Consider the following 230,686-nt stretch of genomic DNA (forward strand, 5'->3'; position numbering starts at 1 on the left):
CTGCCGCGGTGACGCCCGCCGCCGAACCCGCCGCCGTCGAGCCTGCCGCAGACGCGGCAACCGCTCCCGCTGCCACGCCTGCTCCGGCGCCGGCGCCGGCCCAACCCAGCGCGCTGGCCATGACCATCCCGACACCACAGCCGACGCCATCGAGCGGCGGCGGCCTGCTGCAAACCTCGCTGGCGTTGCTGTTCGTGATTGGCCTGATGCTGGGCCTGGCCTGGCTGACCAAACGCTTCGGCCCGAAAAACTTCGGCGGCGGCAACAGCAACGTCAAGCTGGTCGGCTCGCTGAGCGTGGGCGCGCGCGAGCGCATCCTGGTGGTCGAAGTGGGCGAACAATGGATCGTGGTCGGCGCCTCGCCCGGCCGCATGAACGCGCTGGCCACCATGCCGCGCCAGGCAAGCAGCGAGCCAGCGGTGCAGACCACCGTCCACGGCGCCAACTTCGCTGACTGGATCAAACAAACCATCGACAAGCGCAATGGCAAATAAGCGCACCATCGCGCTGGCCGCGAAATGCCTGCTGCCGTTGGCGGCGCTGGCCTTGCCGTTGCTGGCCAACGCCGATTCCAGCATCGGCATCCCGGCCCTGACCTCGACCCCGGCGGCGGGCGGCGGCACCAACTACACGTTGCCGATCCAGACCATGCTGCTGATGACGGCGCTGGGCTTCATCCCGGCAGCGCTGTTGCTGATGACCAGCTTCACCCGCATCATCATCGTGCTGTCACTGCTGCGCCAGGCGCTGGGCACGCAGTCGGCGCCGCCGAACCAGGTGATGGTCGGACTGGCATTGTTCCTGACCCTGTTCGTGATGGGACCGACCTTCGACAAAATCTACACCGAAGCCTATCTGCCGCTGCAGGAAAACCGGCTCAACATGAGCCAGGCACTGGACAAGGGCGCCGCGCCGTTAAAAACCTTCATGCTGAAACAGACCCGCCAGGCCGACCTGGCGCTGTTCGTCAAGCTGTCGCGCGGGCCGGCGCTGCAGGGGCCGGAAGACGTGCCGCTGCGCATCCTGGTGCCGGCGTTTGTCACCAGCGAGCTGAAAACCGCGTTCCAGATCGGCTTTGCCATCTTCATTCCATTTCTGATTATCGACATGGTGGTCGCCTCTGTACTTATGTCGATGGGCATGATGATGATGTCGCCGGCGGTGATTTCGCTGCCGTTCAAGCTGATGCTGTTCGTGCTGGTGGATGGCTGGCAACTGCTGCTGGGCTCACTCGCCCAGAGCTTTTACTAGGAGGCCGCAATGACACCGGAAAGCGTGATGACCATGGGCCAGCATGCGATGGAGATCACCCTGATGATCGCCGCGCCGATGCTGCTGGTGGCGCTGATCATCGGCCTGGTGGTCAGCATCTTCCAGGCCGCCACCCAGATCAACGAGCAAACGCTGTCCTTCATCCCCAAGCTGGTCGGCATTTTCGTCGCGCTGGTGGTGGCCGGACCGTGGATGCTGGCCACCATGCTGGATTATATGCGCGAGATTTTCAACGGCATCCCGATGCTGGTGGGATAGCAATTTAACAATATGTAACATTTTCCAATTAGCAAAATGTTTCGTCTAGAATACGAAAAAGATGCCAAACGGAAATGTAACAAGCCCTTATGCTGACCGTTTCCGCTGCCGATATTAATCTCTGGATCGCGAGCCTGATGTGGCCGCTTTCGCGCATCCTGGCGCTGATTTCCGCCTCGCCGCTGTTTGGCAACAGCGCGGTGCCAGCCACCGTCAAGGTCAGCCTGGGGGTGGCGCTGGCGGTGATCGTGGCGCCGGCGGTGCCGGCCTGGCCGGCGGTGGACCCGATGTCGTATGCGGGCTTGCTGATTGTGTTGCAGGAAATGTTGATCGGGCTGGCCATGGGCTTCAGCATCCGCCTGATCTTCGCGGCGGTGGAAATGGCGGGCGAGATTTCCAGTATGACCATGGGCCTGGGCTTTGCGACCTTTTTCGATCCCAACACCCAGGGCCGCACCTCGGCCATCAGCCAGTTCCTGTCGCTGGTGGCCACCATGTTGTTTTTGTCGGTGAACGCCCATCTGGTGCTGCTGTCGGCGCTGGTGGAAAGTTTCTCGACCTTGCCGGTGTCCAGCATCCCGGTCTACGGCGGCGGCTTCAAGCAGCTGGCCGACTGGGGCGGACGGATTTTCAGCACCGGCGTGCAGTTGTCGCTGCCCATCGTGGCCGCCTTATTGATTACCAACGTGGCGCTGGGCATTTTGACGCGCGCCGCGCCGCAATTGAATTTGTTTGGTATCGGTTTTCCGATCACGCTGGGCGTCGGCCTGCTGGTGATCGCCATGACGCTGCCCTACCTCGGGACGCCGATACAAAACCTGTTTTTGGATGGGATAGAACGCGCACGGCTGATGCCGCGCACTTGGTCGCAGCGACCGGAAGTAGCGCAACCGGCAAAATTGTCGGTTCGACCTCCCGCGCTGCAACCTATGGCGGAATAACCTCATCTAGTTGATTTCTGGTTTCCATGAGGCAATTTGCCACGTATCATTGGAAGCTGCTTTGGAGACCCTGTAATGACGACGCAAATTCCTTCCTACGGTTCCGACGATATCGCTCTGCTGAACACGCTGCAAATCTCGGTGCTGACCACGGAAGACATCCAGGCACTGAGCTCCGATCAACTGGGCTGGTTCACCACCAATCAAATCCATGCGCTGACCACGCGCAGCATGGCTTATCTGACCGCCTACGGCGCCCTCGGCATCACCACCGACGGCATCCAGGCGCTGAGCACCAACCAGCTGATCGCCCTCAGCAGCGCTGGCCTGACCGGCCTGACGACCGACCAGATCGTCGCGCTGACCTCGGTGGAAACCGCCGCCCTGACCACCGGTCAGCTCAACACCTTGCTGCCCACCCAGCTGGCCGCGCTGGAAACGGTCGATGTGCGCGCGCTCAAGACCCAGCAGATCAACAGCATCAGCTCCAACCAGATTTACAACCTGACCACCGACCAGATCGCCGCGCTCAGCACCGCCCAGCTGCAGGCGATCAGCACCAGCGCCGTCACCACGCTGGCCTCGGACCAGGTGGCAGCGCTGAACTCGACCAGCCTGCAAGCGCTGAGCTCGCAACAACTGAACACCCTCAACGCCGGCCAGATCAGCACCGTCACCACCGACCAGATCGCCTGGCTCAGCACCCTGCAGGTGGCCGTGCTGTCAACCGCCTGGCTGCAAGCGCTGTCCAGCGACCAGTTCGGCGCGATTGAAACCCGCGACCTCGTCGGCCTCAGCAGCAAGCAGGTGCGCGCGCTGACCGCCGCCCAGTTGCAGGGCATGAGCACCGATCAGGCGCACGCGCTGCGCAGCAATGAAATCGCCGCGCTCAGCGCCGACCAGATCACCGTGCTGAGCACCGACCAGGTGGTGGCCCTGAGCAGCCTGACGACGCTGACCTCGGCCCAGATCACCGGCCTCACCACCGACCAGATCACCTCGCTGCGCACCCAGACCATCGCCGCCCTCAGCAGCGCCCAGCTGGCCGCGCTGAACGGCGACCAGATCGTGGCCCTGAACACCGACCAGGTGGTGGCCTTCAGCAGCGCCCAGGTGGCGGCGCTGACCACGCGCATGGTCAGCGCCCTGACCACCGACCAGGTGCACGCGATTGAAACCCGCGACATTCCCGCCCTGACCACCGCTCAGTTGCGCACCCTCAGCAGCGACCAGTTGCTGGCGCTCGGCCTCAGCCAGGTGGCCGCGCTCAGCACCGCCGTGCTGTCGGCGCTGCGCCCGGACCAGCTGGCGGTGCTGACGACCGACCAGATCTCGGCGCTGAAATCGCTGCTGCCGCTGACCACCGCCCAAATCCAGGGCCTGACCACCGACCAGATCATCTCGCTCGACACCAAGGATCTGGTGCTGCTGACCAGCGCCCAGCTGGCCGCGCTGACCTACGACCAGGTGGTGGCGCTGACCACCGACCAGCTGACGCTGCTGACCACGGCCCAAGTCGCCAGCCTGACGACCACCATGCTGAGCGAGCTGACCACCGACCAGGTGCGCGGCATCGAAACGCGTGACATTCCGGCGCTCAGCAGCACCCAGCTGCGCACGCTGAGCACCGATCAGCTGGCGGCCCTCAACACCGCCCAGATCGCCGCACTGGCCAGCAATATGCTGCCGGCGCTGCGCGTCGACCAGATCGCCGCGCTCACCACCGACCAGGTCGCCGCACTGAAAAACCTGCTGCTGCTGAGCACGGCCCAGGTGCAGGCGCTGACCACCGACCAGATCATCTCGCTGGAAACCAAAGACCTGGTGGCGCTGACCAGCGCCCAGCTGGCCGCGCTGACCTACGATCAGGTGGTGGCGCTGACCACCGACCAGGTGGCGCAGCTGACCACCGCCCAGATCGCCGGCCTGAGCACCACCATGCTGGGCGAACTGACCACCGACCAGGTGCGCGGGATTGAAACGCGCGACATCCCGGCCCTCAGCAGCAGCCAGTTGCGCACGCTGAGCACCGATCAGATCGCGGCGCTGGGCACCGACCAGATCGCCGCGCTGGCCAGCAATATGCTGCCGGCGCTGCGCGTCGACCAGATCGCCGCGCTCAGCACCGACCAGGTGGTCGCGCTGAAAAACCTGCTGCTGCTGACCACCGCCCAGGTGCAGGCGCTGACCACCGACCAGATCATCTCGCTGGAAACCAAGGATCTGGTGGCGCTGACCAGCGCCCAGCTGGCGGCGCTGACGCCGGACCAGGTCGCCGCGCTGACCACCGACGAGGTGGTCGGGCTGACCACCTACCAGGTCAGCGCGCTGACCACCAGCGTGCTGTCCCAGCTCAGCACCGACCAGATCAAGGCGATTGAAACGCGCGACATCCGCGCCCTCAGCACCGCCCAGATCCAGGCGCTGACCACCGACCAGGTGGTGGGCCTGAGCACCGACCAGATCTACGCGCTGACCACCGCCGACGCCCAGGCGCTGAGCCCGGACCAGTTGATGGCGATGAGCACCGACCAGATCGTCGCCATCAAGACCCTGCTGGCGCTGACCACCGAGCAGATCTTCTGGCTCACCACCGACCAGATCGCCGCGCTGGAAACCTCCACCATCGCCATCCTCAGCAACAGCCAGCTGGCCTCGCTGAACGTCGACCAGGTGCACGCGCTGACCACCGACCAGCTGGTGGCGCTGAGCACCGCCCAGGTGGCCAGCCTGACCACCACCATGGTGAGCGAGCTGACCACCGACCAGATCAAGGCGATCGAAACCCGCGACATCGCGGTGCTGACCACCGCCCAGGGCCGCGCGCTGAGCACCGACCAGCTGGTGGCGCTGAACACCGACCAGATCGCGGTGCTGAGCACCACGGTCGAACAGGCGCTGGCGCCGGACCAGTTGGCGGCGCTGACCACCGACCAGATCGTTGCGCTGAAAACGCTGCTGCCGCTGACCACCGCGCAAATCGCCGCGCTGACCACCGACCAGCTGACCCACATCGAAACCAAGGATGTGGTGGCGTTGACCAGCACCCAGCTGGCGGCCCTGACCAGCGACCAGATCCAGTCGCTGACCAGCGACCAGATCGTCGAGCTGAGCGCAACCCAGTATGCCGACCTGACCACGGCCATGCTGAACACGCTGACCACCGACCAGGTGCGCGCGATTGAAACCCGCGACATCGCCGCCCTGCGCACCCAGCAGGTGGCGCGCCTTGGCACCGACCAGCTGATGTCGCTGCAAACCGACCAGTTCACCGCGCTCAGCAGCGCGGCCGTGGGCGCGCTCAGCACCGACCAGATCCAGGTGCTGACCAGCGACCAACTGAACGCCATGAGCACGCTGGCCGGCGTCTCCAGCCGCCAGCTGACCGCCTTCACCACCGCCCAGATCAGCAACCTGTCCACCCGCAACCTGGCCACGCTGGCCAGCAGCCAGCTTGGCATTCTGACCTCGGACCAGGTGCTGGCGCTGACCACCGACCAGATCGTCGCGCTGAGCGGCGGCCAGTTCCAGGGCTTGAGCTCGGCCGGCATCGCCGCCCTCAGCACCGACCAGGTACAAGCCATCGAGACCCGCGACATCGCGGTCCTCAACACCCAGCAAGTCAACAAGCTGAGCACCGACCAGGTGGTGGCGCTGAAGACCGACCAGGTGTATGCGCTGACCACCGCCGACGCGGTGGCGCTGACCACCGACCAGATCGCCGTGCTGAACAGCGCGCAGCTGGACGCGCTGCGCAGCCTCGCCGTGCTCAGCACGCAGCAAGTGCGCGCCCTCACCAGCGACCAGCTCGCCACCATCACCACCGCCGACCTGGTCTCGCTGACCACGCGCCAGTTGAACGCCTTCAGCAGCGACCAGTTGCTGACGCTGAACACCGACCAGATCATCGCCCTCAGCAGCGACCAGGTGGCCGCGCTCAGCACCAGCGCCATCGTCACCCTCAGCACCGACGCCATCGCCGCGATTGAAACCCGCGACGTGCGCGCCATGCGCACCGCACAGATCGCCGCGCTGACCACCGACCAGATCGTGGCGATGAGCACCGCCCAGCTGGCGGTGTTCACCACCGCCGAGATCCGCGCGCTGACCGTCGACCAGATCGCCGTGCTGAACAGCGCGCAACTGGCGGCGCTGCAGCTGACGCCGCTGGCCACCAAACAGATCACCGCCCTCACCAGCGACCAGATCGCGCAGATGAGCAGCAGCGACTTCGGCCTGCTGTCCACCGCCCAGATCGCCACGCTGAGCTCCGACCAGGCCCAGGCCATCACCAGCGACCAGATGGTGGCGCTCGGCACCAGCCAGTTGCGCGCGCTCAGCACCAGCGCCTTGAGCGCGCTGGGCACCGACCGCATCGCCGCCCTCAGCAACAGCGACCTGGCCTCGCTCAACACCCGCCAGATTGCGGTGCTGAGCAGCGACCAGTTGCTGGCCCTGAGCAGCGCGCAATTGCGCGCCCTGACCACGGCGGAAATCGCCGCGCTGACGCAATCGCAGTTGAGCACGCTGGACGACGCCCAGCTCGACGCCCTGCTGACCTTGAGCGCGCTGACCACGCGCCAACTGCAGGCGCTCAACACCGACCAGGTCTCGCACCTGAACCTGGCCGACCTGCGTTCGCTGACCAGCAAGCAAGTGGCCGCGCTCAGCACCGACCAGGTGGCGGCGCTGACCACCGACCAACTGGTCGGCATGTACACCTCGCAGGTGCGCGCGCTCAGCACCAGCACCATCAAGGCGCTGACCACCGACCAGATCGCCAGCCTGACCAATAACGAAATCACCAACCTGGCCACGCGCCAGGTGGCGGCGCTGACCACCGACCAGGTGGTGGCGCTGGGCACGCGCCAGATCGCGGCCATGACCACGCAGGAAGTGGCGGCGCTGACGGCGACCCAGAAATCGGTGCTGAGCAGCGACCAGATCGCCGCGCTGCCGTCGCTGGCCAGCTTCTCGACCGCCGCGATTGCCGCGCTGACCACCGAGCAGATCGCCTCGCTGTCGCTGACGCTGTTCGCCGGCCTCACCACCGCCCAGATCGCCGCGCTGACCTCCGACCAGGCCAGCGTGCTGACCACGGCGGAAATCGTCGCGCTCAGCACCGCCCAGGCGCGCGCGCTGACCATCAATCAGTTGGGCGCGCTCAGCACCGACCAGTTGCAGGCGATGGAACTGGTCGATCTGCAAGCGCTCAGCACCAAGCAAATCGTCGGCCTCACCACCGACCAGATCAGCAATCTGCAACTGAGCCAGGTCGCCGGCCTGAGCACGCAAATCATCGCCGCGCTGACCACCGCCCAGGTGCACGCGCTGACCACCGCCGAGCTCGCCGCGCTGAGCACGCTGGCGCCGCTGACCAGCAAGCAGATCGGTGCACTGACCACCGACCAGATCGCCAGCCTGGGCAGCGTCGCCACGCTGAAGACCAACCAGATCGCCGGCCTCACCAGCCTCCAGATCGGCTCGCTGACCACCAACCAGATCGTGGCGTTGACCACGGCCCAGGTGCGCAGCCTGAGCTCGGCCACCCTGGGCGCGCTCAGCACCGATCAGGTGGCCGCGATCGAGGATGTCGACATTGCCGCGCTGGCCAGCAACCAGATCGTCGCCCTGAATAGCGACCAGCTGGGCGCGCTGACCGCCAGCCAGTTCGCCGCCATCGGCAGCAAGATCCTGGCCGCGCTGACCACCAAGCAGGTGGCGGCGCTGACCACCGACCAGGTCGACAGCCTGGCCACGCTGGCCGCCTTCACCACCAGCCAGATCAAGGCGCTGACCACCGACCAGCTGAACCATCTGCTGCTGGCCCAGATCGGCACGCTGAAGACCAACCAGCTGAGCGTGCTGACCAGCACCCAGTTGCAGGCGCTGAGCTCGGATCAACTGATCGCGCTCAGCACCGCCCAGGTGCGCGGCCTCGGCACCGCCGCGCTGACCATGCTGACCACCGACCAGATCGCCGCGATCGAAGTGGTCGACATTGCCGCCCTGTCCACCGCCCAGGTGGCGGCGCTGCGCACCGAGCAGATCGCGGCGCTGACGGTGGCCCAGTTGTCCGCCTTCACCACGGCCGAAATCAGCGCCCTGACCACCAAGCAATTCGGCGTGCTGACCACCGACCAGTTTGCCGCGCTGGGCAGCCTGGCCAGCCTCGGCACCAAGCAAATCGCCGGCCTGTCGTCCGACCAGATCATCGCGTTGACGGTGAGCCAGGTGGCGGCGCTGAAGACCAACCAGTTGGCCGCGCTGAACAGCAAGCAGATCACCTACCTGACCAGCGACCAGATCATCGCGCTGACCACCGCCCAAGTGCGCTCGCTGTCGACCGCCGCCATTACCGCCCTCAGCAGCGACCAACTGGCGGTGCTGGAAGACGTCGACCTGCGCTCGCTCAGCAGCACCCAGATCGGCGCGCTGACCAGCGACCAGCTGGCGGCGCTGACCTTGAGCCAGTACGGCGTGCTGACCACGGCCGAAATCGCCGCGCTGACCACGCGTCAGATCGGCTACCTGAGCAATACCGAACTGGCCGCGCTGAACAGCATCACCGCGCTCACCACCAGGCAGGTGGCGGCGCTGACCACCGACCAGCTGCAAGGCATGTCGGACAGCATCTTCACCTCGCTGACCACCAGGCAGCTGGCGGCGCTGACCGCGGCCCAGGCCGCGGGCATTTCCAACAGCGAGCTGATCGCGCTGTCGACCGGCCAGGTGCGCTCACTGGCCACCACGCTGATCTCGCACCTCAGCACCGATCAGATCATCGCCATGGAGGTGGTGGACTTTGCCGCCCTCAACACCGCCCAGTTGCGCGCGCTGACCACCGACCAGATGGTCGCGCTGCTGACCGAGCAGTTGCACGCGCTGAGCAGCGCCAGCATCAACGCCTTCAGCCAGACCCAGATCGGCGCGCTCAGCGATGCCCAGCTGATGGCGCTGGGCGATCTGTCGAGCTACACCACGCAACAGATCGCCGCGCTGTCGACCGATCGCATCGTCTCGCTGACCGCCAGCGACATCGATTCGCTCAGCACCAAGCAGGTCGCCGCGCTGACGTCGATTCAAACCGCGGTGCTGGACGCCACCCAGCTGGCCGAACTGAGCGCCGCGCAGGTGGGCGCGCTCAACACCAAGGCGCTGGCCGGCCTCAGCGTGTCGCAAATCCCGAGCATTGACGCCGGCGACTTCGCGGCGCTGAAATCGGCCCAGGTGGCATCGCTCAGCAGCGACCAGTTGCAGGCCATCACCTCCGACCAGTTCGCCTACCTGACGACCCAGGCCGTCGCCGGCCTCAAGGCCAGCCAGATCACGGTGCTAAGCGGCGACCAGTTGAACGCCTTGACCACCATCAGCGCGCTGAGCACGGCGCAAATCCGCGCCCTGACCTCGGACCAGTTGCCGACGCTGTCGCAGGCCCAGATCGCCGCGCTGAAAACCAGCCAGATCGCCGCCCTCAGCAACACCCAGACGCCGTTCCTGACCACCGACCAGATCATCGCGCTGGAAACCGGCGACTTGCTGGCCATGAACACCAAGGCGCTGCAGGCGCTGGACGCCAACCAGATCGGCGCCATCGAGGCGGAAGACCTGGCGGCGCTGAAATCGGCGCAGATCGCCGCGCTGACCACCGACCAGTTCACCTGGCTGACCAGCGACCAGATCGGCTACCTGAGCACCGCCGCCGTGGCCGGCCTGACGGTCAGCCAGGTGCACATCCTTAGCCCCGACCAGGTGACCGCGATGACCGGCGCCCAGTTGCGCGCGCTCAGCACCAAGGCCATCGCCGCGCTCGACCTGACCCAGTTTGCCGCGATAGACGCGGCCGACATGGCGTCGCTGACCACCGCGCAAATCATCGCGCTGGGCACGGCCGACATGACCGTCATCAGCGACGACCAGTTGCTGTCGCTGAGCACCGCCCAGGTCAAGGCCCTGACCACCGCCCAGACCGCCGCGCTGAGCTCGGACCAACTGGCGCTGATTTCGATCGGCGCCCTGAGCACCAAACAGTTCTCCGGCCTCGGCACCGCCACCATCGCCGCGCTGAATGACACCCAGCTGAACTCGCTGACCACGGCCCAGTTGGCAGCGCTGACCACCAAACAAATGGCGGCGCTGAACACCCACCAGATCCAGGTGCTGAGCGTGGCGCAATGGCGCGCCATCAGCACCGCCGACATCCGGGTGCTGAGCAGCGACCAACTGGCGGCGCTGGAAGACGAAGACCTGGCCGGCCTGAAAACCAATCAGTTCGCCGCGCTGAGCACGACGCAGATCCAGCTGCTGAGCGTGGACCAGATGGGCCAGCTCACCACGGCCGAAATCGCCGCGATGTCGGCGGCCCAAATCAAGGTGCTCAGCACCGCCCAACTGGGCGGCCTGTCCTCGCTGATGCCGCTGACCTCGACGCAGTTCGCCGCGCTGACCAGCGACCAGTTGCAATCGCTGGACGCCGCCCACATCGCCTCGCTGTCGACGGGACAAACCGCATCGCTGACCAAGGTTCAAGTCGCTAGCCTGAGCACCGACCAGGTGCAGGCGCTGACCACGGCCCAGGTACGTTCGCTGACCGCGGCCGGTCTGAGCGGCCTCAGCACCGACCAGATGGCGAATATGGAACAGCAGGACGTGCAGGCGCTGTCCAGCGCCCAGGTGGCCGTGCTCAGTACGGCGCAGGTGACGGCCTTGTCGGCCGACACCCTGTCCGGCCTGAAAACCGCGCAGCTGCTGGGCCTGACCGCCGGCGACATCAAGGCGCTCAGCACCGACCAGCTGAACGCGCTGTCGACGCTGGGCTCGCTGACCGACACCCAGGTGGCGGCGCTGACCACCGACCAACTGGCCGCGCTGGACGACGACAGCTTCCGCTCGCTGGGCTCGGCGCAGATGGCCGACCTGAAAAACACCCAGGTGGCGGCGCTGTCGACCGACCAGTTGGCCAACCTCAGCACCAAGCAGATCAGCGGCCTGACGGTCAGCTATCTGACCACCGACCAGATCTCGCAGCTGAGCCTGACCTCGGTGGCTGGCATCACGGCGACCCAGATCGCCACGCTGAAGACCGCGCAGCTGATTTCGCTGACGGCGTCGCAGCTCGGCGCGCTGTCCAGCAAAACCCTGGCCTCGCTGACCGCGACCCAGATCAAGGCGCTGACCACCGACCAGCTGTCCGGCATGAGCACGCTGAAGTCGTTCAGCACCGCGCAAATCCCGTACCTGACCTCGGACCAGGTGAGCTCGCTGGGCGACACCCTGTTCGACACGCTGACCACCAAACAGCTGAGCCAGCTTGGCACGCTGCAAATCCTCGGCCTGACCACGGCCGAGATCGACACCCTCAGCAGCGCCGACATCGGCGCGTTGTCGGCCACCGCCATCAACGCCCTGAACTCCGACCAGGTCGCCGAGCTGGACTCGGCCGACATTGTCGCGCTGAAGACCGCGCAAGTGAGCGCGCTGAAAGCCACGCTGGTGCAATTGCTGAGCAGCACCCAGGTGGCCTCGTTCACCACCGCGCAAATCAAATCGATGACCGCGACCCAGCTGAAGGCCCTGAGCACCGACCAGCTGTCCGCGCTGAGCATGACGCAGACCACCGCGCTGCTGGCCAACACCGCCAAATCGTCGATGTCCACCGACCAGCTGGCCGTGCTGACCGCCAGCCCGCTGATCCTCGACCTCGACGGCAACGGCATCTCGACGCTGAACATCAGCGCCGGGGTCCAGTTCGACATTCGCGGCGATGGCACCACCGTGCAGACCGGCTGGGTCGGCTCGGGCGATGGCTTGCTGGTCCTGGACCGCAATGGTGACGGCCTCATCAACGACGGCACCGAACTGTTCGGCACCGGCACCAACAGCAGCGACGGCAGCAAGGCCGCCAACGGCTTCGCCGCCCTGTCCGAGCTGGACACCAACGGCGACGGCATCATCGACAGCAACGACGCCCAGTTTGGCGATCTGCGGGTGTGGGTGGACGCCAACGCTGACGGCGTCAGCCAGGCCGACGAGCTGAAGACCCTGGCCTCGCTGAACATCGCCAGCCTGTCGCTGACATCGCAGAGCTCGACCGAGTTCGACAACGGCAACTGGGTCGGCCTGACCTCCAGCTACACCAGCACCGACGGCAGCACGCACGCGCTGGCCGACGTCTGGTTCCAGGCCAACCACAGCGCCACCACGTCGACCAGCACGCTATCGCAGGCGATCAGCAGCTACACCACCTCGACCAGCAGCGACAGTAGTGGCAGCGGCCAGTTGAGCGACACCACGTCCACCCCGACGAGCAGCCTCAACAACAACGTCGCCGCGCTGGCCGAGCAGCTACAGCAGTACAAAGCCAGCGCCGCGCTGAGTGGCACGTCGACATCGCAGCATGACGACTGGCTACGCAAGCAAGCCAGCACCAGCCACGGCATCCTGGCCGCGACCAAGTAGCCGAACCCCAAACAGCCAGCGTCAAGCTGGCTGTTTTACTTTGGTGGCGTGATAAAGCGAGGATTTTGCAAGTGAACAAAATGCTATGCTTGCCCGATTCGACTTTTATAAAAGGGAGAGCCTGGTGCCCGTAGTGAACCTGATCATGCTCTGGGTCTTCGCCTTCAGTGCCTGGCCGCGCGAGCGCACATAACTAGCCTACCCAATGCACATACAACCACAGCCCGCTCGATTTCATGCAGAAACCACCATCGAGGGTCTCAGAGTCGTCATCCCCGCCAGTCGAAATTGGTTCATCATGCTGTTTTTGGTAGCGTGGCTGGGCGGCTGGACCATCGGCGAGACCAATGTAGCCGGTCAGTTACTCAACCCAGGGGACAAGACCCCATCCGGCTTTCTTCTCTTCTGGCTAGCCGGCTGGACCCTCGGCGGTCTTTTCGCCGTTGGCACCGTGCTCTGGCAGTTGGCGGGCCGCGAAATACTCATCGCCAATTCCTTAGCGCTCACACACCGGTTTGAAGTCTTCGGCGTCGGTGTCAGCCGCTCCTATGGCGCATCCGATATCAAACACCTGCGCACCACCGAATACTCGCCGCCGCCAACGATGAACCAGCGCGCAATGCTGCCGCCGTTCTTCGGCTCCGGCCACGGCCCCATCGCATTTGATTACGGGGCCAGGACCATCCGCATTGGTTCATCGTTAGAAGAGGCCGAGGCCAAATCGCTGCTCAACAGCCTGGTAGCACATCTGCCGCGTCAACTGTGAATCGTGTCCCCAGGAGTGGTCATGACTGCCGAAGAAATCCTCGAAAAACTGAAGCTACTTGGGCAGGATGGTTACAAAAGAACACTGCTGAATCACGGCGTTGTGGAGCCTGTGTTCGGTGTCAAAATCGAAGAGCTGAAAAAAATCCAGAAGGTGGTTAAGCGGAATTATCAGCTTGCGCTGGATTTGTACGAGACCGGAGTCTACGACGCCATGTATCTGGCAGGCCTGGTGGCGGACGACAAGGCTATGACGAAGCCCGACCTGCAGCACTGGGTAAGCCATGCGAAGTCAGAGCCCATTAGTTTGTACACCGTGCCGTGGGTCGCGGCGCAGGGATTGCACGGTTGGGAATTGGGACTGGAGTGGATCGAATCACCGCAACCGAGCGTGGCGGTATCGGGCTGGGCGACCCTGAGCGGCCTGGTGGCGCTGACCGACGACGAAAACCTGGACATCGATGCCTTACGTAGCTTGTTGCTGCGCATACCAGCGCTCCTCCCGCAGCAGCCCAGGCAAGTGAGTTCTGCGATGAATAGCTTCGTCATTGCGATCGGTAGCTATGTATCCGCTTTAACCCAGCCAGCGCTGGACATGAACGAGCAGACCGAGCTACTGACGAAGGCTTCTGATGCCATACGCAAGATAGAACAGCGCGGCGGGATAGGTAAGAAACGCAAAACAATCAAGTGCTGAACTGAGCGGACGTCAGTGCGCCACCACCAGCTTGGCGACGACTTCGTTGCTGAAGGTGTAGCCATTGCTGACGAGTAGCGCGTAACTGGCTGGCCCGGTGCGCATCAGGCTATACGGCCACAAGCCCGGCACTTTCAGCGCCCCCGGTAGCGTATGAACGTCGGCAACGACGCTGTCTACCCCCGCTGGCGTGGTGCGGATGATGGTGCCGCTTGCGCCGTCGACGCGGTAAGTGTTGCCATTCAGATCGGCGTTGATAGAGGTTGGCAGCGCACTGACGGTGCTGACGTCCGCCGCTGCAGTGATTTTGCGCACCACGGTGTCGTTCTTGTCGTAGACGTACAGGCTTTCGTCGCTGTCGAAGCCGATGACCTTGGGCGACAGGAAGCGGGCGCTGGCGCCGTTGCCGTCTTTCAGGTCGGCCGTGTGATTACCCTCCGCGCCAGCCAGCAACGTCATCGTGCCCTGCGGCGAGATCTTGTACACAGCAATCGTATCTGAGCTGCTGACGCCGGCCGTGGCAGGGGCAAAGTAGGTGGCCGTGTACAGGTTGCCGCCGCGGTCGGCGGCCAGGCCAGACGGCAGGTAGATTTTCTTCAGGTTGCCGACGGTGTCGGCGGCGCCGAACCAAGTACTGTCGGTGCAGGAGGCCAATGTGCTGACGATGCCTGCGGCGCTGATTTTGCGCAGCGTCACGCCAATCAGGATCGGGGAGCTTATGCGGCAGCTACCAGCCACGTACAGATTACCGGCCGGATCGGCGGTCAATGACAATGACTCGCGGAAGCGCGCCGATGCGACTGGACCATCGGTTGCCTGTTCGAGCGTTTCGGTGTCGAGCCGGCCGCTGACGAGGGTGAGGCCGGGCGCGCCGGGATCGGGGAACACGGTCAGCACCAGCGATTTGCTGACGCCGCCCGCGCTGACGTTGACGGTGACATCGGTATTGGCGGTGACCGTGGCCGGTGGCGTGTAATTGACACTCGCGCCGCTGCTGGCCGACAGGGTGCCGACGTTGCCTGCGCCCAGCGTCCAGGTGATGGCGCTGTTGTCGCTGGCGCCGGCGCTCAGCGGCAAAGCTTTGCCGCCCGCCAGCGTTTGATTGGCGGCGGCTGTGAGTGTCACGCTTGGCGGGAGAGGAGCGGAGGCGCTGCCGCCACCGCTGCTGTTACCTCCCGCGCTACTTCCGCTACCACCACAGGCGCTCAGCAGCCCAGCCACCACCAGCGCGGTGGCGCGCAGTTGGCATTGCATCGAATATGGTTTCATCTTGCCACCATGATTATTAAATTAGCAAGCCATATTAAATCACAAAAAAACAATATCGTGATGAAAATACAATAAGGGTGGGTAAAACCTGCTATTAGCGCTGAGTTGACGTTGTTTGACATCCCCCGCCGATGTGTATACGGTTTTGCGTACTGTTAACGATTGCCGGCATCCATGGCCACCGCTCCTTACGCTCAGAAGCCCCTCACCCCGTACCGCCGCGCGCTGGCGCGCTTCTCGCTCTCTGAAATGGCCAAGTATGCCAAGCTCACGCTAGGCATGTGGCTGGCTTTCGGAATTCCGTATTCGCTCGGCTACCCCGATGCCGCAGTCGCGCTGGCGGGCTCGACCATGCTGACGCTGGCGCTTGGCAGTTCCATCTCCGCCGCACGCGGCTATTTCCATAAACGGGTGATGTCGAATCTGGTGGCAATGCCAGTCGGTACCCTGCTGATCTGGCTGACCGCGCCGCATCTGTGGCTGGGCGTGATCCTGCTGCCGCTGGTGATCTTTGCGATCGTGCGCATCAAGCCCTCGGTATTCCAGATGACCAGCATCACCGTGCCGATGACGCTGGTGCTGTACACCGGCGAGCATATTTCATTGTTGGAGCAGCGGCTGGTCGCGGTGGTGCTGGGCATGCGGTTCGGCTTCATTTTGCAGCAGCTTGTGTTCCCGCCGGATCATGGCTTTTGGGCCAACACGCTGCTCAACGACGGCAACGATCAAGCCTCGGCGACGCTGGCCGACGTCGCCTCTGGCGCGACCGATCCCGCCAGTCTGAAAAAGGCGGCGGCGACGCTGCGCCAGACCAGCGGCAACCTGAAACAAGCGCATGATCTGCTGAAATCGGATCTGGAACAGTCGTGGGTATCGGCGCATCTGGAGCGCAATCGGGATCGCCTGCCGCTGTTTCTGTGCTATCACGAGCTGTTTGATTCCATCGTCGGTTTTCTGGAAACGCTGGATGGCTTCAACGCCCAATTTACGGCGCTGGAGGCGCAATGGAAGCACACCTATCAGCACAGCCTGGCGCGGCTGGTCGAAGTGCATCGGCAACTCGCCGCACAAGCCGATCTGCGGACGGACAGCCCTCGCCTGCCCACGACGCCGCTGGCGCTCGCCGAGTTGCACGCGCTGGTGGACGCCCTGCCCGCGCAAGGTGTCTACATGAGCGTCTATCTCGGCCATCTGAGCGGTTACGGCATCTTGCTGAACCGCCTCAGCGATATGCACACCGAACATCTGCGGGCGCTAAGCAATTAGCTGATGTCCTTAAACAAAAAGACCTCGCCGGAGCGAGGTCTGTTGTGTACGGCCCAGAAGAAATCAGGCTTGTTTCCGACGACGAGCGAGGAAGCCCAGCAGCCCCAGGCCAACCATCATCATGCCGTAGGTCTCCGGCTCCGGGACCGGCGCGGTTAAGGTGGCCTGGAACGCCAGGTCGCTATTGGTGACATACCACTGCGTGCTGTCCCACACCTGGGTGGTCAATGCGCCCACATTATCGCCATTGTTAAAGAACACCAGGTTGCCGCCACTAATCGTGTCGCCAGTGTAGCCCCAGCTAGTGGTGCCGCCGAAGCCAGACTGCAAGCCAGAGGTACTGAAGAACACCACATACTTGGTATTCGCATTCAGTTGAAGATTGCCCGTGTTGGTGTCGACTTGCTGAAAGCCGCTGCCACCAACATTGGCACTCTCGACGCCGCTAGTCCACACGATGTTGGATGCCTTGCTGCCATCCCATTCGGCGACGTATGCCTTGTACTCGACATTGACGCTGCCCAGGTAGAAACTGAATGAGTTCAGCACGGTATCAACGGCCCCCGTGGTGAAGGTCTGTCCATAGGTTGCCGTGTTCGCCACACCCCACGGTGATATGGAGTAGCTGCCATCCCAAGCTGGCGTATTCGTTAGCGTCGTATCCGCATAAGCGGCACCGGTCAATGCCAATCCAGCCAGCAGCGCGATCAAATTCTTTTTCATTTTCATGCTCAAATTCCTTTTCATTCTATTAATTGTGGTGAGGAACGGGCTTGGTATAACCTGTGTGTACCCTGGCACACAGGCACAACCTCGAGCGATTCTTGATCACGATGTTGTCAATATAAGAATATACATGAAAATGAGACAATAATTATTCGTTTTATCACATAAACAACAAATATAATAAACTAGCTTCATGGCTTGCGGCCTGGCATAAAAACGGAAGATTGCAAAACAAACAAAAACGGCAGCTCGAAAGCTGCCGTTTTTGTTTCTGAGCAAGAGCGGTTTAGCTGATGTAGTTGAACAGCGACAGGCTGGACATGGTGGTGAAGGTCTTCTGCGCCGCCGTCAGCGTGGTCTGCTGCTGGGTGAACAGCGAAATCGCGGAGGTATAGTCGACGTCCTGCAGATTCGACAGCGTGGTCGAGTATTGCAAGCCCAGGTCGTCGCCGGCGCTGTCCAGATAATCCAGCTCCTTCATGCGCGAGCCGACTTCGGCCTGCACCGACAGCACGTTTTCCGAGGCGTTGTCGATGTTGACCTGCAGCTGGTTCAGCAAGTTGTTCAGGCGCGCCTGGCCGGAGTCGCCGCTGCCGGTCTGATTCAGCGCGTCGATGAAGCCCTGCACCGTGGTGAAGATCGATTGCTTGGTCGATGGCTGCACGTTGAAGCTGTCGCCATCCGCCGGCGCGCCCTGGATGTCAAACTGGACGCCGTCAAAGGTGATGTTCTGGCCGCTGACATAGGGCTGCGGGTCGGTGGTGACCGGCTGACCGGTGGTGTTATCGGTCACGGTGTAGGTGGTCTGGGCCGGGGTGCCGGAACTGGCGGGCACCACCTGGAACGCGATCGAGTAGTTGTGGCCGGTCAGCTGGGTCGCGTCCTTGACCGAACCGACACTGATGATGCCGCTGCCGCCACGGTCGAAATTGCCGGCATCGGCGGTGGTGACAAAAGTGCCGTTGCCGGTGGCGTTGTTCTCAAACACCGAGGAACCGGAATCGGTGATCGGCACGGTGCGGGTCGAGCCGACCTGCAGCGAGCGCTGACCCTGGTCGCCCTGGTAGTCGGCACCGGAGGCGGTTTTGGTGAACGGCAAGGTGGTCGATTTGTAGCCGGAGAATACATAGCCGCCGACGCCGTCAGCGGTGTTGGCGATGCCCATCAAATCGGCCAGGCGCCCTGACAGCTCGGTCGCCACCGATTGGCGATCGGCGTCGGTATAGGAACCGTTGCCGGCCTTGACCGCCAGATCCTTGATGTCCTGCAGCAGCGCGGTGGTGCTGGCCAGCGCCGTGGTTTCGATCGACAGCACGCCGTTGGCATTGGAACGGTTGGTGGCCAGCTGGGTGTTCAGCGATTGCGACTGCGTCACTTCCACCGCGCGCGCGGTGGCGATCGGATCGTCGGCCGCCGACAGGTTCTTTTTGCCGGTCGACAGCTGCTGCTGCGTCTTCGACATCGCCGCCTGCATCGAGCCGATCTGCGTGGTGCCAAGGTCGAAAATCGTTTTGGTGCTGATACGCATAACCATAGTGCTACCCTATTCCTTTAGCTGCTGAGACTGAGCAGCGTATCAAATAACGTGCCGGCCACCTGGATCACCTTGCCAGCGGCCTGGTAGGCTTGCTGGTAGCGCAGCAGGTTGGCCGCTTCTTCGTCCAGGTTGACGCCAGACACGCTCTGTTGGTTGTTGGTGGCCTGGGTCACGGCGGCGTCGGCGGCGGTGCTGCTGATCTGCGCCGCGCGCGCCTTGGTGCCGACCACGTTGACGATTTGTGCGTAGCTGGTCTGGAAAGTCGAGCTGCCGTTGTTCAGCACGTTCTTGGTTTGCAGACCGGCCAGCAAGGCGCCGTTGCGGCTGTCGCCGACGCCGCTGGTATTGGGGCCGACGGTGAAGGTGTCCTGGTCGGCCGGGGTGCCGCTGATGGCAAAGCTGACGCCACCAAAGCTGATGGTGGCGCCATCGGTGTACGGCACCGCCGTACCGGCCGGATATACGGTCGACGTGCCATCGGTACCGGTTACCGTCACATCCTGATTGGCCGGGAAGCCGGACAAAGTAGCGCTGGCCTTGTCGTAGCTGAGCGTGGTGGTCGAGGTGATCTGGTTGCCGGCGGTCAGGTAATTGGCATCGACGGTGCCGGCGCTGATGCTGGCGTTACCCACATTGGTGGTTGGCGCGGCGGTGGCGATCGGCGCCGCCAGCGCGATCTTGGAGGGATCGCTGATCGCCAGCGACAGCTGCTGCGCCGCGTAATACGTCGGCTTGACCAGGAAGCTGTCGTTGGTGGCCGCGTCACCACTGATGCTGTAGGACACGCCATCGATCACCTGCGCCTCGGTCTGCGGATACGGATCGATCTTGGTGACCTTGCCGTCGCTGAGGCGGGTGACGTTGAAATTGGTGCCGTCGTAATCGACGCTGTAATCGCTCGAGGTCAGCGCGCTGGCGTCGGTCACGGTGGCGCTGACGGTGGCGGTGCTGTTCAGCGAATTCTTGGTGCTGGGGCCGACGTAGGCGCTGATCGGGTTGAAGAAATTGGTCCCCGCATCGCCGTTCTGGTCCTGGCCCAGCACATGCTGGGCGTTGAACGCGGTGGCCAGGCCGGCGGCGATCTGGCCCAACGAGTTCTGCGCCGTGGTCAGCGCGTTGTCGCGGAAATCCACCAGGCCGCCCAGCTGGCCGCCGGTGAACACCGAGTCCGGCAGTTCGCTGAAGGCGCCGCTGGCGGTCTGATAGCCCAGCGTGACGTGGCCGGCGTCGGTGTCCGAGGTCGAGGTGGCCAGCTGATAGGAGGTGTTGCCCTGCACCAGCGGCTGGCCGGTGCCGAACGACACGTTCAGCATATTGTTGTCGCCCTGGGTGACATTGATCTTGACCAGCTTGTTCAGCTCGGTCAGCATCTGGTCGCGCTTGTCCAGCAGGTCGTTGGGCGCGGCGGTCTCGGTGGTCATGCCGGCGATGGTGTTGTTGATCGCGGCGATCTGCTGGGCGTAGGAATTGATTTCGCTGACGCTGGACTTGATCTGGCTGTTGACGCCGTCGCCGATTTCGGTCAGACGCGCGCTCATCGACTGGAAGCGCGACACCAGCGATTCCGCGTTCGACAGCATCGACTGGCGCGCGGCGGTCGAGGCCGGGCTGGCGGTGGCGTCCTGCACGCCATTGAAGAAATCCTGCAGCGCCGGCGACAGGCCGGCGCTGGTGTCGGACAGCAGGTTGTCGACCTGGCTGATCTGGGTGTTGTAAGTGTTCAGCGACGCCTGGTTCGACTCGGCATTGCGCAGCGAGGTGGCCAGGAAGTTATCGTAATAGCGGCGCACGGCGGAGATTTCCGTCCCCGTTCCCACATAGCCGAAGCCCTGGTACTGGGTGATGGAATCGCTCTGGATGGCTACCTGGCGGTTGTAGCCGGCCGTGTTGGCGTTGGTAATATTGTTGCTGGTGGTGGCCAAGCCAACCTGGGCTGACAGCAAACCGCTTTTACCGATACTAAGAAGACTCATAATAAATTCACTTTAAGTAGTGAGGTTTACGGCAGCAATCGCCGAAACTTGATCATCCCGCCAGCGAGCGCTTGATGATGCTGGCCAACTTGGTGGCGTAGTTGGGGTCGGTCGCATAGCCAGCCTTTTGCAAGCCCTGTGCAAAGCTGGTGGCGTCGCTGGCGTTGGCCAGGACTTTTTCATAACGAGGGTTGCTTGCCAGCAATTTCGCGTAATCCTTGAAGCTGTCGGCATAGCTGTCATAGGCGCGGAAGCGCTCGACCTTGGTCTGGGCCTTGCCGTTGACGTACTCGGTGGTGGTGGCCTCGACCACCTTGCCCTTCCAGTCGCTGCCGGCCTTGATGCCGAACAGGTTGTAGCTATTGGTGCCGTCGCGGCCCTTGATCTCGCGCTTGCCCCAGCCCGATTCCAGCGCGGCCTGGCCCAGCATGAACTTGGCCGGAATCCCGGTGACCTTGCTGGCCTCCTCGGCGTGCGCCGACAGTTTGTCCTGGAAGTTGCGCACGTGCGGCGCCTGCGAGCCCTTGCTGACGGTGCTGCCGTCGGCGGCGATGCCGGCGCTGCTGCTGGCGCCGCCGGCGGCGCTAATCGCGCGCTGCAGCTTGGCATCCATCAGGCTGGCGATGCCGTTGAAGCTGCCGCCGCTGCTGTCGCTGGCGGCACCGCCCTCGCCGCCCAGCGCCAGCGCTTGCGCGTCGGTCTTGGCGGCCAGCTGGCGCACCAGCATGTCGGCCAGGCCCATGCCCTTCTTGGCGAGGTTCTGGCTGGTCTGCTGGTCCAGCATGGTGGTGAACATCTTGGTCTGCTGGCTGTCCATCATGCCATCCTGCGGCGTGGCGTCGCGCATGGTTTTCAGCATCATGTTGACGAACATGGCTTCGAACTGGGTCGCCGCCGTTTTCAGCGCCTCCGGACTGCCGGCGCGGGCCGACTGCTTGAGGCTGCCCATATCACGCAAGTCCAGCGAGAACTTGCCGCTGAGGTCGTTGGTGGTGGTGGTCTGGCTGTTGGACATGATAGCCCCCGCTTAAATGATTTCCAGCTCGGCGCGCAGGGCGCCGGCCGCTTTCATTGCCTGCAGAATCGACAGCAAGTCCTGCGGCGTGGCGCCGATCGCGTTGAGCGCCTTGACCACCTCCGCCAGCGACGCGCCGCCCTTGACCAGCATCACCTTGCCGCTGTCCTGCTTGATGCCGACCTGCGGATTTTGCGTGACCACGGTGCGGCCGCCCGACAGCGCGTTCGGCTGGCTGACCTGGGTGTCGGCGTTGACCGATACTGACAGATTCCCATGAGAAATGGCGCACGTATCAAGCGTGACCGCGCGGTTCATCACCACCGAGCCGGTGCGCGCGTTCATGATGACCTTGGCCGACTGTTCGGCCGGATTGACTTGCATGTCCTGCAGCGTACCGATGAAGTTGACGCGCTGGTCGCTGCTGCTGGGCGCCTGCACCCGGATCACCCGGCTGTCCAGCGCGTAGGCGATGCCGGCGCCGTAGCGATCGTTGATGGCTTCCACCACCCGGCTGGCGGTGGCGAAGTCGGCACTGTTGAGTTCCAGCTTGATCATATTGCCTTCGCCCAACGTGGTCGGTACCGCGCGCTCGACAGTGGCGCCGCCGGCGATCTTGCCCACGCTGAGGTGGTTGACGGTCAGCGAGCTGCCGCCGCCACCGCCGCCACCGGCCTGAACGCCGACACCACCCACCAGCACATTGCCCTGGGCCATGCCGTACACCTGGCCATCGGCGCCTTTCAGCGGCGTCATCAACAGCGTGCCGCCGCGCAAGCTCTTGGCGTTACCCATCGACGACACCGTGATGTCCAACTGCTGGCCCGGCTGCGAAAATGGCGGCAGGGTCGCGGTCACCATCACGGCGGCGACGTTTTTCAGTTGCAGGCTGCTGGAGCTGGTCGGCAGGTTGACGCCCAGCTGTTGCAGCATCGAAATCACACTTTGCACGGTGAACGGGGTTTGCGTGGTCTGGTCGCCCGAACCGTCGAGGCCGACCACCAGGCCATAGCCCAGCAATTGGTTGTTACGCACGCCGCCGATGCTGGCCAGATCCTTGATGCGCTCGGCCTTGGCCGGCGTCGCCAGCACGGCGGCAACGGCAACGATGGCCGCCAGCAACAGCAGCTTGCAGACGCGCGCGGTGCGGTGGGCGCCGTCCAACATTGATTGAGTGGTATCCATGGCCGGCCTCAGAACGGTAACAGGCTTTGGAAGAAGCGCGACGCCATCGACGACAGCTCGGCGCGGTCGATCGAATTGGCGGTCCGGTATTCAACCCGGGCGTCGGCCACGGCGGTCGATTGCACCGTGTTGCCGGTGGCGATGCTGTCCGGATTGATCATGCCGGAAAAGCGGATGTACTCGGTGCCCTTGTTCATGCCGATCTGCTTCTCGCCGGCCACGATCAGGTTGCCATTGTTGAGCACCTCGACCACGGTGATGCCCATGGTGCCGGTGAAGGCGTTGCTGGCGGCCTGGGTGTCGCCATCGGAATAGGTGTTGGTGGTGCTGGCGGTCAGCGGATTGCCGAAGGTGCTGCTGAGCTTGCCAGGCAACTGGGCGCTGACGCTGCCGGCCTTGTTGCCGGTGGCGGTGCCGCTTTTGTTGGCCGAGGTTTTCTCGGTGATCACCAGGGTCAGGATATCGCCGACATGGCGTGCGCGGCGGTCTTCAAACACCGGCCGGAACGCGGCCGGCTGGTAGATGGCGCCGTTGTTGGCCGGCTGTTGCATTTGTTCGCTGGTCAGCGGCCGCGCGCTCATCGGGCCGCTGACGATGGAGCTGGGCACGGCGCCGCAGGCGCTCAACAGGAGCGCGGCGGCGGCGAGGGAGATGGCGTGTTTCATGATCATCCCCTTACATCTGCGACAGCTTTTGCAGCATCTGGTCGGAGGTGGTGATGGCCTTGGAATTGATTTCGTAGGCGCGCTGGGTCTGGATCATATTGACCATTTCCTCGACCACGTTGACGTTCGAGGTTTCCACATAGCCCTGCAAAATCACGCCGGTGCCGTTGGTGCCGGGCGTGTTGGTCTGCGGCGCGCCGGAGGCGGTGGTTTCCACGTACAGGTTTTCGCCCTTGGATTCCAGCCCGGTCGGGTTGATGAAGGTGGCCAGTTGCAGGCTGCCCAGCTGCTGGGTGGTGGTGGCGCCGTTGGTGCCGGCGATGTTGACTGAAACGGTACCATCGCGCGCCACCGTAATCGAATTGGCGGTGATAGGGATGGTGATCGCCGGCTGCAGCACATAGCCTTCCGAGGTCACCATCTGGCCGTTGCTGTCGCGCTGGAACGAGCCGTCGCGGGTGTAGGCGGTGGTGCCGTCCGGCAGCAGCACGGTGAAGAAGCCGGAACCGTTGACCATCAGGTCTTTGTCGTTGCCGGTCGACTGCGGGTTGCCCTGGGTGTGGATGCGCTCGACGGCGACCGGGCGTACGCCGGTGCCCAGTTGCAGGCCCGATGGCAGATTGGTCTGCTGCGACGATTGCGCGCCAGGCTGGCGGATGTTCTGGTACAGCAGGTCTTCAAACACCGCGCGTGACTTTTTGAAACCGTTGGTGCTGACGTTGGCCAGATTATTGGACGTGACGTCCATCTGCGTCTGCTGCGCTTCCATGCCGGTCTTGGCGATCCATAACGAACGTATCATGATGCTTCTCCCATTGCCTGGATGAGCATGTCATCCCATGAAGGCATTATGCGGGAGAGCGCGTCAACTCAAAGCGAGGATCTGGGTGGCTTTTGCGGCGTTATTCTCGGCGTTCTTCAGCAGGCTCATTTGCATCTCGAAGCTGCGCGCCAGGCTGATCATATCGACCATGGAATCGACCGGATTGACGTTGCTGCCCTCCAGCGCGCCATCGACCACGCGCACCGTGGCGTCGTTTTGGGCCGGCGTGCCGTCGGCCTGGCGGAACAGGCCATCATCGCCGCGCAACAGGGTCTTGGTGTCCGGATTGACCAGTTTCAGGCGGCCCAGCACGTTGGACGGGCCGGGCTGGTAAGTGTCGTTGATGACGCTGACCGTGCCATCGCTGGCGATGGTGATATTGGTGTCCGGCGGCACCGCGATCGGGCCGCCGTCGCCCACCACGGTCTGGCCGCTGGTGGTTTGCAGGATGCCGTTCTCGTTGATTTTCAGGCTGCCGTTGCGGGTATACGCCTCGGAACCGTCGGCCGACTGCACCGCCAGCATGCCCTGGTCGCGGATCGCGATGTCGAGCGCGCGGCCGGTGGTCTCGATCGGGCCGGAGCGGAAGTCCGAGCCGACCGTGGAATCGACCACGAAGGCGCGCGTCGGCAAGCCGTCCGACACCACCGGCACCGCGCGGAACGCGTCCAGCTGGGCGCGGAAGCCGGTGGTGGTGGCGTTGGCCAGGTTGTTCGACACGGTGGCCTGCTGCTCCATCGTGTGGCGCGCCCCGGTCATCGCGGTGTAGATCAGACGGTCCATGGCTTATCCCTTCATCCCCATAGCGACGCGATTAACGCAGGTTGACCAGGGTTTGCAGGATCGAGTCCTCGGTCTTGATGGTCTGCGCATTGGCCTGATAGACGCGCTGCGCGGTGATCATGTTGACCAGCTCGGCCGTCAGGTCGGTGTTCGAGGTTTCCACCGCGCTCGATTGCAGCGAACCCATCGAACCCGCGTTCGGCACGCCGATGGTTGGCGGGCCGGAGGCCGAGCTTTCCGCCCAGGCGTTGTTGCCGAGTGGGGTCAGGCCGTCGACGCTGGCGAAGTTGGCCATGGCGATCTGGCCCATGGCGCGCGATTTGCCGTTCGAGTACTGGCCCAGGATCACGCCGTTGGAGTCGATGGTGTAACGCTGCCACGAACCGGCCGAGTAACCATCCTGGGTCGAGCCGAGGTCGTTGGTGGTGCTGCCGTACTGGGTGGTGTTGTCGAAGGTGACCGCCACCGTCAGCGGCTCTTGCGAACCGGTGCTTGGGAAGATCGGCAGGCTGACGTTGAATGGCAGGGTTTGCGCCGGGTCCATCAGTGCCATCGCCTCGGTGTCCAGCGTGCCGGTGTTGGAGAACAGCAGCGTGCCGACTTTGACCGCCGGCACGTTGACCGCATCCGCCAGCTTGGTGTTGATTTCGTCCGGCGACAGGCCGGTGATCGAGCCGCTGCCGGTCGGGTCCATCGCGGTGTAAGCGGCGGTGATCGCATCCAGCTCGTCCTGGCTGGCGCCGGCGTTGGTGGCGGCGGCCAGCATGGCGTCGCGGGCGGCGGCGGCATAAGTGCCGGCTGCGGTGGCAACTGCGGCGGCATCCGCCGGCACCGCCTGCACGGCGGCATTGTAGGCGGTGCGCGCATCGATGGTCGGCTGATCGCTGCTGACCGAGGCGGCCACGGCGGCGGTGACCACTTCCTTGCCGTCGGCGCCGGCGTACACGTCCCAGGTATTGGCGTCGGTCTTGACGTAGTAGCTGGTCATGGTGTGCGCGGTGCCCAGCGAGTCGTACACGGTCAACACGGTCTGCTTGTTGTAGCTGGTCGGGTCGTTGGCGTCGAATGGCACCGTGGTCGGCACGGATTCAGCCGAACTCAGGTTCATTTGGAAGTTGGCTTCGCTGGTGGCGACCGGCTTCAGGTCGGACTTGTCCAGCGTCAGCGGCACTGGCGCGCCCATCTGGATCACGCCGGCGCTGTTGGCCAGGTAGCCGGTCAGCTGCGCGCCCTGGGCGTTGACCAGGGTGTGGCTGGCGTTTTCGGTGAACTGGCCGTTGCGCGAGTACTCGACCGCGCCGTTGACCACCAGACGGAAGAAGCCGCCGCCGTTGATCGCCACGTCCAGCGGGTTGCTGGTGGTTTCGATATTGCCCTGAGTGAATTGCTGCGCAAGCTTGGACACCGTCACACCAATCCCGGCGTTGTTGCCCGATACGCCATTCAGCGAGTTGGCGTACAGATCGGCAAACTCAGCTTTCGACGCCTTGAAACCCACCGTGCTGGCATTGGAAATGTTATTGCCAATGACATCCAGCGATTTGGACGCGGCATTCAGGCCGCTCAATCCTTGTTGGAACATGGTATTCCCCTATTGGTGTGATGACTACTGCTTACAGAACTTCTTTGACGTCGCTCATCGCGAACTGGCCGAGCGAGGTATTCAATTTGACGCCGCTGGTGCCGGTCGACACGCTGGCCACCGCCGCCAGCTGCAGTGGCGTGGCGTCGGTCAGCGTGCTGCCGCCGCTGGTGGCGGTGACGCTGAAGGTATAGCTGCCGGCGGCGGCGGTGGTATTCGAATCGGTGGTGCCGTCCCACGAGATCGGATAGGTGCCGGCATCCACATTGCTCATCGACATGGTGCGCACCGTCTTGCCGGTGCTGTCGGCAATCGTGATGGTCACGTTTTCCGCCGCCGACGCCAGATCGATGCCGAACACGCTGGAGTTGGTGGTGGTACCGTCGGTGGCGGTCGAGCTGCTCAATTCGATGCCCTTGCCGTCCACCAGAATGCCCTTGCCAATCATGCTGATCGCGGTGGTGGTTTGGGTGTTGGTGCTGAGGTCGGTCTGCAGCGAAGTCAGCGTGGTATTCAGCTTGTTGATGCCGGTCACGGTGGACAACTGCGCCAGCTGGCTGGTCATTTCCGCGTTGTCCATCGGGTTTAACGGATCCTGGTTCTGCAGCTGAGTCACCAGCAATTTCATGAATTTGTCCTGGTCCGCCGTCGTGCTGTCGGTGGAGGTGGTGCTGGTGGACGTGGTGCTGGTGGTGCTGTTGAGCGTTGCCGTGTCAACAATGCCGCTAATGGTGGTCATGCTAGCCTCTTCTTATTTACGTTTGACCGATGGTCAGGGTTTTCAACAACAGCGTTTTCGCTGAGTTCATGGTTTCTACATTATTCTGGTAGGAGCGCGAGGCCGACAGCATATTGACCATCTCGTCCACCACGTTGACGTTGGGCATGGTCACATAGCCACTGTCGTCGGCCGCCGGGTTCTTCGGGTCATACATCAGCTTCATCGGCGACTGGTCTTCCACCACCTGCTTGACCCGTACCCCGGTGGCGGTGCCGCCGTCGGTCGGGGTGGTGGCTTCGAACACCACCTGGCGCGCGCGGTAGGCTTCGCCGCTGGCGCTGGTGCTGGAATCGGCATTGGCCAGATTCGAGGCCACCACGTTCAGCCGCTGCGACTGCGCGCTCATGGCCGAACCGGAAACATTAAAAATATTAAACAGCGACATGATCAGCTCCCTGACTGAATGGCTGCCAGCATCGACTTGATCTGGGCGTTGATCGAGGTGATCCCGGCCTCGTAGCGAATGGCGTTATCGGCAAACTGGCTTTGCTCGACATTCATGTCCACCGTATTGCCGTCCACCGCGCCCTGCAGCACCCCGCGATACAACAGCGGCGTGCCGTCGGCCAGCGTACCGGCGTCTTGCTGAGGGTTGGGGTAATGCTTGCTGGCGGTGGTGTTCAGCGTCTGCTGGGCGTTCGGGCTGGCATTGGCGATCGCCGTTTGCAACGCGCTACTGAAGTCGATGTCGCGCGCCTTGTAATTCGGGGTATCCGCGTTGGCAATATTGGAGGCGAGCACGGTCTGGCGCGCCGAACGCAGACTTAACGCGGTTTCGTTGAACCGCAAGTAATCGTCTAACTTGCTGCCGAGCATGATTCGCTCCCCTTACACATGGATGACAGGATCGATGATACGGAGTTGCCCGTCCTGACAATCGGACGATAAGCACCCCATTTCCGGTCTTATTCCGCGCTTCAAGTTCAGCCCGCCAGACTATGATGGCAGTATTGAACCGGAATCTATCACCATGAAACCACGACTGCTATGGACTGCGCTGTTCACTGGCGCACTAAGCGCCGCGCTGAGCACCGGCGCCGCCGCCCAGGGGCGCCAGGATCTGGGCGTGCTGAAAAGCACGGTAGAACAATTCCTCAAGGTGCAGGCCGCCGGCCTGCCGGGCGAGGTGACGGTGAACGTGGGCGCCATCGACAACCGCATGGCGCTGGCGCCCTGCCCTGATCCGCAAGCATTCATGATGCCCGGCGCGCGCGCCTGGGGCAAAACCACGGTCGGCGTGCGCTGCGCGGCGCCATCGGCCTGGACCATCTATATACAAGCCAACGTGACCGTGGTGGGCGACTACCTGGCCGCCGCCGCGCCGCTGGTACAGGGCCAGCCGATCGACGCCAACCAGCTGACCACCCTCAAGGGCGATCTGACAATGTTGCCACCAGGCATAGCCACCGACGCCAGCCAGGTGATCGGCCGCAGCCCGACCGTGTCGCTGCCGCCGGGCACGCCGCTGCGGCTGGACACGCTGAAAACCAAGCCGGTGGTACAGTCCGGACAACTGGTGCGCATCATTTCCAGCGGCAATGGTTTCAGCGTATCGGGCGAAGGCCGCGCCATGAGCACGGCCGGCGATGGCCAGGTGGTGCAGGTCAAGGCAGGCAATGGACAACAAATAACCGGCATCGCCAAGAGTGGCGGTCTGGTGGAGGTGGCATTTTGAGCAACATCCGCTTACATCCCCGGCTAAAGTTTACGGCCGGGGCGCCGTTACCGACTCAGATCCCGGAGTTTAGGACTCCAACCTGAGAAGGAAATGCTGTGAAAATCAACGACACAACCAAGAGCACGACGGGCTTGCCGTCGACGCCCGCTGCGACGTCCGGCGCCAGCCGTGGCACCGACAAGACTGCGCAGACGGGTTCGGCCAATGTGGCCTCCAGCACTGTTGCCTCGACCACGGCTACCGCCACCGACAGCGTGACGCTGTCGTCGCAGGGCCAGGCCATGGCCGCCAGTTCCGCCAGCAGCGCCAACGCGGTGTTCGACACCAAGAAAGTCGAACGCATCAAATTGGCGATTGCCGATGGCCAGTTCCAGGTCAATTCGGACAAGGTAGCGGATGGTTTGCTGGACACGGTCAAGGATCTGCTGCACTCACGCCAACGATAGGATAAATCATGACCACCGTTACCCCGCTGAATAGCCTGCGCGAAGAAGAGCACATCATGTCCACGCTGCTGGACCTGTTGCGTCAGGAACAGCGGCTGCTGGTGACGGCGGAAATCGAATCGCTGCCGGCGCTGACCTCGCGCAAGACGGCGCTGGTGACGCAGATGACCTTGTTGTCGGCGCAACGCCACCGTTCGCTCGGCAAATGCGGTTTTCCGGCCGAGGAAGCCGGCATGGATGCCTGGATCGCGGCCAGCGGCGACGCGCGCGACGAATCGGCCAGTCTGTGGCAGGCGCTGCTGCAACACACGCGTGAGGCCAAGGAGCTGAACCGCGTCAACGGCATGCTGATCAACAAACAAATGGCGCATACCCAGGATGCGCTGCAGGCCATGCGCCCACAGGGTGCGGCCAGCACCAACTTCTACGGCCCCAGCGGCATCTCCACTTCCCTGCCGCGCAGCCGCGGCTTTATCGCCGGTTAATTTTCCCGCTGGTCGTTATGGCCCGGCCGGTGCCACCGGCTGGTTAGGCAGTTCCGTGCTTGGATCGGGGATGGCCGACAGAATCGTGACCGCGACCCGGCGATTGCGGGCGCGGCCCTCGGCGGTGTTGTTGGCGGCCACCGGCACGTTGTCGCTGAGGCCGACCGCGGTCAACCGTCCCGGCGTGACGCCGGCGTCAATAAACAGCCGCACCACCGCGCTGGCGCGCACCGACGACAATTCCCAGTTGGACGGGAAGCGATTGTTGGCGATCGGCTGATTATCGGTATGGCCTTCGACTTGCACGCTGTGGCTGTCTTCCTTCAGCAGCGTGCCGACCGCGCGCAGCGCATCGGCCGAGGCCGGCGTCAGCGTGGCCTCGCCCGGATCGAACAGCACCGAGGCATTGATTTCGACACTGACGCCACGGCTGTTCTGCGTCACCCGCACCTTGCCTTCCTTGACCAGCGGCGCCAGCGTGGACAGCAGATCCTGGGCCAGCTTGGTCATCTGCGTCTTTTCATGGCGCAGCATCTCGTTGCGGCGCTTCAGCGCCGGATTCGGTATCGGCAGATTGGGCACTTCGGTGTTGACCGGCGGCGCCGCGCCCTTGCCGCCGAAGGCATCGCCCAGCGCGTCGGAAAAGACACGGTACTTGCCGAGGTTGACCGCCGAAATCGCATACATCACGACAAAGAAGGCGAACAGCAGCGTGATGAAGTCCGAATACGAAATCAGCCAGCGTTCGTGGTTTTCCGGTTCGTCGTCGAACTTCCTGCGCGCGCGCCGGTTCTGCATGTCAGTGCTCCCGCATCAGGGTGGCGATGCGCTCGTCGATGACGCGGGTGTGGTCGCCGGTGGCGATGTCGTAAAACACCGCCGCCGCGATCTCTTGCTGGTGCACGGCCTGGGTGACGATGGCCTTCAGCTTGTTGGCGATCGGATAGAAGAACAGATTGGCCAGGCCAACCCCGTAAATGGTCGACACGAAGGCCACCGCGATGCCGGAACCGAGCTTGCTCGGATCGGTCAGGTTTTCCATCACGTGGATCAGGCCCAGCACCGCGCCCAGGATGCCGATGGTGGGCGAATAGCCGGCCGCCGATTCCCAGATCCGCACCGCCTGCCGCTCTTCGGTCTCGTAAGCGGTGATTTCGGTGTCCAGCAGCTGGCGCAGCTTGTCCGGCGCGATGCCGTCGACGATCAGGCGCAAGCCCTTGGTGTTGAACTTGTCCTTGGAAGCCAGCATGTAGCGTTCCAGCGACAGCAGGCCGTCGCGCCGCGCCGCCAGATTCCAGGCGTTGATGTCGCGCGCCAGCGCGGCGCGGGTGTCGGGCGGCGGCGCGAACACCAGCCGCAGCATGCGCAGGCCGCGCCACAGCGTCTTCGGCCGGGTCTGCAGCAGCACGGCGCCAAAGGTGCCGACCACCACGATCGCGAACGCCGCTGGTTGCAGCAAGGAAGCGAGCTTGCCGCCCTCCAGGCTCTGACCGATGACAATGCCGGCCAGCGCCACCAGCACGCCGACTACGCTGGCCCAGTCCAAGACCGCTCCCGGAGTGAGGCACGCAGCCGCGCCACCGCTTGCGTGTGCAGCTGCGACACGCGCGATTCGGATACGCCCATCACGGCGCCGATTTCTTTCAAGTTGAGCTCCTCTTCATAATACAGGCCCATCAGCATTTTCTCCCGCTCCGGCAGCGCATCGATGGCATCGATCACGGCCTGGCGGAAGTCGCCGTCCAGCAGCGAGCGCAGCGGATCGGCGTCATCGTCCGAGGCATAGCGGTCGAGGAAGCTGTCGTTGCCGTCATCGTCGTGAAAGTCCTCGTAATAGACCAGTTGGTGGCCGCCACTGTCGCCCAGCATTTCCTGGTAGTCGGTCAGCGACAGCTTGAGCGACTTGGCCACTTCCGATTCACTCGGCGGCCGGCCCAGCCGCTGCTGCAGCGTCGACATGGCCGCCTCGACCTTGCGCATATTTTGCCGTAGCGAGCGCGGCAGCCAGTCGCTGTTGCGCAACTCGTCCAGCATGGCGCCACGGATGCGCAGCACCGCGTAGGTTTCAAATTGGGCGCCGTGGGTTTCTTCGTACCGGTTGATGGCGTCCAACAAGCCGATCATTCCGGCTTGCACCAAGTCGTCAACTTCAACGCTGGGTGGCAGTTTTGCCTTCATGTGGTGGGCCAAGCGCTTCACCAACGGCATGTGCTCCGTCAGCAAGGTGTCTTTGTCCGCTTTCCCTTTTACCGTATACATTCGAATAATTTTTATTTAATTAGGCGCTGAGTCGGCCACTCCCCCCCAGCGCAAAGCGGCCCGCCAGCTGACGGAACGCGACCGAGGCACCGGCCAACGGAAAAGCATCCACCACCGCGCGCCCCAAGCGCGCGGCACGTTGCAGGTATTCATCCGCCGGCACCGATCCCATGGAAACCAGGTTGACGGCAAGATATCTGCTTGCCGCCTGTGCCATATTATCGTAAACCACCTTGGCTTCGTCTTCTGACGCCCCGGTGACCAGAATTCCGAACGGGCGCCGGCCCAGTTCCTGGTTCAGGCGCTTAATCATACTGTAGGCCGCCTTGATCGAGGTAGCGCTGTTGGACACTTGCACCACGATTTCGGAACTGGCCATGATCGGCACTGGAAACGCTTCCCCATCAAATTCACCGTCGACCAGCACCATGCCGGTCTGCTTGGCCAGCACATCGAAGGCTTTGGCCAGGCGCCGCGTTTCGTCCGGGCCGGTGCGGGTCATGCCGCGTGTCATCGACGCCACCGCAAAACCCTGTGGCACCGGCCGCACCACCTGGTTCAGGCCGCACTCCTGGCGCGCCACATTGAGCAGGCTGTGGCCGATATCCACGCCAAGCCGCGACGCCACGCCGTGGCTGCTGTCGCAGGCGTCGACGATCAGCACGTCGTTGCCGGCGCGCGCCAGCGAGGCGCCCAGGTTGACCAGCATGGCGCCCTTGTCGTCCTGCGGCGTCGCCGACAGGAAAGTAACGATGCGGGGCTGCGCCCCGGCCAGCATGCGGCGCAGTCCCTCCGCCTGATCGAAATCGAAGTTAGCCAAGGTGCACCTCGCGCAGGCTGTCGGTATTGCCGCCGGCGCCGCTCATCAACAGCGGCAATTCGGCGTCCTGGTACTGGGTGGCGACGACGTCGCGTTTCAGCTTGAAGGCACGGTCGATCAGGTAAGCGGGATCGGCCAGGTGCAGGTCTTCCGGCACCCGCTGGCCGTTGGACACGTAGAACAGATTGAGCTTGTGGCGGATCACCACGTCCAGCACATTGCCGATCGCGGCCGCCTCGTCCAGCTTGGTCATGATGCAGCCAGCCAGGCCGCTGCCCTGGTAGGCGCGCACCACTTCGCTCAGGGTTTCCTGGGTCGCGGTGGCGTTCAGGCACAGCAGGCGTTTGACGTTGGCATCGGTGCCTTGCAACATGGAGACCTGCTCGGCCACCATCTGGTCGCGCTGGCTGACGCCAACCGTGTCGATCAGCACCGTGTGCTTGTTTTTCAATTCCTTGAGGGCGATGCGCAGATCGGCCTCGTCCTTGACCGAATGCACCATCACACCCAGGATCTTGCCGTAGATGCGCAGTTGTTCGTGGGCGCCGATGCGGTAGGCGTCGGTGGTGATCAGGGCCAGCTTGTCCGGGCCGTGACGCATCACGCAGCGCGCGGCCAGCTTGGCGGTGCTGGTGGTCTTGCCGACGCCGGTTGGGCCGACCAGCGCGAACACACCGCCCTGGGCGATCAGCGCGTCTTCATTGGCCATGGTTTGCAGGTTGCGCGTCAGCACGGTCTTGATCCAGCGCAGGCTGTCGGCGGCGTCGCGGTTGGCCGGCAGTTTTTCAATCAGGTAGCGCGACAGGCTGGCCGAGAAGCCGGCCGCCAGCATTTCACGCAGCACGGCGGTCTTGTGTGGCGCGCGTGCCTGGGTGGCGCCCCACGACAGTTCGGCCAGTTGGGTTTCCATCATGCCGCGCATGGCGCGCAGTTCGTGCATCACGCCGCTCATTTCGGCGGCGGCCGATTCCTGGGCGCTGGCGACGGCGGCGCCGACCAGGGCGGCGATCTGGCTGGCGTCGATGGCCGGTGCGGCTTTCGCTGCCGGCGCGGCCGGGGCGACGACGGTTGCTGCTGCGGCGGCGGTCTTGGTGGCGAACGAGGCGTGCGAGGCGACCACGCGGCGCTGCGGCTGCTCCGGCAGGCTGGCCGGCTTGACGGTCACCGGCGGCGACATATGCGGCAATTCATCCTCGAAGCGCGGCTCGACGCGGCCGGCCGGAACGGCGGTGGTGCCGAGGTCCAGCGACGGTGCCGGTTCGGCCATCGGCGAATGTGGCGCCGGCATCGCCAGCGAGGCGGCATCATCGTTGGCGAGGGCGAGGATTTCAACCACGCCGTCGGACTGGCGATTGGACAGGATCACGGCGTCGGGGCCGAGCGATTCGCGGACTTTGCGCAGCGCTTCGCGGGAAGTCGGTGCGGTAAATTTTTTAACGTTCATGACCGTCTCGTTCAGAAAAGCATAGGAGAGCACTCCAGATGGTTTTCATTATTGACGATGCACTTCGGAAACGATCTGATGAACAGGGAGGGAAATCAGCCGCAATTCAGTCGCGGAACACCTCATCCAGCGTAGTCGCATGCGCCGCACGCCGCGCCCATGCCGACAGCTGCTCGGCCGGCGCGGTGGTCATGCGTATCCGCAGCGCATCCGCAACACCGCCGAAGCGTGCCGCAAGAAACTCAGCCAGCATTTCCGCGCGCCCCTCCAGTCGTCCTTCTTGCCGTCCCTCCAGCAAGCCTTCCTGCCGCCCTTTCCGCATGCCGGCGCGTTCAAACGAGGTGATGTAAGTCATGGCGATCTTCTCCTCCAGCAGATAAGCAGCCAAGCGCAAGCGGACATCCCGCGCTTCCGGCAAACGCATCATCCAGTCAATGACCCGCAACGCATCGATGATACGCTGTTCGTCCCAGGCCCGCGTGTACACAAGTTTGATCAAACGCCACTTGGCTTGGCGCCTTTTGTGCGCGTTGCGCTTGCTGCGCTGGCTCAGCAAGTGCGTCGCAGTCACCAACGCAAACAGGTTCTGGTGCGCCAGCAACTCCTCGATGCGGCTGGCGTAATCATGCAACTTGACGATAGGGAAAAACAACGCCATCTGGCTCCCCATCAGATCGTACGAAAACGACGATGGCCGCCAGTTGGTGCCATCGTCGGCCAGCACCGCCAGGCTGGCCACCGGCCGCCGGTAGCGATCGTAGACGCGGTAGTGATAGGTGAACACGCGTTCGGCAAATCCTGTGTCACGCTGACTCTGTATTTCCAGGTGAATCATCACCCATTGTTCGGCACGGCTGCCGCGCAGGCGCACCTGCACCAGCTTGTCGAGGCGGCGCTTGCCCATGCGTGCGCCGGGCGACAGCGCGGCCAATTCCTGGTCGAGAAAATCGAACCGACGCGTCCAGTCGATCGCCGCATGTGCGTCGCGAAAAAAGAAGGCCATGAAATCGCTGAAGTAGTAGCTGACCACTTCCTTCCACGGCGTGTCGTAGTCGTCGTCCATGCAGGCAGTCTAGGCTGCCCGCATGCACGTGACTCAAGCCAGATCAAACTCAGCCCGGTTGCTGGCCCACCAGCGCGGTGACGCGGATGGTTTTGCTTTCCGGGATCTCGGCATGCGACAGCACTTTCAGCTGCGGCAAGGCGCGGCGCAGGAAGCGCGACAGCAAGGCCCGCAGCGGCCCCGGCACCAGCAGCACCGGCGTCAACCCCAGCGCCTCCTGCTGCGCCGCCGCCTGCTGCGCCTGCTGGGCGATGGTGTCGGCCAGGCCGGGCTCGATGCCGGCGCCGTCCGGGCCGCTGGCCGCCAGCGCCTGCATCAACAGCCGCTCCAGACGGTTATCCAGCGTCATCACCGACAGCTCGCCGGAGCCAGGGAATAGCTGCTGCACAATGGCGCGCCCCAGCGCGATCCGCACCAGCGCGGTCAGATCGTTCGGCTCGGTGGTGTGCGCCGCATGCTCGGCCATGGTTTCGATGATGGTGCGCATATCGCGGATGTGCACACCCTCCGACAGCAGGTTCTGCAACACCTTCTGCAAGGTCGCCAGCGAGATCGTCTTCGGCACCAGATCCTCCAACAGCTTCGGCGCTTCCTTGCCCAGATGATCGAGCAACTGCTGCACCTCGCCGCGCCCCAGCAACTCCGCCGCGTGGCTGGTGATCAGGTGATTCAGATGGGTCGCCACCACCGTGCCGGCATCGACCACCGTATAGCCCATGCCTTGCGCCTGATCGCGCAGGCTGGCGTCGATCCACACCGCCGGCAGACCAAACGCCGGATCGGTGGTGACCATGCCCTGCAGCGTGCCGGTCGCCATGCCCGGATTGATGGCCAGGAACTGGCCGTTGTAGGCCTCGCCGGCACCCACTTCCACGCCCTTCAGCGTGATGCGATACGCCGACGGCTTCAGCTCCAGGTTGTCGCGGATGTGCACCGGCGGCGCCAGGAAACCGACCTCCTGCGCGAACTTCTTGCGGATCCCCTTGATGCGCTTCAGCAGCTCGCCGCCCTGCGCCTTGTCCACCAGCGGAATCAAACGGTAGCCCACTTCCAGCCCCAGCGTATCGACCGGCATCACATCCTTCCAGGTCGCCTCTTCCTGCTCGGCGGCAGCGGCGGCGGCCGGCGCGGCGGCCTCGGCGGCGGCCACCTCGGCGGTGCGCTTCTCTTCCTTGCGCTTGCCCATCATGTAGGCCGAACCGGCCAGCGTCGCGCCCAGCATCAGGAATACCAGATTCGGCATGCCCGGAATCAGGCCCATGCCGCCGATGATGCCGGCCGTGATGTACAGCACCTGCGGCTTGGAGAACAACTGCGCCACCACCTGGGTGCCGATGTCCTGGTCGCTGGCCACGCGCGACACCACGATACCGGCGGCGATCGAAATAATCAGCGAAGGAATCTGCGCCACCAGGCCGTCACCGATGGCCAGCAGCGTGTAATTTTTGGTGGCGTCGGCAAACGGCATGTCGTGCTGGATCACGCCGACCAGCAGGCCGCCCACCACGTTAATCACCGTCACCAGAATACCGGCGACGGCGTCACCGCGCACGTACTTGGAGGCACCGTCCATGGCGCCGTAGAATTCGGCTTCCATCGACACTTCGCTACGGCGTTTCTTGGCTTCCGCCTCGCCGATCAGGCCGGCGTTGAGGTCGGCGTCAATCGCCATCTGCTTACCCGGCATCGCATCCAGGGCGAAACGCGCGCCCACCTCGGCGATACGGCCCGCACCCTTGGTCACCACCACAAAGTTGATGATGGTCAGGATGATGAACACCACGATACCAACCGTGTAGTTACCGCCGATCAGGAAGTGACCGAACGCTTCAATCACCTTGCCGGCCGCGTCGGCGCCGGTATGGCCCTCGGTCAGCACCACCCGGGTCGAAGCCACGTTCAGCGACAAGCGCAGCATGGTCGACACCAGCAGAATGGTCGGGAACGACATGAAGTCCAGTGGCTTCACCGTGTACAGCGAAGTCAGCAGCACGATCACCGACAGCGCGATATTAAAGCTGAAGAACATGTCCAGCACAAACGCCGGCAGCGGCAAGATCATCATCGCCAACAGCATGATGATCAGAATCGGCGCCGCCAGGCTGGCCTTGTTTTGCGCCGTGGCCAGGCCTTGCAGCCATGGCGGCAGTTTCACGTTGCTGAGGGCGTTCATGCGGATGCTCCGTTATTCAAATCTTTAGGCTTGCCATGTTTGGGCACAAAGGCCGGATCTTGCGGGTCCATCTCCGGCGGCACGTCGAGTTTCTTCGGTTTGTCCGGATGCTTGCCACGTCCCTTGTTGAACATGCGCAGCTGGAACACATACGCCAGCACCTCGGCCACCGCCGCGTACAGGCGTTCCGGAATTTCGTCGCCGATCTCGGCATGGTTGTGCAGCGCCCGCGCCAGTGCCGGCGCTTCCAGAATCGGCACTTTGTGTTCCTTGGCCAGTTCGCGGATCTTGGCCGCCACTTCGTCGACACCCTTGGCCACCACCTTCGGCGCGCCGCGCTGGCCGTCGGCGTACTTCAGCGCCACCGCATAGTGGGTCGGGTTGGTCACCACCACGTCGGCGGTCGGCACGTCGGCCATCATGCGGCGCTTGGCCATTTCGCGCTGCAACTGGCGGATCTTGCCCTTGATCTGAGGATTACCGTCGGATTCCTTCGATTCCTGGATCAGTTCCTGGCGCGTCATCTTCAGCTTGTTCGCGTAATGCCACATCTGATACGGCCCGTCGATGGCGGCGATCAGACCGAGCGCGCCAACGATGAACATGAAGGAGCTGGCCAGCATATTGAGGGTGTGGCCGATGCCCAGCTTGAGCGGTTCCAGCGACAGGCCGATCACCGCGTCCTTGTACTTGAGCACCACCAGCCAGGCCACAAAGCCGACCACGATGGTTTTCATGATGGCCTTGACCAGTTCGACCAAGGCATTGGTCGAGATCATATTGCTGATACCGCTGATGGGATTGAGCTTGCCGAAGTTCGGCGTGAACGCCTTGGCGCTGAACAGCCAGCCGCCGATCAGCATCGGCGAGGCCAGCGCCACCACCATCACCGCCAGGCCCAGCGGCAAGCAGGTGATCAGCACCTGCACCACGTCGACCGCGATGCGGTGGAACAGCACGTCGGCGTCGAAAATCTGCTCCTGATCCAGCTTGAGGCCGGAGATCAGCACGGTTTGCAGCTGACGGATCAGACTGTCGCCAGACACCCACAGGCCGGCACCCGCCGCCATCAGCACGGTAAACGTCGCCACTTCCCGCGATCGGGGAACGTCGCCTTCCTCACGCGCCTGCTCGAGGCGCTTCGCTGACGCGGGTTCTGTTTTTTCGGCGTCGCTCTCGTCTGCCATGTGGTCTGCCTGCTGCTTTTGGGTTATTCGACCCTGCCATTATCGGTGGCGGCAGTGCGCGGGCATCGGTGGAATACGGCCGGTTTTCACCGCCATATCCACGATTCCCTAGGGAAACTCAGGCTGGTTTGACGGTCTGTTCGATGGCGCCAAACACCGATTTGCCGTCGTCCAGCATCTCGATGCGGATGGTGTCGCCAAACGCCATGAAGGGCGTGACCGCTTCGCCGCCGGCGATCATCTCCAGGCAGCGCTGCTCGGCGATGCAGGAATAACCCTTCTTGCTGTCCTTGTTGGACACGGTGCCGGAGCCGATGATGGAACCGGCCCGCACATTGCGCGTCTTGGCCAGGTGGGCGATCAGTTGCGGGAAGTTGAACACCATGTCGACGCCGGCCTGCGGCTTGCCGACCAGCTTGCCGTTCCAGGTCGACAGCAGCGGCAGATGCACCTTGCCGCCCTTCCAGGCATCGCCCAGCTCGTCCGGCGTGACCGCCACCGGCGAAAAACTGGTGGCCGGCTTGGATTGCACAAAACCGAAACCCTTGGCCAGCTCTTCCGGAATCAAGTTGCGCAGCGACACATCGTTGGCCAGCATCAGCAGGCGGATGCGCTGGTGCGCCTCGTCGGCGGTGACGCCCATCGGCACATCGTCGGTGATCACGCACACTTCCGCTTCGAAATCGATGCCCCACTGTTCGCGCGCCAGCACGATGTCATCCATCGGGCCGAGGAAATCATCGCTACCGCCCTGGTACATCAGCGGTTCTTCCCAGAACGAGGCCGGCAACTCGGCGCCGCGCGCCTTGCGCACCAGTTCGACGTGATTGACGTACGCCGAACCATCGGCCCACTGGAACGCGCGCGGCAGCGGCGCCATGCAGTTTTTCGGCTCGAAATCGAAGCTGCGGCGACCGCCGCCCCGGTTCAGATCCTGATAGATGGCGTCCAGTTGCGGCGCGATGAAGCTCCAATCGTCGAGCGCGCGCTGCAGCGTGCGGGCCACGCCGTCGGCCAGTTGCGCGCTTTTCAGGTCGCGCGAGACCACCATCAATTGGCCATCGCGGCTGCCATCGTTCAGGGTAGCGAGTTTCATGCGGGTGTCAGCAAATCCAGTTGTTCAGCGGTGAGATAGCACCATTCGCCTTCGTTGAGGTCGAGCGCAGCCAGCTCCAGCTTGCCGATGGCCGAGCGGTGCAAGGCCGCGCAATGATTGCCGGCGGCGGCCAGCATGCGCTTGACCTGATGGTACTTACCCTGCTCCAGCACGATTTCCAGCTGGTACTCGCCGCGCTTGACGCAGGTTTGCGCCGCCAGCGGCGCCGGTTCGTCGTGCAGTTGCACGCCAGCCAGCATCTGCGCGATCAGCTCGTCAGTAACAGGCTCGGCCGTAGTGGCCTGGTAAATCTTTGGTACGTGGCGCTTCGGCGACGATTGTGCGTGGATAAAAGCGCCATCGTCCGACATCAGCAGCATGCCTGTGGTGTCGTGGTCGAGCCGGCCGACCGGCTGCACATCGCGCCAGGTCAGTTCTTCCGCCAGCAGGGTCAGCACGCCCGGATGGTGGCTGGGCTTGCGCGAACATTCGAAGTTGGCCGGTTTATGCAAGGCGATGTAGACGTGTTCGCGATACACCACGTCTTCGTCGAACAGGTGGAATACCAGACCATCGGTCTCGATGGTCTCTTTGTAATTGTCGTGCACCACGCCATTGATGGTGACTTCGCCGTCATCGATCAGGGTGCGGCAGAATTTGCGCGTGCCATAGCCCTGCGATTGCAGGATGCGGTCTAAGGATAATTTACTCATAGGCGCGATTTTACAGGATGCGTGCCGGCTTGATGCATATCAAACCATGCCGCAATTCTATTGATAGACTGAAACCGCATTAGGAATTCGCCTACTGCACGTCGGAATACCCAGCAGGAAAAACCATGACCCCATCCGTCAACCCAGTGGCGCAAGCCCAGGCCGCCGCCCACCGCACCGCGCTGCTGCTGGAGCGCTGCCGTCACACGCCGTTCCCGCCCGCCAGTCTCCAGGCACAATGGCATGCCGCCCAGCAAGCCGCGTTTCTGGCCTGGCTGGAGGCCGGCGGCTTCGCTCAGCCCACAAACGAAAACAGCGGCATCACGCCGCTGTTTCCAGCCCCACAAGGGACTTGAACGAGGAATCGAAATTCACTCAACTCCGCATCGCAATGCGGCCGAGTAGCTCTATCTGAGTCTGTGCTGCAACAACCGGAAAGTGTTTATATCGCCCCCCTTGGAAAGAACTACAAAGCCACTATAGTTCACCACTCCGGATATGCAAGCTAAAACAAGACCGTATTGATAACATTAATCACTGCGCCAGTCGTCCTATCACTATGACTAAAACTCATGCGGATTAACGCAGGCTGGGTTTCACCGTGTCCACCGCCGATTTCATCGCGCCGGCACCCATGGCGGCGCCGAATTTCTTCAGCACCCGCTCAGGCAAGCCCTCGTGCTGGGTGTAGTCGACGATGTCTTCGGCCTTGACCACGTCGCGCGCCACGCTGTCGACGGTGCCGTAGGCATCGGCCAGGCCCATGTCGATGGCGTGCGCGCCGGTCCAGAACAGGCCGGAGAACATGTCCGGCGTTTCCTTCAGGCGTTTGCCGCGACCGTCGCGCACCACCTGGATGAATTGTTCATGAATTTCATTCAGCATCGCCTGGGCGTGCTGCTTGTGCTTTTCGGTCAGCGGGCTGAACGGGTCCATAAAGCCCTTGTTCTCGCCGGCGGTCAGCAAGCGGCGTTCGACGCCCAGCTTTTCCATGATGCCGGTAAAGCCGAAACCATCCATCAGCACGCCGATCGAGCCGATGATGCTGGCCTTGTTGACGTAGATGCGGTCGGCGCCGGCGGCAATGTAATAGCAACCCGAGGCGCAAATTTCATCCACCACCACGTACAGCGGCTTGCCCGGATAGCCCTTGCGCAGGCGCACCATCTCATCGACGATCATGCCGGCCTGCACCGGACTGCCGCCCGGACTATTGATGTGCAACACCACCGCCACCGAACCGCTGTCGGAAAACGCCTTGTTCAGCGCCGGGATCACCACCGCCGCCGAACCGCTGCCCTCGGAGTCGATCGCGCCTTCGACCTCGATCAGCGCGGTGTGGCGGCCCAGCGTTTCGCCGTCCGAGCCGGTCCAGCTGAAATCGAAATAGGCGCTGAGCGCGAACACGATCACCAGCAGCGTGACGGCCTTGAAGAAAATGCCCCAGCGGCGCGACGCCTTTTGCTCTTTCAGCGTCGCGAAGACCAGTTTTTCCAGCACTTCACGCTCCCAGTTGGAAGCCTGGACCGGCTGTTTGGGCGCAGGCGCGGGGGTGTTGCCGGGTTCGATGTTGTCGCTCATTGGTTTTTCTTGGGGTTAAATCAGGCACGCGCCGGACGCACATAGTCATCCGGCAGCCAGTAAATCTGCTGGTCGCGCTCGACCACCGCGATCGGCCGCAGCCGGCCGCCGCGGCATGGACCACCGGCACACTGGCCGGTTTCCGGCACGTACACCGCGCCGTGGGTCGAACACATCAGGTATAGCTTGCTGGACTCGAAGAACTCGCCTTCGGCCCAGTCCAGCTCGATCGGCACGTGGGCGCAGCGGTTCAGGTAGGCGTACGGCTTGCCGCCGTACCGCACCACGAAGCCGGTGCCATCGGCGCCGCCGGCGGTCAGCCGGAAACGCACGCCCTTGCCGCCATTGTCGATGGCGTCCGACGCGCAGATCAGGATTTCATCCATTTAGGCGTGCTCGCTCAACCATTGGTGCAGTTCAGCCACGGTTTTGGCCGAGTACAGAGGCTTGCACGCGGTCAACTGGTCGACCGGGTGAGCGCCGTATTCGACCGCCACGGCGGCCGCCCCGGCATTGCTGGCCATCAGCAAATCGTGGGTGGTATCGCCGATCATCACGGTACGGCGCATATCCTGGCCCAACTCCCGCGTCAGCTCTTGCAACATGGCCGGATGCGGCTTGGAAAAAGTTTCGTCCGCACAACGCGTGGCGTCGAACAACGACAAGACTTTGACGTCGTTCATGGCGCGGTTCAGGCCGACCCGGCTCTTGCCGGTGGCCACCGCCAGGAAATAGCCATTCTGCGACAGCTCCTGCAGCATGTCGTACACGCCGGGGAACAGGCTGATCTCGTGGTCTTTCGACAAAAAATGGTAGCGATAGCGCTCCACCATGCGCGGATAATAGGCCGGGTCAATGTCCGGCAACACCGCCTGCATGGCTTCATGCAGGCCGAGGCCGATGACATGGGCGGCGGCATCGTCGCGCGGAATCGGCAAGCCGAGGTCGCGCGCCGCCGCCTGGATGCACTTGACGATCGTTAAGGTCGAATCCATCAAGGTACCGTCCCAATCGAAGACGATCAGATCAAATTGCTTACGTGGCATGTGTTTGCGATTAGTTAAGAGGTTTTCCCAAGCTTACCAAGAATCGCTCACATTCGGCGGCCAATGGCGCGTTGAGCGTCATGTTTTTACCGGATTCGGGATGGGTAAACGTAATTTGATGCGCGTGCAAGAACATGCGCTTCAGCGCGCCGCGCGTGTCGGTGGCTTTCTGCAATGCCTTATTGAGCGCGAAATCGCCGTATTTGTCGTCACCTACGATGGGGAAGCCGGACGATGACAGATGAACGCGGATCTGGTGGGTGCGCCCGGTCTTCAGTTCGGCTTCCAGCAAGGCATAGCCGTCGAATTTCTTCAGCAGGCTAAAGATGGTGTGCGACGGCTGGCCCCCCTCGTCCGACACCGTGACCCGGCGTTCGCCGTCGGCGGTGGTGTATTTATGCAATGCCAACTTGATATGCTGGCGCGCGTTTTTCCAGTCGCCGGCCACCATGGTCAGGTAACGCTTGTCGGTCAGGCCATCGCGCATCTGCTCGTGCAGGCTGGTCAGTGCCGAACGTTTCTTCGCCAACAACAGCAGGCCGGAGGTTTCCCGGTCCAGGCGGTGCACCAGTTCCAGGAACTTGGCGTCCGGCCGCGACGCCCGCAGCTGTTCGATGACGCCAAACGACACCCCGGAACCGCCATGCACGGCCACGCCGGCCGGCTTGTCGATCACCAACAGGTGGCTGTCCTCGAAAATAATCGCAAATTCGGCGGCCGGCACGTGATTGTCCGGTTTTTCCGCCAGGCGGATCGGTGGAATCCGCACTACGTCGCCCTCGACCAGGCGGTACAACTGGTCGATGCGGCCTTTGTTTACACGTACTTCACCCGAGCGCAGGATACGATAGACGTGGCTTTTCGGCACTCCTTTGCAAACGCGCAACAGGTAGTTATCGATCCGTTGACCGGCTTCTTCTTCAGTGATGGTGACGAATTGGGCTTGCAGCGGGGCGGACGTTGAAGCGGGAACAACATCTTTTTGCATCTTCATTTGCTCTGTCTTCCCAGAAATCTCTCTAAGTCCTTCATTTTGAATATATAATCGTTTCGCTGCGGTTCTCACTGCGGCAAGTGTAAGAATAAAAGCACATTTTACACAGGGGCGTCTCCACTGGCCTCGCCAAATTGCAAATTCAGAGGAAAAAATGTATGCGCACCACCCCTGCCTGAATCAGGGTTGCACCGTAGTTGTAATCGGATGGCGACAGGGGTGCTGAAGAAGAATGATTGGATAGTAAGGATAAAGTCCGGTCAGCCAGATCATAAGTTCGGCTGGCCGGTTGATGAGTAGTTGATAACGCTTGCCGTTTTCGCCAGACCCTATGCTTTACTGCAAGCTCGACGGAAGGCTGGCATCAGCCTGTATACCGAAGTTGCAACACTTGTAGTATTGAAGCCTGGTCGCGATCTGGCCATTAAGACGCTGCTCTCCGTCTGTTCTTTTCTGCCGTCCGTTGGGGCCGCATGGAGAACTACAGATGAAGCGAGCAATCGGCATGTCGATCAACCTCATGCGCCCAGTTGCGGCCGCTTTGCGCTGCCGCACAGGATGGGCATACCCACCGCAATCATTCCAATTCTCGCGCATATCCCTGTAGCTCGTCGCCCCGGACTAAGAAACCGGGCGGCATAGAGATGGCCCAAGGGTCGCGGAGTTTATAAAAATGAAACGCATGTTGTTTAATGCTACGCAGCAAGAAGAGCTGCGCGTAGCCATTGTCGACGGTCAGAAACTGATCGATATCGACATCGAAACCGCCGGACGCGAACAGCGCAAGTCCAACATCTACAAAGGCGTGATCACCCGCATCGAACCGTCGCTGGAAGCCTGCTTCGTCAGCTACGGCGAAGATCGCCACGGTTTCCTGCCATTCAAGGAAGTCGCCCGTACTTACTTCCGTGAAGGCGTGGATGTACGCAACGCCTCGGTCAAGGAAGCGCTGCGCGAAGGCCAGGAAATCATGGTCCAGGTCGAAAAGGAAGAGCGCGGCAACAAAGGCGCCGCCCTGACCTCCTTCGTCTCGCTGGCCGGCCGTTACCTGGTGCTGATGCCGAACAACCCGCGTGGCGGTGGTGTGTCGCGCCGTGTTGAAGGGGAAGAGCGCCAGGAATTGCGCGAAACCATGGACAAGCTGGACCTGCCGCCAGGCATGTCGGTGATTGCCCGCACCGCCGGCATCGGCCGCAGCGTCGAAGAACTGCAGTGGGACTTGAACTACCTGATGCAACTGTGGCGCGCGATCGAAGGCGCCGGCAAGTCGGCCTCGGGCGCGTTCCTGATCTACCAGGAATCGTCGCTGGTGATCCGCGCGATTCGCGACTACTTCCAGCCGGATATCGGCGAGATCCTGATCGATACCGACGAGATCTACGAGCAGGCGCACCAGTTCATGAGCCACGTGATGCCGGACATGGTGCATCGCGTAAAACGCTATAGCGACGACGTGCCGCTGTTCTCGCGTTTCCAGATCGAACACCAGATCGAAACCGCCTACAGCCGCACCGTGCCGCTGCCATCCGGCGGCGCCATCGTGATTGACCACACCGAAGCCCTGGTATCGGTGGACGTCAACTCGGCCCGCGCCACCCGCGGTTCCGACATCGAAACCACCGCTTTCCACACCAACTGCGAAGCCGCCGAAGAAGTCGCCCGCCAGTTGCGCCTGCGTGACTTGGGCGGCCTGATCGTGATCGACTTCATCGACATGGAAGTGGCCAAGAACCAGCGCGAAGTGGAACAGCGTCTGAAAGACGCGCTGCACCACGACCGTGCCCGCGTTCAGATGGGCAAGATCTCCCGCTTCGGCCTGATGGAACTGTCGCGCCAGCGTCTGCGTCCGTCGCTGTCGGAAGGTTCGCACGTGACCTGCCCGCGCTGCTCCGGCACCGGCCACATCCGCGATACCGAATCGTCGGCGCTGCAAGTCCTGCGCATCATCCAGGAAGAAGCGATGAAGGAAAATTCGGCCACCATCCACGTGCAAGTGCCAGTGGACGTCGCCGCTTTCCTGCTGAACGAGAAGCGTGGCGAAGTGCTGAAGATCGAGACCCGTCACCGCATCACCATCATCCTGGTGCCGAACAAGCACCTGGAAACCCCGCACTACAAGCTGGAGCGCATCAAGCACGACGATCCGCGCCTGGAAGACAGCGCCGCCAGCTACTCGCTGGCCGAGCAAGCCGAAACCGACATGGCCTACAGCAAGCGCCAGAAGGAAGAAGCCAAGCCGCGTCAGGAAGCCATGGTCAAGACCATCACCCCTGAGCAGCCGGCACCGCTGGTCGACCGCAAGCCGACCGAAACCGTCATCAAGCCAGCGCCGGCCCCTGTGCCAGCGCCCGCACCGCAAGGTTTCTTCGCCAAGTTGATCGGCTTCTTCACCGGCGCCCCGGCCGCACCGGCACTGCCGCAGCAGCCGACCATCGTGGTCAAAGCACCCGCCGGTGGCGACCGCAATGCCGACCGCAACGCGCGTGGCCAACGCGGCCGCAACCGTAACGCCAAAGGCGGCCGCGGTGAGCGCGAGGAGAAGGAAGCCGGCGCCGCCCGTCCAGGTCAGGAAGAAGCCAAGGCAGCCGACGCCAACGGCCGTCCGCCACGTCAGCCGCGTCCACCGCGTGAGCCACGCGAGCCGCGTGACGCCCAAGCCGCTGAAGGCCAAGGCCGTGAGCGCGCCGAACGCGGTGAGCGTGCTGAGCGCGCCGAGCGTCCGGAACGTGGCGAGCGTCCAGCACGTCAGCCACGCGAGCCGCGCGCCGACAAGGCACCAGTGGAAGCCAAAGTGGAAGAGCTGGCACTGAACGCTGCCGCGCCGACCACCGGTCCGGTGACGGACGCCGCCGTCAGCATTCTGAAATCGGCGCCTAACGCCGGTCCGGAAGGTGACGACAACGACGCAGTGGACGGCGAAGAGCCGCGCCGCCGCCGCCGTCGTGGTGGCCGCAACCGCAATCGCCGCGAACGCGAAGGTGTCGAAGGCCAGGACGCAGCAGCCGCTGAAGCTGGCGAACAAGCTGAACTGAGCTTCGCTTCGTCCGCCGACGCTGGCGACAGCGCCGATGCCGCAGTTGCCACCACCGCTGTAGTAGCCGCAGCCCCAGCCGACGAAGCGCCAGCAGTCGCGGCACCAGCCGTGGCCGAGCCGGCCGTTGCTGAGCCAGTCGCAACCGCCCCTGCAGCCGCCGCTCCTGTGGCTGCCGCTGAGCCAGTTGTCGCTGAGCCAGTTATCGCTGCGCCTGTCGCTGCCGAAGCGGTCGCCGCCGAGCCAGTCGTCGTCGCACCGGCCGCCGAACCAGCTGTAGCCGTGGCCGCCCCTGCCGCAGTCGAAGCTGCTGCCGTGGAAGCCGCGCCAGCCCCGGTCGAAGCTGTCGCGCCGGTTGGTGCCGAAGTCGCCGCACCAGTGGAAGCGCCAGCCGCTGCCGCCCCAGTGGAAGCCGCTCCGGTTGCCGAAGCTGCCGCGCCAGTGGTCGCTGTCGAACCAGTGGTCGCCGCTCCAGTAGCCGCCGAGCCAGTCGCACCGGTTGCCGCCCCCGTGGTGGAAGCCGCACCGGCCGCCGTTGCTGCGCCAGCCCCTGTGGCTGCCGCTCCAGCCCCGGCGCCAGTGGCAGCCGCTCCATCGGCCCAGATCGACCTGCAAGCCGTGCTCGGTTCCGCCGGCCTGACCCTGGCCGCGACCGACCCAGCCAAGCTGCGCGCCGCCCAGGAAGCAGCCGCCCAGGTCGTGGCACCGGTACGCGTTCCGCGTGAACGCAAGCCGCTGCCGCCGGTCAACGAGGAACCGCTGGTCCAGGTCGACACCCGCCGCTAATCACGGCAGGCAGTCACAAAAAAAGGGAAGCCGCCGGCTTCCCTTTTTTTATCCCCTGCCCTTGGTACAGGGCGCTAAACTGACGAACATGGTATCGTAACTGGTTGCGTGCGCGAGGGCGTACGCAGTTTTTTCAAAAACGGCAAGATTGCGACCCATGGCAGAAAAAATCATCATGATGACCGAGCAGCGCGACGACGCGCGCCAAGTGCCGGTCGTCCCCGCGCAGCTGGAAGCGCCCACCGGTTTATTGAGCGACCGCCTGGCGCGGCCGCTGCACGACCTGCGTATCTCGGTCACCGACCGTTGCAACTTCCGCTGCGTGTACTGCATGCCGAAAGCGATCTTCGACAACGACTACCAATATCTGCCCCACACCGCGCTGCTGTCGTTTGAAGAAATCGCCCGCATCGCCAAACTGTTCATCGCGCACGGCGTGGAAAAAATCCGCCTCACCGGCGGTGAGCCACTGCTGCGCAAAAATATCGAACGGCTGATTGCCATGCTGGCCGAACTGAAAACCGTCAGCGGCAAGCCGCTCGATCTGACGCTGACCACCAACGCCTCCCTGCTGGCGCGCAAGGCGCAATCGCTGAAGGACGCCGGCCTGCAGCGCGTGACGGTCTCGCTGGACGCGCTGGACAACGCCACCTTCCAGCGCATGAACGATGTCGATTTCGCGGTGGACGATGTGCTGAAAGGGATCGATGTCGCCCACCAGGTCGGCCTCGGCCCGATCAAGATCAACATGGTGGTCAAAGGCGGCATGAACGACCAGGAGATCCTGCCGATGGCGCGCCATTTCCGCGGCTCGCCCTACATCCTGCGCTTTATCGAGTACATGGATGTCGGCGCCTCCAACGGCTGGAAGATGGACGAAGTAATTCCGTCGGCCGAAGTGGTGCGCCGCATCTCCGCCGAAATGCCGCTGGAACCGGTGGCCGCCAACTACACCGGCGAAACCGCCGCGCGCTGGCGCTACGTTGACGGCAGCGGCGAGATCGGCCTGATTTCAAGTGTATCCCAGGCATTCTGTGCCGACTGTACTCGCGCACGCCTGTCGACTGAGGGTAAACTGTACACCTGTCTGTTTGCCACCAGCGGCCACGATCTGCGCGCGCTGCTGCGCGAGGGTCGCAGCGATGCCGAGATCAGCACCGCGCTGGCGCATCTGTGGCGCGCGCGCGGCGACCGCTATTCGGAGTTGCGCACCAGTCAGACGGTGGCGCTGCGGCGCGGCGCCAATAAAGTGGAAATGTCTTATATCGGGGGATAGTTTGTCTTTGAAGAGCAAGGTCACCGGACTGGTACTGGCGGGCGGGCGCGGCACGCGCATGGGGCGCGTGGACAAGGGCTTGCAGCCGTTTCGCGGCAGCTCGCTGGTGGCGCATGTGATTGATCGCATGGCGCCGCAAGTGGCGTCGCTGGCGGTCAATGCCAATCGCAATCTGCCGCAGTATCAGGTGGTGGCGGGCGAGTCGGCGGTGCTGCCGGATTATCTCGACGGCTTTGCCGGGCCGCTGGCCGGCTTGCAGGTGGGCTTGCAGTTCTGCCCTACCGAGCTGCTGCTGACGGCGCCGTGCGATTCGCCATTCTTCCCGGTTGATCTGGCCGCGCGCTTGCATGCGGCGATGGAGGCCGAGGGCGCGGATCTGGCGATGGCGGTGACCATGGAGCGCGACCCGGAACAGCCGGAGGCGGCGCCGTTTCGCCAGCCGCATCCGGTCTTCAGTCTGGTGAAGGCGTCGGTGCTGCCGCAGCTGGAGGCGTATCTGGAGACCGGCGCCCGGCGCATGGAGGGCTTCTACAAAACGCTGCGCATCACCGAAGTGCTGTTCGAGGACAGCGCGGCGTTCAGCAATATCAATACGCTGGAAGAGCTGCAGCATCACGAGCGCAGCGCGACCGCGACGAGCGGGGGCGCGGCTTCAGCGGCCAGTGGCAGCGCGGCGGGGGACGCAGCGGCAGGACATGGCGTGGCTGCGGAACGCGATGGAGACGCGGCGGGCGAAAGCGCGGCGCGGCGCGATGGCGGCAAGGCTGCGGGACGCGGTAGCGATCCGGCGGCGCTGGCGGTCGAGGAGGCGCAGCGCTTGATCTGCGCGCGCGTGACGCCGGTCGAGGCGACCGAAACGCTGCCGCTGCTGGCCGCGCTGGACCGCGTGCTGGCCGCCGACATCATCTCGCCGATCAACGTCCCCGCCTACGACAACTCGGCCATGGACGGCTACGCGCTGCGCGGCACCGATCTGCCAGCCGGCGGCACCCGCACCTTCCGCAGCATCGGCATCGCCTACGCCGGCCATCCGTTCGCACAAGCGCCGCAGGCCGGTGAATGCGTGCGCATCATGACCGGCGCCGCCATCCCGCCCGGCTGCGACACCGTGCTGCCGCAGGAACTGGCCGCCGCCATTGATGGCGATCAGGTCAGCATCTCCAACAACGCCATCCACGCCGGCGCCAATCTGCGCCGCGCCGGCGAAGACCTGCCCCAAGGCGGCATCGCCATCCCCGCCGGCAAGCTGCTGCGCCCTGCGGACCTCGGCCTGATCGCCTCACTCGGCATCGCTGAAGTCAGCGTGCGCCGCAAACTCAAAGTCGCATTCTTCTCCACCGGCGACGAACTGCGTTCGCTCGGTGAAAAGCTGGACCAAGGCTGCGTCTACGACAGCAACCGCTACACCCTGTTCGGCATGCTGACACGACTCGGCTGCGAAGTGATCGACATGGGCGTGGTGCGCGACGACCCGCAAGCACTGGAAGCCGCGCTGCGCCAGGCCGCCAGTCAGGCCGATGCCATCATCACCTCCGGCGGCGTATCCGAAGGCGCGGCCGACTACACGCGCGACATCATGGCGCTGATCGGCGACGTCGCCTTCTGGAAGCTGGCCATGCGCCCCGGCCGCCCACTCGCCTTCGGCAAAGTGCAGACCGAGCAAGACAGCGCCTGGCTATTCGGCCTGCCCGGCAACCCGGTCGCGGTGATGGTCTCGTTCTACATGTTCGCCCGCCCCGCCCTGCTACGCATGATGGGCAGCGAAGCCAGGCTGCAAACCATGCAGGCCCGCGCCAGCGACAACATCAAGAAGCGCGCCGGCCGCACCGAATACCAGCGCGGCATCGTCAGCCGTGGCGCCGACGGCGCGCCGCAAGTACGGCTGACCGGCGCCCAGGGCTCCGGCATCCTCAGCTCCATGACCGAGGCCAATTGCATCGTGGTGCTACACCACGACCAAGCCAACGTTAGCGCCGGCCAGATGGTCGAAGTGCTGCTGTTCGACGGCCTGACCTGACGACGCACCATGCCGCCAGCCGCATCGCCAGCGCCACGCCTGCAAGTCCGCCATCTGCAATCGCCGCTGGCCGGACCATACAGCTTCACACTGGCGGCCGGCGAATGCATCGCCATCGCCGGTCCATCCGGCTCAGGCAAAAGCCTGCTGCTGCGCATGCTGTGCGATCTCGATCCCAACACCGGCGAAGTGCTGCTCGACGGCGCACCGCGCGCCGGCATGAGCGCCCCCACGTGGCGCGCGCAAGTGGTCTACCAGCCGGCCGAACCGGCGTGGTGGCTGCCCACCGCCGGTGAACACTTCCAGCCCGGCCAGATGCCGCGCGTGCGCGAACTGCTGCCGCAACTGCACCTGTCACCGGCGCTGCTGGAGCAGGACATCAGCCGCCTGTCGACCGGTGAACGCCAGCGCATGGCGCTGATCCGCTCACTGGCCTGCCATCCCAAAGTACTACTGCTGGACGAACCCACCGCCGCGCTGGACCCTGAATCCGTCACCGCCACCGAAACGCTGCTGCGCCAGGAGACCGGTAAAGGCCTGTCGCTGATCCTGGTCACTCACTCGGCCACGCAAGCGCACACACTCGGCCACCGCCAGCTCCATATGCGCGACCGCATGCTGAGCGAGGACGCCGCATGAACGCCATCCAGCCCGGCGCCACCGACCTCGCCATCGCCTCCACGCTGGTGGTGCTGAACGCCGCTATTTCGGCGCGACTGGGATTGCGCATGCAGCGCATGATGCTGTGGTCCGCCGCGCGCATGGTGGTGCAGTTGCTGCTGGTGGGACTGGTGTTGCGCTGGGTATTCGCGCTGGCCTCGCCGGCCGCCACGCTGGCCGTGGCTTTGCTGATGATCGTCGCCGCCGCGCGCGAAGTGGCGATGCGGCCGTCACACGGCTTGCGCGGCTGGCCGGGCGTGTGGCTGGCCACCGCCAGTGTTGGCCTGTCCAGCATCGCCACCGTGGTGCTGGCGCTGCTGACGGTGCTGCATCCAACGCCATGGTACGAACCGCAATACGCGGTGCCGCTGATCGGCATCGTGCTGGGCAACGTGCTGAATTCCGCCAGCCTGGGGCTGGACACGTTCTACGGCGGCGTGGTCAACGCGCGCGCCGCGATCGAAGCGCAGCTGGTACTGGGCGCCACCCGCAACGCGGCGTTGGCGCCGTTGATACGCGACTCGGTGCGCAAGGGGCTGATCCCCATCATCAACCAGATGTCGGCCGCCGGCATCATCACCCTGCCCGGCATCATGACCGGCCAGATCCTGGCCGGCATGGACCCGATGGACGCAGTGCGCTATCAGATCTTGCTGATGTTCTTGCTGGCCGGCGGCAGCGGCATCTCAGTCACGCTGGCCGTGTACCTGGCCGCGCGCAGCGTCACGGACGAGCGTCACCGCCTGCGGCTGGAACAGCTGACCAGCCGCTGAGCCCCACCAGCAGCATGCCGCAGGCCAGCACCGCGAACGCCCACTGCAAACCGATGGCATGGGCGACAAAGCCAATCACGCCCGGACCGGCCAGAATGCCGGCATAACCGATGGTGGAAATCGCGCTGACCGCCAATCCCGCCGGCATGTCTTGCTGGCTGCCCGCCGCCGTGAACAGCACCGGCACAATATTGGACGCGCCACAGCCGATCAGCACAAAGCCCGGCAGCGCCAGCCAAGCCGACGGCGCCAGCACCACGATGAAGAAGCCCGCCGCAGCCGCCAGCCCGCCCAGCAGCAGGATGCGGCGACCGCCCCAGCGCTGCACGATCTTGTCACCATTCAGCCGGCCGATCGTCATCGCCACCGCAAACGCCGCGTAACCGAGACCGCCCTGCGCGCCGCTCATGCCGACGCTGGTCAGCATTACCGCGCTCCAGTCCAGCACCGCGCCTTCGGCCAGAAACACGAACATGCACAGCACGCCGATCAGCACCACCGCGCCGCGCGGCACCACCAGCAGCGGCGCATCGCGCTCGGCCGCCGGCGCTTCGCGCAGCAGATGCGGGCCGGCCGCCAGCATCATCAGCAGCACCGCCGCCGCCATCACCAGCGCGGCGGTGACGATGTCCATGCCCAGCCACAGCATGGCGCTCATGCTGCCGGCGCCGACGATGCCACCGACGCTGAACAGGCCATGAAAGCCGGACATTAGCGCGCCACCGTGCGCCTTCTCCACGATCACCGCCTGCACGTTCATCGACACATCCAGCGTGCCGATGGCGGCGCCGAACAGGAACAGCGTCAATCCCAGTAAGGGCGCGCTGGGCGCGATCGCCAGGAAGGGGAACACCGCGCAGCAACCGAGGCCGGACCACAAAATCACACGGCGGCAACCGAAGCGCGCGGCCAGCACACCGGTAACCGGCATCGCCAGCATCGAGCCGATGCCGAGACAGAGCAGCAGCAAGCCCAGTTGCGCCGCTTCGACGCCGGTGCGCGCTTGCGCAAACGGCACCAGCGGCGCCCACGACGACATGGCCGTGCCGGCCGCCAGAAACGCCAATCGCGTCGAGACGCACTGTTTCAAACCGATGTTATTCATAGCGCTCCCGCGCGCAGCAAGCCGGTACCGGCGACCGCGTAAGCCTCGTCCACGTCGTCACTGGTCTGCGCTTCGACAATCAGATGGGTTAATTGGGCAATCGGCAGCACGCGGTAGGATGCCACCGCGCCGATCTTGCTGGTGGTGGCGACGACGGCGGTGGCCTTGCTTTGTGCCGCCAGGCGGCGTTTGAATTCGGCTTCCTCGTAATCGATAGCGGTGACGCCGGCATGCAGGTCGACGCCGCAGGCGCCGATGAAATACAGGTCGGGCTGCAACTGCTCCAGTTCGCGCATCGCGGTCGCGCCCACGCTGCCGCCCAGACTCTGACGGATGCGGCCACCGATCATGATCAGGTCTATCTGCGGCCGTTCCAGCAGGCGCGCGGCGATCGACGGCGCGTTGGTCAGCACCGTCAGCGGCATCTCCGGCAGCGCTTCGGCGATGGCGAGGTTGCTCGATCCTGCATCAAGGAAGATGGTGCCGCCGGGTGCCACCAGCGTGGCCGCCGCCGCAGCCAGACACGATTTGTCGTCCTGCTTGCGCTCCATGCGCTGCACCAGCGTGCCGCTTTCCGGCGCCGCCGCCATGCGCACCGCGCCGCCGTAGACTTTCTGGCACAAGCCGGCGGCGGCCATGTCGCGCAGGTCGCGCCGGATGGTGTCCTCGGTGACCTTGAGCTGTTGCGCCAGCACGGCCGCGATCACGCGGCCCTCGGCGTTGAGTTGTTGAAGTATTAATGAGTGCCGCTCTTGCAGCAGGAGGTTGTCGCGTTTCATGCGCACATTGTACACAAGTACGCATAAACACGCCAAATCACGCACAAACATGTAATTACTCGGTATCGAGATCGCCCTTATCCAGCTCGCCACCCAGCATCAGCTGTGCCGTCTCGGACGGCAACGCCTCCACCGTCTTCAGCTTGCGCGCCATGACGCGGCTGCGCGTTTCGGCCGATTCGATATTCTTGGCGGCGCGCTCCAATGTCAGCTTGGTGGCGGCCAGCACATCGCCGAACTTGGAAAATTCGGTCTTCACCGCGCCCAGCACCTGCCACACTTCGGACGAGCGTTTTTCCAGCGCCAGTGTGCGGAAGCCCATCTGCAGGCTGTTGAGCAGCGCCGTCAGCGTCGACGGTCCGGCGATGCTGATGCGGTTCACGCGCTGCAGTTCGTCCGCCAGGCCGGGACGGCGCATCACTTCCGCGTACAGCCCCTCGGTCGGCAGGAACAGGATGGCGAAGTCGGTGGTGTGCGGCGGCGATACATACTTCTCGGCGATGGTGCGCGCCTCATTGCGCACCGCGCGTTCCAGCTCGCGGCCGGCCTGCGCCACGCCTTCGGCGTCGGCGTTATCGGCCGCTTCCAGCAGACGTTCGTACTGCTCTTTCGGGAACTTGGCGTCGATCGGCATCCACACCGGCGTGCCGTTGTCGTTCTGGCCCGGCAGCTTGAGCGCGAACTCCACGCGCGCGCCGCTGCCGACGATGGTTTCGACATTCTTCGCGTATTGATCGGGCGTCAGCACCTGCTCCAGCAGCATCTCCAGCTGCACTTCGCCCCAGGTGCCGCGCGTCTTGACGTTGGTGAGCACGCGCTTCAAGTCGCCCACGCCCAGCGCCAGCTGCTGCATCTCGCCCAAGCCTTGGTGCACGCGCTCCAGCCGCTCGGACACCTGCTTGAACGAGGCGGTCAGGCGCGACTCCAGCGTGGCGTGCAGTTTTTCGTCCACCGTCTTGCGCATCTCGTCCAGACGCGCGCCGTTGTCGGCCTGCAGATCCTTGATCTTCGTCTCCAGCATCACGCGTACTTCCAGCATGCGCTGGTTCATGCTGTCGGCGAACAGCTTGAGCGTGCGCGCCTGCTCGTGGCGCGCGGCCAGGCTTTGTTCATCGAGCTGGCGGCGCACGCCGTCGAACTGCTGGACCACGGCGGCGTTGCTGGTCTGCGCCGTGGTCTGCAACTGCATGCGCACTTCGCGCTCGACGCGTTCGATGCGTTCAGCGAGATCGCCAGTCGGTCCACCAGCGCCACCGCCGCCGCCGCGTGAGCGCAGCAACACCAGCACCTGCAACACCACCACCACGGCCAATCCGGCCAGCAGCACGAAAAACTCGATCTGGCTCATGGAATCAATCCGGTTTGTTACGCATCCAGTCCGCAGTCTGGAAGAAGGAATTCATCAGGCGCACACGCAATTCGGTGTCGATGCCGGTGTCCTCCATCGCCCACGCCATGCAGCGCAGCCACTGGTCGCGCTCCTGGGTGCCGATGGCAAACGGCATGTGCCGCATGCGCAGGCGCGGATGGCCGTGCGCTTCCTGGTACAGGTCCGGACCGCCCATCCAGCCGCTGAGGAACATGAACAGGCGCTGGTTGGCGTTTTCCAGCGAGGGGCCGTGCACGGAGCGCAGCAGCTGGAACTCGGGTTCGAGCTCCATCAAATCATAAAAGCGGTCGACCATCGCGCGGATGGTCGGCTCGCCGCCAATTACTTCGTAGAGGGTGCGGGATTCTTCAGTCATACCCGCCATGATAGCTTATACCAACGCCAGCCGGCGCCGGCGCCGCGTCGACGACCAGTCCTCCAGCCCGACCTGGTGGCGAATCGCATCGCAGGCGTGAACGATGCGATCCAGCTGCGCGCGCGTCAGTCCCGAATTCAGCGTCAGCCGCACCAGCGAGCGGTTCTTGGGCGTGGCCGGTGCGCAAAACATGGCGCCGTAGATGCCGTGCGTTTCCAGCAGCTTGCGCAGCGCCAGCGTCTTCGGTTCCGGTCCCGGTTCCAGCGCGATAATCTGCTCGCTGCCGTCGCTGACGTTGTAGCCCAACGCGCTCAGTTCCTCGCGCAGCGCGCGCGCCTGGGCGTGCAGCGTGGCGCGGCGCTGATCCGCGGCGGCGATGAAGTCGATCGCGGCATCAAACCATGCCAGTTCGTGCCCCAGCAGGCAGGAACTGAAAATCGCCGGCCGCGACTCGGACAGGAAGTAGCCCTTGAATTTGCTGCTACACGTGATGAAGCCAGCCCGCCCGGCAAACGCCTTGGCCAGCGACGCGGTGCGAAAATGCACCCGCTCGTTCAGGCCTACCGCCGCCACCAGCCCGGAGCCGCGCGGACCGTGCGTGCCCAGCGAGTGCGATTCGTCGACCAGCAGCATGCAGCCGCTACGCTCGGCAATCTCCGCCAGCTCGGCCAGCGGCGCCAGGCTGCCGTTGGTGCTGTACAGCGCGTCGACCACAATCAGGCCGCGCCCGTGGCGCTGCAACTGCTTGCGCAAATGCTCCATGTCGTTGTGCAGGAAGGGCACGGCCAGCGCGCCGGCCGACTGCACGCCCTCCCACAGCGAGGCGTGCGCCTGCATGTCGAGGTAGACCGGAATGCCCGGCCCGGCCAGCGTCTGCACGATGCCGACATTGGCGGCCCAGCCGGATTGCGCCAGGATGCCATCCTCGGCGCCCATGAACCGCGCCAGCTTGCGCTCCAGCCGATGCTGGGCGCTGCCCTCCTGCAGATAGACGGCCGACATCAGCAACTCGCCGGCGCTCCGCTGCAGCGCCGTCACCTGCGCGCCCACCAGCGCCGGTTCGCCGGCCAGGCACAGATAGTCGTTGCCGGCTAAAAACACGGCGCCGGCCGGCGTCGGCTGCCAGGCATGCGGATGCTCGCCGCCCAGCAACTGTTCGATGCGGGTGACGTAATGCAGGTCCATGCGGCGGGTGACGAATTCGGGCAGGTGGGTGAGAGATGAATTGTGAGCAATGGCATGGATCATGGCGTATCTCCTTGAGATTTGGACAAATAAACTTGTTTTTTTAAGAACCCCAAGTCGCCACCATGCGGCTAAAAAAACCCATCGAGATTGATGCGGATCAATTAGCGCTTTGATCTGTCCAAACAAGTTGCAAATTAAGGCGATGATGGAAGCTTGATAAAAATCAAATGTCACCATGAGGCTCACCCTGCCCGAACGCTGCAAGCGATGGCAGCACGGATTGCTCCAGTCCCTGCTGCAATACCACGGCCGCGAAGACCATGCGACCGTGCGCGTGCTGCTGCTGGCCTGCATCGGCACGGTGGGCATGCCGCTGTATTACGTGATCTGGCAGCACTTCTTCCCGCAGCAATACGAATCGCTGTCGCTGCGGCTGTTGGGCATCCTGCTGTGCGCGCTGGGCCTGTTCGCGCGCCAGTTCAGCCGGCAGATGCTCAACCTCTACCTGCTGGTCACGCTCAGCTACATTTTTCCGTTCTTCTTCACCTTCATGTTCCTGATGAACCATGCGTCCGGGGTGTGGGGCGAGTCGCTGCTGATCGGCATCGTGGTGCTATTCCATTTCGATACCGGCCTGGCGCTGGGCGCCTACGTCATCGGCACCGCGCTGGCCTGCGCCGCCGCCGCCGCGCTGGGCGAAAGCGCGATGATGAGCAGCGACCAGGTACTGCAGCAGGTGCCGATCCACTGGTTCACGATTGCCGTGCTGTCGGTGGCCAAGATCAGCCGCCATGTGCTGGCGCAGGAAAAGCTGGCCGGCATGGGCGCCGGCCTGGCCACCGTGGCGCACGAGCTGCGCACGCCGCTCACCAGCGTCGACGCCAATGTGCGCGGCCTGCTGCGCATGATGGCCGATGCTCAGGGCCACAGCCAGGCCGACCGCTTGACCATCATCGACGCGCTGGCGCGCATCCAGTTCGAGGTGCGCCACATGAATCACATGATCGACCTGTTCCTGCTGAGCGCCACGGCGGTGCGGCAAAACCTGCGCCCGGTGGAGATGGTGTCGATGGAGACGGTGGTGGAAGCGGTGTTGAAGCGCTATCCCTTCTCCAGCCTGAAGCAGCAGAAGATGGTCAAGCTGGAGGTGCGTCACAACTTTCAGTTCGCCGGCCAGACCGAGCTGGCGGTGGTGGTGCTGCTCAACCTGCTGCGCAATGCGCTGCGCGCGGTGCAACGCGCCGGCAAAGGGCGGGTGCGCATCGTCATCGACGGCGGCATGCAGCCGCCACGTTTGCTGTTCATCGACACCGGCTGCGGCATCCCGCCGCAGCAGATGTCGCTGATCTTCCGCCGTTTTTTTTCGCACCCGCCGCACAACGGCGCCGGGATCGGCCTGGCGCTGTGCCAGGAGATCATGGACGCCTGGGGCGCACGCATCCGTTGCGTATCGCGCGAGAGCGCCTATGCCATCTTCATCCTGGAATTCCCCGCGAGGTAATCATGCACCTGCCCGTTTATGCCCACCCCACGCTGACCGTGCTGATCGACGATAGCGACTCCTTCCTGCGCAGCCTGTCGTTCCAGCTTGATCCGATGCTGGCCAATAAAACCTTCCACGACACCACCGAGGCGCTGCACTGGCTGCGCGCCTCGGCGCCGGACAGCAATGTGCCGCTGCACGTCAACTTCGACATGCAGAACCTGCCGGCCGATCAATGCAATGTGGCGCTGGACCTGGAGCGCATCTACCGCATCGCCGAGCAGCGCGAACGCTTCGCGGTGCCGTCGGTGCTGGTGGTGGATTACTCAATGCCGCAGATGAACGGGCTGGAATTCTGCGAGGCGGTGGCGCATCTGCCGTGCAAGAAGATCCTGTTCACCGGCGCCGCCGACGAGAAGATCGCCGTCACCGCCTTCAACCGCGGATTGATTGACCGCTACATCAAGAAGAGCGATGACCACGCGCTGGACCTGCTGGAGGCGGAGGTGCTGGCGGCACAGGAGCGCTACTTCGATCACCGCTCCGACACCTTGCGCGAGATGGTGGCGCTGCACGATTACCGCTTCCTCACCGATCCGGCGTTGGCCGAGGTGGTGCGGGAACTCAAGCGCGCACTGGGTTTCGTCGAGCATTACATCTTCCCGAATCCGACCGGCATCCTGTTCCTCGACCAGCATGGCAAGGCCACGCTGATGGCGATCGAAACCGAGGACAGCATGCAGGCGCAATACGAAATCGCGCGCGACAGCGACGCCCCGCGCTCGCTGCTGGATGCGCTGATGGAGCGGCGCGTACTGACTTTTTTCAGCGATCCGTTCGGCGATGGCATGTACCGCAGCAGCATGGCCGGGCACTGGCACCGCTACTGCCAGCCGCCGCGCATCTGCCACGGCAGGGAAACTTACTACTGGGCGCTGTTCGACCTGCCGGGCCACTACTTCGATCAGCGCCCACACACCTACGCCCAGTTCCTGCGCGAGCTGCAGCCACAGGTGGCCGCAGCTTGAACCTTCAGGCTTCGCGCAGGGTTTGCAGCGGCGGCTGGCGCAGCACGTTGCGCAGTCCCAGCCAGCCACCGCCGATGGCGCACAGCGCGCCGGCCAGCAGCCCGACCAGCCACACCACCGGACTGAATTCCCAGGCAAACTTGAACTGGTAAGTGGCCAGCGCCCAGCCCATGGCGGCCGCGCCGCTGGCCGCCAGCACGCCGGACAACGCGCCCACCAGCGTGAACTCGATCAGCTGCGCCTGCGACAGCTGCTTGCGGGTGGCGCCCAGCGCGCGCAGCAGGCCGGCCTCGCGGGTGCGCTCGTCCTGCGACCCCATCAGCGCCGCGTACAGAACCAGCACGCCCGAGGCCAGCGTGAAGATGAACAGGAACTCCACCGCCGTAATCACCTGATCCAGCACCGCCTGCACCTGACGCAGAATGCCGCCAACGTCGACGATGGTCAGATTCGGATAATCGCGCGTCAGGGCGTTCATCAGCGCGCCCTGGCCCTGCGGCAGATGGAAGGCGGTGATCCAGCTTTGCGAGATATCCGTCATCGCCGCCGGGTTGATGATGGCGAAGAAGTTGACCCGCATCGAACCCCAATCCAGCTTGCGAATGCTGGTGATGCTGACATCCACCGGCGTGCCGGCGATATCGAAGCGCAGCTTGTCGCCCAGCTTCCAGCGCAGCGTCTTGGCAATGCCCTGCTCCACCGACACTTCCGGCTGGCCAGGCTTGTCCTCGAACCATTTGCCTTCAACGATCTTGTTCTCGGCCTGCATCTGCGCCATGCTGGACAAGTTGAACTCACGGTCGGCCAGGCCGCGCGCGCGTTCATCGGTATAGGTTTCGGCGGTGACCGGCTGGCCGTTCACCGCGGTCAGGCGGCCGCGTATCATCGGATACTGCGGCGCGTAATTCACGCCAGCCGCCTTCAGGCGCTGAGCGATATCCGCGCCTTGCTCCGGCTGAATATTGATGATGAAACGGTTGGGCGCATCCGGCGGCGTGGCGTTGCGCCAGGCCGTCATCAGGTCGCCGCGCACCACGGTCAGCACCAGCAGCGCCATCATGCCCAGCGCCAGCGACACCACCTGCACAATGGTAGCGCCAGGACGGCGTTGCAGCGAGGTGATGGCGAAGCGCCAGCTCTGATGATCGATAAGGCCGCGCAACGAACGCAAAGAACGCAATCCCAACCAGCCCACCAGCCCGAACACGGCAAACGCGCCGAAGAAACCGAGCGCGGTGTACAGCGCCATGGTCACATCGCCGGCCTGCCACAACAGCAGTGCCACAAAGCCGGCCATGCCGAAGCCGTAGGTGGCCAGCGCGGTAACCTTTGGCGGCTCCGACTCGCGACGAATCACGCGGTTGTGCGGCACTTTGCGCAGCTGGAGGATGGGCGGCATCGCAAACGCCGCCAGCAGCAGAATGCCGATCGCCATGCCTTGCAGCGCCGGGAAAATGGTCGGTGCAGGCAGCTCGCTGGACACCAGCGAGCCCAGCACCTCCAGCAGCACGTAGTGGGCGCCGAAGCCGAGTGCCACACCCAGCGCGCTGCCGATCACGCCCACCAGCAGGAATTCGATCAAGTACATGACCGTCACCTGGTTCTGCGTCAGCCCCAGGCAGCGCAGCATGGCGCAGGCGTCCAGATGGCGCTGCATGAAGCGGCGCGCCGCCATCGCCACCGCCACCGCCGCCAACATGGCCGACAGCAGGCCGACCAGCGACAGGAAGCGGTCGGCGCGTTCCAGCGTGGTTTGCATTTCCGGGCGGCCGTCCAGCGATTCCACCCGCACGCCCTTGATGTTCTGCTCTTTAATTTGTGCCTTCAGCCATTCCTCATACGCCTTGGCCACCGCCGCGCCGTTCTTCAACGCGGATGGCGCGCCCACCAGCAAGCGGTAGTTGACGCGCGAACCGGGCTGGATCAGGTTGGTCGCATCGAGATCGCTCAGCGCAAACATCACGCGTGGCGCGAAGGCCAGGAAGTTGGCGCCGCGATCCGGCTCCGAAGCGATCAGTTGGGTGATGGTGAAGCTTTTGTCGCCCAGCTTGATCTGCTGGCCCACCTTGGTATTCAGGCTGCCCAGCAGGCCGGGTTCCACCCACACCGTGCCGGCCGCCGGCACCAGCGTGGCCGGCGTGCCCACGCTTTGCTCGGCCTGCGCCACGTCATTGGTGATCTTGACCTTGCCACGCAGCGGATAGCCGGGACCGACCGCCTTCAAGGCGGCCAGCACCGAACTGGATTGCTCGCCCTCGCCCGCCTGCGCCATGCTGGGGAAAGTGATGTTGTCGGTCACCACCAGCCCGCGCTGCAGCGCCTGCGCGCGCCACGCGTCCCGCACCGGCAGGTCGGCGCTGATGACCACGTCGGCGCCCAGCAGTTGGTGCGCATCGCGATCCAGCCCGCTGCGCAGGCGATCGATGAAGAAGCCGGTGGCGGACAAGGCCGCCACCGCCACCGTCAGCGCGATCAGCAGAAAGCGCAGTTGACCGGCGCGCCAGTCGCGCGCGGTCATGTTGAGGGCGAGTCCGAACATTTAGATTTTCGCGAAGAAGGCGTCCACTTCATCCAGGAATTGCTGCTTCTGCGCGGCCGGCAGGAAGGCAGCCGCGAAGCCGTTGCGCGCCAGGCGCTGCGCGTGCGACAGGCCCAGTGGCAATGCCTCGAAGGTGGCGATGAAATTATCGTTCATGTAGCCGCCGAAATAGGCCGGGTCGTCCGAGTTGACGGTGGCGACGATGCCGGCATCCAGCAGTTGCAGCAGGTTGTGCTGCTCCATCTGGTCGAACACGCACAGCTTGATGTTGGACAGCGGGCAGACCGTCAACGCCATCTGCTCGCGCGCCAGGCGTTCGGTCAGCGCCGGATCTTCCAGGCAGCGCACGCCGTGGTCGATGCGCTCGACTTTCAGCGTGTCCAGCGCGGTGTAGATGTAGGCCGGCGGGCCTTCCTCGCCGGCGTGGGCCACCAGATGCAGGCCCAGCTCGCGGCTGCGCGCGAACACGCGGGTGAACTTCTCCGGCGGGTTGCCGACCTCCGACGAATCCAGGCCCACGCCGATGAACTTGTCGCGATACGGCAGCGCCGCTTCCAAGGTGGCGATCGCATCTTCTTCCGATAGGTGGCGCAGGAAGCACAGGATCAGCGTGGCGCTGACCGGGCTGTCCTGGCAGGCGCGGTAGATGCCGTTGATGATCACGTCCATCGGCACGCCGCGGTGGGTGTGCGTTTGCGGATCGAAGAAGATTTCGGTGTGGCGCACATTGTCGGCCTCGGCGCGCTTGAGGTAGGCGGCGGTCATGTCGTAGAAATCCTGCTCCTTCAGCAACACGCTGGCGCCGGCGTAGTAAATGTCGAGGAAGGATTGCAGATCGGTGAAGGCATACGCCGCGCGCAGTGCTTCCACCGACGCGTAATTCAGCTTGACGCCATTCCGCTCGGCCAGCGCGAAGATCAGCTCCGGCTCCAGCGAGCCTTCGATGTGGATGTGCAGCTCGGCTTTCGGCATCTGCTGCAAAACGCGGCGCAATTGTTCGTTCAACATTTTATTTATTCCTATCGTGTTACTTAAAAACGGTTACTAAATCGGATCATCTTATCGCATGCGGCGGGTAGCGTGTCAGCACATCTCGCAAAGGCGTGATACTGTGGTGTCAAAGCGCCTGAAAAGGCGATGAAATTTACGTGACTAATTCGATATTTCTGTTTTAAATCAGGCTGTTACAAAAGACTATTAACGATATTACGACATACCTTTTGACTTCCTGCACCAATAGCGCAATAATCAATTTCATAGACGTAAGAAGCGTTACGACCAACACATAAAAGCCGCCATCCGGCCATAAAGCCAGCTCATCGGCACGGGCAATCCGTGCCACCCAAAGAAGCTGAGCACAAAAAGAATAAGACTGAAAGGATTATACGAACCAGAGCCAGGGCAGGCGAACTGCCGGTGACTCGTGACAAGCAGGTTTTCATCATCAAAGGACATTCTCATGACCATTTTTGACAACTACGCCGCACGATACGAACGAACCAAAGAAGAAGAGATGTCCATGAAGGAGTATCTCGAACTTTGCAAGAAAGACCGGCTGACCTACGCCAGCGCCGCCGAGCGCATGCTGGCCGCCATTGGCGAACCGACCCTGGTCGATACGCGCAATGACACCCGGTTGTCGCGTATCTTTGCGAACAAGGTCATCAAGATTTATCCGGCATTCCGCGAATTTTACGGCACCGAGGAAGTGATCGAGCAAGTGGTCTCTTACTTCCGTCACGCGGCCCAGGGTCTGGAAGAGCGCAAGCAAATTCTTTATTTGCTGGGCCCGGTGGGCGGCGGTAAATCGTCGATCGCGGAAAAGCTGAAATCGCTGATGGAACATGTGCCCTTCTATTGCCTGAAGGGCTCGCCGGTCAACGAGTCGCCGCTCGGCCTGTTCAACGAGGAAGAGGATGGCACCATCCTTGAAGAAGACTACGGCATCCCGCGCCGCTACCTGCGCAATATACCGTCGCCGTGGGCGGTCAAGCGGCTGCACGAATTCAATGGCGACATCAACCAGTTCCGCGTGGTCAAGCGCTATCCGTCGGTGCTGAAACAGATCGGCATTTCCAAGACCGAGCCTGGCGATGAAAACAATCAGGATATTTCCTCGCTGGTCGGCAAGGTCGATATCCGCAAGCTGGAAGATTATTCGCAGGACGATCCAGACGCCTACAGCTACTCCGGCGGGCTGTGCCTGGCCAACCAGGGCTTGATGGAATTCGTCGAGATGTTCAAGGCGCCGATCAAGGTGCTGCATCCACTGCTGACCGCCACCCAGGAAGGCAACTACAAGGGCACCGAGGGCTTTGGCGCGATTCCGTTTGACGGCGTGGTGCTGGCGCACTCGAATGAGTCGGAGTGGAAAACCTTCAAGAACAACCGCAACAACGAGGCGTTCCTGGACCGGATCTACATCGTCAAAGTGCCGTACTGCCTGCGCGTTACCGACGAGATCAAGATTTACGACAAGCTGCTGTTCAACTCTTCACTGTCGAGTGCGCCTTGCGCGCCGGGCACTTTGCGCATGATGGCGCAGTTCGCCATCCTGTCGCGGCTGAAAGATCCGGAGAACTCCAGCGTGTTCAGCAAGATGCTGGTCTACGATGGTGAAAACCTCAAGGACACCGATCCGAAAGCCAAGTCGCTCCACGAGTATGTCGACTATGCCGGCGTTGACGAAGGCATGAACGGGCTGTCGACGCGGTTTGCGTTCAAGATTCTGTCCAAGGTCTTCAACTTCGACAACAGCGAGGTGGCGGCCAATCCGGTGCACCTGCTGTACGTGCTGGAGCAGCAGGTCGAGCGCGAGCAATTCCCGCCCGAGCTGGAACAGAAATACTTCTCTTATATTAAAGAGCATCTGGCGCAGCGCTATGTCGAGTTTATCGGCAAGGAAATCCAGACCGCTTATCTGGAATCGTATTCCGAGTATGGCCAGAATATCTTCGACCGCTATGTGACCTTTGCCGACTTCTGGATCCAGGATCAGGAATACCGCGATCCGGACACCGGCGAAAGTTTCGACCGCGAGTCGCTGAACAACGAGCTGGAAAAAATCGAGAAGCCGGCCGGGATTTCGAATCCCAAGGATTTCCGCAACGAGATCGTCAACTTCGGGCTGCGGGCGCGCGCTAATAATGGCGGCAAGAATCCAGCCTGGACCAGCTACGAGAAATTCCGCACCGTGATCGAGAAGAAAATGTTCTCGAATACGGAGGAACTGTTGCCGGTGATTTCGTTCAACGCCAAGGCCAGCGCGGAGGATGCCAACAAGCACGCCGACTTCGTCGCGCGCATGGTGGAGAAAGGCTATACGGCCAAGCAGGTACGCTTGCTGTGCGAATGGTATCTGCGGGTGAGGAAGTCGTCCTAAGCAATCATCCGCGCCGCCCCGTGCACAGGGCGGCGCGGCGCCGACCAATAGCAGCAGGAGGCATCTTTTGACTTACCTCATCGACCGACGTTTGCAGGGCAAGAACAAGTCCGCCGTCAACCGCGAGCGATTCTTGCGGCGCTATAAATCGCAGATCAAGGACGCGGTGGGACGGGCCATCAAGGGCCGCTCCATCACCGACGTTGAGAACGGCGAAAAAGTCTCCATCCCGGTCAAGGATGTGAGCGAGCCCTCGTTTGGCCACGCCCATGGCGGCATCTGGGAAGTGGTCAACCCCGGCAACCAGGAATACCAGAAAGGCGACCAGATCAACCGGCCCAAGGGCGGCGGCGGTGCCGGTCGCGGCAAGGCCGGCAATAGCGACCAGACCAGCGAGGATGACTTCATCTTCGAGCTGTCGCGCGAAGAATTCATGAATTACTTCTTCGAGGATCTGGAACTGCCGCACATGGTCAAGACCCAGCTGACCGCCAGCACCGACTTCAAGAACCAGCGCGCCGGCTACAATATGTCGGGCACGCCGTCCAATATCCACGTGCTGCGCTCGCTGCGCGGCGCGCTGGGGCGGCGCATCGCGGTTGGCGGCAGTTCGCGCAAGCGCGTCATCGAGGCCGAGCACGAGCTGGAGGCCTTGCTGGCCGAAGGCGTGCCGCTGCAGGATCACCGCGTGATCGAGCTGAAAAAGCTGATCCATCACCTGCACACGCGGCTGCTGGCGATCCCCTTCATCGATCCGTTCGACCTGCGCTACACCAACCGCATCAAGGTGCCCAAGCCGATGACGCAGGCGGTGATGTTCTGCATCATGGACGTTTCCGGCTCGATGGACGAAACCCGCAAGGATACCGCCAAGCGCTTCTTCATCCTGCTGTATCTGTTCCTGAAGCGGGTCTACGACAAGATCGAGGTGGTGTTCATCCGCCATCACACCGCTGCGGCCGAGGTCGACGAGGAAGAATTTTTCCACTCGCGCGAATCGGGCGGCACGGTGGTGTCGTCGGCGCTGCACCTGCTGGACAAGATCATCGACGAGCGCTACGGCGCCGGCGCCTGGAATGCCTACGTCGCGCAAGCCTCCGACGGCGACAACTGGGACAACGACTCGGTGCTGTGCCGCCAACTGCTGGTCAACACCATCATGCCCAAGGTGCAGTACTACACCTATGTCGAGATCACCGACGGTCCGCCGCAGAATCTGTGGGAACAGTATTCGCAGGTGCCGGACCATCATCCGCATTTCGCCATGCAGAAAATCGTCACGCCGGCCGACATCTATCCGGTATTCCGTGAACTGTTCAAGAAGCAGCCGAAATAATCATGAACGATATGACGCCCAAGCCCAAGCACCCGAACGCGCTGCCGGAGCAATCCGAGTGGACCTTCGAGCTGATCGAGCAGATACACCAAGAAATCCGCCGCGTGGCCGAGGGCTTCGGGCTGGATACTTATCCCAACCAGCTGGAAATCATCACCGCCGAGCAGATGATGGATGCCTACACCTCGGTCGGCATGCCGGTGTCGTACAACCACTGGTCGTTCGGCAAGCACTTCCTCAGCACCGAGAAGAGCTACAAGCGCGGCCAGATGGGGCTGGCGTACGAGATCGTCATCAACTCCAATCCCTGCATCGCCTATCTGATGGAGGAGAACAGCCTGACCATGCAGGCGCTGGTGATCGCGCACGCGGCCTACGGCCACAACTCCTTCTTCAAGGGCAATTACCTGTTCCGCACCTGGACCGACGCCGACGCCATCGTCGATTACATGGTGTTCGCCAAGAATTACATTGCCGAGTGCGAGCAGCGCCACGGCATCGACGCGGTCGAACTGCTGCTGGACTCTTGCCACGCGATCCAGAACTACGGCGTCGACCGCTACAAGCGGCCGGCCAAGCTGTCGCTGGCGCAGGAGCGCGCGCGCCAGAAGGAGCGCGAAGCCTATGTGCAGTCGCAGATCAACGAGCTGTGGCGCACCCTGCCCAAGCGCGAGGCCGAGGAAGCCACCAAGGCGGCGCCGCGCTTCCCGCCCGAGCCGGAAGAGAATCTGCTGTACTTCATCGAGAAGTACGCGCCGCTGCTGGAACCGTGGCAGCGCGAGATGGTGCGCATCGTGCGCAAGATTTCGCAGTATTTCTACCCGCAGCGCCAGACCCAGGTGATGAACGAGGGCTGGGCCACGTTCTGGCATTACACCATCCTCAACCAGTTGTACGACGAGGGCGTGATCGGCGACGGCTTCATGATGGAGTTTTTGAAGAGCCATACCAACGTGGTCTACCAGCCGCCGGTCAACAGCCCTTACTACAGCGGCATCAATCCGTACGCGCTGGGCTTTGCGATGATGACCGACATCCGCCGCATTTGCGAGAACCCGACCGACGAAGACCGCGAATGGTTCCCCGACATCGCCGGCAGCGACTGGCGCAAGACGCTGGACTTCGCGATGCGCAATTTCAAGGACGAGAGTTTCATCGCCCAGTATTTGTCGCCCAAGCTGATCCGCGAGTTCCACTTCTTCGCGGTGCTGGACGACGACCACAATGAAAAGCTCAGCGTCTCGGCCATCCATGACAACCTCGGCTACCGATATGTGCGCCAGCAACTGGCGGAACAATATAATCTGGGCAACCGTGAGCCCAACATCCAGGTATGGGCGGTCAATACCCAGGACGACCGCGCGCTGACCTTGCGCCATACCCAATTCCAGCGCCGCCCGCTGAACCAGCAGGCCGGCGAAGTCTTGAAGCATGTTGCACGCTTATGGGGCTTCGACGTCCATCTGGAAACAGTGGGGCCGAACGGCGAAGTCACCAGCACGCTGGAAGTAAAGCGGGAGAAACGCGGCCGCGGCTTTTGACCCAACATATATATAGGGCTGATTTCGACGCCCTAGCGCCTGCATAGTCAGGCACGGCTCTTGCAAGAGTCAAAACCGGGGTCGGCGGCGGTGCGCCGACCCCGGTTTTTTTTGCCGAATGCATGACGCGCGCCATAAGTCAATATTTTTCTATCGTTACTTGTATAGCGGTGCTAGTCATAATTCCATAAAAGAAACTTTTACGGCCAAATTATCAACGTTACGTAGTAAAGTTACGCGCATAAACTTCGGTTTTTGGCCTTAAGGGAAAACTAAGTAACGTCGTGGTGCGGGGGTGCCCAAAAATGCGCCTGGGAGTCTTGCTCGATGAGCCAGAACGGTGCAAAGTGAGCGCTATCACATAGGAAAACCCTATGAAATTTAACCGGTTTTAGGGATGAAAATTCTATGTAAAATCAAGAATTCGTATGTATAATTCGCCGACGTCCCGGATGCGGCTGTTGTTTTGTGTCGCCATTTTGGGGTTTAAGTAGCACCAAAGAGAGTTGGTATTGGAGAAAGCAGGCATGAATTTCACGCACAACGAGAAAAGCACCGGGAAGAACTTTACAGGCATCACAATTGTCGTTTTGTTGCACATCCTGGTCGCTTATGGGATCGTGACGGGCTTGGGAAAACGTCTGGTGGCCAAAATGGTCGCACCAGTGGAGACCAAGATCATTGAGGAGGTGAAACCTCCTCCACCGAAAGAGCTCCCACCACCGCCACCTCCGCCAGAGATGAAGGCGCCACCACCGCCATTCATCCCGCCAGTTGAGGTGAACGTGCAGCAGCCGCCACCACCGCAAAACACGATCGCTAACGCGACCAACGTGAAACCGGCCACGACGGAAATCCAGAAAGCACCACCGGCACCGCCGGCGCCACCTGGCCCGGCCAAAACCGGTGTCCGTACTGCGGCAGTGGTTGACTTCGGCACTTGCGCCAAACCGGAATGGCCAAAGTCGTCGCTGCGTAACGAGGAAACCGGTACCGTTCAGCTGTCGTTCCTGATTGCAGCCGACGGTCACGTGGCAGACTCGAAAGTTGTGAAATCGAGCGGCTTTAGGGATCTGGACAAAGCTGCGGTCGCTGGTATCGGCAAATGCCGCTTCAAACCGGCTACCGTCGACGGCGTACCACAAGAAGGCTGGCAGCAGATGCAATACGTCTGGACGCTGGAGTAAAACCGAGGCAGAACACCGTCTCACTTAGTAATTTCGTTGTCATTACGCCAGCGATCTGATTATTTTATCAATTTGGAGGAAGCATGTTTAAGAATACCCGTTTGTCCGCTGTACTGGCCGCTGTGCTGTTCTCGGTGACCGCAGCAACCGCCCTGGTAAGCGCCCCAGCGTTCGCGCAGGAGCAAGCCTCGGCCGCAGCTTCGGCCCCAGCAGCTGAAGCCTCGGCGCCAGCACCAGCAGCAGATGCGGCAGCAGCACCTGCAGCCGACGCTGCAGCTCCAGCAGCTCACGGTAAAGAAGAAGTGGAAAATCCATACGGCTTCGCCGCTGTGTGGGAAGCCGGCTTCGTGTCGCGCGGCACCCTGATCATCCTGTCGCTGATGTCGATGGGTTCGTGGTACATCATCATCACCAAACTGATCGACCAGACCAAGATCTTCAAACAGTCGAAAGAAACCTCGGCCAAGTTCTGGAAAGCTTCGTCGATCGCTGCTGGTTCGGCTTCGCTGACCGACGGTTCGCCATTCCGCTTCATCGCTGAAACCGGCACCAAAGCGACCGCGCACCACGACGGCGCCCTGCTGGAGCAAATCGACCTGTCGACCTGGGTGACCATGTCGATCCAACGCGCTGTGGACAAAGTCCAGTCGCGTCTGCAAGACGGCCTGTCGTTCCTGGCAACCGTGGGTTCGACCGCACCGTTCATCGGTCTGTTCGGTACCGTTTGGGGTATTTACAATGCGCTGATCGCGATCGGCATGTCGGGTAACGCGTCGATCGACAAAGTGGCAGGTCCAGTGGGTGAAGCGCTGATCATGACCGCCTTCGGTCTGTTCGTGGCGGTTCCAGCCGTTCTGGGTTACAACTGGCTGGTGCGTCGTAACAAGTCGGCAATGGAAGACGTGCGTGCCTTCTCGGCTGACGTTCACTCGGTACTGATCTCGGGCGCCATGTCGACCGCTACCGGTTCCAAAAAAGTCGGGTAATTAACCATGTCCATGTCCGTAGGCTCCGATAGCGGAGACGAAGATCAAGTCATGTCGGAAATCAACACGACGCCCCTCGTGGACATCATGTTGGTTCTGCTGATTATCTTCCTGATTACGAGCCCGGTTGTTCTGAAGCTGATCAAGATCAAGCTGCCAGAAGAAACCAACCAGGTTATTCAGACCAAACCGGAAGACGTGAACATTGTCGTGAGCAAAGATGGCGACATCTACTGGAATCAACGGAAGATGCGCGATGCGAACGAATTGTTCGACAATCTGAAGGTGGAAGCAGTGAAATTGCCTCAGCCGGAAGTACACGTACGTGGTGACCAAGAAACCAAGTACGAAGCAATCGGCAAGGTTATTTACACTACCCAGCGTGCTGGTATTCAGAAGGTCGGCTTCATCACCGAACCGCCTGATAAGGGTTAATACCCGACAGTGCATCGCAGGCCTGGCGCGCCAGGTCTGCCCTTCTTAAAAGGAAACATCATGAGTATGAATGTCGGCTCCCCATCCGCAGGCGCGGATCCGGAACCAATGATGGAAATGAATATGACGCCCCTCATCGACGTGATGCTGGTGCTGATTATCATGATGATCATTACGATTCCTAAAGCCAATCACTCGGTCAACCTGAATATGCCAGTCGGCACCCCGCCGCCGCCTACCAAGGAACCAGTGGTGGTCACGATTGACGTCGACTTCGACGGTACGATTCTGTGGGATAACGTGGTCGTTCCCGACCGCGGCACCCTGGAAGCGAAACTGACCGACGTCGCCGCGCAAGCGGACCAGCCGGAAGTGCATCTGCGTCCGAACAAGCTGGTCTCGTACAAAGTCGTCGCAGGCGTGATGGCTTCGGCCCAGCGTCTGGGCGTGACCAAGATTGGTCTGGTCGGTAACGAACAGTTCCAGTAATAAGTCCCATGTACAATAATAGGCAGGACCATTCCTGCCTATTTGCTTTTTTGAAGAAAGATTACTCACCCATGACCAAGTTTCGTCTCGCTCATCTCGGCCTGGTAATGGCCGCTATTGGTTTTACTGCAGCAGCCCCCATCGCAGGTTTCTCGTCGGTCGCCTATGCAGCAGAAACGGTGCGCGCAGAAATCGGCAAACCATTGCAAGAAGCACAGAAACTGGCCGCGGCCGGCAAGAACAAAGAAGCGCTTGCCAAACTGAAAGAAACTGACGCAGTCGGCGGCAAAACCGCCAATGAAACTTATTTGATCGAGCGCACCCGCGCTTCGGCCGCAGTGGCCGCCGGCGATAACGACGCCGCCGCTAAAGCCTTTGAAACGGTCATCAACTCGGGCAAGCTGTCGCCTGCCGAGTCCGCAAAATTCTCGGAAGCCCTGGCCGGCATTTACTACCGCGCCAAGGATTATCCAAAAGCTGTGACCTGGTTCCAGCGCGTCCTGAAGGACAACCCAAGCAATACCTCGGCCCACGAATACATCGTGCAGATCCTCTACACCTCGGGTAAATACGCCGAAGCCGCCAAGGAACTGCAAGCCAGCAAAAACCTGAGCGAAAACCAGCTGGGCATGCTGGCCAACATCCAGCTGAAGCAGAACGACAAGGTCGGCTACGTGCAGACGCTGGAAAAGCTGGCTGGTTCGTATCCGAAGACCTCGTACTGGGCCGACCTGCTGAACCGCGTATCGGGCAAGCCAGGCTTCTCGTCGACGCTGTCGCTGGACGTGCTGCGCCTGCGCCTGGTCAACGGCCTGCTGACCAAGCCATCGGAATACATGGAAATGGCCCAGCTGTCGCTGCAAGCCGGCAACCCGGCTGAAGCCAACAAGATCATCGATCAAGGCTACAAGAAAAACATCCTGGGCACCGGTTCCGACGCCGCCCGTCACCAGCGTCTGAAAGACCTGGCCGCCAAGACCCAGGCCGAGTTCGACGCCAAGGCCGCCGCCGCCGAAGCCGAAGCGGTCAAGGCCAAGGATGCCGACGCGCTGGCCAACCTGGGCTACGGCCTGGTCTCGGCCGGCAAAGCCGACAAAGGTCTGGCACTGTTCGACCAGGCTGTGAAGCTGGGCAGCGCCAAGAATCCGGAAGCGGTCAAGCTGCACTACGGCATCGCGCAAAACATCGCCGGCAAAAAAGCCGCCGCGCTGAACACGCTGAAATCGGTCAAAGGCACCGACGGCACCGCCGACCTGGCCCGTTACTGGACCCTGAACATTAACCACCCGATGTAATATCGGCCCGGTTGATGAACGAAGCGCTGTTCCGGCCCGGCCGGGACAGCGCTTTTTTTTCGCTTTGGGGGTTTGCCCGTATAATCCCTTATTTGCGACAAGTTTCCCCCAGATTCCCATGAAGGTATTTCGAGGTCTTCCCAATGCAGCGGCACGCGCGCCCTGCGCGCTCACCATAGGCAATTTTGACGGTGTCCATCTCGGACATCAGGCGTTGCTGGCGCGCGTGCGCGCCGCCGCCACCGGTCTGGGCCTGGAAGCCGCCGTGATGACCTTCGAACCGCATCCGCGCGAATTCTTCGCGCAGAAGTCGGGCGACCTGACCAAGGCGCCGGCCCGCATCGCCAATCTGCGCGACAAGCTGCAATCGCTGTCCGACAATGGCGTCGACCGCGTGATTGTCGAGCACTTCTCGTCCTCGTTCGCGGCGCTGACGCCGCAGCAATTCACCGAGAAGGTGCTGGTCGAGGGCTTGCACGTCAAATGGCTGATGGTCGGCGACGATTTCTGCTACGGCGCCCGGCGCGCCGGCAATGTCGAGATGCTGCTGGAGGCCGGCCGTCATTACGGCTTCCACGTCGAGACGCTGCCGACCGTGATGAACGGCAGCACCCGCATTTCCTCCTCCGCCGTGCGTGCCGCGCTCGGCGAAGGCGACTTCCCGCACGCCGAAGCGCTGCTGGGCCATCCTTACGCCATTTCCGGCCACGTCGTCCACGGCCAGAAGCTGGGCCGCACGCTGGGCTTCCCGACCCTGAACCTGCGGGTGCCGCATCGTCCGGCGCTGGCCGGCATCTTCATCGTGCAGGTGCACGGCTTGAGCGAGCAGCCACTGCCCGCCGTCGCCAGCCTGGGCGTGCGCCCCACCGTCGACAACAGCGGCCGCGTGCTGCTGGAGGTGCACGTGTTCGACTTCGCGCAGAATTGCTACGGCAAACAGGTGCGCGTCGAATTCCTGCAAAAAATCCGCGACGAGGAAAAATACGTCGACCTGCCGACGCTGACGGCCGCCATCCACCGCGACGCCGACATCGCCCGCGCCTTCTTCGCCAAGCGCGCCACCGATCGAATTTGACCGCGCGATTTAGCTACGAGCGCCGGCTACACAGCATTCCTGAATACAGCATACATACACTGAACGCATACCATGTCCGATAACAAATCCGCAAAAAAGCCTGAGAGTAAATACCCGGTCAATATGACCGAAACCCCGTTCCCGATGCGCGGCGATATGGCCAAGCGCGAGCCGGGCTGGGTCCAGCAATGGCAAGAGAAGAAAATCTACGAGCGCGTGCGCAAGGCCGCCGCCGGCCGTCCTAAATTCATCCTGCACGACGGTCCGCCGTACGCCAACGGCGACATCCACATCGGCCACGCCGTCAACAAGATCCTGAAAGATATGGTGGTCAAGGCCCGCACCCTGGCCGGCTACGATGCACCTTACGTGCCGGGCTGGGATTGCCACGGCATGCCGATCGAGATCCAGATCGAAAAACAATACGGTAAGAACCTGCCGACCGCTGAAGTGCTGACCAAGGCGCGCGCCTACGCGCACGAGCAGGTCGAGCGCCAGCGCAAGGACTTCATCCGCCTGGGCGTGCTGGGCGAATGGCAGAACCCTTACCTGACCATGAACTACTCCAACGAGGCCGACGAACTGCGCGCCCTCGGCAAGCTGCTGGACAAGGGCTATGTGTATCGCGGCCTGAAGCCGGTCAACTGGTGCTTCGACTGCCAGTCGGCGTTGGCCGAGGCGGAAGTGGAGTACAAGGACAAGCGCGATCCGGCCATCGACGTCGGCTTCAAATTCGCTGAATTCGACAAGCTGGCCAAGGCCTTCGACCTGCCGCAGCTGCCGACCGAAAACGGCTTCATCGTGATCTGGACCACCACGCCATGGACCATCCCGTCCAACCAGGCGCTGAACGTGCATCCGGAACTGAAATACGCGCTGGTGCAGACCGAGCGCGATGGCCAGCCACTGCTGCTGATCCTGGCGCAAGACCTGGTGGAATCCTGCCTGGCGCGCTACAAGCTGGAAGGCGTCACCCTCGCCACCTGCGACGGCGCGGCGCTGGCCGGCATCAGCTTCCGTCACCCGCTGCACGCGTCGGACGCGTTCTACGACCGCCTGTCGCCGATGTATCTGGCGGAGTATGTCACCGCCGACAGCGGCACCGGTATCGTCCACTCGGCGCCAGCCTATGGCCTGGACGACTTTATCTCCTGCCGTTCGCATGGCATAAAGGACGCCAACATCCTGACCCCGGTGATGGGCGACGGCAAATTCGCCTCGACGCTGCCGCTGTTCGGCGGCATGACCATCTGGGAAGCCTCCAAGCCGATCTGCGCCGCGCTGAAGGACGCCGGCGCGCTGTTTGAAGTCAAGATGTTCGACCACAGCTACATGCACTGCTGGCGTCATAAAACCCCGATCATCTACCGCGCCACCTCGCAGTGGTTCGCCGGCATGGACGCGCATCCGAAAGACGGCGGCCCGACCCTGCGCCAGACCGCGCTGCAAGGCATCGACCAGACCGAATTCTTCCCCGACTGGGGCAAGGCCCGCCTGCACGGTATGATCGCCAACCGTCCCGACTGGACTCTGTCGCGCCAACGCCAATGGGGCGTGCCGATGGCCTTCGTGGTCCACAAGGAGACCGGCGCGCTGCACCCACGCACCCCTGAGCTGCTGGAGCAAGTGGCGCAGCTGATCGAAAAAGACGGCATCGCCGCCTGGCAGTCGCTGGAACTGAAAGACCTGATCGGCGACGAAGCTTCGCAATACGAGAAGAACAAGGACACGCTGGACGTCTGGTTCGACTCCGGCACCACCCACCAGACCGTGCTGCGCGGCTCGCACAAGGAGCAATCCGCGTTCCCGGCCGACCTGTATCTGGAAGGCTCGGACCAGCACCGCGGCTGGTTCCACTCGTCGCTGCTGACCTCCTCGATGCTGAACGGCGCGCCGCCGTACAAAGCGCTGCTGACCCACGGCTTCGTGGTCGATGGCGAAGGCAAGAAGATGTCCAAGTCGATCGGTAACACCGTCGCCCCGCAAGACGTCTGGAACAAGCTGGGCGCCGACATGCTGCGCCTGTGGGTGGCGTCGACCGACTACACCGGCGAGCTGTCGATCTCGGACGAGATCCTGAAGCGCGTGACCGAATCGTATCGCCGCATCCGCAACACGCTGCGCTTCCTGCTGGCTAACCTGTCCGACTTCGACGCAGCCAAAGACGCGGTGCCGGTGGCGGAACTGCTGGAGATCGACCGCTACGCCATCGCCAACATGGCGCAGCTGCAGAAGGAAATCCAACAGCACTACCTGCAGTATGAATTCCAGCCGGTGACCTCCAAGCTGCAGAACTACTGCTCGGAAGACCTGGGCGGCTTCTATCTGGACATCCTGAAGGACCGCCTGTACACCAGCGGCGTGACCTCGCACGCGCGCCGCTCGGCGCAGACCGCGCTGTGGCACCTGACCCAAAGCCTGCTGCGTTTGATGGCGCCGGCGCTGTCGTTCACCGCCGAAGAAGCGTGGGCCGTCTTCGCCGGCGAGCAAGGCTACAAGGACAGCGACGAAACCATCTTCACCCAGACCTGGTGGCAGTTGCCGGAACTGGCCGATGCCGATGCGCTGCTGACCAAGTACGCCACGCTGCGTACCGTGCGCACCGAAGTCACCAAGCAGCTGGAAGATCTGCGCACCTCGGGCGCGATCGGCTCCTCGCTGCAGGCGGAGCTGAGCATCAAGGCCGCCGGCGACAAGTTCACGGCGCTGGCCAGCCTGGAAGATGATCTCAAGTTCATCTTCATCACCTCGCTCGCATCGGTGAGCGAAGTGGCGGCGGAAGCGGATGAAGCGGTGGCGGTTGCCGCCTCGACGGCCGAGAAGTGCGAGCGTTGCTGGCACTACCGCGCCGACGTCGGCGCCCACGCCGACCACCCTACCCTCTGCGGCCGCTGCCACAGCAACCTGTTTGGTGCGGGCGAAAAACGCAAGTTCGCTTAAACTATGGCCGCCGCGCCCCGGCGAGACACCACGGGGTGCGGCGGTAACGCCGCCACAAACAAACAAGAAATTTTATGGCCACCAAAAAAATCTTCCCGACCAAGTCCTCCGGCAGCCTGACGCCATGGCTGGGCATTGCCGCTCTCGTCATCCTGATCGACCAGCTGACCAAGATCACCATCACCAAGACCTTCCAACTGGGCGAAGAGAAGTTCATTACCTCCTTCTTCAACCTGGTGCTGGCCTATAACAAGGGAGCGGCCTTCAGCTTCCTTAGCAATAGCGGCGGCTGGCAGCGTTACTTCTTCACCGCCATCGGTCTCGGTGCCGCCATCTTCATCGTCTACCTGCTGAAGAAAAACGCCAGCCAGCGCATGTTCGCGTGGGCGCTGTCGCTGATCCTGGGCGGTGCGCTGGGCAACGTCATCGACCGCCTGCTGTATGGTCACGTGGTCGACTTCCTGGATTTCCACTGGGCCGGTCTGGGCCACTTCCCGGCCTTTAACGTCGCCGATTCGGCCATTTGCATCGGCGCCGGCCTGTTCATCCTGGACGAACTGCGTCGGGTGAACAAATAACGGAGCCGCATCATGATGGAATTGACTGGTAAGAAAATCGTTCTCGGCCTGTCCGGCGGCGTCGCCTGCTACAAGGCGGCGGAACTGTGTCGCGCCTTCACCAAGGCCGGCGCCACGGTGCAAGTGGTGATGACCGAGGCGGCCACCCACTTCATCACCGCCGTCACCATGCAGGCGCTGTCCGGCCGGCCGGTGTACACCGACCAGTGGGACCCGCGCGTCAACAACAACATGGCCCACATCGACGTCACCCGCGACGCCGACGCCATCGTGGTCGCGCCCTGTTCGGCGGATTTCATGCGCAAGCTGGCGCACGGCGCCTGCGACGACCTGTTGTCGACCATGTGCGTGGCGCGGCCACGTCATGTGCCGCTGCTGATCGCGCCGGCCATGAACGTGGAGATGTGGCAGAACCCGGCCACCCAGCGCAACGCCGAAACGCTGCGCGAAGACGGCATCACCATCTTCGGTCCAGCGGCCGGCGACCAGGCCTGCGGTGAAGTGGGCCTGGGCCGCATGCTGGAACCGGAACAGCTGCTGGAAGAAGTGGTGGCCGCGTTCCAGCCCAAAGTCCTGGCGGGCAAACGCATCCTGATTACCGCCGGCCCGACCTTCGAACCAATCGACCCGGTACGCGGCATCACCAATCTGTCCTCGGGCAAGATGGGCTACGCGGTGGCACGCGCCGCACGCGAAGCCGGCGCCGAAGTGATGCTGGTGTCCGGCCCGGTGGCGCTGCCGGCGCCGTTCGGCGTACAACGCATCAATGTGCAGAGCGCACAGCAGATGTACGATGCGGTGATGAGCAACGTCGATCACCAGCACATCTTCATCGCGGTGGCGGCAGTGGCCGACTGGCGCATCGCCAACGCCAGCGAGCAGAAACTGAAGAAAAACCCGGACGGCACCGCGCCGGTGTTCAAGTTCGAACAGAATCCGGACATTCTGGCGACGGTGGCGGCGCGCACCAACCTGGCCGGCCATCCGTACTGCGTGGGCTTTGCCGCCGAATCGGAAAACCTGGTGCAGTTCGGCGCCGACAAGCGCGAGAAAAAAGGTATCCCTCTGCTAGTAGGGAATATCGGCCACCACACCTTCGGCCAGGATGACAACACCATCATCCTGTTCGACGAGAACGGCCACACGATTTTGCCGCGCGCCGACAAGCTGACGCTGGCGCGCCAACTGATTTCCGAGATCTCGAAACGGATCTCGCAACATTCACTATTCGCAAAATAAACAAACGCCACCTCATCATGGTGGCGTTTCACTAAGTAAATTATTGTAAAACTGAGTACATAAAAATATACCAACAATAGACATTTTGCTATTATTTGAGCTCCTTTTAACTTTCCTGGGGCCCTTATGAGCAATTCTCGTCGCAGTTTCCTGAAAACGGTCACTGCCGCTTCTGTCGCATCCACGCTCGGTAATACCGCAATTTTTTCCCAGGCATACGCCACCCAGATCTCGACCCGATACGGCACGGTAACGACCGACAACATTCCGGGCAGTGACAATACGCTGGGCATTGTCGGCGACGAGGTCACCTCCAAGTTCTATTATGCGTCCTCCGATGGGACGGTATTCAAGTACATGGCCAACGGCTATCTGACGTGGGCACTGGCATTGTCATATCAACGTTTGCGCATTGTCGCCAACCAGGCGGCGTCCGGGGCGACCGTCAAGGACCACTTCACCGCACAAGTTGATGCCTGCATCAGTGCCAAAGTGACTGACATTGTCTTGATGGGCGGCCAGAACGACCTGCGCCAAAGCACCTCCCTGGAGGATCTGAAAGCTGCCTGGACTACCGTGATCGCGCGCGCATCGGCGGGAGCACAAAGGGTTTGGTGGCTGACCCAGACGCCACTCAATTCGAGCGCCACTGGTGCAACTCAAGCTATACGCAACGCCATCCCAGCCCTCAACACATGGATTCTCAGCGAGGCGTCCAAATATGCGAATGTGGTTGCCATCGACGTTACTACCCCCGTAGCGCGCATTGCCGCCGACAATTTCACATCCTGGATCTATCCGTACAGTAAAGACAACGTCACTCCCATTAACGTCGCAGCGTTCTACATCGGCCGAGCCATTGCCACCAAATGGAACGCGGCCATCAGCAACAACTTTGAACTGGCTGTCGATCCGCAGGATGACATCGTCAGCGACCCGCGCTCGGTGAATATCGTCCACAACAGCCTGTTCACCGAAGGGCTGGGCGTGTCCTCATTCGACACCTTAAGTGGCGGCAGCGGGTATTCCAATAGCGGCTTCGACCTGATCTTCAGCGGCGGCTCCGGCACCGGCGGCGCGATTGCCAAGGCAGTGGTGACGAACGGCGTGGTCACCGGCATCACCATCATCAATCCCGGCAATTACACCGCTGCTCCAGACGTGAGCTTTGCAAATGGCGGTGGCAGCGGCGCCGCTGCCACTATCAAATTGGGGCCAGCAGGCTATGCCAATATCGACCGCGGCAATGTCACCGAACTCGTGTCCCACCCGGATGGCGCAAGCTACGGCAAACTGGCCAAGCTGACGGTGACTTTCCCCAATTACCAGAACTACTCGGGATTGCTCTACAACTACACGATGAATCGCGACATCATCAAGCACCTTGGCCCTAAAGACGTGTTCTCCGTCCGCTGCGAAGTCCATCGCGATGCACTCAGCGATAATCTGGCAGCGTGCGGCCCGTCCATCACCATGTACAAAGCCAACGGCGGCCGCTACTACCATAGCTGCGGCGTTTCGACGGATGACGAGGTGCTGCCTGCCGACGCCCAATTCCGCGCCGTGTTCCAGACGCCGCCGGCAGTCGTGGGGGACATGAATTCCGCCAGTCTGATGCTATACGTCGCCAATCCCGTGAACTACGCTACCGGTACCACGGCCACGGTCAAGGTCGGCCGCTTCAGTTGTTTGGTGCAGCCATCCGTGACCTATACCCGTGCCGACAAAGGCGTCGTCAATTTCCACCCTGGCCATTATCTGAATGTGTACGCGGATTGGGCCTACGGCCACTTTTCAAGCCAGGACAGCTTTGAAACCAGCTTGATAGAGACCACAACCTCGCCAGGCACCACGGCGGCGTGGCGCGGTATCGAACGGCCATGGTACTGGAAGGATCTGGAGCCGTCCAAAGGCGACTATCAACTGGAAGGCATCCAGAAATGGCTGGATGCCCTGCGTATCTACAAGAACAAGGATGGCACGCCCGTCGATAAATACCTGCTGGTCTATTTGCTGACCGACAGCTATACGGCCCCTGCCGCCAACTCCTTCCCGGCATACATTCTCACCGATCCTGAATACGGCGGTGGCGTGTACGAACACAATAACGCACAAGGTTATAAAACACGTTACGACAATCCGTACATTCAGGATCGCCTGATCCTGTTGGCACAAAAAATAGCCGAGCGTTTCGATAGCGATCCCGTGTTTGAAGGTTTCCGCATAGATGAAACCTCCGCTGGCGACACGCTGGCGAAAGTCCTGCAGAAATACAACTCGGATTACCAAAAGAGCGTCACCCTGACTGATTACGTCGAAGGCCAGGTGCGGATTGCCGTGGAAATGAATAAGGCATTCAAGCAGTCCTTGTTCACGATCGGCTTCAACTATGTGGCCGACCAAAAAGACACGCGCGTCGCCCGCATGCTGGTGCAAGCCGGTGTCGGCATCGGCGCGGTCGATATTATCCAAATCGAACCGACTCTGGCCGGCCAATACATGTCCTATGACATCATCAAGTCGACCTCGCGCTTTGTGCCAAGCCTGGCGCACTTCGATGCCGGCAACTACATGAGCAACGGTAGCACCATACAGGACGTCAGCACGGTCACCGACTTCGCCGCAACACACCTTAACGCCAGCCATATCAGTTGGTATCGCCAGTGGCCGTCCCAGTTGCCCAATAACTATAGGCAGTTGGTGACATACTTCAACGGGAAGAAAAGCCAGGCTGACTGGCAAAGCGCCGTCGGCTGCACTGACGGTCTGAATACGGTGCTGCCTGAGTCGATCAGCTAAGCGTCACAACCACCGGCCGCGTCTGCCCCACCGCAGACGCGGCATCCCAGCCGTTTCGGTTACAATCACGCCAAATCACTACTTGGTTAGAACATGTTTAGACGTATTGAAGCCCGAATTGTTAACGATCTCCTGGGCAAAGAAGTTCCGCTGCCGACCTACGCCACTGACGGTTCCGCCGCAATGGACTTGCGCGCCTGTATCACCGCAGCGCTCACCATTCCCGCAGGAGACCGCAAGCTGATTCCAACCGGGCTGGCGATCAACATGACGGACCCTGGCCTGGTAGCCATTGTGGCTTCGCGTTCCGGCCTGTCGCTGAAGCATCATGTGCATGTGGCACAAGGCATTGGCGTCATTGATTCGGACTACCACGGCGAAATCGGCGTCATTTTGGCCAACTCTGGCAACGAAGACTATGTTGTACAGCCTGGTGACCGCATTGCACAATTGATGTTCCAGCCGGTTGTTCAAGTTGCGCTGAACTTTGTCGACAACTTCACTACCGAAACCTCGCGCGGCCAGGGGGGGTTCGGCAGTACCGGCAAGAACTAACAAGCAAATGGAGATGCACACAGGGATGAACAAGATCAATCAATTCACCACCTTATCCCTGGCGCTGGCTGCGGCCACGGCTACGATCGCGCTGACCGGCTGCTCCACTTTCCAGTCCAAGCCCGCCGCGCCGGAGCCGGCGCCCGCCGTGGTCAGTACCGCGACCGAAGCGCCGCCGGTGGTCACCGCCAAAATGGCGGCCGCGCGCCAGCAACTGAGCCAGATGGTGACGCTGCAGGATCGTTTGTACCGCGTGGCCGGCCCGCTGCTGATCAACAATGCGGACCTGTGCCGCACCCAGGCGCGCAACCTGCTCGGCTTCACCGCCAAGAACAAATATTCCTATCCCGGCGAATTTTCCGATGCCGCCGCCGCAGTGCTGAACTACGGCGACCGCCTGGAAGTGGCCACCGTGCTGGCCGGCAGCGGCGCCGCCCGCGCTGGCCTGCGCAAGGGTGACGCCCTGATCGCCGCCGAAGGCAAGCTGCTGCCGGTGGGCGCCAATGCCGAAACCGAAGCGGCGGCCATTCTTGGCCCGCTGGTGACCAATAACAAATTCCTCAATCTGACCGTGCAGCGCGCCGGCGTCAATCAGCAACTGCGGGTGCCGGTGACGCGCGCCTGCGCCTTCAAGATCGACATCGGCAACTCGGACAACATCAACGCCTATTCCGACGGCCAGCGCGTGATGATCACGCGCGGCATGGTCAACTTCGCGCAGAGCGACGACGCCATCGCCTACGTGCTGGCCAAGGACATCGCCCACAATGTGCTGGGCCATGCCGCGACCACCAAGCAGGCTTACACGGTGGGCGGCATCATCGACAATCTGGTCGCGGTGCGCCCGGACCTGACGATGCTGATCGGGACCGCCGGCGTCAAGCCGATGCCGCCGGAACTGGATGCGGCGGCTGACCAGCTGTCGCTGTACATGGTGGCGCGTGCCGGCTATGACATCAGCGGCGCGCACGCCTTCTGGCAGCGTCTCGCCACGCAGTATCCGGCCACGGTGCTGAACGGTTACACCGCCAACCATCCAAGCCTGGCCTATCGCCTGACCGCCATCGACAAGAGCGTGGCCGACATCCGCAAGAAGAAAGCGGCCAATCTGCCACTGGTTCCCTGATTGAAGGAGCGCGCCATGAATAAAGTCGGCCTGATCGCAGTCGCGTTAATGCTGATGTTGCTGGCGGCCGGCTCGGCGCAGGCGGCGCAATGGGTGCGCACCGGCGGCGCCAAGGGCGCCAGCTACTACATCGACAAAGCCAGCGTGGTGAAGACCGACAAAACCCGCAAGGTGTGGTCAATGCAAAGCTACACCCGCATGCAAAAAACGCCGGAAGGCCGCTTGTACCGCTCGGTGAAAATGCTGCACACGTATGCGTGCGAAGACCACACCAGCACCCTGATGGCGCAGATCTACTACCCCGACGCCATGGGCAAGGGCGAGCCGGTGGAAAACTACAAATTCGAGAAGTTCAATCCGGAAGAGATTGTGCCGGACAGTCCATTCGACAGCGCGCTGGAAGTCGCCTGCAAGCTCTAACCAGGGAAATTTGGGAACACCGTCGCCATCAGCCAGGTGAGCGCGACGCACAGCAGTACCGCGACGATCAGCACGATCAGCAGGCGACCGAATTTGGGTGCGCCGTCATCTTCTTTACCTGGCATCGCTATTCCCTGCAATGTTTGAAGAGCCGTAGTATATTCCATTCATGGACTCCATCGACCTCGAAGTATTGAAAACCAGCGCCAGCTGGATCGCCGCTGGCAAGCGCTGTGAACTCATCACGGTCATCAAGACCTGGGGTTCCAGTCCGCGCCCGATCGGCGCCACGCTGGCCATCTGCGAAGATGGCACGGTAATCGGTTCGGTGTCCGGCGGCTGCATCGAGGATGATCTGATCGCGCGCGTGCGCGACGAAGGCATCAGCCGCAACGTGCCGGAAATCGTCAGCTACGGCATCACCGCCGACGAGGCGCACCGCTTCGGCCTGCCGTGCGGCGGTACCATCGAACTGTCGATCGAGCCGCTGTCGGAACGCAGCCGCATCGACGAACTGCTGCAACGGCTGGAGCGGCATGAACTGGTGCAGCGTCGGGTCGACCTGCACAACGGCGACGTGGAACTGTCGCGCGCCGCGCCGGGCGCGCAGTTGCAGGTCAGCGAGCAGGCCATGGTTACCATCCACGGCCCGCGCTGGCGGCTGCTGATTATCGGCGCCGGCCAGCTGTCGCGCTTCCTGGCGCAGATTGCCACCGCCATGGATTACCATGTCATCGTCTGCGATCCGCGCGAAGAGTACCGCGCCGGCTGGCAAGTGGATGGCGTGCAGCTGGTGCACGATATGCCGGACGATATCGTGCTGTCGTTGAGGCTGGACCGGCGCAGCGCGGTGGTGGCGCTGACCCATGATCCAAAGCTGGACGACCTGGCGCTGATGGAGGCGCTGAAGTCGGATGCCTTTTACGTCGGCGCCATCGGCTCGCGCAAGAACAACGCCAAGCGCCGCGAACGGCTGCTGGAATTCGACCTGTCGCCGGAACAGCTGGCGCGCCTGCACGGCCCGATCGGGCTGTACATCGGCAGCAAGACGCCATCTGAAATCGCCATCTCGATTCTGGCCGAGATGACGGCGATTAAAAACGGCGTCCCCACCGACATGATCGTGCCGCACGCCGCCGCGCCCACCAAAGCGGGCGACGCCGTCTGCGTGGTGCAAAGCGGCGCCGTGTAGCAATTCAACAGCAAGAACCGACTAGTCCACCGCCCTCCCATACGCGACAATACCCGCATGAACACCGCCAACCTACTCCGTCTTATTCTGCTGGCCGCCATCTGGGGCGGTTCCTTCCTTTTCATGCGCATTGCCGCGCCGGTGCTGGGCGCTGCGGTGCTGATCGAATACCGCGTGCTGTTCGCCGCCATCTTCCTGGCGGTCGTCGGTGTCTTTTTGAAAAAGTCGCTGGACCTGCGCAAGAACTTGAAGCACTACTTCATCCTCGGCCTGTTCAACTCCGCGCTGCCGTTTCTGATGTTCGCGTTTGCCGCGCGCACGCTATCGGCCTCGGTGCTGGCGGTGTTGAACGCCACCACGCCGCTGTGGGGCACGCTGATTGCCGCCGTCTGGTCGCGCACCATGGTCAGCGGCAAAGTGCTGCTCGGCCTCGCGCTTGGCACCTGCGGTGTCGCGCTGCTGGTGGGCTTCGATCACGTCAGCTCCAAGCCTGGTGCCGGCATCGCGATCGCGGCGGTGCTGTTCGCGTCCTTCAACTACGGCATCGCCAGCAATTACGCCAAGCAGGCCAAGGCGGTGGAGCCGTTCGCCAACGCGCACGGCTCGATGTGGACCTCCGCGCTGATGGTGCTGCCGGTGGTGCCGTTCTTCCCGGCGCCTGGCGAGCCGACGGTCGGCATCATGGCAGCGGTGCTGGCGCTGGCGGTGCTGTGCAGCGGCGTGGCGTACCTGATTTACTTCCGGCTGATTCAGGACGTCGGCCCGTCGTCGGCGCTGACGGTGACCTTCCTCAGTCCCCTGTTCGGCATCCTGTGGGGCGTGCTGTTCCTGGGTGAGACGGTTGGCTGGTACACCTTTGCCGGCGCCGCCATCGTCATCACCGGTACCGCGCTGGTGACCGGCTTCCGTCCCAGCTTCCGGCTGAGCGCACGCAGCGCATGAAGCCCTACAAACTGGCGCTGCCGCCCGATTACCGGCTGGACGACGTGCTGGCCTTCCACCGTCGCGATGCCGAAAGCATTGCGGAGGAAGTCAGCGCCGAACGCCTGCGCAAGGGCGTGCTGCTGGATGGCGTGCCGGTGGTGCTGGACATCGCGCTGCCGCCCGCCGGTGCCGGTGCCGAAGCACGCGTCAGCGTGCAAGCGGACAGCCCGCTCAGCGCGGCGGGACGCGAACAGGCGCGCGAGGCGGTGCTCAATATCCTCGGCCTGCGCATCGATCCGGCGCCGTTCTGCGCCTTCGTCAAAAAGGACAAACTGTTCGGCGCACTGGCGCGCAAGCAGCCCGGCCTGCGCATCGTCCAATCGGCCACCGTGTTTGAAGCGCTGACCTGGGCCATCATCGGCCAGCAGATCAACCTGTCGTTCGCGATCGCGCTGCGCCGCAGTTTCATTCTGCAGGCCGGCCGCCAGCACAGCAGCGGCTTGTGGTGCTACCCGGACGCGGACAGCGCAGCCGCCCTGTCGGTGGATGATCTCACCAGCCGCAAATTCTCGCGCGCCAAAGCGGAAACGCTGCTACGCCTCGCCACCCTGGTCGCCAATGGCGAATTGCGGCTGGAACTGGCGGACGACAACAGCATCGACCAGATCTCGGCCGCGCTGCTGGCCGTCAAAGGCATCGGCCCGTGGACCGTCAACTACGGCCTGCTGCGCGGCTATGGCTATGCCGACTGCTCGCTGCACGGCGACGTCGCCGTGCGCGCCGCGCTGCAAACGCTGATGGGCGCCGACCAGCGTCCCGACATCAAACAGACCGAAGACATTCTGACCCGCTACAGCCCTCACCGCACCATGGCCGCCGCTCACCTGTGGGCCAGTCTGCACCCGCGCGACTAAAAACCGCTTGAGCCTCACGCAACGTCAGGCTTTACGCTCTCCATATCAACCACAAGGAGAGCAGCATGCAGAAACCAAGCGCCTGGATCACCGCCACCGCCATGCGCGCCACCATGGCGGTTCGCGCCCGACTCGCGGAAGACAGCTGGCACGAAGCGCAGCAGCGCGGCGTGCGGCAATACGTGATTCTCGGCGCGGGGCTGGATACCTACGCCTATCGCGCCCCGCTGGCGCCTGACACGCGCGTGTTTGAAGTCGACCTGCCCGCCATGACGCAATGGAAGCGCGAATGCCTGCGCGCGGCCGACATTCCCGAGCCGCTATCGGTAAGCTATGTCTCCACCGACCTCACCACCGGCGCGCTGAGCGAGGACCTGCAACAAGCCGGCTTCGATCCCGCGCTGCCAGCCTGCTTCTGCTGGCTCGGCGTCAGCATCTACCTGAAGCCGGACCAGGTGATGCTCACCCTGCGTGACATCGCCGACTGCGCACCAGGCAGCAGCATCGTATTCGACTACTGCGTGCACCGGCGCCACCTGAGCGAACAGGAATGCGCGGGACTGGACTTCGTCGCTGGCACGCTGGCGGCACAGGGCGAGCATCTGCACAGCAGCTTCGAGCCGCCGCTGCTACAACACATGCTGCACCACCACGGCTACCGCCACATCGAAGACTTCGACGCAAGCGCGCTGCAAACGCTTTACGGCGCGCCGCTCAGCGGAATTTTCCGCCTGATGCGCGCCACGGTTTAAACTATGACGCATGGAGAAGAACGTACTGAAAATCGGTGAACTGGCCGCGCGTTCCGGCCTCACCGTACGCGCGCTGCATCACTACGACGACATCGGCCTGCTGAAGCCATCGGCACGGGCCGAATCCGGCTATCGCCTGTACAACCGCGACGACGTCGCGCGCCTGCACAAGATCCAGGCGCTGCGCAAATTCGGCATGTCGCTGGCCGACATCGCCACCTTTCTCGCCAGCTCCGACGCGCCGTTTGCCGACGTGGTCTCGCAGCAGATCGCTGCGCTGGACAAGCAGATCGAACAAGCCTCCACACTGCGCGGACAACTGAGCCGCCTGCAACAGCAGATGGAAGGCGACAGCGCGCCCGAACTGGAAGACTGGCTCGGCGCCCTGGAGCACATGAAGCTGTACGAAGAATACTTTACGCCAGAAGAGCTGCGCCGCCTGCCGTTCTGGCAGCAGGACGCGCGCCGCAACGCCAGGTGGCGCGCGATGACGGCGGAATTGCAAGCGCTGATGGCGCGCGGCGTGTCGACCGACAGCGTGGAGGCCACCACGCTGGCACAACGCTGGATGGAAGCGCTGGAGCAGGACACCGGCGCCAATCTCGAATTCGCGATCCGCATGAACGCCATGCTGGTGCAGCAGAAGCACGCAGGCGAACAATCGCCGATCAGCGACAAGGTCAAACAATACATCTATCTGGGCGAAGCGTTCAGAGCGCGCAAGATGGCGCTCTACGCCCGATACCTCAACGAAGCGGAAATGCAGACGCTGCGCGCCGGCATGAACCAATCCAGCGCCGCCTCGACCCAGTTGTATCTCGACCTGCAGCGCCAGATGGAAAACGGCGTGGCGCCGGAAGATCCGACATCGCAAGCGCTGGCGCGCGCATGGCAGCGCATGATCAACGAACATACCGGCGGCAGCCCGGAACTCCAGGCCAAGATCGACCTGGCGCACGACAACGAACCGGATCTGCTGAAAGGTACCTGGGTCAAGCCGGCCACCGTGGCCTACATCCGCCAGGCCGTGGCTGCTTGCGGCAACGATTGATACGGCATAAAGTACAAGCCTGATCCCCGCCCTACGATGGTGTCTTATGGACGACCATACCAACAGCCTCTACGAAACCGACGCCCTGATCTGGACTGAAACCCAGATCGCCCTGCTGCGCGCCGGCAAATTCGATCAGCTGGATGTGGAAAACATCATCTCCGAGCTGGGGTACGAAGTGCGCAAAGACAAACGCCAGGTGGCACACCGGATGCGAGGCTTAATCAGCCATTTGCTCAAATACCAATACCAGCCGCAGCGAATCTGCAAAAGCTGGACGCAGACCATCCATCAGCACCGCCTCAAAATAGACGCCGTGCTAAAGCAAATGCCCAGCTTGCGTCCCTCGCTGGACGAATACGTCATGGATGCCTATCCGAAAGCGGTGAGGGACGCCGCGCAAGAAACCCGGTTGCCGCTGTCCATTTTTCCGCGCAAATGCCCGTACACCACATCGCAAGTCCTTGACGAGGACTTTTTTCCCGACGAAAACGAAAAAGCCGTTGATCCCTAACGGCATCAACGGCTTCGAATTTGGTTGCGGGGACAGGATTTGAACCTGTGACCTTCGGGTTATGAGCCCGACGAGCTGCCAGACTGCTCCACCCCGCGTCTGTGCCGTTATTATAGGGCAAATCCGTCGCTTAGGCAATATTAATCCCAACATCTCCGATGATAGATCGAATAAATGCCATTCGCCCGCGCCGGCAGACACGCCGCGCAGCCGGCAATCGGTGTAAAGTAAGCATAAAACCGACTTGATCCCTTGTTTATGAAATTCTGTTCCGAATGCGCCTCCCCCGTCAGCCTCAGCATCCCGGCTGGCGACAACCGCCCCCGCTACGTGTGCACCAGCGCCAGCTGCGCCACCATCCATTACCAGAATCCGAAAATGGTGCTGGGTTCGATCCCGGTATGGGAGCGTGACGGCGAACTGCAAGTGCTGCTGTGCAAGCGCGCGATCGAACCGCGCTACGGCTATTGGACGCTGCCGGCCGGCTTCATGGAAAACAATGAAACCACTGGCGAAGCCGCCGCGCGCGAAACCCGTGAAGAAGCTGGCGCCAATATCAAGCTTGGCAATCTGTTCACGCTGCTGAACGTGGCGCGCGTGCACCAGGTCCATATGTTCTACCTGGCCGAACTGCTGGACCTCGATTTCGCGCCCGGCGAGGAAAGCCTGGAAGTGCAACTGTTTCGCGAGCAGGACATCCCGTGGGATGACCTGGCCTTCCCCACCATCCGCACCACGCTGGAACTGTTCTTTGCCGACCGCGTCAAAATCCGCGAAGGCGGCAGCTACGGCTTCCACACCCAGGACATCACCCGCAACATGCGCTCGGATAACGAACCCACGTGATCCCCTGGCTCGACATCCACACCCCATTCCCCGACGTCGCGCAAGCGCTGACGAAGGACGCGCCCGGTCTGCTGGCGGCCGGCGCCGACCTGTCGCCGCAGCGCCTGCTGATGGCGTACCAGAATGGCATCTTCCCGTGGTTTTCCGAAGGCCAGCCTATCCTGTGGTGGAGCACCGACCCGCGCATGGTGCTGATGACCGACCAATTCCGCATCGCCGACTCGCTGAAGAAAACCCTGCGCAAGGTCGAGCGCAGCCGACAGGAAGGCGGCCGCTGGCAAGTGCGCTTCGACAGCGCCTTCGAACAAGTGATGCGCGCTTGCGCCGAGCCGCGCCGCGACGGCCCCGGCACCTGGATTTCGGAAGACATCATTGCCGGCTATGGCGGCTTGCACCGCATGGGCTATGCACATTCGGCCGAAGTCTGGCTGGATGATGAACTGGTCGGCGGCGCCTACGGCGTCAGCATCGGCCGCATGTTTTATGGCGAATCGATGTTCGCGCGCGTCACCGATGCTTCCAAGATCGCCTTGTCCTACCTGGTGCGCTTTCTGCGCGAACAAGGCGTGCAGATGATCGATTGTCAACAAGAGACCGGCCACCTGGCCTCGCTGGGCGCGGCGCCGATTCCGCGCGCACAATTCCTGGCGCATCTGCGCAACAGTATTGAATTGCCTCAGATCACCGCATGGGAACCAATTGCACCACTGGCCCCAGCCGGTTAAGCTACCATAAAGACACAACCACCGCCCGATAGGACGTGCATGACGTACCTGAACGACCTGCCTTTCGCGACGCTGCAGTTTTATACCACGGCGCCCTACCCTTGCAGCTACCTGGACGCGCGCCAGGCTCGCTCGCAGGTGGCTACGCCTTCGCATTTGATTAACGCCGACGTTTATTCCGAGCTGGTCAAGAACGGTTTCCGCCGCAGCGGCATCTTTACTTATCGTCCATATTGCGATGGTTGCCAGGCCTGCATCCCGGTGCGCGTAGTGGCCGATGAGTTCAAGCCCAACCGCACCCAGCGCCGCGCCTGGATCCGCCACGGCAACCTGATGGCCGGCGTCGCCACGCTATCGTTCTCCGACGAGCATTACGAACTGTATCTGCGCTACCAGAGCCGGCGCCATGCCGGCGGCGGCATGGACCAGGACAGCCGCGACCAGTACGCGCAATTCCTGCTGCAAAGCCGGGTCAACACGCGGCTGGTGGAATTCCGCGAGCCGGACGGTACGCTACGCATGGTCAGCATCATCGACGTACTGTCGGACGGGCTGTCGTCGGTGTACACCTTCTTCGATCCGGATATCGAAGGCGCCTCGTATGGCACCTTCAATGTGCTGTGGCAAATCGAGCAGGCGCGCGAGCTCAAGCTGCCGTATGTCTACCTCGGCTACTGGATCCAGGAAAGCCCGAAAATGTCCTATAAAACCAACTTCAAGCCGCTGGAAGCCCGCATCAAAGGCGTGTGGAGCGTGCTGGACGCCTGATAAAATACGGGCGAACTAACACCAGAGCGCCCCATGTCCAACAAATTCCTGTATTCCCTGGCCCGTCCAATGCTGTTCTCGATGGACGCCGAAGCGGCCCACCACTTCACCCTGCCCGCCCTGAAACGCGCCGCCGCGCTGGGACTGACCAAGCTGGTCGCCCAGCCCAAGGCCGATCCGCGCACCGTCATGGGCATCACGTTTAAAAACCCGGTCGGCCTGGCCGCCGGTCTGGACAAGGATGGCGCTTACATCGACGCGCTGGCCGACCTTGGTTTCGGCTCGATCGAAGTCGGCACCGTGACGCCGCGCGCGCAACCGGGCAATCCCAAGCCGCGCATGTTCCGCCTGCCGGAAGCGCACGCCATCATCAACCGCATGGGCTTCAACAACGGCGGCGTCGACGCTTTTGTCGCCAACGTGCAGGCATCACGCTTCTACCAGAACAAGGAAGGCGTGCTGGGCCTGAACATCGGCAAAAACGCCGACACCCCGATCGAGCGCGCCACCGACGATTATCTGCATTGCCTGGAAAAAGTGTATCCGTACGCCAGCTACGTCACGGTCAACATTTCCTCGCCCAACACCAAGAACCTGCGTCAGCTGCAGGGCGGCTCCGAGCTGGATGGCTTGCTCAGCACGCTGAAGGAGGCGCAGTTGCGCCTGGCCGACCAGTACCAGCGCTACGTACCGCTGGCCTTGAAGATCGCGCCGGACATGGATGGCGACCAGGTCAAGAACATCGCCGACGCGCTGATCCGTCACAAGATCGACGGCGTCATCGCCACCAACACCACGCTCAACCGCGACGCGGTGAATGGCATGCTGCATGGCGCCGAAGCGGGCGGCCTGTCGGGCGCGCCAGTGTTCCAGTTCTCGAACACCGTGATTCGGCTGCTCAAGGCCGAGTTGGGCGATGCGCTGCCGATCATCGGCGTCGGCGGCATCATGCAGGGCTCGGACGCGCGCGTGAAAATGGAGTGCGGCGCCCAGCTGGTGCAACTGTACAGCGGCCTGATCTACGCCGGCCCGGCGCTGATCAAGGACTGCGCCGACGCCTTGCGCGGCCGTTAAGAGCCGAATGGATCAGGTCCAACTGGGTGGCAGCCATCTGCACGTTTCCCGCATCTGCCTCGGCACGATGACCTGGGGCGAGCAGAACACCGAGGCCGACGCCCATAGCCAGCTCGACTACGCCGTCGAGCGCGGCATCAACTTTATCGACACCGCTGAAATGTACCCAGCGCCCTCGCGCGCCGAGACGCAGGGCACGAGCGAACGCCACCTTGGCAGCTGGCTGAAGAAGACCGGCCGACGCGACAAGATGGTGATCGCCACCAAAGCGGCCGGGCCGAACGCCAGCGTCACCTGGGTGCGCGGCGGACGGGCGCGCAACTTCGACGCCGCCAATCTGCGGGCGGCGGTCGAGACCAGTCTGCGGCGGCTGCAAATCGAGCATATCGATTTATACCAATTACACTGGCCCAGCCGCAACGTGCCGGTGTTTGGCAACAACGTCTTCCTGCCCAAGCGCGAGCGCGCCAGCGTGCCGATCGAAGACACACTGAGCGCGCTGGGCGACCTGATCAAAGAGGGCAAGATCGGCGCGATCGGCATCTCCAACGAATCCAACTGGGGCGTAAGCGAATTCATCAAGCAAAGCGAGCTGAAAGGCTTACCGCGCATCGCCACCATCCAGAACCTGTACAACCTGAGCGCGCGCGGCTTCGAGACCAGCCTGCTGGACGAAACCTGCTACCGCGACAACGTCAGCCTGCTGGCCTACAGCCCGCTGGCGTTCGGCCAACTGACCGGCAAATATCTCGACAATCCCAAAGCGCATGGCCGCCTGAGCCTGTTCCCACCGACCTGGAGCCCGCGCTACCTGCGTCCGGCGACAGTAGCGGCCGCAGCGCGCTACGCCCAACTGGCACGCGAGCACGGCCTGACACCAACACAACTGGCGCTGGCCTGGTGCTACAGCCGCTGGTTCGTCGCCGCCACCATCATCGGCGCGACCAGCCTGGAGCAGCTACAGCACAACATCGACGCCTACAGCATCCGCCTGCCGCTGGACCTGATCAAACAGATCGACCAAATCCACGCCACCATCACCAACCCCGGCCAATAAACTCCGGGGTCAGGTCCATCATTTCTACACGAGCTCAGCTGTAGCCGTACGGCTACAGCTGAGCTCGTGTAGAAATGATGGACCTGACCCCGTATTTTTTGGGGGTGGTGTTGAAGTGGCGCTGGAAAGCGGTGTTGAAGGCGGCCAGGCTGCGGTAGCCGCACGTCAGGGCGGCGTGGGTGACGCTGGCGCCGCTCGACAGGCTCACTATCGCGTGCAGCAGCCGCGCGCGCTGGCGCCAGGCTTCGATGGTTAATCCGGTTTCGCGTGGGAACAGGCGCTGCAGGGTGCGCAGGGTGGCGCCGCAGTCGGCCGCTAGTTCGCTTATCCCGCGCTCGTCGTCCGGGTTTGCTTGCCAGTGCTGGGCCAGTTTCAGGGCGCGGGTGTCGCGCGGCAGTGGCAGCGTCAGGTCTTCGGTTTCGGCGTTGAGCAGCAGTTCGATCAGCAGGCCGGCCAGCCGTTCGTGCGAGGGGTCGGCCGGCGTCAGCATGCCGATGCCGAGGATGTACAGGATCAGTTCGCGCAGCAGTGGCGCTACCGCGATTACCATCGGCGCTTCCGGCAACGGTACGGCGCGCGTGGCGGCGATGTAGAGCGTGCGCATGGCGACCGCGCTTTGCATGTCGATGCGGTGCTCCAGCCCTGCCGGCAGCCAGATCGCGCGCGTCGGCGGTGTCAACCAGGCGGCGTCGCGCGTCACTACCCGCATCACGCCAGAGGCGGCAAACACCAGTTGTCCCCAGCTATGGCTGTGCTCGCCGATGGCGGCGCCGGCGCGAAAGCTCAGCGCGAGTGTGCGGATGTCGTAACCGTCGCCGTCCACGCGCTCAGGGGAAGCGGAAGTCGGGCTCATATTGCATGGCACCGACCAAGTTGCCTTCGGTGTCTTCAAAGTAGATCAGCTCGCCCACGCCGTCGATCCGGTAGGGCTGCATCAGGATGCGGCCGCCACTGGCTTCGATCGCGGTCATGGTGGCGCGCAGGTCGGCTACGCCCATGCTGGCTTCGTAGCCACTCATGCGCACGCCAGGTGCCAGCTCGCGTCGCTGCTGCAGCGCGCCCAGCACACCCTGGCCGGCGTTCTTGATCTGGTAGAAGCCCGGCGGCCCCCACGGGTCGAAACGCCAGCCGAATACGCTTTCGTAAAAAGTGCGGGCGCGGCCGACGTCGTCGGCGTTGATGGCAAAGTGACGCAGGGTGGCTGGCATTTCGTTCTCCGCAAGAGTGGCGACCAAACCACTATAGTGCCGCCAACCTTGGCGCGCCACCGATGAAATGACAGTTTTTTACCTCTACACGCCACAAGGGTGGCGCTGTAACAACATTATTCAAAATTCATATATATTAATTTATAACGATTCGTGTCCGATCCGGGGGCTGGCATATAAGATTAGTTCATTACTGTAACTATAAAAGAAAGAGTTAACATGTTGAATCGCCGTACCGCACCACGCTTTGCCCTTGCTCCTTTGCCTCACGCCCTGCTGCTGGGCGGCCTGATGATGACCACGCTGCACGCCAGCGCCCAGGTCAGCGCGCCGGCCGATGGGGAGCTACAGTCGGTGGTGGTCACCGGTACGTATGCGAAGAATCGCCGCACCATCGATACCGAGTCGCCGGTCGATATCATCGGCGCCAAGGAGCTGCAGGCCAGCGGTTCGACCGAGCTGGCCACGGTGCTGGGCCGCGTGCTGCCGTCGCTGAATTTCCCGCGCCCGTCCGGCGCTGACGCGTCCGACGCGGTGCGCCCGGCCCAGCTGCGCGGCTTGTCGCCGGACCAGGTCCTGGTGCTGGTCAACGGCAAGCGCCGTCATACTTCTTCTGTGGTCAACGTCAACGGCACCCAGGGCCGTGGCTCGGCGCCGGTCGATCTGAACGCGATTCCGCTGTCGGCCATCGATCACATCGAGGTGCTGCGTGACGGCGCCGCCGCCCAGTACGGCTCGGACGCGATTGCCGGCGTCATCAACATCATTCTGAAAAAAGGCGCGGCTGGCGGCGAAGCCGAAGTCGGCTTTGGCGAATACCAGAAGCATGACGGCCGCGCCCGCTCGTTCCGCGGTTCGGGCGGCCTGAACCTGGGCGAGAACGGCTGGGTACGCCTGGCGGTGGATGTGGCCGACCGCGATCCAACCAACCGCGCCGGCGCCGATTACCGCAATCCGGCCGAGCCGCGCTACGGCCAGGTCAACCAGCGCTTCGGTGATCCGAAAACCAAACCGGCAACGCTGTTCGTCAACAGCGAGTACCACGTCAATGAGGACATCGACTGGTACGCCTTCGCCAACTACGGCCAGCGCGACACCTCGGCCGCCGCCACCTGGCGTACCGCCTATAACGGCACCGCGCTGCGTTCGGTGCTGTTCCCGCAAGGCTTCCTGCCGCTGGAAAACAGCCGCTCGACCGATGGCTCGCTGGTCACCGGCCTGCGCGGTGAAGTGTCGGGCTGGCGTTGGGATGTCAGCGCCAACTATGGCGAAAATGAATTCCGTCTGAACTTGGACAACACCGTCAACCAGGATCTGGGCGCATCCAGCCCTACCCACTTCTACGCCGGCCGCCTGAAGAGCTCGCAATCGCTGCTGAACGTGGACATCGCCAAGGACTTCCCGGTCGAAGCTTTCAGCGGCCCGCTGACGGTGGCGCTGGGCACCGAGTACCGCCGCGAGGTGTACGAGATCGGCGCCGGCGACGAAGCGTCCTACTACGGCAGCGGCGCGCAGGGCTTCTCCGGCTTCCGTCCGGTCAACGCCGGCAGCAACAGCCGCGACAACAAATCGGTGTATGCCAACTTTGAGGCCGAAATCACCAAGCAGTTCTCGGCCTCGGCCGCCGTGCGCCACGAGCGCTACAGCGACTTCGGCAACACCACCTCGGTCAAGGGCTCGACCCGCTACGCCTTCAACGACTGGATCTCGCTACGTGGCACCGCCTCGACCGGCTTCCGCGCACCGTCGCTGGCGCAGCAGTACTACACCATCACCACCACCAATTTCTCGGTGGTCAACGGCGTCAACACGCCAATCGAAACCGGCACCTTCGCGGTCGGTAGCGCCGCCGCCACCGCGCTCGGCGCGACGCCGCTGAAACCGGAGAAAGCCCGCAACTACAGCCTCGGCCTGCAACTGCAACCGACCCGCAACTGGACCACCACCATCGACGCCTACCGCATCGACATCGACGACCGCATCGCGCTGTCGGCCAACATGACGCTGAACCAGACGCTGAAAGACGCGCTGGCCGCACAAGGCATCCTGGTAGGCGCCGGCCGCTACTTCACCAACGCCATCGACACCCGCACCACCGGCTTCGATGTGTTGAGCACCTATCGCTGGGATACCAGCGGCGCCGGCCGTTTCGATTTCACCGCCGCCTACAATCACAACAAGAGCACGGTGGAAAACGTCAAAGCCAACCCGGCCATCCTGACCGCCAACGGCCTGACGCTGATCGACCGCCAGACCATCAACCGCATCACGGTCGGCTCGCCGAAGGACAAGCTGGGCCTGACCACCGACTGGGCGCTGGGTAACTGGGGCGCGCGCGCCGTGGTCACCCGCTACGGCAGCTTCACCGTGCCGCAGAATAACGCCGCGCTGGATCAGACCTACGATCCGCAATGGGTGCTGGACCTGTCGGGCAGCGTCAAGCTGAGCAAGGCGTGGCGTCTGAGCGCCGGTATCGACAACGTGACCAACCGTTATCCGGACCAGGTCACCTCGGCCGGCAACCTGAACACCAACGGCATCTACCCGTACAGCGGCTGGGCGCCTAACGGTTTCAACGGTCGCTACTACTACGCCAAGGCCAGCTACAGCTGGTAAGCCGGGTTAAAACTCTTCCCAGCCGCTCTCGCCACTCGCCGCCGTCGCGGCGGGCTTGGCCGGAGCGGTAATTTTTTTGGCCGGCGGCCGTGGACGCGCCGCCGCACTCACGGCGGCCGGAGCCCGCGCCACCGCCGGCTTGCGCGCCGGCAGCGCCGCATACGCTGGCTGTCCCGCCAGCTTGAACACGCTGACCGCCTGCGCCAGCAAATCCGCCTGATCGCGCATGCTTTGCGCCGCTGCGGCGGCTTCCTCCACCAACGCGGCATTCTGCTGCGTCACATCGTCGATCGAGACGATGGCCTGGTTGACCTGTTCAATGCCGGTGCTCTGCTCGCTGCTGGCGGCGCTAATCTGATGCATGATCTCGGCCACCTGCTGCACCGACTGCACAATGCTGTCCATGGTCGCGCCGGCCTGGTCGACCAACGCAGCGCCGGTGTCCACGGTTTCCACCGAATGGCTGATCAGTTCCTTGATCTCCTTGGCCGCCGCCGCCGAGCGCTGCGCCAGCGTCCGTACTTCCGACGCCACCACCGCGAAGCCCCTGCCCTGCTCGCCCGCGCGCGCCGCTTCCACCGCCGCGTTCAGCGCCAGAATGTTGGTCTGGAACGCAATGCCGTCAATCACGCTGATGATGTCGACAATTTTGCTAGAGCTTTCCTTGATCGCGCCCATGGTGCTGACCACTTCGCCCACCACCTGTCCGCCCTTGGTGGCGTACTCGCTGGCCGCGCCCACCAGCTTGGTCGCCTGACGCGCATGCTCGGCGTTCTGCGACACGGTGGACGTCAGTTCCTCCATCGACGACGCCGTTTCCTCCAGGCTGGATGCCTGCTGCTCGGTGCGCGACGACAGATCCAGATTGCCGCTGGCGATTTCATTCGAGGCGGTGGTGATGGTGTCGGTTCCCGAACGCACCTGGCCCACGGTGCGCGCCAGCGACTCGTTCATGTCGATCAGCGCGCGCAGCAACTGGCCGGTTTCGTCGGTGGTGTTGCATTCCATTTGCATGGTCAGATCGCCGCCGGCCACCGCCTGCGCCATGCCCACGGCGCGATTCAGCGGCTGCGTGATGCTGCGCGTAATCACATACAGCACCCACGCCGCCAGCGCGGCCGCGACCACGGTCAGCAAAATCATGGTGGTGCGCGAACTGAAGTAAGCCTGCTCCGCCACCGCGCTGGCGTTCTCGATGGCCGCGTTCTGGAACTTGACCATGTCGGTCAGCGCATTCAGGTAGGCGGTCTGTTCCTTGCGCACCGTGGTCAGCAGATATTTGACCACTTCATCGCGCTTGCTGGCGTCGGCCGACATCGACACAAAGGCGGTCTGCACCACCAGATATTTTTCGCGCGCGTCCAGCACCGCCTGCAGCTTGGCCTTGCTTTCAGGTTCGTTGTCATCGGCGATCAGCTTGCCCAGCTTGTCGAGCCGCTCGGCGTTTTCGATTTTGCGCTTCTCCACCCGTTCCAGCTCGGCCTTGACCACGGCCGGATCGGTGGACAGCATGGCGTTGCGCATGGCGCGGGCAATATCGTTCAGACCGCCTATCGTTTCGTAAGCCAGTATCACCTTGGGCACCTTGTCGATGGCCAAATCCTTGGTGTTGTGGTTGAGCTTGCCGAGGTTGCTGATGCCGGTGACGGCAATGCCGATCATGAAGAGGATCGCCACGCCCAGACCGGCCGCCAGGCGGTAGCCGATTTTCCAATTACCGAAACCCATGATGTGTCCCCCGCAGTTGGATGCAAGCAACCAGTATATGGGCAGACACCGGGCGCGGCCGGGGAAAATTTGACGATTGTCCTGCCGCCGCCACAGTGCTGTAGCGGCAGCAATATTGTCAGACCGTTTCGCCGTTGTTGAGTGCGGCGTCGATGTCGGCGCGGCTCAGGTCCGGCGCGAACTGCTGGATGAAGTGGTAGGCGTAGGAACGCAGGTAAGCACCCTTGCGCACCGCCAGCCGGGTGGTGTTCTGCGCGAACAGGTGCGAGGCCTCGACCGCGCGCATGCCCTTGTCGCGGCCGTGATCAAACGCCATCGAGGCGACAATGCCAACGCCCAGGCCGAGCGACACGTACTGCTTGATGACGTCCGAGTCCATCGCCGTCAGCACGATGTCCGGCTTGACGCCGGCATTGGCGAACGCCGCGTCGATGTGACCACGGCCGGTGAAGCCGACGTCATAGGTAATCAGCGGGAACTCGGCCAGGTCTTCCAGCTTGATCGGCGAGCGCGCCAGCAGCGGATGGCCGTCCGGCACCACGATCAAATGGCTCCAGCGGTAGCACGGGAACGACACCAGATCCGGGAACTGCGACAAACCCTCGGTGGCAATACCGATATCGGTCTTGCCGGACAAAATCCATTCCGCGATATGCTCGGGCGCGCTCTGCTGCAGAGCGATGCGCACGTCCGGATAGGCGGTGCGGAAGCTCTGCACCACTTTCGGCAGCGCATAGCGCGCCTGGGTGTGGGTCGCCGCCACGCTCAGCGTGCCGCTTTGCTGGCCGGTGTATTCCAGGCTGGCCTGCTGCAGATTCTCGGCCTCGATCAACAGTCGGTCGATGATTTTCAGGATGCCCTTGCCCGGCTCGGTCATGCCGGTCAGGCGCTTGCCGTTACGTTCGAAGATGACCACGCCCAGTTCGTCTTCCAGTTCGCGGATCTGGCGCGACACGCCAGGCTGCGAGGTGAACAGGGCATTCGCCACTTCGGTCAGGTTATAGCCGCGACGGGCGGCTTCGCGGATGGACCGCAGCTGTTGAAAATTCATATGGATGCTCCTTCGTCCACGAACACGCGCAGGCGTTTCGGACGCACCACCAGGGTCTCGCCTTCTTTCAGGCCGAGGCTGCTGAAACGTTCGTTCGGGATCACTGCTTCAATCAATTCGGCGTTGTCGCCGCGTTCCAGGTCCAGCTGGGCCAGCGGGCCGATCGCGTGCGCGCGGCGCAGCTTGACCACAATGCCTTCGGCGCCCGGCGTGTAGCGGTCCACGTCCAGCTCGTGCGGCCGGACGTAGGCCGTGCCCTTGCCACCAGCGCCAGGCTGGCCCGGCACGTTGAAGCTGGCGTCGCCGCTGGCCAGCACGCCATCTTCGACGCGGCCGTGGAACACGTTGACGTTGCCCAGGAAGCCGTACACGAACGGCGAGGCCGGGTGGTTGTACACCTCGTCCGGCGCGCCGATCTGCTCGACGTTACCCTTGTTCATCAGCACCACCTGGTCGGCCACTTCCAGCGCCTCTTCCTGGTCGTGGGTGACGAAGATCGAGGTCACATGCAGTTCGTCGTGCAGGCGACGCAGCCAGCGGCGCAGTTCCTTGCGCACCTTGGCGTCCAGCGCGCCGAACGGTTCGTCCAGCAGCAGCACGCGCGGTTCAACGGCCAGCGCGCGCGCCAGGGCGATCCGCTGACGCTGACCGCCGGACAGCTGCGGCGGATAGCGGTCGGCCAGCCAATCCAGCTGCACCAGTTCCAGCAGATCCTTGACCTTACGGCGGATCTGCTCTTCCGACGGACGCTCGGAACGCTTCTTGACGCGCAGGCCGAAGGCGACGTTTTCAAACACCGTCATGTGCTTGAACAGCGCGTAGTGCTGGAACACGAAGCCAACCTGACGCTCGCGCACGTGACTGCTGGAAGCATCCTGCCCCTCCAGCAGCACCTGGCCCGAATCCGGATGTTCCAGACCGGCGATGCAACGCAGCAGCGTGGTCTTGCCGCAGCCGGACGGGCCCAGCAGCGCGGTCAGTTCGCCTTGCGGGAAGTCCAGCGAGATATTGTTAAGCGCGACGAAATCGCCAAAGCGCTTGTTGATGTTTTTAACTTGGATCGTCATGGTATTACTCCGAAGTGCGTGCGTCGTCGGCGACGGATTCGTTCAGGCGCCAGGCGATAAAGGATTTCACGACCAGCGTCACCAGCGCCAGCAGAGCCAGCAGGGACGCCACGGCAAAGGCGGCGGCAAAGTTGTATTCGTTGTACAGAATCTCGACCTGCAGCGGCATGGTGTTGGTCTCGCCACGGATGTGGCCGGACACCACCGACACCGCGCCAAACTCACCCATGGCACGGGCGTTACACAGGATCACGCCATACAGCAGCCCCCACTTGATGTTCGGCAGCGTGACGCGGCGGAAGGTATCCCAGCCGGACGCGCCCAGCACGATGGCGGCCTCTTCCTCTTCACTGCCCTGGGCCTGCATCAGCGGAATCAGCTCGCGCGCCACAAACGGGAAAGTGACGAAGATGGTGGCCAGCACGATGCCCGGCACCGCGAACAGGATCTTAATGTCGTGGTCCATCAGCCATGGGCCGAAATAACCCTGGGCACCGAACAGCAGCACGTAGATCAGACCGGAGATCACCGGCGATACCGAGAACGGCAGGTCGATCAAGGTCAGCAGCAGACTCTTGCCACGGAACTCGAACTTGGCGATACACCACGAGGCGGCGACGCCAAACACCAGATTCAGCGGCACAGCGATCACCGCTGTAATCAGGGTCAGCTTGATGGCCGAAATCGCGTCTTCCTCGACGATGGCGGCGAGATAGGCATCCCAGCCTTTTTTCAGCGCTTCATAGAATACCGAGACCAGCGGCACGAACAGGAACAGCGTCAGGAACAGCAGCGCGATGGCGATCAGCACGCCGCGCACCCAGCGCGGTTCCAGAATGTCCGCCTTCGACGGCAGTTCGCCACGGCGCACTTGAGTAACAGGAGCTCCGCTCATTTTATTTATCCGACTTTCCGCGAGCCCAGGCTTGCAACAGGTTGATGGCCAACAGCAGGATGAAGGAGACCACCAGCATCACTACCGCGATCGCGGTGGCGCCGGCATAGTCGTATTGCTCCAGCTTGGTAATAATGAACAGCGGCGTGATTTCCGACACCATCGGCATATTGCCGGCGATGAAGATCACCGAGCCGTATTCGCCGGTGGCGCGGGCGAAGGCCAGCGCGAAGCCAGTCATCAGCGACGGCAGAATGGTCGGGAACACCACGCGCGAGAAGGTTTGCCAGGCGTTGGCGCCCAGGCTGGCGGCGGCCTCTTCCAGTTCGCGCTCGGCATCTTCCAGCACCGGCTGCACGGTACGCACCACGAATGGCAGACCGATGAAGGTCAGCGCGATCACCACACCGATGGGCGTGAACGCCACCTTGATGCCCCACTCGCCTTCGATATAGCGGCCGAGCCAGCCGTTTGCCGAATACAGCGCGGTCAGCGTGATGCCGGCCACGGCGGTCGGCAGCGCGAACGGCAGATCGACCAGCGCGTCCACAATGCGTTTGCCAGGGAATTCATAACGCACCAGCACCCAGGCCACAATCCCGCCAAAGATGACATTAATAAAGGCCCCCAGCAGCGAGGCGCCAAACGTCAGCTTGTAAGAAGCCAGCACGCGGGCCGAGGTCACTGTGGCCCAGAACGACTCCCAAGTCAGGGTGAAAGTCTTGAGGAACACGGCCGACAGCGGGATCAGGACGATCAGCGTCAGATAGAAAATGGTGAATCCCAGCGACAGCCGGAAACCCGGCATGACGCGGAATGGTGCGCCCTTGGCGACCACTGGCGTGCCAGTGGCGGGCGCGGCGAGAACTGCAGACATGGAGGCTCCCTTATTACAAATCCTTCTATAAGGGCGCCATAATCTCACCTCGGCTTCATATTACAAACGAAGCATTTCTCATGTTGTTATGAGTTTCGGATATATAGATTAGAAAATCAGCTTGGCGGCTACAGCCACCAATGTGCAGGCCAGCAGCACGCGCAACAGGCGCTCCGGCACAGAGCGGGCGGCGTAGGCGCCCAGGGTAATGCCGGGCACCGAACCGACCAGCAGAGTCAGCAACAGCGTCCAGTCGATCGAGCCCAGCCACCAGTGGCCGAAGGCCGCAATCGCGGTCAGCGGCACCGCGTAGGCGATGTCGGTGCCGGCCACTTCGGCGGCGGTCAGGCGCGGGTACAGCATCACCAGCAGCGTGGCGCCAATCGCGCCGGCGCCAATCGAGGATACCGTCACCAGTATGCCCAGCACGGCGCCACTGAAGATGGTTGCGTTGCGCAGCGCGGCGCCCTGCAGCTGGCGCTCGGGGTGGGCGGTGATCCAGGCCAGCATCTTGCGCTTGAACAGCAGCGCAACCACAGTCAGCAGCACCGAGGTGGCGATCATATAGCGGATGATCTGGCCGATTTCCTGGTTAAGGGTGCCGAAATGTTTGAGGGAAAGCGAGGCCAATACGGCCGCCGGCAAGGCGCCCAGGCACAGCAGTCGCACGATGTCCCAATGGACGGTGCCGCGCATGCGGTGGGTGAAAGTGCCTACCCCTTTGGTCAGGGAGGCGAAGGCGAGATCGGTGCCGACCGCAACGGCCGGGTGTATGCCAAACAGCAAGGTTAGCAGCGGGGTCATCAGGGAACCACCGCCGACGCCGGTCATGCCGACCAGCAGGCCTACTGCAAAACCAGATGCAACAAACTGCAAATCCATAGAATTTCCCCAAAGTAGCCCCGAAGGGTAACTACTGAGGGGAAATTTCCAAACAACGGAAAACTTATAAGCTTATTTGTTCGGTTGTGGCGTCACGCGCAGGTATGGACGCTCGGCGGTGTAGCCTTTTGGATACTTCTGCTTCAGAACCTCTGGATCCTGCACGGTCAGCGGGATGATGACGTCATCGCCATCTTTCCAGTTGCCCGGCGTGGCCACGGTGTAGCCGTCGGTCAGTTGCAGCGCATCGATTACGCGCAGCACTTCGTCGAAGTTACGGCCGGTCGACATTGGATAAGTGATGCTCAGACGTACTTTCTTGTTCGGGTCGATGACAAACAGCGTGCGCACGGTGGCGGTAGCCGAGGCTTCCGGATGGATCATGTCATACAGCGTCGCCACTTTACGGTCGGCGTCGGCGATGATCGGGAAACCAACCACGGTTTTCTGGGTCTCTTCGATATCCTTGATCCACGCGGCGTGCGACTCGGCCGGGTCAACCGACAGCGCGATCGCCTTGACGTTGCGCTTGTCGAACTCAGGCTTCAGCTTGGCGGTCAGGCCCAGTTCGGTGGTGCAGACCGGGGTGAAATCCGCCGGGTGCGAGAACAGCACCACCCACGAATTGCCAGCCCACTCGTGGAACTTCAGTTTGCCGATCGACGAGTCTTGTTCAAAATCAGGCGCGGTATCGCCCAGACGAATAGTCATAGTTGTTCTCCAGAGTAGAAAAGGTCACGCGGACAATGTTGCATTGTGCGCTTGCTCTGCCAGAAAATACAAGGTTTCCAGCCCTTCGGGCCAATCGCCCAGGCCGGACTCGGCATTGATATGGCCGAGCGGACCGCCGTTGATGAAGCGGCTCTGCCAGCGCCGCGCCCACAGCTCGGCGCGCGGTGCCGCCATCCACGGATCGTTGGTGCTGCCCACCATGATCGACGGCACCTCCAGGGCTTGCTGCGGCAACAGGCCGGCGACGTTGAATTTGTCGGGATCGGCCGGCGCCACCAGCAGCACGCCGGCCACGCCTTCCGCATCGCGTGCCACGCTGTGCACCGTGGCCAGCGCGCCGAAGCTGTGGCCGACGATCAGCAGCGGGCGGCCGTCCTTGCCGCGCCGGCGCAGCTCGTCCACCCGAGCCGACCAGCGCGGCAAATCCGGCACTTCCCAGTCATCCTGCTGCACCCGCTCGAACGCGGGGAACAGGTGTTGCCAGCGACTTTGCCAGTGCTCCGGTCCGCTGTTGTGCAACCCAGGGGCAATCAGAACACGAAATTCGGCAAGGACGCTGTGCATGACAATTACTTGTTAGGCTGATAGATCTGGTCGAACAGACCACCATCGGCGAAGTGGGTCTTCTGCGCCTTGGTCCAGTCGCCAGCCACGTCGGCCAGGGTGAACAGCTTCACTTTCGGGAACTGAGCAGCGTATTTCTTGGCCGCTTTCTCGGTGCCTGGACGGTAGTAGTTCTTGGCGATGATGTCCTGGGCTTCGTCGGTGTAGAGGAAGTTCAGGTAAGCCTCCGCCACTTTGCGGGTGCCGCGCTTGTCGACCACTTTGTCGACCACGGCCACTGGCGGCTCAGCCAGGATCGAGACCGAAGGCGCGACGATGTCGAACTTGGTTGGACCCAGTTCCTTGATCGCCAACAGGGCTTCGTTTTCCCAGGCGATCAGCACGTCACCAATGCCGCGCTCGACGAAGGTGGTGGTGGCGCCACGGGCGCCGGAATCCAGCACCGGCACGTTTTTGTACAGCTTGGTCAGGTAGTCCTTGGCCGACGCTTCGCTGCCGCCTGGCTGGCGCAGTGCGTAGCCGTAGGCGGCCAAGTGGTTCCAACGGGCGCCGCCCGAGGTTTTTGGATTCGGGGTGATGACCGACACGCCTGGTTTGATCAGGTCGTTCCAGTCCTTGATGCCTTTAGGATTGCCCTTGCGGACCAGGAACACGATGGTCGAGGTGTATGGGGTGCTGTTCTGCGGCAGTTTTTTCTGCCAGTCCGGCGACAGCAGCTTGTGTTCGGCAATGGCGTCGATGTCATAGGCCAGCGCCAGCGAAACCACGTCGGCTTCCAGGCCGTCGATCACGGCGCGGCCCTGTTTGCCCGAGCCGCCGTGCGATTGTTTGATCTTGACCGTGTCGCCGGTCTTGGCTTTCCACTCTTTGGCGAATGCCGTGTTGACGTCCTGATACAGCTCGCGCGTCGGATCGTAGGATACGTTCAGCAGCGAGATCTCCGCAGCCAGCACTGGCGCAACAGCGGAAATGGCAAGAACGGCAGCGGCAATGATTTTTTTCGACAGCATTGGATTCCCCTAGTAGTGAAGGGCTCCAGATTACCGTTGCGACTTATAAATTAAAACGAAGCTTTTGGCAGTTCAATATACAGAAAAATCATATGAAACGATTGTAAAGCACGACCGCCCAGGTGGCTATAGCCAGCAAACAGCTCAGCAACACCGCCGCGCTGCCGAAATCCTTGGCATTTTTGGACAAGGGATGGCGTTCCAGCGACACCCGGTCAACCACCGCCTCGATGGAAGAGTTAATCAGTTCAACGATCAAAATCAGCATCAGCACGCCGATCAGCACCAGTTTTTCAAATGCCGAAATGCGCAGCACCATGGCAATGATGGCGCCGACCACGAACACCGTCACTTCCTGGCGGAACGCGTGCTCGTGCTTCCAGGCCGACTTGAAGCCGTCGATCGAGTACCAGAAGGCGCTGTAGATACGCTTGAGGCCGCTTTTGCTTTTGAATTCGCTGACAGGGTCCATGATTTAGCAACAAACTAAGAATGTGACATTATGCACCACCCCGCAGTTTTCCACATTATGGTATAAATGAGGTATTGAATACCGCACCGCACCAACCACATCATGAAAATCGAAACCGTTCCCGAGCAAAAGACCACTATCCAGGTGATCGAGCGCATGGTGGCGCTGCTCGATGCCCTGGCCAAGTATCCGGACCCCGTCAGCCTCAAGGAATTGTCGCGCGTCTCGGGGCTACACCCATCGACCGCCCACCGCATTTTGAATGACATGGTGGTCACCCGCTTTGTCGACCGGGTCGAACCCGGCACCTACCGGCTCGGCATGCGGCTGCTGGAATTGGGCAATGTGGTCAAGAGCCGGCTGTCGGTGCGGGAGGCCGCGCTGGACTTCATGCGTGCACTGCACAAAAAAACCCAGCAAACCGTCAACCTGTCGGTGCGGCAAGGCGACGAGATCGTCTACATCGACCGCGCCTTCTCCGAACGCTCCGGCATGCAGGTGGTGCGCGCCATCGGCGGCCGCGGCCCGCTGCACCTGACCTCGACCGGCAAGCTGTTCCTGTCGGTGGACGAGCCGAAAGCCATCCGCGCCTATGCGACGCGCACCGGCCTCGCTGGGCACAACAAGAATTCGATCACGGATTTGGGCAAGCTGGAGCGTGAGCTCGGCCTGGTGAAGTCACGCGGCTACTCGCGTGACAATGAAGAGCTGGAACTGGGCGTGCGCTGCATGGCCGCCGGCATCTACGACGACAGCGGCAAGCTGATTGCCGGGCTGTCGATCTCGGCGCCGGCCGACCGTCTGCAGGAAGAGTGGCTGGACGATCTGGTGGTCACCGCCGGCCAGATCTCCGCCACGCTGGGTTACATCCCGGTCGAATAAGGCGTAGCGACCGCGCTGCTGCCGCCCAGGCTGGCGGGACGCAGCGCTTCCAGCCACTTGCGCATGCGGCCGGCGTCGGCGGTCCGCGATTGCTTGCCCTTGGAATCCAGGAACACCATGATCACCGCGCGGCCTTCGATCACCGCCTGCATCATCAGGCAGCGCCCGGCTTCGTTGATGAAGCCGGTTTTCTGCAGGCCGATCGCCCAGTCCGGGCTGGCCACCAGATGGTTGGTGGTGCCGAATTGCATAGGACGGCCGTTGCTCAGCTCGACCGTGGCTTTCGGATCGGTCGAGTATTGGCGCAGCACCGGTTGCTGATACGCCGCCATCGCCAGCTTGGCCAGATCGCGCGCGCTAGCCACATTCATCTTCGACAAGCCGTTGGAATCGACGTAATGGGTATCGGTCATGCCCAGTTCGCGCGCCTTGGCGTTCATCGCCTCGACAAAGGCCGGGCGGCCACCCGGATAGTTGCGGCCCAGCGCGGAGGCGGCGCGGTTTTCCGAACTCATCAAGGCGATGTGCAGCATATTGGCGCGGCTCATCTGCGTGCCCACCTTCAGGCGCGAGCTGCTGAATTTTTCGCGGTCGACGTCCTCGTCGGTGACGGTCAGGATTTCATCCATGTCCTGTTTGGCTTCCACCACGATCAGGCCGGTCATCATCTTGGTGATCGAGGCGATCGGCAGCGCGATGTTGGAATTCTTTTCAAACAGCACTTCCGAATTGGCCTGGTCCAGCACCAGCGCCACATTCGATTTCAGGTCGAGCGGATCGCTGGTCTTGCTCAGACCGGCCAGATCGCCCATGGTTGGCATTGCCGGCGCTGCGGCCAGCACGCGCTGGTAGACCACCTTGCGCTTGCCGTTGACCTTGATGACGCGCTTGATCACGCGCTCGCCGTTATCTGCGGCGGCAACACGCACCGCCACCTTCTTTTTCACCTGATGTTTTTTGGGCGCGGCGCCACTGTCTGTTGCCGGTGCCGCCACGGCGGCAGTTGCAAACGTCAGCGAGATGAGCGCGCTTAATGCGAGTTTAATCATTCGTATCCCCAAAAAAAATTCAACCAATACCCGTTGCAGTGTAGCAAAACGCTGCGCGAGCGCAAGAACATTTAACCTTCTCGGCACCAATGGTTGTGTCTACGCAATATAGGAAAAAGTAAGCTAGTCCTATTCGACAAATTTAACAAATTCTGCGACCGCCATGCGCTCCGTGATCAACGAATTTTCAATTTTGCTCATATCCGCCACACCCAGCGCCATGCCACACACCACAGTTTCGCTGTCCGGCAACGCCAATTGCTCGCTGATGATGCGGTGGTACTGCGTGAAAGCGGCCTGCGGACAGGTATCCAGCCCGCGTCCGCGCGCCGCCACCATGATGTTTTGCAGAAACATTCCATAATCCAGCCATGAGCCCTGCTCCATCACGCGGTCGATGGTGAAGATCAGGCCGACCGGGGCGTCGAAGAAGGCGTAATTGCGGCCGTGCTGGGCGGCCATGCCGGCCTTGTTGTCGCGCGTCAGGCCCAGCAGCGCATACAAATCCCAGCCGACCTTGCGGCGGCGATCAATATAAGGCGATACCCACTGCTGCGGATAGTAGGCGTACTCTTCAGTGTGCTGGCTGGCCAGCGCCGGATCGTTGTGCACGGCCAGAATGGCGTCCGACAATTGCTGCTTGCGCTCGCCCTGCAGCACATACACTTTCCACGGCTGGGTATTGGTGCCCGATGGCGCGCGCGCCGCCACCTGCAGAATGGCGGCGATGTCCTCGTGCGCCACCGGGGTCGGCAGGAAAGCCCGAATCGAGCGACGCGACGTGATAGCGGCATCGACAGCCTGCTGCTGGGGACTGGAAATCATGCTTCCTCGCTCAGTTGGACTTCTTGACCACAAAGATCACGCCGGTGACCGCCAATAACATGCCGGCCATGCCGAGGGCGTTGAACGCTTCGCCAAACATCAGCCAGGCCATGATAGCGGTAGTCGGCGGCGTCAGATACATCAAACTGGTCACCTGGGTGGCGTCATTTCTGCGGATTAGCGCGAACAACAGGAAAATCGCGCCGATGGACAGACCCAATACCGACCACAGCAAGGCGCCGATAAAGCGCGGCGTCCACTGCACCGCAGCAAAATCCGGGCCAAGTCCTTCGAAATACATGGCCAGCGGCAAGATGAGCACGGCCGACGCAGCAAACTGGATCACCGTGCCGACGCGCAGGTCGAATTGCGGGCAATGGCGCTTCTGATATAGCGTGCCGGTCGTGATCGAAACCAGTGCAAGCACGCACAATAGTATGGCTTGCGGCGTCAATCCGACCAGCTGGATCTTGGCGGCCACCACCAGCCCTACTCCGGCGATGCCAAAGAGCAAGCCCAGCCACTGGCGTGGGCGCACTTTCTCACCGATCAAGGGCGCGGCGAACGCGGTCAGAATCGGTTGCATGCCGACGATCAATGCCGACAACCCGGCCGGCATGCCCTGCTTGATGGCGCACCAGACGCCGATCAGATAACCGGCCTGTACCAGCAACCCGGCCAGCGCGATCTGCGGAATCTTGCCGTGCGGCCAAGGCGCGCGCAGCAGCAACACCGCCGGCACCAGGAAGACCAACACGCCCAGGAAGCGTAGCAACAGGAAAGTTAGCGGTGGCGCGTACGGCAGGCCGAACTTGGCGACGATGAAGCCACTGCTCCATAAAACCACGAAAAACAGCGGTAACGGCGACAAAAAACTGGCGTGCCGGGCGGCGGGCACGGCGTTGGTGGTTTCGGGCATCGGAATAACTAGTGATCTAAAAGGCAATCGGCGCCGAAAAGCGGCGCCGACTAAGCTGGGATGCAGTCTAACATGGCGGCCGATTTCCCACCGGGAACCCGCATTTTTCCTCATACCAAAGACATAGTTCCAAATGCAAACATTTCCCGAAGATAAAGTGGAGGTTCTTTGATGCAACGCACAAAAAATCGCTTGACTTAATTTCTGAAGGCCGTAAAATCGGGTTTGTTGCGTTGCACAATTTGTTGTTCGGTCTGAAACGTAGTTTGGCTCGTAGTTTGGCTGTTTCGCGCCGACGTAGAAACACAGGCAGTACTCACTCAACTATTTTTCTGGAGATCCACATGTTTTCGATTCCTGAGCAATTTTCCAATGCGACTAAAGCTAATTTCGAAGCCCAATTCGCTATTTTCTCGACCCTGACCAATAAAGCATTTGAAGGCGTGGAGAAATTCGTCGATTTGAACCTGACCGCCGCCAAAGCGTCGCTGGAAGAATCGTCGGCCACCACCAAGCAATTGCTGGCTGCTAAAGATCCACAAGAATTCTTCTCGCTGGCCTCCGCTCAGGCTCAACCAAGCGCTGAAAAAACCATCGCTTACGGCCGTCACCTGGCAACCATCGCCACCAGCACCGGCGCGGAATTCAGCAAAGCCGCTGAAACCCAAATCGCAGAAACCAACCGCAAAGTGATTTCGCTGGTTGAAGAAGTGAGCAAAAACGCTCCAGCCGGCACCGAAAATGCCGTGGCCCTGTTTAAATCGGCAATCGGCAATGCCAACGCCGGTTACGAGCAATTCACCAAAACCGCCAAACAAGCTGTAGAAACTCTGGAAAGCAACCTGAGCTCGGCCGTGAATCAATTCACCACCGCCGCCGCGAAAGCAGCGCCAAAGAAATAAACTGGAATAAATCGGCACGGTAGGGTGCCGTATCCCGTTTAACAGGTCTCCTCGAAAGCCCCGGTTTATACCGGGGCTTTTTTTATTCCCGCCGCACTCTGCCTGTCAGCCAGAAAACAGCTTATACACGCCAATTTCTAGCATGACAAGGGCGATAAAAAAGCCGCGCTAGGCGGCTTTTCTGGGGCTTGGGGGGCTTATTCGCCCAGGTAAGCGGCCTTGACGCGGGGATCGTCCAGCATGTCCTGGGCGTTGCCGCTCATGGTGATATTGCCGGAGTCCATCACGTAACCGCGATGGGCGGCTTGCAGTGCGAGTTTCGCATTTTGTTCCACCAGCAGGATCGTAATCCCTTCCTTGGAAACATTGCGGATCACTTCGAAAATCTTTTCCACCATAATCGGCGATAAACCCATCGATGGCTCATCCAATAACAGCAGTTTTGGATGGCACATTAATGCGCGTGCCATTGCCAGCATTTGCTGCTCACCACCCGATAAAGTACCGGCCAATTGCTGCGCGCGTTCTTTTAAACGCGGGAATACATCAAACCATTTGGCAATATCAGATTCAACGCCGGCTTTATCGTTGCGGGTATAAGCACCCATCATCAGATTTTCCTGAATAGTCATGCGCGTAAATACGCCACGACCTTCCGGCACCATCGCCAGTTTCTTTTCGACTAAATGAAAGGATTTAGTTCCTTTCAGCGTTTCGCCTTGATAAGTAATCGTACCTTCGACTTTACATGGCGGCAGCGTGCCGGTAATGGCTTTCAGCGTGGTGGTTTTACCAGCACCATTGGCGCCAATCAGCGCGATTAATTCGCCCTGATTTACTTCGAGGTCAATACCTTTAACGGCCTTGATGCCGCCATATGCGACTTTCAGTCCCGATACTTTAAGAACGTTGTCGCTCATTAATGCGATCCTCCCAGGTAGGCGTCAATCACCGCCTGATTGCTTTGTATTTCCGCCGGCAAGCCTTCGGCTATCGGTTTACCGTATTCCAGCACCATCAGCCGGTCGCATAAACCCATCATCATCTTGACATCGTGTTCAATTAACAACACCGTCTTACCCTGCTCTTTGATCTTGATCAATAGTTCGCGCAGTGCCAGTTTCTCGGTGGCGTTCATGCCGGCCGCCGGCTCGTCCAGCGCCAGCAGTTGCGGATCGGTCGCCAGCGCGCGGGCGATTTCCAAGCGGCGCTGGTCGCCGTAGGACAGGAATTTCGAGGTGCGGTTGGCAAACTGACCAATGCCGACGAAATCCAGCAGTTCCTGCGCACGCTTGCGGATCGACGCTTCTTCCTCGCGTGCCGCCTTGTGGCGGAAAATCGCGCCAAACACGCCCTGCTTCGAGCGCACGTGACGGCCGACCATGACGTTTTCCAGCGCCGTCATCTCGCCAAACAGGCGGATGTTCTGGAAGGTACGGGCGATGCCGGCCTTGGCCACCTCATGCGGCGCCGACGGCGAATACGGCTTGCCGGCCAGCTCGAAGGTACCGGTGTCCGGCTGGTACAAGCCGGTGATGACGTTAAAGAAAGTGGTTTTGCCGGCGCCATTCGGGCCGATCAGGCCATAAATCTGGCCTTTCATGATCTTGATGCCAACCTCGGTCAGCGCCTGCAAGCCGCCAAAACGCTTGTTGACGCCGTCGATGTGGAGAATTACCTGTTCAGTCATTGTTGTCTCTTCCTCAAGCCGCGATCACGCCGGACGATTGATTCTTGGTGTCGGAATCGCCATCCGGGCGATCTTCATGCTTGGGCGCGGGCCACAGGCCGGCCGGACGATTCAGCATGATCAGCACCATGGCCAGGCCGTACAGCAGCTGACGCAGCACTTCCGCCTCGATCAGCACGTGACCGAACAGTTTCTCCTGCAGCGGCTCCACTACGTGTCGCAGCACTTCCGGCAAGGCCGCCAGCAGCGCGCCGCCCATGATGACGCCCGGAATATGGCCTATGCCGCCCAGCACCACCATCGCCAGCACCGCGATCGACTCGGTCAGCGAGAACGATTCCGGCGACACAAAGCCCTGGAACGACGCAAACATGGCACCGGCCACGCCGCCGAACGAGGCGCCCATCGAAAACGCCAGCAGTTTGACGTTGCGGGTATTGATGCCCATCGCCTTGGCGGCGATCTCATCCTCACGGATCGCCACCCAGGCGCGGCCCAGGCGCGAATGCTGCAGGCGCGAGGTGACAAAGATCACCGCAATGCACAACACCAGGAACAGGAAGTAATACGCGTTCACCGACGGCATGCCATAGCCACCGACAAACACGGTGGCGCGCGAACCGGCCTCGCCGGCCAGGTTGACGCCAAACACCTTGATCGGGTCGATCAGGTTGATGCCCTGCGGACCATTGGTGAAGTTGATCGGCTCGTTCAGGTTGTTCATGAAGATACGGATGATCTCACCGAAGCCCAGCGTCACGATGGCCAGGTAGTCGCCGCGCAATTTCAGCGTCGGCGCGCCCAGCAGCGCGCCAAAGAAGGCCGCCAGCAAGGCCGCCAGCGGCACGATCAACCATACCGACAGGTGGATGCCGTTCTGCTGGATCTCCGGCCCCAGCAGCGCCACCAGGGTATCGCCCAGCACCGGATACTGGTTGATCACCGATTCCAGCAAGGCGGCAAACTGCGGCGAAGCCAACAGGCCGGCCAGGTAGGCGCCCACCGCGTAGAAAGCGATATAGCCGAGGTCCAGCAGGCCGGCAAAGCCGACCACGATGTTCAGGCCCAGCGCCAGCATGATGTACAGCAACGCCATATCGGCGATCCGCACCCAGGAATTACCGAATTGCGAGGCAAAGAACGGGAAGATGATCAGCAAGCCCAGCAACAGCGCCATGCTGGTGTAAGCCTGGCGCGGATTGCGGGTGGTGTCGAAACTCAGAATAGCCATGTTATCTCCTCCTTACGCACGGTCAGCCACGCGCTCGCCCATGATGCCGGACGGACGCACCGTCAGCACCAGGATCAGCACCACAAACGCGAAGATGTCCTGATAGTGGCTGCCGAGGAAGCCGCCGGTCAGGTCGCCGATATAGCCGGCACCCAGGCTTTCAATAATGCCCAGCACAATGCCGCCCACCATGGCGCCATAGATATTGCCGATGCCGCCCAGCACTGCGGCGCAGAAAGCTTTCAAGCCCGGCAAGAAGCCCATCGAGAACTGAATCGACGCATAGTTGGCGCCCCACATCACACCAGCCACCGCCGCCAGCGCCGCGCCCAGCGCGAAGGTGATGACGATGACTTTGTTCGAATCCACGCCCATCAGGCCGGCAACGCGCGGGTTTTCCGCCGTGGCGCGCATGGCGCGGCCCATGCGGGTTTTTTCCACCAGCAGCACCAGACCAGTCATCGACAGCAACGCCAGCGCCAGCAGCAGAATCTGGGTCGGGGTGATGACGGCGCCGCCCAGCATCACCGGGTCGGAAGGCAACAGTTGCGGGAACGGCAGCGGGTTGCGGCCCCAGATCATCATCGCAAACGTGTTCAGCAGCGTCGACACGCCGATCGCGGTGATCAGCGGCGCCAGCCGTGGCGCATTGCGCAGGCGGCGGTAAGCGATGCGCTCGATCAGCACATTGACCAGCATGCACACCGGCACCGAGCCGCCAATGGCAATCGCCAGCTTGACGTAGCCCGGCAGGTTCGGCGCGTGTTCATTCAGGATGTTGAGGATGGTTAAGCCGGCCATCGCGCCTATCATCAGCACATCGCCGTGGGCGAAGTTGATCAGATTCAGCACGCCGTACACCATGGTGTACCCCAGCGCGACCAGTGCGTACATGCTGCCCAGCACTAGCCCGTTAATAATTTGTTGGATAAAAGTATCCATGCTTTGCCTTTACCTTTGTTATGCGTGGTCATGTAACAAAAACGGCACCCCGGATGTCCCGGTAGTGCCGCCGTTGACTACACGTTCACGTTGCAAGTTTCATGCCTGATCGGTGTCTCCGCCGCCTCGGTTTATTAAGCCGAAACAGCAACTTTTTAGAGCGAGGCAAATGATAGCGAGAATTCCTAAAAACTAATCGCGGAATAACGCGAACGAAGCTAAATTATATTCCGTTTCGTATGAAACCAGATTAGACGACGCCCTCAGTTGGTGCAACCTTCAGACCACCATCCAGCCCCTTGGGCAGTGGGAAGGTGACATTTTCCTCCACGCCCTCCAGCGGCCGCACGCTGCGCACGCCCAATTCCTTGAGCCGGTCGATCACTGCCTGGACCAGGACTTCAGGTGCCGAGGCGCCGGCGGTCACACCCACCCGCAGCTTGCCGTCCAGCCATTCCGGCTTGATCTGCGTCGCGTTATCGACCATATAGGCCGGCGTGCCCTTCTTTTCCGCCACTTCGCGCAGGCGGTTGGAGTTCGAGCTGTTCGGGCTACCGACCACGATCACCACTTCCACCTGCGGCGCCATGAACTTGACGGCTTCCTGGCGGTTGGTGGTGGCGTAGCAGATATCGCCCTTCTTCGGTTCAATGATGGCCGGGAACTTGGCTTTCAGCGCGGCGATGATGTCGGCGGTGTCGTCCACCGACAGCGTGGTCTGCGACACATAGGCCAGCTGTTCCGGCTTGGAGACTTGGAGCTTTGCCACGTCGTCCACGGTTTCCACCAGATACATGCCCTCGTCGGTCTGGCCCATGGTGCCTTCGACCTCGGGGTGGCCATCGTGGCCGATCATGATGATCTCGCAGCCCTGCTTGCGCATCTTGGCCACTTCCACGTGCACCTTGGTGACCAGCGGACAGGTGGCGTCAAAGATGCTGAAGCCGCGCGCGGCGGCCTCGGCACGCACCGCCTGCGACACGCCGTGCGCCGAAAACACCAGCGTCTGGCCGGCCGGCACTTCGCTCAGGTCTTCGATGAACACCGCGCCCTTGGCGCGCAAGTCGGACACCACATAGGCGTTGTGGACGATTTCATGGCGCACATAAATCGGCGCGCCAAACTGCTGCAACGCGCGCTCGACGATTTCAATCGCGCGGTCGACGCCGGCGCAAAAGCCGCGCGGCTGGGCCAACAGAAGTTCTTTATCGCTCATGCGATCCTCACAGCACGGAAATCAGTTGCACTTCAAACTTGACCGGCTGGCCGGCCAGCGGATGGTTGAAGTCGAACAAGCACAGTTCATCGCCCAGCTCGCGCAGGATGCCGGCAAAGCGGCCACCGCCCGGCGCGGCGAAGTCGACCAGGTCGCCGATCTGGTAATCGGCGTCCGGCGCCGAATTCTCGTTCAGCGTGGCGCGCGTAACTTGGCGAATCAGCTCCGGATTGCGCGGGCCGAAGGCCACGCCTGGTTCCAGCTCGAATGTCTTGTGCGTGCCTTCCGGCAGGCCGAGCAACAATTCCTCCAGTACCGGCGCCAGCTGGCCCTGGCCCATCAGCAGCGTGGCCGGGGTGGCGCCAAAGGTGGTGACGATATCGGTGCCGTCCTGGGAGGCCAGACGGTAGTTCAGGGTGAGATACGACGACGCGGTGACAACAGGTTGCTCGTTAGACATGACGTAAGCTTGGATGATCTGACAAAGCCCATATTGTAAGCCACCTTTGATCCGCATCGTCTTCTCCACCCGCCGCTGATGCAAAGTAAATGCTGATTTAAGGAGAATCATCATGCGCATAGTCGATTGGCCGATGGAAAAACGCCCGCGCGAGCGGCTGATACGGGAAGGCGCGCAGGCGCTGTCGGAGGCCGAGCTGCTGGCGATCTTCCTGCGCACCGGCGTCAGCGGCAAGGACGCGGTCCAGCTGGGGCATGAAATGATGCACCATTTTGGGTCGCTGCAAAGGCTGTTCGGCGCCACCCTGCCGGAGTTCGCCGCGCTGCACGGCCTGGGGCCGGCCAAGTTTGCGCAATTGCAAGCGGTGATGGAGCTGGCGCGGCGTGCGATTCTGGAAGAAATTCAGGCCGGCGCTACGCTGAGCTCGCCGCGCGCGGTCAAGGAATACCTGCGCACGACGTTTGCCGGCAAACCGTTCGAATCGTTCCACGTGCTGTTTCTGGACGTGAAAAATCGCCTGATCGACGCTAAGGAATTGTTTCGCGGCACCCTGACCCACACCTCGGTCTACCCGCGTGAAGTGGTCAAGGAAGCGCTGGCGCGCAATGCCGCCAGCGTCATGCTGGCCCACAATCATCCGTCCGGCACGCCGGAGCCCAGCGAATCGGATCTGCTGCTGACGCGCGCGCTGATACAGGCGCTGGCGCTGGTGGATATCCGCATCCTCGACCATTTTGTGGTCGCCGGGCATCAAATCCACTCCTTTGCCGAGCATGGACAACTGTAAGTTTACCCCTATGCGCTCAAGGGTTTACGAACGAATTCACAATTGTTAAATTTTCGCAGATACTCAAGACACCATTGTTTTTCGTAAGTGATTGAAAAAGCTGATTTTTTTGGATATACTCTTGTTTTTCCAATTTTGGAATGTCTTTTAAGGAGTGCGTTATGGCACGTGTTTGCCAAGTTACTGGGAAGAAGCCGATGGTCGGCAACAATGTTTCCCACGCAAACAACAAAACCAAACGTCGTTTCCTGCCTAACCTGCAGAACCGTCGTATTTTTGTTGAATCTGAAAACCGCTGGGTCTCCCTGCGTCTGTCCAACGCTGGTCTGCGTGTAATCGACAAGGTCGGCATCGATGCCGTTCTGGCCGACATGCGCGCCCGTGGCGAAAAAGTCTAATAGGGAGCTATCATGGCAAAAACTGGCCGCGACAAAATCAAGCTGGAATCGACCGCAGGTACTGGTCACTTCTACACCACCACCAAAAACAAGCGCACGATGCCTGCTAAAATGGAGATCACCAAGTTTGATCCTAAAGCACGCAAGCACGTGATCTACAAAGAAACCAAGATCAAGTAATCGATCTTCGCTTCTACGAAAAAGCCACTCATCGAGTGGCTTTTTTATTGCCCGCCGTTGCTGCACGGGCGAAAAAAATGGCCCCGCAGGGCCATCTTGTTTTAGGCGTAGCTACGCAGGCGCAGCGAGAATTCTTGCAGCGATTTGATGCCGGACGCTTCGGCGCGGTTGCACCAGTCTTGCAGCTTGTGCAGCAGCTGGTCCCGGGTGAAGTGCGAACGCTCCCAGATCACACCCAGCTCGACGCGCATATTGTGCATGGTTTCCAGCGCTTTGCTGTGCTGGAACAGTTCCGACAGCTGTTGCTGCTGCGGCGCTTCCAGTTTGCCCGGCTCGCGCTGCATCAGCTTGCGCGACGACTTCAGGAAGCGCGCTTCCAGCTCGGCTTTGTGCTTCAGGTGTTCCAGCTCTTCTTTCCACGCGTGTTTGATCGATTTGGCGTATTTGGCCATCACGTCGTAACGGTTGGCGATCACCGATTGCAGCGTGTCGAAGTCGGCTTCCAGCTTGTCTTTGGCGAACTTCGGCTCCGGCGCGCGTTTTTTCACTTTGGCCAGACCGACCATTTCCAGCGCGCGGATGTAAGCCCAGCCGATATCAAACTCATACCATTTGGACGACAGCTTGGCCGAGGTGGCGAAGGTGTGGTGGTTGTTGTGCAGTTCTTCGCCGCCGATCAGCAGGCCCAGCGGGATGATGTTGGTGGCCGCGTCGGCGCAGTCGTAGTTGCGGTAGCCCCAGTAGTGGCCGATGCCGTTGATGATGCCGGCCGCCGTGATCGGAATCCATACCATCTGAATCGCCCACACGGTCACGCCGATCACGCCAAACAGGATGAAGTTGATCACCAGCAGCGACGAGACGCCCAGCGCGCTGTGACGGGTGTAGACATTGCGCTCCATCCAGTCATCCGGCGTGCCATGGCCGTATTTGTCCATGGTTTCCTGGTTCTTGGCTTCCGCACGGTACAGTTCGGCGCCTTGCCAGAATACTTTCTTGATGCCGCGCGTCACCGGGCTGTGCGGATCTTCTTCGGTATCGCATTTGGCGTGGTGCTTGCGGTGGATCGAGGCCCATTCCTTGGTCACCTGGCCGGTGGTCAGCCACAGCCAGAAACGGAAGAAGTGACTGACGATAGGATGCAAGTCCAGCGCGCGGTGCGCCTGGCAACGGTGCAGATAAATCGTCACACCCGCGATGGTGATGTGGGTGACCGCCATCGTATAGAAGAACACTTGCCAGCCGGTCAGGCGGGTCACGCCGTTCGACAGGAAATCCAGTACTGCGTATAAGCTCATTACTACTCCAAAATGGGGCGTATTCTCTCCGCCAAGATTGCGTTTTTGATAGGCGCACGCAGGCCGTCCGTCTTACTTTCGGACGATATTGTACGATGGTTTAATCCTAATTTGACGAAGCTTTTCCCTGAATCACTGATTATTCCTTAGGCACGGTCGTGCTTTCCTGCGCACTCACAGGCGCCGGGGTCGGCCCCAGGATGCGCATTTCCCGTTGCGGGAATGGGACAGAGATATTGTTTTCCTTCAGCGCGCGCCAGATCGCGCGGTTGACGTCGGAGGTGACGCCGCCACGGCCATTTTCCGGGTCTTTAATCCAGAAGCTGACGGTCAGATCGAGACCATCGGCGCCAAAGCTGCTCAGGTTGACCGAAGGCGGCTTGTCTTTCAGCACCCGCTCCACCGTCAGCGCGGCGTCGGTCAGCAGCTGGATCACGAAGTCGACATCGGTATCGTAAGCCACGGAGACCTTGGTCGAAATATTGACCAGGCTGGTCGACAGCGACGAGTTCTGCACCGCGCCCGACACCAGCATCTCGTTCGGCACGATCGATTCGACGCCATCCAGTCCCTGGATCACGGTGTAGCGGGTATTGATCTGGGTCACCTTGCCGCTGTATTTATCGACCGTGATCATGTCGCCGATGGTCAGCGAGCGATCCAGCAGGATGACGAAGCCGGATACATAATTGCTGGCGATCTTTTGCAAGCCCAGACCGAGGCCGACGCCAAGCGCGCCGCCAAACACCGACAGCACGGTCAGGTCGATGCCCACCAGCGACAGGCTCATCAGCACCGCCACCAGGATCAGCAACGCGCGCGCGGTGCGCGACATCACCACCCGCAGGTTGGTGTGCATGCCCTGCATTTTCATCAGCCATTCTTCCAGCGCGGCGCCGGCCCACAGCGCCAGCATCAGCAGCACGACCACCGAGGCGGTGGCCTGCAGGATGTCGGCGATCGACACCTTGTATTTGCCGATCGGCAGCACGGTGTCGTCCATGAAGGCGAACACGTCGATCCACAGGCCGGTCACGTACAGCACGAAAGCCAGCCACACCAGCAACTGGAACAGTTTTTCAAACGCCAGCATGGTCGGGCTGATGGTGCGGCCATTGCGCGCGAACACGCGCCGCAGCAGATAGAAGGTGAAGCGGATCACCGCCAGCGAGCCGAAGATCGGCAACGCCACCAGCACCAGGTTGACGTGGTAATGGTATTTGGCCAGCAGCACGCGCGACACGAACAGCAACACCACCACGCCCAGCGGCGCCATCACGCGGCCAAAGCTTTCGACGCCAAAGCTCAGCACGCCGCTGTGCGATTCCTGGCGGCCGAAGCGTTTCTTCAACATCCGCGCCACGCCGAAACCGACCACCACGGAAATGACAATGGCGGCGATCTGCCACAGCAGGCTGACATCGTGCAGGTCGCCGCTAAGCAGGTCGTCGATCAGGTTGAGCAGAGGCTGTTGTCGGGACATTGCGTCTTTATAGAAGTGACTGAGGTACATAGATTAACAAAAAAAGGCCGGGTCGCCCCGGCCTCTTGACTTAAATGACGCTTACTCGGCGTCGTCTTCCTTGGCCTTCTTCGGCATCGGCTTGCGTTCGAACACGGCGGCGAAGAAGCCGTCGGTTTGATGTTTGTGCGGCAGCAGCTTCAGGTAGTCGCCCATCTCCAGCTCGATTTTTTGCTCGGCCAGCGCGGTGCTCATCGGGATCAGTTGGAAGTCCGGATGGGTTTCCAGGAATTGCTTGGCGATGAAGTCGTTCTCCTCTTCCAGCACCGAGCAGGTGGCGTAGACCAGACGGCCGCCGCCCTTCACCAGACGGGCGGCGCCGTCCAGAATCGCGGCTTGCTTGACCTGCAGTTCGGCAATCGCTGCCGGCTGCTGGCGCCATTTGACGTCCGGATTGCGGCGCAGAGTGCCCAGGCCCGAGCATGGCGCGTCAACCAGCACGCGGTCGATCTTTCCGGCCAGGCGCTTGATCTTGGCATCGCGCTCGTGCGCGATCACCACCGGATGCACGTTCGACAGGCCGCTGCGGGCCAGGCGCGGTTTCAGCTTGGTCAGACGCTTTTCGGAGACGTCAAACGCGTACAGGCGGCCGGTGTTGCGCATGGTCGCGCCCAGCGACAGCGTCTTGCCGCCGGCGCCGGCGCAGAAGTCAACCACCATTTCGCCGCGCTTGGCGCCGACCAGCGCCGACAGGATCTGGCTGCCCTCGTCCTGCACTTCGATGTGGCCTTCCTTGAACAGCGGCAGGTTTTGCAGCTGCGGCTTGTTCTGGATACGCAGGCCCAGCGGCGCGAACGGGGTAGGCTCGGCCTTGATCGGCGCTTCGGCCAGCTTGGCGATGACGGTCTCGCGGTTGTCCTTCAGCGTGTTGACGCGCAGGTCCAGCGGCGCAGGGCGGTTCATGCCATCGGCCAGCGCCAGCGTTTCTTCCTCGCCGAACTGCTCGACCAGCTTGTCGAACAACCATTTCGGCATATTCGAGCGGCTCGACTTGTGCATCAGCTTGCGGTCGATTTCCAGGATGCGGTTGACCCACGTCACTTCATCTTCGGTGACGCCGCCCAGCGAGTCGATGCCCACGGCATCGGCCATGCCCAGCAGGGTCAGGCGACGCATGGTGGCGCCGCCGCCCGCTTCGGAGAAGTCGGTATAGAAGTTCTTGTTGCGCAGCACGTTGTACACCGACTCGGCGATCGCGCCGCGTTCACGGCCGCCAAGGCGCGGGTGGTCTTTGAAGTAGCGCGACAGCGTGGTGTCGGCTGGCGCGGCAAAGCGCAAAATCTCGCGCAACACTTCTTCGGCGTTGGCGAGTATCGCTGGAGGCAATCTCATGGAATTCCTTTAAATTTTAACTGTGGTCCACCTGGACCGCGCCCTGCTTGAGGGTCAATCTGTCTTCTACAAACCAGCGCACCGCGCGCGGATAAATGACATGTTCTTCGACCAGCACGCGGGCTGACAGGGTTTCGACCGTATCATCCGGCAGCACAGGCACCGCTGCCTGCAACACCATCGGCCCGTGGTCGAGTTCGGCCGTTACGAAATGCACCGTCGCGCCATGCCGCGGCACGCCGGCCGCCAGCGCCTGCGCATGCGTCGCCAGCCCGGGGAACAGCGGCAGCAGCGACGGATGAATATTGAGCATGCGCCCCGCGTAATGCGAAACGAAGGGCTCGGTCAGAATGCGCATGAAACCGGCCAGCACCACCAGATCCGGCTGGAAGCCGTCGATCACGGTTTGCAGCGCGGCGTCAAACTCGGCGCGGCTGGCGTAATCCTTGTTGGCCACCACCGCCGTCGCGATGCCATGCTCGGCCGCAAAGTCCAGACCGGAGGCGTCGACACGATTGCTGATGACGGCGGCAATACGAGCGGGCCAGCGCTCGGCCTGAGCCGCGCGCACTATCGCTTCCATATTGCTGCCGCGACCGGAAATCAGGATGACGATATTTTTCATAACCCGGCATTGTACCACCGCTCGGGGACACTCAGAAAGCAAGAATTGCTGCAATGCAGCAGGCGTAGGCCGGCCGCAACAGGCCGCTCCGGCGCGGCGGCGGAGGAAGATTCCGGCTTACTCGAACGAGTAAAACACCCGGAAAGGCACTTTTTTATCGGCCCAGTAGTCGGCAGCGTCGCGGAAGACATCCAGCAAGGTTTCCCTTGCTTCCTTGTCAAATTTCTGGGCGTTCGGCAGTTGTTCCAGCACCACCAGGAAGCCGCTTTGCGTGCCGGCCTGGAACATGGTTTCGGTCAGCGTCTGGCGCAAACCGTCGAAATTCTTGCCTACCCCCTTGGGAAACAGGAACGATTCCGAGATGATGCCCAGCACCTGCTGCTTGGTGGCACCGGCGATGCAGTGCGCATACAGGAAGTGCTGACCCAAGCGGGCCGCCTCCTCCTGCAACTCGCCGACGCGGAAGGCGCGGATCGATTGCACGAGGTTGGCGGGCACGCTGGCCAGCAAGCTCTCGTTTCCCTCAATTTGACCTGGTATGTACGGAGTGTCCACTTTACTGTCGGGAGTGCCTAACTTGTGTATTAAAGAGTAAATAATTTGAGCACCTGTCCACTAAAATGGCCTGCGGGTCGGCGCCGGCCATACAATCCCATACGCATATTAGGGTAACGTGTTGTTCCTCCCAGATCAACACGTATATGGTGTTCAACGCAATATTTGTTAAAAACAGAAGTTTTTTGCCGGTTTTAGGGGCCAAATCGGCACAATTCCCCCAGACCGTCGCTGTTACAATTTGTTGCCACAGATACCGCCCAGCCACTAGTCGCCGTTCGGCGGCGGGATTAAGATACGAATCATGCAATATCAGAAATCCCCTGATAGACACCCTGAACCAACACGAGGTACCAAATGAACTTGCAAGCCAAACTGATCGCCTCGGCCCTGTGCCTGAGCGCCTTGCCTTTCGCACAAGCCGCTGATTTCGAAGATTTCGGCCGCGTCGTGCGTGTCACCCCGCAGGTGGAGCAGGTCAACCGCCCGCGCCAGGAATGCCGCACCGAGGTCGTGCAGGTGCAACAGCCGGCGCCGGAGCGCAGCGTGGGCGGCGCCATCATCGGCGGCCTGGTCGGCGGCCTGGCCGGTAACCAGGTCGGCGGCGGCAGCGGCCGCTCGGTGGCCACTGCCGCCGGCGCGATCGCCGGCGCCCTGGTCGGCGACCGTGTCGACAACGCCAACACCCCGACCAGCGGCGGCGTGCAGCAGCAGGCGGTCAAGCAGTGCCGCACCGTCGACCACTGGGAATCGCGCACTTCGGGCTACGAAGTGACCTACGACTACCGTGGCCGCAACTACACCAGCGTCATGTCCTACGATCCGGGCGAACGCGTGCAACTGCGCGTGGTGGTGGAACCGATCCAGCGTTAATCGGTCAGCCGCTCCCCTCCCCGCTTTCAATGCCGGCCTTGCGCCGGCATTGTCGTTTTCAGATAATGCCGGATCACCCACCCGGCCTCCGCTCATGTTAATCAAACGCAAATCCATCGAAAAAGAAGAATCCTCGCGACCGGCCTCGGCCAAGGCGCCCGCCAAACCCCGCAAGCCGAAATACGCGCCGGTGACGCTGTCCGAATTCGATGGCGTGCGCTATCTGCACTTCGGCACCGAGTGGGTACAGGGCGCGATGCGCATCCGCAAACCCAACTGGCCGGAGCTGGAATACGCGCAGCAGATGATGGCCTGGCTGCTGTGGCTCGAGCAGCCACGCCATATCGCCCAACTGGGCCTGGGCACCGGCGCGCTGACCAAGTTCTGCTACGCGACCTTCCCCGAGGCCAGCGTCAGCGCGATCGAGCTCAATCCGTCGGTGATCACCATCTGCGAATCGATGTTCAAGCTGCCGCCCAACGATGCCCGCCTCGATGTGCGCGAGCAGGACGCGCTGGACTTCGTCAACGACAAGGCCAACTTCGACACGCTGGACGTGCTGCAGGTCGACCTGTACGACGCCACCGCGCGCGGCCCGGTGCTGGACTCGGCGGAGTTCTACCAGGCTTGCCGCAACTGCCTCAACGACGACGGCATCATGACCGTCAATCTGTTTGGCGACCACCCCAGCTATGCGCGCAATCTGAAGGCCATCAAGTTCGCCTTTGCGCAGGTGATTTGCCTGCCGCAGGTACATGATGGTAACGTGGTTGCGATCGCCTTCCGGCGCGCCCGTCCGCTCGACCTGCCGGCGCTGACCGCGCGCGCGGCGCAGATCGTGGCCGCGACCAAGCTGCCGGCCAAGAGCTGGGTCAAGGGCATCGCCGCAAACTAAACAGAAAGGTGGCCGCACAGATGAGTTCTACCCACACCCCGAGCCCGGCGGCCCCGCTCGATCTGCAACAGATCTACACCTGGCTGCTGGCCGACGGCATGATACGCAAGGCCGAGGTCAAGGAACTGTACGCGCAAAGTTCCGCCATTCTGAAGAACACCAGCGGCTATATGCATCCCTTGTGCGCGGTGGCGCACGCCAAGCTGTTGTCGGCGCAGCCGCCGCACAAGCTGCTGACCTTGGACGCGCTGTGCGAATGGCTGGCGCAGCGGGTGCAGCTGCCGTTCATCCGCATCGATCCGCTGAAGATCGATTTCACCAAAGTGGCGGACGTGATGTCGGCCAGCTACGCGGCACGCTTCAACATCCTGCCGGTGGAGCTGAACGCCGAGGTGCTGGTGGTGGCCACCGCCGATCCATATTCGCACGAATGGGAAGCCGAGATCGCCAAGATTTCGCGCCGCGCGGTGCGCCGCGTGATCGCCAATCCGCTCGACATCGCGCAATACATCACACAGTTCTTCAGCCTGGCCAAGTCGATCAAGAAGGCCAATAAATCCAATGCCAACGACCTGACGCTGCGCAACAACTTCGAACAGTTGGTCGAGCTGGGCAAGAGCAACAAGCAGGTCGACGCCAACGACCAGCACGTCATCAACATCGTCGACTGGCTGTGGCAGTACGCGTTTGAGCAGCGCGCGTCCGACATCCATCTCGAACCCAAGCGCGACATCGCCGCGATCCGCTTCCGCATCGACGGCGTGCTGCACCAGGTCTATCAAGTGCCAGCGGTGGTGATGATCGCGATGACCGCGCGCATCAAGCTGCTGGGACGCATGGACGTGATTGAAAAGCGCCGCCCGCAGGACGGCCGCATCAAGACCCGCACCGCCGGCGGCCAGGAAGTCGAGCTGCGGCTGTCGACGCTGCCGACCGCGTTTGGCGAAAAGCTGGTGATGCGGATCTTTGATCCGGACGTGGTGGTGAAGACGCTGCCGGAGCTGGGCTTCCCGCTCGACGACGCCGAGCGTTGGGACGTGCTGACCCAGCGTCCGCACGGCATCATCCTGGTCACCGGCCCCACAGGCTCGGGCAAGACCACCACGCTGTACACCACGCTGAAGGCACTGGCCACCTCCGAGGTCAATGTCTGCACGGTGGAAGATCCGATCGAGATGGTGGAGCCGGCCTTCAATCAGATGCAGGTCCAGCCCGGCATCGAACTGTCGTTCGCCGACGGCGTGCGGGCGCTGATGCGGCAAGACCCGGACATCATCATGGTGGGCGAGATCCGCGACCTGGCCACCGCCGAAATGGCGATCCAGGCCGCGTTGACCGGCCACCTGGTGCTGTCGACGCTGCACACCAACGACGCGCCGTCGGCGGTGATGCGCTTGCTGGAACTGGGCGTGCCCTACTACCTGCTGGAAGCGACGCTGATCGGCATCATGGCGCAACGGCTGGTGCGCACGCTGTGCCAGGACTGCAAGGCCGAGGGCGGCGAACTGAGCGACGAGATCTGGGCCAGCCTGGCCGGCGAATGGTCGCTGCCCAAGCCGGCCATCGTGTACAAGCCGGTCGGCTGCCCCGAGTGCCGCCAGACCGGCTATCGCGGCCGCACCGGCCTGTACGAGCTGCTGACCGTGACCGAAGCCTTCAGCTCGCAGGTGCGCGAGGAAACCGATATTCAGGCGTTGCGGCGCCAGAGCGTGGCCGACGGCATGAAGCCGCTGCGCATCGCTGGCGCGCTGAAGATCCAGGAAGGCGTCACCACCGTCGACGAAGTGCTGAAAGTGACCGCCGCGCTGGGCATGAAGTAAAAAAGCCCTTTGCAAACCGTGTCGGCCTGTATATAATACGGCCTCTTTCGGGGGTCGTTAGCTCAGCTGGTAGAGCAGCGGACTTTTAATCCGTTGGTCGCAGGTTCGAATCCCGCACGGCCTACCACCGAATTCTAAAAAAGCTTCCCACAGGGAGCTTTTTTTTCGCCTATAGCCAGCCTCTGGTGTAAGCTAGGCCAAAGCGCTGAAGACGCGGGACGAGAGGATGCCATGGGGAGCTGGATGAACGGAATGCGACGGCTGCTGGTGATGGCCTGCTGCCTTCCGTTGCTGGCCGCCGCCGCGCCGATTGTGCCAATCGAGCTGCGCACCGCCGCCCAGGAGGGCACCGATCCCAAATTCATCCACGCCGGCAAGGACCGCATCGTCGGCCTGTGCGTCGACATCCTGCGCGCCGTCGAGCAAACCGATCCCGGCCTGCGCTTCGTCGGCGACCAGCGCTGGAAGCCGCTGATCCGCGCTTACTCCGAACTGGAGTCCGGCATTGAGGATGTGCAGTGCGCGGTCCAGCACACGCCCGAGCGCGAGGCCCGCTTCCGCTTCATCGGCCCGGCGCTGTACACCATCGCCTACCACTTTCTGGTGCGGCGCAACGACAACCTGGTCATCAACAACTGGGACGATGTGCGCAAGCTGGCGCCCAACAATGTGGTGCTGGTCAACCGTGGTTTTGCCGCCGGCGACATCCTCAAGGAACTGGGCGGGTTCGAAGTCGACGCCAGCTCGACCAGTCCGGAGTTAAACTTGCAGAAATTGATCGCCGGTCGCGGCCGGCTGTATTTTCATCGCGGCCCCGGCCTGCCCAAGCTGCTGGAGCGGACCGGCACCGCCGACAAGGTCAAAATCCTGCCGCAGGCGATGTATAGCGCCAAGCTGTACTTCGCCGCCAGCAAGCATCTGGATCACAAGATCGCCGATCGCGTGGCCAGCGCGCTATACGTGCTGGAAAGGAAAGGTGAACTGGAAAGGCTGATGCGCAAATGGGACTGAGGGGAACACCGGCACGGCAAGCGCGGCGACTGCTGGGCAGCACACTGCTGGCCTGCGCGTTGCTGGGCGCGCAGACGGCCCATGCCGCCGCCGGCGCGCCGCCCACCACCGTGCTGAAGGTGGTGGCGCAGGAAGGCACCGAGCCCAAGTTCATCCCGGCCGGCATCGGCCGCGTGGTCGGGCTGTGTGTGGATCTGTTCCGCGCCATCGAACGCATCGAGCCCGGTCTGATTTTCGTCGGCGATCAGCAATGGCTGCCGCTGCTGCGCGCCCACTCCGAGCTGGCCTCGCACCAGCACGACGCGCTGTGCGCGGTGCAGCGCACCGACCAGCGCGCGCGCCAATACATCTTCCTCGATCCGCCCTTGTTCCAGCTGCGCTACCAGTTGATCGCGCGCGCCAGCGACCCGGCCGTCATCACTAGCTGGGACGATGTGCGCAAGCTGGGTGCGCATGGCGTGGTGCTGACCAACCGCGGCTACGTCACGCCGGAAATGCTGGCGCGGATAGGCGGCATGCAAGTCGATTCCAGCGCCACCAGCCCGGTCATCAACCTGCAAAAGCTGGTGGCCGGACGCGGCCGCTTCTTCCTGCACCGCGCGCCCGGCATGCAGGGCTTCATCGAGCGCGCCGGCGTGGCCGGCAAGGTCAAGATCCTGCCCACCGTGATGCTGACCAGCGACGTCTACATGGCGATGGGCACCCACGTCGATCCGGCGGTGCGGCTGCGCGTGCAGCACGCCATCGAGCTGCTGGAAAAAAACGGCGAGATGGCGCGGCTGCTGAAGAAGTGGGATTGAGCGGATACCTCCGTGTTACGGTAACGATACTTACGCGACCTTGCCGCCGATGCTGTAATCGCGGCTGACATGCTGGAGCAGGAATTCGTCCATGAGTACATCCGCTGCCCCCAAGCCAGCCAGGGGCGCCTCGCCACACGAACAAAGACACAGTGATCAAGTTGCGCCCGGCAGCAGCTTGCCGCTTCAATTGCCGCTTCAATTGCAGGATCAACGCGCAGCCAGCGCGGCCCTGGGGCGATGGCAGGCGCTGGCGGACAACTCGCCGCAGGTGCGGAAATTACAGGCGCAAGCCATCCAGCGCCAGCCGGCGCTGGTACAGCGCAGCGTACTGTCCGACCAACTGACAAAACAGCTCGACCAGCATGGCGCGGCCAGCCTGTTCGCCAGCATCGATGCCAACCTGGTTGAATACGCGGCCGATCCCGATGTGGCTAACCTGATCAACCAGCGCCTGACCGGCAATGAGCGCTGGCTGGGGCAACAACATCTGGAATATGGCGGCGAAAATAACTGGCCGCGTCATGTGCAGATCGACAAACAACTCCGGGCCATCGGTGCGGCCACCAGCTGGCCCAACGTGATGGCACTGATGGTGGCCGCCACTGCGGCCGAATTTGAGCATGGCATGGCCTTGCTGACACCAGCGCATATCAGCAACACGCTGACCATGCTATCCGCCGCCAGCGATCCCGCCTTCGAGACATATATGGGCAAGATGAACCGCGAACAAACGGCTGCCTTCTTGGCGGCAGCCGTTGCTGCCGATCAGGCGACACATAGCGGTCTGATAGCGCGCATCAAAACCAGCCGCATCCTGAGCGTCAGCAACGCTTGGTTGGCCGATTTACGATGGCGCGGTGGCTCAGGCGCCGATACGAGCGATGGCTATCAGATCAGTCTTACAACCTCGGATCACAAGCGCAACGATTTTGCGCACTGGCTGCGTAACGGCGGTGCCGAACCGGCAAGGGACGGCACCATGAACTGCTGGGAAGCGGTCATGTTTATGGCCTACCAATCAGGCCTGGTGAGCAAACAATGGCTGCAAGACCTCCATACCGCAGCCGCAGCCGCAGGACGCGCAGTTGCGGATGAGGTGGATGATGAGGTGGATGATGAGGAGGAGGAAGAGGAGGATGTTGAGCTCAGAGATGGTTATGCCGAACTTCTGGCGCAACGGCTGGGCGTGAATGCCGCCGCCAGATGGACCTACAACCCGGTGCCGCCAGGCACTCCAACTATACCTGCGGGCAACCTGATTTTCATGGATGGACTAGACCATGTCATGTTGTCCAAAGGAAGCCTGGACGGCAACGGCAGGCAGCGCGTGTATAGTATGTGGGTGTTCCCAATGAGCTCGGGAGGCGAGGATGACCATGGCTGGATGCAAGACACTACGCTGGAACAAGTCATGCAAACCAGTGAAGAAACCGGCGCCCGCATCACCTACCATCCGCCGCCCTGGTAAGCAGGCGATTTCCCTGGAAATAAAATATGCAGACCGCGACTGAACCACAAGGCGCCGCCTTTTCAGCCACCAGCTTACTCAGCATTCTCTGGGACCAGATGGGCCAGATGTATCCATGCGGCCCATATCAAAAACGGGTGGCCAGGAGCGCGCTGACCGTGTCCGAGGCCAAGATGGAACGCCCGCTGTATGCGCTGCGCGTGGACCCAGCCGGCGGCGTCACGCTGATGTACCACACCAGCGCCGACGCCAGCACCGTGGGCTTCTCCGTCTTTGATCCGCAAGGCAAACTGGCGCAACGCTACGGCGATATCGCCGCCGCCGGCGTGCAGGATTTCCAGCCCGATCACGAAGGCGGCGTGTACCTGCTGGATATCATCACAGCAAACGATGGGCAACGGCTGCAACGCCTGAGTCGTATCGGCGTCGATGGCAGCTTGCGCTGGTCGATGCGGCATCCGATGAACCCGCACCGCACCGAGCTGGCCACGCTGAGCGGCCAATTCACGCGTTTATGCTCGCCGGACAGGGATCAACTATATCTGCTGTGTTCCGGTCCCGACATCGCGATCGGCAAGATCGATCCCGAAAGCGGCGCGCTATTGTCCGAATACCGATGGGATGATTTAAGCGACACCGCCATCATCGATCGCGCCGGCAGATTTTATTACTCCCGCCACGACGTCAATGGCGACGGCCGTCATGCGCTGATCGTCCGCGACCCGGCCGGCCAGACCAGAACCGTGCTGGCGCCAGCGGTCCAGGAATTAACCCAGCTCGCCGGCGTGGACAGCGAAGGCAGGATCTACGCCAGAACCCAGGCCGGCATCGGCGTCATCGCCGCCGATGGCAGCACCGCCGCCCTGCTGTCCCTGAACGGCGCGGTGCTAAGCGCCGACGGCAGCTTGACGCTAGCCCGCGCATCCGAGCAGTTGCAGTTGCTGGACTTCGGCGCCGACGGCCAGTTGCGGAACCAGCACCCGCTGCAGGCACCGCCGCATGCCCATTTCATTCATCAAAATGCAAGCAACTACTATTTCTACGGCAACGAAAGCCATCGCAGCGGCGGCGATCTGACCATCATCGACCGGTACGATGGTGCCGCGACCAACGTCAACTTGCGCGACAAGGCTGGGCAGCGCGTGGTCTGCTTCCGGCAAGCCAATGCGAGCTTGCTGCCGATTGCATCGATCATGGCGACGCCGCGTCATTGGCAGCTGGACGGGGACGGCAATATTTACCTCGCGCTCGCCGATCCCCGGGGATTTCACGTGCTGAAGCTTACTCGCCTATCATGCGGGCATTGCCGGACACCCGGATCGAACTGCCCGGCTCATCGCTGATCTGCACGTGCAGGTGGCAAGGCGCGCCCATGTCCTCGCCCTGGACGATGTCGATGGCGCCGCCGTGCGGCCAATCCAGGTCGCGCAGATAGCCGGCCAAGGCCGCTGCCGCCGCGCCGGTGGCCGGATCCTCGTACACGCCGCCGGACGCGAACGGATTGCGCGCATGGAAGCGCTGCGGTGTTTCAGCGTGAATCAGCGAGATGGTGGCGAAGCCGTAGCGGCGCATCAGCTCGCGTCCCTTGTTGAGGTCGTAGCGCATGGCGCGCAACTTGTCGCGGCTGCGCAGCGCCAGCACCAGGTGATAGGCGCCGCCATTCGCCACCGCCGGTGGAATGCGGTCGTCCAGATCGGCCAGCGTATAGCCGAACAGCGCCAGCGCTTCCTGCACCAGCGCCGGCGTCGCCGGCGAGCTGGAGGTGCCCGGCGATTGCAGCGCGGCCACGGCGCCGTTGGCGTGCGCCCTGCCCTCCACCGTCACCTTGGCGTGGTTGGTGGTCAGCGGGAAGATGCCATCGCCATTCTGCTGCGCCAGCACCGCGCCCAGCGCGATCGTCGCGTGGCCGCAGAATGGCACCTCGCCGTCCGGCGAAAAATAACGCACGCGCCAGCCATCGCCCTGCGGCGCGGCAAACACGGTTTCCGAATAGCCCATTTCGGCGGCAATGCGCTGCATCGCCGGCTCTTCCGGCAAGGCTGCGCGTATCATCACGCCGGCCGGGTTGCCCCCCTCCTCACCTGCGGTGAAGGCGGCAACTTTGTGAACTTTGGTAATGGTCTGCATGTTGTCTCCGAGAACTGAATGTTGGAAAGACTTGATTGACAGCAATGACGGGATTGGCCACTATCTTTATTTCACGACTTTATTTGTATTATTGCCATGACTATACCGCGACTTTCGGTTCTTGCCTTCATCATTTCGGCCCATTTCGGCGGCGCGGCCCTGGCCGCCGACAGCGTGGCGACCAAGCACGCCATCACCCACGAGGATGTCTGGCTGATGAAGCGCGTCGGCGCGCCACTCGCCAGCCCGGACGGCCGCTGGGCGGTGTTCCCGGTCACCGACCCGGCCTACGACAGCAAGGAGCAATGGTCGGACCTGTGGATCAAGTCGCTGAGCGATGACAGCCCGGCGCGCCGCCTGACCTTCAGCAAGGGTGGCGAAGGCGCGCTCAACTGGTCGCCCGACAGCAAGCAGTTGATCTTCATCGCCAAGCGCGACGGCGACGACGCCGGCCAGATCTACCGCATCGACATCGCCGGCGGCGGCGAGGCGCAGCGCCTGACCACCTTGACGCTGGGCGCGCGCACGCCCAAGTTCAGCCCGGACGGCAAGCAAATCCTGTTCGTCAGCGACATCTTCCCCGGCAACGCCAGTGAAGACGACATCAAGAAAACCGCCAAGGAGCGCAAGGACCGCAAATACAGCGCGCGCGCCTACGAAAGCTTCCCGCCGCGCTACTTCGACAAATGGCTGGACGATAAACAAGTGCGGCTGTTCGTGATGGACGCCAGCGTCGGCGCCAAGCCGCGCGACCTGCTGAGCGGCAGCAAGCTGGCGGCGCTGCCGGGCTTTGGCGGCGGCCAGGGCGACGAAGGCCAATCGCTGGACGCGATCTGGGCGCCGGACGGCAAAGCCATTGTGTTTGCCGCCGCCACCAACCGCGACCAGCTGGCACGCGCCTCGGCCTACACCCAAATCTACAGCGTGCCGGTGGGCGGCGGCGAAGCCACCCAACTGAGCGCCGACAAGCACAGCTACGGCAGCCTGAAATTCAGCGCCGACGGCAAGACCCTGTTCACGCTGACCGAAGCGGAAGAAGAAGGCAAAGTCTACGACGTCAGCCGCCTGGCCAGCTTCGCCTGGCCGATGACCAGCAGCACGCCACACGTGCTGACCGCCGCGCTGGACCGTTCGATCTCGCGCTATGTGCTGCCGGCCGGCAGCAACCGCGTCGTGTTCAGCTTTGAGCACGCCGGACTGGAGCAGCTGCACTCGGTCAGCTACAACGGCGGCGACGTGCGCGATGAGCCATCGCTGCCGAGCGGCAGCATCAACGCCCTGAGCGCCGGCGGCAAGGCGCTGGTGGGCGTCTGGGAATCGGCGATCAACCCGCCCGAGGTCTACGCCTTCGGCAACGGCGCGCCGAAGCGCCTGACCGCCTTCAACACCGAGCGCGCCGCCAGCATCGACTGGCAGGCGCCGGAACACTTCTGGTTCAAGGCCAGCGACGGCCGCATGATCCACAACATGATCGTCAAGCCGGCCAACTTCGACCCGAGCAAAAAATACCCGCTGTTCGCCGTCATCCACGGCGGCGCCGCCAATATGTGGCGCGACCAGTTCGTGCTGCGCTGGAACTACCACCTGCTGGCGCAGCCGGGCTACGTGGTGCTGCTGACCGACTACAAAGGCTCGACCGGCTACGGCGAAGAATTCGCCCGCGCCATCCAGGGCGACCCGCTGAAGGGGCCGGCCGACGAAATCAACGAAGCGGTCGACGAGGCGGTCAAAAAATACAGCTACGTCGACGGCAGCAAACTGGCCGCCGGTGGCGCCAGCTACGGCGGCCACCTGACCAACTGGCTGCAAGCCACCACCACCCGCTACAAAGCCATCATCTCGCACGCCGGCGAGATGGACTTGATCATGCAATGGGGCAGCAGCGACAGCATCTACGGGCGCGAAGTCAACAGCGGCGGCCCGGTGTGGGGCGAGCAAGCCGTATGGCGCACGCAAAGTCCAGTACTCCAGGGCGGCAACCACGCCAAAGGCACCGGCTTTACGACGCCGATCCTGATCTCGGTGGGTGAGCTCGATTACCGGGTCCCGGCCAACAACGCGCTGATGAACTTTGCCACTCAACAGCGGCTGAACGTGCCGAGCAAACTGCTGGTGTTCCCGGACGAAAACCACTGGATCCTCAAAGGCGAGAACAGCCGCTACTTCTACAGCGAAGTCCAGCACTGGCTAGCCAAATACCTCAACTAAAACCCCAAACTCCGGGGTCAGGTCCATCATTTCTACACGAGCTCAGCCCTTACTCGGCTGAGCTCGTGTTGGAATGATGGACCTGACCCCGTCTTGGGTGCGGATGAGCCAGATCAGGGCGGCGGCCAGCAGGCAGGCGGCGCCGGCGGCGAACAGCGCCGGGTTGTAGGTCAGCAGCAAGGTGCGGATGTGGCCGGCGCCGTAGGCGGCTACCGCCGCGCCCAGCTGGTGGGCGGCGAAGATCCAGCCGAATACCATGCCGGCTTTTTCTTTGCCGAAGGTGGCGCCCGCCAGCCGCACGGTCGGTGGCACGGTGGCGATCCAGTCCAGGCCGTAGAACATGGCGAATACCGACAGGCCGTATAGCGTGAATTCGGAATACGGCAGCCACAGCAGCGACAGGCCACGCAAGCCGTAGTACATGAACAGCAGCTTGCGGTTGTCATAGCGGTCCGACAGCCAGCCGGAAGCCACGGTGCCGACCAGGTCGAACGCGCCCATCATCGCCAGCACCGAGGCCGCTGGCACCGGTCCCAAGCCGGCGTCGCCGCACAGGGATATGAAGTGGGTCTGGATCAGGCCGTTGGTGCTGAGGCCGCAAATGAAGAAGGTGGCAGCCAGCACCCAGAACACGCGGCTGCGCGCCGCCTCGGCCAGGATGCGGAATGGCGTCGTCAGCGTGATGCGCATCGCCGGCGCCGCCGTCACCGCGCTGCCGGGCGCGGCGCCATAGGGTGTCAGTCCCAGATCGGCTGGACGATTGCGCATCAGCAGCGACACCGCCACCGCCATCACGGCGCAGGCGATAAACACCGGCAGCACCGCCAGCCGCCAGCCGAAGTGCTGGATCAGCCACGCGCCCACCGGCAGGAAGATCAGTTGCCCGGTGGCCGAACTGGCGGTCAGGATGCCAACCACCAGTCCGCGATGGCTGTCAAACCAGCGGTTGGAGATCACCGCGCTCAGCACCAGCGCGGTCAGCCCCGAGCCGACGCCCAGCATGACGCCCCACAGCAGCACCAACTGCCAGAACTGGTTCATGCGCGTGGCCAGCGCCATGCCGACCGCCACCAGCGTCAGCGCGCTCACCACCACGTTGCGCAGGCCGAAACGCTCCATCAGGATGGCGGCAAATGGCCCCATCAGCCCGAACAGCGCGAAACGCAGCGCCAGCGCCGACGAGATTTGCTCGACGTCCCAGCCGAATTCCTGCGACAGCGGTTGCAGCAGCGCCCCCGGCAAGCCCAGCGCGGCGGCCGAGCTTAGGCCGGTGAGAAAGGTCAGGCCCACCATCACCCACGAATAATGCAGGCCGCGCCGCTGCAGCCAACCGGATAAAGCTTGTGCAAACATACAGTCCTCACGATGACGTCGCGCGCCGATGGACACGCTTTTCAGTATTTTAAATTATGATCATCATGAATACAATCAAAAAAAACGCCCGAGGGCGGCCATGAGGCGGCGCCCGGCGGCGAGGGGGAGTTCGCGGCCGGGCGCCTGGGCGGTGGGGGCACGCCCTTTACTTGATGCGCAGCGAGCTTTGCACTTTGTTGACGCCTTTGACGTTGCGCGCGACGTCGACGGCTTTATCCACTTCCGCCTGCGACGGCACAAAGCCGCTCAGCATGACGGTGCCGTTGACGGTTTCCACGTGCACGTCCAGCGATTTCAGTGCCGGCTCGGCCAGCAGTTCGGTTTTCACCTTGGTGGTGATGCTGGTGTCGGCCAGCGTGTCCTTGGCCAGTTCGGTTTTCGATTTGGCTTCGCACGAGGCTTTGTCGGTGCCGCTCATGGTGCTGCAATCGATGCCGGTCTGGGCCACGTCGGCGGCTTTCTTGCCGGCCTTGGCGTCGTTGACGGCGGCGGTGTGCTGCGACTTGGCGCCGCTCAGGCAGCTGTCCTTGTCGTTGCCGGTGCGTGGCGAGCACTGGGCCTTGGCCAGGTCATAGTTGGCGTCCGCCACATTGATCTGGGCTTTTTCGATGGATTTCTTGTCGTTTTTGTATTGCAGGGCAGCGGTCGATTCCGCGTTGGCGCGGCTCAGCTTGGCCTGTTCGACGCAGACATCCTTGGCATTACCCGATTGCGCATCGCAGGCGGCCTTGGCGGTTTTGTAGTCAGCGTCCGACTTGTTGATCGCGGCTTTGTAGGCAACGGTGTCGTTGTTCGGGGTGGCGGCGAAGGCAGCGCTGGCGGCGGTGGCCAGTACGAAGCAGAGTAATTTGTTCATGATGTGTCCCTCTTGTGGTGGTTGATGGACACATTAAACGCCCGCCCGGCCGCCAGCTCCGTGCGGAAACGTACATAGATCGATTACTGGTCGCGCGCGAGCCCCTGACGCCACAGCAGGTTAGCCTGCTCAAACACCGGCACCCCGGCAGCGAACGCGGCGCCGGTCGGCGCCAGTTGCAACCAGGCCAGCGTGCTGTGGCTGCCGGTGGCGGGCGATGGCTGGCGCACCTGTTGCATCCAGGCCGCCACGCTGGCGTACTGTTCGGGATGACGCTGCTGGGTCCAGGCCAGCGCCACCAGGTCGGCATAGCCCTCCTCGCGCCGGGTGTCGCGCAATTCCTCGGCGGCGCGGCTCGGTTCGCGGCGTTCTTCAAAGCCGGCCGGCAGCGCGTGCCACACGCCCTGCGCATAGCGCCAGCAATGGCCGACTTCATGCGCCACCATGGCTTCGATCATCAGCGAGCGTTGCGCGATGGGTACAGTGGACAAGATATCTTCCGCCTTGGGGTTGCCGCGCAGCGACAACACCAGCTTGCAGCGGCCATCTTGATAGCCCAGCGCCAACGGCACGTCGGTGGCGCTGGCTTGGGGTTGCACGGTGATATCCAGCGGCAGCTTCAGCTCCTGCTTGGCATAGGCCAGCACGGCGGAACCGGCCGTCAGCCAGCGGATTTCAGCCTCGGTCAGGTCGGCCGCGGAGGCCAGGCCAGACGTCAACAGCAGCAGGGGAAGGAAGGCGCGTTTGATCATGGTGATCAAACTGTAGCACGCACCGGGCAATCATTATTGCCCGGTGGCAGGTAAATTACTACGTAGAAAAAGCTGAATGGTTAACGTGCCAACAAGGTGTTTGCCGTTTTGAACTCAGGACGGATGTCGTTCGGCACCGTCTTCATCTTGTCCAGCGCCTTTTGCACATCAGGGCGGATCACCACGTACTTGGTCATCATGTCCTTGGCGCGGGCGTAGTCGCCGGTGGCTTCGATGGTCAGGAATTCGCGGTCCAGATCGGCCACGGCCTGCTTGATCTTGCTGAAGTCGACCGAGAAAGTGCCATCGCCATGCGACACGAAGCCGCCCTTGTCCAGGATGTAGTTCATCTGGATCGCCATGCCGCGCGCGTGCGAGTCGGTCAGGCCGAAGTGCAGCGTGCGGAAGCCGGAGGCCAGGAAGGTGGTGTACAGCTTGCGCTCGGCCGCCTCGCCCTCGCCCAGCGTGCCTTTCAGCTGGCCCTTGTCCATCATGTAGGCCAGCGCGTACAGGCCGGTGATGTCGGCCTTGGCTTCCTCGATGGTCGAATAGGTCTCTTTCAGATCCTGGCGCGGGGTCGATTCCTTGCCGCCGTTGCGGGTGATGTGCGGGCCCAGGCCGTGAGTGATTTCATGCGCCAGGATGTGGGTGAAGAAGGAGTCGAAATCCAGATCCTTCTGATCGGCCGGGCGCAGCACCAGCTTGGCGATCGGCGTCAGCGTGGATTTGAATTTGGCCTGCTGCACGTTCTTCAGCATCACGCGCTTGGAGCCGCGCTGGCTGATGATGCGTTCATCGTTGGGCAGGTTGTAGGCGGCGGTCTGCACGCCCATATTGCCATCGCCGGCGCCGTAGACTTGATTCACCACCACCATCGGCGCCAGCGCGCCCACTTTCGGATTGCGGTACTGCGCATCCAGCGGCAGATTGTCTTCCAGCTCCTGCATATGCTTGGCGAAGAAGTTCAGCTTCTGGGTTTCCTTTTGGTCGCGAATGTTGACGTAAGCTTCAAACGCGGCCTTGTAGCCAAACAGTTCGTCGTTGTAGGTCTCGTACGGGCCGATGGTGATGTCGACCGGCGCGTCCAGATCCATCCAGGCGAAGTCGGATGCCAGGTAGTCGTTGCTGAGGAAGGCTTCGGCGCGCAGTTCGAGGAATTTCTTCAGCGAGGCGTTGTCGGTATCGGCGGCGGCCTGCTTCAGCAGCGCGGCCGCTTTCTCCAGCTCGGGCTTGTATTCTTCCGAGTACTTCACTGTGCTGAACAGGCCGTCCTTGTTCTTGCGGATCACCGTGAAGAACCACTGCGCCTCTTCCTTGTCGATGGCCGGCAGTGCGTTCATCCAGGTTTCCAGTTCGGCCTTGGTGGCGCCTTCCGGATAGAAGTTGCCGCCTTCCGGTTTCTTGTTCGGCACTTTGATGCCGGCGAGTTCCGCTGGCAGGAAGGATTGATGGTCGTCCAGGATCGACCATGGGCCTTTGTTCAGCCAGAAGTAATTGAGGCGTGCCTTGCCCAGCGGGCTGGTGTCCTTTTGCAGCGCGGCCCACAGCGCTTCGTTGCCGGACCAGCGTTGACGCAGTTGCAGCACGTCGATGATCTTGGCGGCTTCGATCAGTTTGGCGATGGCTTTCTTGTCGCCGGCGGACAGCTGGCTGGTGTCGGCGGTCAGCGCGATCGGCGCGTAACGCTTGCTCATCTTGGTGAGTTCAGCCACGTCGGCAGGGGCAGCGTAGGCGGTGGCGCAGGCGACGACAAGCGCCAGCGGGAGCAGGATTTTTTTCATGTGGTCCTCTTGTGGAGTGAGGGCCACATTGTAATCCACCCGCTCAACGGCGGCACTGGTCGGCCTGCTGCCAGCGGCTGGTGCCGGGGAAGCGTAACCAGATGGTCCGCCAGGCGTTGCGCGTGCCACAGCCCCTGACATTGGCCAGCCGCGATGGTGTGGTCGGTGTGCCATCGCTGATGATTTGTTCGTCTTCCACTTTGGCATAGGTAGAGCGGCCGCCGTGGACGACACGGAGTTCCGTGCCGTTGGGTAGGAAGACCTGTTTCCATTGGTAGCCACGGCTGGTGGCGATTCCGTCGTCTCCGGACACGAGCGGTGGCGATGACGCTGCTTCCGGCAACGCGGTGGATGGCGCGCCGGCTTCGCTGGCGTCAAACTCACCGTATTCGAGCCACAAGCACGGCGCGGCCTTGGTTGTGGCGATCCAGTGCTCAACCATGGGTACAGGGTGGTCCATGTTTTTTCCCCGGTCTAAAAAGGCTATTTGGGCTACTTCGCTCTAATTCGTTAGAGAACAGTAGAAAACGCTCTAAAAATAGGGTGTTGCTCAGACTATTCGGTCTATTTTGTCTATTTTGTCTAAGCGCGCTCTCTTTTTAGACCGATATCTAACGAACTAGTTCGAAATCTAGCGAAATAGCCTTTTTAGCCTTTTTAGACCGCGAAAAAATATAGAGGGGGTATATACCCTCACCAGGCGCGGTAGACCTGGCCGGTCTGGGCGCCGTCCACGCTGCGGGCGTAGGACAGGGCTGCGCGGCTGGCGGCGATGGGCTCGAAGCCGACGAAGAACGGGCCGTAACTGGCCATCGATTCCTGCAGCACCGTCGGGCTGACCACGTTGATGCGCAAGCCGCGCGCCAGCTCGATCGCCGCGCCGCGCACAAAGCCTTCGATGGCGGCGTTGACCATGGTGGCACTGGCGCCGTTGCGGATCGGCTCATCGGCCACAATGCCGCTGGTGAGCGTGATCGAACCGCCATCGTTCAGGTATTCCTGCGCCACCAGCGCCACATTTACCTGTCCCATCAACTTGCTGTTCAGCCCCACGTAGAACTGCTCCGGCGTGAAGCTGGCCAGCGGCGCGAAATGCAGCCGGCCGGCGGTCACCACCACCGCATCCACCTTGCCAACCTTGGCGAACAAGCCGCGCACCTGTTCGATGTCGGCGAAGTCCAGCTGATGCTGACCACTGCCGCCGCCCGCCGTTATCACCTCGTGACGCTGGCCCAGTTGCTCCACCACCGCCTTGCCCACTGCGCCCGTTGCGCCGATGACGATCACTTTCATGACTACCTCCGTTAAGAAAACATCAGTATCCACCGCTTCATCAAAGGAATAAATGAGCTACCATGAACAACATTACCAACCCAAAGTTAGCAATCCATGGACAAGCTGCGCAGCATGGAAATCTTCGTCGCCGTGGTCGATGCCGGCAATTTCACGGCAGCGGCGGCGCGCTTCGCGATATCGCCGGTCATGGTGGGCAAGCACATCGCCCAGCTGGAAGCCACACTGGGCGCACGCCTGCTGACGCGCACTACGCGCCGCCAAAGCCTGACCGAGATCGGCGCCCAGTACGTCGAACAGTGCCGCGCCATCCTGGCGCAGATCGATGCCGCCGAACGCGGCGCCGAAGCGATGCGCAGCGTGCCGCGAGGGCGTTTGCGCATCACCGCCCCCACCTCGTTCGGCAACGAATGGCTGGCGCCCGCGCTGACTGATTATCTGCGCCTGCATCCCGAAGTCAGCGTGGATCTGAATTTGAACGAGCGTCTGGTGGACCTGGTGGACGAAGGCTACGACGCCGCCATCCGCATCGGCGCGCCAGCAGATTCCAGCATGATCGCGCGCCCGCTGCGGCCCTACGCAATGGTGATTTGCGCCTCGCCCGGCTATCTGAAAAAGCACGGCACGCCGCGCACGCCGGCCGATCTGGCCAGGCATGAGTGTCTGGATTTTATGGTGGGAGATGTCGGCGTCAGTTGGCGCCTGCAATCGGTGCGCGGCAAGAAGCCGCTGGCGGAAAGCCGCTTCCGCGCCAGCAGCGGCCAGGCCTTGCGCATGGCCGCGCTGCGCGACTTCGGCATCGTGATGCAGGCCGAGGTGCTGCTGGCGCAGGACATCGCCGCCGGCCGCCTCAAGCCCATCCTGCGCAACTGCCTGCCGGCGCCGCGTGCGATGCACCTGATTTACCCGCGCGACCGCCGCGCCACACCTAAGCTGACCACCTTCGTGGACTTTATTCTGGAACGCCTTGGGCCAGCGGCACATGGGCCGCTGGCCTCCTCAACGTAAACGAAGCAGACTTATTGCGCCTTGACGGCGCCGTTCTGCGCAACCTGCGCCAGTTGCGGCGATGGCTGCCAGCCGGCGCCCAGCGCGCGTGCCACCGAGACGGCGGCCAGCAAACGCTGAGTGTTGATCTGCACCGCCGCGCGGTCAGCCGCCAGCGCGCTGCGCTGAGCGTCGGTGACGTCGAGGTAAGTCGACACGCCACGCTCGTAGCGCGCCCGCGCCACCAGATATCCGCGCGCCGCCGCCACTTGCGAGGCTTTCTGCGCGTCGCCCTGCAACTGGCGTTGCTGTACGTCGGACAGCGCGTCTTCCACTTCACGCAGCGCGGTCAAGAGCTTGGTCTGGTGATTGGCCAGCGCTTCCTCGTAACGCGACTTGGCGATCGCCAGATTGGCCTTGTTGCGGCCACCGTCGAAAATCGGCAGCGACAGCGCCAGCGGACCAACGCTGAACTGGCGGGCATCGCCCTGGGTCAGCTTGCTCAGGTTCTCCGAGGCGAAACCAAAGTTACCGGTCAGCGAGAACGAAGGATAGAACGCGCCTTCGGCCACGCCGATCTGGGCGTTGGCGGCACGCAGCGACGCCACGCTGCCAGCCAAATCCGGACGATGCGACAGCAGGCTGGCCGGCAGGCCGACCGGAATCGCCGGCGGCTGCGGCAGCGTGGCGGCATCGGTCTTCACCGCCGTCTGCAGCGACGATGGCGAGGCACCGACCAGCGTGGCCAGACTGTGTTCCAGCAGGTTGCGCTGACGCTGCACTTCGTGCAGGTCGGCCTGGGCGTTGGCGCGCTCGATGCGAGCACGCGACACGTCCAGTTCATTCGACAGGCCGGCGTCGAAGCGCGCGGTCACCAGTTCCTCGGTTTCGCGACGGGTATCCAGCGCGCCGTTGAGGATCGCGATTTCCGCGTCCAGGCCGCGCAGCTGCCAGTAGGTGGTGGCCAGTTGCGACGACAGCATCAGCAGCACGCCATCGCGGTCCGCTTCCGCGCCCAGCGCTTGCGCGTCCGACGCTTCGACCAGACGACGCACCCGGCCCAGCAAATCGATCTCGTACGAGAAGCTGGAGCCGACCGAGTAGTTATTACCCTTGATCGAATGACCGCCCAGCGCCTGGCCGGTCGCGGTCTGCGCCGAGCTGCGGGTGTTGGAGATGCCGGCGTCCACGCTCAGTTGCGGACGTTCATTGGCGCGCGAGACGTTGGCCTGTTCCAGCGCCTGCAGCAGACGCTGCGCGGCCGCTTTCACGCTAGGATTGTCGCGCAGCGCGGTCTCTTCCAGCTGATTCAGCTGGGCGTCGTTAAACACGGTCCACCATTGCGCCGGCAGATTGGCCTGGCTGGCGCCGGCCTGCGGCAGATGGCGGAACGAGGCGTCAGCCACGTTGGCCGGCGCCTTGAAATCGGTGCCGACGGTGGCGCAGCCAGTGACTGCCAGGGTTACAGAAACAGCGAGCGTCAAGCGCTTCAGAGCTGAGTTCAACATGATTACCTCTTCAATATTATTGTTAGTGAGCGCCGCCGCCACCGCCACCCGACGGAGCTTTGACTTTGTCCGAGAACCACAGCACGCCGATGCACGCGAACAGCACCACCGCGACCAGGAAGAAGCCGTCGTTGTAGGCCATCACATACGCCTCGCGGCGCACCACGCCATCGACCGCCTTCAGCGCCATGTCCGACGCGGTGGCCGCGTCGAAGCCCTGGCCCAGGAAGTTCGAGGTCATCGCGCTCAGACGCTCCTGCGTCGCCAGCGAGAAATTGGTCACCGACTCGCCGATGCGCGCCGAGTGGAAGTGCTCGCGCGAAGTCAGCGCGGTGGCCAGCAGCGCGATGCCGATCGAACCGCCCAGATTACGGGTCATGTTGATCAGGCTCGATGCCGACGGCATGTCTTTCGGCTGGATGCCATTCATCGCGAAGTTCGACAAGGTCAGCATCACGAACGGCTGGCCCAGCGCACGCACGATCTGCGACAGCAGCAGCTGATCGTAGCCGGTGGTGGCGTCCATATAAGCGTTCATCAGGCAGGAGCCGCCGAACAGCAGCAGGCCAAACGTGCACAGGATGCGGTTATCGATCTTGGACGACAGCCGGGCCACGAACGGCATGATGAACAGCTGCGGCAGACCGGCCCACATGATCACCTCACCGATCTGCATCGGCGAGTAGCCGGGAATCTGCGCCAGGAACAGCGGCAGGATAAACGCCGAACCATACAGGCCCATGCCCATCGCCATCGACAGCGCGGTGGCGGCGGCGAAGTTGCGCTTGCCGTACAAGCCCAGATTGACAAACGGCTGCTTGCTCAAAGTGCTGTTGACCACCCAGCCCAGCAAGCCCACCACCGCCAGCGCGGCAAAGGTGTTGATGAAGGATGAATCGAACCAGTCCTTGCTGTTGCCCTCTTCCAGGAACACGGTCAGGCTGCCCAGACCGAGCGCCATGAAGCCGATGCCCAGCCAGTCAGCGTTGAACAACTGCCCCAGGTTCTTCGGTTCCTTGTCCAGGCCAATCGCGATACCGCCGATCAGCAGCAGGCCGGGCACCCAGTTGATGTAAAAGATCGACGGCCAGCCATACAGCTCGCTCAGATAACCGCCCAAGGTCGGCCCCATCGACGGCGCCAGGGTCGCGGTCAGGCCGAAGATGGCCATGCCGGTGGCGCGCTTGGAGGCCGGCAGCTTGGTCATCACCAGCGTCATCGCCATCGGGATCAGCGCGCCGCCGGTAAAGCCCTGCAGCATGCGGAACGCGATCATGCTTGGCAGATTCCAGGCGAAGCCGCACAGCGTGGAGAACGACAGGAACAGCGCGGTGGTGCCCATCATGTAGGCGCGCATGCTGAACACGCGCACGAACAGACCGGTCATCGGGATCACGATAATCTCCGCCACCAGATAGGCGGTGGCGACCCACGAACCCTCTTCCTGGGTGGCCGACAGCGTGCCCAGGATGTCTTTCAGCGACGAGTTGGTGATCTGAATATCGAGCACCGCCATGAAGGCGCCCAGCATGCCGGCGGCCACCGCCAGCCAGGTACGGCCGGACACTTTCGCGTTCGGCGCCGGCGGCACAAACGCAGGGCTGTGTTGGCCCCCGCCGCCCGGCGTATCAATCGTGGTACTAGCCATGGAAGGCTCCTTGATTATTTCTGATTGATCGCGACTTCAGCCACGGCCGACATGCCCGGCACCAGACGGCCGCTCAACGCTTTCACGTCTTCCGGCTTGAAGGTGACCTTGACCGGCACCCGCTGCACGATCTTGGTGAAGTTACCGGTGGCGTTATCCGGCGGCAGCAGCGAGAACTGCGCGCCCGAGGCCGGCGCGAAGCTGTCCACCTTGCCGATCAATTCCTTGCCCGGCAACGCATCCACCGTCACCTTGACTTCCTGACCCACCTTCATCTCGGCCAGCTGGGTCTCTTTGAAGTTGGCGGTCAGCCAGACGTTTTCCTGCACGATCGCGGTCAGCTGCTGGCCGGCGTTCACGCGCTGGCCCACCTCGATGGTGCGCTTGCCGATGCGGCCCGACACCGGCGCCACGATCTTGTTATAGCCCAGTTGCTGCTTGGCGTCCTTCAGCTGCACCTGCAGCACCGCGACCTGCGCGTTCAGCACATCGCGCGCCGACTTGGCGGAGGCGATTTGCGCCTTGGCGGCGGCGGCGCTGTCCTTGCGCGCGGCCAGATCGGCGACCGCGCTGGCGCGGGTGGCGACGGCGGCGTCCAGTTCGGCTTTCGACACCGCCTTCATCTGGTTGTTGTACAGCTGACCGTAACGCTCGGCGTCCTGCTTGGCACGCACCAGTTGCGCGTCCGACTGCGCCACCTGGGCGGCGGCGGCGCTGGCCTGGGCCTGCACCTGCGCGATCTGGGCGTCGGCCTGCGCCACCTGCTGCTGGGCCGAGGCGATCTGGGCCTGAATCTGCTCCACTTTGACGCCCTGATCGAACGGATCCAGCTCGGCGATCACATCGCCTTCCTTGACCAGTTGGTTATCGTCGATCAGCACCTTGGTGACGGTGCCGGCGATGCGGCTCGACACCGGGTGCACGTGACCGGCCACATAGGCATTCTCGGTCTCGACATAGTAATGGCTGCGGTACCACATGCGGCCACCGATGCCGACCGCGACCAGCGCGAGCACAGCGGCGACCACCAGCACGCGGCGGTTCGGTGGCGTAGCCGGCGCGGCCGGCGCGGTGGCGGGAGCGGCTGGAGCGGGCGGCACGGCACTGAGTTTTTGTTCTTGGGTGGACATGAATTGGCTCCAGAAATGAAATGAGATAGGAGCATTATGGCGGGTTTACACGCAAAGTCAAGAAATGAAACGGTTGCATTTCATTTTTGTTTGGACTAGCATGACGGCATTCGTTATTATTCAGCCGCCATGATGACCTCTGACCTGACTGACGCCACCGAGCTGGACGAGCAAGATTGCCCGGAAGGCAATTACGCGCCCGACTCGCCCTGCTTTGGCAAGGCCGCCGGCCGCCCGCGCGCCGCCGACAAGGCGGCCCGCCGCGCCGCCCTGCTGCACACCGCCGGCCAGCTGTTCCTGGAAAAAGGCTATAGCAAGGTCAGCCTGGAGATGATCGCGCGCGAAGCCCACGTGGCGGTGCGCACCATCTACGTCAAGTTTGGCGGCAAGGTCGGGCTGCTGAACGCCATCATTTCCGACGGCCGCGCCAGCTATCTGGCGGGCGCCGCCGACATGGCAACCGATCCGCGCCCAATGGAAGACATCCTGGGCGACTTCGCGCTGCGCTTCCTCGAGCTGATCTCGCTGCCGACCTTCTGCAGCCTGCACCGCATGGTGGTGGCCGAGGCCAAAACCACGCCGGAACTTGCCGCCGCCTTCTTCGAGGCCGGGCCGCTGCGCACGCGCGAAGAGCTAAACCGCTTCTTCGCCCGCGCCGACATCCGCGCCCAGTTGCGCGCCGAAGTGCGGCCGGACACGCTGCCGGTGTTCCTGCTGAACTGCCTGATGGGCGACCAGATGTCGCGCCTGCTGTTCCCCAGCGACGCCATGGTGCCCAAGGACGAGCTGCGGCGGCGTGCCGCCGAAGGGGTGGATTTGTTTCTGCGCGGCGTTAAACGTTAAGCCCGGTTAAAACACGCCCAAAATTTGCTAATTGATCTATACTGATTTTTTACAAATCAGAGCAGTCATCCGCTATGAGCAAAAGCAATCGTCTCGACTGGAGCAAACACATCACGCTCATGAACGAGCGCATCAAACACTTTCAGACCAATCCGGGCCAGGAACAGCTGGACGCCGTGATCGCCGAGCTGCAAGCCTACGCCGAGGCGGCGCGCAGCGGCGGCATCGAGATTCCGGCCCGCTTTACCGTCAACTGAGCATGAAGGCGCTGCGCTCGGCCGTGCTGGCCCTGGTGATCGCGCTGGCGGGGGCCGGCGCCGCCAGCTACTATCAACAACGTAATCCCGAAAAACTGGCCCTGACCGACGCCGTGCGCAGCCGCGCCGGCGCACCCGGCCAGTTCGCCACGCTCAGCGACGGCGTCACCTATTACGAGGCGGCCGGCCCGGCCAATGGCCGTGTCGCGGTGCTGGTGCATGGCTTCTCGGTGCCGTCCTACATCTGGGATCCCACCTTTGCCGCGCTGCGCGACGCCGGCTACCGCGTGATCCGCTACGACCTGTATGGCCGCGGCCTGTCCGACCGCCCGGACGCGTCCTACGACAGCGTGTTCTACGACCGCCAGCTGGACGACCTGCTGAAGGCGCTCAAAGTGGACGGCAAGATCGACCTGTTCGGCCTGTCCTTCGGCGGCTATGTGACGGCGCATTACACCTCCACCCATCCGGAACGGGTGCGCACGCTGACGCTGGTCGATCCATCCAACACCGCGCCCACCGTCAGCTGGCAATTGCGGCTGCCGCTGCTCGGACCGTATTTGTTCCAGACCGGCGCGGTGCCGGGCATGGCGGACAACCAGAGCAGCGACTTCCTGCATCCCGAGCAATTCCCCGGCTGGGCCGAGCGTTATCGCCCGCAGATGCAATACCACGGCTTTGGCCGCGCGCTGTACCGCTCGCGCGTCAACCTGTCGCATGAAAACTTCGCCGCCATCTACGGCCCGATCGCGCGCGCCGGCACCCCGGTGCACCTGGTGTGGGGCAAGCAGGACCCGACCATCCCGGTGGCGCAGGCGGCCAATATCCGCAAGGCGATACCGGCTTTGGAGTACACTGAGATCGACCAGGCCGGCCACCTGCCGCAGATGGAACAGCCGGCCGTGTTCAACCAACGTGTATTGGCCTACCTCGCCGCCCACCCATGAAAATCCGGCTCCTGCAAACCGATGACGCCGAACGCCTGCTGGCGTTCGAAAGCGCCAACCGCGGCTGGTTCGAACAGCATGTGGTGGCGCGTAGCCCATCGTTTTATGCAGCTGACGGCGTCGCCGCCCACATCGCCGACTACCTGAGCCAGCACGCGGCCGGCGACATGCATCCGTGCGTGCTGACCAGCGACGATGGCGCCACCATCATCGGCCGCGCCAACCTGCGCCGCATCGACCGCGCCGGCGGCAGCGCCGAAATCGGCTACCGCATCGCCCGCGATCAGGCGCGCCAGGGGCTGGCCAGCCACGCCGTGGCCTATCTGCAGGAAGTGGCGCGCAGCGTGTACGGGCTGCGCATCCTCAACGCCTGGATCACCGACCAGAACCTGGGCTCCAAGCGCGTGATGGACAAGTGCGGCTTCACGCGCGACTCGCTGGCGGCGCCGGAAGTGGTGGCGGTGCATGGCGTCGAGCGCAGCTCGCACCTGTACCAGTGCCACCTCTGAATCAGCGCCACGCTCAACGCGCCTCCAGCCCGGCGATATCCTGCATCAGCGCGATCAGCCGTTTGGCGCCGAGGCCGAGCGGACGGTCGTTCAGCCACACCACATCCACCCACAGCCGCAGCTCGTTGCTCATGTTGGCGAAGGCGATGCGCAGCAGTTCGCCGCTGTCGAGCAGCGGTTGCGCCAGCCGGCGCGGCAAATAGGCCCAGCCCAACCCGGCGCGCACCAGTCCCAGCGTGGCCAGATGGCTGTCGGTGCGCCACAGCTTGCGCGAGATCAGCACGCGCTGATCGGCTTCGGCCACCTCGCGGCTGACGATGGCCACCTGCCGCAGGTCGACCAGATCCTCCAGCCGCAAGCTGCCGTTGCGTTCCAGCGCCAGCGGATGGCGCGGCGAGATCACCGCCAGCAGCACTTCGCTGCCCAGCTCCTGAAAACGCTCGCGGTCGTCGACGCGGGTGCGCTCGTAGATCAGCGCCAGTTGCGCCGCGCCCTCGTGCAGCAGGCGCAACGCGTCGTCCTGCGGCGCCGACACCACCTCCACCTCCAGCGCCGGGAATTCCTGCGCCAGCCGCGCCAGCGGCTCGGCCCACGGCGCCGACAGCAGCTCGGGCGCGATCGCCAAGGTCAGCCGCCGCTCCAGCCCCTGATGCAGCGACAGCGCGTGCGCCTGCAGCCGCCTTAGCTGGCCGGCCAGCTGGCGCGCCTCCGGCTCCAGCGCGCGCGCCGATTCGGTCGGCCGCACCTCGCGCGGACTGCGCTCGAACAGCGTCAGGCCCAGTTCCGCCTCCAGATTGGCGACCGCCATGCTGACCGCCGACGGCACCCGCCCCAGCGCCCGCGCCGCCGCCGAGAAGGAGCCGTGGTCCAGCACCGCCAGAAAGATCGCTACATTGTCGGAAGAGAAAGCCATACCAGTCAGGTTATCAGAAAAACTGACAGCTGCTGACTTTTTCGATCAGCCAACCATGCATATGATGCGAGCTTGTCTGTCGCAACCAAGGAATCACCATGCAAGGCCTGAAACGCAAAATCGTCTATGCCACCCTGTTCGAACTGATCGCCGTCGGCCTGACCAGCAGCCTGCTGATGTTCGGCGCCGGCCACGATGCCGGCCATGCCGGCGTCGCCGCCGTGGCCTCGTCAACCATCGCCTTCCTGTGGAACCTGGTGTTCAACCACGCGTTTGAAGCGTGGGAAGCGCGCCAGAGCACGCGCGGCCGCAACTGGAAGCGCCGCGCCGCCCACGCCATCGGCTTCGAGGGCGGCCTGGTGCTGCTGCTGGTGCCGCTGTTCGCGTGGTGGCTCGCCATCTCGCTGTGGCAAGCGCTGCTGCTGGACCTGGGCCTGCTGCTGTTCTTCATGGTCTACACCTACCTGTTCAGCCTCGGCTTCGACCGCATCTTCGGCCTGCCCGCTTCCGCGCGGGGCTGAGCTACAATCGACGGCATACCATCCACCGGAGAATGTCGCATGAAGTTGAAACCGTTCGCGTTTGCAGTACTGGCGTTGCTGTGGGGTGCAGCGCAGGCCGAGGGCTTGTCGCCGATCGAGCAGAAAATCGTCGCCGAGGTCAAGGCGCATGCGCCGCAGGGCCTGCAATTGCTGGAGCGTTCGGTGAACATCAACAGCGGCACCATGAACCACGACGGCGTGCGCGCGGTCGGCAAGCTGTTTGGCGAGCAGTTCGCGCAGCTCGGCTTTGCCACCCGCTGGTCCGAGATGCCGCCGGCGATGCAGCGCGCCGGCCACCTGATCGCCAGCCGCGAGGGCAAGCAGGGCAAGCGCCTGCTGCTGATCGGCCATCTGGACACGGTGTTTGAAAAAGACAGCCCGGTGCAACTGTGGCAGCGCAACGGCGACCGCGTGCGCGGCCAGGGCGTCAATGACATGAAGGGCGGCGACGTCATCATCATCGAAGCGCTGCGCGCCTTGCAGCGCGTGGGCGCGCTGGAGAACACCAGCATCAGCGTGGTGTTCAGCGGCGACGAGGAGAACGCCGGCGAGCCGATCGCGGTGTCGCGCGCCGACATGGTCAACGCCGCCAAGCGCAGCGACATCGCGCTCGCTTTCGAGGCCACGGTGCGCGACAAAAATGGCAAGGACACCGGCACCATCGGCCGCCGTGCCTCGTCGTCGTGGGAACTCAAGGTGACGGGCAAGCAAGGCCACTCCAGCGGCATCTTCACCGAAGGCGCCGGCTATGGCGCCATCTATGAAGCGGCGCGCATCGTCGACGCCTTCCGCCAGCAGGTGATCGAGCCGGACCTGACCTTCAGCCCCGGCCTGATCGTCGGCGGCACCGACGCCACCACCAACGCGCTGGGCACCACCGGCCAGGCGGCCGGCAAGACCAATGTCATCTCGCGCACAGCGACAGTGGAAGGCGACCTGCGTTACCTCAGCAACGAACAGCGCGACCGCGCCCACGCCAAGATGCAGGCCATCGTCGCCCAGAACCTGCCCGGCACCAGCGCCAGCATCGTCTTCCACGACGCCTATCCGCCGATGTCGCCGACCGCCGGCAACCTGGCCGTCTTGAAGGTCTACTCGCAAGCCAGCGCCGACGCCGGCCTGGGCGAGATCCCGGCCCTGCCGCCGGGCCAGCGCGGCGCCGGCGACGTGCAGTTCGTGGCGCCGCTGCTGGACAGCCTGGACGGCCTGGGCGCCACCGGCAACGGCGCCCACTCGCCCGACGAGGACCTGGAAATCGCCTCGATCGAACGCGCCACCATCCGCACCGCGATCCTGCTGTACCGTTTGACGCGTTAGTTTGACGCGTTAATCGGCGCGACGGCGCGACACCAGCAGCAACAGCGCCGCCGACAGCGCAAACAGCAGCATCACGAAGGCCAGGATGGCGTTTGGCCCGCCGTGGTGCGTCAACACCCCGGTGATGGCCGAACTGGCGCCGCCGCCCAGGATGCCGATGCTGGTGATCATGCCAATGCCCGCCGCCTGCAGATGGCGCGGCAAGGCCTCGGTGGTAAACGTGATGAACAACGGCGTGGTCGAGGCCACCCCCACCGTGGCGATGCACATGCCGATCAGCGACGGCAGCAGCACGCCCTGCGCCGCGATCGTCAGCGCGATCCCGGCCAGCGCGATGCCGACGCTGGCGGCGTAATGCCAGCGCCGCTCGCCATGCTTGTCCGAGTGACGCGCCATCAGCAGCATGCCAATCATGCCGACCAGATTAGGCAGCGCCGCATACAAGCCAATCAGCAACGCGTCCTGCACGCCCCAGGAACGAATCAGCGACGGCACCCAGAACACCAGCGCGTAGGTCGCGCCTATCATCAGGAAGTTGACCATGGCGTAGCCATAGATCACGCGCGAGCGCAACATGGCCAGCAGGCTGACCTTGGGCGGCGGCGCCGCCGGCGCGCCCTGCGCCAGGTCGGCGCGCAGCAGTTCGCGTTCCGCCTCGCTGAGCCAGCGCGCCTGCTCCGGCTGGTCGTCCAGACGCAGGAACAGCACCACCCCCAGCAGCAGCGCCGGCACGCCCTGCAGCACGAACATCCACTGCCAGCCGGCCAGTCCGCGCCATCCATCCAGGTATTGCAGGATGGCGCCGCACAGCGGCCCGGCGACCAGACTGGCCGCGATGGTGGAGGTCATGAACAGCGCCAGCACCTTGCCGCGCCGCGCGGCCGGGAACCAGTAGGTCAGATACAGCACCACGCCGGGGAAGAAGCCAGCTTCGAATACGCCCAGCAGGAAGCGCATGATGTAGAACTGCGCTGGCGTCTTCACCAGCATCATGCCCGCCGCCACCGCGCCCCACAGCACCATGATGCGCAACATGGTCTTGCGCGCGCCGATCTTCTCCAGCAGCAGATTGCTCGGCACTTCGCACAGGAAGTAACCGACGAAGAAAATGCCGGCGCCCATGCCATACACGGCATCGCTGAACTGCAGCGCGGTCAGCATCTGCAGCTTGGCGTAGCCGATGTTGACGCGGTCCAGATACGACACCAGATACGCCAGCATCAGCAGCGGCAGCAGCCGCCAGCTGATCTTGCGGTACAGCGCCGACAGCGCTTGCGAATTGTTCTCTACGTTGTCCATGGAGCGCAATGATACCGATGGTGGCGCCGAACGGTGCCAATTGCCGCTCATGGCGCCGTTGTAGTTAGCCATATTAAGAACTCCGATTCAATTAGAAGTGGTGATACATGCCCAGCGTGAGCGAGCGGGTTTCGATGCCAAGCTGCGGGTTGGCGCTGCCCGATTGCAGCGGCAGCGCATTGCTGTTGAAGACGATGGTCGAAGCGCCGAAGTTGCGCACCGTGCCAACCCGCGCGTACAGCGAGGTGCGCTTGGACAGGTCGTAGTCGTAGCCCAGCATGACGCCCAGCGCCGACGACGCGACTTCCGTGCCGGCGGTATTGCGCACGCCCGAAGTATCGCGGTGCACCACCGACATGCGCCAGGTATGGCGGCCGCGCGGCAGAATGGCGCCCAGCGTGGCGATGCGGGCCAGGCCATCCTGCTCCAGCTTGGGCACCATCATCATGTAGGACGTGGACAGCACCAGATCACCATGGTCATACACCACGGCCAGACCCGGAATGTCGTTGCGCACGTAGATCGGCGTGGCGCCGGTGGTCAGCGTCACCGCGCCGCTCCACACCTGGTTGTAGCTGGCCGCCAGATAGAACGGATAGCTCTCGTACGACACCACGCCGCCCTGATTCGACGCGCGCGGCACGCCAGTGCCGGTGGTGCTGTTGGAGGCGTACATGAACTGCCCGGACAAGCCGGCCATGCGCGGCGTCTGATACATCACCGACTTCGGCACCCGCGTCAGCAGCGTGGTGGCGCCGGCGCCCAGATCGCTGTTGTAGCCAACGCCCTTGGAGGTCTGCACCGCCGCCGCGCCAACCCAGGTGAACACCGAGTTGGTATTGACCACGCCGAAGACGTCAACAAACAGCGGCAGCGACGCCGCCAGCTGATTACCAAAGCGCAGCGTGCCCAGCTCGCGCGACTTCAGGCCGACCCACGACGCGCGGTTGAACAGATTGGTATCCTGCTGGGTGCCGGTATCGGCCTGGAAGCCCGACTCCAGATTGAATTCCAGCTTCAGGCCACCGCCCAGATCCTCGCTGCCGTAGATACCGAGCTTGGAGCTGTACTCACCGCCGCTCATCACCTGCGTTTTCACCGGACCGTTGTCCGACTTGATGTAATTGATGCCCTCATCCAGCGTGCCATACACCGACACGCCGGTGGCGCCCGAGGCGCCGCTGTACTCCGGCAGCGATTGCAGACGACTCCACAAATAAGAGTTCTGCGCCATCGCGGCTGTGCTTGAAGTCCCCATTGCCACAGCCATTACCAGTACAACTTTGTTTTTCTGCTTCATGCTCAACTGCTCCCGATTACTTTGAATGAAAGAATGCTGCCGAACTGCCGCGCGCCGTGGGCGGCGCGTCTTTTTTAATGGTTTATGCCAGATAGCGCTCCACCAGATTGCCCCAGTAGCTGGCGCCGAACACCATGGCTTCGTCATTGAAGTCATAGCCAGGGTTGTGGATCATGCAGCCGCCCTTCTGCCCCACGCCGTTACCCAGCAGGACATAGCAGCCCGGAACCTGCTCCAGCATCCACGAAAAGTCTTCGCTGCCCAGCAGGCCTTCCGGCATGGTGATCACCCGCTGCGGGCCAACCATGTCCTGCAGCACCTTGCGCGCAAAGGCGGTTTCCTGCTCGGCGTTGACCACCACCCGCGAGATCGGCTGCCACTCCACTTCGGCGCTCACGCCAAAGCTCTCGGCCTGGCCCTTTGCGATCAGGCGCAGGCGCTCCTCGACCTGCTTCTGCACGCCCGGATTCAGGGTGCGCACGGTCAGCTTCAGCACCGCGCTGTCCGGAATCACGTTGTGCGCCTTGCCGGCCTGGATCGAGCCGACCGTGATCACGGCGGTTTCATTGGCGGCGATATTGCGCGAGACGATGCTTTGCAGCGCCATCACCATGCTGGCGGCGGCCACCACCGGGTCTTGCGCCAGATGCGGCATGGCGCCGTGCCCCCCCTGGCCGCGCACGGTGATGGTGACGGTGTCCGACGATGCCGCCATCGCGCCACTCTTCAGCGCGAACATGCCAACGCCGACGCCCGGCGCGTTATGCAGCGCGTAGACGGCGTCGCACGGGAAGCGCTGGAACAGGCCTTCCTCGATCATGCGGGCGGCGCCGCCCAGCCCTTCCTCGGCCGGCTGGAAGATCAAGTTCAGGGTGCCGTTGAAGTTGCGGCTCTCGGCCAGGTATTTGGCGGCGGCCAGCAGCGTGGCGGTGTGGCCGTCGTGGCCACAGGCGTGCATTTTGCCGTCGATGGTGCTGGCGTATGGCAGGCCGGTTTCTTCGTGAATCGGCAGCGCGTCCATGTCGGCGCGGATGCCGATGCGCTTCTCGCCGTCGCCCACGCGCAGCTGGCCGACCACGCCGGTGCCGCCGATGCCGGCGCTGACCTCATAGCCCCACTCCTTCAGCATCTCGGCCACCAGCGCGCTGGTGGCGACTTCCTCAAAGCCGATTTCCGGATGGGCGTGGATGCGCTGGCGGATCGCCTTGAAAGCGTCGATGTTTTGCTCGATGGCGGGAATAAGGGCGGTTTGCGGCTGCAAGATGAACTCCAGAATGACGTAATGGTTGGCATTCTGGTCAATCTGCTGCAAAATAAAAACACACGAATATTTATCGCGATAACCATTGGTTATCACTAGACGGGCCAAAATGAAGCATTACCAACTGCGCGCCCTGGTGGCGGTGGCGGACAACGGCAGCATCCGGGCCGCCGCGCGAGCGTTGTTTTTAACCCAGCCCGCCATCACCAAAGCGATCCGCGATCTGGAAAATGAAATTGGTTTAACCCTGCTGGTGCGGCAGTCGCGCGGCGTGACGCTGACGCATGAGGGCAAAATGCTGCTGGGCCGCGCACGCATGATCGTGCGCGAGCTGGAACGGGCGCAGGAAGACATCCAGGCCCTGAAAGGCAGCGCCGGCGGCCGCCTGACCATCGGCGTGACACCGCTGGCCGGCCTGACCGTGGTGCCGAAAGCGTTCGCGCTGTTTAGGGAAGCGTGGCCTGAGATCGAACTGAATTTCTTCGAGTTCACCTCGGACCAGCTGTATGACAATCTGAAAAACGGCATGCTGGACTTCGCCGTCGGCGCGCTGCCGGAGGAACGGCTGAACCGGCTGAACAGCAACACCGAACTGATCTCGCTGCCGACCTCGTTCGCGGTGCGGCGCGACAGTCCCTACGCCACCGCGCGCAGCTTCGCCGAGCTGCAGGATGTGGAATGGCTGCACACCGACATCACCGGCCACTTCGGCCTGTTCATCAGCGACATCTTCCGGCGTCACGACCTGCGCCCGCCGAAGCGCATCACCCGCTGCACCTCGCAGGCCTTGTTCTACAGCCTGTCGATGCTGACCGACGTGGTGATTTTCTGGTCGCGGCTATCGCTGGAAGCGCCCATCGTCAACCGCCAGTTCCAGGCGTTGACGCTGGACGAACCGCTGCCCGACCTCAAGCTCAACCTGATGATGCGGGAGGACGGCCAGCTGACCCGACCCGCCGAATATTTCATCAGCTGCATAAAGCAAATCGCCGCTGACGAGCAGCGGCGATTGGCCTGAGCAGACTCGCGCGGCTTAGCGCTTGCGCGGTGGTGGCAGGTCGGTGCAGACGCCTTCGTAGACTTCCGCCGCCATGCCGATCGACTCACCCAGCGTCGGGTGCGGGTGGATGGTTTTGCCGATGTCGGTGCCATCCGCGCCCATCTCGATCGCCAGCGCGATTTCACCGATCATGTCACCCGCGTGGGTGCCGACGATGGTGCCACCGATGATGCGGTGGGTCTCAGCGTCGAACAACAGCTTGGTGAAGCCCTCGGCGCGGCCATTGGCCACGGCGCGGCCGCTCGCTGCCCAAGGGAAGTGGCCCTTCTCGACCTTGATGCCCTTGGCTTTCGCCTCGTCCTCGGTGATGCCGGCCCATGCCACTTCCGGATCGGTGTAAGCCACCGACGGAATCACCTTCACATCGAAGTGCGACTTCTGGCCGGCTGCCGCTTCAGCGGCAACGTGGCCTTCGTGCACCGCCTTGTGCGCCAGCATAGGCTGGCCCACCAGGTCGCCGATGGCGAAGATGTGCGGCACGTTGGTGCGCATCTGGCTGTCGACCGGAATGAAGCCGCGATCGCTCACCACCACGCCAGCCTTGTCGGCGGCGATCTTCTTGCCGTTCGGGCTACGGCCAACGGCCACCAGCACCAGATCATAGACCTGGGCCGCAGGCGCAGGCGCGCCGGCTTCCGCCGCTTCGAAGGTGACTTTGATCCCTTCCGGCAGCGCTTCAACGCCCACCGTTTTGGTCTTGGTCATGATGTTGTCGAAGCGGGCTTCGTTGTACTTCTGCCAGACCTTGACCGCGTCGCGGTCGGCGCCTTGCATCAAGCCGTCCATCATTTCGACCACGTCGATGCGCGCGCCGAAGGTCGAGTACACGGTAGCCATTTCCAGGCCGATGATGCCGCCGCCGATGACCAGCATGCGTTTCGGGATCTGACGCAGTTCCAGCGCGCCGGTCGAATCGACGATGCGCGCATCTTCCGGCACGAACGGCAGCTTCACCACCGACGAACCGGCGGCGATGATGGCCTGCTTGAACTGCACCACTTTCTTGGTGCCGTCCTTGGCGGTGACTTCGATGTGGTTCGGGCTGACGAACTGGCCGACGCCCTGCACCACCTGGGTCTTGCGCGCCTTGGCCATGCCGGCCAGACCGCCGGTCATGTTCTTGATCACGCCTTCCTTGTACTTGCGTACCTGGTCGATGTCGATGCTTGGCTTGGCGAAGGTGACGCCGGTGTTGGCCATGTGCGCGGTTTCGTCGATCACCGACGCCACGTGCAGCAGTGCCTTCGATGGGATACAACCCACGTTCAGGCACACGCCGCCCAGCGTGTCGTAACGCTCGACGATCACGGTGTTCAGGCCCAGATCCGCGGCGCGGAACGCGGCCGAGTAGCCGCCAGGACCGCCGCCCAGCACCATCATGTCGCAGTCGACGTCGACCTGACCGGTATAGCTGCCGCCGATAGGCGCAACCGCCGGTGCGGCCGGAGCCGCGACAGGCGCCGCAGCCGGCGCGGCAGCCGCAGGGGCCGGAGCTGGTGCGGCGGCAGGGGCAGCAGCGGCCGCGCCGTCGGTGGCCTCAACCACCAGCAGCGCCACGCCTTCCTTGACCTTGTCGCCGACCTTGACCTTCACTTCTTTCACCACGCCGCTATGCGACGATGGGATCTCCATGCTGGCCTTGTCCGATTCAACGGTAATCAGCGACTGATCAACCTTGATCGTATCGCCCACCTTGACCATCACCTCGATCACTTCTACTTCCGCGAAGTCGCCGATATTCGGCACTTTTACTTCTGTGCTCATAGTGGCTCCTTACAGCAGAATTTTACGCATGTCGCCGAGCACTTCGCTCAGATACACGGAGAAGCGCGCGCCCATCGCGCCATCGACCACGCGGTGGTCGTAGGACAGCGAGGTGCCCATCAGCAGGCGTGGCTGGAAGGCTTTGCCATCCCACACCGGCTTGATCGATGCCTTGGACAAGCCCAGGATCGCCACTTCCGGCGCATTCACGATCGGCGTGAAGTGCGTGCCGCCGATACCGCCCAGCGACGAGATGGTGAAGGTCGCGCCTTGCATGTCGGCCGGCTTCAGCTTGCCTTCGCGTGCTTGCAGCGACAGCTCGGTCATCTCTTTGGCGATCTGCGTGACCGATTTCTGGTCGGCGTTTTTGATCACTGGTACCACCAGGCCATTCGGCGTGTCCGCCGCGAAGCCGATGTTGTAGTACTTCTTCAGAATCAGGTTCTCGCCCTTCGCGTCCAGCGACGAATTGAAGGTCGGGAATTTCTTCAGCGCGGCCACCGATGCCTTGATCACAAACGCCAGCATGGTCAGCTTGGTGGCGTCCTTGTTCTTGGCGGTAGCGGCGTTGGATTCAACGCGGAAGGCTTCCAGATCGGTGATGTCGGCATCGTCGAACTGCGTGACATGCGGGATCTGCACCCAGTTGCGATGCAGATTAGGACCGGAGATCTTCTTGATGCGCGACAGCGGCAGCAGTTCGGTTTCGCCGAATTTGCTGAAGTCCAGCGACGGCCATGGCAGCACGCTGAAGTTGCCACCGCCACCGACCGCGCCACCAGCGGCAGCAGGAGCGGCCACGGTACCGGCGATCACGCCCTTGACGTAGTTCTGCACGTCGATCTGGGTGATGCGGCCTTTCGGGCCGGTGCCCGGCACTTTGCCCAGATCCACGCCCAGTTCGCGGGCGAACTTGCGGATCGACGGCGAAGCGTGCGCCAGTTTGCCGGTGGTGACCGAGCCTTGCGACGCCGGTGCGGCGGCGGCGGCCGGAGCCGGTGCTGGCGACGGCGCTGCGGCCGCAGGGGCCGGAGCTGCCGCTGCAGGGGCTGGAGCTGGAGCGGCGGCGGCAGGCGCGGCGGCCGGGCCGCCAACTGCGTCTACCACGAACACGATCGTGCCCATGGCGACCTTGTCGCCTACCTTGACCTTCACTTCTTTCACCACGCCGGCGTGCGACGATGGGATTTCCATGCTGGCTTTGTCCGATTCAACGGTCAGCAGCGATTGGTCGACCTTGATGGTGTCGCCAACTTTGACCATGACTTCGATGACTTCCACTTCCTTGAAGTCGCCAATGTCCGGCACTTTAACGTCGACCGGGCCGGCGGCGGCCGCAGGCGCGGCAGCCGGTGCCGGAGCCGGTGCTGCGGCAGCTGCCGGCGCAGGCGCCGGGGCAGCAGCGGCAGGAGCGGCGGCCGGCGCGGCGGCGGCGCCATCGGCCTCCAGCAGCAACACCAGCGAACCCATGGCCACCTTCTCGCCCACCTTCACTTTGATCTCTTTCACCACGCCGGCGGCGGACGAAGGGATTTCCATGCTGGCCTTGTCCGATTCCACCGTGATCAGCGACTGATCGACCTTGATCGTGTCTCCAACCTTGATCATCACTTCGATGATCTCAACTTCCTTGAAATCACCGATATCCGGGACTTTAACTTCCACAATGCTCATAGCGTTTGCTCCGTTCTATTTATTGGGTCACCGGATTTGGCTTGTTTGGATCGAGGTTGTACTTGGCCACGGCCTGCTCAACCACTTTCACATCGATCTTGCCTTCTTCGGCCAGCGATTTCAGCGCGGCGACCGTGATGTAGTAGCGGTTCACCTCAAAGAACTCACGCAGCTTGGCGCGGCTGTCCGAACGGCCGAAACCATCGGTGCCCAGCACACGGTAGGTGCGGTCCTTCGGAATGAAGGCGCGGATCTGCTCAGCAAACGCACGCATGTAGTCGGTGGTTGCCACGATCGGACCCTGGGTATCCTTCAGCAGCTGAGCGACGTAAGGCACGCGCTGCGGCTGGGTAGGATTGACCAGATTCCAGCGCTCGGCGTCCTGACCATCGCGCGCCACCAGCGTCAGCGAAGGAGCGGACCACACGTCGGCGGCGATACCCCAATCGTTCAGCAGCAGTTCCTGAGCGAAGATCGACTCGCGCAGAATGGTGCCGGAACCGATCAGCTGCACGCGCTGCTTGGCTTTCTCGTCGCCCTTCTGCAGCAGGTACAGACCTTTCAGGATGCCCTCTTCCTGGCCTGGCTTGATGCCTGGGTGCGAGTAGTTTTCGTTCATGATGGTGATGTAGTAGAACACGTCTTCCTGTTCTTCCACCATGCGGCGCATACCGTCTTGAATAATCACTGCCAGCTCGTGACCGAAGGTCGGGTCGTACGGCATGCAGTTCGGCACAGCGGCGGCGAACAGATGGCTATGACCATCCTCGTGCTGCAGACCTTCGCCATTCAGCGTGGTACGGCCGGCGGTGCCGCCCATCAGGAAGCCACGGGCGCGCATGTCGGCGGCGGCCCATACCAGGTCACCGATACGCTGCATGCCGAACATCGAGTAGTAGGTGTAGAACGGCACCATCACGCGGTTGTTGGTCGAGTACGAGGTCGCTGCGGCGATCCACGAGCTCATACCACCGGCTTCGTTGATACCTTCTTGCAGGATCTGGCCAGCCTTGTCTTCGCGGTAGTACATCACCTGGTCTTTATCGACCGGCTCGTACAACTGACCTTGCTGGTTGAAGATACCAACCTGACGGAACAGACCTTCCATACCGAAGGTACGCGATTCGTCGACCAGCACCGGCACAATGCGCGGGCCAACGCTGGAGTCTTTCAGCAGCGTGGTCAGAATACGCACGTAAGCCTGGGTCGACGACACTTCACGGCCTTCGGCGGTGGCGTCCAGTACATTCTGGAAGGCCGACAGCGGCGGCACGGTCAGTTTTTCGTCGGCTTGCTGGCGACGGGCCGGCAGGTAGCCGCCCAGCGCGGCGCGGCGCTCGTGCAGGTACTTGATCTCAGGCGCGTCATCGGCTGGTTTGTAGAATGGGATATCGGCCAGCTTGTCGTCCGGAATCGGGATCGAATAGCGGTCGCGCATTTCGCGCACCGCTTCGTCGGTCAGCTTCTTGGTGTTGTGCGCGGTGTTGCGCGCTTCGCCGTGCTTGCCCATGCCGAAGCCCTTGATGGTTTTCACCAGCAGCACGGTCGGTTGGCCTTTGTGTTCCTGCGCCACTTTGAAGGCGGCGTAGATCTTGTGCGGATCGTGACCGCCACGGGTCAGACGCCAGATGTCGTCGTCGGTCATGTTGGCAACCATCTCCAGCAGCTTTGGATGCTTGCCGAAGAAGTGCTTGCGCACGTAGGCGCCATCTTTCGCTTTGTAGTTCTGGTATTCGCCGTCGACGGTTTCCATCATCACTTTGCGCAGGATGCCTTCTTTATCCTTCTGCAGCAGCGCGTCCCAGCCTGGGCCCCAGATGACTTTGACCACGTTCCAGCCGGCACCACGGAATTCGCCTTCCAGTTCCTGAATGATCTTGCCGTTGCCGCGCACCGGACCGTCCAGACGCTGCAGGTTGCAGTTGACCACGATGACCAGGTTGTCCAGCTTCTCGCGCGCGGCCATGCCGATCGCGCCCAGCGATTCCGGCTCGTCCATCTCGCCGTCGCCGCAGAATGCCCAGACTTTACGGTCGGTGGTGTCCGCGATCGAGCGGGCGTGCAGGTACTTCAGGAAGCGCGCCTGATAGATCGCCATCAGCGGGCCCAGGCCCATCGACACGGTCGGGAACTGCCAGAAGTTCGGCATCAGTTTCGGGTGCGGGTACGACGACAGGCCGCCACCATCGACTTCGCGACGGAAGTGCAGCAGTTGGTCTTCGCTCAGACGGCCTTCCAGGAACGCGCGGGCGTAGACGCCTGGCGACGAGTGGCCCTGGATGTACAGCAGGTCGCCGCCGTGGTTTTCGCTTGGCGCTTTCCAGAAGTGGTTGAAGCCGATGCCCAGCATGTTGGCCAGCGAGGCGAACGAGGACAGGTGACCACCCAGATCGCCGTCAACGCGGTTGGCCTTGACCACCATCGCCATCGCGTTCCAGCGCATCCACGAGCGCAGTTTCTCTTCGTATTCCAAATTCCCTGGGCAGTGTTGTTCCTGCTCCAGCGGAATGGTGTTGACGTATGCGGTATTGGCGGAGAACGGAATATCGGAACCGCTCTGACGGGCCAAATCAATCAGTTTTTCCAGCAGGTAATGGGCACGGTCAGGACCCTCGGTTTCCAGCACGGCGGCCAGGGAATCCAGCCATTCTTTGGTTTCTTGCGAGTCAGGGTCGGTGTTTGCCGTTACCTGGTCCAGTTGAGCTGACATGTAAAAAGTCTCCTGCTGAGTTGAGATGCCCGAATGATGCGGTTTCCGGGGCGGGGATTTCGCTGATTATTTACTAATACTTTCACGACGTGTGGGGATTCTATCAGTGATTTTTGGCTTTTTCAAATTACGGGACGACATTTTATATTGTGAAATTTCCCTATGAAAAACTTGTGCAGCGCAGCATCGGCAGGTGGCGGAAAACGAGGCGGGATCAGGGCTGCGGCCTTATAATCCTGTTTTCCCTCTACCACCCTGTGTAAATCATGTCTGCTCAACTGATCGACGGCGTTGCCCTCTCCAAAAAACTGCGTGCCGAAATTGCTGCACGTGCTGCGAAACTCACCGCGGAGGGCAAACAGCCCGGTCTGGCGGTCATCATCGTCGGCGACGATCCGGCCAGCCACGTTTACGTGCGCAACAAGGTCAAGGCCTGCGAAGACGCCGGCTTCTATTCGCTGAAGGAAGAATACCCGGCCGACCTGGCCGAAGCCGCGCTGCTGGAGCGCATCGCCGCGCTGAACGCCGATCCGAAAATCCACGGCATTCTGGTTCAGATGCCGCTGCCCAAGCACATCAATGCACACAAGGTGATCGAGGCGATTTCGGTCAAGAAGGACGTCGACGGCTACGCGGTGCTGAGCGCCGGCGAGCTGATGACCGGCCTGGACGGTTTCCGTCCTTGCACCCCGTACGGGTGCATGAAGCTGATCGAGAGCACCGGCGTCGACCTGCGCGGCAAGCACGCGGTGGTGATCGGCCGTTCCAACACGGTTGGCAAGCCGATGGCGCTGCTGCTCTTGCAAGCCAACGCCACCGTCACCATCTGCCATAGCGCGACCCCGGACATCGGCGTATACACCCGCCAGGCGGACGTGGTCGTGGCCGCAACCGGCCGCCGCAACACCCTGACTGCTGATATGGTGAAGCCGGGCGCGATCGTGATCGACGTCGGCATCAACCGCAATGATGAAGGCAAGCTGTGTGGCGACGTCGATTTCGACGGCATCAAGGAAGTGGCATCGCACATCACCCCGGTACCGGGTGGCGTGGGTCCGATGACCATCACCATGCTGCTGATGAACACGGTGGAAGCGGCCGAACGAGTGTAATCCGTCGCACCGGCGAAAGCCGGTGCCTATGCTGAGCCAGCGTTCTATGGGTCCCGGCTTTCGCCGGGACGACGCTGTAACAATGGAACTGAATATGACTGCTACCAATCCCCTGCTCGACTTCAGCGGCCTGCCGCGTTTTGACGCCATTCAACCGCAGCACGTGACGCCGGCCATCGACGAGCTGATGGCGCAAAGCCGCGCCGTGGTGGAACAACTGCAAGCGCCAGCGGACACGGTCAGCTGGGACAGCTTCGTGACGCCGCTGGAAAACGCCACCGAACTGCTGGGCCGCGCCTGGGGCATCGTCAGTCATCTGAACAACGTGGTGGACACGCCCGAACTGCGCGCCGTCTACAACGAAAACCAACCCAAGATCACCGAGTTCTGGACCGAGCTGGGCCAGAACGAAGCACTGTTCGCCAAATACAAAGCACTGCACGCCTCGGCTGAATTCGCTACCTTGTCGCCGGCCCGCAAGCGCATCATCGAGAACGCCATTCGCGACTTCCGCATGGGCGGCGCCGAGCTGCCGGAAGATAAAAAGGAACGCTTCGCCGCGATCCAGGAAGAGCACGCGATGACCTCCACGCGCTTCTCCGAAAACGTGCTGGACGCCACCAACGACTACAAGCTGCTGGTGACCGAGCAAGCCGACCTGGCCGGCCTGCCGGACGACGTGCAGGCCGCCGCCCGCGCCGCCGCCGAGAAAGATGGCAAACAGGGCTGGCAATTCTCGCTGCACTTCCCGTCCTACTACCCGATCCTGCAATTCGCCCACAAGCGCGAGCTGCGCGAGACCATCTACCGCGCCAACGCCACCAAGGCGTCCGAGCAGGGCGAAGTGTTCAGCAAAAAAGAGGACTGGGACAACACCCAGAACATCGTCACCCTGCTCAAGCTGCGCGAGGAAGAAGCGCATCTGCTGGGCTACAAAAATTTCGCTGAAGTGTCGCTGGTGCCGAAGATGGCCAAGTCGCCGGACGAAGTGATCAGCTTCCTCGAAGACCTGGCCAAGCGCGCCCGCCCGTTCGCGGAAAAAGACCTGGCCGAACTGCGCGCCTACGCCAAGGACGAGCTCGGCATCGACGAGCTGAAAGCCTGGGACATCCCTTACGCTTCCGAGAAACTGCAGGAGGCGCGCTACGCCTTCTCGGCGCAGGAAGTGAAACAGTACTTCCCCGAACACAAGGTGGTCGACGGCCTGTTCCGCCAGATCCAGAACCTGTTCAACGTCGAGATCAAACCAGACGATGCGCCGGTGTGGCACAAGGATGTGCGCTTCTTCCGCATCGAACGCGACGGCAAGCTGATCGGCCAGTTCTACCTGGACCTGTACGCGCGCGCCGGCAAGAGCGGCGGCGCCTGGATGGACGACGCGCGCGGCCGCCGCGCCGATGCCACCAATGTCCAAACGCCAGTCGCCTACCTGACCTGCAACTTCACCGAGCCGGCGGTGGAAGACGGCGTCGCCAAGCCATCGCTGTTCACCCACGATGAAGTGATCACGCTGTTCCACGAATTCGGCCACGGCCTGCACCACATGCTGACCCAGGTCGATGAGCTGGGCGTGTCCGGCATTTCCGGTGTCGAGTGGGATGCGGTCGAGCTGCCATCGCAGTTCATGGAAAACTTCTGCTGGGAATGGGAAGTGCTGGAGCACATGACCTCGCACGCCAGCACCGGCGCGCCGCTGCCGCGTGCGCTGTATGACAAGATGCTGGCCGCGAAGAATTTCCAGTCCGGCTTGCAGACGCTGCGCCAGGTGGAATTCTCGCTGCTCGACATGCACTTGCACTACGACTACGACGCCAGCACCGGCAAGAGCGTGCAGCAAGTCATCGACGAAGTGCGCGCCAAGTTTTCGCTGGTGATCCCGCCCGCCTTCAACCGCTTCCAGAATTCGTTCAGCCACATCTTTGCCGGCGGTTACGCGGCCGGCTACTACAGCTACAAGTGGGCCGAGGTATTGTCGGCCGACGCCTACGCTGCGTTTGAAGAAGCACAGAAGCTGGGCCCGGCCGCCGTGTCGGAAACCGGCAAGCGTTACCTGCAAGAGATCCTGTCGGTCGGCGGTTCGCGTCCGGCACTGGAATCGTTCACCGCCTTCCGTGGCCGCGAGCCTAGCATTGACGCCCTGCTGCGCCACAGCGGCATGGCCGCCTGACCTCCCTCCCCACCCGCAAGCCGCTCGGTAGCAACATCGATGCCAGCGGCTTGCGGCGTTTTCGCATACACTGGATTTACCATGACACGCATCGACTTCCACACCAATGTACCGGACAAACTCGCCTATGCCTGCCGCCTCGTGCGCAAGGCCTGGGCAGGTAACAACCGTGTGGTGCTGATGACCGACGATGCGGCCCAACTGGCAGAACTTAACGCGGCGATGTGGACATTTTCCGCCACCGATTTCCTGCCGCACGTAATGGCGGACGATGCGCTGGCGGCGCACACGCCGATCCTGTTGACGGACAACGATGAGGCGGAATTACCACACACGCACAAAGAATTATTGGTCAATTTGTCGCGCCGCACGCCACGCAATGTGACGCAGTTTGCGCGCATGATCGAAGTGATTTCCTCGGAAGAGGAAGATGCGGCCGCCGGCCGCAAGCGTTATGTCGCATACAAGCAGCAAGACTATCCACTTACCCACTTTGTCGCAGGAAAATCATGAGCCAAGCATCGTTTGACGCAAGTATCCCTGTACTGACGGAAGTCCTGAAAGCGGAGCCGCTAAGCGACGAGAGTAGTGCGCCACCTGCTCTCCCCGCAGCCTCGGCCGCGGACCAGCTGGAAGCCGCCGCCATCGACGGCTGGACCGATGCCGAATGGGCGGTGATGGAACACCGGCTGTCGGTCCGCATCATGCATCAGCTGCAATCGCGTGTGGATTTTGTGCTGGAACAGCGCGTGAAAGATTGCATGGCCGAAGTGCTCAGCCATGCGCTGCACGACCTGACCAACGAGATCCGCATCGGCCTGCATGACACCATCGAGAAAATCGTCGCACGCGCGGTGTCACAGGAACTGACCCATCTGCAAGCGCAGAAAAAGTAAGCCCCCGCCATCACGATCCGCGCATTTATAGTGCGCGGATCGCACTCCCCTAAAGCACGTTTGCATCAAATCAGGGAAACGCTCCGAAAAAGTACAAAACCACCGGTTTGCTGCTTTGCGCAGTGAATATTTTGTTGTACCTTGTGGCCTTGCATACAACTACTGGAGATTTGCACATGCAGTTCAAATTCATTCCTCTGGCCATCGCCCTGGCGTTCGCAGGCAGCGCCGGTGCGCAAGAAGTGATCAAGATCGGCCACGTGGCGCCAGTCTCCGGTCCCTCGGCCCACCTTGGCAAGGACAATGAAAACGGCGCCAAAATGGCGGTCGAGGAATTGAACGCCAAGGGCATCAAGATCGACGGCAAACCGGTCAAGTTCGTGCTGCAACTGGAAGACGACGGCGGCGATCCGAAACAGGGCACTGCGGTGGCGCAGAAGCTGGTCGACGCCAAGGTCAACGGCGTGATCGGCCACCTGAACTCCGGCACCTCCATCCCCGCCTCCAAGATTTACTACGACGCCGGCATTCCGCAAATCTCGCCGGCCACCACCCAGACCAAGTACACCGCGCAAGGCTTCAAATCGACCTTCCGCGTGGTCGCCAATGACGCCAAGCTGGGCGGCACGCTGGGCGGCTATGCCGTCACCAAGACCGGCGCCAAGAAGATCGCCGTGATTGACGACCGCACCGCCTATGGCCAGGGCGTGGCGGAAGAGTTCGTCAAGGGCGCGAAGAAAGCCTTCCCTGGCGTGCAGATCGTCGCCAAGGAATTCACCAACGACAAGGCCACCGACTTCAACGCCATCCTCACCAGCATCAAAGCCAAGAATCCCGACCTGGTATTCTTCGGCGGCATGGACTCGGTGGGCGGCCCGCTGCTGCGCCAGATGAAGGCGCTGGGCATCAATGCGAAGTTCATGGGCGGCGATGGCGTCTGCACCGAATCGCTGCCGAAGCTGGCCGGCGCCGCTGCAGTCACCGGCACCGTGACCTGCGCCGAAGCGGGCGGTGTCACCGGCGAACAGCAGAAGGGCATGGATGACTTCCAGGCGCGCTACCAGAAGAAATACAACGACAGCGTGAAGCTGTACGCGCCGTATGTCTACGACGCGGTGATGACCATGGCGGCCGCCATGCAGGAAGCCAACTCGTCGCAGCCGGCCAAGTACCTGCCGGTGCTGCAGAAGATCAAGTACCAGGGCGTGACCGGTCTGATTTCGTTTGACGCCAAGGGCGACATCAAGGACGGCTCCATCACCCTGTTCAACTACGACAACGGCAAGAAGACCAAGTTCGAAGTCATCAAGTAATAATGCAAAACGCGCCCTAAGGCGCGTTTTTTTTGCGGCGTCAGGCGCAGGTCATTTCTGCGACAGCACCCATTTCACCAGGGTCTTGGCTTCCGCTTCGTTCACTTGCGGATTGGCTGGCATCGGGATCGCGCCCCAGGTGCCCGAGCCGCCCTTCATCACTTTGGTGACCAGCTTGGCTTCAGCGTCTTTCTGGCCGGCGTATTTGGCGGCAACGTCTTTGTAGGCAGGGCCAACGACTTTGTTGGCAACCGCGTGGCAAGCCATGCAGTTTTTCGCCTTGGCCAGATCCAGGCCAGCATCCGCCAGCGCGGCTTGCGACGCCAGGGCCGATGCCAGGACTACCCCAACCATCATCAAATTGCGTTTCATGTTGTGTTCTCCAGGTTAGTGCGACTTAATTCCGCAGGCCATTCTACCGCGTTTTGCCTTGATGCATTTAACGCGCAAGTCAAGTAAGGGTTGACTAAAGGTTGACCAAAGGGGGGAATATTTCTTCGGATGAAAGCAAGGTAAGATAGAGGCAAAGGAGAACATCATGCCACTGATCCTGTTGATCGTTGCTTTGGTTGTGTTGCGCTATTTTGAAGTGTGGAAGTTTGCCCAGCTGTCGTGGTGGGCGATCGGCGCCATCATGGTGCTGGCGTTTTTGTGGTTCGAATTCCTCGAACCGATGCTGGGCTTCGACAAGCGGCGCGCCCATAACGAAGATGAGAAGCGCCGCAAGGAGCGGGTCAAGAAGACCTTCGACAAAAAATAATGTCGCCCCCGCGTGCGCGGGGACGACAGTCGGGTTAGCGCTTCAGCTGCGACAGATCGCGCACCGCGCCGCGATCCGCCGAGGTGGTCAACGCCGCGTAGGCTTGCAGCGCCTGCGAAACGTAACGGTCACGATTCACCGGCTGCCATGCATCGGCGCCCTTGGCTTCCATCGCCGCACGACGCGCCGCCAGCTCGGCATCGCTGATGCGCAGGCCAATGGTGCGGTTAGGGATGTCGATATCGATCATGTCGCCCTCTTCCACCAGGCCGATGGCGCCACCTTCCGCCGCTTCCGGCGAAGCGTGGCCGATCACCAGGCCCGAGGAACCACCCGAGAAGCGGCCGTCGGTGAACAGCGCGCACGCCTTGCCCAGACCTTTGGATTTGATGTACGAGGTTGGATACAGCATCTCCTGCATGCCAGGGCCGCCTTTCGGGCCTTCGTAGCGGATGATGACCACATCGCCCTCGTGCACGGTGTCGCCCAGAATGGCTTCCACCGCCGCGTCCTGCGATTCAAACACGCGCGCCTTGCCGCTGAACTTCAGAATGCTTTCGTCCACACCAGCGGTCTTGACGATGCAACCCTTTTCGGCCAGGTTACCGTACAACACAGCCAGACCACCATCCTGCGAATAAGCGTGGGCCTTGTCGCGGATGCAGCCGGTGGCGCGGTCGGTGTCCAGCGTGGCGAAACGCTCCGATTGCGAGAACGCCACCTGGGTCGGCACGCCGCCCGGCGCGGCGCGGAACAGTTCACGCACTGCCGAGTCGTCGGTACGCACGATGTCGTTGCGCTCGATGGCGTCGGCCAGCGTTGGCGCGTGAATGGTTGGACGCGAAGTGTCCAGCAAACCGGCGCGCGCCAGCTCGCCCAGAATCGCGATAATGCCGCCAGCGCGGTGCACGTCTTCGATGTGGAACTTGTCGGTCATTGGCGCTACTTTGCACAGGCACGGCACGTTGCGCGAGATGCGGTCGATGTCGGCCATGGTGAAGTCCACGCCGGCTTCGTGCGCGGCCGCCAGCAAGTGCAGCACGGTGTTGGTCGAACCGCCCATCGACACGTCCAGCGCCATCGCGTTTTCCCAAGTCGCCTTGGTGGCGATGGAGCGCGGCAGAATGGTGTAGTCGTCCTGTTCGTAGTGGCGCTTGGCCAGATCGACGATCAGACGGCCGGCGCGCAGGAACAGTTGTTCGCGGTCGGAGTGGGTGGCGACGATGGTGCCGTTACCCGGCAGCGACAGGCCCAGCGCCTCGGTCAGGCAGTTCATCGAATTGGCGGTGAACATGCCCGAGCACGAACCGCAGGTTGGGCAGGCGGAGCGCTCGATCTCGGCCACGTCGGCGTCGCTGACGGTGGTGTCGCCGGCCTTGATCATGGCGTCCACCAGATCCAGCTTGATGATCTTCTGGCCGCCGTTGACTACCTTGACTACTTTACCGGCTTCCATCGGGCCGCCCGAGACGAATACCACTGGAATGTTGAGGCGCATCGCGGCCATCAGCATGCCCGGCGTGATCTTGTCGCAGTTGGAGATGCAGACCATGGCGTCGGCGCAGTGCGCGTTAACCATGTACTCGACCGAGTCGGCGATCAGGTCGCGCGACGGCAGCGAGTACAGCATGCCGCCGTGGCCCATGGCGATACCGTCATCGACCGCGATGGTGTTGAATTCTTTGGCCACGCCGCCCGCTTTTTCAATCTCGCGCGCCACCAGCTGGCCCAGGTCTTTCAGGTGCACGTGGCCCGGCACGAACTGGGTGAAGGAGTTGACCACGGCGACGATCGGTTTATCGAAATCGCCATCTTTCATGCCGGTTGCGCGCCACAGGGCACGTGCGCCGGCCATGTTGCGGCCATGAGTGGTGGTACGGGAACGGTATTGCGGCATGATGTTTCTCCTGGTGTTGCTCGACTGCTAAGGCGAGCTTAAATATGCTGGCTTAGCATAAGAGTTTGCGGCCACCCTGCCGTCATGTCAAATATATGATTCCCGCCGCTGTGAGTCGTATAAAATATCACATCAACACAATTCAATAGTAAACCATATGGAACTGAGACAGCTGCGCTACTTCGTCACCGTGGCCGAAGAACTCCACTTCGGCAAGGCCGCGCTGCGCCTGCACATGACGCAACCGCCGCTGTCGCAGACCATCCAGGCGCTGGAAGAGGAACTGGGCGCCGCCCTGTTCGAACGCAATCGCCGTGGCGTGCTACTGACACCAGCCGGCGGCGCGCTGCTGCCGGAAGCGCGCCGCCTGCTGGCGCAAGCGCAAGAACTGCCGCAGCTGGTGCAGCGCGCCGCCGCCGGCGAGGTTGGCCGGCTGACGCTGGCCTTCGTCTCCTCGGCCGATTACAGCGTGCTGCCGCCGTTCCTGCGCGCCTACCGCGCCGCGTATCCGCAGGTGCAGATCACGCTGCAGGAAGCCACCTCCGACCTGCAGCTGGACGACCTGCTGCACAACCGTATCGACGCCGGCCTGCTGATCCCACCGCTGCCCGACAAGGCCAAACAGGATCTCGACTACCTGCCAGTGCTGAACGAACCGCTGGTGCTGGCGCTGCCCTCCGGCCTGCCGGCATTGAAGAAGAAAGGCAAGCTGGCATTGGCCTCCTTGCCCGCGCTACCGCTGATCATCTTCCCGCGCGCGATCTCGCCGGCGCTGCACGACGCCATCCTGTCGGTGTTCCGCGAAGCCGGCATCACGCCGGAAATCGGCCAGGAAGCGATCCAGATGCAAACCATCGTCAGCCTGGTCTCGGCCGGCATCGGCATGGCGCTGGTGCCGCAGTCGGTCTCCAACCTGATGCGGACCGGGGTAGAATACCGGGCGCTGGCCGACGCCACACCGCTGGTGGAAACCGGCCTGGCCTGGCGACGCGATAACAACTCGCCAGTGCTGCACGGCTTTTTGGAACTCCTACGAAAGAACACAGTATGCTGATACACCCGATGCCCGATCCGATCGCCCTGCAGCTGGGCCCAGTCGCCATCCATTGGTATGGCTTGATGTACGTGCTGGCCTTCGCCATGTTCATCGCGCTGGGCCGGGTGCGCATCAAGCAGCCGCACATCGCCGCGCAGCTGTGGAAGAAAGAGGATCTGGACGACATGCTCTTTTACGGCATGATGGGCGTGATCATCGGCGGCCGCATGGGCGAAGTGCTGTTCTACGAGCCGGTCAAATACTTCTCCGACCCGATCGAAATCTTCAAGGTCTGGCATGGCGGCATGTCCTACCACGGCGGCTTCCTCGGCGTGCTGATCGCCATGTCACTGTGGGCGCGCAAGGCCGGCCGCAATCTGCTGGACGTCTACGATTTCATCGCGCCGCTGGTACCGCTGGGGTATGCCGCCGGCCGCCTCGGTAACTTCATCAACGCCGAACTGCCGGGCCGCGTGGTCAGCGACCAATCGCTGCCCTGGGCCATGCTGTGGCCGGACACGCGCTTCCCGCTGCATCCCGACCCAGTATTCCTGCAAGGGCTGCGCCATCCATCGCCGCTCTACCAGATGCTGATCGATGGCCTGCTGGTGTTTATCATCGTCTGGCTGTTCGCGCGCAAAGAACGTCCGCGCCTGGCAGTCGGCGCGCTGTACACCCTGCTGTATGGCTGCGCGCGCTTCTTCACCGAATACTTCCGCACCCCGGACTGGGAGCGCGTCATCGCCGGCGTGCCTATCACCTCCGGCCAGGTGCTGTCACTGCCGATGGTCGTCGCCGCGATCGCGATGCTGGTGTGGGCGTACAAAGTACGCCAGCACGGCCGCCCGCCGATTACTTCAAAAGCTTGATGATGGTTTTCCATTGCGCCGGTGTGACCGGCGTGATGGACAGGCGACTGCCCTTCTGCAGCACCACCATGTCTTCCAGCGCTGGAATCGTGCGCAGCTCCGCCAGCGACAGCAAACGGGTTTTCTGTGTGCCCTGCACGTCGATCGAGATCCAGCGCGGCTGCTCCTGCGTCGCCTTGGCATCGTAGTATTTGCTCTTGCTGTCGAACTGCGACGCGTCCGGATAAGGAGTGCTCACTATCTCCGCCAGCCCTGCAATACCGGGCTCCGGGCAGCTGGAGTGATAGAACAGCACCCCATCCCCCACCTGCATCTGATCGCGCATGAAATTACGCGCCTGGTAGTTACGCACGCCGAACCACGCGGTGGTCTGGCGCGGCGACGCCATCACATCGTCGATGCTCACTTCATCCGGCTCGGATTTCATCAACCAGTATTGCATATGTAACCTCCAGACGAAAAAAAGCGGCTGCGCATTCACATGCTTGCAACCGCTTTTTGTTGAATATGGCCCCGCCTGTGCCGTCTTGCCGGCATCCCGAACCAAAAGGCTCAGGTGGTCACAGTTAGTTCAATTTCGGGTTCATCGATCTAGCGACGCTCACGCCCATCGAACAAATTTCCGTAACCGGTGCAAAAAAATGGTTCAAGGAATATATGACAAGTTTCGAACACTGCAGGGTGAATGAAGTTTACTCTTTTGTGCGCCGCAATGGAAGGGCGATTTACACAAATTAAAACAGCGTTTCCTGCGGCGTCAGCGCCTGATCCAAAACCTTGTGCATGGCACTGATCTTGGTTTGCACTTCCAGCAGCGACATATCCGACAGCGGGCCCTGTGGCGCTTTCACCGTCAGGTATTCGCCGGCCACGCTCAGCGCCGCCATCACGGCGATGCGGTCGTTGCCTTTGACTTTGCCGGCGTCGCGGATCGCGCACATCTTCCGGTCCAGGAAAGCGGCCGCGCGGCGCAGCGCCGCTTCTTCGTCTTCCTTGCAGGCGAGCTTGTAGCTCTGGCCCATGATGGTCACATCCAGATGGATCATCGTGCGTCCTCGTTTTCAGGCTGCGAGTGGTCGTCGGTGTCTTCGGTGTCGGTGCTATCCAGGCCCGGGATTTTTCCCAGCAGCGCTTCGAGGCGGCCGGTGGCTTCGCTCATGCGGCGCTGATAACCCATGTTTTCCGCCACCAGGGCGGCATTGGCTTGACGCAGCTGGGCGTTTTCCCGGCGCAGGGCGGCGGTCATTTCGGCCAGCTGGTCGATTTTATCGGACAGTTCTTGGAAATCTGAAATCATCCCGCCACTATAGGCAGCGCGCGGGATGCCGTCAACCGAATCGCGTGTTTGCGCACAACAAGCACGCGATTTATTTCCTCGGTGTCAATTATCGGGCTGGCTCGATGGTGACATTGCCTTCGATGCCGACGCCCTGCCCCGCTTCCGCCTCCAGCAGCACGTTGAGTTCACGCTTGCCGGCGCCGGCCGGCAACGCCACGTCCAGCGGTCCGGCGGCAAAGCTGTCCTTCTTGCCAATCAACTGGCCGTTGAGCCAGATCTCCGCCTTGCCCTTGATGGCGGCGAAGCGGATGTGACCCGAACCATCGGCCAGGTTTTTGCGCGGCGTGAAGCTAGCGCGGTACAGATGATACTTGCTGCCAGCGGCGGCGCGCATCGGCGGCGAACCCCAGCCCCAGGTGTTCATGTCGAAGCTGGCCAGCTTCTGATTCGGATCGGGACGCGCATCGCCATCCGGCGCGATGCGCCAGCTACGCACAAAGGTCAGCGGCGCGTCGGCCAGCGTGACGAACGGTTCGGCCGCGACCGGCTTCACCGGGATCGTCAGCGCGGCGGCTTGCAGACCGGGCGCGCTGGCGTTGATGGTGACCGCATCTTTGCTGTCGTAATTGGTCTGCACGATCAGTTGTGCCAGACCGTTGAACAGATGACGCGTCGCGCCCTTCTCGTCTTCGTGCGAGTTCGGATCGCCATTGCCATGGCCGATGGAACGGCCGCCGCCACTGATGGCAAACGTCACCTCATCGTTCGCCAGCGGCACCGCGCGGCCCTGCGCATCCAGCGCGCGCACCGTGATCGGCATCGCATCGCGGCCATCACCAGCCAGCTGCGCGCGGTCCGGCACCAGTTCCAGCTTGACCGGCGCACCGGTGGTTTCCACCACCGCGCGCGCGACTTCCTTGCCACCCTTGTAGCCGATGGCTTCCAGCTTGCCCGGTTCAAAAGCCACGTTCACATAGTTCATGCGATACGGATCGACCTTCTGGTCAGCCAGCTCGCGGCCATTCAGCAGCAGCTTGAAGCGCTCGACATTGGCCATCACCATCACCCGCACGTTGTCTCCCTGCTTCCAGTTCCAGTGCGGGGCCAGGTAAATCAGCGGCTGGTCCTTGATCCACTGTACCTGGTGAATGTAGTAGGCGTTTTTCGGGAAGCCGTTCAAGTCCATGATGCCGAACACCGAGCTGACCGACGGCCATTCATTCGGCGTCGGCTCGCCGCGATAATCGAAGCCGGTCCACACAAAGCCGCCCGCCACATAAGGACGGGTGGCGATGGCTTCCCAGGCGTCGCGGTGGGTGTTGCCCCACTGCGCCGCATCGTCATCGTAGCTGGCGATCAGGTTCTTCTCTTTCACCGTTTTCCATTCGCCGCGCGTCATGAAGGCCGAGGTGTCTTCCGACGACGTGAATGGCTTGTCAGGACGCGCCTTGTGGAAGCGGTCATAGTCCGGCACCTGATAGTTAGAGCCCACCACGTCCACCGCGTGCGACACATTCAGCTCGGTGAGGAAGCCACCGTTCATGGCGGCGGTGACCGGACGTGTATCGTCCAGCGCCTTCACGGCGGCTGACATGCGGCGCACCATCTCGTAACCGACTTCGGTGGCCTGCACCGGTTCTTCATTAAACACCGACCACAGTACGATGCCTGGGTGGTGACGGTCGCGCCGCACCATCCACTCCAGCTGTTTCATATAGTCTGGTGATGGATTGAAGTTGCGGTTCTCGTCCATGACCACGAAGCCCATGCGGTCCACCATGTCCAGCACTTCTGCCGCCGGCGCATTGTGCGAGAAGCGGATCGCGTTGACACCCAGCTCCTTCAGACGACGCAGACGATACTCCCACACCGAATCCGGCACCGCCACGCCGACACCGGCGTGATCCTGGTGGATGCACACTCCTTGCAGCTTGACGTGCACGCCGTTCAGGAAGAAGCCCTGCGACGCATCGAAGCGGATGGTGCGGAAGCCGGTGTTCAACGACACCTCGTCATACACCTTGCCGCCCTGGATCACGCGCGTGGTGACGCGATACAGATTGGTTTTCTCCAGCGACCACAGCGCCGGATTGTTGATCGCAATCGGCAGCTGCACGCTGCTGGTGGCCAGCACGCCGATGCGCGCCTGCGCCGTGCGCTGCGCCACCTGCTTGCCGGACGGGTCGTACACCGTCACTTCCACGGTGGCCTCGCCGGCCTGCTTGCCGCTGTTGTTCAGCGTGACCTCAACCGGAATGCTCCACTGCTTGTCCTTGAGCTGACGCGGCGTGGCGTGCACGCCATCGGTCACCACGTGCAGCGGGCTGCGTTTCACCAGCCAGCTGTGGCGATACATGCCGGCGCCTTCATACCACCAGCCCTCCATCGCTTCCGCGTCGACGCGGATGGCGATGGTGTTCAGCGCATCGCCGTATCGCAGGAACGGCGTGATGTCGATATAGCTGGCGTTGTAGCCGGACCAGTTGCGGTTGACCACATTGCCGTTGACCCAGATGGTGGCATGGGTGGCGATGGCGTCGAACTGCAGTTCAAAATGCTTGCCGCGGTCGGACGGATCGACCTTCAGGTAGCGGCGATACCAGCCGATGCCGCGCGGACGATAGCCCTGCGCCACATTGGCTTTTGGATCAAATGGGCCTTCCACGGCCCAGTCATGCGGCAGATCGAGGCGACGCCAGTCGGAGTCGTCGTACTCGCTGCCGGCGGCACCGCCGGCGCTGCCGGCTTTGGCGTTGCTATAGGATTCTTCGTGACCGACGATGGGCGCTTCAACCAGGTCGCCCTGATGGAACAGCCAACCGCGATCCAGCGACAGGCGCTCGCGCGCGGCGGCGCTGGCGGTAGCACAAGCTACCAGCAGCAGCATGGTGGCAAACAGTTTTGTTTTCAAATCAGTCTCCCCAGATAAAAAAAGCGGAGCAGCGCCATCACGCACCGCTCCGCAAAACCACGATAAAAATTTACGAACTGCTTACAGCTTGAGCGACAGGCCCAGGTTGTAACGGCGGCCGAACTCGGTCACCTCTTGCTGCACCGGGATGTTCCCGCTGGTGTAGACAGCCTTCTGGTTGGTCAGGTTGTCGATACCGAAGCGCAGCTGCAGGTTAGGCGTCAGTTGCTTGGCCAGGTTCAGCGTTACGTAGGTTTCCTTCTCGTTCATCAGCAGCTGGCCGGCGGTCCAGCTTGGATTACGCACGAACGGGCTGTGGTAGTTGGCCGACAGACGCGCTTCGTAGCCTGCCTTCTCGTACCACAGCGTGACACCGCCGTTGTGCTTCATCAGACCTTCAATCGGATACGGATTGGTGGTCGGGGTCTGCTCGTGGATGCTGGACGCGGTGTAAGCGTAGTTACCCGAGAAGCCCAGGCCATCGAACGGCGCCGGCAGGAAGCTCAGCGACTGCTGGTATTGCAGTTCCAGACCACGGATGTTGCCGCCTTCGCCGTTCACCGAACGGGTCAGGGTCGCGGTGCGGCCGTTGATGGTGGTGCTGTCCGACTCGATCGCGATGTAGCGCGTGACCTGCTTGTAGAAACCGCCCACCGACGCGATCGCGCCCTTGGCGAAGAACCACTGGTACGCCAGATCGACCTGATTAGCCATCATCGGCTTCAGGGTAGGATTACCCGCGCTGCCGGTGGTTGGCTGAGTCGAATCGGTAGGCACGCTCAGGTTACGCGAAGCACGCAGTTCGTCCAGCGGCGCGCGCGACATGGCACGGGCCACGCTGAAGCGGATCTGCTTTTCCTGTGACTCATCCAGCGCGAAGATCAGATTCATGCTCGGCAGGATTTCGGTGTACGAAGTACCGTCTTCCACCGGGGTGGCCGCCGCGCCGTTGAGCGACTGCATGCCGTAGCCGGTCTGCTTGGTGTGCACCAGGCGCACGCCGATATTACCGCGATAGGTCTTGCCGAAGGCTTCGCCGTCCAGGTCACCCTGCACGAAGGCCGAGGTGCTGCGCTCCTTGACCTTCCAGCCCGACAGCAAGTCGTTCTGGGTCTGAGTGCGGCCGTTCGGATCGAAGGCATCGGCGCCAAACGCCGAATACACGGTGCCGTAGAAGTCCTTCAACTGGATGAAGTCAGGATAGCCGGCGATCGACACGCGCTCGTAGGCCGAATCCGGAATCGTCGAAGTTGGGTTCAGCGACCAGGTGGTCTGGTGGTAGCTCTTCTCGCGATCGGTGGCACGCACGCCGAACTTCAGGGTGCTGATGAAGCCATTGTCGATACGGCGCGAAGCCGATACCGCAGCGGCGTTCAGCAGATCCTTCACGTGGCCGTCGGTGTCGGTGTACAGCGTTGGCGCCCAGAAGTTGGACGGATTGCCGGTGTCCAGGCTACCGAAGTTGTACGACTGATTCTCGTTGCCGGTGAAGTCCCAGCTCACGTTGGTGCCGGTCTTCGAATACTGACGCAGGTCGCGCCACTGGCTGCTGCGCATCGCATGCGACGACGACAGATCGGCTTCGATCTTCCACTCGCCGACATTGAACTTGCCGTTCAAGCCACTGGCGGCTTCGCTGGTGTCCTGCACGTAGTAGAAGTCGTTGTTGATGACGCTGACGCCGCTGACGGTGGCGCCGGCCACGTAGCCGTTGCGGATATCCAGGTTGCTGTAGTTGGACGACTGATAGCCATCCCAGTTACCCAGGTCGCCGGTCCAGTGCTGCAGGCCGCGCTCATTGATCTTGGCCGAAGCGTAGTAGGTGTCGGCGGTGATCTGCACATCGCTGTTCGGTTTCCACTCGACCTTGCCCAGAACACTGGAGCGCTTGTCTTTACCGCGGCGCGCCTCATCCTGGAAGCCCCACGGGGTCTTGTCCACTTTGCCGTCGCCGTTCAAGTCCACCGAATTGGTTTCATTGAAGCCCCAGTGACGGATATTCTTCTGCACCGATGGCTGGTCCTGGAAGCTGGCCGCCACCGCCACACCGACGGTGCGGTCGGCAAACTGGTCGACATAGATACCGCCCAGGCGAGGCGCTTTGCTGTCGCCGCCAGGGATGTCCTTGGCCAGCGGGTAGTACAGCGCATCGGCCTTCAGCGAGATCTGACGCTCCTTGTACTTCAGTGGCGACACGGTCTGCAGGTCGATGGTGGTGGCGATACCGCCTTCCACCAGGCTGGCTTCCTGGGTTTTGTACACGGTGGCGCCGCTGACCGACTCCGACGGGAACTGCTCGAAACGCACGGCGCGGTTAGGCTCCGACGAGGCCAGTTCACGACCGTTCAAGGTGGCACCGATGAAGCGTGGGCCCATGCCGCGCGCGATGATCTGCGACGCGTTACCACGATCCAGGCCGGACGACAGGCCAGGCAAGCGGGCCAGCGATTCAGCGATGGTGGTGTCCGGCAGTTTGCCGATGTCTTCCGACGAGATAACTTCAACGATGCTGTTCGACGCATCCTTGGCTGCCAACGCATTGCGTACCGAGGCGCGAATGCCGGTCACGTTGACTTGCTGGATGCTGTCAGCTGCTGCATCTTGCGCAAATGCTTCCTGGACGAGAAGCGGGGAAGTGAAGAGCGTGGCAATCAGCCAGCTCATTTTTTTATGTTTCATTGTGCATCTCCAGTGTTTGTATTTGTCCCGTCTCTGGTGAAGATGTGGACGGATAACCGGATGCTAACGAAACACCTATTTCGAAACCAATAGCTTATTTAGTGCGGGCCATACCAAGTTCGTATATCAGACAACGTTTCAAGTCTGAACAGGCGGACGATAATGAGGATAGATGCCAGCTGCGGCGTCGCGCAGCGCGGCCAGCATGGCGTCGGCGCCAGGCGAGAGCTGGTGTCGCTTGCGCGTCACAATGCCAAACGAATCCATGCTGACGCCAAGCTCGAACGGCAGCACCTTCAACAGGCCGGCGTCCAGATAGGGTTGCACCGCCTCGGCCGGCAGCGCCACCACCATATCGTTATTCAGCAGCAGGCTGGCCACCACCGGCATGTCCAGCGTCTCGACGGTTTCAGCCGGCTGCTCCAGACCATGCGACAGGAATAGCGCGGTCAGACGATCGCGCAGAATGGAGCCGGCCGGCGGCAGGATCCAGCACTGCTCCATCAAGTGTTCCAGTTTGAGATCGGTGCGCGTCATCAGCGGATGGCTGGCGCGCGCGATCAGCAAATGCGGCTCGTCGGTCAGCGGTTCGAAATTCAATTCATCGGCGGCCTCGGTATCGAGGATGCGGCCCACCACCAGATCCAGCTCGCCGCTGCGCAAGCGTTCGACCAGCACTTTACTGGTCGACATGGTGACCGCCACATGCACGCGCGCATGGCGCTCTTTCAGCAGATTGATCGCCTTCGGCACCAGCCCGGTGGCCGGTGCCAGCACCGTGCCCACCCCCACCCGGCCGCGCAGGCCGGACAGCAGCTCCATCACTTCCTGGTGCGCCGCGTCCATTTCCGCCAGCGCCGCGCCAGCGCGACGGATCAACACCTTGCCATACCAGGTCGGCGCCACGCCGCGCGACAGACGTTCGAACAACTGCACCCCGAGCGCGTGCTCCAGCTCGCCCAGCAGCTTGGAAGCGCCGGGTTGCGTCAGATTGGCGGCCTGGGCCGCGTGGGCGATGGAGCCATGCCGGCCCAGTTCGACCAGCAGGACCAAATGGCGGGTTTTCAGGTGGGAACGAACAAAGCGGTCCGAGCGTGCGTCAGTCATATAGGTGAAAAGGTTGGTTGCCCATCATAAATGCGGGCTGAACCAGCGTCAATCACCGCTACGCACGCAATTCGCTACTGGAAGCGCTCCCGCAGTCAATAAACAGGGTATCGGCCAGGCCGGCGGCCTGGCCCTTGGCCAGATCGGGCGGCAGGCCGTACAGGCCGCCCTGGGCGCCCAGCATCAGCAACTGATCCAATCCGGCGCCACCAAAACAGACGCTGGCCACCGCCTCGCGCGCCAGCGCGATCTGGCGCAGCGCGTGGCCGCTGGCGTCATACTGTACCAGCACCCCGCCCTGCACGCTCCACAGCTGGCCGGCGCTGTCGACCACGGCCGCGCCGGCGCCCGGTGCCAGTAGCTCGGAAAACGTTTTCGTTCCACTCACCTTGGCGCGCTCGGCATCATAGTCGCAGTGCAGGATGGCGCCGCGCGCGGCATCGGCAAAATACATGCGGCGGCCGTCCGGGCTGAAAGCGATGCTGGTGGCGCCCGCCACCGCCGGCAGCGCCAGCCGGCGCAGGCCGTGACGCTGCGAATACTGGTAAAAACTGCCGATCGGGCGCTGATCCTGGGCCGCGTTGGCGGTGCCGAACACGAAATTGCCGTCGCGGTCGGCGCAACCGTCGCTGATGCGGGTGCGCGGTTCGGCGGCGTCGATGGTAATCAGCACCTGCGCCTGCAGTGGACGGCTGGGCTGGCCCGGCTGCGGCAGGGTCAGCATGCCCAGCCGCTTGCCCTGCCCGACCAGCAGCCGGCCCGAGCTGCAACTAGCCATCACACAGGCGCTTTCCAACATGCGGCTGCCACTCGGCATGGCGGGCGGCGCCGGCCATGCGTACAGCTGGCTGCCGACCGGGTCCGGCCAACGCCAGCACTGCCGTGCGGCGTCCCAGCGCAGCGAGCAACCGGCCTGGCCGACCCGGATCAGCATAATGCCGGGGGTGGCGGTGACGGTGGTGCTGGGGGCATTCATGCGGTTCCTGGGGACGGTTTTCGATAGTTAAAAGTCTAAGCGAGCGGGTCGGCGTACTGCTATGAATTAAGCGCCGCCAGCCATGCCGATATCGGATAGCTGCTGCTATCCGATATTGATATGGCAGCTCGCGAATTAATCATATTTCCAGTCTAGCCACCCGCTTTAGACTGAGCGCTGTTCCCCGAACCATACCCTGACCTGACCCTATGAAAATCATCAAACTGACGACCTACCGTGTTCCACCGCGCTGGATGCTGCTCAAAATCGAAACCGATGAGGGCATCGTGGGCTGGGGCGAACCGGTGATTGAAGGCCGCGCCCGCACCGTGGAGACTGCGGTACAGGAAATGGAACCCTATCTGATTGGCCAGGACCCGTCGCGCATCAACGACCTGTGGCAAACCATGTACCGCGCCGGCTTTTACCGTGGCGGCGCCATCCTGATGAGCGCGATCGCCGGCATCGACCAGGCGCTGTGGGACATCAAGGGCAAGGTACTGGGCAAACCGGTGTACGAACTGCTGGGCGGCCTGGTGCGCGACCGCATGAAGATGTACAGCTGGGTCGGCGGCGACCGTCCATCCGACATCATCGCTCAAATCAAAACGCTGCAACAGGGCGGCTTCAATACTTTCAAGATGAACGGCACCGAGGAACTGGGCATGCTGGACACCTCGGCCAAGGTGGATGAAGCAGTGCGCCGCGTGGCCGAAATCCGCGAAGCGTTCGGCACCACCATCGAATTCGGCCTCGACTTCCACGGCCGCGTGGCCGCGCCGATGGCCAAAACGCTGCTGCGCGAACTGGAACAATTCCGTCCGCTGTTCGTCGAAGAACCGGTACTGGCCGAGCAGGCCGAATACTACCCACGCCTGGCCGAGATGACCTCGATCCCGCTGGCCGCCGGTGAGCGCATGTACTCGCGCTTCGAATTCAAGAACGTGTTTGCGGCCGGTGGCCTGTCCATCGTGCAGCCGGACCTGTCGCACGCTGGCGGCATCACCGAGTGCCTGAAGATCGCCTCGATGGCCGAAGCCTACGACATCACGCTGGCGCCGCACTGCCCACTGGGCCCGGTCGCACTGGCGGCCTGCCTGCACGTCGACTTCGTGTCGTACAACGCCGTGCTGCAAGAGCAGAGCATGGGCATCCACTACAACAAGGGCGGCGAGCTGCTGGACTACGTCATCAACAAGGAAGACTTCAAGATCGTCGACGGCTACTGCAATCCGCTGCCGAAACCGGGCCTGGGCGTCGAAGTGGACGAGGAACGCGTTATCGAAGCCAGCAAAAATGCGCCGGACTGGCGCAATCCAGTGTGGCGTCACGAAGACGGTAGCGTCGCAGAATGGTAATCTCGCCCCGCCTCCGCATTTGCGCGGCGGTGGTGGCAAGCGTGCTGGCCACCGGCTTTGCCGGCGCCGGCACGCTGTCCATTGACGCCCGCGCACCAACGCCCGCCCCGCTCAACGCCGCGCTGCGCCTCGGCAGCGCGGTCGCCCCCAACGGCGACACGCTCGGTACCAACGCCCGCTACCTGACCCGCAACGGCGCCCCATGGCTGCCGGTGATGGGCGAATTCCATTACAGCCGCACGCCCGCTTCGCAGTGGGAAGCGGAACTGCGCAAGATGAAAGCGGCCGGCATCGACATCGTCGCCAGCTACGTGATGTGGAACCATCACGAAGAAACCGAAGGCAAATTCGACTGGTCCGGCAATCGCGACCTGCGCCGCTTCGTGCAGCTGGCCACCAAGGCTGGTCTGGATGTGGTGGTGCGCGTCGGTCCATGGGCGCACGCCGAAGTGCGCTACGGCGGCATTCCGGACTGGGTGGTCAACGCCATGCCGACCCGCTCCAACGATCCGCAGTACATGCGCTTGATCGAGCGCCTGTATGGCCAGATCGGCCAGCAGCTGAAAGGCCAGCTGTGGAAAGATGGCGGCCACGTGATCGGCATCCAGCTTGAAAACGAATACAACATCGATGGCCCCGGCAAAGGCGTCGCCCACATCGCCGCGCTGAAAAAGCTGGCGCTGAAGGCGGGCATGGACGTGCCTTACTACACCGTCACCGGCTGGGATGGCACCATCTATCCGAGCGGCGAAGTGACACCGGTGTTTGGCGGCTATCCCGATGAACCGTGGGGCATCAGCACCAAAGAGCTGCCGCCGAAAGAAACCTACGCGTTCCGCTTCGACACCCGCGTCAGCGGCGACCTCGGTGCGCAGACTGCGGCCCACGCGCCCGGCACCGCCGAAACCGACAAGGACGTGACGCCATTCCTCGGCGCCGAATACGGCGCCGGCCTGCCCTTCATGTATCGCCGCCGCACCGTGGTGTCGGCCGACGACATCGCCTCCATGCTGCCGGTGCAGCTGGGCTCCGGCGTCAACCTGATGGGCTACTACATGTTCCATGGCGGCCGCAATCCATTGAGCCTCGGTGGCAGCGGCATGGAAGAAAGCACGCTCAGTGGCGGCTACAACGACACCACCATGATCAGCTACGACTTCCAGGCGCCGCTCGGCCCGGACGGCCAGCAGCGCAAGGTGCTGGAAAAGCTGCGTCCATATCACCTGTTCCTGCACGCTTTCGGCTCGCGCCTGGCGCCGATGACGGTGCGTAAACCGGATGCCTCGCCGGCCACGCCGGACGACCTGAAAACCGCGCGCTTCGCGGTGCGCAGCGAAGGTGATCGCGGCTTCCTGTTCGTGAACAACCACGTACGCCAGTATCCGATGGCGGCACAGCAGGCCACCCAGTTCAACATCCATCTGCAAGGACAAAGCATCACGCTGCCGAGCAAGCCGGTCGACATCGCCGATGGCGCCTACTTCATCTGGCCGCTGAACCTGGACCTGGACGGCACCAACCTGCACTATGCCACCGCGCAACCGGTGACGCTGCTGGACCAGGGCAAAGCCGGCGTCGTAGCCGTGTTTGCGGCCAGCGCCGGCGTGCCGGTGGAATTCGCACTGGGCGACGGCGCGCAGGTCAGCGCACCGGGCGCGAAGCTGTCGCAGTTGGTCACTGTCGGCGGCAGCACCGGCACCTACACGCTGGTCTCCGGCGTGCAGCCTGGCACTGGCGCCGCCATCAGCGTGCAACGTAGCGGCAAGCGTCCACTGACCATCGTCGTACTGACGGCGGAACAGGCGCAGCAACTCAGCGTGGTGCAATTGGCTGGCCAAAGCCGTCTGCTGCTCAGCGCCGATCAGGCTTACGTCGATGGCAACGCGCTGCAACTGCGCTCGGTGGGTGACAGCAAATTCCGCTTCGCGGTCTACCCCGCGCTGAGTGGCGCGCCAAAAGCCACCAGCACCGGCGCCGAATGGTCGACGGCGTCCGCCGGCTCGACGCGCAACCGCACCGGTGGCGCGTCGTCCACGCGGCCTTCGAACGACGGCGCGTTTGCCGCCGGCGACAGCGCAGCCGCCACGGTAGCCCTGCGCGCCGCCGGCAACGACGGCATCTTCCAGACCTTCGAAGCCACACTGCCATCACGCGAACTGCAAGCCACCATCACGCAGACCCGCAACGCGCAGGAAGCATCGCCAGTCGTCATCGGCGGCACAGCGAAAGCCGCGATCCAGCCGCTGCCAGAGAACTTCAAGGCAGCCGCCGCGTGGCAGATCAACGTCCCGCGCGAACAGCTGAAAGGACTGGACGACGCCCTGCTGCAGATCGACTTCGTCGGCGACATCGGCCGCCTGTACTCCGGCACCCGACTGCTGGACGACTGGTACTATAGCGGCTACCAATGGCAGTTCGGCCTGCGCCAGCAAGCCGCGCTGCTGGATCAACCGCTGACCGTATCGGTGCTGCCGTTGCGGGCCGACGCGCAGATCTATCTGCCGAAGGAAGCGCGTCCCAACTTTGGTGGCGACAAACAGATCGCACAGGTACGCGGCGTACGCGTGATCCCTGTGTACCAACTGCGCGTCACACCTTGAACCAGCGGACGGCCGCCTGATGCAGTGAACTGCAATCGGGCGCGCCGTCCGCCACCCAAGCCACGATACCGTCCGGCCGTATCAACAGCGCGCTTAAACCCAGCGTATTCTTCACACTGGCCGCAACGTGCCTCACACCCGGCAGCGTTACGTCGGCGCCCAAGTCCAGCAGCAGTCCCTGACCGTCACGCAGCAGCGTAGCCAGCGTCATTTCATCCTCAAACTCAAAATCCGGCACACTGCGGCCGACCAGCGGATGCGGATCGCCCAAATCGTAGCGCGTCTGCACGCCCCATACACGGCCGGCGACATAGGTTGCCGCATCGCGCGTCTTCATCAGATCGCGGAAGATCGCGTGCAGCGGCAGCGCCTCCGGCTTCATCAACATCACCTGCGCGCGCGACCAGTCCAGCACCTGCGCGCCGACCGGATGGCGCTCCGCGTGATAAGTATCGAGCAAACCATGCGGCGCCTGACCGTGAATAGTGGCCGCCAGCTTCCAGCCCAGATTCATCGCATCACCGATGCCCAGATTGAGCCCCTGCCCGCCCAGCGGCGAATGAATATGCGCCGCATCGCCGGCCAGCAGCACGCGTCCATGGCGATACTGCGTGACCTGACGTGCGCGATCAGTCCAGGTAGTAGCCACATGCAGCGCCGTCAGCGTGACCTCGGTGCCGGACAAGCGACGCAGCACCTGCTGCACATGCTCCAACGTCAGCGGCGCGCCGGAATGATGAAAGGCGCCGCCATCGAAATCCTGCATCGCTACGTAGCCTGGCTGCGACTGAAAGTACATCCCGGCGCGCGTCACATTACGGCCAGGCGGCAACAGCGCCGGATCCGCAAATTCCACCTTGACCGTATAGCCGGTGAACTCCGGCTCCGTCCCCTCGAACGCGAAGCCGCACTGCTTGCGCACCGCACTGCGGGCGCCATCGCAGCCGACCAGCCAGGGCGCCGCAAAGGACTGTCCGCCGGCGCGTACCAGCACCGCATCCGCATCCTGCTCAACGCACTCCAACGCCAAGCCACGCCGGATCACAACACCAAGCGACAACGCGCGCTGCTCCAGCATCGCCTCCAGCTCCGCCATCTCCGCCAGCGCATGAACAGGCGTCGCACCGGAAAGACGGAAGGGCCACTGCGCGCGATCGATATCACCGTAATGAAAAGGGATGCCGGCGAAATGGCCGGCCTGCGTAGAAGCGCCATCGCCGAACGGATTACGCATACGCTTGTGCAGCTGCAGCGCCTCAAACAAACCACGTCGCTCAAGCGCCTCCACGGTAGACGAAGACAAGCCGCGTATCCCAAACGGCAGCACCTTCAAAGGCGACTCCGCGCACTCAGCCTTCTCCAGCACCACAACCGAACAGCCGGCCAGCGCCAACTCCCCCGCGAGGAACAACCCCACCGGCCCCGCACCGGCAATCAAGACATCAGTATCCATACCGCCGAGTCTACCCAGCCCCACCATCCGCCGGCTTGTACAAACGCGACAAACTCCGGGGTCAGGTCCATCATTTCTACACGGCCTCTGCCGTAGCGGGACGCTACGGCAGAGGCCGTGTAGAAATGATGGACCTGACCCCGGATTTGAAGGCGGCGGGGGTGGTGCCGCTGTAGCGCTTGAATTCGCGGTTCAGGTGCGATTGGTCGGTGTAGCCCAGCGCTTGCGCCAGGTCGGCCAGGTTGGTGTCGGGATCGCGCCATAGCTGGTTGCGCGCTTGTTCGAAGCGCATCAGGCCGGCCACGTCCTTGACGGTGTGCCCTGATGAGCGCTTGAACTTGCGCTCCAGTGTGCGTACGCTGGCGTGCGCGGCCGCTGCTACGGCGCTGACCGGCAAGACGCCGTGCGCTGATAGCATCGCGGCGCCGGCTTTGAGGATGGTGTTGTCCACGGGCATGCCGCCGCGCGTTTGCAGGAAGTATTGCTGTAGCTGCGTCACGGCTGCGGCCACGCCGCCGCCAGAGGCCATCGTCACCGCCAACGCAGTGTGTAGCCGCGTTATCGGATGTTCGAAGGCATGCGGTCCTTTTGCCGGCGCCAGGCCGAGCAGGTCGAAGACGGTCCACGGGAAGCAGCGCACGCCCAGGATGTCCAGCTGGCTCGCCGCTGACACGCGTACCGGCTGGTCCAGCAATCCCATCAGGAAGGGGGATGGCAATTGCTGCACAGCACCATTGGCAAAAATACCACACTGGCCGCCGAAATAGAAAATAATCTCTGCATAGCCGTCCGGTATCACTTCGAATTCAGTGCTGTCGGGACGGGTGTGCCAGAAGCAGGCGATGGTGTCGCGCAGCGCTTCGGGGGCGGGAAATTGTTGGTGCATATTGAAGATATGGTAACTGCTCAAGCGCGCTTTGCGCTATTTTGTCCCCTTTTTGACGATTAGCAAGCTTGCGCGCCTTGAAATGCCCCAAGGTCGTCCCTATAATTGGCACTCGTTACCGAGGAGTGCTAACAACCTTCTCTACCAACTTTCCGTCATGGCAATCTGATTGAAATGACAACCAACTGTACCATTGTTAATAATTAAGGAGTTTTGTATGAACCTTCGCCCTTTGAACGATCGCGTTATCGTCAAACGCCTCGACCAGGAAACCAAAACTGCGTCCGGCCTGATCATCCCTGATGCTGCTGCTGAGAAGCCAGATCAAGGCGAAGTGCTGGCTGTTGGCAATGGCAAGATCCTGGATGACGGCAAAGTACGTCCTCTGGATGTCAAAGTAGGCGACCGCGTCCTGTTCGGCAAATACGCCGGCCAAACCGTTAAAGTCGACGGCCAGGAACTGATGGTCATGCGCGAAGAAGACATCATGGCGATCATCGTCAAGTAATTCTTGACCAACTGATCCCACTTAATACCCTCAAGGAGTAAGAACATGGCAGCTAAAGAAGTAATCTTCGGCGACGCAGCGCGCGCTAAAATGGTTGAAGGCGTTAACATTCTGGCTAACGCGGTTAAAGTCACCCTGGGCCCGAAAGGCCGTAACGTTGTGCTGGAACGTTCGTTCGGCGCCCCTACCGTCACCAAGGACGGCGTGTCGGTCGCTAAAGAAGTCGAACTGAAAGACAAGCTGCAAAACATGGGCGCGCAGATGGTGAAGGAAGTTGCTTCCAAAACCTCCGACAACGCCGGTGACGGTACCACCACCGCAACCGTGCTGGCACAAGCCCTGGTGCGCGAAGGCATGAAGTTCGTTGCCGCCGGCATGAACCCAATGGACCTGAAACGCGGTATCGACAAAGCGGTTGCCGCCACCGTCGAGCAGATCGCTGTGATCGCCCGTCCATGCACCACCACCAAAGAAATCGCCCAAGTTGGTTCGATCTCGGCTAACTCGGACCACTCGATCGGCGAGCGTATCGCTGAAGCGATGGAAAAAGTCGGCAAGGAAGGCGTGATCACCGTGGAAGACGGCAAATCGCTGAACGACGAGCTGGACATCGTTGAAGGTATGCAGTTCGACCGCGGCTACCTGTCGCCATACTTCATCAACAACCAGGACAAACAAGTTGCCGCTCTGGACAACCCATTCGTTCTGCTGTGCGACAAGAAAATCTCGAACATCCGTGACCTGTTGCCTATCCTGGAACAGATCGCTAAATCGGGCCGTCCTCTGCTGATCATCGCTGAAGACATCGAAGGCGAAGCACTGGCGACCCTGGTGGTCAACAACATCCGCGGCATCCTGAAAACCGTTGCTGTGAAAGCTCCTGGCTTCGGCGATCGTCGTAAAGCCATGCTGGAAGACATCGCGATCCTGACCGGCGGTCAAGTGGTGGCGGAAGAAGTCGGCCTGACCCTGGAAAAAGTGACCCTGGAAGAACTGGGCCAAGCCAAGCGTATCGAAGTCGGCAAAGAAAACACCATCGTTATCGACGGTGCTGGCCAAGCCGCTGCGATCGAAGCCCGCGTTAAACAAATCCGCGTGCAAATCGAAGAAGCGACCTCGGACTACGACCGCGAAAAACTGCAAGAGCGCGTGGCCAAGCTGGCCGGCGGCGTTGCCGTGATCAAAGTCGGTGCAGCTACCGAAGTTGAAATGAAAGAGAAAAAAGCACGTGTTGAAGATGCACTGCACGCTACCCGCGCTGCTGTGGAAGAAGGCATCGTGCCAGGCGGCGGCGTCGCCCTGCTGCGCGCTCGCGCTCAGATCAAATCGCTGAAAGGCGACAACGCTGACCAAGACGCAGGTATCAAGATCGTTCTGCGCGCCATGGAAGAGCCACTGCGCATGATCGTGCAAAACGCTGGCGAAGAATCGTCGGTGGTGGTGAACGCGGTGCTGGCAGGCGAAGGCAACTTCGGCTACAACGCATCGAACGGCACCTACGGCGACATGGTTGAAATGGGCGTGCTGGACCCAGCTAAAGTCACCCGTTCGGCACTGCAAAACGCAGCTTCGATCGCTGGCCTGATGCTGACCACCGACTGCATGATCGCTGAAGTTACCGAAGACAAGCCAGCCGGCGGTATGGGTGGCATGGGCGGTATGGGTGGCATGGGCGGCATGGACGGCATGATGTAATTCAGCCGGCCGGCTAACTTAGCCAGCTACAGAAAGGCCCGCAGGCGCTACGGCGACGCGGGCCTTTTTCTTTGCTACACTCGCTGGATGTCTACTCCAGCCCGCCGCCGCTCCCTCATCGCCGCCTGCAGCGCCCACGCGGTGCACGATGGTCTTTCCGATCTGATCTACGTTCTGCTGCCGATCTGGCAGACCCAGTTTGCCATCAGCTACGCGATGATTGGCGTGCTGCGCGCCGGCTATTCCGGCGTGATGGCCAGCTTCCAGTTACTGGCCAGCCGGCTGGCGCGCCGCTTCGGCCGCAAGCGTCTGCTGGTCGGCGGCACGGCGCTGGCCGGTGCGGCGTATCTGATCGCCGGTCAGGCTGGCGGTCTGGCGGCGCTGCTGATCGCGCTGATGCTGGGCGGGCTGGGCGCCAGCACCCAGCATCCGCTGGCGTCGTCGCTGGTGACCGACAGCCACGCGGCCGGCGGTGGCGTCAAGCAAGCGCTGGCGCAGTACAACTTTGCCGGCGATATCGGCAAGACGCTGATTCCCGGCGCGGTGGGTTTGCTGCTGGTGGTGGTCAGCTGGCAGACCAGTGTCACCCTGATCGGCCTGCTGGGGCTGGCGGCGGCGGCGGCGCTGTGGTGGCTGATTCCGGCCGCGCCCGCCAAAACCACGAACGCGTCATCGCCCCGGCTGGCGCACGGCAACGGCTCGACCGGCGGCCTGCGCGCGCTGCTGGCGACCGGCACGCTGGACAGCGCGGTGCGCATGGGCTTTCTGACTTTTCTGCCGTTTCTGCTGAAGAGCAAGGGTGCCGGCACGGCCGGCATCGGCCTGGCCTTGTCGCTGCTGTTTGTCGGCGGCGCGTTTGGCAAGCTGTTCTGCGGCTATCTGGGCGCGCGGGTGGGGATGATGAAGACGGTGTGGGTGACCGAGTCGCTGACCTCTCTGTGCGTTGTGCTGGCGGTGCTGCTGCCCTTGAACGGTGTGATGCTGATGTTGCCCTTGCTGGGGCTGGCGTTGAATGGGACGTCATCGGTGCTGTATGGCGTGGTGCCGGAGCTGGCGGCGCCGGGACGGCATGAGCAGGCGTTTGCGTGGTTCTACACTGGCACTATCGGCGCCGGGGCGTTGTCGCCGGTGCTGTTTGGTCGGCTGGGGGATGCGATGGGCGTGCCGGTGGCGTTGGTGACGCTGGCGTCTATCCTGCTGCTGACTTTGCCTTTGTCGTGGAAGGTGCAGCAGGAGCTGGCGCCGCAGGGACAGCCTGTGGCGTGAGCGAGGCGAGACCCATCTCGCGCAGGATTTGCTCGCCGCGCGCAACGTCGATGTCCGGCAGACGTGCCATCAGCAGATCACCGACGTCGCCGATCTCGCGTTCATAGACAGCCAGCGTTTGCTTGTCGATCTCATCGAGCGGACGCCGCTCCTGTTCCTCTATGCCTGACAGTATCGCCATCGTCAACGCCTGCACCTCGGCGCTGGGAATGCAGGATGGCGCGTCAAAAAAGAAATCTGGCCGCATCTCCTTGGGCCAGGCGATGGCATTGAACGCGCGATAGCAGTAGAAAAGCGCAGCGTTGGCAATTTCCTGAGGCACGTGCTCTACATAGGAAAGGATATTCATGGCTGACCTCCAACTTAAAGTTCAACCGCATCAAAGAACCAGCTCTGGTGATAATACCCGCGCTGCGCTTCATATCTGCGCCCCATTGGATGCCCCGGCGAAGACTTCGAATTTTCGTGGAGTGCAGATCCCCGGCATCGACATCTTTCTTCAGCGCCCAGTAAATATCGCGCGGGCTGGAGCTGGGTGAGACGGAGTCACGGCTCCATCGCGGATGCCAACAGATGTAGCATGCGATGGCGCCGGACTGGCTGAGGCAGGTCAAGCGAGCGCGCTCATTCCGGCGTGGCGGTCAGCGCGACGGCCTGCTGGCCGGTGGGCGGCAGCAGGCGCAGTTGTAGCCACTGTGCGCCGAAGCGGGCGCGATAGCGGTAGGCATCGCCATCGCGGCCGGCGTACAGCAGGTCTTCCGGACGGCCATACACGTCCAGCTGCGCTTGCAGCTTTTTGGATAGCTCGCCCTGCTTGGCACGCTTCAGCAGCGCGCGCAGCTGTTCGTTAACGGCAGGTACCTCCCCGGCCGCCGCTTCGTGGCGTATGCCGTGCAGCGCGTCGTAAATAAAGGCCGTCATGGCGGACGCGTTGACATCGCCATCGTTGACCAGCGCGATGATCCACAGCTTCTCATCGGGATACAGCATGCTGCTGGTGGAAAAGCCCAGCGTGCCACCGCCATGCCACACCCGATCCCGTCCGGCCTGATGATCGAGGAACAGGCCGTAGCCATAGCCCGCCGTGTCGCCATCGTTCAACACCGCGCGCGTGCGCATCGCCGGCAGCCAGGCGCTGCTGGCCAAGGCACGATTCCACGCGATCAGATCATCCACGCTGGCGACCAGATTGCCTGCCGCACCAATCCAGCTGTTCTGGAACATAGCGGCCGGCTGCAGGCTGTTGCCATCGCTGGAGTAGCCCAGCGCCTTGCCATCGGCCGCCGTCGCCTTGCCCAGCGTGCTGACGGTGCGCATGCCGGCCGGCCGCAGAATATGCGCCGACAGATAGCTATCGAAATCCTCGCCCGACACGCGCTCAATGATGTGGCCCAGCAGCGCATAGTTGGTGTTGCTGTACTTCCAGCGCTCGCCCGGCGCGAACTCCATCGGCAACGCGCGCACGCTGGCGACGATGCCTTCAAAATCAGTCGGCCGCGTGGTGCCGTTGGCGGCAAACTCCGGCGTACCGGCGAAATCGGGCAAGCCGCTGGTTTGCTGTAGCAGCTGACGTATCGTCACACCGACCGCCGCCGGATACTCAGGCACATACTTGCCGACGCGATCATCCAGCGCCAGCTTGCCTTGCGCCGCCAGCTGCAGCACGGCGGCGGCAGCCATCTGCTTGGTCAGCGAACCGATCTCGAACAGCGAGGCCGTGCTGACCGCGCCATATGCCTTGCGGTACACCACCTCGCCATCGCGCACGATGGCCAGCACCGCGCCGGGCGCCTGCCTGGCCTGCAAGGTCGCGGCAACAACAGCGTCGACGCGCGCCGCATCCTCCGGCGGCAAAGCGGCCGCGCAAACGGCGCCATCCAGCGCCAGCCACAGCACGGCGGCTTTCAGTATGAAATGACGAATGAACATGAGCTCCCCTTCAGCATGGCGATTGCGCCTACTGTAGCGTAGTGCCATAAAGGGGAGCGGAGATTTGCGATGAAGTGCAGAAAAGCGGGATCAGGCGTCGCGGAATTGGGCTTCCAGCTCATCGCGGCGTGGGACGTCGGCCAGGTGCAAGATCAACGTCTGTTTGAGATCGGCCGCGTGGGCGGCGCGGTGCTGCGCGAACCAGAACACTTCGTCCAGATCATCATCCTCGTGCGAGGTGACTTGCACCTGACGCTCGGCCGGCAGATCCTCATAATCGGCCGCCTCCAGACTGGCATCCTCGATCGCCTCGCGCCACTGCTCGCTATCCTTGCCCCACACCAGCGCATACAGACAACCGGAATCGACCAGCCAGCGGCTGACATCCCACATCATCGTCTCCAGCACATCGGCCTCAACGACAACAACCGCCTTAAACTGGCGCAAGCCCTCCAGCGAGGGCAGCTCGCTGGCGGGGGAAAGATGAAGATATTTAGGAGCGGAATTCAGCATGACCGCATTCTCGCCGGATCCGCTGAATCCCGCAAGCCGCTTAGAACGGGTCCAGTGCCACCGTGAACTTGCCGCTGGCGTCGGTCGCGCCCATGGTGTAGCCCTGCCAGCCCGGATAGGCTTGTGGCTCCCAGTAGAACACGCCCAGGCCGTTCGATCCCAGCGCCTTGGTCTTGGTCAGCAGATCGGTCAACATGGCTTTCGAAGTGGCAGCCTGGGTCCAGTCCATGCCGACTTCGGTCACCATCACCGGCTTGCTGTAGCGCGACACCATGTCCCACATATTGGTGGAGATTTTGCTGTTGTAGTTGGCCCAGTCGGTCGCTGGCGGATAGTGAGACATGCCGATCACATCCCACTTAGCACCGGCCTCCTTGACGCCTTCAAAGAACCAGCGGAACACCGCGTTGTCATAGCCATTGGCCAGATGCAGGATCACACTGGCGTTCGGATACACCGCCTTGACCGCGCTGTAGCCGTTGTTGATCAAGCCGGCCAGATTGCTAAAGCTGGTGGTCTTCCCCTCCGGCCACAGCATGCCGCTATTGATCTCGTTGCCGACCTGAACCCACTCGACCGTGATGCCATTGGTTTTCAGGTAGTTGAGGATGCCGTAGGTGTGGTTATAGACATCGGTGTTCAGCTGCGTCAGCGTGTGGCTGGCCCAGGCGGTCGGCTTGGTCTGCTGGCCCGGATCGGCCCAGCTGTCGCTGTAGTGGAAGTCGATCAGAATGCGCTGGCCCTGGGCGGCGGCACGCTTGGCCTTGTACAGCACGTCGGCGCCATCGTTCCAGCCACCGCTCGGGTTGACCCACACCCGCAGCCGGATGGCGTTGATCTGCAGGTTTTTCAACAGCACGAACGGATCGGTCTTGACCCCGCTGCTGTTGTAGAACGAATAGCCGCTGGACTCTTGCTGGCTAACCCAGCTGACATCCGCGCCATTGGCAAAGGTGGCACTCCGCGCGGACAAGGCAAACGCCAGTCCGCATGCTGCTAACAGCAAGCCTTTCAGTTTCATACAGTCTCCAGTCTTGATATAGTTTTTAAAGGACGAACACATCCCCGCCGCAGCGTGCAGCCTGTTGCAAGTGGGGAGAAATCGCCGCACCGGCAGAACGCCGGCGCGGCAGAGATGCGGTATTAGCCGAAGCGGCCGGCAGGCACGCCAGCGACGTCGACCCGCACGGCAAACACGGCGCCGGTCAGCGGATGCGCGGCCAGCTGCTCGGGCGTGTTGTCTTCACGCGCGGTGGTGATGTACAGGGTTTTCAGATCGGCGCCGCCCAGCGTGCACGAGGCTGGATTGCGTACCGGCAGCGGGATGGTGTCGAGCAGCTCGCCGTCCGGCGAATAGCGGCAGACGCGGCTGCCGCCCCATTGCGCGATCCAGACGCAGCCTTCGCTGTCGACCGTCATGCCGTCCGGCGAACCTTCGCCTTCGCCGAACTGGCGCCACAGGCGCGCTTCGCCCAGCGAACCGTCGGCGGCCAGCGGATAGGTGTAGGTGCGGCCTTCGTAGCTGTCGGTGTGGTAGATGGTGGCGCCGTCCAGGCTGAAGGTCGGGCCGTTGCAGATGTGGTAGCCCTCATCGGCCACGTGCAGCGACAGGTCGGTCTCCAGACGGAACAGCTTGCCCACGGCCTGGGCGTAATCGGTGTTGTGCATGGAACCGGCCCAGATCCTGCCGGCACTGTCGACCTTGGCATCGTTCAGGCGCAGGCCGCTATCCTCGGGGAATGGACGGTGCAGGTATTCGATGCGCAATTCCGGCTCCAGCCAAACGCGGGCGATGCCATCGCGCAGGCCGGCCATGAAGCCGTCGCCGTCGCGGCGCGCGATCAGCCAGCAGATGAAGTCCGGCATGGCCCAGCTACGGCGCTCGCCGCTGTCGACCTGCACCGCGTGCAGCGTCTGGTTCTTCAAGTCGACAAAGTACAGGCGGCTCTGCTCCGCCACCCACAGCGGGCCCTCGCCCAGTTGCGCGCCCGCTTCCCACAGGCACTGCACGTCATGCTTGCTCATCTGTTTCCGTCCCCGTTATTAGAAAGCCGCCATCATACGGCCAAAGCGCGCCAGGTCGCGACGAAGCTTTCGGCGCGTTCCTTCAGCTGATCCAGCGTCACGCCCGGCGTGTACAGATTGCCGCCGATGCCGAAGCCGGTGGCGCCGGCCTTGACCCAGGCCGCCATGGTGTCGGGCGAGACGCCACCCACCGGCAGCACCGGGGTGCCGGCCGGCAGCACGCTCTTCAGCGCCTTGACGCCGCCATGGCCCACCGATTCGGCCGGGAAGATTTTCAGCGCGTGGGCGCCGGCGTCCAGCGCGGCAAACGCTTCGCTCGGGGTGGCCACGCCAGGGGCGCAATACATGCCCAGCTCGACCGCGCGGCGGATCACCGCCGGCACGCAGTTGGGCGACACGAACAGACGGCCACCGGCCGCGTGCACCGCTTCCACGTGGGCCACGGTCAGCATGGTGCCGCCGCCGACCAGCGTATCCGGCAGATTCAGCTGAACAATGGCGGCGATCGCTTCAATCGCGCCCGGACGGTTCAGCGGCACTTCCAGCGCGCGGAAGCCGGCGTTGTACAGGACTTTGGCGACGTCGACCGCCTCGGCAGGGTTCAGGCCGCGCAGAATGGCGACCAGCGGCGGATTGGGATGGGACAAAGTGGTCATGATTAAGCCTTGATGAATTGGGAAATGGCGCTGCAATACACCTGATGTGGGTCGAGTACCGCGCACTTCAAGCCGAAATGCGCGGCCGCGCTGGCATAGCGCGCGGCCAGCGCCGGCGAGCCGATCACGCTGATGCCCTGGCCGGCGTCGCGCGCGGCGGCAAATTCAGCGCCGATCAGCAAGCCGCTGATGGTGGCGGCGGCCTGCTGTGCCGGTGCCGAGCGCGACACCACACCGGCGCGCACGCGGAACAGCGAATTGGACAGCGGCTCGTTGCGTGCCGCCTGGTTCAGGCCGGTGGCAAAGCCTTCTGCGTCGCTGGCGTCGCCGGTCAGCATGGCCGACAGCGTGCCGCCCTTGGACAGCATGGCGTACAGCTCGCCGGTCATATACGTGGCAAACGACTGGATCACGCCGTCTTTCAGCAGCACCCACTTGCTGTGGGTGCCGGGCAATACGATCCAGCCATCGCGGTGGCCCTGGGCGATCGCGCCCAGCAGCTGGGTTTCCTCGCCGCGCATGACGTCGGCCGAATCGCCGTTGCGGTAGACGTAACCGGGAACGATGTGCGCGCGGCCGGCCCAGGCCGGATCGCTGACCGCCGCCAGGTGCTGCGGCAACTGGGTCAGTGGCACGCCGGCGTCGAGATAATCGACTTCCTGCCAGCCGGAGGCGCTGCCGACCATGCCGGACATGATGACCGGGCTGTCGGCCGGCAGCTGCATCGCCGCCAGCAGGCCGGCCAGCGAGGCGCCGAAATGCTCGCGTCCGCCCACCGCCAGCATGCCCTGGCCGTCTTCATGTTCGGCCAGGCAGGCGCCGTTTTGATCTATCAGATAGGCGCGCCGATTGCTGGTGCCCCAATCTATCCCCACAATATTCTTGTTCACTAGGCTATCCTTTACTGATGCTGCAACGATGGTACGAAAAAGGTCCGTCAACAGCCAATGAATTATCTCGCCGGACTAATACCAAAATAATATAGGGACACCATCAAAAACTACTAAAAGGACAACGAAAAGCGCGTAAAAAAGGGGCAAAAGTTGCCCCTGCTGTGCCTTTGGTTTAGTATGGCCAACAATCTATACGTCTCATCAGTCCCCCATGGAATTAAGCAAGCAGTCCTCCCGCAAACTGGTCGTTGCTGGCATCGCGACGACCGCGGTTGCGCTGGGGTTGGCCGCCTATTTCGCCAGCTCCACTCCTGCCGAGTCGCAGGTGGTCGTCAAGGTTCCCACCACGGCAGCATCGGCCAGCGCGCGTGGCGCCGCCAGCGCCAACAAGCCGGCCTCGGCCGCCGTGCCGCGGCGCGAACCCGAATTCAAGGATCCGGCGCCGCCGGGCGAACCGAAACCGATCCGCAGCAAGGAGCAGGGCGCGGCCGCGCTGATGGCGCTGCCGGAACTGCAAGCCTGGTCGGCGGTGATTGACAAGAATTCCGGCGGCAAGGCCCATGGCGGCCTGCTCGAATACGATCCGACCCAGCGCAAGCTGAACGGCAAGAGCTACTGGCAGTTCAGCTTTGTGGAAAACAGCGCCGAATCGGCACAGCGCTGGGAAAGCTTCCTGGTCTCTTCCAGCGACGACGAAATCCTGGTGGAAGACGCCCAGAACGATGAAGTCATCAGCCTGGCGCGCTGGCGGCGCGAGAAGCACCCGGCCAAGCGCACCAGCATTGACAACTAACTAGGCCGCCTGCGCCTGTGCCGGCGGCGCCGTCCTGGTGCCGCCCACCTGCCCTATCCACGACACCGTCAGCAACACCATGGCGGCGGCGATCCAGCCATTCAGACCGTAGCCGGCGATGTGGCCGGACGCTTCCGTATGCAAGGTCAGCCCGCCCAGCAGCGCGCCGAGACCGGTGCCTACCTGCTGGATCGCCGCATTGGCGCTGAGGAAGGCGCCGCGCCGGGCAGGGTCCGGCACCGTGGTCATCAGCGCCTGCAGCGGGATGTTGCGGCCCGACGCCAGCACCATGAAGAACGGGAAGAACAGCACCACACCGATCAACGGCAGCGCCGGGATGTGGGTGATGAACAGCACCGGCAGGATGAACAGCAGCGAGACCACGCGATACACCTTGTGCGCCCCCACCCGGTCCGACCAGTTGCCGATGGCGCGCGCGGTGAAGAAAGTGGCGGCACCGCCGGCCAGATAGACATAGGTGATCTCGGCCGGCTGCAAGCCGACATTGCTGACCAACACGGGCGAGATGAACGGAATCACCATCATGCCGGTCATCATATTCACCACCGACAGCAAAAACGCTTTCAGATGGCGCGGCTCGCGGTACAGCGCCAGCAGATTCGGCACCACCGCCGACAGCGGCGGCCGGTTGGCGACATGGCCATCCATCACCGGCAAGGCGCGCGCCGCCAACAGCAGGATAGGCAGCGAGCACAGCACGAGAATATAGAACGGCGAGGCCCAGCCGTAATGCGCGGCCAGCATCACGCCGGTCGGCACGCCGGCCACCGAGGCCAGGCTGAACGAAGTCATCACCACACCGGTGGCGGCACCACGGCGATTGGCCGGGATCAGGTCGCCAATAATGGCCATGACGATGGCGCCCAGGATGCCGCCACTCAGGCCGGCAAACGCGCGCGACAGCACCAGCACGTGGAAATTGGGCGCGGCAGCGCACGCCAGATTGGACAACGTAAACAGCGCAAACACCACCAGCAACAGCTTCTTGCGGTCGAAACGGTCGATATACATGGCGGCGGCCAGCCCGGACAGGCCGGCGCACCAGGCATAGGCCGACACCGCGCCCGACACGGCGGCCGGTTCGATGTGGAATGCCTGCATCAGCTGCGGCGCCAGCGGCATCATCACCATGAAATCCATGATGACGGTGAACTGGGTCAGCGCCAGCAGCCACAGCACCAGGCGCTCGCGCGCCGGGGTCAATGGTAAAGCTGTGCTCATAAGGCGGCGATGTCGGCGGCAGCCTTGCGCAGAATGGCGCGGATCTGTTCCAGACGTTCCGGGTTGTGGTTGCTGGCGCGTGCCTGCTCGATCGCGGCCTGCTTCACCTCATGCATGACGGCGCGCAAGCCTTCGCGCTGCTCGTCCGGCTCGGCCAGGCGGGCCTGAATCGCGTCCACCAGCTGGCGGTTCTCGGCCAGGAAAGCCTCGCCTTCCGGCGTGATGGTGTGCAGCTTCTTGTTGCCGTCGGCCGAGGCCGAAACGTGGCCCATGTCCAGCAGCAACGCCAGCAGCGGATAGATGGCGCCCGGGCTCGGCGTGTAAGCGCCGCCGGAGCGCTGCTCCAGCTCCTTGATGATTTCGTAGCCGTGACGCGGCTTTTCAGCGATCAGTTGCAATACCACGTAGCGCATGGCGCCGGCATCGAACATTTTCGGGCCGCGACCGCGTGGGCCGCCCTGATGGCCACCATGGCCACCGGGACCGCCATGATGAGGATGATGGCCGTGCGGACCGTGTGGGCCGTGATGACGGCCGTGATGGGATTTGAATCCAAACATGTCTTACTCCTTAAGATATAACGTATTACGATATATCTTAACACCCTTCTTGTCGAAATCAAGGACTTTTTGTATGTTGGTGCTTGACCTTCACGCCACGTGATACTTCACCATGCCGTCATGCTCACTGTTAAACAACTATCCCGGTTGACGGGCATCACCACCCGCACCCTGCACTATTACGACGAGATCGGCCTGCTCAAGCCTAGCCGCGTGGCCGCCAACGGCTACCGCATGTATGACGAGGCGGCTCAGTTGCGGCTGCAGCAAATCCTGTTCTACCGCGAGCTGGACGTGCCGTTGGCGGACATCCGCGAGCTGATGGGGCGCGATGATTTCGACGTGATGACGGCACTGCTCAGCCACCGGGAAGCATTGAGCAAACAGGCCGAGCGTCTGCGCGGCCTGATCTCCACGGTGGATCACACCATTCGGCATTTGAAAGGACAGCAGAAAATGAACAGCGCAAAAATCTTCGAAGGTCTGAGCCAGTCGCAGGAAAAAGCTTACGCGGCGGAAGCCGAACGCCTGTATGACCGCGACACCGTGCGCGCCTCGAACCAGCAATGGCAGGGCTACGGCAAGGACAAGCAGCAAGCCATCATGGACGAAGGCAACCAGATCTATGCGGCCATCGCCGCCGCCATCCCGCAGGGCGCGGACAGTCCGACAGTGCAGGCGCTGGTGCAGCGCTGGCGCGATCACATCGAATATTTCTGGGTGCCGCAGCTGGAACAGCTGGAAGGACTGGCGCGCATCTATTCGGAAGACGCGCGCTTCAAGGCCAATTTCGACAAGGTCGATCCGCAACTGGCGGTGTTCATGCTGCACGCCGTGCAGCACTACGTCCTCCAGCGCCAGGCAACTTAGGAACGCGCCGCTCCGGTCTGCTTGACGTACTGCTCGGCCAACGCCTGGCCTTTCTGCATGAAGGCGCTGAAAGCGGCCACGTCCAGCTTGCCGCTGGCGTCATCAATATAGGAATTCAGCAGGTTCTTGAACAGATCGCTGCCGCTGCCCAGGCTGTCCCTGATGCCCTGGATGAACTCTTCCGGCGACACCTTGCCGTCGCCGGAGGCATCAAACGTCTGAAACAGTTTTTTTGCATCGTCTTCGCTGACGCCGACGCGCGCCAGTTGCTGGCCGAATTCCTCTTCGTCGATCTGGGTATCCTGGTTCTGATCGCCCTGGACGAACATCTGCGGCGACCACAGCTGCGCCAACGGCGTCGCCTGCAAGCTGCTTGGATCAGCCTCGACCACCGTACTGGTGGTGCCGTCGCTCAGCGTAACAATGGTGGACGGCGACGACGCAGCCGATTCGGAAGCATTCGCCTGGCCGCTGGTGGCGGCACTGCTGGCGGCGTTACTGGCTGTATATGCGCTGTTCAGCGCGCTGATCGTGGAAATAGCCATGACCGTGCTCCTTGTGGAAGTATGAGCACGGTATCGCCAATATTGCCAAAAACTTTAGCCGTCCAGGTGAGAAATCAGCAGACGGCGGTTGTCATCGCCGTTGCTCGACTTGTGCTCGACCACCAGGCGCGAATTCTGCGCGTCCAGCGAAATGCCAACCGACAAGATATCGATCAGCAACAGCTGCAAGATGCGCGAAATCATCGACAGGAAAGTGGTGCTGTCCTCCGTATGATCGACCGCCAGGCAAACGCTGGCCTTCTTGGCCAGCGGCGAATTGCTGGAGGTGATGGCAATAACATCCGCCCCCGCCGCGCGCGCCGCATCGACCGCCGCCAGCAGATCCGGCAGCTTGCCGGAGTTGGAGATGGCAATCACCACATCGCCCGGTTTCAGCAGCTCGGCGGCCAGCGTCAGCAGGTGCGAATCGCCATAGGCCGAGGTTGGAATGCGGAAGCGGAAGAACTTGTGCTGGCCATCCAGCGCCACCACGCGCGAATTGCCCATGGCGTAAAACTCAACGCGCTTGGCCTTGGCCACCAGCGCAATCGCCTTGTCCAGCGAACGCACGTCCAACTGGTCGCGGAATTTCAGAATCGCCGACACCGTATTGTCGATCACCTTGGCGCTCAGATCGTGCGTGCTGTCGCTGACGCGCACCTGGCTGTGCCGCACCGGAATCGCGCCGGTCAGGCTGCTGGCGAACTTCAGCTTGAAATCGGCCAGACCAAGGAAGCCCAGCGAACGGCAGAAGCGGATCACGGTCGGCTGGCTGACTTCGGCCAGACGGGCGATATCGGCAATCGGCTCGTTCAGCACCAAACGCGGCTGCTCCAGCACCAGCTGCGCCACGCGCTGCTCGGCAGGAGTCAGCTCGTGCTGCAGATGCTGCACGCGCTCCATCAGCGTGTTGGCGCCGCTGCGGCCGCGCAAGTGTTCGGACAAAATCGTCGCCACACCGTAAAACGCCGGATTCGGCGTGGTAATCACATAGGTAGGAATCTCGGCCAGATAACTGGTGAAACGGCCCTTGGCTTCAAAGCGCGCGCGGAACGGCGACGACGCGAACCACTCGCCCAGACGCGGCACGATGCCGCCGCCGATGAACATGCCACCAAACGCACCCAGCGTCACCGCCAGGTTGGCGGTAGCGCCACCCAGCATGGCGCAGAAGCATTCCAGCACTTCCAGACACAGCGGATCTTTATCGGTCAACGCGCCGGCGATGATTTCCTGTGAAGTCAGATCGCGCACCTGGCGGCCATTGCGCTTGGCGATGGCGCGGTAGATGATTTCCATGCCCGGGCCGGAAATCAGACGTTCGGTCGACACGTGCGACCAGGTCTGCCAGGCATATTGCAGAATCGCGTATTCACGCTCGTCGGCCGGCGCGAAGTTGGTGTGACCACCTTCCGAACCCAGCGTGACGAAACCATCGACGGTCGGAATCACGCCCGACACGCCGAGACCGGTGCCCGGCCCCAGCACGCCGATCACCGAATTGGTGGCTGGCTTGCCGCCGCCCACTTGCATCAGATCGGCCGGCTTCAGGCCCGGCAGCGACATCGCCAATGCGGTAAAGTCATTCACCACCAGCAGCGTGTGCAGGCCCAGCGCGCGGCGCACCTCGTCGGTGGAAAATTCCCACGCGCGGTTGGTCATGCGCACATAGTCGCCGCTGACCGGGTTAGCCACCGCCAGCGCGGCGTGGTTCAGGTTGACGCCGGCGTGATCGGCCAGGTAGGAACGCAGCATCGCCACGATGTCGGGGAAATCGTCGCACTTGAGCACCCGCACGGCGCGGAACTCGCCGGGAGCGGTCTGCAGTGCGAAGCGGGCATGGGTGGCGCCGATGTCGGCCAGCAGGCGCGGGCCGTCGGCAAAGGCGGTACGATTCAGTTTTTGATCCACTTCAGCTTGTTTCATCGTCGTTCAGTCCAAACAGTTGGCGGAAGCATACCTGAAATACGTGATGGTAAGAAGGAAACGATACATATCATTTCCTTTCCAACCCGCTTTTTACGCGGCGTAGCCGAACCAGGCGCCATATGCCGGCAACTGCACCTTGCCGCCGGCCGCACTGCCCGGCAGGCCGTGACCAGTCAGTGGCTCGGCGCCGGCACTCTGCGGCAGATCCACCATCACCGCCTCGCCGCTCAGATTGAACACGGCCAGAATGCTGCGCTCGCCGGCCAGATCGCGGCGCAGCGCCAGCACGCTGTCCTGCGTGTCGAAGAAACTGATCTCGCCGCGCAGCAGCTGCGGATGCTTGCGACGCCAGGCGGTGAAGGCACGCGTGAAGGCCAGCGACGATTCCTTGTCCCGTTCCTGCACCGAAGCGGCCTTGGCCAGATGATCCGGCGACAGCGGCAGCCATGGCTTGCCGGTGGTGAAGCCACCGTTGGCGTCCTGGGTCCAGGCGATCGGCGTGCGGCAGCCATCGCGGCCTTTGAACTCCGGCCAGAAGGTGATGCCGTACGGATCTTGCAGCAGCTCGAATGGCACGTCGGCTTCGGCAAACGCCAGCTCGTCGCCTTGATACAGGCAAGGCGTGCCCTTCAGCGACAACTGCATCGCCAGCGCCAGCTTGGCAAACGCCTGCGGCGCGCTCGGACCGCCCCAACGCGATGCCACGCGCGGCACATCGTGATTGCCGACCGACCACGAAGCCCAGCCGCCCTTGACGCGCGCCTCGAACTGCTCCACCTGCTGACGGATGTAGTGCGACGACAGATGGTTGACCAGCAAGTTGAAGCTGTACGCCATGTGCAGCTTGTCGCCACCCTCGGTGTACTCGGCCATGGTGGCCAGCGAATCGTCGGAACCGACTTCACCGATCGACACCGCCTGGTATTCATCCAGCAGCGCGCGCAGCTTCTTCAGGAAGGCCACGTTTTCCGGACGGGTCTTGTCGTAGTCGTGCGCCTGCATGCCATACGGGTTGACGTCGGTGACCGTGATCGAATCGCGGTTGGTGGCCGGCGGATTGTCGCGCAGCTGCAGATCGTGGAAGTGGTAGTTGCAGGCATCCAGACGAATGCCGTCGACACCGCGCTCCAGCCAGAAGCGCAGCGCATCCAGATGCGCCTGCTGCACGTCCGGGTTGTGGAAGTTCAGCTGCGGCTGGCTGGTGAGGAAGTTATGCATGTAGTACTGGCGGCGACGCGAGTCCCACTGCCAGGCCGAGCCGCCAAACACCGACATCCAGTTATTCGGCGGATTGCCATCGGCCTTGGGATTGGCCCAGACGTACCAGTCGGCTTTCGGATTGTCACGGCTGGAGCGGCTCTCCTTGAACCACGCGTGATCTTCCGCCGTGTGCGCCATCACCTGATCGATCATGATCTTCACGCCCAGGCCATGCGCCTTGGCGATCAGCGTGTCGAAGTCGGCCAGCGTGCCGAACAGCGGATCGACGTCGCAGTAATCGGAAATGTCGTAGCCAAAGTCCTTCATCGGCGATTTGAAGAACGGCGAAATCCACAGAATGTCCACGCCCAGCGATGCGATATAGTCCAGCTTTGCCGTAATGCCCGGAAGATCGCCCACCCCGTCACCATTGCTGTCCATATAGCTGCGCGGGTAAACCTGATAGATGATCGCCTCGCGATACCAGTCTGGGGAGTGCGGGGAAACTTGAGTAAGTTGCTTAGTCATAAGAAAATCCGGGGTTGGCTGTCTGGGCGTATATGTTTTGTAGATAATATACATCACGAAAACAGTTTTTTCAATGTATGGGTTATTACAGATATCTCATTAAAAACAAATACTTAGGAATTTTCATCAAAATTCCCGAGTTAAAAAACGTAGTCAAACTACACATGACCACAGGAGTAGACAGAGTGAATGAACCACTGAGCACGTCCGGCAACGGCCCGATGCCGCGACAAATCCCCTACATCATCGCCAACGAAGGCTGCGAACGTTTCAGCTTTTACGGCATGCGCAACATCCTGACGCCCTTCCTACTCAGTACCCTGCTGCTATTCATCCCGATTGGCGACCGCACCGCCGAAGCCAAGCACGTGTTCCACACCTTTGTGATCGGCGTCTACTTCTTCCCGTTGCTGGGCGGCTGGATCGCCGACCGCTTCTGGGGCAAGTACAAGACCGTGTTCTGGTTCAGCCTGATCTACGTGGCCGGTCACGCCTGCCTCGCCATCTTCGAACACAACCTCGAAGGCTTCTACCTCGGCCTGGCGCTGATCGCGTTTGGCTCGGGCGGCATCAAGCCGCTGGTGGTGGCGTTTGTCGGCGACCAGTTCGACCAGACCAACAAAAACCGCGCCAAGCTGGTGTTTGACGCCTTCTACTGGATCATCAACTTCGGCTCCTTCTTCGCCTCGCTGCTGATGCCGCTGTTCCTGCGCGATTACGGCCCGGCGGTGGCGTTCGGCATTCCCGGCATCCTGATGGCGATTGCCACGCTGGTGTTCTGGCTGGGTCGCGGCAAATACGTGCACGTGCCGCCGGCCGCGCCCAATCCGGATGCCTTCAGCAGCGTCGCCCGCACCGCCCTGCTGGCACGCGCACCAGGCCAATCGCGACCGGGCCTGATGGTGGCCGGCGCCGGCGCGGTGGGCGCACTGCTTTCGCTGTGCATGACGCCATCGTGGGGCTTCGTGATTGCCGCCTGTACCGCGCTGGTATTGCTGCTGGCGTTTGGTGGCATCGGCGTCTCCATGCAACTGGAACGCGCGCGCGGACTGCATACCGACCAAGCGGTTGAAGGCGTGCGCTCGGTGCTGCGCGTGCTGATCGTGTTTGCCATGGTGACGCCGTTCTGGTCGCTGTTCGATCAAAAAGCCTCGACCTGGATCGTGCAGGCCAACACCATGACCAGCCCGATGATGTCGCTGTTCGGCTGGGAGTTCCAACTGCTGCCGGCGCAGATGCAGGCCGCCAATCCGATTCTGGTGATGCTGCTGATCCCGTTCAACAACATCGCCCTGTTCCCGCTGATGCGGATGGTCGGCATCACCCCGACGCCGCTGCGCCGCATGGGCTTGGGCATCGCGCTGTCCTCGTCGGCCTGGGTAGTGATCGGCATGATCCAGCTGTGGATGGATGGCGGCGACCAAGTATCAATCATGTGGCAGTTGCTGCCGTACGCACTGCTGACGCTGGGTGAAGTGCTGGTGTCCGCGACCGGCCTGGAGTTCGCCTACAGCCAGGCGCCAGCCTCGATGAAAGGCATCATCCTCAGCTTCTGGTATCTGGCCGTCACGGTCGGCAACCTGTGGGTGCTGATCGTGAATGCGGGCGTGAAGAATGATGTGGTGAGCGGATGGATCGCCAACAGCGGCCTGAGCCCGATCGCGTTCCAGATGTTCTTCTTCGCCGCCTTCGCCGCAATCGTCGCCGCCATCTTCGCGCTGTACGCGCTGCGCTACAAGATGGTCGACAACTACCGCAAGACGGCATAGAAACAAGCTCAGATTACATCTTTCAATGGAGGTGGTTCATGCAATGCCACCTCCCACTCCTCAAATGGTGGTTCGACTCGAAAAGACGAATCACAATATGACCTCACGTAGTCCGTGGCCCGCCGTTGAGCATGTGTAGCATTCAACACCTGGCCATATTCGTCAAATTCCAGGACGTTCGCGAAAATAGCGTACGCCTGCTCAATGGCACTCGGATCACTACCATACAGGCTCAAGTAGTCAACGCCCTTGAGCATGTAGTGCGAACCACTGGACATGAAGTACGCAAAAGTCCTGAGCGCCCCGCTAAAGCTATTACTTAATCTCACTGAAGTCTCTCCAATTAATTCCCAGCGGCGCTGGCAATGCTGCCGGTTCTTCGCATGAAGCTCGGAGCAAGCAAACACACAGCAATCAACGAAGCGATCGGCACACAAGACTTAATCTGAATCCAAGCCTCTATAGACGTCGTGAAAACCAGAATGATGTTACCAACTGCCATGGCAACGTAATACCCCACCAACAGCCAGTTGATCCATCGCCAAGACGTGATAGTCAATCCAAGGCGGGCACCCCAGAGAAAAAATAACGCGCAGGGCTTCGCGACAAGCGCAGAAAAAACTAAAACGAACACCATCGCAAAATACATCGCGGAAGGCTTGAGTCGGATGAACTCATCCCCTATAGGCATCAAACGCACCACCGGAATAGCTACCAATATCTGGAGTAGGAAGATGCGCCAAAATAGCGATACACCGAGCCAACGCCGATTAAGCCCGGATGCATCTGACAGTACCTCAGTCGAGTTGGTGATAGTGGGATTGCTCGGATTCTCTATTGACATAAACTTTTACAACCTCAATGCTTAGAAACGTTGGCCGACACTGCGATGCTCCTTCTTTGAATCATGTGGCGCACAATAGCTGTAGGCCGAGACTGCATACTTCTTTCCTCTATCGTCCCAAATTGCTACCGAGAGCTTGAATAAACTTCCCCAAGTGATGACCGGGATCTGTTTTTCAGGTTCCTCACTCGGACTGAATTCGAGTTCGATTATTGTCGATGCAACCCAAGAATTGGGGATATTTCGAGCAGCAAGATGCCTTTGCAAGAGCAAATCATATCCCTCCATCAGTTTAGAAAATTCTGCCGATTCAGGAAATACCATTTGGGAAAGCAGGTCCAGTTTCACAGTGCTGGTTGCATTATCTTGGGCATGCAGACATAGCTTTCCAATTCCCCAATAGCCACCAACGTCGTTGTTACGGCTGATGAAGGAGTCAAGCAGTCCCGATGCAATGCTCTTGAGTTCGCGTCTACTAGCCATAAACTCCTAACGTTAGCTATTGCCAGAACTTCCAGCGAGGTTTCGCTTTGGCCGTTTCGGCTTCCTTGACTCCACACATGGTTCCTCCTGCCGGTAAGCCAAGAACCTGGCGAGCTATCTGCCCACTCAATGAGAAGTGAACCTCAATGTCCGCAACATCAACATTTTCGAGCACGAACTCGCCACCCAGAAGTGGCGGCTTGATAAAGCTATAGATTTGACCAGGTTTGAGAATCAATCCATTAAGGCGCAAGTCACCGACCAGCTGAACAGCAAAATAGTCGCCAACAAAATCACGATCAGCAAGCAGCGACTGAAGTTCAGCTAGCGATTCAGCCACCGGCGCCGTCGTTCCCGAGGCAACGTCCAGAATCTCAATCGCTCCTGAGTCCGTGTCTTGTATGAAGGCGTCACCCGAGGCGGTCAACAGGATCGGCAACTTTCTCGGGCCGACAAGCCACGCCCAATCTTCGAGAAGCGTCTCGCGCTTAAGATGCGCGAAATTTACAGTAAGGTCATCAAGAGTCATAAAAGGTAGCTCGAAATATTGTTAGCGCGTTTTCCCAAACTGAGTGGAAATTACTTTCCCTTGCGACGACTCGAACGAGAGCGCACCGTTCTTTCGATGAACACGTGTGATTTCTGGAACAGCTGGCGCAACAAAATCCGCAATCACACGCAGGCCCCCGCCACTCACCCGCTCAATTGCAAAATAACGGTTCAATTTGCCACCAGGGATTTCGACGTACACTAGTTCCAATGAAGGGTCCAGTTTCGCGCCAAGCTGGTTTGCATAGAATGTTGCGTATCCAGGGAACTGGATACGCTCAAGCTCGTGTGATAGCGCATCGGTATCCGCGAAGTCGCTGGCGAAGGGAGCCGAGCGCATTATTGATTCAACGCGCCGGATGGACTGCTGTGGAAGGTTGTGCGGGTCGTCCTTGTACTCATCAAAATCATGATAAGCCCGGGCCAGCGGGATCCGCACGCCAAGGTAGTCGACGGTGGCAAAACGTTCCGTGCCATACGCCGGCAGACTTTGTACAAAAAGTGCTGAAGCAAAGAGATAGTACCGAATGTTCATTTTCATCTTCTAGACCATCAAGGAGATAAGTAAGGGGCTTTCGGTGCGATGTACAAATCCTGACGTCCCGTCAGGCGCATGTGTGCTCACTCAACCACCTTCAATTGAATTTGTACACCGTCTAGCCGCATTACGAAATCATCGAGCCAAATCATGTCAGGCACTTTTGCCATTCAATTGCCTTTCAAGAAGCATGATTGCTGCATTGCGCCCAGAGTTTTCGTCCATCGCTTTCAAGCCAGCTATTCTCTGCTCCAAGTCATGAATCTGACGAACCTTCATTTGTGCCCGCTTAAGCAAGAAGCTTCTTCGACAGGTATAAAAGTCCACTCGAAGGTGCTCCCATACCTTCACCTTTGACTTCGGCGGGATAGGGGTTTTATAGCCAAGGCATTCACACGCCTTTCCACAGCACGCGCATAAGACCTTTTCAGATCGGCCGTGCCGTCTGAACGCCATCCGGCAGTCAAAACAGACCCACGCGTAGTTGCTCATAACGCCCAGCGTTTCAAACTGATCGGCGCATCAAGCCCGACGTTATTGGCGTGGCCTGGGGATGAAGAGAACGAGGTTGTGTACATAGTTGGTCAATAAGTTCAACGGTGAGGGAATTGCTTCTTCCAGTCTAAGCGCAGAGACGCACATTGTCCGGAGAAGGCAGGAAAGCGCGCTTCAACCGAATCAAGAACGGAATCCATTTCAGTACAGGTGTCCCATAGCCAGAGCTCTCGAAAGAGCAATGCGATTTGAACTTTCGCGGAATCTTCTTCGTTAAGCCAGCGCCGTAATGAATTCGTTATCTCGTGTCCATTGTCATCCGTCAGCCAGACCAGACGCGCCAATATCTCGGCGATCCACTCAGGCTCCGCCGAAAGTACTCTCTTCGAAAAAATATGATCAGCAAGCTCCATCCTCTTGCCTCCTACCTTTCATACTAATCGGCACGAAACGCAAAGCGACTACTCCAGAAATGGACATGGTTCTTTCCTAATCATTTCAAAGTGATGCACTCGACAGAGAACGCTGTGATGTATCGCGCCGCGCTGGCATCCCTCGGTACGGCACAGCTCTTCCGGTCGTTCCGCAGCCAATGAATCAAAGAATTCACGATCCCACTCAAGCTTCGCTTCTTCCAACGGTGGCGGTTCAGGTGCCCCAGGCATGGGCAACCATGCGTCGAAACGCCAATAATAAACAAAGGACTCCAACAAGAGTTCATCCGATGGGGAGTCTTGAAATTGCAGTGCCGCGTGGACAGTACCTTCAATCGTCGGGGTATCCAAGCCTTCGACGGAAAAACCACGTTCACTAGCGATCAACTGCATGTCCTCATCCGCGTCAGAGACGATCATTAAACAAGCTGTGTCCAGTCCTGGATTCTCGTGATTCGGCAGATAAAGCCAACCATCCTCAAGTTTTCCGGCAGCTGCGGCGCGTAGCACGTAGCGCATCGTTAGTGAATGTACTGTCACTGCCATTGCTCCTGTTTAGCAGCTCTGGCCAGTAACCACGGGAGTCGATCGTTAGACTTTGGCATTTCGGCCTCCGAGATACCCACACAGTACCGAAGCTGCTTTACCTCCCCAAGCTATCCAACCGGGTATAGGCAGCGGAAACGGACTTAAGAAATCCAGGACTCCCAACAAAACGCATGGGATCGTGGACGCCACGCCGTGTATGGCTCCACGTTCATTTGCAAGGGAAGCAGCAACGCGACCGCCCAGAAAACTAAAGTACAAACCGATCACAAGCGACACGGTCAGATAAGCCGGCGAGGTGAACAAAGACGGGTACACGCTCTCACGCGGCACACCATCGGCAAGTAGCAGGTAGATCCAAGGTAGCGTGACTAGGGTGTTCGCAAACCCCGTGCCAGCGATGTCTATGGATGCTCCCATTAAAAAAGCTCGCGTATTCAGCATAAAGTTCTATCGTGTTGATTCAGCGGTGTCAAAGACACCCTCCTTAGTTTTTAGATTGGAGCCAACGATGCACTCAGAAGTGGTCGCAACATTGATGTTTTCAAAACAGCAACATGCCAGAGAACGACAATTTCAGCAAGACCCCAGCGTGATTTTTGTTGAATCGTCAAACCCTATGGATCAGCAATTTGTCGCGTATCATCTCGGCCAAGAGTTGGCTCCCGTCACACAGATTAATCACCACAACATGAAAGAGAACATGAAACAACTGCTTTCCTCCTGCGCTTTTGGCGTGACACTCGCGTTGGCTCTGACCGGCTGTGACCGCACGCCGCAGCAACAGCCACAGCAGCAACCTGGCAGCGCCAGTGCGAGTGCCGAGGCAATTGCGCTGCAAAAGATTGATACCGTGGTCGGCACCGGCAAGGAAGCGGTGAAAGGCAGCACCGCTGTCGTCAACTACACCGGCTGGCTGTATGTGCCAGGTGCTGAGCAGCAGCATGGTGAGAAGTTCGACTCCTCGATCGGCCGCGAGCCGTTCAGCTTCTCGCTGGGCGCGGGCCAGGTTATTCCGGGTTGGGACGAAGGCGTGCAAGGCATGAAGGTCGGCGGCAAGCGCACGCTGATCGTGCCTGCGGCCATGGGCTACGGTGCCAATGGTGCAGGTCCGATCCCGCCTAACTCGAATCTGATCTTCGACGTTGAACTGCTGGACGTAAAATAAGTCCAATAGCCGCTATCCGTGAGATAGCGGCTAATTACCGGAACAGTGCGCATCCGCCGAGCCCACAATGCGGCGCGTCGCCTCTGGCGAAGAACCCATTTACTCATCCGCTCAGGTCAGGAAAAATCTTGGTCTGGCTGACTGAGCACGCTACAGAAAGTATCAAAACTACAGATTCTGGAGTACCATAACCGCAAAATTCAGGGTTAATGTGCAGATTTTGTAACTGCACTACTAAATATCGACGGTTTGGGAGACAGAATATGGCAGGTAAGCGCGCAATCGTGGCTGGTGTGGGAGGCGCGCTGGCGCTGACTTGTTTGGCGGCGTCTGCCGCGCCGTCGCTGGCGGATTGCGATGGCGGCTTTGCTACCGTGTTGTCGCCAGCGGCCGCCAGTGCCGATGCGCGTGCTTATTGGCTCGATCGTCAACGGATTCAGTGGCCGGGCGCCGCTGCCGGCGGCGTCTTCAAACTATACTACTCCGCCAACGCGCAACTGCAGGCCACGCCAGGTGCGCGCGTTACCGGTGCTGATGGCGCCATTTCGCTGTCGCGCTTCGATGGCGCCCTGCCCGCCGCGCTGGCGCAGCGCTTCAAGTTTATTGGCGCCGGTGCGGTGCTAACGGTCGCGGATCAAGCGCGTGTCGCCAAGCTGCTGACGCAGCAGGTGCTGCTGGTGCAGGAAGCCGACGACGGCACCGTGCGCGATGCCACCGCGCTGCAAATCGCCGGCGCGCTGGATGATCTCTACGCCTCCGCCGCCAAGGCCGAGGATCTCGGTGTCGTAGTCTCCGCGCGCAACGCCGCATTCAAACTGTGGGCGCCGACCGCGCAGAACGTGGCTGTCTGCACCTACGCAAGCGGCACCGGCAAAGCCGCCGCCATCACCCCAATGACGCGCGATGATGCCACCGGCATCTGGTCCGCCCATGCCGGCAGCGATGGCCAGTACTACCAATACCTGGTCGACGTGGTGGCACCGGGCGCGGGCCTGGTGCGCAATCTCGTCACCGATCCTTATTCCATCAGCCTGACCACGGATTCGAAACGCAGCTACATCACTGATCTCGGCGCGGCAAAGCTGAAGCCCGCCGGCTGGAACCAGACCAAGTCGCCCAACACCGTGCACGCGCAAACCGATATGACGGTCTACGAACTGCACGTGCGCGACTTCTCGATCAACGACAGCACGGTCAGCGAGGCCAATCGCGGCAAGTACACCGCCTTCACCGAGGCCAATTCCAACGGCATGAAGCACTTGACGGCGCTGGCCAAAGCCGGCATGACCGACATCCACCTGCTGCCGGTGTACGACATCGGCAGCGTGCCGGAGCAAGGCTGCGTAGTGCCACAGATTCCCGCCGATGCGCCGGATGGCGATGAGCAGCAAGCCGCCGTCACCCGCGTCAAAGCGCAGGACTGCTACAACTGGGGCTACGACCCTTACCACTACAACGCGCCGGAAGGCAGCTACAGCACCGATCCCGCCGATGGCGCCAAACGCATCGTCGAATTCCGCCAGATGGTGCAGGCGCTGCACAAGGCAGGCCTGCGCGTCGGCATGGACGTGGTCTACAACCACACCTTCATCGCCGGCCAGAACGAGAAGTCGGTGCTGGACCGCGTGGTCCCCGGCTACTACCACCGCCTGAACGCCAAGGGCGCGATCGAAACCTCCACCTGCTGCGACAACACCGCCACCGAAAACCTCATGATGGGCAAGTTGATGGTGGACTCGGTCGCGCTGTGGGCCAAACAATACAAGATCGATTCCTTCCGCTTCGATCTGATGGGCCACCAGCCGCGCGCGGTGATGGAGCAGGTACAGGCCCGGGCCGACCAAGCCGCCGGCAAACACGTCAACCTGATCGGCGAAGGCTGGAACTTCGGTGAAGTGGCCAACGGCGCCCGCTTCGTGCAAGCCTCGCAGCTGTCGCTGAACGGCAGCGGCATCGGCACCTTCAGCGACCGCGGCCGCGACGCCGTGCGTGGCGGCGGCGCTGGCGACAGCGGCGAACAGCTGATCTCCCGCCAGGGCTATATCAATGGCCTGGTCTACGACGCCAACGAGCAAGCGGGGCAACACGCGCCGCAAGAACTTCTGCACGCCGCAGACATGATTAAGGTCGGCCTGGCCGGCACCATCCGCAGCTACCCGCTGACCACCGCCGATGGACGCACCGTCGCGCTGCAGGACATCGTCTACGGCGGCGACCAACCGGCAGGTTACGCCAGCGAGCCGGGTGAAACCGTCAACTACGTCGAGAACCATGACAATCAGACGCTGTACGACATCAACGCCTTCAAGCTGCCGCAAGCCACCACCGCGCGCGACCGCGCACAGGTACAGATGCTGGGCGCCGCCATCAACGCCTTCAGCCAGGGCGTGGCTTACTTCCACGCCGGCTTCGACATCCTGCGCTCCAAATCCATGGACCGTAACAGCTTCGAATCGGGCGACTGGTTCAATCGTCTCGACTGGAGCTACCAGGATAACTACTTCGGCACCGGCCTACCGCCGGCCGCCGACAACGGCAAGGACTACGCGCTGCTCAAGCCCATTCTGCGCAACCCGGCCATCAAGCCCACGCCGGCGGACATCGCCTACGCGCGCGACGCCTTCCGCGATCTGCTGGCGATCCGCTCCAGCAGCACACTGTTCCGCCTGCGCAGCGCACAGGACATCAAGCAGCGCCTGCGTTTCTTCAATACCGGTCCACAGCAGGTATCGACCGTGATCGCCGTCCACATCGACGGCAGCGGTTACGCCGGTGCGCGCTTCAAGTCCATCACCTATCTGATTAACGTCGACAAGACCGCGCAACAGATCACGGTGGCGGAAGAGAAGAACCACAACTACACGCTGCATCCTGTCCACACCAGCATGACCGCAGCGGACAAACGCGTGGCCCTGCAAGCCAAGTACGACAAATCCAGCGGAACCTTCACCATCCCGCCACGCAGCGCGGTCGTTTTCGTACAAAATTAATGGATGCGAATACCATCCATCCTGATCCTGCTGATGCTGAGCGCCTGTGGCGGCGGTAACTACTCGCCACAGGCCAACCACGCGCCGGTGGCGAATGCCGGCCCGGCGCAAACCGTCGCCGCCGGCACTTCGATCAAGCTGTCCGGCAGCGGCACGGATGCGGACCAGGACATCATCAAATATTCGTGGACACTCAGCGCGCCGGCCGGCAGCAGTGCCGCCCTGCTAAACTATCACGTCGCCACGCCCACCTTCTTTGCCGACGTCCCCGGCGCCTACGTCGCCACGCTGATCGTCAACGACGGCCAGCTCGATAGCGCACCGTCCAGCGTCACCATCACCGCACAGTAACGCGTGTTTAGCGCCGACCACTAAACACGCGCATTCCGCGCAAGTGGGCGCGCGCCGCTGCTACACTGCACTGTCGTCAGCCGCCACCACGTCCGCACATGAAACTGCATGCATTCGCCCTGCCCGTCCTGCTGTTCGCTCTAGGCGCCAACGCCGCCCCCATCATCGATCCAGTTGAATGGATCAACCCACTAATGGGCACCGCCAGCAAGCCCGAACTCTCGAACGGCAACACCTACCCGACCATCGCCCTGCCGTGGGGGATGAACTTCTGGACGCCGCAAACCGGCAAGATGGGCAACGGCTGGGCCTATACCTACGACGCCGACAAAATCCGCGGCTTCAAGCAAACGCACCAGCCCTCGCCGTGGATGAATGACTACGGCCAGTTCGCCATCATGCCGGTGACCGGCAAGCCACGCTTCACGCAGGACGATCGCGCCAGCTGGTTCTCGCACAAAGCCGAAGTAGCCAAGCCCTATTACTACAGCGTCTACCTGGCCGACGCCGACGTCACCACCGAAATCGCCCCCACCGAACGCGCCGCCCAGTTCCGCTTCACCTGGCCCAAGACCGACGACGCCTACGTGGTGGTGGACGCTTACGACAAAGGCTCCTACATCAAGCTACTGCCCGAGCAGCGCAAGATCGTCGGCTACAGCACTCGCTATGCACGCGGACCGCTGCCTAAGAATTTCAAGAACTACTTCGTCATCTACTTCGACAAGCCCTTCACCTCGGCGCAGATCTGGAGCGGCGACAAGCTGGTGGAAGGCGTGACTGAACTGGCCAGCAACCATAGCGGCGCCATCGTCGGCTTCAAGACCAGCAAGGGCGAAAAGATCGGCATGCGCGTGGCCTCCTCCTTCATCAGCGAGGCGCAGGCGGAGCTGAATCTGCAGCGCGAACTGGCCAACGACAGTTTCGACACCACCGCGCAAAAGGGCAAGGACGTCTGGAACAAAACGCTGAGCCGCATCAGCGTTGAAGGCGGCAGCGAAGAACAGACCCGCACCTTCTATTCCAGCTTGTACCGCATGCTGTTCTTCCCGAACAAACTGTACGAGATCGACGCGCAAAACCAGATCGTCCACTGGAGTCCCTACAACGGCCAGATCCTGCCCGGCTATATGTACGCCGGCACCGGTTTCTGGGACACCTTCCGCGCGCTGTATCCCTTCCTGAACCTGATGTACCCATCGGTCAATCGCGAGATGCAGGCGGGCCTGGTCAACGACTACAAGGAAGGCGGCTGGCTGCCCGAATGGTCCAGCCCCGGCCTGGCCAATGTCATGATCGGGAATAACTCCGCGTCAGTGGTGGCGGAAGCCTACCTCAAAGGCTTGCGCGGCTACGACATCGAAACACTGTGGCAGGCGCTCAAGCACGGTGCCGACAACGAAGGGCCGATGGATGCCGTCGGCCGCAAAGGCGTCAAGTACTACAACGAATTAGGCTATGTCCCCTACGACGTCAAGATCAACGAAAACGCCGCGCGCACGCTGGAATATGCTTACGACGATTTCGCCATCTGGCAGTTGGGTAAAGCACTCGGCAAGCCAGAGTCCGAAATCGCCATCTACAAGCAGCGCGCCATGAACTACAAAAATCTGTTCGATCCCGAGACAGGTCTCATGCGCGGCAAAAATCAGGACGGTAAATTCCAGTCGCCGTTCAATCCCTTCAAATGGGGCGACGCTTTCACCGAAGGGAATAGCTGGCACTACACCTGGTCGGTGTTCCAGGACGTGCACGGCCTGATGCAGCTGATGGGCGGACGCGATGCCTTCGTCAACAAGCTCGATCAAGTCTTCACGCTGCCGCCGACGTTTGACGAAAGCTACTACGGAGAAGTGATCCACGAAATCCGCGAAATGCAGATCGCGAACATGGGCCAGTACGCGCACGGCAACCAGCCGATCCAGCACATGATCTACCTTTACGGTTATGCCGGCGCGCCGTGGAAAACCCAGTACTGGGCACGCGAAACCATGAACCGCCTGTACAGGCCGACGCCGGACGGCTACTGCGGCGACGAGGACAACGGCCAGACCTCGGCCTGGTACGTGTTCTCCGCGCTGGGCTTCTATCCCGTCACGCCGGCGGTGCCGCAATACGTGCTGGGCGCGCCGCTGTTCAAGAAAGCCACGCTGACGCTGGAGAACGGCAAACAGATCGTCATCAACGCCCCGGCCAACAGCGACCAGCGCCGCTACATCAACACGCTCAAGGTCAACGGCAAGCCGTATCAGCACAACTGGCTCGATCACGCCGCGCTGACGCAAGGCGCGGTGCTCGACTTCGACATGCGCGCACAACCCAATCGTCAACGCGGCAGCGCGCCGGACGACGCGCCTTACTCCTTGTCGACCAAATAACATCCGGGCATATCCAAGCGCGAATTACTTCGTTGTCTGACAACTAAGGCTCCTTTACAGTCCATCGCATTCCAGGACACCTACAGGAGCAAACATGAACAAGTGGCACATCGGCGCCGCGTTGACGGCGCTCGCGCTGACAACTGGCGCGCACGCAGCGACGTACTATGTCTCCCCCACCGGCGATGATGGCGCCGCCGGCACAGTGGCCGCGCCGTGGAAGTCCATCACCAGAGCGCAGACCGCCGCCGCTCCCGGCGACACCGTCTACTTCCGTGGCGGCGACTACGTCTACACCGCCTCGCTGGCCGCCTGCGCCAGCCAGACCGACGTGGTCAACGCGGTCACGCTGGACAAGAGCGGCACGCAAAATAATCCGATCCGCTACTGGGCCTATCCGGGCGAAACGCCGGTATTCGACTTCACCGCCATCAAGGACAACTGCCGCGTCAAGGGCTTCAACGTCCAGGCCAGCTACCTGCACCTGAAAGGGCTGGAACTGAAAGGCGCGCCGCAGCAGCCGGGCAATCTGCTGAACAATGAATCGTGGGGTATCTGGGTCAAGGGCAGCTATAACACCTTCGAAGCGCTCAACCTGCACCACAACATGGGGCCGGGCTTCTTCCTGTCCAACGGCAGCTACAACCTGGTGCTGAATGTCGACTCGCACCACAACTACGACCCATACAGCAAATCCGGCGCCGGCCAGAACGCCGACGGTTTCGGCGCCCACATCAAAGCCAACAATCCTGGCAATGTGTTTCGCGGCTGCCGCGCCTGGGCCAACACCGACGACGGCTTTGACCTCATCAACGCCTACTCGCCGGTGCTGATCGAGAACTCGTGGGCCTGGCTGCATGGCTACTACCCCGGCACCACCACCGCCATCCCGGCCGGTAACGGCAACGGCTTCAAGATCGGCGGCTACAGCGGCGTCTATCAGGCCGACGCGCCTATCCATACCGTGCGCTTCTCGGTCGCGTTCAAGAACAAGGTCAATGGCTTCTATGCCAACCACCATCCGGTGGCGAATCAGTTCTACAACAACACCAGCATCGCCAACGGCATCGGCTTCAACGCGCTCGGCATCGACACCGCCAACGCCGCCGTATCACTGGGCACCCTGCGCAACAACCTCGCGTTCGAAAACACACCGGTGGCCAACGTGGCCGGTGCCGACGCGGCCTACAACAGCTGGAATCTGCCGGTCAGCGTAACGGCTGCCGACTTCCAGAGCGTATCGACCGACGGCTGGGATGCGCCACGCCTGCCGGACGGCAGCCTGCCAGTGCTGCCATCGCTGCACCTGGTGACCGGCAGCGACTTGATCGACAAAGGCGTCAACCTGGGCCTGGCCTACAGCGGCACCGCGCCGGATCTGGGCGCGTTTGAAGGCAGCACGCCGATCACGCTGTACACCGACGTCACCGCCAGCGTGAAGATCGTGCAGTCCGGCCTGACCGTGGATCGCAGCACGCAAAAGACCAAGGGCACGGTCACCTTCACCAATACATCGAACGCCATCATCAGCGGCACGCTGCTGTTCCGCGCCGACTACCTGAGCGACGGTGTCACACTGGACAACCAGAGTGGCACGCAAGGCGGTGCGCCAACGCTGCAACTGTCGGTCGCCTCGCTGGCGCCGGGGCAAAGCGCAAGCGTAAGCACCATCTTCAGCAATCCCAATCGCGTCAGCGTGGGCTATCTGCCCAAACTGATCGCCGGCAAACTGTAAGGAGCGGTAATGAGTATGTTGAATAAACTGACGGCGCGCCTGCTGCTGACGCTATCCCTGGTATGCGGCGCGGCGCCGGTGATGGCGGCCGAGGTATACCACGTCACTATCGACACCAGCGCGCTGGCCGGCACGGATGGCTATCTGGATTTCCTGCTACTAGGCTTGAGCAATGCCGCGCCGGTGCAGACACAATTGTCCAACTTCTCGGGGGATTACACCGCGAGCAGTTTTGCGCTGGGCGACACCTCCGGCGACATCCACTCGGTGCTGAGCATCGCCAACAGCGGCGCATGGAACGAGTATGGGCAATGGACACACTTCGGCGGCACGCTGTCGTTCGACATCAGCATCAACAACAGCGCCAGCAGCGGCGCCAGCAGCGGCGCCGGCACCACACTGTCGATCGCACTGCTGGATGCGGGCCTGTACTACCTGGGCAGCAGCGGTGACATCGTCACCATCGCGCTGCAGCCGGGCAGCGCCAGCATCGTCAGCGCGGACGGCGCCTACGCCACCATCAGCGCCGTGCCGGAACCGGCGGCCTGGCTGCTGCTCGGTGCCGGCCTGCTGCTGATTGGCCTGCGCCGCCGTTTATAGATAGACCTTCAATCGGGTGGCGATGCTGCGCTCCGCCCCCGGCACCACATACAGATTGCCCCACGAGTTGCTGTAGTACTGGCGGTTGAACAGATTATTCACGTCCAGCGAAACGCGCATGGTCTTGTTGATCTGCCAGAAGCCCAGCAGCTTGGCGGTGGTGTAAGCCGGCAGCGAATAGGTGTCGGCGGTATTACCCGAGCGGTTGCCGACATAATTCGCGCCACCGCCCACGCCCCAGCGTCCGCCGCCTTCCAGCGCCGCCTCGCGGATCAGCAGCACGCCACCGCTGGTCTTCGCCACGTTCATCAAGCGCGTGCCCACCGCCAGCGTCTTGTCCTTGCTGACGCGCGCATCGATCCACGCCAGATTGGCCGTCACGCGCCAGTTGTCGTCGATCTGACCGAAGCTGTCGGCCTCAAAGCCGCTGCTCTTCACCTCACCCGCCGCCACCGAGTAGCCTGGCGCGTCGCTGGAAGTCAGCACATTGGTTTTGGTGATGTCGAACACCGCGAAGTTGGCGCCCAAACGCTCGTCGCGCGTTTGCAGTTTGACGCCGGCTTCATACGCGGTCGAATGTTGCGGGTCGAACGCCTTGCCGCTGATATCGGTGCCGCTGTTGCCACGGAAGGATTTGCCCGCCGAGACATACCACGAACTCCACGCATTCGGCAGATAAGTCAGACCAGCGCGCGGCGACAGCGCGTTCTGCTGCTGCGACACGTCAGTCTTGGCGACGCGGTTCACCACATGCTGGTCATACTGATCGAAACGCAGGCCGCCCAGCAGCTTCCACTGCGGCGAAAGGCTGATCTGATCCTGCGCGAACAGCGCTTTCACGCGCTGCTGCTCGTCCGAACTGGTGGTGCGCGAAGTCAGTGCCGGCTTGACGATGGTGCCATACACCGGATTGTAAATATCCAGTGTGGTATTGGCCGAACGCAGAATCTCCATATTCATGAACAGACTGGATGCCTCGGCGCCGAACAGCAGCTCGTGCGCCATGCCGGCGACCTCCAGCTTGCCGTGCAACTCAGCCTGAATCGACGCATCGCGCGAGGGCAGCGTGCGCCAGGTGTATTGGCGATTCAGCGTGCGGTTATCCGTGGCCAGCGAAGTCGCCTCGGTGTAGTAACCCTCAAAGGTGCTCTCCTTGTAGCTGGCGCCGAAGCGCGCGCGCCAGTGATCGGACAGCACGCGGTCCAGCGTCAGCTGATGGGTGTTACTGGTCAGGACCATATTGCCGTCGGACGGCTCGTTCAGCAGCAGGTCGCGCGGCAGCGTACCCAGTACGCCGCGCACATTGATGACGCCACGGTCCAGCGGCGTATCGGCGCGCAGGAACTCCGCTTCGTAATTCAGCGTGGTGGCGCCGTCGATCACCCAGGTCAGCGCCGGCGCGATCAAGTGGCGCTTGTTGTGCAGCAGCGGCGAACGCGTCTCGCCCTCCTCCGACATCAGATTGACGCGATAAGCCACGTTGCTGCTCAAGGCGCCGGTGCTGTCCAGCGTAGCGCGACGCAGCCCCTGATCGCTGAGGCTCAGCTCCGCCACATTGTGCGTCGTGAACTTCGGCTTCTTGGTGACGATATTGATAGTGCCGCCCGGCTCACTGCTGCCATACACCGCCGACGCCGGGCCTTTCAGGAACTCGAACTGCTCCACCGTCGCGGTATCGCGCGGCGGATTATAGCCACGCGAACCGGGAAAGCCATTGACCAGGAAACCCATATCGGTGCTGCTGAAACCACGAATGGAGAAGTTATCCCAGGTGCCGCCGAAATCGTTCAGGCGAGAGATACCGCTAACATAAGCAATGGTATCGGCCAGACGCAGCGCGCCGATATCCTCGATCTGCTGCGCCGTCATCACCCGTACCGCCTGCGGCACTTCCATCAACGGCGCATCGGTGCGGGTGGCGCCGCTGGCGTGAGTGGGATTGTACAAACCGGCACTGCGGTCGCCGGACACCGTCACCTGCGGCAAAGCCTGATCGGCATCCGCATCGGCAGCGACATCCGCCGCAAGCGCCAGCGGCGAAGTAGAAATCAAACCGGCAAACAACAACCGCGCCGGCACGGCACTGCGAACATGAAACGACATAAGCACCCAACAAAATTAAGAAAGTTTAACATAATAAATGAGAATCATTATTAATTGCAAACTTTCTTAAACCCGGGGTCAGGTCCATCATTTCTACACGAGCTCAGCCTTAGTGACTCGCTAAGGCTGAGCTCGTGTAGAAATGATGGACCTGACCCCGGAGTTGGGCTCGGGGGATTCCGGGGGAGGCGGTGGGGGTTTAGTCCTGGCCGATCAGGACGACGGCGTTTTTGGTGCCGAAGTTGACGCTGTCGCCGCGTACGATGGCGGTTTTGCCGCTGTAGTAGTCTTTGACGCGCTGGCCGTTGGCGAATACGCCGTGCAGTTTGATGGCGGTGGCTTTGTTGGTTGGCAGGTCCAGGGCGACCACGACTTTGTCACGTACACCGTCTTTGTCGTAGGTGCGCTTGAAGATGTAAGGCTGCGCCTGCAGTTGCTGGTGCACGCCCGCGCCGACCGCGACGTGGGCTTTGCGGAATTGTCCCAGCTTGGCCCAGTGTGCGCGTACGTCGGCGACTTTGTAGCCGTCGCGGGCGACGTTCTGTTCCAGTTCGTCCCAGTTCATGAAGGAGCGCAGTTTGGCGTCGCCGGTGGCTTCGGCGATGTCGAGTTTGCGCGCGGTTTCGTCGCCGTAGTAGATCTGCGCGGCGCCCGGCGCCAGCAGCAGTTTGTTGGCGCTTTCGATCGGTTTCTTGCGCGAGGCGTCGAACGGCGCGCCGTCGTCGTGCGAGTCCAGATAGTTCAGCACCGAGTAGCCGTTCAAGCGGCCGCCGTGCATGGCGTTCGAGTAGCTGCTGAACAGGGTTTCGTAATTCTGTGTGGCGTCCTGCACCAGGCCGAAATTGATCAGGCTGTTGAAGCCGGCCTGGTAGTAGTTGACGCTCTGCCCGCCGCCCAGGTCGTGGTACAGGCCATCGGCCAGTTTGTAGTTGTAGACTTCCGCCGTTGCGTAGAATTTGTCGTCGCCCAGCTTTTTGTCCGGATTGGCTTTTTTCCAGTCTTCGAACGCCAGTGAGGCTTCTTTCAGTAGCTCTTTCCATACTTTGGCTTCGACGTGTTTGACGGTGTCGGCACGGAAGCCGTCGACGCCGTATTTGCGGATCCAGTCGGTGTGCCATTTGATCAGGTAGTAGCGCGGCGCGCGCGGATAACCGGTGCGGGCGAAGAATTCGTTCAGGCTCTTGGTCTCCTGTTCGAAGCGCCCTTCGCGCTGCCATTTTCCCATCAACCGCTCCGGCAGTTCCACCGGTTTGTCGCTCTCGGTCAGGAAGTCGGGCAGGTTTTTCACCAGCGTGCATTCGATGGTGGTCTTGGCGTCCTTGTAGGTGCATTGCGGCGCGGTGCGCACCCAGTCGCTGGGCCAGACCGGGTCGATGTCGGTCACCGGGCCGGTGTGGTTCATCACCACGTCCAGCAGCACGCGGATGCCGTGCGCGTGCGCGGCGTCGACCAGGTTGCGGAAGTCGTTTTCGGTGCCGAGATTGGCGTCGACGGCGGTGAAGTCGGAAGCCCAGTAGCCGTGGAAGCCATACGATTTGCCGGTGCCTTCGTCGGTGCCGGCGTGGATCTGTTCCACCGGTGGCGTGATCCACAGCGCGGTCACGCCCAGGCTGTCGAAGTAGCCGTCGTTGATTTTGTTGATGATGCCGGCCAGGTCGCCGCCCATGAAGCCGCGCAGTGGCGCCGCGTCTTTCTGGCGGTCGTAGGCCAGGTCGTTGCCGGTGAAGGCGTTGCTGAAGCGGTCCGGCAGCACGAAATAGACGGTCGCGTTCTCCCACAGGAAGGGCTTGGGTTTGGCCGGCGCCACCGGCGCCGCCGTGGCCGTGCCCAGCGCCGCGGCGAGGGTGAATGCGAGTGTCGTCAATTTCATGCTGTCGTCCTTATGGTTGGTTTAGGTGATGACGGTGGGGTGGGCGCGGCCGGTCCAGCCGGCGATGCCCGCCACCTGCTCGGCGATCAGGATCAGCGGATACAGTGCCTGCTGCGTCGGCAGATGGTGGTGGGCCGGATCGGCTTCGTAACGCTCCAGGTAGACCCGCAGCGTTGCGCCCTCGGTACCGGTGCCGGACAGACGGAACACGATGCGCGAGCCATTGCTCATGACGATGCGCACGCCCTGCTGCTTCGATACCGAACCGTCCACCGGATCGGTATATTCAAAGTCGTCGGCCAGCGCCACCACGTAGTGGCCCAGATCCTGTCCCGGCAGCGTGGCCAGCTTGATGCGCAACGACGCCATCAGCTCATTCGCACCCTTGGCGTCCACTCCCTCGTAGTCGTGACGCGAGTAGTAGTTGCGGCCGAAGCGCGCCCAATGTTCGCTCACCAGCTGCTCCACCGATTTGCCGCTGGCCGCCAGCAGGTTAAGCCAGAACAGCACCGCCCACAGGCCATCTTTTTCGCGGATGTGATCCGAGCCGGTGCCGTAGCTCTCTTCGCCGCACAGCGTGGCCTTGCCGGCGTCCAGCAGGTTGCCGAAGAATTTCCAGCCGGTCGGGGTTTCAAAGCAAGGGATGCCCAGCGCTTCGGCCACGCGGTCGGCCGCCTGCGAGGTTGGCATCGAGCGGGCGATGCCTTTCAGGCCGGCGCGATAGCCCGGCGCCAGCGTCGCGTGCGCGGCCAGCACCGCCAGGCTGTCGGATGGCGTGACCTGGAAATTGCGGCCGACGATCATATTGCGGTCACCGTCGCCGTCGGAGGCGGCACCAAAGTCCGGCGCGTTCTCGGCGGCCATCAGTTCGATCAGCTGCGCGGCGTTGACCGGGTTCGGGTCCGGATGATGGCCGCCGAAATCCTCCAGTGGCTCGGCGTTGATAACGGTGCCTGCCGGCGCCCCCAACTGGCCTTCGATGATGGCCTTGGCGTACGGCCCGGAGACCGCCGACATGCCGTCAAAGCACATGCGGAAGCCGCCCGCGAACAGTTTGCGGATGGCGTCGAAGTCGAACAGCTGCTGCATCAGTTCCGCGTAGTCGGCGACCGAATCGATGACTTCCACCGCCATCGCTTCAATACGGTAAGCACCGATGCGATTGAGGTCGATATCGGCGGCGTCGCTGATGCGGTACTCGCGAATGCTTTCGGTACGCTGGTAAATCGCCTCGGTCACGCTCTCCGGTGCCGGGCCGCCGTTGGCGATGTTGTACTTGATGCCGAAGTCGCCATCCGGTCCGCCCGGATTATGGCTGGCCGACAGCACGATGCCACCCAGCGCATCATGCTTGCGGATCACGCAGCTGACCGCCGGCGTGGAAAGGATGCCGCCCTGTCCCACCAGCACGCGCGCAAAGCCATGCGCGGCGGCCATGCGCAGGATGGTCTGCACCGCGACCCGGTTGTGGAAGCGGCCATCGCCGCCCACCACCAGCGTCTTGCCGCTGCAATCGCCCAGCGTATCGAACACGCTTTGCACAAAGTTTTCGAGGTAGTGCGCCTGCTGAAATACTGTGACTTTCTTGCGCAGGCCGGAAGTGCCCGGCCGCTGGCCGGAAAAAGGGGTAGTGCTGACCGTGGTGATGCTCATGTTCGCTCCGCATAAATGGTGACTGTGGTTTGCGACGGTTTTACCTGTTTCGGCAAATTTTCGTCGCACAGTACTTGTCTCGCGAACAATATTACATCATACCGGCGTCGCCTCGTCGCGTACCGCAAGCGTCAGCACACCGGCCACCACCATGCACACGCCACCCAGCATCAGGGTTTTAACGGTGTGGCCTTCAAACCAGTGCTTGGTCACAAAGCCCAGCAGCAGGCCGCTGACGATTTGCGGGATCACGATAAAGAAGTTGAACACGCCCATGTAGTAGCCCATGCGGTTGGCGGGCAGCGCTCCGGCCAGGATCGCGTACGGCATGGTCAGAATCGAGGCCCAGGCGATGCCGATGCCGATCATCGGATAGAACAGCGCATTCAGATCGTGAATCGTGTAGATGCTGAACAGGCTGACGCCACCGATCACCAGGCAGCTCATGTGCACGGTCTTGCGGCTGGTATGGTGCGCAAACACCGGCAGAATGAACGCCGCCAGCGCCGACACGCCGCTGTACACCGCGAACATCACGCCGACGTGGTTGCCGGCCTCCTGGAACGCGGCCGATTGCGCGTCGGTGGTGCCGAACACGTTTTCGCCAATCGCGTTGGTGGTGTAGATCCACATCGCGAACAGCCCGATCCAGGTGAAGAACTGCACCACCGCCAGCTGCATCATGGTCTTCGGCATTTTGCCGAAGCCGCCCAGAATCTCGGCCAGCGCGTGGCCCACACCCTTGCTGTTTTGCTGCTCGGCGCGGAAGGCTGCCAGGTCGTCCGGCGGCGCTTCCTTCGCGGTCAGCACGGTCCACAGCACGGCCAGGAAGTAGATCGCGCCGCCGGCGTAGAAGGAGTAACGCACGGTGTCGGGAATCTCGCCGGCCACCGGCACGTTGCTCACACCCATATGGGTAAAGATGGTCGGCAGCAGCGAGGCGATCACCGCGCCCCAACCGATGAAGAAGGTCTGCATCGCAAAGCCGGCGGTTTGCTGCTTCGGTCCCAGCTTGTCGCCGACGAAGGCGCGGAACGGCTCCATCGACACGTTGATGGCGCCATCCAGCAGCCACAGAACAATCGCGGCCATCCACAAGGCGCTGGAATTCGGCATCAGGAACAAGGCGATCGACGCCAGCAAGGCGCCAACAAAGAAGAACGGGCGGCGGCGGCCCCACATCGGATGCCAGGTACGGTCGCTCATGTAGCCGATGATCGGCTGCACCAGCAAACCGGTCACCGGTGGCGCCAGCCAGAATAAGGGGAGATCGTCGGGATTGGCGCCCAGCGTCGAGAAAATGCGGCTGACGTTGGCATTTTGCAGCGCAAAACCGAATTGAATGCCAAAGAAGCCAAGGCTCATATTCCACAGCTGCCAGAACGACAGTATGGGCTTGTTGCTGGATGAGTGCATGCTGCGCGTCCCGAGTTTTAAAATTTGTAGCAAAATAACACGCGACCCTATGCATGTCAATCGCAACTACTTCCCAGTAAAATAAAGGGAAAATGGCTATTCACGGCGCTATCTATGGTGTCAAATGTAGCCAAACAACAAAATCCAAGACGATCAACGAGACTGCAACCACTATGACTATTCAAACCCTTGCCAAAGTAGCCACGTTGACGCTGCTGGCCAGCCAGGCGGCACTGGCGCAAAACGCCGACCGCAAGTTCACCAGCGTCGCCGAACGCGATGGCCAGCTGGAAGTGCGCACCAGCGACGGCAGCTACTTCATCAAGCCCTACTCCGCCGCCATCATTGAAACCAGCTTCGTGCCGCAGGGCGAAAGCGCCGATCCGGCATCGCACGCGGTGGTGCTGCTGCCGGCCGCCGTCAAGACCACGCTGAAGCAAAAAGGCGGCAGCATCGAATATGCCACAGCTGGCATCAAAGTCACCATCACCAAATCGCCTTTCTGTATCGCTTATGCCTACAAGGGCAAGCCGCTGGTGGCGGAAAAGCGCGGTTACATCCACGTCACCGACGATGTGGTCAAGGGCAGCAAGGATATCCACAAGGGCGAGCCGCGTCAGCTGGAGGCCATCGAGTTCGCGCTGGACAAGGACGAGGCGCTGTACGGTGCAGGCGAGCGCGCGGTCGGCATGAACCGGCGCGGCTACCGCTTCACGCTGTATAACAAGGCGCACTATGGCTACGGCGAGCATTCGGAGCTGATGGGCTACACCATGCCGGTCGCGATGTCGTCGAAAATGTATGCGATCCACTTCGATAACCCGCAAACCGGCTATCTCGATTTCGACAGCGGCAAGAACAACGCGCTGACCTATGAGGCCATCGGCGGCCGCAAGACCTATCAGGTGATCGCCGGCGACAGCTGGGAAGACGTGGTCGGCAACTACACCAGCCTGACCGGCAAACAACCGCTGCCGCCGCGCTGGGCCTTCGGCAATTTCGCCATGCGCTTCGGCTATCACGACGAGCAGGAGGCGCGCGACACGGTCGCCAAATTCATCGCGGAAGACATCCCCCTGGATGCGATCGTGTTCGACCTGTTCTGGTTCGGCAAAGAGATCAAGGGCACCATGGGCAACCTGGCCTGGGACAAGGATAATTTCCCGCAGCCAGAACGCATGATCGCCGACTTCAAGGACAAGGGTGTGCAGACGGTAGTCATCACCGAACCGTTTGTGCTGAACACCTCCAGCCGCTGGCGGGAAGCGGTCGACAACAAGGTGCTGGCGCTCGGCCCCGACGGCCAGCCGCGCACCTACGACTTTTACTTCGGCCACACCGGCTTGATCGACATCTTCAGCCAGCAGGGCAAGGACTGGTTGTGGGGCATCTACAAAGGCCTGCACGCGCAAGGCGTGGCCGGCGTGTGGGGCGATCTGGGCGAGCCGGAATATCATCCGACCGATGTGCGGCATGCCACCGGCAGCGCGGACCAAGTGCACAACATCTACGGCCACCAATGGGCCGGTCTGGTGGCGGATGGCTACCAGCGCGACTTCCCGAATGAGCGACCGTTCATCCTGATGCGTTCCGGTTACTCGGGCACGCAACGCTACGGCATCATCCCGTGGTCGGGCGACGTCAATCGCGGCTGGGATGGATTGCAGTCGCAGCCAGAGATCTCGCTGCAAATGGGCATGCAGGGCGTGGGCTATATGCACTCGGACCTGGGCGGCTTCGCCAATCCGGTGCTGGACGATGAGCTGTACCAGCGCTGGTTGCAGTACGGCGTGTTCCAACCGGTGTTCCGCCCGCACGCGCAGGAGGAAGTGCCATCGGAACCGGTGTACCGCGAAGAGCACACCAAGGCGCTGGCGCGCGAGGCGATCCGCCTGCGCTATCGCCTGCTGCCCTACAACTACACGCTGGGCTTCGACAACAACCAGCAAGGCTTGCCGCTGATGCGCCCCATGCTGTACGAGGAACCGCGCAACGCCAAAGTGCGCGCGATGTCGTCGACCTACTTGTGGGGCAAGGACTTCCTGGTCACGCCGGTGCTGCATCCGGGCCAGGCCAGCGCCGACGTCTACTTCCCCGCCAACAGCGCCTGGTTCGATTTCTACACCGGCGAAAAGCAAAGTGGCGGCACTACCGGCACCACCCGCGCCATCGCGCTGAGCGCCGATCACGTGCCGGTGTACGTGCGCGCCGGTGCCTTCATCCCGATGAGCAAAGTGGTGCAGACCACGCGCGACTACAACACCCGTCAGATCGAACTGCACTACTGGCACGACGCCTCGGTCCAAGCAGGCAGCGGCAAGCTGTATGACGACGATGGTCTCACCGCGCAAGCCTACGAACAAGGCAAGTACGAACTGCTGCGCTTCACCAGCACGCTGCGGGACAAGACGCTGTCGCTGCGGGTAGCATCGGAAGTCGGCAAGCAGTACCAGCGCCCCGAACGCGGCATCGCGCTCAGCGTGCATAACGTCGGCGCGGCACCATCGTCGGTGCGGGTTGATGGCAAGGTCGCGGTGTTCGCATGGGACCAGGCGACACGGCTGCTGACGGTGCAAATGCCGGCCAGCGATCAGGCCAATCGCAGCGTCGATATCGCGCTGTAATTCGCGCGCAACAGCCCTCCAGTGACCGCGTCCAGGCTTCCTTGACGCGGTCACTTTCATATCCTATGTTACTTACACCCCTAGCAGATAAATAGGGGATAACAACAACTAGGGGAGAGCTGTAATGAAAACTATAAGCAGATTCTCGGTAATAGCAATAACCTGGGCACTCGCCAGCACCGCCTCCGCGGCACTCACCACCGGCAGCCAAAACGTCAGCGGCAGCCGCACCACGCCCGCCTACGGCGACGCC

The 230,686-nt window shown here is 62.1% G+C and carries 204 protein-coding genes, 2 tRNA genes and 1 other RNA gene (1 of these 207 cut by a window edge); 93 read left to right on the plus strand and 114 right to left on the minus strand.

The window, feature by feature from the left end; translation table 11 throughout:
* The 7 genes from fliO to GJ699_RS19060 all read left to right on the plus strand — a co-directional run.
* A partial coding sequence (gene fliO, locus GJ699_RS19030; RefSeq protein WP_154379161.1) for a flagellar biosynthetic protein FliO occupies positions 1-494 on the plus strand: 494 nt, incomplete at its 5' end.
* Positions 484-1,251, plus strand: coding sequence for a flagellar type III secretion system pore protein FliP (gene fliP / locus GJ699_RS19035; RefSeq protein WP_154379163.1), 768 nt, complete (start codon positions 484-486; stop codon positions 1,249-1,251). The genes fliO and fliP, both read left to right, overlap by 11 nt.
* Before the next feature lie 9 nt (positions 1,252-1,260).
* Positions 1,261-1,530, plus strand: a complete 270-nt coding sequence (gene fliQ / locus GJ699_RS19040) for a flagellar biosynthesis protein FliQ (RefSeq protein WP_154379165.1) — start codon at positions 1,261-1,263, stop codon at positions 1,528-1,530.
* 89 nt (positions 1,531-1,619) lie between these two features.
* Positions 1,620-2,471, plus strand: coding sequence for a flagellar biosynthetic protein FliR (fliR, locus tag GJ699_RS19045; RefSeq protein WP_154379167.1), 852 nt, complete (start codon positions 1,620-1,622; stop codon positions 2,469-2,471).
* A 75-nt stretch (positions 2,472-2,546) separates the two neighbouring features.
* Positions 2,547-12,929: an SPM autocatalytic domain-containing protein gene (locus tag GJ699_RS19050; RefSeq protein WP_154379169.1), complete on the plus strand. Its 10,383-nt coding sequence runs from the start codon at positions 2,547-2,549 to the stop codon at positions 12,927-12,929.
* 205 nt (positions 12,930-13,134) lie between these two features.
* A complete protein-coding gene (locus GJ699_RS19055; protein WP_154379172.1) occupies positions 13,135-13,695 on the plus strand; it encodes a hypothetical protein in 561 nt (186 codons plus the stop codon).
* A gap of 21 nt (positions 13,696-13,716) precedes the next feature.
* Entirely contained in the window at positions 13,717-14,391 is a 675-nt protein-coding gene (locus GJ699_RS19060; protein WP_154379174.1) for a DNA alkylation repair protein, read from the plus strand.
* Positions 14,392-14,403: 12 nt separating this feature from the next.
* Here GJ699_RS19060 and GJ699_RS19065 read toward each other — a convergent pair whose 3' ends face one another.
* Complete coding sequence (locus GJ699_RS19065) at positions 14,404-15,660, minus strand: NHL repeat-containing protein (protein WP_154379176.1); 1,257 nt, start codon at positions 15,658-15,660, stop codon at positions 14,404-14,406.
* A 174-nt stretch (positions 15,661-15,834) separates the two neighbouring features.
* Here GJ699_RS19065 and GJ699_RS19070 point away from each other — a divergent pair, with 174 nt between their 5' ends.
* Complete coding sequence (locus GJ699_RS19070) at positions 15,835-16,926, plus strand: aromatic acid exporter family protein (RefSeq protein WP_154379178.1); 1,092 nt, start codon at positions 15,835-15,837, stop codon at positions 16,924-16,926.
* 63 nt (positions 16,927-16,989) lie between these two features.
* Here GJ699_RS19070 and GJ699_RS34200 read toward each other — a convergent pair whose 3' ends face one another.
* The 12 genes from GJ699_RS34200 to flgB all read right to left on the minus strand — a co-directional run bounded on the left by GJ699_RS34200 (position 16,990) and on the right by flgB (position 28,812).
* The gene (locus GJ699_RS34200) at positions 16,990-17,655 is read right to left on the minus strand and encodes a PEP-CTERM sorting domain-containing protein (protein WP_195763589.1); all 666 of its coding nucleotides are present in this window, start codon (positions 17,653-17,655) and stop codon (positions 16,990-16,992) included.
* A gap of 283 nt (positions 17,656-17,938) precedes the next feature.
* Positions 17,939-19,186 carry a flagellar hook-associated protein FlgL gene (gene flgL, locus GJ699_RS19080; protein WP_154379180.1) on the minus strand — a complete coding sequence of 416 codons (1,248 nt, stop codon included), beginning with the start codon at positions 19,184-19,186 and terminating at the stop codon, positions 17,939-17,941.
* A 17-nt stretch (positions 19,187-19,203) separates the two neighbouring features.
* Entirely contained in the window at positions 19,204-21,162 is a 1,959-nt protein-coding gene (gene flgK, locus GJ699_RS19085) for a flagellar hook-associated protein FlgK (RefSeq protein WP_154379182.1), read from the minus strand.
* A gap of 52 nt (positions 21,163-21,214) precedes the next feature.
* Positions 21,215-22,177 (minus strand): flagellar assembly peptidoglycan hydrolase FlgJ, encoded by a 963-nt coding sequence (flgJ, locus tag GJ699_RS19090; protein WP_154379184.1) that lies wholly within the window; start codon positions 22,175-22,177, stop codon positions 21,215-21,217.
* A gap of 12 nt (positions 22,178-22,189) precedes the next feature.
* Positions 22,190-23,362: a flagellar basal body P-ring protein FlgI gene (locus GJ699_RS19095; RefSeq protein ID WP_308495525.1), complete on the minus strand. Its 1,173-nt coding sequence runs from the start codon at positions 23,360-23,362 to the stop codon at positions 22,190-22,192.
* A gap of 8 nt (positions 23,363-23,370) precedes the next feature.
* A complete protein-coding gene (locus GJ699_RS19100; RefSeq protein WP_154379186.1) occupies positions 23,371-24,027 on the minus strand; it encodes a flagellar basal body L-ring protein FlgH in 657 nt (218 codons plus the stop codon).
* Positions 24,028-24,037: 10 nt separating this feature from the next.
* Positions 24,038-24,829, minus strand: a complete 792-nt coding sequence (flgG, locus tag GJ699_RS19105; RefSeq protein ID WP_154379188.1) for a flagellar basal-body rod protein FlgG — start codon at positions 24,827-24,829, stop codon at positions 24,038-24,040.
* Between the two features lie 63 nt (positions 24,830-24,892).
* Positions 24,893-25,633, minus strand: coding sequence for a flagellar basal-body rod protein FlgF (gene flgF / locus GJ699_RS19110; RefSeq protein WP_154379190.1), 741 nt, complete (start codon positions 25,631-25,633; stop codon positions 24,893-24,895).
* Positions 25,634-25,664: 31 nt separating this feature from the next.
* Positions 25,665-27,215: a flagellar hook protein FlgE gene (locus GJ699_RS19115; RefSeq protein WP_154379192.1), complete on the minus strand. Its 1,551-nt coding sequence runs from the start codon at positions 27,213-27,215 to the stop codon at positions 25,665-25,667.
* A 31-nt stretch (positions 27,216-27,246) separates the two neighbouring features.
* Positions 27,247-27,954 carry a flagellar hook assembly protein FlgD gene (locus tag GJ699_RS19120; protein ID WP_154379194.1) on the minus strand — a complete coding sequence of 236 codons (708 nt, stop codon included), beginning with the start codon at positions 27,952-27,954 and terminating at the stop codon, positions 27,247-27,249.
* A 16-nt stretch (positions 27,955-27,970) separates the two neighbouring features.
* Complete coding sequence (gene flgC, locus GJ699_RS19125) at positions 27,971-28,381, minus strand: flagellar basal body rod protein FlgC (RefSeq protein WP_154379196.1); 411 nt, start codon at positions 28,379-28,381, stop codon at positions 27,971-27,973.
* A 2-nt stretch (positions 28,382-28,383) separates the two neighbouring features.
* Positions 28,384-28,812, minus strand: a complete 429-nt coding sequence (flgB, locus tag GJ699_RS19130; protein WP_154379198.1) for a flagellar basal body rod protein FlgB — start codon at positions 28,810-28,812, stop codon at positions 28,384-28,386.
* Positions 28,813-28,966: 154 nt separating this feature from the next.
* On the opposite strand from flgB, the gene flgA reads away from it, so the two are divergent.
* The 3 genes from flgA (at position 28,967) to GJ699_RS19145 (ending at position 30,605) form a co-directional block, all read left to right on the plus strand.
* A complete protein-coding gene (flgA, locus tag GJ699_RS19135) occupies positions 28,967-29,671 on the plus strand; it encodes a flagellar basal body P-ring formation chaperone FlgA (protein ID WP_154379200.1) in 705 nt (234 codons plus the stop codon).
* A gap of 98 nt (positions 29,672-29,769) precedes the next feature.
* Positions 29,770-30,120, plus strand: coding sequence for a flagellar biosynthesis anti-sigma factor FlgM (gene flgM, locus GJ699_RS19140; protein WP_371867598.1), 351 nt, complete (start codon positions 29,770-29,772; stop codon positions 30,118-30,120).
* A gap of 8 nt (positions 30,121-30,128) precedes the next feature.
* On the plus strand, positions 30,129-30,605 hold the full coding sequence (locus GJ699_RS19145) for a flagella synthesis protein FlgN (protein WP_154379201.1): 477 nt from the start codon (positions 30,129-30,131) through the stop codon (positions 30,603-30,605).
* A 15-nt stretch (positions 30,606-30,620) separates the two neighbouring features.
* On the opposite strand, the gene motD is transcribed toward GJ699_RS19145, so the two are convergent.
* The 10 genes from motD to GJ699_RS19195 all read right to left on the minus strand — a co-directional run bounded on the left by motD (position 30,621) and on the right by GJ699_RS19195 (position 41,360).
* Positions 30,621-31,403, minus strand: a complete 783-nt coding sequence (motD, locus tag GJ699_RS19150) for a flagellar motor protein MotD (protein ID WP_154379203.1) — start codon at positions 31,401-31,403, stop codon at positions 30,621-30,623.
* A 1-nt stretch (position 31,404) separates the two neighbouring features.
* Complete coding sequence (locus tag GJ699_RS19155; RefSeq protein ID WP_154379205.1) at positions 31,405-32,151, minus strand: flagellar motor protein; 747 nt, start codon at positions 32,149-32,151, stop codon at positions 31,405-31,407.
* Positions 32,133-32,864: an RNA polymerase sigma factor FliA gene (locus GJ699_RS19160; RefSeq protein ID WP_154379207.1), complete on the minus strand. Its 732-nt coding sequence runs from the start codon at positions 32,862-32,864 to the stop codon at positions 32,133-32,135. Before GJ699_RS19160 ends, GJ699_RS19155 begins: the two co-directional genes overlap by 19 nt.
* A 19-nt stretch (positions 32,865-32,883) precedes the next feature.
* Positions 32,884-33,684 (minus strand): MinD/ParA family ATP-binding protein, encoded by an 801-nt coding sequence (locus GJ699_RS19165; protein WP_154379209.1) that lies wholly within the window; start codon positions 33,682-33,684, stop codon positions 32,884-32,886.
* Positions 33,677-35,128 carry a flagellar biosynthesis GTPase FlhF gene (gene flhF, locus GJ699_RS19170; RefSeq protein WP_154379211.1) on the minus strand — a complete coding sequence of 484 codons (1,452 nt, stop codon included), beginning with the start codon at positions 35,126-35,128 and terminating at the stop codon, positions 33,677-33,679. Before flhF ends, GJ699_RS19165 begins: the two co-directional genes overlap by 8 nt.
* Positions 35,129-35,234: 106 nt before the next feature.
* Positions 35,235-36,191 carry an RpnC/YadD family protein gene (locus tag GJ699_RS19175; protein ID WP_154379213.1) on the minus strand — a complete coding sequence of 319 codons (957 nt, stop codon included), beginning with the start codon at positions 36,189-36,191 and terminating at the stop codon, positions 35,235-35,237.
* Positions 36,192-36,240: 49 nt separating this feature from the next.
* Positions 36,241-38,364, minus strand: a complete 2,124-nt coding sequence (gene flhA / locus GJ699_RS19180; protein WP_154379215.1) for a flagellar biosynthesis protein FlhA — start codon at positions 38,362-38,364, stop codon at positions 36,241-36,243.
* Positions 38,361-39,551, minus strand: coding sequence for a flagellar biosynthesis protein FlhB (gene flhB, locus GJ699_RS19185; RefSeq protein WP_154379217.1), 1,191 nt, complete (start codon positions 39,549-39,551; stop codon positions 38,361-38,363). The genes flhA and flhB overlap by 4 nt, the downstream gene beginning before the upstream one ends.
* Before the next feature lie 118 nt (positions 39,552-39,669).
* On the minus strand, positions 39,670-40,647 hold the full coding sequence (locus GJ699_RS19190) for a fumarylacetoacetate hydrolase family protein (RefSeq protein ID WP_154379219.1): 978 nt from the start codon (positions 40,645-40,647) through the stop codon (positions 39,670-39,672).
* Complete coding sequence (locus GJ699_RS19195; protein ID WP_154379221.1) at positions 40,644-41,360, minus strand: pseudouridine synthase; 717 nt, start codon at positions 41,358-41,360, stop codon at positions 40,644-40,646. The genes GJ699_RS19190 and GJ699_RS19195 overlap by 4 nt, the downstream gene beginning before the upstream one ends.
* Before the next feature lie 125 nt (positions 41,361-41,485).
* Here GJ699_RS19195 and GJ699_RS19200 point away from each other — a divergent pair, with 125 nt between their 5' ends.
* Positions 41,486-41,716 carry a hypothetical protein gene (locus GJ699_RS19200; protein WP_229262182.1) on the plus strand — a complete coding sequence of 77 codons (231 nt, stop codon included), beginning with the start codon at positions 41,486-41,488 and terminating at the stop codon, positions 41,714-41,716.
* Between the two features lie 223 nt (positions 41,717-41,939).
* Here the strand turns inward: GJ699_RS19200 and GJ699_RS19205 are convergent, their stop codons facing one another.
* Genes GJ699_RS19205 through GJ699_RS19220 form a run of 4 tightly spaced genes read right to left on the minus strand, consistent with a single transcriptional unit; the run spans position 41,940 to position 44,981 of the window.
* Positions 41,940-42,941 (minus strand): S49 family peptidase, encoded by a 1,002-nt coding sequence (locus GJ699_RS19205; protein ID WP_154379223.1) that lies wholly within the window; start codon positions 42,939-42,941, stop codon positions 41,940-41,942.
* A 20-nt stretch (positions 42,942-42,961) separates the two neighbouring features.
* Positions 42,962-43,327, minus strand: a complete 366-nt coding sequence (locus tag GJ699_RS19210; protein WP_154379225.1) for a Rieske (2Fe-2S) protein — start codon at positions 43,325-43,327, stop codon at positions 42,962-42,964.
* Positions 43,328-43,987: an HAD-IIIA family hydrolase gene (locus tag GJ699_RS19215; protein ID WP_154379227.1), complete on the minus strand. Its 660-nt coding sequence runs from the start codon at positions 43,985-43,987 to the stop codon at positions 43,328-43,330.
* Between the two features lie 10 nt (positions 43,988-43,997).
* The gene (locus GJ699_RS19220) at positions 43,998-44,981 is read right to left on the minus strand and encodes an RluA family pseudouridine synthase (protein WP_154379229.1); all 984 of its coding nucleotides are present in this window, start codon (positions 44,979-44,981) and stop codon (positions 43,998-44,000) included.
* A 673-nt stretch (positions 44,982-45,654) separates the two neighbouring features.
* Here GJ699_RS19220 and GJ699_RS19225 point away from each other — a divergent pair.
* From GJ699_RS19225 to GJ699_RS19245, 5 genes are all read left to right on the plus strand, one after another.
* Entirely contained in the window at positions 45,655-48,798 is a 3,144-nt protein-coding gene (locus GJ699_RS19225) for an Rne/Rng family ribonuclease (protein ID WP_154379231.1), read from the plus strand.
* A gap of 157 nt (positions 48,799-48,955) precedes the next feature.
* Complete coding sequence (gene moaA, locus GJ699_RS19230) at positions 48,956-50,074, plus strand: GTP 3',8-cyclase MoaA (RefSeq protein ID WP_154379233.1); 1,119 nt, start codon at positions 48,956-48,958, stop codon at positions 50,072-50,074.
* A 1-nt stretch (position 50,075) separates the two neighbouring features.
* On the plus strand, positions 50,076-52,091 hold the full coding sequence (moeA, locus tag GJ699_RS19235; RefSeq protein WP_154379235.1) for a molybdopterin molybdotransferase MoeA: 2,016 nt from the start codon (positions 50,076-50,078) through the stop codon (positions 52,089-52,091).
* A gap of 9 nt (positions 52,092-52,100) precedes the next feature.
* Complete coding sequence (locus GJ699_RS19240) at positions 52,101-52,730, plus strand: ABC transporter ATP-binding protein (protein WP_154379237.1); 630 nt, start codon at positions 52,101-52,103, stop codon at positions 52,728-52,730.
* Complete coding sequence (locus tag GJ699_RS19245) at positions 52,727-53,524, plus strand: ABC transporter permease (RefSeq protein ID WP_154379239.1); 798 nt, start codon at positions 52,727-52,729, stop codon at positions 53,522-53,524. Before GJ699_RS19240 ends, GJ699_RS19245 begins: the two co-directional genes overlap by 4 nt.
* Here GJ699_RS19245 and GJ699_RS19250 read toward each other — a convergent pair.
* The 5 genes from GJ699_RS19250 to cqsA are packed head-to-tail and all read right to left on the minus strand — an operon-like array spanning position 53,475 to position 58,401.
* On the minus strand, positions 53,475-54,629 hold the full coding sequence (locus GJ699_RS19250) for an MFS transporter (protein WP_154379241.1): 1,155 nt from the start codon (positions 54,627-54,629) through the stop codon (positions 53,475-53,477). The two genes, GJ699_RS19245 and GJ699_RS19250, sit on opposite strands and share 50 nt — an antisense overlap.
* Positions 54,626-55,408: a DeoR/GlpR family DNA-binding transcription regulator gene (locus tag GJ699_RS19255; protein ID WP_154379243.1), complete on the minus strand. Its 783-nt coding sequence runs from the start codon at positions 55,406-55,408 to the stop codon at positions 54,626-54,628. The genes GJ699_RS19250 and GJ699_RS19255 overlap by 4 nt, the downstream gene beginning before the upstream one ends.
* Positions 55,409-55,463: 55 nt before the next feature.
* Entirely contained in the window at positions 55,464-56,756 is a 1,293-nt protein-coding gene (locus GJ699_RS19260) for a DNA recombination protein RmuC (RefSeq protein WP_154379245.1), read from the minus strand.
* A 4-nt stretch (positions 56,757-56,760) separates the two neighbouring features.
* Entirely contained in the window at positions 56,761-57,153 is a 393-nt protein-coding gene (locus tag GJ699_RS19265) for a group II truncated hemoglobin (RefSeq protein WP_154379247.1), read from the minus strand.
* A gap of 15 nt (positions 57,154-57,168) precedes the next feature.
* Positions 57,169-58,401, minus strand: a complete 1,233-nt coding sequence (gene cqsA / locus GJ699_RS19270) for an alpha-hydroxyketone-type quorum-sensing autoinducer synthase (RefSeq protein WP_154379250.1) — start codon at positions 58,399-58,401, stop codon at positions 57,169-57,171.
* 175 nt (positions 58,402-58,576) lie between these two features.
* On the opposite strand from cqsA, the gene GJ699_RS19275 reads away from it, so the two are divergent.
* Entirely contained in the window at positions 58,577-59,842 is a 1,266-nt protein-coding gene (locus tag GJ699_RS19275) for a sensor histidine kinase (RefSeq protein ID WP_154379252.1), read from the plus strand.
* Between the two features lie 2 nt (positions 59,843-59,844).
* Positions 59,845-60,852: a response regulator gene (locus GJ699_RS19280; RefSeq protein WP_154379254.1), complete on the plus strand. Its 1,008-nt coding sequence runs from the start codon at positions 59,845-59,847 to the stop codon at positions 60,850-60,852.
* Positions 60,853-60,856: 4 nt separating this feature from the next.
* On the opposite strand, the gene GJ699_RS19285 is transcribed toward GJ699_RS19280, so the two are convergent.
* On the minus strand, positions 60,857-63,391 hold the full coding sequence (locus GJ699_RS19285) for an ABC transporter permease (RefSeq protein WP_154379256.1): 2,535 nt from the start codon (positions 63,389-63,391) through the stop codon (positions 60,857-60,859).
* Positions 63,392-64,399, minus strand: coding sequence for an adenosine deaminase (locus GJ699_RS19290; RefSeq protein WP_154379258.1), 1,008 nt, complete (start codon positions 64,397-64,399; stop codon positions 63,392-63,394).
* A 451-nt stretch (positions 64,400-64,850) separates the two neighbouring features.
* On the opposite strand from GJ699_RS19290, the gene GJ699_RS19295 reads away from it, so the two are divergent.
* From GJ699_RS19295 to GJ699_RS19370, 16 genes are all read left to right on the plus strand, one after another.
* Positions 64,851-66,773 (plus strand): PrkA family serine protein kinase, encoded by a 1,923-nt coding sequence (locus tag GJ699_RS19295; RefSeq protein WP_154379260.1) that lies wholly within the window; start codon positions 64,851-64,853, stop codon positions 66,771-66,773.
* 67 nt (positions 66,774-66,840) lie between these two features.
* Positions 66,841-68,109: a YeaH/YhbH family protein gene (locus tag GJ699_RS19300; protein ID WP_154379262.1), complete on the plus strand. Its 1,269-nt coding sequence runs from the start codon at positions 66,841-66,843 to the stop codon at positions 68,107-68,109.
* Between the two features lie 2 nt (positions 68,110-68,111).
* Complete coding sequence (locus GJ699_RS19305; RefSeq protein WP_154379264.1) at positions 68,112-69,650, plus strand: SpoVR family protein; 1,539 nt, start codon at positions 68,112-68,114, stop codon at positions 69,648-69,650.
* Positions 69,651-70,177: 527 nt separating this feature from the next.
* On the plus strand, positions 70,178-70,837 hold the full coding sequence (locus tag GJ699_RS19310) for an energy transducer TonB (protein ID WP_154379266.1): 660 nt from the start codon (positions 70,178-70,180) through the stop codon (positions 70,835-70,837).
* Positions 70,838-70,920: 83 nt separating this feature from the next.
* Complete coding sequence (locus tag GJ699_RS19315) at positions 70,921-71,823, plus strand: MotA/TolQ/ExbB proton channel family protein (protein ID WP_195763590.1); 903 nt, start codon at positions 70,921-70,923, stop codon at positions 71,821-71,823.
* A gap of 6 nt (positions 71,824-71,829) precedes the next feature.
* The gene (locus GJ699_RS19320; RefSeq protein ID WP_154379269.1) at positions 71,830-72,258 is read left to right on the plus strand and encodes an ExbD/TolR family protein; all 429 of its coding nucleotides are present in this window, start codon (positions 71,830-71,832) and stop codon (positions 72,256-72,258) included.
* A gap of 60 nt (positions 72,259-72,318) precedes the next feature.
* Positions 72,319-72,747, plus strand: a complete 429-nt coding sequence (locus GJ699_RS19325) for an ExbD/TolR family protein (RefSeq protein WP_175472537.1) — start codon at positions 72,319-72,321, stop codon at positions 72,745-72,747.
* Between the two features lie 71 nt (positions 72,748-72,818).
* The gene (locus GJ699_RS19330) at positions 72,819-74,042 is read left to right on the plus strand and encodes a tetratricopeptide repeat protein (protein WP_229262183.1); all 1,224 of its coding nucleotides are present in this window, start codon (positions 72,819-72,821) and stop codon (positions 74,040-74,042) included.
* Positions 74,043-74,160: 118 nt separating this feature from the next.
* On the plus strand, positions 74,161-75,117 hold the full coding sequence (locus GJ699_RS19335) for a bifunctional riboflavin kinase/FAD synthetase (RefSeq protein ID WP_154379273.1): 957 nt from the start codon (positions 74,161-74,163) through the stop codon (positions 75,115-75,117).
* 72 nt (positions 75,118-75,189) lie between these two features.
* On the plus strand, positions 75,190-78,057 hold the full coding sequence (gene ileS, locus GJ699_RS19340) for an isoleucine--tRNA ligase (protein WP_154379275.1): 2,868 nt from the start codon (positions 75,190-75,192) through the stop codon (positions 78,055-78,057).
* A gap of 74 nt (positions 78,058-78,131) precedes the next feature.
* Positions 78,132-78,635 (plus strand): signal peptidase II, encoded by a 504-nt coding sequence (lspA, locus tag GJ699_RS19345; RefSeq protein WP_154379277.1) that lies wholly within the window; start codon positions 78,132-78,134, stop codon positions 78,633-78,635.
* A gap of 15 nt (positions 78,636-78,650) precedes the next feature.
* Entirely contained in the window at positions 78,651-79,874 is a 1,224-nt protein-coding gene (gene coaBC / locus GJ699_RS19350) for a bifunctional phosphopantothenoylcysteine decarboxylase/phosphopantothenate--cysteine ligase CoaBC (RefSeq protein WP_195763600.1), read from the plus strand.
* A gap of 126 nt (positions 79,875-80,000) precedes the next feature.
* Complete coding sequence (locus GJ699_RS19355) at positions 80,001-82,673, plus strand: SGNH/GDSL hydrolase family protein (protein ID WP_154379281.1); 2,673 nt, start codon at positions 80,001-80,003, stop codon at positions 82,671-82,673.
* A gap of 93 nt (positions 82,674-82,766) precedes the next feature.
* A complete protein-coding gene (gene dut / locus GJ699_RS19360) occupies positions 82,767-83,228 on the plus strand; it encodes a dUTP diphosphatase (protein ID WP_154379283.1) in 462 nt (153 codons plus the stop codon).
* Between the two features lie 25 nt (positions 83,229-83,253).
* Positions 83,254-84,354 (plus strand): M48 family metallopeptidase, encoded by a 1,101-nt coding sequence (locus tag GJ699_RS19365; RefSeq protein WP_195763591.1) that lies wholly within the window; start codon positions 83,254-83,256, stop codon positions 84,352-84,354.
* Positions 84,355-84,369: 15 nt separating this feature from the next.
* Positions 84,370-84,774: a surface-adhesin E family protein gene (locus GJ699_RS19370; RefSeq protein WP_154379287.1), complete on the plus strand. Its 405-nt coding sequence runs from the start codon at positions 84,370-84,372 to the stop codon at positions 84,772-84,774.
* Here the strand turns inward: GJ699_RS19370 and GJ699_RS34205 are convergent.
* Positions 84,771-84,941, minus strand: a complete 171-nt coding sequence (locus GJ699_RS34205; RefSeq protein WP_195763602.1) for a hypothetical protein — start codon at positions 84,939-84,941, stop codon at positions 84,771-84,773. The two genes, GJ699_RS19370 and GJ699_RS34205, sit on opposite strands and share 4 nt — an antisense overlap.
* Positions 84,942-84,943: 2 nt before the next feature.
* Here GJ699_RS34205 and GJ699_RS19375 point away from each other — a divergent pair, with 2 nt between their 5' ends.
* The 6 genes from GJ699_RS19375 to GJ699_RS19400 are packed head-to-tail and all read left to right on the plus strand — an operon-like array spanning position 84,944 to position 90,121.
* Entirely contained in the window at positions 84,944-85,966 is a 1,023-nt protein-coding gene (locus GJ699_RS19375; protein ID WP_154379289.1) for an XdhC family protein, read from the plus strand.
* A gap of 57 nt (positions 85,967-86,023) precedes the next feature.
* The gene (locus GJ699_RS19380; protein ID WP_154379291.1) at positions 86,024-86,908 is read left to right on the plus strand and encodes a DMT family transporter; all 885 of its coding nucleotides are present in this window, start codon (positions 86,024-86,026) and stop codon (positions 86,906-86,908) included.
* Positions 86,905-87,804, plus strand: a complete 900-nt coding sequence (locus GJ699_RS19385; RefSeq protein WP_154379293.1) for a DNA-3-methyladenine glycosylase family protein — start codon at positions 86,905-86,907, stop codon at positions 87,802-87,804. The genes GJ699_RS19380 and GJ699_RS19385 overlap by 4 nt, the downstream gene beginning before the upstream one ends.
* Positions 87,805-87,848: 44 nt before the next feature.
* Entirely contained in the window at positions 87,849-88,556 is a 708-nt protein-coding gene (locus GJ699_RS19390; protein ID WP_371867604.1) for a class I SAM-dependent methyltransferase, read from the plus strand.
* A 10-nt stretch (positions 88,557-88,566) separates the two neighbouring features.
* Positions 88,567-89,607, plus strand: a complete 1,041-nt coding sequence (locus GJ699_RS19395) for a MerR family transcriptional regulator (protein WP_154379296.1) — start codon at positions 88,567-88,569, stop codon at positions 89,605-89,607.
* A gap of 46 nt (positions 89,608-89,653) precedes the next feature.
* Positions 89,654-90,121, plus strand: coding sequence for a DUF29 domain-containing protein (locus GJ699_RS19400; RefSeq protein WP_154379298.1), 468 nt, complete (start codon positions 89,654-89,656; stop codon positions 90,119-90,121).
* A 21-nt stretch (positions 90,122-90,142) separates the two neighbouring features.
* Here GJ699_RS19400 and GJ699_RS19405 read toward each other — a convergent pair.
* Positions 90,143-90,219: transfer RNA gene (locus GJ699_RS19405), tRNA-Met, on the minus strand.
* A gap of 160 nt (positions 90,220-90,379) precedes the next feature.
* Here GJ699_RS19405 and GJ699_RS19410 point away from each other — a divergent pair.
* From GJ699_RS19410 to GJ699_RS19430, 5 genes are read left to right on the plus strand one after another with little or no spacing between them, the layout of a single operon-like run.
* Positions 90,380-90,967: an NUDIX hydrolase gene (locus GJ699_RS19410; RefSeq protein WP_154379300.1), complete on the plus strand. Its 588-nt coding sequence runs from the start codon at positions 90,380-90,382 to the stop codon at positions 90,965-90,967.
* Positions 90,964-91,692, plus strand: a complete 729-nt coding sequence (aat, locus tag GJ699_RS19415; protein ID WP_371867599.1) for a leucyl/phenylalanyl-tRNA--protein transferase — start codon at positions 90,964-90,966, stop codon at positions 91,690-91,692. Before GJ699_RS19410 ends, aat begins: the two co-directional genes overlap by 4 nt.
* 39 nt (positions 91,693-91,731) lie before the next feature.
* Positions 91,732-92,460, plus strand: coding sequence for an arginyltransferase (locus GJ699_RS19420; RefSeq protein ID WP_154379302.1), 729 nt, complete (start codon positions 91,732-91,734; stop codon positions 92,458-92,460).
* A 33-nt stretch (positions 92,461-92,493) separates the two neighbouring features.
* Positions 92,494-93,534 carry a quinone-dependent dihydroorotate dehydrogenase gene (locus GJ699_RS19425; RefSeq protein WP_154379305.1) on the plus strand — a complete coding sequence of 347 codons (1,041 nt, stop codon included), beginning with the start codon at positions 92,494-92,496 and terminating at the stop codon, positions 93,532-93,534.
* A 7-nt stretch (positions 93,535-93,541) separates the two neighbouring features.
* Entirely contained in the window at positions 93,542-94,591 is a 1,050-nt protein-coding gene (locus GJ699_RS19430) for an aldo/keto reductase (protein WP_154379307.1), read from the plus strand.
* A gap of 52 nt (positions 94,592-94,643) precedes the next feature.
* On the opposite strand, the gene GJ699_RS19435 is transcribed toward GJ699_RS19430, so the two are convergent.
* Together GJ699_RS19435 and GJ699_RS19440 are read right to left on the minus strand one after the other, a co-directional pair.
* The gene (locus GJ699_RS19435; RefSeq protein WP_154379309.1) at positions 94,644-95,444 is read right to left on the minus strand and encodes an AraC family transcriptional regulator; all 801 of its coding nucleotides are present in this window, start codon (positions 95,442-95,444) and stop codon (positions 94,644-94,646) included.
* Positions 95,419-95,799 carry a VOC family protein gene (locus GJ699_RS19440; protein WP_154379311.1) on the minus strand — a complete coding sequence of 127 codons (381 nt, stop codon included), beginning with the start codon at positions 95,797-95,799 and terminating at the stop codon, positions 95,419-95,421. Before GJ699_RS19440 ends, GJ699_RS19435 begins: the two co-directional genes overlap by 26 nt.
* Before the next feature lie 219 nt (positions 95,800-96,018).
* On the opposite strand from GJ699_RS19440, the gene GJ699_RS19445 reads away from it, so the two are divergent.
* Entirely contained in the window at positions 96,019-98,415 is a 2,397-nt protein-coding gene (locus GJ699_RS19445) for a TonB-dependent receptor plug domain-containing protein (protein WP_195763592.1), read from the plus strand.
* A gap of 6 nt (positions 98,416-98,421) precedes the next feature.
* Here the strand turns inward: GJ699_RS19445 and GJ699_RS19450 are convergent, their stop codons facing one another.
* The 10 genes from GJ699_RS19450 to GJ699_RS19495 form a co-directional block, all read right to left on the minus strand.
* Entirely contained in the window at positions 98,422-100,143 is a 1,722-nt protein-coding gene (locus GJ699_RS19450; RefSeq protein WP_154379313.1) for a methyl-accepting chemotaxis protein, read from the minus strand.
* Positions 100,144-100,261: 118 nt separating this feature from the next.
* Entirely contained in the window at positions 100,262-101,194 is a 933-nt protein-coding gene (locus GJ699_RS19455; RefSeq protein WP_154379315.1) for a CysB family HTH-type transcriptional regulator, read from the minus strand.
* Positions 101,191-102,261, minus strand: a complete 1,071-nt coding sequence (locus GJ699_RS19460; RefSeq protein ID WP_154379317.1) for a sulfate/molybdate ABC transporter ATP-binding protein — start codon at positions 102,259-102,261, stop codon at positions 101,191-101,193. Before GJ699_RS19460 ends, GJ699_RS19455 begins: the two co-directional genes overlap by 4 nt.
* 4 nt (positions 102,262-102,265) lie before the next feature.
* Positions 102,266-103,156 (minus strand): sulfate ABC transporter permease subunit CysW, encoded by an 891-nt coding sequence (cysW, locus tag GJ699_RS19465; RefSeq protein ID WP_154379319.1) that lies wholly within the window; start codon positions 103,154-103,156, stop codon positions 102,266-102,268.
* Position 103,157: 1 nt separating this feature from the next.
* Positions 103,158-104,033, minus strand: a complete 876-nt coding sequence (cysT, locus tag GJ699_RS19470) for a sulfate ABC transporter permease subunit CysT (RefSeq protein WP_229262184.1) — start codon at positions 104,031-104,033, stop codon at positions 103,158-103,160.
* Between the two features lie 108 nt (positions 104,034-104,141).
* A complete protein-coding gene (locus GJ699_RS19475; protein WP_154379321.1) occupies positions 104,142-104,915 on the minus strand; it encodes a sulfite exporter TauE/SafE family protein in 774 nt (257 codons plus the stop codon).
* Between the two features lie 72 nt (positions 104,916-104,987).
* On the minus strand, positions 104,988-105,626 hold the full coding sequence (locus GJ699_RS19480) for a peroxiredoxin (protein ID WP_154379323.1): 639 nt from the start codon (positions 105,624-105,626) through the stop codon (positions 104,988-104,990).
* A gap of 24 nt (positions 105,627-105,650) precedes the next feature.
* Positions 105,651-106,211 carry an RBBP9/YdeN family alpha/beta hydrolase gene (locus GJ699_RS19485; RefSeq protein ID WP_154379325.1) on the minus strand — a complete coding sequence of 187 codons (561 nt, stop codon included), beginning with the start codon at positions 106,209-106,211 and terminating at the stop codon, positions 105,651-105,653.
* Positions 106,212-106,216: 5 nt separating this feature from the next.
* Positions 106,217-107,221 carry a sulfate ABC transporter substrate-binding protein gene (locus GJ699_RS19490; RefSeq protein WP_154379327.1) on the minus strand — a complete coding sequence of 335 codons (1,005 nt, stop codon included), beginning with the start codon at positions 107,219-107,221 and terminating at the stop codon, positions 106,217-106,219.
* An 88-nt stretch (positions 107,222-107,309) separates the two neighbouring features.
* The gene (locus tag GJ699_RS19495) at positions 107,310-107,693 is read right to left on the minus strand and encodes a diacylglycerol kinase (RefSeq protein WP_154379329.1); all 384 of its coding nucleotides are present in this window, start codon (positions 107,691-107,693) and stop codon (positions 107,310-107,312) included.
* Between the two features lie 102 nt (positions 107,694-107,795).
* Between GJ699_RS19495 and GJ699_RS19500 the strand changes: the two genes are divergently transcribed.
* Positions 107,796-108,575 (plus strand): IclR family transcriptional regulator, encoded by a 780-nt coding sequence (locus tag GJ699_RS19500; protein WP_154379331.1) that lies wholly within the window; start codon positions 107,796-107,798, stop codon positions 108,573-108,575.
* Here GJ699_RS19500 and pbpG read toward each other — a convergent pair.
* The 3 genes from pbpG to GJ699_RS19515 form a co-directional block, all read right to left on the minus strand.
* Entirely contained in the window at positions 108,557-109,624 is a 1,068-nt protein-coding gene (gene pbpG / locus GJ699_RS19505) for a D-alanyl-D-alanine endopeptidase (protein WP_154379333.1), read from the minus strand. The two genes, GJ699_RS19500 and pbpG, sit on opposite strands and share 19 nt — an antisense overlap.
* A gap of 129 nt (positions 109,625-109,753) precedes the next feature.
* The gene (locus GJ699_RS19510) at positions 109,754-110,449 is read right to left on the minus strand and encodes a nitroreductase (RefSeq protein WP_154379335.1); all 696 of its coding nucleotides are present in this window, start codon (positions 110,447-110,449) and stop codon (positions 109,754-109,756) included.
* 10 nt (positions 110,450-110,459) lie between these two features.
* Entirely contained in the window at positions 110,460-111,368 is a 909-nt protein-coding gene (locus GJ699_RS19515) for a DMT family transporter (RefSeq protein ID WP_154379337.1), read from the minus strand.
* A 344-nt stretch (positions 111,369-111,712) separates the two neighbouring features.
* Here GJ699_RS19515 and GJ699_RS19520 point away from each other — a divergent pair, with 344 nt between their 5' ends.
* A complete protein-coding gene (locus GJ699_RS19520) occupies positions 111,713-112,270 on the plus strand; it encodes a phasin family protein (RefSeq protein ID WP_154379339.1) in 558 nt (185 codons plus the stop codon).
* 197 nt (positions 112,271-112,467) lie between these two features.
* Here GJ699_RS19520 and GJ699_RS19525 read toward each other — a convergent pair whose 3' ends face one another.
* The 6 genes from GJ699_RS19525 to GJ699_RS19550 form a co-directional block, all read right to left on the minus strand.
* The gene (locus tag GJ699_RS19525) at positions 112,468-113,190 is read right to left on the minus strand and encodes an ABC transporter ATP-binding protein (RefSeq protein ID WP_154379341.1); all 723 of its coding nucleotides are present in this window, start codon (positions 113,188-113,190) and stop codon (positions 112,468-112,470) included.
* A complete protein-coding gene (locus tag GJ699_RS19530; protein ID WP_154379343.1) occupies positions 113,190-113,960 on the minus strand; it encodes an ABC transporter ATP-binding protein in 771 nt (256 codons plus the stop codon). The genes GJ699_RS19525 and GJ699_RS19530 overlap by 1 nt, the downstream gene beginning before the upstream one ends.
* Positions 113,961-113,973: 13 nt before the next feature.
* Complete coding sequence (locus GJ699_RS19535; protein WP_154379345.1) at positions 113,974-115,191, minus strand: ABC transporter permease subunit; 1,218 nt, start codon at positions 115,189-115,191, stop codon at positions 113,974-113,976.
* A gap of 12 nt (positions 115,192-115,203) precedes the next feature.
* Complete coding sequence (locus GJ699_RS19540) at positions 115,204-116,133, minus strand: branched-chain amino acid ABC transporter permease (RefSeq protein ID WP_154379347.1); 930 nt, start codon at positions 116,131-116,133, stop codon at positions 115,204-115,206.
* Positions 116,134-116,383: 250 nt separating this feature from the next.
* A complete protein-coding gene (gene ispH / locus GJ699_RS19545; RefSeq protein WP_154379349.1) occupies positions 116,384-117,349 on the minus strand; it encodes a 4-hydroxy-3-methylbut-2-enyl diphosphate reductase in 966 nt (321 codons plus the stop codon).
* A gap of 7 nt (positions 117,350-117,356) precedes the next feature.
* Positions 117,357-117,809 (minus strand): FKBP-type peptidyl-prolyl cis-trans isomerase, encoded by a 453-nt coding sequence (locus tag GJ699_RS19550; protein WP_154379351.1) that lies wholly within the window; start codon positions 117,807-117,809, stop codon positions 117,357-117,359.
* 112 nt (positions 117,810-117,921) lie between these two features.
* Between GJ699_RS19550 and radC the strand changes: the two genes are divergently transcribed.
* The 3 genes from radC to rpmG all read left to right on the plus strand — a co-directional run bounded on the left by radC (position 117,922) and on the right by rpmG (position 119,174).
* On the plus strand, positions 117,922-118,596 hold the full coding sequence (gene radC, locus GJ699_RS19555) for a RadC family protein (protein ID WP_154379353.1): 675 nt from the start codon (positions 117,922-117,924) through the stop codon (positions 118,594-118,596).
* A gap of 161 nt (positions 118,597-118,757) precedes the next feature.
* Positions 118,758-118,994, plus strand: coding sequence for a 50S ribosomal protein L28 (gene rpmB, locus GJ699_RS19560; protein ID WP_008451488.1), 237 nt, complete (start codon positions 118,758-118,760; stop codon positions 118,992-118,994).
* Positions 118,995-119,006: 12 nt separating this feature from the next.
* Entirely contained in the window at positions 119,007-119,174 is a 168-nt protein-coding gene (gene rpmG / locus GJ699_RS19565) for a 50S ribosomal protein L33 (RefSeq protein WP_005665735.1), read from the plus strand.
* A gap of 101 nt (positions 119,175-119,275) precedes the next feature.
* On the opposite strand, the gene GJ699_RS19570 is transcribed toward rpmG, so the two are convergent.
* The 5 genes from GJ699_RS19570 to GJ699_RS19590 all read right to left on the minus strand — a co-directional run bounded on the left by GJ699_RS19570 (position 119,276) and on the right by GJ699_RS19590 (position 124,461).
* The gene (locus tag GJ699_RS19570; RefSeq protein ID WP_154379355.1) at positions 119,276-120,472 is read right to left on the minus strand and encodes a DesA family fatty acid desaturase; all 1,197 of its coding nucleotides are present in this window, start codon (positions 120,470-120,472) and stop codon (positions 119,276-119,278) included.
* 139 nt (positions 120,473-120,611) lie between these two features.
* A complete protein-coding gene (locus tag GJ699_RS19575; RefSeq protein WP_154379357.1) occupies positions 120,612-121,955 on the minus strand; it encodes a mechanosensitive ion channel family protein in 1,344 nt (447 codons plus the stop codon).
* An 81-nt stretch (positions 121,956-122,036) separates the two neighbouring features.
* Positions 122,037-123,326: an RsmB/NOP family class I SAM-dependent RNA methyltransferase gene (locus GJ699_RS19580; protein ID WP_154379359.1), complete on the minus strand. Its 1,290-nt coding sequence runs from the start codon at positions 123,324-123,326 to the stop codon at positions 122,037-122,039.
* A 16-nt stretch (positions 123,327-123,342) separates the two neighbouring features.
* On the minus strand, positions 123,343-123,951 hold the full coding sequence (gene purN, locus GJ699_RS19585) for a phosphoribosylglycinamide formyltransferase (protein WP_154379361.1): 609 nt from the start codon (positions 123,949-123,951) through the stop codon (positions 123,343-123,345).
* A 117-nt stretch (positions 123,952-124,068) separates the two neighbouring features.
* A complete protein-coding gene (locus GJ699_RS19590; RefSeq protein ID WP_154379363.1) occupies positions 124,069-124,461 on the minus strand; it encodes a barstar family protein in 393 nt (130 codons plus the stop codon).
* Positions 124,462-124,863: 402 nt separating this feature from the next.
* Between GJ699_RS19590 and GJ699_RS19595 the strand changes: the two genes are divergently transcribed.
* The 8 genes from GJ699_RS19595 (at position 124,864) to GJ699_RS19630 (ending at position 132,719) form a co-directional block, all read left to right on the plus strand.
* Complete coding sequence (locus GJ699_RS19595; protein ID WP_154379365.1) at positions 124,864-125,379, plus strand: glycine zipper 2TM domain-containing protein; 516 nt, start codon at positions 124,864-124,866, stop codon at positions 125,377-125,379.
* Between the two features lie 94 nt (positions 125,380-125,473).
* Positions 125,474-126,274 (plus strand): spermine/spermidine synthase domain-containing protein, encoded by an 801-nt coding sequence (locus GJ699_RS19600; RefSeq protein ID WP_154379367.1) that lies wholly within the window; start codon positions 125,474-125,476, stop codon positions 126,272-126,274.
* A 20-nt stretch (positions 126,275-126,294) separates the two neighbouring features.
* Complete coding sequence (tfpB, locus tag GJ699_RS19605) at positions 126,295-128,094, plus strand: type IV pilus assembly ATPase TfpB (RefSeq protein WP_154379369.1); 1,800 nt, start codon at positions 126,295-126,297, stop codon at positions 128,092-128,094.
* Between the two features lie 51 nt (positions 128,095-128,145).
* A tRNA-Lys gene (locus GJ699_RS19610) sits at positions 128,146-128,221 on the plus strand.
* 116 nt (positions 128,222-128,337) lie between these two features.
* Positions 128,338-129,105: a substrate-binding periplasmic protein gene (locus GJ699_RS19615; RefSeq protein WP_229262185.1), complete on the plus strand. Its 768-nt coding sequence runs from the start codon at positions 128,338-128,340 to the stop codon at positions 129,103-129,105.
* Positions 129,096-129,905, plus strand: a complete 810-nt coding sequence (locus GJ699_RS19620) for a substrate-binding periplasmic protein (protein ID WP_154379373.1) — start codon at positions 129,096-129,098, stop codon at positions 129,903-129,905. Before GJ699_RS19615 ends, GJ699_RS19620 begins: the two co-directional genes overlap by 10 nt.
* A 91-nt stretch (positions 129,906-129,996) precedes the next feature.
* Positions 129,997-131,376 carry a hypothetical protein gene (locus GJ699_RS19625; RefSeq protein ID WP_154379375.1) on the plus strand — a complete coding sequence of 460 codons (1,380 nt, stop codon included), beginning with the start codon at positions 129,997-129,999 and terminating at the stop codon, positions 131,374-131,376.
* A gap of 26 nt (positions 131,377-131,402) precedes the next feature.
* Positions 131,403-132,719 carry an SMP-30/gluconolactonase/LRE family protein gene (locus GJ699_RS19630; RefSeq protein ID WP_154379377.1) on the plus strand — a complete coding sequence of 439 codons (1,317 nt, stop codon included), beginning with the start codon at positions 131,403-131,405 and terminating at the stop codon, positions 132,717-132,719.
* Here the strand turns inward: GJ699_RS19630 and GJ699_RS19635 are convergent.
* Positions 132,658-133,503 carry a PhzF family phenazine biosynthesis protein gene (locus GJ699_RS19635; RefSeq protein WP_154379379.1) on the minus strand — a complete coding sequence of 282 codons (846 nt, stop codon included), beginning with the start codon at positions 133,501-133,503 and terminating at the stop codon, positions 132,658-132,660. The two genes, GJ699_RS19630 and GJ699_RS19635, sit on opposite strands and share 62 nt — an antisense overlap.
* A 96-nt stretch (positions 133,504-133,599) precedes the next feature.
* Here GJ699_RS19635 and GJ699_RS19640 point away from each other — a divergent pair, with 96 nt between their 5' ends.
* Positions 133,600-135,711: a dipeptidyl-peptidase 5 gene (locus GJ699_RS19640; protein WP_154379381.1), complete on the plus strand. Its 2,112-nt coding sequence runs from the start codon at positions 133,600-133,602 to the stop codon at positions 135,709-135,711.
* Positions 135,712-135,753: 42 nt separating this feature from the next.
* Here the strand turns inward: GJ699_RS19640 and GJ699_RS19645 are convergent, their stop codons facing one another.
* The 6 genes from GJ699_RS19645 to GJ699_RS19670 form a co-directional block, all read right to left on the minus strand.
* The gene (locus GJ699_RS19645) at positions 135,754-137,064 is read right to left on the minus strand and encodes an MFS transporter (RefSeq protein ID WP_154379383.1); all 1,311 of its coding nucleotides are present in this window, start codon (positions 137,062-137,064) and stop codon (positions 135,754-135,756) included.
* Between the two features lie 166 nt (positions 137,065-137,230).
* Positions 137,231-137,941 (minus strand): BON domain-containing protein, encoded by a 711-nt coding sequence (locus tag GJ699_RS19650; protein WP_154379385.1) that lies wholly within the window; start codon positions 137,939-137,941, stop codon positions 137,231-137,233.
* Between the two features lie 83 nt (positions 137,942-138,024).
* Positions 138,025-138,693 (minus strand): hypothetical protein, encoded by a 669-nt coding sequence (locus GJ699_RS19655; protein WP_195763593.1) that lies wholly within the window; start codon positions 138,691-138,693, stop codon positions 138,025-138,027.
* 80 nt (positions 138,694-138,773) lie between these two features.
* Positions 138,774-140,474, minus strand: a complete 1,701-nt coding sequence (locus GJ699_RS19660; protein WP_154379389.1) for a dipeptidyl-peptidase 3 family protein — start codon at positions 140,472-140,474, stop codon at positions 138,774-138,776.
* Positions 140,475-140,517: 43 nt separating this feature from the next.
* Positions 140,518-140,934: a hypothetical protein gene (locus GJ699_RS19665; RefSeq protein WP_154379391.1), complete on the minus strand. Its 417-nt coding sequence runs from the start codon at positions 140,932-140,934 to the stop codon at positions 140,518-140,520.
* A gap of 233 nt (positions 140,935-141,167) precedes the next feature.
* A complete protein-coding gene (locus GJ699_RS19670; protein ID WP_154379393.1) occupies positions 141,168-141,767 on the minus strand; it encodes a short chain dehydrogenase in 600 nt (199 codons plus the stop codon).
* 96 nt (positions 141,768-141,863) lie between these two features.
* Between GJ699_RS19670 and GJ699_RS19675 the strand changes: the two genes are divergently transcribed.
* Positions 141,864-142,775 (plus strand): LysR family transcriptional regulator, encoded by a 912-nt coding sequence (locus tag GJ699_RS19675; RefSeq protein WP_154379395.1) that lies wholly within the window; start codon positions 141,864-141,866, stop codon positions 142,773-142,775.
* Between the two features lie 11 nt (positions 142,776-142,786).
* Here the strand turns inward: GJ699_RS19675 and GJ699_RS19680 are convergent, their stop codons facing one another.
* The 3 genes from GJ699_RS19680 to GJ699_RS19690 are packed head-to-tail and all read right to left on the minus strand — an operon-like array spanning position 142,787 to position 147,040.
* Positions 142,787-144,262: an efflux transporter outer membrane subunit gene (locus GJ699_RS19680; RefSeq protein WP_154379397.1), complete on the minus strand. Its 1,476-nt coding sequence runs from the start codon at positions 144,260-144,262 to the stop codon at positions 142,787-142,789.
* A 22-nt stretch (positions 144,263-144,284) separates the two neighbouring features.
* The gene (locus tag GJ699_RS19685) at positions 144,285-145,910 is read right to left on the minus strand and encodes a DHA2 family efflux MFS transporter permease subunit (RefSeq protein WP_154379399.1); all 1,626 of its coding nucleotides are present in this window, start codon (positions 145,908-145,910) and stop codon (positions 144,285-144,287) included.
* Positions 145,911-145,924: 14 nt separating this feature from the next.
* Positions 145,925-147,040, minus strand: a complete 1,116-nt coding sequence (locus GJ699_RS19690; RefSeq protein WP_154379401.1) for an HlyD family secretion protein — start codon at positions 147,038-147,040, stop codon at positions 145,925-145,927.
* A 129-nt stretch (positions 147,041-147,169) separates the two neighbouring features.
* Between GJ699_RS19690 and GJ699_RS19695 the strand changes: the two genes are divergently transcribed.
* From GJ699_RS19695 to GJ699_RS19710, 4 genes are all read left to right on the plus strand, one after another.
* Entirely contained in the window at positions 147,170-147,883 is a 714-nt protein-coding gene (locus GJ699_RS19695; RefSeq protein WP_229262186.1) for a TetR/AcrR family transcriptional regulator, read from the plus strand.
* Positions 147,884-147,957: 74 nt separating this feature from the next.
* On the plus strand, positions 147,958-148,140 hold the full coding sequence (locus tag GJ699_RS19700; RefSeq protein WP_154379403.1) for a hypothetical protein: 183 nt from the start codon (positions 147,958-147,960) through the stop codon (positions 148,138-148,140).
* A gap of 2 nt (positions 148,141-148,142) precedes the next feature.
* Positions 148,143-149,087, plus strand: coding sequence for an alpha/beta fold hydrolase (locus tag GJ699_RS19705; protein WP_154379405.1), 945 nt, complete (start codon positions 148,143-148,145; stop codon positions 149,085-149,087).
* Positions 149,084-149,596 (plus strand): GNAT family N-acetyltransferase, encoded by a 513-nt coding sequence (locus GJ699_RS19710; protein WP_154379407.1) that lies wholly within the window; start codon positions 149,084-149,086, stop codon positions 149,594-149,596. The genes GJ699_RS19705 and GJ699_RS19710 overlap by 4 nt, the downstream gene beginning before the upstream one ends.
* Positions 149,597-149,609: 13 nt before the next feature.
* Here the strand turns inward: GJ699_RS19710 and GJ699_RS19715 are convergent, their stop codons facing one another.
* Positions 149,610-150,509 (minus strand): LysR family transcriptional regulator, encoded by a 900-nt coding sequence (locus GJ699_RS19715; protein ID WP_154379409.1) that lies wholly within the window; start codon positions 150,507-150,509, stop codon positions 149,610-149,612.
* 98 nt (positions 150,510-150,607) lie between these two features.
* Between GJ699_RS19715 and GJ699_RS19720 the strand changes: the two genes are divergently transcribed.
* Together GJ699_RS19720 and GJ699_RS19725 are read left to right on the plus strand one after the other, a co-directional pair.
* Entirely contained in the window at positions 150,608-151,030 is a 423-nt protein-coding gene (locus GJ699_RS19720) for a PACE efflux transporter (protein ID WP_154379411.1), read from the plus strand.
* 39 nt (positions 151,031-151,069) lie between these two features.
* Complete coding sequence (locus tag GJ699_RS19725) at positions 151,070-152,368, plus strand: M20/M25/M40 family metallo-hydrolase (protein WP_154379413.1); 1,299 nt, start codon at positions 151,070-151,072, stop codon at positions 152,366-152,368.
* 9 nt (positions 152,369-152,377) lie between these two features.
* On the opposite strand, the gene GJ699_RS19730 is transcribed toward GJ699_RS19725, so the two are convergent.
* The 3 genes from GJ699_RS19730 to GJ699_RS19740 form a co-directional block, all read right to left on the minus strand.
* Complete coding sequence (locus tag GJ699_RS19730; RefSeq protein ID WP_229262187.1) at positions 152,378-153,739, minus strand: MFS transporter; 1,362 nt, start codon at positions 153,737-153,739, stop codon at positions 152,378-152,380.
* 19 nt (positions 153,740-153,758) lie between these two features.
* Entirely contained in the window at positions 153,759-154,967 is a 1,209-nt protein-coding gene (locus tag GJ699_RS19735) for a porin (protein WP_371867600.1), read from the minus strand.
* Between the two features lie 82 nt (positions 154,968-155,049).
* The gene (locus GJ699_RS19740; RefSeq protein ID WP_371867605.1) at positions 155,050-156,231 is read right to left on the minus strand and encodes a M20 aminoacylase family protein; all 1,182 of its coding nucleotides are present in this window, start codon (positions 156,229-156,231) and stop codon (positions 155,050-155,052) included.
* Between the two features lie 106 nt (positions 156,232-156,337).
* Between GJ699_RS19740 and GJ699_RS19745 the strand changes: the two genes are divergently transcribed.
* The gene (locus GJ699_RS19745) at positions 156,338-157,246 is read left to right on the plus strand and encodes a LysR family transcriptional regulator (protein WP_154379417.1); all 909 of its coding nucleotides are present in this window, start codon (positions 156,338-156,340) and stop codon (positions 157,244-157,246) included.
* 15 nt (positions 157,247-157,261) lie between these two features.
* Here GJ699_RS19745 and lpdA read toward each other — a convergent pair whose 3' ends face one another.
* From lpdA to aceE, 3 genes are read right to left on the minus strand one after another with little or no spacing between them, the layout of a single operon-like run.
* Positions 157,262-159,052: a dihydrolipoyl dehydrogenase gene (gene lpdA, locus GJ699_RS19750; RefSeq protein ID WP_154379419.1), complete on the minus strand. Its 1,791-nt coding sequence runs from the start codon at positions 159,050-159,052 to the stop codon at positions 157,262-157,264.
* A gap of 9 nt (positions 159,053-159,061) precedes the next feature.
* Entirely contained in the window at positions 159,062-160,726 is a 1,665-nt protein-coding gene (gene aceF / locus GJ699_RS19755; RefSeq protein ID WP_154379421.1) for a dihydrolipoyllysine-residue acetyltransferase, read from the minus strand.
* A gap of 19 nt (positions 160,727-160,745) precedes the next feature.
* Positions 160,746-163,436, minus strand: coding sequence for a pyruvate dehydrogenase (acetyl-transferring), homodimeric type (gene aceE / locus GJ699_RS19760; protein ID WP_154379423.1), 2,691 nt, complete (start codon positions 163,434-163,436; stop codon positions 160,746-160,748).
* Positions 163,437-163,702: 266 nt separating this feature from the next.
* On the opposite strand from aceE, the gene folD reads away from it, so the two are divergent.
* The 5 genes from folD to GJ699_RS19785 all read left to right on the plus strand — a co-directional run bounded on the left by folD (position 163,703) and on the right by GJ699_RS19785 (position 168,924).
* Positions 163,703-164,548: a bifunctional methylenetetrahydrofolate dehydrogenase/methenyltetrahydrofolate cyclohydrolase FolD gene (folD, locus tag GJ699_RS19765; RefSeq protein ID WP_154379425.1), complete on the plus strand. Its 846-nt coding sequence runs from the start codon at positions 163,703-163,705 to the stop codon at positions 164,546-164,548.
* A 94-nt stretch (positions 164,549-164,642) separates the two neighbouring features.
* Positions 164,643-166,715 carry a M3 family metallopeptidase gene (locus GJ699_RS19770; RefSeq protein ID WP_154379427.1) on the plus strand — a complete coding sequence of 691 codons (2,073 nt, stop codon included), beginning with the start codon at positions 164,643-164,645 and terminating at the stop codon, positions 166,713-166,715.
* An 81-nt stretch (positions 166,716-166,796) separates the two neighbouring features.
* Positions 166,797-167,228 carry a DNA polymerase III subunit chi gene (locus tag GJ699_RS19775; RefSeq protein WP_154379429.1) on the plus strand — a complete coding sequence of 144 codons (432 nt, stop codon included), beginning with the start codon at positions 166,797-166,799 and terminating at the stop codon, positions 167,226-167,228.
* Positions 167,225-167,611, plus strand: a complete 387-nt coding sequence (locus GJ699_RS19780) for a DUF2486 family protein (RefSeq protein ID WP_154379431.1) — start codon at positions 167,225-167,227, stop codon at positions 167,609-167,611. Before GJ699_RS19775 ends, GJ699_RS19780 begins: the two co-directional genes overlap by 4 nt.
* 176 nt (positions 167,612-167,787) lie before the next feature.
* Complete coding sequence (locus GJ699_RS19785) at positions 167,788-168,924, plus strand: branched-chain amino acid ABC transporter substrate-binding protein (protein WP_154379433.1); 1,137 nt, start codon at positions 167,788-167,790, stop codon at positions 168,922-168,924.
* A 51-nt stretch (positions 168,925-168,975) separates the two neighbouring features.
* Here the strand turns inward: GJ699_RS19785 and GJ699_RS19790 are convergent, their stop codons facing one another.
* On the minus strand, positions 168,976-169,296 hold the full coding sequence (locus tag GJ699_RS19790) for a c-type cytochrome (protein ID WP_154379435.1): 321 nt from the start codon (positions 169,294-169,296) through the stop codon (positions 168,976-168,978).
* Between the two features lie 166 nt (positions 169,297-169,462).
* On the opposite strand from GJ699_RS19790, the gene GJ699_RS19795 reads away from it, so the two are divergent.
* Entirely contained in the window at positions 169,463-169,684 is a 222-nt protein-coding gene (locus GJ699_RS19795) for a TIGR04438 family Trp-rich protein (protein ID WP_154379437.1), read from the plus strand.
* 34 nt (positions 169,685-169,718) lie between these two features.
* On the opposite strand, the gene ilvD is transcribed toward GJ699_RS19795, so the two are convergent.
* Positions 169,719-171,581, minus strand: a complete 1,863-nt coding sequence (gene ilvD, locus GJ699_RS19800) for a dihydroxy-acid dehydratase (RefSeq protein ID WP_154379439.1) — start codon at positions 171,579-171,581, stop codon at positions 169,719-169,721.
* 157 nt (positions 171,582-171,738) lie between these two features.
* On the opposite strand from ilvD, the gene GJ699_RS19805 reads away from it, so the two are divergent.
* The gene (locus GJ699_RS19805; protein ID WP_154379441.1) at positions 171,739-172,635 is read left to right on the plus strand and encodes a LysR family transcriptional regulator; all 897 of its coding nucleotides are present in this window, start codon (positions 171,739-171,741) and stop codon (positions 172,633-172,635) included.
* Entirely contained in the window at positions 172,629-173,486 is an 858-nt protein-coding gene (gene lgt, locus GJ699_RS19810) for a prolipoprotein diacylglyceryl transferase (RefSeq protein ID WP_154379443.1), read from the plus strand. The genes GJ699_RS19805 and lgt overlap by 7 nt, the downstream gene beginning before the upstream one ends.
* On the opposite strand, the gene GJ699_RS19815 is transcribed toward lgt, so the two are convergent.
* From GJ699_RS19815 to GJ699_RS19850, 8 genes are all read right to left on the minus strand, one after another.
* The gene (locus GJ699_RS19815) at positions 173,470-173,928 is read right to left on the minus strand and encodes an EVE domain-containing protein (protein ID WP_154379445.1); all 459 of its coding nucleotides are present in this window, start codon (positions 173,926-173,928) and stop codon (positions 173,470-173,472) included. The two genes, lgt and GJ699_RS19815, sit on opposite strands and share 17 nt — an antisense overlap.
* Positions 173,929-173,992: 64 nt before the next feature.
* Positions 173,993-174,172: non-coding RNA, 6S RNA (gene ssrS / locus GJ699_RS19820), on the minus strand.
* Between the two features lie 48 nt (positions 174,173-174,220).
* Positions 174,221-174,532, minus strand: a complete 312-nt coding sequence (locus tag GJ699_RS19825) for a cell division protein ZapA (protein ID WP_154379447.1) — start codon at positions 174,530-174,532, stop codon at positions 174,221-174,223.
* A complete protein-coding gene (locus GJ699_RS19830; protein WP_154379449.1) occupies positions 174,529-174,783 on the minus strand; it encodes a cell division protein ZapB in 255 nt (84 codons plus the stop codon). Before GJ699_RS19830 ends, GJ699_RS19825 begins: the two co-directional genes overlap by 4 nt.
* An 88-nt stretch (positions 174,784-174,871) precedes the next feature.
* Positions 174,872-177,676 (minus strand): beta-galactosidase GalA, encoded by a 2,805-nt coding sequence (gene galA / locus GJ699_RS19835; protein ID WP_229262189.1) that lies wholly within the window; start codon positions 177,674-177,676, stop codon positions 174,872-174,874.
* Positions 177,677-177,757: 81 nt separating this feature from the next.
* Positions 177,758-180,355 (minus strand): TonB-dependent receptor, encoded by a 2,598-nt coding sequence (locus GJ699_RS19840; protein ID WP_154379451.1) that lies wholly within the window; start codon positions 180,353-180,355, stop codon positions 177,758-177,760.
* 138 nt (positions 180,356-180,493) lie between these two features.
* Complete coding sequence (locus tag GJ699_RS19845; protein WP_154379453.1) at positions 180,494-181,462, minus strand: LysR substrate-binding domain-containing protein; 969 nt, start codon at positions 181,460-181,462, stop codon at positions 180,494-180,496.
* A gap of 58 nt (positions 181,463-181,520) precedes the next feature.
* Positions 181,521-182,438 (minus strand): SMP-30/gluconolactonase/LRE family protein, encoded by a 918-nt coding sequence (locus GJ699_RS19850; RefSeq protein WP_229262190.1) that lies wholly within the window; start codon positions 182,436-182,438, stop codon positions 181,521-181,523.
* A 209-nt stretch (positions 182,439-182,647) separates the two neighbouring features.
* On the opposite strand from GJ699_RS19850, the gene dgoD reads away from it, so the two are divergent.
* Both dgoD and GJ699_RS19860 read left to right on the plus strand, forming a co-directional pair.
* Positions 182,648-183,796, plus strand: coding sequence for a galactonate dehydratase (gene dgoD, locus GJ699_RS19855; RefSeq protein ID WP_154379455.1), 1,149 nt, complete (start codon positions 182,648-182,650; stop codon positions 183,794-183,796).
* Complete coding sequence (locus GJ699_RS19860; RefSeq protein ID WP_154379457.1) at positions 183,790-186,396, plus strand: beta-galactosidase; 2,607 nt, start codon at positions 183,790-183,792, stop codon at positions 186,394-186,396. The genes dgoD and GJ699_RS19860 overlap by 7 nt, the downstream gene beginning before the upstream one ends.
* Here GJ699_RS19860 and GJ699_RS19865 read toward each other — a convergent pair.
* Both GJ699_RS19865 and GJ699_RS19870 read right to left on the minus strand, forming a co-directional pair.
* On the minus strand, positions 186,386-187,849 hold the full coding sequence (locus GJ699_RS19865) for an FAD-dependent monooxygenase (RefSeq protein WP_229262191.1): 1,464 nt from the start codon (positions 187,847-187,849) through the stop codon (positions 186,386-186,388). The genes GJ699_RS19860 and GJ699_RS19865 overlap by 11 nt on opposite strands.
* A gap of 103 nt (positions 187,850-187,952) precedes the next feature.
* Positions 187,953-188,735 (minus strand): helix-turn-helix domain-containing protein, encoded by a 783-nt coding sequence (locus tag GJ699_RS19870; RefSeq protein WP_154379462.1) that lies wholly within the window; start codon positions 188,733-188,735, stop codon positions 187,953-187,955.
* Positions 188,736-188,952: 217 nt separating this feature from the next.
* Here GJ699_RS19870 and groES point away from each other — a divergent pair, with 217 nt between their 5' ends.
* The 3 genes from groES to GJ699_RS19885 all read left to right on the plus strand — a co-directional run bounded on the left by groES (position 188,953) and on the right by GJ699_RS19885 (position 192,204).
* Entirely contained in the window at positions 188,953-189,243 is a 291-nt protein-coding gene (groES, locus tag GJ699_RS19875) for a co-chaperone GroES (protein WP_154379464.1), read from the plus strand.
* Between the two features lie 45 nt (positions 189,244-189,288).
* Positions 189,289-190,938, plus strand: coding sequence for a chaperonin GroEL (gene groL, locus GJ699_RS19880; RefSeq protein WP_154379466.1), 1,650 nt, complete (start codon positions 189,289-189,291; stop codon positions 190,936-190,938).
* Positions 190,939-191,025: 87 nt separating this feature from the next.
* The gene (locus GJ699_RS19885; RefSeq protein WP_154379468.1) at positions 191,026-192,204 is read left to right on the plus strand and encodes an MFS transporter; all 1,179 of its coding nucleotides are present in this window, start codon (positions 191,026-191,028) and stop codon (positions 192,202-192,204) included.
* Here the strand turns inward: GJ699_RS19885 and GJ699_RS19890 are convergent.
* From GJ699_RS19890 to GJ699_RS19920, 7 genes are all read right to left on the minus strand, one after another.
* Positions 192,128-192,553, minus strand: a complete 426-nt coding sequence (locus tag GJ699_RS19890; RefSeq protein ID WP_154379470.1) for a hypothetical protein — start codon at positions 192,551-192,553, stop codon at positions 192,128-192,130. The two genes, GJ699_RS19885 and GJ699_RS19890, sit on opposite strands and share 77 nt — an antisense overlap.
* Positions 192,554-192,828: 275 nt before the next feature.
* Complete coding sequence (locus GJ699_RS19895) at positions 192,829-194,133, minus strand: serine hydrolase domain-containing protein (RefSeq protein WP_195763594.1); 1,305 nt, start codon at positions 194,131-194,133, stop codon at positions 192,829-192,831.
* Between the two features lie 90 nt (positions 194,134-194,223).
* Entirely contained in the window at positions 194,224-194,646 is a 423-nt protein-coding gene (locus GJ699_RS19900) for a DUF7684 family protein (RefSeq protein WP_154379474.1), read from the minus strand.
* A 40-nt stretch (positions 194,647-194,686) separates the two neighbouring features.
* Positions 194,687-195,667 carry a glycoside hydrolase family 53 protein gene (locus GJ699_RS19905; protein WP_154379476.1) on the minus strand — a complete coding sequence of 327 codons (981 nt, stop codon included), beginning with the start codon at positions 195,665-195,667 and terminating at the stop codon, positions 194,687-194,689.
* 122 nt (positions 195,668-195,789) lie between these two features.
* Positions 195,790-196,671, minus strand: a complete 882-nt coding sequence (locus tag GJ699_RS19910; RefSeq protein ID WP_154379478.1) for an SMP-30/gluconolactonase/LRE family protein — start codon at positions 196,669-196,671, stop codon at positions 195,790-195,792.
* Positions 196,672-196,703: 32 nt separating this feature from the next.
* Positions 196,704-197,327, minus strand: coding sequence for a 2-dehydro-3-deoxy-6-phosphogalactonate aldolase (locus GJ699_RS19915; RefSeq protein WP_154379480.1), 624 nt, complete (start codon positions 197,325-197,327; stop codon positions 196,704-196,706).
* A gap of 2 nt (positions 197,328-197,329) precedes the next feature.
* The gene (locus tag GJ699_RS19920) at positions 197,330-198,217 is read right to left on the minus strand and encodes a 2-dehydro-3-deoxygalactonokinase (protein ID WP_371867601.1); all 888 of its coding nucleotides are present in this window, start codon (positions 198,215-198,217) and stop codon (positions 197,330-197,332) included.
* Positions 198,218-198,431: 214 nt separating this feature from the next.
* Here GJ699_RS19920 and GJ699_RS34640 point away from each other — a divergent pair, with 214 nt between their 5' ends.
* Complete coding sequence (locus GJ699_RS34640; protein WP_229262192.1) at positions 198,432-199,013, plus strand: hypothetical protein; 582 nt, start codon at positions 198,432-198,434, stop codon at positions 199,011-199,013.
* On the opposite strand, the gene GJ699_RS19930 is transcribed toward GJ699_RS34640, so the two are convergent.
* Together GJ699_RS19930 and GJ699_RS19935 are read right to left on the minus strand one after the other, a co-directional pair.
* Positions 199,014-200,255, minus strand: a complete 1,242-nt coding sequence (locus GJ699_RS19930; protein WP_154379484.1) for an MFS transporter — start codon at positions 200,253-200,255, stop codon at positions 199,014-199,016.
* Positions 200,252-200,815 (minus strand): PadR family transcriptional regulator, encoded by a 564-nt coding sequence (locus GJ699_RS19935; RefSeq protein ID WP_154379486.1) that lies wholly within the window; start codon positions 200,813-200,815, stop codon positions 200,252-200,254. The genes GJ699_RS19930 and GJ699_RS19935 overlap by 4 nt, the downstream gene beginning before the upstream one ends.
* A gap of 120 nt (positions 200,816-200,935) precedes the next feature.
* Between GJ699_RS19935 and GJ699_RS19940 the strand changes: the two genes are divergently transcribed.
* Positions 200,936-201,685, plus strand: coding sequence for a MerR family transcriptional regulator (locus GJ699_RS19940; protein ID WP_154379488.1), 750 nt, complete (start codon positions 200,936-200,938; stop codon positions 201,683-201,685).
* Here GJ699_RS19940 and GJ699_RS19945 read toward each other — a convergent pair.
* From GJ699_RS19945 to GJ699_RS19955, 3 genes are all read right to left on the minus strand, one after another.
* Complete coding sequence (locus GJ699_RS19945) at positions 201,682-202,230, minus strand: EF-hand domain-containing protein (protein ID WP_154379490.1); 549 nt, start codon at positions 202,228-202,230, stop codon at positions 201,682-201,684. The genes GJ699_RS19940 and GJ699_RS19945 overlap by 4 nt on opposite strands.
* A gap of 54 nt (positions 202,231-202,284) precedes the next feature.
* Positions 202,285-204,156 carry a glucokinase gene (locus GJ699_RS19950; RefSeq protein WP_154379492.1) on the minus strand — a complete coding sequence of 624 codons (1,872 nt, stop codon included), beginning with the start codon at positions 204,154-204,156 and terminating at the stop codon, positions 202,285-202,287.
* A gap of 93 nt (positions 204,157-204,249) precedes the next feature.
* Positions 204,250-205,887: an alpha-glucosidase gene (locus GJ699_RS19955; protein WP_154379494.1), complete on the minus strand. Its 1,638-nt coding sequence runs from the start codon at positions 205,885-205,887 to the stop codon at positions 204,250-204,252.
* Positions 205,888-206,108: 221 nt separating this feature from the next.
* On the opposite strand from GJ699_RS19955, the gene GJ699_RS19960 reads away from it, so the two are divergent.
* On the plus strand, positions 206,109-207,656 hold the full coding sequence (locus tag GJ699_RS19960) for a POT-type proton-dependent oligopeptide transporter (RefSeq protein ID WP_154379629.1): 1,548 nt from the start codon (positions 206,109-206,111) through the stop codon (positions 207,654-207,656).
* 8 nt (positions 207,657-207,664) lie between these two features.
* Here GJ699_RS19960 and GJ699_RS35430 read toward each other — a convergent pair whose 3' ends face one another.
* The 7 genes from GJ699_RS35430 to GJ699_RS19995 form a co-directional block, all read right to left on the minus strand.
* On the minus strand, positions 207,665-208,063 hold the full coding sequence (locus tag GJ699_RS35430; RefSeq protein WP_443093239.1) for a DUF7677 family protein: 399 nt from the start codon (positions 208,061-208,063) through the stop codon (positions 207,665-207,667).
* On the minus strand, positions 208,000-208,500 hold the full coding sequence (locus tag GJ699_RS19970; protein ID WP_154379498.1) for a septation protein IspZ: 501 nt from the start codon (positions 208,498-208,500) through the stop codon (positions 208,000-208,002). Before GJ699_RS19970 ends, GJ699_RS35430 begins: the two co-directional genes overlap by 64 nt.
* A gap of 21 nt (positions 208,501-208,521) precedes the next feature.
* The gene (locus GJ699_RS19975; protein WP_154379500.1) at positions 208,522-208,983 is read right to left on the minus strand and encodes a hypothetical protein; all 462 of its coding nucleotides are present in this window, start codon (positions 208,981-208,983) and stop codon (positions 208,522-208,524) included.
* 16 nt (positions 208,984-208,999) lie between these two features.
* A complete protein-coding gene (locus GJ699_RS19980) occupies positions 209,000-209,512 on the minus strand; it encodes a T6SS immunity protein Tdi1 domain-containing protein (protein ID WP_154379502.1) in 513 nt (170 codons plus the stop codon).
* Between the two features lie 21 nt (positions 209,513-209,533).
* Positions 209,534-210,067, minus strand: a complete 534-nt coding sequence (locus GJ699_RS19985; RefSeq protein WP_154379504.1) for a hypothetical protein — start codon at positions 210,065-210,067, stop codon at positions 209,534-209,536.
* A 596-nt stretch (positions 210,068-210,663) separates the two neighbouring features.
* The gene (locus GJ699_RS19990; RefSeq protein ID WP_154379506.1) at positions 210,664-210,978 is read right to left on the minus strand and encodes a hypothetical protein; all 315 of its coding nucleotides are present in this window, start codon (positions 210,976-210,978) and stop codon (positions 210,664-210,666) included.
* A gap of 48 nt (positions 210,979-211,026) precedes the next feature.
* A complete protein-coding gene (locus tag GJ699_RS19995; protein WP_229262193.1) occupies positions 211,027-211,545 on the minus strand; it encodes a DUF7716 domain-containing protein in 519 nt (172 codons plus the stop codon).
* Between the two features lie 703 nt (positions 211,546-212,248).
* On the opposite strand from GJ699_RS19995, the gene GJ699_RS20000 reads away from it, so the two are divergent.
* From GJ699_RS20000 to GJ699_RS20025, 6 genes are all read left to right on the plus strand, one after another.
* Positions 212,249-212,713, plus strand: a complete 465-nt coding sequence (locus tag GJ699_RS20000) for an FKBP-type peptidyl-prolyl cis-trans isomerase (RefSeq protein WP_154379633.1) — start codon at positions 212,249-212,251, stop codon at positions 212,711-212,713.
* A 263-nt stretch (positions 212,714-212,976) separates the two neighbouring features.
* Positions 212,977-215,703 (plus strand): pullulanase-type alpha-1,6-glucosidase, encoded by a 2,727-nt coding sequence (gene pulA, locus GJ699_RS20005; RefSeq protein WP_154379508.1) that lies wholly within the window; start codon positions 212,977-212,979, stop codon positions 215,701-215,703.
* A 3-nt stretch (positions 215,704-215,706) separates the two neighbouring features.
* On the plus strand, positions 215,707-216,054 hold the full coding sequence (locus tag GJ699_RS20010; RefSeq protein WP_154379510.1) for a PKD domain-containing protein: 348 nt from the start codon (positions 215,707-215,709) through the stop codon (positions 216,052-216,054).
* A 98-nt stretch (positions 216,055-216,152) separates the two neighbouring features.
* Positions 216,153-218,432 (plus strand): GH92 family glycosyl hydrolase, encoded by a 2,280-nt coding sequence (locus tag GJ699_RS20015; RefSeq protein WP_154379512.1) that lies wholly within the window; start codon positions 216,153-216,155, stop codon positions 218,430-218,432.
* Positions 218,433-218,526: 94 nt separating this feature from the next.
* Positions 218,527-220,167 carry a right-handed parallel beta-helix repeat-containing protein gene (locus GJ699_RS20020; RefSeq protein ID WP_154379514.1) on the plus strand — a complete coding sequence of 547 codons (1,641 nt, stop codon included), beginning with the start codon at positions 218,527-218,529 and terminating at the stop codon, positions 220,165-220,167.
* Between the two features lie 9 nt (positions 220,168-220,176).
* Complete coding sequence (locus tag GJ699_RS20025) at positions 220,177-220,767, plus strand: NF038129 family PEP-CTERM protein (protein ID WP_154379516.1); 591 nt, start codon at positions 220,177-220,179, stop codon at positions 220,765-220,767.
* On the opposite strand, the gene GJ699_RS20030 is transcribed toward GJ699_RS20025, so the two are convergent.
* The 4 genes from GJ699_RS20030 to GJ699_RS20045 all read right to left on the minus strand — a co-directional run bounded on the left by GJ699_RS20030 (position 220,762) and on the right by GJ699_RS20045 (position 227,809).
* Positions 220,762-222,870: a TonB-dependent siderophore receptor gene (locus GJ699_RS20030; protein WP_154379518.1), complete on the minus strand. Its 2,109-nt coding sequence runs from the start codon at positions 222,868-222,870 to the stop codon at positions 220,762-220,764. The genes GJ699_RS20025 and GJ699_RS20030 overlap by 6 nt on opposite strands.
* 199 nt (positions 222,871-223,069) lie before the next feature.
* Complete coding sequence (locus tag GJ699_RS20035) at positions 223,070-224,740, minus strand: alpha-amylase family glycosyl hydrolase (protein WP_154379520.1); 1,671 nt, start codon at positions 224,738-224,740, stop codon at positions 223,070-223,072.
* Positions 224,741-224,761: 21 nt separating this feature from the next.
* Positions 224,762-226,393, minus strand: coding sequence for an alpha-D-glucose phosphate-specific phosphoglucomutase (locus GJ699_RS20040; protein ID WP_154379522.1), 1,632 nt, complete (start codon positions 226,391-226,393; stop codon positions 224,762-224,764).
* A 96-nt stretch (positions 226,394-226,489) separates the two neighbouring features.
* Positions 226,490-227,809 (minus strand): MFS transporter, encoded by a 1,320-nt coding sequence (locus GJ699_RS20045; protein ID WP_154379524.1) that lies wholly within the window; start codon positions 227,807-227,809, stop codon positions 226,490-226,492.
* 173 nt (positions 227,810-227,982) lie between these two features.
* Here GJ699_RS20045 and GJ699_RS20050 point away from each other — a divergent pair, with 173 nt between their 5' ends.
* Both GJ699_RS20050 and GJ699_RS20055 read left to right on the plus strand, forming a co-directional pair.
* Positions 227,983-230,433, plus strand: a complete 2,451-nt coding sequence (locus GJ699_RS20050) for a TIM-barrel domain-containing protein (RefSeq protein ID WP_154379526.1) — start codon at positions 227,983-227,985, stop codon at positions 230,431-230,433.
* Positions 230,434-230,557: 124 nt separating this feature from the next.
* A protein-coding gene (locus GJ699_RS20055; protein ID WP_154379528.1) for a PEP-CTERM sorting domain-containing protein crosses the window boundary here: on the plus strand, positions 230,558-230,686 show its start. 648 nt of this gene lie beyond the right edge of the window; 129 of the gene's 777 nt are visible here — the first part of the coding sequence; its start codon is at positions 230,558-230,560; its stop codon lies off the right edge, out of view.

The organism is Duganella guangzhouensis, from assembly GCF_009674535.1.
Lineage (GTDB): Bacteria > Pseudomonadota > Gammaproteobacteria > Burkholderiales > Burkholderiaceae_D > Rugamonas > Rugamonas guangzhouensis.

Excerpts from the sequence above, each read along its gene's own strand:
- fliP (WP_154379163.1), top strand. The coding sequence starts at position 484 with ATGGCAAATAAGCGCACCATCGCGCTGGCCGCGAAATGCCTGCTGCCG.
- fliQ (WP_154379165.1), top strand. The coding sequence starts at position 1,261 with ATGACACCGGAAAGCGTGATGACCATGGGCCAGCATGCGATGGAGATC.
- fliR (WP_154379167.1), top strand. The coding sequence starts at position 1,620 with ATGCTGACCGTTTCCGCTGCCGATATTAATCTCTGGATCGCGAGCCTG.
- GJ699_RS19050 (WP_154379169.1), top strand. The coding sequence starts at position 2,547 with ATGACGACGCAAATTCCTTCCTACGGTTCCGACGATATCGCTCTGCTG.
- GJ699_RS19055 (WP_154379172.1), top strand. The coding sequence starts at position 13,135 with ATGCACATACAACCACAGCCCGCTCGATTTCATGCAGAAACCACCATC.
- GJ699_RS19060 (WP_154379174.1), top strand. The coding sequence starts at position 13,717 with ATGACTGCCGAAGAAATCCTCGAAAAACTGAAGCTACTTGGGCAGGAT.
- GJ699_RS19065 (WP_154379176.1), bottom strand. The coding sequence starts at position 15,660 with ATGAAACCATATTCGATGCAATGCCAACTGCGCGCCACCGCGCTGGTG.
- GJ699_RS19070 (WP_154379178.1), top strand. The coding sequence starts at position 15,835 with ATGGCCACCGCTCCTTACGCTCAGAAGCCCCTCACCCCGTACCGCCGC.
- GJ699_RS34200 (WP_195763589.1), bottom strand. The coding sequence starts at position 17,655 with ATGAAAATGAAAAAGAATTTGATCGCGCTGCTGGCTGGATTGGCATTG.
- flgL (WP_154379180.1), bottom strand. The coding sequence starts at position 19,186 with ATGGTTATGCGTATCAGCACCAAAACGATTTTCGACCTTGGCACCACG.
- flgK (WP_154379182.1), bottom strand. The coding sequence starts at position 21,162 with ATGAGTCTTCTTAGTATCGGTAAAAGCGGTTTGCTGTCAGCCCAGGTT.
- flgJ (WP_154379184.1), bottom strand. The coding sequence starts at position 22,177 with ATGTCCAACAGCCAGACCACCACCACCAACGACCTCAGCGGCAAGTTC.
- GJ699_RS19095 (WP_308495525.1), bottom strand. The coding sequence starts at position 23,362 with ATGGATACCACTCAATCAATGTTGGACGGCGCCCACCGCACCGCGCGC.
- GJ699_RS19100 (WP_154379186.1), bottom strand. The coding sequence starts at position 24,027 with ATGAAACACGCCATCTCCCTCGCCGCCGCCGCGCTCCTGTTGAGCGCC.
- flgG (WP_154379188.1), bottom strand. The coding sequence starts at position 24,829 with ATGATACGTTCGTTATGGATCGCCAAGACCGGCATGGAAGCGCAGCAG.
- flgF (WP_154379190.1), bottom strand. The coding sequence starts at position 25,633 with ATGGACCGTCTGATCTACACCGCGATGACCGGGGCGCGCCACACGATG.
- GJ699_RS19115 (WP_154379192.1), bottom strand. The coding sequence starts at position 27,215 with ATGTTCCAACAAGGATTGAGCGGCCTGAATGCCGCGTCCAAATCGCTG.
- GJ699_RS19120 (WP_154379194.1), bottom strand. The coding sequence starts at position 27,954 with ATGACCACCATTAGCGGCATTGTTGACACGGCAACGCTCAACAGCACC.
- flgC (WP_154379196.1), bottom strand. The coding sequence starts at position 28,381 with ATGTCGCTGTTTAATATTTTTAATGTTTCCGGTTCGGCCATGAGCGCG.
- flgB (WP_154379198.1), bottom strand. The coding sequence starts at position 28,812 with ATGCTCGGCAGCAAGTTAGACGATTACTTGCGGTTCAACGAAACCGCG.
- flgA (WP_154379200.1), top strand. The coding sequence starts at position 28,967 with ATGAAACCACGACTGCTATGGACTGCGCTGTTCACTGGCGCACTAAGC.
- GJ699_RS19145 (WP_154379201.1), top strand. The coding sequence starts at position 30,129 with ATGACCACCGTTACCCCGCTGAATAGCCTGCGCGAAGAAGAGCACATC.
- motD (WP_154379203.1), bottom strand. The coding sequence starts at position 31,403 with ATGCAGAACCGGCGCGCGCGCAGGAAGTTCGACGACGAACCGGAAAAC.
- GJ699_RS19160 (WP_154379207.1), bottom strand. The coding sequence starts at position 32,864 with ATGTATACGGTAAAAGGGAAAGCGGACAAAGACACCTTGCTGACGGAG.
- flhF (WP_154379211.1), bottom strand. The coding sequence starts at position 35,128 with ATGAACGTTAAAAAATTTACCGCACCGACTTCCCGCGAAGCGCTGCGC.
- GJ699_RS19175 (WP_154379213.1), bottom strand. The coding sequence starts at position 36,191 with ATGGACGACGACTACGACACGCCGTGGAAGGAAGTGGTCAGCTACTAC.
- flhA (WP_154379215.1), bottom strand. The coding sequence starts at position 38,364 with ATGAACGCCCTCAGCAACGTGAAACTGCCGCCATGGCTGCAAGGCCTG.
- flhB (WP_154379217.1), bottom strand. The coding sequence starts at position 39,551 with ATGGCAGACGAGAGCGACGCCGAAAAAACAGAACCCGCGTCAGCGAAG.
- GJ699_RS19190 (WP_154379219.1), bottom strand. The coding sequence starts at position 40,647 with ATGAAACTCGCTACCCTGAACGATGGCAGCCGCGATGGCCAATTGATG.
- GJ699_RS19195 (WP_154379221.1), bottom strand. The coding sequence starts at position 41,360 with ATGAGTAAATTATCCTTAGACCGCATCCTGCAATCGCAGGGCTATGGC.
- GJ699_RS19200 (WP_229262182.1), top strand. The coding sequence starts at position 41,486 with ATGACCCCATCCGTCAACCCAGTGGCGCAAGCCCAGGCCGCCGCCCAC.
- GJ699_RS19205 (WP_154379223.1), bottom strand. The coding sequence starts at position 42,941 with ATGAGCGACAACATCGAACCCGGCAACACCCCCGCGCCTGCGCCCAAA.
- GJ699_RS19210 (WP_154379225.1), bottom strand. The coding sequence starts at position 43,327 with ATGGATGAAATCCTGATCTGCGCGTCGGACGCCATCGACAATGGCGGC.
- GJ699_RS19215 (WP_154379227.1), bottom strand. The coding sequence starts at position 43,987 with ATGCCACGTAAGCAATTTGATCTGATCGTCTTCGATTGGGACGGTACC.
- GJ699_RS19220 (WP_154379229.1), bottom strand. The coding sequence starts at position 44,981 with ATGAAGATGCAAAAAGATGTTGTTCCCGCTTCAACGTCCGCCCCGCTG.
- GJ699_RS19225 (WP_154379231.1), top strand. The coding sequence starts at position 45,655 with ATGAAACGCATGTTGTTTAATGCTACGCAGCAAGAAGAGCTGCGCGTA.
- moaA (WP_154379233.1), top strand. The coding sequence starts at position 48,956 with ATGGCAGAAAAAATCATCATGATGACCGAGCAGCGCGACGACGCGCGC.
- GJ699_RS19240 (WP_154379237.1), top strand. The coding sequence starts at position 52,101 with ATGCCGCCAGCCGCATCGCCAGCGCCACGCCTGCAAGTCCGCCATCTG.
- GJ699_RS19245 (WP_154379239.1), top strand. The coding sequence starts at position 52,727 with ATGAACGCCATCCAGCCCGGCGCCACCGACCTCGCCATCGCCTCCACG.
- GJ699_RS19250 (WP_154379241.1), bottom strand. The coding sequence starts at position 54,629 with ATGAATAACATCGGTTTGAAACAGTGCGTCTCGACGCGATTGGCGTTT.
- GJ699_RS19255 (WP_154379243.1), bottom strand. The coding sequence starts at position 55,408 with ATGAAACGCGACAACCTCCTGCTGCAAGAGCGGCACTCATTAATACTT.
- GJ699_RS19260 (WP_154379245.1), bottom strand. The coding sequence starts at position 56,756 with ATGAGCCAGATCGAGTTTTTCGTGCTGCTGGCCGGATTGGCCGTGGTG.
- GJ699_RS19265 (WP_154379247.1), bottom strand. The coding sequence starts at position 57,153 with ATGACTGAAGAATCCCGCACCCTCTACGAAGTAATTGGCGGCGAGCCG.
- cqsA (WP_154379250.1), bottom strand. The coding sequence starts at position 58,401 with ATGATCCATGCCATTGCTCACAATTCATCTCTCACCCACCTGCCCGAA.
- GJ699_RS19275 (WP_154379252.1), top strand. The coding sequence starts at position 58,577 with ATGAGGCTCACCCTGCCCGAACGCTGCAAGCGATGGCAGCACGGATTG.
- GJ699_RS19280 (WP_154379254.1), top strand. The coding sequence starts at position 59,845 with ATGCACCTGCCCGTTTATGCCCACCCCACGCTGACCGTGCTGATCGAC.
- GJ699_RS19285 (WP_154379256.1), bottom strand. The coding sequence starts at position 63,391 with ATGTTCGGACTCGCCCTCAACATGACCGCGCGCGACTGGCGCGCCGGT.
- GJ699_RS19290 (WP_154379258.1), bottom strand. The coding sequence starts at position 64,399 with ATGTTGAACGAACAATTGCGCCGCGTTTTGCAGCAGATGCCGAAAGCC.
- GJ699_RS19295 (WP_154379260.1), top strand. The coding sequence starts at position 64,851 with ATGACCATTTTTGACAACTACGCCGCACGATACGAACGAACCAAAGAA.
- GJ699_RS19305 (WP_154379264.1), top strand. The coding sequence starts at position 68,112 with ATGAACGATATGACGCCCAAGCCCAAGCACCCGAACGCGCTGCCGGAG.
- GJ699_RS19310 (WP_154379266.1), top strand. The coding sequence starts at position 70,178 with ATGAATTTCACGCACAACGAGAAAAGCACCGGGAAGAACTTTACAGGC.
- GJ699_RS19315 (WP_195763590.1), top strand. The coding sequence starts at position 70,921 with ATGTTTAAGAATACCCGTTTGTCCGCTGTACTGGCCGCTGTGCTGTTC.
- GJ699_RS19320 (WP_154379269.1), top strand. The coding sequence starts at position 71,830 with ATGTCCATGTCCGTAGGCTCCGATAGCGGAGACGAAGATCAAGTCATG.
- GJ699_RS19325 (WP_175472537.1), top strand. The coding sequence starts at position 72,319 with ATGAGTATGAATGTCGGCTCCCCATCCGCAGGCGCGGATCCGGAACCA.
- GJ699_RS19330 (WP_229262183.1), top strand. The coding sequence starts at position 72,819 with ATGACCAAGTTTCGTCTCGCTCATCTCGGCCTGGTAATGGCCGCTATT.
- GJ699_RS19335 (WP_154379273.1), top strand. The coding sequence starts at position 74,161 with ATGAAGGTATTTCGAGGTCTTCCCAATGCAGCGGCACGCGCGCCCTGC.
- ileS (WP_154379275.1), top strand. The coding sequence starts at position 75,190 with ATGTCCGATAACAAATCCGCAAAAAAGCCTGAGAGTAAATACCCGGTC.
- lspA (WP_154379277.1), top strand. The coding sequence starts at position 78,132 with ATGGCCACCAAAAAAATCTTCCCGACCAAGTCCTCCGGCAGCCTGACG.
- coaBC (WP_195763600.1), top strand. The coding sequence starts at position 78,651 with ATGGAATTGACTGGTAAGAAAATCGTTCTCGGCCTGTCCGGCGGCGTC.
- GJ699_RS19355 (WP_154379281.1), top strand. The coding sequence starts at position 80,001 with ATGAGCAATTCTCGTCGCAGTTTCCTGAAAACGGTCACTGCCGCTTCT.
- dut (WP_154379283.1), top strand. The coding sequence starts at position 82,767 with ATGTTTAGACGTATTGAAGCCCGAATTGTTAACGATCTCCTGGGCAAA.
- GJ699_RS19365 (WP_195763591.1), top strand. The coding sequence starts at position 83,254 with ATGAACAAGATCAATCAATTCACCACCTTATCCCTGGCGCTGGCTGCG.
- GJ699_RS19370 (WP_154379287.1), top strand. The coding sequence starts at position 84,370 with ATGAATAAAGTCGGCCTGATCGCAGTCGCGTTAATGCTGATGTTGCTG.
- GJ699_RS34205 (WP_195763602.1), bottom strand. The coding sequence starts at position 84,941 with ATGGAATATACTACGGCTCTTCAAACATTGCAGGGAATAGCGATGCCA.
- GJ699_RS19375 (WP_154379289.1), top strand. The coding sequence starts at position 84,944 with ATGGACTCCATCGACCTCGAAGTATTGAAAACCAGCGCCAGCTGGATC.
- GJ699_RS19380 (WP_154379291.1), top strand. The coding sequence starts at position 86,024 with ATGAACACCGCCAACCTACTCCGTCTTATTCTGCTGGCCGCCATCTGG.
- GJ699_RS19385 (WP_154379293.1), top strand. The coding sequence starts at position 86,905 with ATGAAGCCCTACAAACTGGCGCTGCCGCCCGATTACCGGCTGGACGAC.
- GJ699_RS19395 (WP_154379296.1), top strand. The coding sequence starts at position 88,567 with ATGGAGAAGAACGTACTGAAAATCGGTGAACTGGCCGCGCGTTCCGGC.
- GJ699_RS19400 (WP_154379298.1), top strand. The coding sequence starts at position 89,654 with ATGGACGACCATACCAACAGCCTCTACGAAACCGACGCCCTGATCTGG.
- GJ699_RS19410 (WP_154379300.1), top strand. The coding sequence starts at position 90,380 with ATGAAATTCTGTTCCGAATGCGCCTCCCCCGTCAGCCTCAGCATCCCG.
- GJ699_RS19420 (WP_154379302.1), top strand. The coding sequence starts at position 91,732 with ATGACGTACCTGAACGACCTGCCTTTCGCGACGCTGCAGTTTTATACC.
- GJ699_RS19425 (WP_154379305.1), top strand. The coding sequence starts at position 92,494 with ATGTCCAACAAATTCCTGTATTCCCTGGCCCGTCCAATGCTGTTCTCG.
- GJ699_RS19430 (WP_154379307.1), top strand. The coding sequence starts at position 93,542 with ATGGATCAGGTCCAACTGGGTGGCAGCCATCTGCACGTTTCCCGCATC.
- GJ699_RS19435 (WP_154379309.1), bottom strand. The coding sequence starts at position 95,444 with ATGAGCCCGACTTCCGCTTCCCCTGAGCGCGTGGACGGCGACGGTTAC.
- GJ699_RS19440 (WP_154379311.1), bottom strand. The coding sequence starts at position 95,799 with ATGCCAGCCACCCTGCGTCACTTTGCCATCAACGCCGACGACGTCGGC.
- GJ699_RS19445 (WP_195763592.1), top strand. The coding sequence starts at position 96,019 with ATGTTGAATCGCCGTACCGCACCACGCTTTGCCCTTGCTCCTTTGCCT.
- GJ699_RS19450 (WP_154379313.1), bottom strand. The coding sequence starts at position 100,143 with ATGGGTTTCGGTAATTGGAAAATCGGCTACCGCCTGGCGGCCGGTCTG.
- GJ699_RS19455 (WP_154379315.1), bottom strand. The coding sequence starts at position 101,194 with ATGAATTTTCAACAGCTGCGGTCCATCCGCGAAGCCGCCCGTCGCGGC.
- GJ699_RS19460 (WP_154379317.1), bottom strand. The coding sequence starts at position 102,261 with ATGACGATCCAAGTTAAAAACATCAACAAGCGCTTTGGCGATTTCGTC.
- cysW (WP_154379319.1), bottom strand. The coding sequence starts at position 103,156 with ATGAGCGGAGCTCCTGTTACTCAAGTGCGCCGTGGCGAACTGCCGTCG.
- cysT (WP_229262184.1), bottom strand. The coding sequence starts at position 104,033 with ATGTCTGCAGTTCTCGCCGCGCCCGCCACTGGCACGCCAGTGGTCGCC.
- GJ699_RS19475 (WP_154379321.1), bottom strand. The coding sequence starts at position 104,915 with ATGGATTTGCAGTTTGTTGCATCTGGTTTTGCAGTAGGCCTGCTGGTC.
- GJ699_RS19480 (WP_154379323.1), bottom strand. The coding sequence starts at position 105,626 with ATGACTATTCGTCTGGGCGATACCGCGCCTGATTTTGAACAAGACTCG.
- GJ699_RS19485 (WP_154379325.1), bottom strand. The coding sequence starts at position 106,211 with ATGCACAGCGTCCTTGCCGAATTTCGTGTTCTGATTGCCCCTGGGTTG.
- GJ699_RS19490 (WP_154379327.1), bottom strand. The coding sequence starts at position 107,221 with ATGCTGTCGAAAAAAATCATTGCCGCTGCCGTTCTTGCCATTTCCGCT.
- GJ699_RS19495 (WP_154379329.1), bottom strand. The coding sequence starts at position 107,693 with ATGGACCCTGTCAGCGAATTCAAAAGCAAAAGCGGCCTCAAGCGTATC.
- GJ699_RS19500 (WP_154379331.1), top strand. The coding sequence starts at position 107,796 with ATGAAAATCGAAACCGTTCCCGAGCAAAAGACCACTATCCAGGTGATC.
- pbpG (WP_154379333.1), bottom strand. The coding sequence starts at position 109,624 with ATGATTAAACTCGCATTAAGCGCGCTCATCTCGCTGACGTTTGCAACT.
- GJ699_RS19510 (WP_154379335.1), bottom strand. The coding sequence starts at position 110,449 with ATGATTTCCAGTCCCCAGCAGCAGGCTGTCGATGCCGCTATCACGTCG.
- GJ699_RS19515 (WP_154379337.1), bottom strand. The coding sequence starts at position 111,368 with ATGCCCGAAACCACCAACGCCGTGCCCGCCGCCCGGCACGCCAGTTTT.
- GJ699_RS19520 (WP_154379339.1), top strand. The coding sequence starts at position 111,713 with ATGTTTTCGATTCCTGAGCAATTTTCCAATGCGACTAAAGCTAATTTC.
- GJ699_RS19525 (WP_154379341.1), bottom strand. The coding sequence starts at position 113,190 with ATGAGCGACAACGTTCTTAAAGTATCGGGACTGAAAGTCGCATATGGC.
- GJ699_RS19530 (WP_154379343.1), bottom strand. The coding sequence starts at position 113,960 with ATGACTGAACAGGTAATTCTCCACATCGACGGCGTCAACAAGCGTTTT.
- GJ699_RS19535 (WP_154379345.1), bottom strand. The coding sequence starts at position 115,191 with ATGGCTATTCTGAGTTTCGACACCACCCGCAATCCGCGCCAGGCTTAC.
- GJ699_RS19540 (WP_154379347.1), bottom strand. The coding sequence starts at position 116,133 with ATGGATACTTTTATCCAACAAATTATTAACGGGCTAGTGCTGGGCAGC.
- ispH (WP_154379349.1), bottom strand. The coding sequence starts at position 117,349 with ATGAGCGATAAAGAACTTCTGTTGGCCCAGCCGCGCGGCTTTTGCGCC.
- GJ699_RS19550 (WP_154379351.1), bottom strand. The coding sequence starts at position 117,809 with ATGTCTAACGAGCAACCTGTTGTCACCGCGTCGTCGTATCTCACCCTG.
- radC (WP_154379353.1), top strand. The coding sequence starts at position 117,922 with ATGCGCATAGTCGATTGGCCGATGGAAAAACGCCCGCGCGAGCGGCTG.
- rpmB (WP_008451488.1), top strand. The coding sequence starts at position 118,758 with ATGGCACGTGTTTGCCAAGTTACTGGGAAGAAGCCGATGGTCGGCAAC.
- rpmG (WP_005665735.1), top strand. The coding sequence starts at position 119,007 with ATGGCAAAAACTGGCCGCGACAAAATCAAGCTGGAATCGACCGCAGGT.
- GJ699_RS19570 (WP_154379355.1), bottom strand. The coding sequence starts at position 120,472 with ATGAGCTTATACGCAGTACTGGATTTCCTGTCGAACGGCGTGACCCGC.
- GJ699_RS19575 (WP_154379357.1), bottom strand. The coding sequence starts at position 121,955 with ATGTCCCGACAACAGCCTCTGCTCAACCTGATCGACGACCTGCTTAGC.
- GJ699_RS19580 (WP_154379359.1), bottom strand. The coding sequence starts at position 123,326 with ATGAGATTGCCTCCAGCGATACTCGCCAACGCCGAAGAAGTGTTGCGC.
- purN (WP_154379361.1), bottom strand. The coding sequence starts at position 123,951 with ATGAAAAATATCGTCATCCTGATTTCCGGTCGCGGCAGCAATATGGAA.
- GJ699_RS19595 (WP_154379365.1), top strand. The coding sequence starts at position 124,864 with ATGAACTTGCAAGCCAAACTGATCGCCTCGGCCCTGTGCCTGAGCGCC.
- GJ699_RS19600 (WP_154379367.1), top strand. The coding sequence starts at position 125,474 with ATGTTAATCAAACGCAAATCCATCGAAAAAGAAGAATCCTCGCGACCG.
- tfpB (WP_154379369.1), top strand. The coding sequence starts at position 126,295 with ATGAGTTCTACCCACACCCCGAGCCCGGCGGCCCCGCTCGATCTGCAA.
- GJ699_RS19615 (WP_229262185.1), top strand. The coding sequence starts at position 128,338 with ATGAACGGAATGCGACGGCTGCTGGTGATGGCCTGCTGCCTTCCGTTG.
- GJ699_RS19620 (WP_154379373.1), top strand. The coding sequence starts at position 129,096 with ATGGGACTGAGGGGAACACCGGCACGGCAAGCGCGGCGACTGCTGGGC.
- GJ699_RS19625 (WP_154379375.1), top strand. The coding sequence starts at position 129,997 with ATGAGTACATCCGCTGCCCCCAAGCCAGCCAGGGGCGCCTCGCCACAC.
- GJ699_RS19630 (WP_154379377.1), top strand. The coding sequence starts at position 131,403 with ATGCAGACCGCGACTGAACCACAAGGCGCCGCCTTTTCAGCCACCAGC.
- GJ699_RS19635 (WP_154379379.1), bottom strand. The coding sequence starts at position 133,503 with ATGCAGACCATTACCAAAGTTCACAAAGTTGCCGCCTTCACCGCAGGT.
- GJ699_RS19640 (WP_154379381.1), top strand. The coding sequence starts at position 133,600 with ATGACTATACCGCGACTTTCGGTTCTTGCCTTCATCATTTCGGCCCAT.
- GJ699_RS19645 (WP_154379383.1), bottom strand. The coding sequence starts at position 137,064 with ATGTTTGCACAAGCTTTATCCGGTTGGCTGCAGCGGCGCGGCCTGCAT.
- GJ699_RS19650 (WP_154379385.1), bottom strand. The coding sequence starts at position 137,941 with ATGAACAAATTACTCTGCTTCGTACTGGCCACCGCCGCCAGCGCTGCC.
- GJ699_RS19655 (WP_195763593.1), bottom strand. The coding sequence starts at position 138,693 with ATGATCAAACGCGCCTTCCTTCCCCTGCTGCTGTTGACGTCTGGCCTG.
- GJ699_RS19660 (WP_154379389.1), bottom strand. The coding sequence starts at position 140,474 with ATGAAAAAAATCCTGCTCCCGCTGGCGCTTGTCGTCGCCTGCGCCACC.
- GJ699_RS19665 (WP_154379391.1), bottom strand. The coding sequence starts at position 140,934 with ATGGACCACCCTGTACCCATGGTTGAGCACTGGATCGCCACAACCAAG.
- GJ699_RS19670 (WP_154379393.1), bottom strand. The coding sequence starts at position 141,767 with ATGAAAGTGATCGTCATCGGCGCAACGGGCGCAGTGGGCAAGGCGGTG.
- GJ699_RS19675 (WP_154379395.1), top strand. The coding sequence starts at position 141,864 with ATGGACAAGCTGCGCAGCATGGAAATCTTCGTCGCCGTGGTCGATGCC.
- GJ699_RS19680 (WP_154379397.1), bottom strand. The coding sequence starts at position 144,262 with ATGTTGAACTCAGCTCTGAAGCGCTTGACGCTCGCTGTTTCTGTAACC.
- GJ699_RS19685 (WP_154379399.1), bottom strand. The coding sequence starts at position 145,910 with ATGGCTAGTACCACGATTGATACGCCGGGCGGCGGGGGCCAACACAGC.
- GJ699_RS19690 (WP_154379401.1), bottom strand. The coding sequence starts at position 147,040 with ATGTCCACCCAAGAACAAAAACTCAGTGCCGTGCCGCCCGCTCCAGCC.
- GJ699_RS19695 (WP_229262186.1), top strand. The coding sequence starts at position 147,170 with ATGATGACCTCTGACCTGACTGACGCCACCGAGCTGGACGAGCAAGAT.
- GJ699_RS19700 (WP_154379403.1), top strand. The coding sequence starts at position 147,958 with ATGAGCAAAAGCAATCGTCTCGACTGGAGCAAACACATCACGCTCATG.
- GJ699_RS19705 (WP_154379405.1), top strand. The coding sequence starts at position 148,143 with ATGAAGGCGCTGCGCTCGGCCGTGCTGGCCCTGGTGATCGCGCTGGCG.
- GJ699_RS19710 (WP_154379407.1), top strand. The coding sequence starts at position 149,084 with ATGAAAATCCGGCTCCTGCAAACCGATGACGCCGAACGCCTGCTGGCG.
- GJ699_RS19715 (WP_154379409.1), bottom strand. The coding sequence starts at position 150,509 with ATGGCTTTCTCTTCCGACAATGTAGCGATCTTTCTGGCGGTGCTGGAC.
- GJ699_RS19720 (WP_154379411.1), top strand. The coding sequence starts at position 150,608 with ATGCAAGGCCTGAAACGCAAAATCGTCTATGCCACCCTGTTCGAACTG.
- GJ699_RS19725 (WP_154379413.1), top strand. The coding sequence starts at position 151,070 with ATGAAGTTGAAACCGTTCGCGTTTGCAGTACTGGCGTTGCTGTGGGGT.
- GJ699_RS19730 (WP_229262187.1), bottom strand. The coding sequence starts at position 153,739 with ATGGCTAACTACAACGGCGCCATGAGCGGCAATTGGCACCGTTCGGCG.
- GJ699_RS19735 (WP_371867600.1), bottom strand. The coding sequence starts at position 154,967 with ATGAAGCAGAAAAACAAAGTTGTACTGGTAATGGCTGTGGCAATGGGG.
- GJ699_RS19745 (WP_154379417.1), top strand. The coding sequence starts at position 156,338 with ATGAAGCATTACCAACTGCGCGCCCTGGTGGCGGTGGCGGACAACGGC.
- lpdA (WP_154379419.1), bottom strand. The coding sequence starts at position 159,052 with ATGAGCACAGAAGTAAAAGTGCCGAATATCGGCGACTTCGCGGAAGTA.
- aceF (WP_154379421.1), bottom strand. The coding sequence starts at position 160,726 with ATGAGCATTGTGGAAGTTAAAGTCCCGGATATCGGTGATTTCAAGGAA.
- aceE (WP_154379423.1), bottom strand. The coding sequence starts at position 163,436 with ATGTCAGCTCAACTGGACCAGGTAACGGCAAACACCGACCCTGACTCG.
- folD (WP_154379425.1), top strand. The coding sequence starts at position 163,703 with ATGTCTGCTCAACTGATCGACGGCGTTGCCCTCTCCAAAAAACTGCGT.
- GJ699_RS19770 (WP_154379427.1), top strand. The coding sequence starts at position 164,643 with ATGACTGCTACCAATCCCCTGCTCGACTTCAGCGGCCTGCCGCGTTTT.
- GJ699_RS19775 (WP_154379429.1), top strand. The coding sequence starts at position 166,797 with ATGACACGCATCGACTTCCACACCAATGTACCGGACAAACTCGCCTAT.
- GJ699_RS19780 (WP_154379431.1), top strand. The coding sequence starts at position 167,225 with ATGAGCCAAGCATCGTTTGACGCAAGTATCCCTGTACTGACGGAAGTC.
- GJ699_RS19785 (WP_154379433.1), top strand. The coding sequence starts at position 167,788 with ATGCAGTTCAAATTCATTCCTCTGGCCATCGCCCTGGCGTTCGCAGGC.
- GJ699_RS19790 (WP_154379435.1), bottom strand. The coding sequence starts at position 169,296 with ATGAAACGCAATTTGATGATGGTTGGGGTAGTCCTGGCATCGGCCCTG.
- GJ699_RS19795 (WP_154379437.1), top strand. The coding sequence starts at position 169,463 with ATGCCACTGATCCTGTTGATCGTTGCTTTGGTTGTGTTGCGCTATTTT.
- ilvD (WP_154379439.1), bottom strand. The coding sequence starts at position 171,581 with ATGCCGCAATACCGTTCCCGTACCACCACTCATGGCCGCAACATGGCC.
- GJ699_RS19805 (WP_154379441.1), top strand. The coding sequence starts at position 171,739 with ATGGAACTGAGACAGCTGCGCTACTTCGTCACCGTGGCCGAAGAACTC.
- lgt (WP_154379443.1), top strand. The coding sequence starts at position 172,629 with ATGCTGATACACCCGATGCCCGATCCGATCGCCCTGCAGCTGGGCCCA.
- GJ699_RS19815 (WP_154379445.1), bottom strand. The coding sequence starts at position 173,928 with ATGCAATACTGGTTGATGAAATCCGAGCCGGATGAAGTGAGCATCGAC.
- GJ699_RS19825 (WP_154379447.1), bottom strand. The coding sequence starts at position 174,532 with ATGATCCATCTGGATGTGACCATCATGGGCCAGAGCTACAAGCTCGCC.
- GJ699_RS19830 (WP_154379449.1), bottom strand. The coding sequence starts at position 174,783 with ATGATTTCAGATTTCCAAGAACTGTCCGATAAAATCGACCAGCTGGCC.
- GJ699_RS19840 (WP_154379451.1), bottom strand. The coding sequence starts at position 180,355 with ATGAAACATAAAAAAATGAGCTGGCTGATTGCCACGCTCTTCACTTCC.
- GJ699_RS19845 (WP_154379453.1), bottom strand. The coding sequence starts at position 181,462 with ATGACTGACGCACGCTCGGACCGCTTTGTTCGTTCCCACCTGAAAACC.
- GJ699_RS19850 (WP_229262190.1), bottom strand. The coding sequence starts at position 182,438 with ATGAATGCCCCCAGCACCACCGTCACCGCCACCCCCGGCATTATGCTG.
- dgoD (WP_154379455.1), top strand. The coding sequence starts at position 182,648 with ATGAAAATCATCAAACTGACGACCTACCGTGTTCCACCGCGCTGGATG.
- GJ699_RS19860 (WP_154379457.1), top strand. The coding sequence starts at position 183,790 with ATGGTAATCTCGCCCCGCCTCCGCATTTGCGCGGCGGTGGTGGCAAGC.
- GJ699_RS19865 (WP_229262191.1), bottom strand. The coding sequence starts at position 187,849 with ATGGATACTGATGTCTTGATTGCCGGTGCGGGGCCGGTGGGGTTGTTC.
- GJ699_RS19870 (WP_154379462.1), bottom strand. The coding sequence starts at position 188,735 with ATGCACCAACAATTTCCCGCCCCCGAAGCGCTGCGCGACACCATCGCC.
- groES (WP_154379464.1), top strand. The coding sequence starts at position 188,953 with ATGAACCTTCGCCCTTTGAACGATCGCGTTATCGTCAAACGCCTCGAC.
- groL (WP_154379466.1), top strand. The coding sequence starts at position 189,289 with ATGGCAGCTAAAGAAGTAATCTTCGGCGACGCAGCGCGCGCTAAAATG.
- GJ699_RS19885 (WP_154379468.1), top strand. The coding sequence starts at position 191,026 with ATGTCTACTCCAGCCCGCCGCCGCTCCCTCATCGCCGCCTGCAGCGCC.
- GJ699_RS19890 (WP_154379470.1), bottom strand. The coding sequence starts at position 192,553 with ATGAATATCCTTTCCTATGTAGAGCACGTGCCTCAGGAAATTGCCAAC.
- GJ699_RS19895 (WP_195763594.1), bottom strand. The coding sequence starts at position 194,133 with ATGTTCATTCGTCATTTCATACTGAAAGCCGCCGTGCTGTGGCTGGCG.
- GJ699_RS19900 (WP_154379474.1), bottom strand. The coding sequence starts at position 194,646 with ATGCTGAATTCCGCTCCTAAATATCTTCATCTTTCCCCCGCCAGCGAG.
- GJ699_RS19905 (WP_154379476.1), bottom strand. The coding sequence starts at position 195,667 with ATGAAACTGAAAGGCTTGCTGTTAGCAGCATGCGGACTGGCGTTTGCC.
- GJ699_RS19910 (WP_154379478.1), bottom strand. The coding sequence starts at position 196,671 with ATGAGCAAGCATGACGTGCAGTGCCTGTGGGAAGCGGGCGCGCAACTG.
- GJ699_RS19915 (WP_154379480.1), bottom strand. The coding sequence starts at position 197,327 with ATGACCACTTTGTCCCATCCCAATCCGCCGCTGGTCGCCATTCTGCGC.
- GJ699_RS34640 (WP_229262192.1), top strand. The coding sequence starts at position 198,432 with ATGGAATTAAGCAAGCAGTCCTCCCGCAAACTGGTCGTTGCTGGCATC.
- GJ699_RS19930 (WP_154379484.1), bottom strand. The coding sequence starts at position 200,255 with ATGAGCACAGCTTTACCATTGACCCCGGCGCGCGAGCGCCTGGTGCTG.
- GJ699_RS19935 (WP_154379486.1), bottom strand. The coding sequence starts at position 200,815 with ATGTTTGGATTCAAATCCCATCACGGCCGTCATCACGGCCCACACGGT.
- GJ699_RS19940 (WP_154379488.1), top strand. The coding sequence starts at position 200,936 with ATGCTCACTGTTAAACAACTATCCCGGTTGACGGGCATCACCACCCGC.
- GJ699_RS19945 (WP_154379490.1), bottom strand. The coding sequence starts at position 202,230 with ATGGCTATTTCCACGATCAGCGCGCTGAACAGCGCATATACAGCCAGT.
- GJ699_RS19950 (WP_154379492.1), bottom strand. The coding sequence starts at position 204,156 with ATGAAACAAGCTGAAGTGGATCAAAAACTGAATCGTACCGCCTTTGCC.
- GJ699_RS19955 (WP_154379494.1), bottom strand. The coding sequence starts at position 205,887 with ATGACTAAGCAACTTACTCAAGTTTCCCCGCACTCCCCAGACTGGTAT.
- GJ699_RS19960 (WP_154379629.1), top strand. The coding sequence starts at position 206,109 with ATGCCGCGACAAATCCCCTACATCATCGCCAACGAAGGCTGCGAACGT.
- GJ699_RS19970 (WP_154379498.1), bottom strand. The coding sequence starts at position 208,500 with ATGTCAATAGAGAATCCGAGCAATCCCACTATCACCAACTCGACTGAG.
- GJ699_RS19975 (WP_154379500.1), bottom strand. The coding sequence starts at position 208,983 with ATGGCTAGTAGACGCGAACTCAAGAGCATTGCATCGGGACTGCTTGAC.
- GJ699_RS19980 (WP_154379502.1), bottom strand. The coding sequence starts at position 209,512 with ATGACTCTTGATGACCTTACTGTAAATTTCGCGCATCTTAAGCGCGAG.
- GJ699_RS19985 (WP_154379504.1), bottom strand. The coding sequence starts at position 210,067 with ATGAACATTCGGTACTATCTCTTTGCTTCAGCACTTTTTGTACAAAGT.
- GJ699_RS19990 (WP_154379506.1), bottom strand. The coding sequence starts at position 210,978 with ATGGAGCTTGCTGATCATATTTTTTCGAAGAGAGTACTTTCGGCGGAG.
- GJ699_RS19995 (WP_229262193.1), bottom strand. The coding sequence starts at position 211,545 with ATGGCAGTGACAGTACATTCACTAACGATGCGCTACGTGCTACGCGCC.
- GJ699_RS20000 (WP_154379633.1), top strand. The coding sequence starts at position 212,249 with ATGAAACAACTGCTTTCCTCCTGCGCTTTTGGCGTGACACTCGCGTTG.
- pulA (WP_154379508.1), top strand. The coding sequence starts at position 212,977 with ATGGCAGGTAAGCGCGCAATCGTGGCTGGTGTGGGAGGCGCGCTGGCG.
- GJ699_RS20010 (WP_154379510.1), top strand. The coding sequence starts at position 215,707 with ATGCGAATACCATCCATCCTGATCCTGCTGATGCTGAGCGCCTGTGGC.
- GJ699_RS20015 (WP_154379512.1), top strand. The coding sequence starts at position 216,153 with ATGAAACTGCATGCATTCGCCCTGCCCGTCCTGCTGTTCGCTCTAGGC.
- GJ699_RS20020 (WP_154379514.1), top strand. The coding sequence starts at position 218,527 with ATGAACAAGTGGCACATCGGCGCCGCGTTGACGGCGCTCGCGCTGACA.
- GJ699_RS20025 (WP_154379516.1), top strand. The coding sequence starts at position 220,177 with ATGAGTATGTTGAATAAACTGACGGCGCGCCTGCTGCTGACGCTATCC.
- GJ699_RS20030 (WP_154379518.1), bottom strand. The coding sequence starts at position 222,870 with ATGTCGTTTCATGTTCGCAGTGCCGTGCCGGCGCGGTTGTTGTTTGCC.
- GJ699_RS20035 (WP_154379520.1), bottom strand. The coding sequence starts at position 224,740 with ATGAAATTGACGACACTCGCATTCACCCTCGCCGCGGCGCTGGGCACG.
- GJ699_RS20040 (WP_154379522.1), bottom strand. The coding sequence starts at position 226,393 with ATGAGCATCACCACGGTCAGCACTACCCCTTTTTCCGGCCAGCGGCCG.
- GJ699_RS20045 (WP_154379524.1), bottom strand. The coding sequence starts at position 227,809 with ATGCACTCATCCAGCAACAAGCCCATACTGTCGTTCTGGCAGCTGTGG.
- GJ699_RS20050 (WP_154379526.1), top strand. The coding sequence starts at position 227,983 with ATGACTATTCAAACCCTTGCCAAAGTAGCCACGTTGACGCTGCTGGCC.